Raw genomic sequence first — 226,345 nt, 5'->3', positions numbered from 1 at the left:
TCGGCCGCGACGACCGGGACCCCGCGCCCGAGGTACTCCACCGTCTTGGCCATCGTCGAGAGGTTGTTCATCCGCGTCGGCAGGTCGGGCTGGATGGCCACGGTCGCCTTGCGCAGCAGCGCGTCGATCGCCGGGCCCTCGAGCCAGCCGGTGAACTCGACCACACCGCCGAGGCCGCGGTCGGCCGCCAGCTTGGTCAGCGCGGGCAGGCTCTCGCCGTCGCCGGCGATGACCATCCGCCAGTCGTTGCGCGGGCGCAGCCGGGTCAGCTCGTCGGCGGCCAGGACCGCACCCTCCACATTGTCCTGTGGGCCGAGCACGCCGAGATAGACGATCGTGTGCTCGTCCTGCGGCTCCGGCGCGGCGCCCGGGTCGACCGGCTTGATCTCGCCGGCGCTCGGGCCGTTGCGCACCACGGTCACCTTCGCCGGCCGCACGCCGCGGGCGAGCGCGTTGTCGCGGTAGGACTCGTTGGTGGCGAAGACCGCGGTCGCCGTGCGCAGCGTGAGCCACTCCATGGCGACGAGCGTCTGGTAGACCGCGCCGACCGGCGCCCCCGAGCGGGTGGCGTAGATCTCGGGGCACAGGTCGTGGTGGTCGAACACCCAGGGCCGGCCCATCGCGCGGAACACGAGGGCCAGCGGCCAGTAGATGTCCGGCGGGTTGCAGACCTGCACGGCGTGCGCCCGCCCGGCGAGGACCTCGCCGAGGAGCCGCCACGCGATGCACAGGAACGACCACACGAACTCGACCGCGAACGTGACGACGCCGCTGCCGTACACCTTGACCGGATACGGCTTGAGGCGCGTGCCCCGGCTGCCCGGCAGGATCTTCAGCGCCGGGTCGCCCTTCGGGGCGATCACGGTCACGTCGAAACCATTGGCTTCGAGACTCAGACATTCGCGGATGACGCGACGGTCACGCTCCGCGGGCAGATTGGCCACGAGAATGGCGATCTGTGGCCGCGCGCTTGCCATGATTCGGATCGCCTCGTTCCGCCGTTGAGACATGAGAATACGGCTGTACGCTTTCGGACTCGTACGGCGAAGGCAATGGGCCGGTCAGGTGCCGAGGTGTCGCGTTTCTTACAACCGAATGCCGGCCCCGGATGTTTACCTCCGCCGGAAAGGCGCGGACGGTACGATGCCCCATTTTCGAGAACACGAGGGTGGCCCGATGGACGAGAACGTGAAGCCGGTCCGGGTGATGGACAGCGCCGACGTCGACGAGCGGGCCGAGATCGGCGCCGGGACGACCGTGTGGCACCTGGCCCAGATCCGCGAGGACGCGCGGCTCGGCCGCGACTGCATCATCGGCCGCGGCGCCTACGTGGGCCCCGGCGTGCGGCTCGGCGACAACGTGAAGCTGCAGAACTACGCCCTGGCCTACGAGCCGGCGGTGCTGGGCGACGGGGTCTTCCTCGGCCCGGCGGCGGTGCTGACCAACGACACCTACCCGCGCGCGGTCACCCCGGAGGGCCGGCTCAAGACGGGCGAGGACTGGGAGGCGGTCGGCGTGGTCATCGGCGACGGCGCCGCGATCGGGGCCCGCGCGGTGTGCGTGGCGCCGGTGACGATCGGGCGCTGGGCGCTCGTCGCGGCCGGGGCCGTGGTCGTGCACGACGTGCCCGACTTCGCGCTCGTGGCCGGGGTGCCCGCCCGCCGCATCGGCTGGGTCGGCCGGGCCGGGGTGCGCCTGGAGGCCAAGGACGACGGGCGCTTCGTGTGCCCGCAGACCGGGGTGGAGTACGTCGAGGCGGACGGGCGGTTGCGCGAGGCTCAGGCCTGAGCGGGTTCCAGCGCCGGTTCGCCGGCGGCCTTCCCGCGGCGGCGCCGCTGGAGGATCTCGTCGATCCACAGCGGCACCGCGAGCGTGGCCAGCCCGCCCAGCAGCGCCGAGCCGATCAGGGCCCGCTGGGACGAGTAGGACAGCTCGGTCGTGCTCGGCGGCACCAGCGTCGAGACGATGAAGCGCAGGTCCTGCCGCACGTTCCAGCGGTCCTGCAGTTCCGTGAGCTTGTCGACGAACGCCTGGCTCAGGATGTCCAGCGCCCGCAGGCTGCCCTGCTCGCTGTCGGTGGTGTTGGTCACCGCCAGCGACGAGATGACGTACCGCGGTTCCTGGTTGGTGCCGGTGTTGCGCGGCTCGAAGCTGTACTTGCCGGTCACCCCGGCCCGGCGGAACTCCTCCGCGTAGTCCGCCGTCTGCAGGCTCGTCGCGACGGCCGCGGCGGTGACCGCGATGGACGGGTTCAGCCCGGTCAGCGGGTTCGGCGAATCCTCCGAAATCGGGTACTTCACCACGAGAATCTCCGACGCCAGGTAGGTCGGGGCGACGTGGGCGGCCTGGTACCCGAGCGCTCCGGTCAGGACGAAGCCGACGACCACGAACGGCCACCGCCGGCCCAGCGCGCGGAGGACGTCGTTGAAGAACACGTCCCGGCACCTCCTCCGACTCGCGAACGCTACCCAAGTGCGGCCAATGGTGACATGATGGCGACCCGGCGCGCCAAGGAGCACAGAACCCGACTCATCGTGGGGTGGCCGACGCGCCTACGGGCCGTATAGCGTGTGGGCGAGCGCGGGACGCCACCCCATGTCTGCAATTCGGGGCCACTGCGCCCATCACCACGCGTCCTGAAGGGACTTGGAGGGGCCATGGACCTCGGCGAGATCCTTCGGGTACTTCGCAAGCGCTGGCTGGTCGTCGTGCCGATGTTCGTGTTGGCGCTGGGACTGGGCGTGACCGCGTTCTTCGTGGTGCCCAACACCTACGAGTCGTACACGACGGTGAGCCTGCTGAGCTCGTCCATGAAGACGGAAGTGGCCACCAAGGGCAACGACAACCCCTTCATGACGTTCGACTCGTCGCTGATCGCGACCGCCGACTTCCTCGGCCGCAGCCTGCAGTCCACCGACTCGGTGGAGGAGCTCAAGCGGCAGGGGGTCACGGAGAAGTACGCGGTCGCGCTGGCCGACGGCGCCCAGGGCCCGTTCCTCACCTTCACGGTCACCGGCTCGGACAAGGCGCACGTGCTGCGCTCGACGGCCACGCTGGCCAAGTTCGCCAACGAGCGGCTGACCGCGATCCAGCAGCAGAACGGCGTCAAGACGCAGGACATGATCCGGATGACCGAGATCGTCCCGCCGCAGACGCCGGAGACGAAGGCCAAGAAGAAGATCGAGATCGTGCTGGCCGCGACCGGCGGCATGATCGCGCTGACCCTGCTGGTGACCTTCGTGATGGAGAGCGTGAGCCGCAACAAGGCCCGCCGCCAGTCCGGGGAGCCGAAGTCGAGCACGGGCACCCTGACCGAGCCCGACCGCGTGGCCCGCCCGGCGCTGCCCGCCTCGGCCTCGGCCACCGTGACCACGCTGTCGCCGCCGTCCTCGCGCCCCGCCCCGATCCAGGTGGTGTGGTCGGAGGTGCCGCTCGACTCGACGGTCGTGCTCGACATGGACAAGGGCGGCAAGACCGAGCTGATCGAGCGGGTCGAGGAGACCGACCAGACGGTCGTGCTCAAGATGCCCGTCAAGCCCACCGGCGACAAGGGCTCGGCCAACGGGCGCCGGGGCTCCCGCTGAAGTGGTCGCTGTCGTCCCGCCGTCGAACCAATCGGGCTCGACGCCCGTCGCGCGTGGGGCCGCCCAGCCGTCCGTGCTGCGCCGCCTCGGCTCGATCTACACGTCGCGGCGCGCGGCGCCCCGGCGCGGGCCGGCCTTCGCGCTGTCCGTCTACATTGTCCTGTTGTTGTGCCTGCCGGCCCGGATCGTCCTGCCCGGCCTGGGCGCCACCGGCACCATCGCCAACGTCTTCATCCTGACCGCCCTGGTCTGGTACGGCGTCAGCTGGCTGATGCGGCGGATCACGCCGGCCCGGTACACCCGATTACCGCGCGTCGCGATGTTCGTCTTCGCGGTGGCTGTGCTGCTGAGCTACATCGCCGCGGCCCGCCGGGACAGCTCGGCCCTGGAGTCCAGCGCGGGCGACCGGGGCCTGATCCAGCTGCTGGCCTGGTTCCCGCTGGTGCTGCTGGCCACCTCCCTGCGCGAGTACGCCGACCTGGACCGCCTGCTGCGCCTGCTCGTCCGCTGCGCCGCCCTCATCGGCCTCGTGGCGATCCTCGAGTTCCTGACCAAGACCAGCCTGACCGCGTGGATGGTGCTGCCTGGTCTGTCCGGCGGTGGCGGCAGTGCCGAACTGGTGACCCGCGGTGACTTCGTGCGCCCGACGGCGACCGCCGCGCACTCCCTCGAACTGGCCACGGTCATGGCCCTCGCCCTGCCCTTCGCCCTGCAACAGGGGTTCAACCCGGTCCGCAAGGGCGTCATCCGCAACTGGCTGCCGGTCGCGATCATCGCGCTCTCGGCCGTGATGACGGTCTCCCGGACCTCGGTCATCGGCGTCGTCATCGTCTTCCTGACCCTGCTGCCGACCTGGCCCGCGAAGCGGCTGGGGCCGACGATGGCCGCGCTGACCGTCGGCGTCGGTGCCGCCAGCGTCGCCCTGCCGGGCCTGCTGGGCACGCTGATCGGGCTCTTCTCGGCGTTCCTCAACGGCGGCGACAACAGCACGAACTCGCGCGAGGCGACGTCGGCGGTCATCTCGCAGTACTTCGAGGAACGCCCGTGGACCGGCCGGGGCTACGGCACCTTCCTGCCCCTGATGTACCGGTACACGGACAACGAGTACCTGCTCGCGCTGGTCGAGATGGGCATCCTGGGCGTGGCCGCCGTGGTGCTCGTCTACATCGTGTGCTTCCATTGCGGCGCCGCGGGTCGCCGGCGCTTCGCCGACCCGGCGAAGCGGGAGACGGGGCAGGGCTTCGTCGCCGTCGGTTTCGTCATGCTCGTGGTCACCGCGACCTTCGACACGCTCAGCTTCCCGATGGTCGCCGGGCTGTCATTCCTGATGATGGGACTCTCCGGGGCGTACCTCGGCATGGCCCGCCAGGACCAGATGCTGAGGGGAGAACCGTCGCTGTGACGGAGCTGAACCGGAAGGTCGCGGCGGCGACCCGCTGGAGCCTGATCAACACCATCGTGCGCCGCGTCGGCACCTTCGCCAGCGGCGTGGTGCTCGCGCGGCTCTTCTTCGGCCCGACCGAGTGGGGCCTCTACGCCGTCGGCCTGCTGGTGCTGGCGATGCTGCTGTCGCTCAACGAGATGGGCGTGAGCCTCGCGCTGGTGCGCTGGGAAGGCGACATCAAGCGGTTCGCGCCGACGGTGCTGACCCTCTCGACCGCCTCCAGCACGGCGTTCTACGTTTTGCTGTACGTCACGGCGCCGACCGTGGCCCGCCTGCTGGGCTCGCCGGACGCCACGATGATGCTGCGCCTGCTGTGCCTGAGCGTCATCATCGACGGCATCGCCTGCGTGCCCCTGGCCAAGCTCAACCGCGACTTCGAGCAGTTCTGGCGCACGATCGTCGACATCCTCAACTTCGTGGTGAACACGGCCGTGACCATCGTGCTCGCCGCGATGCACGTCGGCGCGCTCGCCTTCGCGTGGGGCTCGCTGGCCGGCAACATCGTCGCGCTGGTCGGCTTCTCGCTGGCCGCGCCGGGCATGCTGAAGTTCGGCTGGGACCGGCAGCTGGCCGGGAAGTTGTACCGCTTCGGCCTCCCCCTGGCCGCCGCCAGCCTGCTGACGCTGGGCATCGTGAACCTCGACTCGGTCGTCGTCGGCTCGATCCTCGGCCCGGCCGCCCTGGGCCTGTACGCGATGGCCTTCAACATGTCGAGCTGGCCGGTGCGGATGGTCTCGGAGACGGCCCGGCGCGTCTCGTTCGCCGGCTTCTCCCGGCTGGCCGACTCCCCCGACGCGTTCGCGGCCGGCTTCACCCGGGCCCTGTCCCTGGTCGTGGCCGCCTCGGTGCCGATGTGCGTGCTGCTCGGCGTGCTCGCCTACCCGGTCATCCGGTTCGTCTACGGCGACCAGTGGGGCGGTGCCGCGGTGGCGCTGCAGTGGCTGGTCGTGCTCGGCTTCGTCCGCGTGACCGTGGAGCTGGCCTACGACGGCATCGCCGCCCGCCGCCGCGAGACGCTGATGCTCATGCAGGGCTGGTGGCTCTTCGCGCTGATCCCGATCCTGATCTGGTTCGCCCACGTGTGGGGCATCGACGGCGTGGCGGCCGGCCAGGCGCTCGTGGCGGGCGTCCTGGTCGCCCCGGTGTTCCTGTTCGTGCTGCACCGGATGGGCATCCGCACCGGCGGCGTGCTGCGCGCCTGCCTGATGCCCGCCCTCGGCGGCATCGCCATGGGCCTGGCCGCGTGGGGCGTGCACCGCGCCATCGGCAACGGGTTCGTCGGGCTCGCGCTGGCCGGTGTGGCGGGCACCGTGGTCTACCTGCCGTTCGTCTGGCCGCTCGTGCGCAGCCTGCGCACCAGGCCCCAGCAGCCCACGGAGCCGGCTCCGGCCTCCGACCCGCTGATCCTCACGGCCGCCGGGCCGGAGGTCAAGGTTCCCTAGGGGAGACCCCACAGTGATCCGTATGGTCAAACGACGGCTGCGGGCCCGGTTCGGGTGGATGCCGCTGGAGGAGATGCGCAACAAGGTGGTGCTGGGCCACACGGCCCTCGCCCTGCGCCGGTTCGAGGACGCCGAGGTGCGCCGGCTGGTGGCCACGCTGCCGGGCGGGCAGCGCCCCAAGGCCCGGGTGGCGACCGTGGTGCTGACCTACAAGCGCCCCGAGCGGCTGCTGCTGGCGGTCGAGTCGGTGCTCGCCCAGACCGTGCGCGACCAGGTCGTCATCGTCGTCGACGACGGCGGCGGCCTGCCCGCGCTGCCGGCCGACCCGCGCCTGCACGCGGTCAGCATCCGGCACAACATCAACGTCCCCGGCGTCGGGCGCAACATCGGCATCCGGCTCACCGACTCGCGGTTCGTCGCGTTCCTGGACGACGACAACACCTGGCAGCCCAACCACCTGCAGGTGGCGCTGGACCGGCTGGACGGCCCGGAGAGCGACGGGGACCGGCCGGACGCGGTCTACACCGCCATGCGCCGGCTGCTGCCCGACGGGAGCGTCCGGGACATCCTTTCGGTGCCGTACGACCGCAAGCTCGCGTGGGAACGCTGCTTCTTCGACCCGAACCCGTTCGTCGCCCGGCGCATCCCGGACCTGCACTACAGCCGGCTGCGGCGGAACAAGGCGGTCGCGCCGAAGGAGGACTGGGAGCTCATCTACCGCTTCGGCCGGCGCAACCGGGTCGAGCACATCCCGGAGCCGACCGTCGACTACGTGGTGAACCCCGACAGCTACTGGACCCCCTGGGAACTGACCTCCTGACAAAGCAGAAGCGCCCCTTGTGTACTGCACACAAGGGGCGCTTCTCGCTGCAGGCTCAGATGCCGCGGCGCTTCCAGGACTGCCACCACAGCCACTCGCGGCCCTTGTTGGCGACGGCCGACAGGACCAGCGGCTGCAGGTACGGCATCGCCTGCGGCCCGATCTGCCGCCGGATCTTCAGCCCGCGGTACTCCGGCAGCTCCTTGTAGTCCGGCCAGCAGTCGGCCGCGAACGCGAGCAGCTCGTCCATCGGCACGGTCGCGGTGCGGCCGCGGTCGTAGGCCCGCACCACCCGCCGCAGCGCGTAGCGGGCCAGCCGCCGGTGCACCATGGCGTCCAGCTCGGCCTTGTTCGGCAGCAGGTCGCCGCACTTGGTCAGGACCGCCTCGTAGGCCGCCTTGCGCTCGTACAGGTCGTTGAGCTGCCCGGCGTAGTCCGTGAGCGACATGTTGTCGCCGTGCAGGCGGTAGAAGGCCTGATCCGCGCGCACGTAGCCGACGTCGGCGTGGGCGGCCAGCCGCATCCACATCTCGATGTCGCCGGCGGCCGGCAGGTCGAGGTCGTAGCCGCCGACCTTGTGCTGCAGCGAGGTGCGGACCACCACCTCGGGCGAGGTGATGCAGCCGGTGCCCTCGCGGAAGCGCCGCTCCAGCCACCAGTGGCCGGGCCACACGGTGGTGCCGCGGTCCTCGGTGCGGGCCGGCGGGGGCGGTCCGGGGTGCTGGAAGTGCACCGGGTGCCCGTAGACGAAGCCGACGTTCGGGTTGGCGTCCAGCAGGGCCACGGCCCGGGTGAGCGCGCCCGGGGTGAGCATGTCGTCGGCCGAGAGCAGCACCGAGTAGTCGCCGTCGGCCCAGTCCATCAGGCCCTCGTTGTACGTGCGGGTGTGCCGCATGTTCTGCTCGTGCACCCGTACCTCGACCCGCGAGTCGGCCGCCGCGATCGCGCGCGCCTTGTCGGCCGAGTCGTCCGGGGAGCAGTCATCGATGATCAGCACCCGGATGTCGAGGCCCGGGTTGGTGTCCAGGACGCTGCTCACGCAGTCGGCGAGGTAATGGCCGTATTTGTAACACGGAATGACCACACTGACCGAACTCATCTGCCACCTTAATGCCGCGTGAATTGCCGTCGCTACACGAGAAATGGCCCGCACCCCTCGCGGATGCGGGCCATTTCATCGTCTCACGGGGTCGTGAAGATCACATCAACCCAGTAGTTGGTCGCATTCCAGGTGTTCGTCGGGAACACGACGTCGTTGCTCTGCCGGAACAGGCCGTTGTTCTCGGATACACCGGTCAGCGGGTAGTTCTGCATCGGCTGCCCGAAGAATCCGCTGTTGTAGGCGTAATGCCCGACCGTCGTGTGGTACGAGACCACGTACGGCGTATTGGCGGTGATCGACACCGGCGTCGAGAACGTCATGGTCTGCCACCCGGAGGCGGTCTCGTTCTCGAACGTGCCCGTCGCGAGCTGCTGGCCGGTGTTCGACCACAGCGTGCCGCTGTGCGGGCCGGTGTTCTCGGCGCTCTTGTAGAACCGGACGCCGGTGATCTTGCCGTCCACGGCCGAGGTGAACCGCATGCCCAGCTCCAGCGAGGCGACCTCGCTGGCGCTCGCGTTGGCCGGCACCGTGGTGTCGTTCCACAGCGAGCACGGGCAGCTCACCTGGCCGCTGCCGCCCGTGGTGAACGACCACACCGACGGCGCGAGCATCGCGTTGCCGAACGCATCGGTCGCCTGCACGGAGGCCTGGTAGGTCGTCGACGGGGACAGCACCCCGGTCGGCTGCAGCGTCGCCGTCTTGGTGGTGGCGTTGTAGCTGACCACCCCCGGGACGTTGGTGCTGCCGCCGGTGGTGAGCGTGAACTGGATCGCCGACGGGTTGAGGGCCTGGCTGAACGTCGCCGTCACGGCGGTGTTCAGGCCGGCGTCCGTCGCGTTCGCGGCGGGCGTGCGGGCCGTGACCGTTGGCGGGTTCGAGGTCGCCCCGGCGGTGGTGACGATGGCGTCGACCCAGTAGTTGGTGTCGTTCCAGCTCTGGTTCGGGAAGCCGCCGCCGTACTTGTACACGCCGTTCGGACCGTCCACACCGGACTTCAGCTGCGTGATCGCGGCCTGGCCGGCGCCCTTGGTGGCGAAGTAGGCGCTGTCGTAGGAGTAGCGCCCGGTCGGCGTGTAGTACGACACGATGTACGTGGTGTTCGGCGCGACCGGCACCGGGTTCGCGAACGTCATCGTCTGCCAGCCCGTGGCCGACTCACCGCTGAACTCGCCCTGCGCCAGCAGCTGGCCGCTGGAGGACCAGAGCTTGCCCAGGTGCGTGCCGGTGTTGGCGGCGGACTTGTAGAACTTGACGCCCAGCACCTGGCTCGCCGTCGGCACCCGGAACTTCACGCCGAGCTCGTTCGGACCGGAGTCGAAGGAGTCGACGTTCGTCGGCACCGTGCTGGCCGGGTAGGTGCTGCAGGGGCACTGCTGCGAGCCGACGGTCACCGAGAGGCTCGCGACCGCACCGAGGTTCAGGCTGTCGTCCGAGGCCCGGACCTTGATGGTGGCCGCGCCCGGCGCACCCGGCGTCCAGGTGTAGCTCCAGGTGCCCAGGCCGTTGGCCTTGGCCCAGGTGGTGCCGCCGTCGGTGGAGATCTCGACCCGGCCGAGCTGCCCGCCGCCGACCTCGGCGGCCGTGCCGGTGATGTTGACCGGGCTCGCCGCCGGCACGTTGGCGCCGGAGGCCGGGGACGTGATGGTCACGTTCGGGCCGGTGGTGTCGGTGGACTTGGCGGCCAGGTTGAGCCCGGCCATCAGGGTCAGCGGCTGCGAGCTCATGTCGGCCAGCAGGTTCACCGTGGCCTGCTGCATCTTCTTGTCCTCGACGCTGGTCGGCCCCGAGTGGAAGGCGGCCAGGCCCCACGCCCACTGCACCGTGCCGGCCCCGAAGACCAGGGCCTTGGAGGTCGGGTCGCGGTACATCATCAGGCTGTGCGTCTCGACGCCGTTGCCGTAGTTGTTGCCGTGGTCCTGGTCGAGCAGCAGTGTGCCGTCGGTGAGGTTCAGCGTGGTCGAGGAGAACGCGACGGCGCCCGCCGGGCGGACGGCGTTCTCCTTGTCCGAGTCCCACTCGTAGCCCAGCGAGCCGGCCGCGAGCGTGGAGACCTGACCGGCCTGCAGGTTGTTGATGGCCGGGATGCCGCGCCACAGCCGCAGGTCCTTGTAGGCCGCCGGGACGGTGATCGCGTCCTGCCGGTAGCCGTTGACCGTGAACAGGGTGCCGGTCAGCTGGTTCGGCGGCTTGTTGCCGCCCTTGCCCGCGCCGTCGGTGTCGACCCAGGTGCCGGTCCACTGGCCGCTCGGGTCGGCGGTGCCGTTCGGCGGCGACTGGCTGAGCTTGGTCTCCTTGTAGCAGACCAGCGTCCGGTCGGCGGCCGCACCGGTGGAGATGGACGGCTCGAAGCGGGTGCGCCAGAAGACCTCGTTACCGCTGAAGAACGCCAGGTTGACCCCGGCGGCCTTGGCCGCGGTGACGTTGTCCCACTGCTTCTGGTTCCAGTACTCGTCGTGCCCGGAGGACATGAAGACCTTGTGCTGCAGCAGCATCGCGGCGTTGTTCGACACGTCGATGGACGACGCGTAGCTCACGTTGTACCCGTTGCGCTCCAGGAACTGGATCATCGGGAACTCGGAGGAGAAGACGCCGTTGTCGCCGGCGGTGCGCAGGGGCCGGTTGTAGCTCACCTTGTACGCACGGCCGTCGAGGGCCGGGCCGCCGCCCTGGTAGAGGTTCTGGCCGCCCCAGTCGTTGTAGGCCTGCCAGGTCTGGTCCGAGGTCTGCACCAGGATGTCGGAGTGGCTCGAGTTGTTGGTCACGACGAACGGGTAGGGCATGAACCCGTTGTTGTCCGTCTGGTCCAGCATGAGCAGGTAGACGCCCGAGACCGCGTCCGACGGGACGGTCCAGGTGACGTTGGTGGTCCAGTTGCCGCAGTCGACCAGCCCGGTGCCGGAGTCGTGCAGGCACGGGTCCTGGGTCTTCTGGGCGTAGATCGTCGTCGGCGAGGTCGGCATCTTGCGGGCGCCGAGGCCGCCGTAGTAGCCGAGCCGGTAGATCGACACCCGGAACGTCGAGGCGGGCGAGTTCACCTTGGCCTGCAGGGTCTCGCCGGGCTGCACGCTCTCCTTGGTGGTGAAGCCCTCGATGTCGCCCCAGGAGTTCTCCGAGTACCAGTCCTCGATCGGCGACCCGGTCTTCGAGTTCTCACAGGTGATCGGGTTGGACCCCGCCCCGCAGGGGTCGAATGTCGCAGCATTTCCCGCGGACGGTACGCACGCCACCGCGGCGACGACCACCGCCGCGGCTAAGCCGGTTATGAACCGAGACCTCATGTCTTCGCCCTATTTCCGTAACGACGTCAGCATCATCCGCAGCATCCCAGGACTCGTTCGGGAGCTTACGTTCCCTGTGCCACAAGGCAAGAATTCATCGCATTAAAGCAGATGGCCTGCAGTCCAGCATCTTCCAGATCAATGTCCGACAGAAACAGCCGGACGGCCCATTCACCGCTGACCGGCCGTGTCGGCGCCCTTACGCTCGCGTCAGGTGCGGCGGGGCACGACGGTGGTGGTGACGATCTTCGTCTTGACGGCGTGGTCGGCGGGCACCGACGTGACGATCACCGACCCCGACGCCACCTGGACACCGTCCCCGAGCTCGACGTTCGGCTCCAGGAAGATGCCGGTGCCGAGCCGGATCCGGTCCCGCAGGGTCACCTTGCCCGACGCGACGCAGGACGGCCCGGTCGCATTGTCGGATCCGACCACGCTGTGGTGGTCGAAGGAGTTGTACGCGGACAGGAAATTGTTGTCCCCCATGCGCACGCCGGTGCCGAGATGGCAGAACGCGCAGATGATGTTGCCCTGACCGATTTCCACGTCGGTGGCGATCTTCGCGGTCGGGTCGATCGCATTGGCGAGCGGAATGCCCGCCTCGGCGCAAATCTTGCGGAATCGGGCGCGGATGTCCACCGATGTCCCGATCGCGATGATGGCGGCCTCGCACGCGCCCGCGGCGAACAGCTCGGCCAGCCGGTCGGTGCCGCCGACGACCGGCACCCCGTGCACGTCCCCGCCCCAGCGGCCGGAGTCGTCGTCGAGGATGGCCACCGCCTGCTGGGTGGGCACCTTGCTGAAGATGTCGATGACCTGGGTCGCGCCGCCCGCGCCGCCGATGACCAGGATGCGGGCCACGCCCGGCTCCGCGGCCAGCGGGGCCGGCATCGCGGAGTAGTCCACGGTGACCGGCACGGCCGCGGCCGCCTCCACGTCCTTGACCGTGAGCAGCCGGGAACCGTCGAACGTGGACAGGTCGACGCCCAGCTCCTCCGCCCGCGCGATGGCCTTGACCGTGGCCCGGACCTGCGTGGGCGCGGCCGATCGGGCCTCGGCCTCGGCGGCCAGCTTGTCGGAGTACGCCTGCAGCTCCGACACGCCCTCGAAGAGCATCGCCACCGGCTCGGTCAGCGCCAGCTCCTGGCCCTTGCGGGCGAGGTGCAGCACGATGCCGGCCTCGGGCGCGTAGACCTCCAGCACCGCCTTGCTGGTCTCGACCTCGACCAGCAGCGCGCCCGACTCGACCTTGTCACGGTCGTCGACGAACCAGGTCACCACGATGCCGTGCTCGCTGTTGACGTCGTTCGTCGGCACCAGGACTGGCTTCACGGTCTGTCTCCTCCGGTGAACTGCGATCAGGCGGCGGCGGCACGGATGGCCGCCTCGATCTGCTCCTCGCCGACCAGCATCCGGCTCTCCCGCTGCTTCGAGGAGGGGATGACGGTGGGCGTGCTGGCGACCACGTCGACCGGCCGGCGCAGCTCGCCGAACAGCCGCTGCGAGATGACGGCGGCGGCCTCGGTCCCCCAGGACCAGCCGCTCACGCCCTCCTCGACGGTGATGAGCCGGCCGGTGGCCCGCACCGAGCGCTCCACCGGCGCCCAGTCCATCGGGGCGATCTGGGCCGGCACCAGCAGCTCGGCGAAGATCTCCTCCTCGACCGCCAGCCGCTCGATCACGCGGGCGGCGAGCATGGCCTGGTAGCCGTACGCGAGCACGGTCATCGTGCAGTCGTGCCGCGGCACCGCCGACAGCCGCACGGTCGGCAGCGCGCCCGGGCTCGCGTCCTGCGCGGCCAGCAGGTCGCCGACCAGGCCGCCGGTGGGCAGCGCGAGGTGCTGCGGGTAGAGCAGCTTGTGCTCGATGTACAGCACCGGGCTGTCCTGACCCAGGAAGTCGGCGAAGGCGTCCTTCGGGTCGTGGTACAGCGACGCCGCCACCACCCGCAGGTGCGGCACGCCGAGGAAGTGCTTCTCCAGGCTCTGGCTGTGGGTCGGCCCGTAGCCGCGGTGCCCGCCCGAGGGGGCCCGGATCACCACGGGGCAGGTGGCCTGCCCGGCGTACATCGCCTGGTACTTCACGATGTGGTTGACGACCTGGTCGAACACCAGCGTCAGGAAGTCGCCGAACATGATCTCGGCGATCGGCCGCTTGCCCGCGAGCGCGAGGCCGGCCGAGATCCCGGCGACGGCGCCCTCGCTGATCGGGGTGGTGCGCACCCGGGCCGGGAAGTCCGTGGACAGTCCGCGGGTCACCTTGAAGGCGCCGCCGTACGGGTCGGCGATGTCCTCGCCGAGCACGACCACGCGGGGATCGTTGGTGAGGCTCACGCGCAGGGCGTCGCCCAGCTCCTTGGCGAAGATCACGGCAGCGCCCTCGCCGTCGCCACGACCTCGCCCAGCGCGGTCTCGACCTCCTCGTCGATCGCGCGGCGGTCGGCCTCGCTGAGCCGGCGGCCGTGCACGACCAGCGGCTCGACCAGCCAGTGGGCGGCGATCTCCTCCTCGGGCCGCTCGTCGTCGCTCTTGGAGTGGTGGCACAGCCGGTACGTGTGGATGAGCAGCACCCGCGGCCCGCCGCCGGACCGTACGGCGTCGATCTCGGCCTTGGCGATCTCGCTCAGCTCGACCACGTCGGTGCTGTCGACCTCGCGCACCGGCACGTCGAACGCCTCGAACCGGGCGGCCATGCTGCCGGCCAGGTTGGTCGCGACCGGCGTGCTCTGCGCCCACGCGTTGTCCTCGCACACCACCAGCAGCGGCAGGCGCCAGAGGGCGGCCATGTTCATGGTCTCGTAGACCATGCCCTCACCGAGGGTGCCGTCGCCGATGAACACCACGCTCACCATGTCCGCGCCGTCGAGCTGGCCGGCCATCGCGATGCCCGCGGCGGCCGGGACGATGCCGCCCTGCACGCCGTTGGACTTGAAGCCGGGGGCGCAGATGTGCTGGCTGCCGCCGATGCCGTGGCACATGCCGGCTTCCTTGCCCATGATCTCGGCGATCAGCCCGAGGGCGTCGCCGGTGCGGGCCAGGTAGTGGCCGTGGCAGCGGTGGTTGCTGAACACGTGGTCGCCGTCGGCGAGGTGCTCCATCACGGCCACCGCGTCGGCCTCCTGCCCGATGCAGGCGTGCGTGGTGCCGTTGAGCAGACCCTCCTCGAACAGCGCGAGCAGCGTCTCCTCGAAACGGCGGATGAAGCGCATCCGGCGGTACAGCCGGTGGTCGTCGGGCTCGCCCGTCCTTCCGGTGAGCCGCTCGTCGGTCGCGACTGGGCTGAGGCCGGTCGGACCGGGTCGCGGGGTCTGCACCCCGGGCCCGGCGTGGGCGATCAGGGCCGGCGGGGACGCCGTCGACACCATGGGCTTTCCTTCCCCAGCGCTGTCACGAGAACGTGAGCGATGCATTGTGCTCGGCGGCCGAACGCGGCCACGATACCCGGCTCCCAGGACCGGAAGGGTCGGCCGTGAGCGCAGAAAACGGTCCATACAAGTCGTGAATGCGACTCGTGGACTGGGTTTTGTTACACATGCCACTCGGACCGGATCGTCACGCCGGCTTCTGCACCGCCTGGGCCAATGGCGTTCCGTCGATGGCGCCGGCCAGGTTGTCGCTCCACTCGGCGTAGGTCACCTTGCAGCCGCCGGTGCAGTTGCCGGTGCTGCCGTAGTGCGTGGGGCCGAAGACGTTGCCGCGCACCCGCAGGTTCTGCCCGTCCTGGGCCCAGAAGCCGTAGGCGCCGAGCGAGATGAAGTTGTTCTGCACGGTGTAGTTGGTCAGCGTCGAGCCGCCCGCGCTCTGGGTGAACAGCACCGCGGTGATGGCCTTCCAGTAGTTCGGGATCTCCTGGCCGGTGAAGGCGTCCACGCCGGGCTCGAGCCGGCTGTTGCGGATCTCCAGCGGGCCGCTGCCGCCGTACGGGAACACGCCGCCCGTGTGCGCCGCCCCGATGTCGGTCAGGTTGGCGATGTAGTTGTCGTGCAGCCAGCTGTTCTCGATCGTGACGTTCTGCCCGCACAGGCACATTCCACCGGTATTGGCCACGTCGACCTTGTTCAGATGAATGGTGCATGTCTCGCAATCATTGATTGCGTGGTCGTTGAGCGCCGCACCCTTCTGGCCCAGTCCCACCGGCTCCGGGCGAATCGTGGTGTTCGAGATGTTCAGCGTGAGTTTGCCCGAAGAATTCGCGTTGACCAGAATCGCGCGATTCGCGGAACCGGGCGGTGGAGCGATGATTGAGTTCGTGATAGTGACCGTGCCGTGGCAGTCGGTGCCGATGTAGATATACCCGTGGATGTACTTGTGGTCCAGTGTGATGTTCCCGCAGGTGTACAGGTTGTACGCCTTGCTCTGGCTCTCGCTGGCGGCCACTTCCTGATATCCGGCCGGCACCGGCAGCTTCGCGTCCGACTGCTTGTATTTGCCGACGCCGGGCGCACCCACCGAGTAGCGGGCCGGGTACTTTCCGTCGCCGGTACTGCCGCCGCGGCCGTTCCCGCCGCTGCCCGCACCGGGCGGCGCGCTCGCCGGCCGGCCGCTGCCGGACGGCTTGGCGCTGCCGAGGCCCGCGCTGCCGGGATCGACCTCGCCCGGCGCCAGCGCCTCCCCGCCCGCGCCCGACGCACCGGCCGACGCGCTGCACTGCTCCGCCGTCTGACCAGCGGGGCAGCCGACCGCCGGGGCGGTGCTGCCGGTCAGCACCCACGCACCGGCACCCGCGACGAGAAGCACTGCGGCCGCAGCGATCAACATCAATCCCTTGCGACCGAGCCATGCGCTTTTGATCGAGTGCACCATTGGCCATGTCCCCCTAAGGATGGCAAGTAAGCCTCGGCTACCTCAAGCTGCGAGCAGGACGCAGTGTATGCGACGAGAAATCCATGTCCATTCACGGGTCGATTTGATCGCAGCGCAGCTCACAGCGAATGATCAGCGCATCGGATGTTGCACAGAAAGGATCACTGTGCCAGATTTCCGTCAGTGCTGTGGCATTGCTTGACGGCGGCGGTAGCTTGCCCGTGCTGTGTGCGCCTCGTGCTGACACGTTGTGCCAGAAATCGTCCGCCTCTCGGCCCATGTCGACGTGACCGAATCGAGTATCCGTGAATTCAACAAACGTCCAGGGCGACCCTCAGCCGATCGGCGTTGCCGTCGTGGGAGCCGGCTACTGGGGGCCGAATCTCGTGCGCAACTTCATGGCATCGCCGTCCTTCCGCCTGCAGGCACTGGTCGACCTCGACGTCGCGCGCGCCCGCAAGGTGCTGGGCGGCTACTCAACGGTCGAAGCCACCGCCGACCTGACCGCCGCCCTGGCCAACCCGGCCGTGGACGCGGTCGCGATCGCCACGCCCGCCGGCACCCACCTCGGTGTGGCGCTGCAGGCGCTGCAGGCCGGCAAGCACGTGCTCGTCGAGAAGCCGCTGGCCGCCACGGTCGCCGAGGGCCGCCGGCTGGTGGCCGAGGCCGAGGACCGCGGCCTGGCCCTCATGTGCGACCACACCTTCTGCTACACCCCGGCCGTGACCCGCATCCGCGAGGCGCTGCACAGCGGCGAGCTGGGCGAGCTGCACTACCTGGACTCGGTGCGGATCAACCTGGGCCTGGTGCAGCGCGACATCGACGTGATCTGGGACCTGGCCCCGCACGATCTGTCCATTTTGGACTACGTGCTGCCCGACGGGGTGCACCCGGTCTCGGTCAGCGCGCACGGCGCCGACCCGATCGGGGCCGGCCGCGCCTGCGTCGGCTATCTCACACTGCAACTCAACACCGGCGCCATCGCGCACGTGCACGTCAACTGGCTCTCCCCGATCAAGGTCCGCACGACCATGGTCGGCGGCTCCAAGCGGACGCTCGTGTGGGACGACATGAGCCCCACCCAGCGCATCGCCATCTACGACCGGGGCGTCGAGGTCGCCGCCCCCGAGGAGCTGGGCCCGGACCAGCGCCGCGACATGCAGATCTCCTACCGCTCCGGCGACATGCTCGCCCCGGCGCTGCAGGAGAAGGAGGCCCTCGGGCAGATGGTGGCCGCGTTCGCCGGCGCCATCCGCAGCGGTGTGCCGTCGCTCACCGACGGCCGGGCCGGGCTTCGGGTCCTGGAGATCCTCGAAGCGGCGTCGCGTAGCCTCGCCGACGGCGGTGTGGCGATCCCCCTGGTGGAGGGTGAGAACTGATGGGCAATGCTTCCGTGCCGATTCGCGACGCGCGCGTCCTGGTGACCGGCGGCGCCGGCACCATCGGCTCCCACGTCGTCGACCTCCTCGTGCAGGGCGGGGCGGCCGAGGTGATCGTCCTGGACAACCTGGTCCGGGGCCGGATGGCCAACCTGGCCTGGGCCATGGCCAACGGCCCGGTCCGCGTGGTCGAGGGCGACATCCGCGACGCCGCGCTGCTGCACGAGCTCAGCCAGGGCATCGACATCGTGTTCCACCTCGCGGCGATCCGGATCACCCAGTGCGCCAGCGAGCCCCGCCTGGCCAACGAGGTGCTCGTCGACGGCACGTTCAACGTGCTCGAGGCGGCCCAGGCGGCCGGCGTGCGCAAGGTCGTGGCGTCCTCGTCGGCCTCGGTCTACGGGCTGGCCGAGCAGTTCCCGACCACCGAGCGGCACCACCCGTACAACAACGACACGTTCTACGGCGCGGCCAAGGCGTTCAACGAGGGCATGCTGCGCAGCTTCCACGCCATGTACGGGCTGGACTACGTCGCCCTGCGCTACTTCAACGTGTACGGGCCGCGCATGGACGTGCACGGCGTGTACACCGAGGTCCTCATCCGCTGGATGGAGCGCATCGAGTCGGGCACGCCGCCGCTGATCCTCGGCGACGGCCTGCAGACGATGGACTTCGTGCACGTCGCCGACATCGCGCGGGCCAACATCCTGGCCGCCGAGGCGGACGTGACCGACGACGTGTTCAACATCGCCAGCGGCGAGGAGACCAGCCTCAAGGAGCTGGCCGCCGCCCTCAGCGCGGTGATGAAGTCGGACCTCGCCCCCGAGCACGGGCCGGCCCGTTCGGTCAACGGCGTCACGCGGCGCCTGGCCGACACCTCGCACGCCGAGCAGGGCATCGGCTTCCGCTCCGCGATCACCATGGACGACGGCCTGCAGGGTCTCGTCGAGTGGTGGCGGGCCGAGCGCGTCGCCCAGCCGGACGCCGAGGTCGGCCGATGAGCACCATCCCGGTGATGATCCCGCTGCTGGGCGAGGAGGAGGCGCAGGCCGCCGCCGACGCCGTCCGCAGCGGGTGGGTCGCCCAGGGCCCGCGGGTGGCCGAGTTCGAGCGCTCGTTCAGCGCGCTCGTCGGCCACGAGCACGGCGTCGCGGTCAGCTCCTGCACCACGGCGCTGCACCTGGCCCTCATCGCGCTCGGCATCGGGCCGGGCGACGAGGTGATCGTGCCGTCGCTGTCGTTCATCGCCACCGCGAACGCGGTGCGCTACGTGGGGGCCACGCCGGTCTTCGCCGACGTCGACCTCGCCACCGGCAACCTGACGGTGCAGACCGTGGACCAGGTGCGCACGGACCGCAGCGCCGCGATCATCGCGGTACACCAGGGCGGCGTCCCGTTCGACGTCCGCGCCCTGCGCGCGGCCGCGGACGGGTGGGGCCTGCCGCTGGTCGAGGACGCGGCCTGCGCGGCCGGCTCGACCGCCTACGGCGCCCCGGTCGGCACCGGCGCGCTGATCTCGGCGTGGTCGTTCCACCCGCGCAAGGTCATCACGACCGGCGAGGGCGGCATGCTCACCCTCGACGACGCCGACCGCGCGGCCCGGCTGCGCCGGCTGCGGGAGCACGGCATGAACGTGTCCGCGGCCGACCGGCACAAGAGCGCCCAGCCGATCCTCGAGGCCTACCTCGAGACCGGCTGGAACTTCCGGATGACCGACATCCAGGCGGCGGTGGGGCTGGTCCAGCTCGACCGGCTGGCCGGGCTGGTCGCCCAGCGCCGCGAGCTCGCGGCGCGCTACCAGGAGCTGCTGGCCGGCGTCGACGGGGTGTGGGCGGTGCGCGACCCGGAGTACGGCACCAGCAACTTCCAGTCGTTCTGGGTCCTCTTCGACGCGGACCTCGGCGTCTCCCGCGACCAGGTGCTGGCCGAGCTGGCGGCGGCGGGCGTCTCCGCGCGGCGCGGCATCATGGCCTCGCACCTGGAGCCGGCGTACGAGGACGTCACCCCGACCGTGGGGCTGCCCAACACCGAGCGGCTGACCCGCGACTCGCTCATCCTGCCGCTGCACCACAAGCTGACCGAGGCCGACCAGGACCACATCGTCGGCATCCTCTCCAAGCTCGTTGGGAGTTCCGCTTCATGATCCCCCTTGTCGACCTGAAGGCGGCCCACGCCGAGGTCGCCGAAGACGTCGCCCTCGGCTTCAAGCGCATCCTCGAGAACACCGCGTTCATCGGCGGCTCCGAGGTCACCGCCTTCGAGCGCGAGTACGCCGAGTTCTCCGGCGTGCAGCACTGCGTCGGCGTGGCCAACGGCACCGACGCGCTGGAGCTCGCGCTGCGGGCGGTCGGGATCAAGCCCGGCGACGAGGTCGTCCTCCCGGCCAACACGTTCATCGCCACGGCCGAGGCGGTCGCCCGGGTGGGCGCGACGGTCGTGCTGGTGGACTGCGACCCGGTGACGTACCTCATCGACGTCGACGCGGCCCTGGCCGCGGTCGGGCCGAAGACCCGGGCGATCGTGCCGGTGCACCTCTACGGCCAGCTGGCGCCGGTCGAGCGGCTGCGGGCCGGCCTCGCCGGGACCGCCGCCGGGACCGACGTCGTCATCGTCGAGGACGCCGCCCAGTGCCAGGGCGCGACGCGCTTCGGCGTGGGCGCGGGTGCCGAGGGCATCGCCGCGACGAGCTTCTACCCCGGCAAGAACCTCGGCGCGTACGGCGACGCCGGCGCGGTCGTCACCGCCGACGAGGCGCTCGCCGTGGCCGTGCGCACCATCTCCAGCCACGGCGGCCTGACCAAGTACGTACACGACGTGGTCGGGTTCAACAGCCGCCTGGACGCGCTGCAGGCGGTCGTCCTGCGGGCCAAGCTGACCCGCCTGGCCGCGTGGAACGCCGCCCGCCGGGCCGCGGCCGCGCGCTACGACGCGCTGCTCGCCGACGTCGAGGTCACGCGGCCGGTGACCCTGGACGGCAATGAGCACGTGTGGCACCTTTACGTGGTCCGCGAGGCGAGCACGGACGGCTCGTCCACCCGCCGCGACGAGGTGCTGGCCAAGCTCAACGCGGCCGGCGTCGGCGCGGGCATCCACTACCCCTACCCGATCCACCTCACGCCGGCCTTCGCCGACCTGGGGTACGCCAAGGGCAGCTTCCCGCACGCCGAACGGGCCGCGGTGGAGATCCTGACCCTGCCGTTGTTCCCCCAGATCACGCCCGAGCAGCAGGACAAGGTGGTTCAGGCGCTGCGGGCCGCACGAATGTGAGACGCACCAGATGTACCTGACCCTGCGGGATCGTCCGGGCGGCAAGTCCGCGGCATCGAGTGCAGCCCCGCGGATTGCCACCACGGTGGTCCTGCTCGGCATCGTCAGCCTGCTCACCGACATCTCCTCGGAGATGGTCAACGCGGTGCTCCCCCTGTACCTCACCGCCGAGGTGGGGCTGGGGGTGCTCGCGTACGGCTTCGTGGACGGCCTGTACCAGGGCGTCAGCGCGCTGGTCCGGATCGGCGGCGGCTATGCCGGCGACCGGTCCAACCGGCCGAAGTGGGTCGCGGCCGTCGGGTACGGGCTGTCCGCCCTGAGCCGGGTCGGGATGCTGGTCGCGCACAACCTCGTCGCGATCAGCGCGGTGATCACCGCCGACCGGCTCGGCAAGGGCCTGCGCACGGCGCCCCGCGACGCCATCATCGCGGACTCGTCGGACCCGCGGGCCCTCGGCCGCGCCTTCGGGGTGCACCGCACGCTGGACACCATCGGCGCGGCCATCGGGCCCATGGTGGCCTTCTCGATGCTCCTGCTCGTGCCGGGCGACTACAACTCGGTCTGGATCGTGTCGGCCGGGTTCGCGTTCGTGGGCGTGGCCGTCATCGTGCTGTTCGTGCCGAACCACCGCACGAAGGTGGCCCGCACCGCCCAGAGCTTCCGGCACGTGCTGCGCCAGGTCGGCGGGGCCCGGCTGCGCCGCCCGCTGATCGCGGCCGGGCTGCTGGCCCTGTTCACGGTCGGCGACGGCTTCCTCTACCTGTCGCTGCAGCAGCGCGACCACCTGGCCGCCAAGTACTTCCCGCTGCTCTACGTCGGATCGAACATCGCGTACCTGCTGTTCGCCATCCCGTTCGGCCGGCTCGCCGACCGGATCGGGCGGACCCGGGTCTTCCTCGGCGGCCACGTCGCGCTGCTGGCGGTCTACCTGTTCGCGGCCGGCCCGTTCGGCGGCACCTGGTCCACGGTGCTGGTCCTGGCGCTGCTCGGCACCTACTACGCGGCCACCGACGGCGTGCTGCCGGCGCTGGTGACCCCGCTGGTCGACGAGCAGTCCCGCGGGAGCGGCATCGCGGCCGCGCAGACCGTGGTCGTGCTGGCCCGGTTCGGCTCCTCCCTCGCGTTCGGCAGCCTGTGGCTGCTCCTCGGCAGCACGCACGCGCTGTTCCTGGTGGGCGGGCTGCTGCTGGCCACGCTCGCGCTGTCCGTGTGGTTGCTGCGCGGTACGGAGGTGACGGCGTGAGCCAACGCGCCAAGCTGATCGCCCTTGGCGTGGTGGTCGCCCTCGCCGTGCTCAGCTCCGTGGGCTACGTCGTGTTCGCACGGCGGGCCCAGACCAAGGCGGCCGAGGAGGCGCCGCCGCTGGCCACCCGCAACGACCTCGCGGCGGTGCAGAGCGAGCCGCACATCGTCTTCCGCAGCACCGCGCTGGGCAACGACTACGGCAAGGTGGCCGAGGTGCCGCTGAGCGCCCCGTCCGGCCCGCGCGCGCTGACCCCGGCCAGCTGCGACCGCGTGTACGCGCGGGAGGGGCAGGCGGTGTGCCTGGCCGCCAAGCCGTCGCTCGTCACCACGTACACGGCCAAGGTGCTCGGCCCGGACTGGCAGTCCACATTGGACCTTCCGCTGTCCGGGGTGCCCAGCCGCACCCGGCTGTCCCGCGACGGCGCGCTGGTGGCCACCACGACGTTCGTGTCCGGCCACGACTACTCCGCACCCGGCCAGTTCTCCACCGAGACGCTGATCACGAAGATCGCGACGAAGCAGACCACGAACATCGAGTCGTTCACGCTGACCGTCGACGGCCGGACCATCGAGGCCAAGGACCGCAACATGTGGGGCGTCACCTTCGCCGACGACGACCACTTCTACGCCACCGCCGCCTCGGGCAGCAAGACGTGGCTGGTGCGCGGCACCATCTCGGCGGCCAAGCTGGAGTCGCTGCGCGAGGACGCCGAGTGCCCGTCGATCTCGCCGGACGGCACGCGGATCGCGTTCAAGACGCGGGCCGGGCGCCCGGCCGGGCAGTGGGGCATCGCCGTCTACGACATCGCCACCGGCAAGGCCACCGCGCTGGCCGAGCCGCGCAGCGTGGACGACCAGATCGAGTGGCTGGACGACTCCCAGGTGGTCTACGGCCTGCCCCGCGCGGGCGAGGGCCCGTCGGCCAGCGACGTGTGGGTGGTGCCGGCCGACGGCTCGGGCGCCTCGCACATCCTCATTCCGGACGCCTGGTCGCCCGCCGTGGTCCGCTGATGGAGGTCCCGGTGGGCTGTCAAATGTGCGTCAACCGACCGCTTCGAGGGAGCACTAGCATGGCCGCCATGTCTTCGCGTCGTGCGCTGTTACGGCTGACCGTCCGGGCGTGGTCGCGGTGAGGTCCTTCCTCGCGGTCTCCTTCGCCCCCGGCGGAACGGCGGTTGCTCCGGCACCCGCGGCTGTTCGGGCTCTCGGCAACGCCACGGTGCACGCGGCCGACGACGGCTGGGTCGCGCTCGGCCCGGAGGACCCGGGCGACCGCGTCGACGACCAGGGCCGCGGCTTCACCGTCCGGCTCGGCCGGGCCGCCCGCACCCGCTCCGGCGAGGTCTCCACCGACGGGCTGGCGGCCCTGCTGCGCGACGGCGGCAACGTCGACGGCACGGCATTGGCCGCTCTGGTACCGCCCTTCGCCGCCGCCCACCGCTCGTCCCCGGCCGCCCCGATCGTGGTGGCGACCGACTGGCTCGGCTTCCGCCAGATCTTCTGGTGGCAGGGCGACGGCGTGGCCGCGGTGTCGACCAGCGCGCTCGCCCTGCGCGAACTCGCCGGCGCCCCGCTGAACCTCGCCGCGCTCGGGCTGCAGAGCCTCGTCGGCTGGCAGGTCGGCCTGGGCACCGTCTTCGGCGACGTGACGAAGCTGGAGGCCGGCTCGCTCGCCGTGCTGGCGGGCGGGAAGGTGAGCACCAGACGGTACATCCAAACTTCCTTGGATCTTGAAGGCGCGACGCCCACCATTCCGACCGCGGTCGGCGAGATGGCCGAGCTGCTGGAGGACTTCCAGACGGCGTATCTCAACGACCACCCGACCACGGTGCTGCAGCTCACCGGCGGCCAGGACACCCGCGTGCTGCTGTGCGCGGTGCCGGCCAAGCTGCGGCCGGGCCTGCGCGCGCTCACCGTCGACGTGCACGGCGGCTCGGACGCGCGGCACGCGGCCAAGCTGAGCGAGCTGTGCGGGCTGGACCACCAGATCTACTGGATGGACGACCAGGACCCGATCACGCCCGCCCACGCCTGGGCGCTGTCGCTGGAGGCCGCGGCCGCGCTGGACTGCATGGCCAGCCCGCTCGCCCTGGCCCCGCTCCTGCTCGCCGAGAGCAACCTGGAGCAGGGGCACCGGCTCTCCGGGCTGGGCGGCGAGACCTGCCGCGGGTTCTACTACTTCGGCCAGCCGCACCACGCGGCCACGTCGCAGAAGCTCGTGCACAACCTGGCGAACTGGCGGCTGTACGCCAACGAGCGCGTCCTGCCGCAGGCGCTGGAGCCGGACTTCCTCACGAAGGCGCAGTCCGACGCGCTGGAGCTGATCTGGGCCGGCTTCGACGGCACCTCCAAGGAGTGGCTGCGCGCGGCCGACCAGTTCTACCTGTACCAGCGGATGCAGCGCTGGGCCGGCGCGCACGGCTCGGTGGCGGCCACCAACCGGTTCTTCATCAACCCGATGTTCGACCGCCGGTTCGTGCAGATCGCGCACGCCGTGTCGCCCGAGGACAAGCGCGGCGGGCGGCTCACAGGCCAGCTCATCGAGCGGCTCGACCCGGCCCTGGCCGCGGTGCCGCTCGACTCCGGTCTCATCCCGGCCAAGCTCGGCCAGGGCGGCCTGGGCACCCGCGCCGCGGCCGCGCGGGTCACCGCCGGCCGGCTGGCCCGCAAGATCCGTCAGCGGGTGCGTGGGCGCAGCAAGGCGCAGCTGGGCGCGGGCGAGATGGCGGCCCTGGTGGTGGAGCACTGGCGGGCCTCGCCCGACGTCCTCGCGCCGCTGCGGGGCAACGGCATCGTCCGCGAGGCCTGGCTGGACGAGACCCTGGCCGGCACCGCGCCGGTCCCCGCGGCCACGGTCGCGTTCGTCACGAATCTGCTCGTCGCGTCGCGGTAGCTTCACGCGGCTCGGTTCATGAGGCCGCCCGTCGCGTCGCGGTGGTGAATCGGGGCCGTCCGGCCAGGTCCGGGTGGTCCTGGCAGTCGTCGTAGTGGCCGGTCGCGCGCAGCAGGGCCGGCAGCGACTCGCCCTGGGTGTCGTCGTGCTCGATGCCGAGCCGGCCGCCCGGGCGCAGCAGCCGCGCGGCGGTGCGCGCGACCGCGGGCATCAGGTCGAGCCCGTCGGCGCCGGCGAAGACCGCCTCGCGCGGGTCGTGCTCGGCCACCTCGACGTCGACCGGCGCGGCGTCCGGCACGTACGGCGGGTTGCACAGCACCAGGTCGACCGTCCCGTCGAGGTCGGCCAGCACGGCCGGATCGGCGATGTCGCCGGCCACCACCCGGACGGCGGGCGCGTGCGCGGCCACGTTGCGCCGCAGCCACTCCAGCGCGGCCGGCGAGCGCTCGACGGCGGCGACGGACGCGCCCGCGCGCTGTGTGGCGAAGGACACGGCGATCGCGCCCGAGCCGCTGCACAGGTCGACGACGACGGACCCGGGCTGCTTGAGGCCCCACTCCACCAGCAGCTCGGTCTCGAAGCGGGGGATGAACACGCCCGGGCCGACCGCGAGCTCCAGCCCCCAGAACGGCGCGGTGCCGAGGATGTGCTGCAGCGGTACGCGTCCGGCGCGGCGCCGCACCAGCTCGTCCAGCGCCGCGGCCTGCCCGGCCCGCATCCGCGCGGTCAGCAGCCGGGAGCGGGGCACGCCGAGCACGTGGGCGGCCAGGAGCTCGGCGTCGACCCGGGGCGAGGCGACGCCGGCCGCGGCCAGTGCGGCGGTGGCGGACGAAAGAAGCGTGGGCAACTCATGTTCCGGCGTGTCATCTTCGAGGCGGTGCACCCCATAATCATGAGGCGCGCCGAAAGGGGGCCCGGATGGCGGTGGGCGACCGCACGTCGGAGCTGACGCGCGCGCGGCGGCTCATCTTCGACGATCGCCTCGGCGAGGCCATGACGGTCGTCGAGCGGGTGCTCGCGGGCGACCAGACGCCGGCGGAGCGGGTCGAGGCGCTGAAGCTCCGGCTCATCACGCTGATCAACCTGGGGCGGCCGGAGGAGTACGCCGCCGCGCTGGACGCCGGCCTGGCCGCCGCGCGCCACCTGCAGGACCCGGGGCAGTACGGCGAGCTGCAGGCCCTCGCCGCGATCGTCGCCGTGCGGGCCGGCTCGCTGGACCACTGCGTCCGCGCGCTCGTGCACGGCTCCCGCGCGCTCGGCGCGGTCGAACTGCTCAACGAGACGACGGCCTGGGGCTGGTACAACCTCGCGATGGCGTACTCCTACACCGGCTTCCACGGCCACGCCTTCTCCGCGATGGAGAAGGCGCGCGCGGTCGCGGTCGAGGTGGGGGTACCGACGGCGGGCACGGATTTCGCCGCACCGCAGATCCGGCTGCGCCTCGCCGTCGACCTCGACCACCGCGGGGACAGCGAGGGCTGCCTGCGCATCCTGCGCGACATCGCCACCGACCTGGAGCGCCGGGTCGCGGCCGACGAGGTGGCCCGGATGCGCCCGATCGCCCGCGGGGCCATGGGCTATGCGGCGGTACGGCTGGGCACCCTCGGCGCCGCCCCGCCCTCCGTCGACCCGTGGCCGCTGCTGGAGTCGGCCGGCCTGTCCACCCGTGCCCGGGACTTCCGCACGTTCGCCGCGGCCTGCGAGGCGATCACCGAGCGGCGCCCGATCGAGGCGGTGGCCCGGCTGGAGACGGCCAACGTCAGCGAGGAGTCGCTGGGCCCGGCCGAGCTGCTGCGGCTGCGGGCCCTGGCGCACCTGGGGGCGGGCGACTACCGCGCGGCGTACCACGCGGACCGGATCGCCTACCAGGCCGCCAACACGCAGCTGGAGCTGATGCGCGACCTGTTCGTGGACGGCGTCGCCGCCCTGCTGGACCGCGAGGACCTGGTGCGCACGGTCGACTTCCACCGCGGCGAGGCGCAGACCGACCCGCTGACCGGCCTGCCGAACCGGCGCTACCTCGAGGAGCACGTCACCAAGCTGGTGGAGGCGGGCGGCCACGCGGCCCTCGGCGTGTGCGACCTGGACGGCTTCAAGCAGGTGAACACGGTCCACGGCCACCTGTCGGGCGACCTGGTGCTACAACGAGTGGCGGGCGTGCTGAACCGCGTCATGCGCAAGGGCGACTTCGTGGCCCGCTACGGCGGCGACGAGTTCGTGGTGGTCCTGCCGACCACCTCACCGGGCGAGGCCCACGAAATCTCCCGGCGCATCGAGTCCGCCGTCGCCGGCGAGGACTGGCAGTCCCTGGTGCCGGGCACCCCCGTCGGCGTGACCATCGGCTGGGCCGGCCTCAACGGCGAAGACTTCCAAACCGTCTCGGAGGCCTTCGAGGCCGCCGACCACGCCATGCTGAGCGCGAAAACCCCACGCCCCCGCGCCGCCTCGTAAACCCCGGTGCGGTTTTCAGCCATAAACCCCGGTGCGGTTTTCAGCCATAAACCCCGGTGCGGTTTTCAGCCGTAAACCCCGGTGCGGTTTTGACCCGAAGACCCGGGTGCGGTCTCGCGCCGTAGACCCCGGTGCGGTTTTGAGGGGGTGTGGGTGGAGCGGAGCTCCCCCACCGCTTTTCAGGACATTCGACGGTCCAACCCCGCCGCCAAGGCGCCCATACAGCGCAGACCTTACGGTGCTAGCGCACCAGAGTGCAGACTTTACGGTGCTAACGCACCGGAACAATCCCCGCAACGGTGCTAGCGCACCAGACCAATCCCCGCGACAGAGCTAGAACAACCCGCGACGGCGCTAGCGCGCCAGCGTAATGCGCGCGTTCTCCTCGCGGATTCTGGCGCGTTCCTGGTCGGCGCACACAGCCGCCCAAGCGTTCGCCTTGGCCGTCGGGACCTTGTCGGCGCCGAGCACCGAGCGGCCGACGCGGTAGATCAGTTCGGCGGCGGTGCTCACCACGGCGCGCGGGGCCGCGGAGATGTCGACTGGGGTCGATGGCGACGACATGGCATCCCTCCCGGGGTGTGGCGGTGATCACGCTGGGTGCCGTTCGGTTCCGCGTGAACGCTACCCGAGACCAGGGTCCCCCTGCACCGTTTCCGGAATGTGACGTCGGCGTTAGACGCCCGTCACCCTCGGCTGAGCTGGTCTTCACCGGCGAGGCGGGCCTTGCGGTCGGCCTCGGCCAGGGCATCGAGAACGCTGTCGATGTCGCCGCCGAGGGCCAGGTCCAGGTTGTACGCCGTGTAACCGATGCGGTGGTCCGAGATCCGGTTCTGCGGAAAGTTGTACGTTCGGATGCGCTCGGATCGGTCGACCGTACGAACCTGGGAGCGCCGCGCGTCCCCGGCCGCCGCGGCCGCCTGCTCCTCCGCGAGGGCGACGAGCTTGGCGTGCAGCATCCGCATCGCGCGGTCCTTGTTCTGCAGCTGCGAGCGCTCGTTCTGGCAGGAGACCACGATCCCGGTCGGCAGGTGGGTGATCCGCACCGCTGAGTCGGTCGTGTTGACGCTCTGCCCGCCCGGCCCGGACGAGCGGAACACGTCGATGCGCAGGTCGTTCTGGTCGATCTCGACGTCGCCGGCCTCCTCCGCCTCCGGGGTGACCAGCACGCCGGCCGCGGAGGTGTGGATGCGGCCCTGCGACTCGGTGGCCGGCACCCGCTGGACGCGGTGCACGCCGCCCTCCCACTTCAGCCGCGACCAGACGCCGTTGCCGCCGTCGGGGATGCCGCGGGTCTTGATCGCGATGGCGACGTCCTTGAACCCGCCGAGGTCCGACTCCTGCGAGTCGAGCACCTCGGTGACCCAGCCGTGCCGCTCGGCGTAGCGCTGGTACATCCGCAGCAGGTCGCCGGCGAACAGCGCCGACTCCTCGCCGCCCTCGCCCGCCTTGACCTCCAGGATCACGTCCTTGGCGTCGTTGGGGTCGCGCGGCGCGAGCAGTTCGGCGAGGCGCTCCTCCAGGGTGGGGATGCGCTCGGCCAGCTCGTCGGCCTCGGCGGCGAACGCGGCGTCCTCGGCGGCCAGCTCGCGTGCGGCGGCCAGGTCCTCGCGGGTCTGCGTGAGCTCACCGGCGGTCTTGGCGATCGGGGACAGCTCGGCGAAGCGGCGGCCGGTCTTGCGGGCCAGCGCCTGGTCGGCGTGGATGCTCGGGTCGGCGAGCTTCTGCTCGAGCTCCTGGTACTCCGCCAACAGCGTGGCGAGCCGGTTGTCGGCGGTCATGTCCCCTCCTGGTGGCGAAGTGCGCGAAGTGTCCGGACACAGAATCGGCGCCCGCCCGCGGACCCCAGGAGGGGACGCGGAGCGGGCGCCGGAAACGCAGCTACTTGGCGGCCTTCTTGGCCTGGACCTTCGCGTACTTCTGCTGGAACTTCGCGACCCGGCCCGCGGTGTCGAGCACGCGCTGCTTGCCCGTGTAGAACGGGTGGCAGACGGAGCACGTCTCCACGTGGATCTGACCGCCCTTGGCGGTGCTGCGGGTGGTGAAGGAGTTGCCGCAGGAGCAGGTGACCTCGGTGGTCGCGTACTGCGGGTGAATGTCCGGCTTCATGGCCGTGGTCCTTTCGTCGGTGGTCGCCGGGTCGCCGTGTGTCGCTGGCGTGAACCGGAACCGGTGATGGCCGTCGGTCAAGTCTGCCATGTGCCTTCCTGGCTTTCCCGACCAGCCCCTTCAACCACGCGGAAACCGATCGTATTCCCGAGCGCGGCTCACCTACGCTGTACCGCGCTATGAACATCCACATCGATGAACTCTGCGATCCGGCGCTGCTGGCCGACATGGTCACCGGCGGGTACATCCGCACCCAGATCCACCCGTCGCTGCCGCTGGTGATCCACAACTACACCGAGAAGACGCAGTACGAGGGCGTGTGGAACGCGGCCACCCTGGCGTGCCGCGGCCTCGTCGTGTCCCGCGACGGGCGGGTGCTCGCGCGGCCGTTCGCGAAGTTCTTCAACCACGGCCAGCCCGGCGCGCCCGCGCTGGACCTCGACGGCCCGGTGGCGGTCACCGACAAGGCCGACGGCTCCCTGGGTGTCCTGTTCCCGACGCCGGACGGCTGGGCGCTGGCCACCCGCGGCTCCTTCGACTCCGAGCAGGCCCGGCACGCGACCAAGCTGTGGCGTCGCCGGTACGCCGGCCGCTTCGAGCCGCCCGCCGGCCTGACCCTGCTGTTCGAGATCATCTACCCCGGCAACCGGATCGTGCTGGACTACGGCGACCTGGACGACCTGGTCCTGCTCGGCGCGGTGGACATCGCGACCGGGCGCAGCCACGGGCCGTCCGCGGTGCCGGGCTGGCCGGGGCCGGCGGTGGAGTCGTTCGGGTACGCCACGCTGGCCGAGGCCCTCGCCGCCCCGCCCCGCGACAACCGCGAGGGGCTGGTCGTGCACTTCACGGTGCCCGACACCCGGGTGAAGATCAAGTACTCCGAGTACGTGCGGCTGCACCGGATCGTCACCGGCCTCAACGCGCGCGTCGTGTGGGAGGCGATGCTCGCCGACGGCCTCGACGAGCTGCTGGAGCCGCTGCCCGACGAGTTCCACGCGTGGGCCGTGGACATCGCGGCCGGCCTGACGGCTTCGGTGCAGGCGCTGGCGGCCGATGTGGAGCGGGAGTACGCGCAGGTCGTGGTCGGCCTGCCGGACGGCTGGACGCGCAAGGACTTCGCGCTGGCGGTGGCGAAGAGCCCGCGGCGCGGGTGCCTGTTCCTGCGCCTGGACGGCAAGGACTACAGCGCCCTGCTGTGGCAGCAGGCGCGCCCGGCGCTCGCCACGCCGCGGGACGACGAGGGGGAGGTCGCGTAGGTGGCGACGCTGACGATCACGCGGGGCCTGCCCGCGTCGGGCAAGACCACCTGGGCCAAGGAGCAGCGGCACCTGACCCGGGTCAACCGCGACGACCTGCGCCGCATGATGCACGGCGGCCCGGTCGCCGACGAGCGGCTGCGCGGCCGGGCCGAGCGCGAGGTCACGGCCGCGCACCACGCCGCGGTCGAGGCGCTGCTGCGCGCGGGCGCGGACGTGGTCTGCGACGACACCAACCTGCGCGGCCGCGTGGTGCGCGAGTTCGCCGAGCTGGCCGCGCGGTGCAAGGCGCACTTCGTGGTGCGCGACTTCACCGACGTGCCGGTCGACGAGTGCGTGCGCCGCGACGCCCTGCGCACCGGCGACGGGCAGGTCGGGGAGGCGGTGATCCGCAACATGCACCAGCGGTACCTGGCCGGCCGCCCACTGCCGCTGCCCCTGCCGGTGCTGGACGAGACCCACGCCGCCGCCTACGAGCCGCCGCCGGACGCTCCGCGGGCGGTCCTGGTGGACATCGACGGGACGGTGGCGCTGATGTCCGGCCGCAGCCCGTACGACATGGGAAGGGTTTCCGAGGATCGCCCGAACGAGCCGGTCATCGCGGCCGTGCGCGCCATGCACGCGGCCGGCCACGAGATCGTCTTCTGCTCGGGCCGCAGCGACGACGCCCGCGAGGCGACGGAGGCATGGCTGGCCGAGCACGTGGGCGTGCCCTACCGCGCCCTGTTCATGCGCGAGTTCGGCGATCAGCGCCGCGACTCCGTGGTGAAGGGCGAAATCTTCGAGAAGGAGATCCGCAGCCGGTACCACGTGATCGGTGTCTTCGACGACCGCATGCAGGTCGTGCGGATGTGGCGCGACCTCGGCCTGACCGTCTTCCAGGTGGCCGAGGGCGACTTCTGATCCCGCTCCTTGTTCTGTGCCGCCTTGGTTCCTTTCGGGGTCCCGGCGCGTCTAAGGATCGTGTGGGGACGAACCGCCCAGTGCTGGCCATCGAAGCTTTCCGGAGGCCAAATTTGGCACGAAGAGCCCGCGGCGACGCCTGTCGATTGCCGCGGGCTCGGACGTTCGTGCACAATCCTCGCGCCGCGACGCTCGGCGCGGGCGCGCGGAAGGTCGCCGCGGATGATAGACATGGGTGACGCCCAGTGAAGGCAGGCCTTGTGGGGGATGGCAGCAAATCGGACAACCCGGACCGGCTGTACGCGGTATTGACCGACCTTTCCGGCAATCCGGACAGCTCGCCCGGCTCCGGTTCACCCAATCTGGATGCGCTGCGTAACGAGTCGATCCTCGATGCGTTCCGCGACCCCGCCCGCCTGGCCGCGCTGGGCGACGGTGTGCTGGCTCACACCATCCGCCGGGTGCTGAGCGAGGTCGACGAGCCCCACGAAACGGTCGCCGGCTTCAACTCGAGCCTTTGAGCGGCCCCCTGGCCATCGGCCCGGCCGAACTCGACGACCTGGCCACCGGGCGCGGGAGCGACCAGGTCCTGGACACCCTGCGCGCGGGCCAGGTCACCAAGCACGTCCTGCTGGTCCGCGAGGTCGCCCACCGCGCCCGCGCCGTGGCCCCCGCGGCCGCGCGGGTGCTGGCCGAGGCGGACACCAGGGACCCGGCAGCGACCCGGGCCGTCCTGGCGCACCCGCAGGTCGGCGCCTGGGCGCTGCACTGCCTGACCGGCGCGCCGACCCGGTCCGACCTGCACCACCTCCACGGCCTGGCCGCGGCGGCCGCCGTCGCCGCCGGCCTGGACGCGACGTGGTCCGCGCCGGGCCCGCTGCCGATCCCGGCCCTGGGCACCGCGCTGACCGACGACGACGCCACGGTGACCGTCACCGCGGGCCGGCTGGCCGTCGGCCCCGTCGCCGTCCCCGCCGACCCGACCCAGGACGCGCCGGGCTGGCTCGGGCTGCGCCGCCTGCACGTGGGGCCGCTGCGGCTGGCGCTGGACGACCTCGACCCGTACCGCGGCGTCTACGACCTTCCGCTCGCCGACCGCCTCTCCCCCGCCGAGGCCGCCGCCTGGCGCACGGACGCGGCGACGGCCGGCGACCTGCTGGCCGAGCACCACCCCTGGCACGTCCGGTCGATGGCCCGCTGCCTGACCTCGGTGGTCCCCCTGGCCGCGCCCGGCCGCAGCGCCACGTCCCGCGACGCGTTCGGCGCGGCCGCGCTGGCCCGCCCGCCCGACCCCCGCCGCCTGGCCGCCGGGCTGGTCCACGAGCAGCAGCACGGCAAGCTCAACGCCCTGCTGCTGTTCCACGACATGCTGCGCCCCGACGCACCCGCGCGCCGCTACTACGCCCCCTGGCGCACCGACCCCCGCCCACCCGGCGCACTGCTGCACGGCTGCTACGCCCACCTCGCGATCGCCGACTTCTGGCGCACCGAGTACCACCGCACCGCCGACGCCCTCTCCGCCGTCGAGTTCACCCGCTGGCGCCTCGCGGTCGCGTCCACACTGGACACCCTGCACACCTCCGACGCCCTGAGCCCACCCGGCCGCCGCCTGGTCGACGGCATGCGCACCCGCCTCGACTCCTGGCTACCGGACCCCGTCCCAGCCAACGCCCACCGCCAGGCCCTGGCCACCCTCGCCGCCCACCGCGCAGCACACGCAACCTAAGAACAAAGCCCGCCACGCCCCACACCCCCGCCTAGGCGCTACCACAGAACTGCTGCCGCTGGTAGGACCCGGTGCGGTGTTGAGGGGGTGTGGGTGGAGCGGAGCTCCCCCACCGCTTTTCAGGACATTCGACGGAAAACCCCGCTGCCAAGGCGCCCATACAGTGCTGAGACCTTTCAGTGCCCGTCCAGCCCCAGAGGGTTGTGAAAACCCCGCTACCAAGTCGCCCACACAGTGCTGAGACCTTCCAGTGCCCGTCCAGCCCCAGGAGGTTGTGAAAACCCCGCTACCAAGTCGCCCACACAGTGCTGAGACCTTCCAGTGCCCGTCCAGCCCCAGGAGGTTGTGAAAACCCCGCTACCAAGTCGCCCACACAGTGCCGAGACCTTCCAGCGCCCGTCCAGCCCCAGAGGGTTGTGAAAACCCCACTGCCAAGGCGCCCTACAGTGCTGAGACCTTCCGCTACCCGTTAGACACAGCAATCACGTCGCTGGCAGCTCGATGTCGAACTCCAACCGCCGCCCAGCAAAAGCGGTCAACGTCGCCGGATGTGTGTCCCCGAGCCGCCTCCGCAACGCCTCCGCCGCCGCCCCAACCGTCCCCCGGTCATCGCCCGCCGGATGCGCCGCCCGCACGTCAAGCGCGTGGTTGAAGGCCGCCACCAACAGCGCCGGATGCTGCGCCCCATAGGCCTGCGCCACCCGCACCGTGTCCCGCGACGCGATCACCGCGCCCGCCGACTGCCCGGACAGCGCCAGGTCCGACGCGTACCCGATGGCGCAGGCGACCGAGAACGGGTGCTCGGCGCCGACGGAGTGGGCCAGTCCGACGAGCGCGTGCCGGTCGAGGTCGGCCGCCGCGCCCGGGTCGCCCTCCGCGCGCAGCGCCGCGGCCAGGGCCGCCTGGGCGGCGTGGGTGAACGGGTGCCGCTCGCCGAGAATCGCGGTGAACCCGTCGGCCGCCTGCTGGGCCGCCGCGCGCGACGTCGCGAACTCGCCGCCCGCGCGGACGCAGTTGGCGTAGGTCAGCACGGCCGAGAGGGTGTCGGCGCTGTGGTCGCCGTACTTCTCCAGCCAGAGTGCCATCGCGGCCTCGGCCTCCTTGCGCGCCCGCGCGTAGGCGCCGCCGCGGCGCAGGGCCATCGCCAGGTACCGCCGGCCGGTCAGCACGCCCGGGTGGTCCTCGCCGAACGCGTCCGCGTGCAGCGGGAGCTCGTCGGTCAGGATCTCGATCGCGACCTCGTGCTCGCCGAGGCCGAACCGGTTGTGGGCCAGGCTGATCAGCGACCACAGCGTCTCCGGGTGCGGGTGCGGCAGGACCCGGCGCCGGTGCATCAGGGTCTGCTCGTCGATGACCCGGGCCTGCCGGAAGTCGCCGAGCAGGCGCATGTCGACGGCGAGGTTGTTGGCGCAGCGCAGGGTGCGCGGGTAAGCCTCGCCGAACAGCCGGCGGTACCGGTCGAGGTTGTCCAGGTCGACGTTGCGGGCGGCCACGAACTCGCCGCGCAGGCGCAGGTCGGCGCCGACGCTGTTGGCGGTCATCAGGGTCGACTCGTCGTCGTCGCCGAAGACCCGCCGCAGCGTGGCCAGGGTCTGCTGGTTGAGCTTGGCCGCCTCGGCCGCGTCGCCGCCCGCGCGCATCGCGTTGGCGAGGTGGTACGCCGCGGCGAGCGTGTCCTCGTGCTCGTCCGAGAGCGTCAGGCGCCAGCGGTCGTAGGCGTGCTGGGCGACGGTACGGCTGCTGTCGTGATCGCCCCGCACGAACAGGAACCGCACGTAGTGCAGCATCAGCTGGCGGGACTCGTCGGTGGCCCCGGCCAGCAGGTCCGAGTAGAGCAGGTGGGCGCTGAGCTCCTCGTAGCGCGGCCACGAGGCCGGGTCGTCCGGGATCGCCGGGTCGGCCGCGGTCAGCACGTCGTGCGCGGCCTGCTGGTAGATCGGGTACTCCTTGACCCCCAGCCGCTCCAGCAGCAGCAGCTGGCCGAGGCGGTGCACCTGGACCGACTGCAGCGCCGGGTCGACCTGGGCCAGCCCGAACCGGTCCAGCTCGCGCAGGGCCGTGCGCAGCGCCTTCTCCACCCGCACCAGCGAGCCCAGCGGGGCCGGCAGCCCGGCGCCGCGGCTCTCCCACAGCACGTTCCACGACACCGGCTCCCCGGCCAGGAACGCGCACACGTCCAGCAGCCGGGCCGCGCCGGGGTTGCGCTCGGCCAGCTCGGCGTAGGCGAGGTTCCACGTCACGACGATCGGGCTCGGGTACTCCGGCCGCTCCGACGTCCCGCCCATCTCCCGGCGCAGCACGTCGTAGCGCTCGACGTACTCCGCGGCCGTCCAGCCGGTCGCGTTCTGGGTCGCCGCGGCCTGCTCCATCGCCATCGGCACGTCACCCAGCCGCGCGGCGAGCGTGTGGGCCTGCGAGCCGCTGATCGCGGGCGAGCGGCGGCGCAGCAGCAGCACGCTCTCGGCACGCGTGAAGGCGCCGATCTCGATCGCGTGGCCCATGTCCGCCCAGCGGGGATTGCGGGAGGTGACGAGCACGTGGCCGGTGCCGCGGGGCAGATAGGGCTCGATGTCCTCGGGCCGGCTCGCGTTGTCGAAGATCAAGAGCCAGCGTCGGTACTGCGACCCGCGCTCGAGCGTCTCGCGCAGCGCCTGCAGCGTCCGGTTGAGGTCGTTGCTCTCCCGCACCTTGAGGGCGCGCGCCAGCCCGGCCAGGGCGACCCGCATCGGCGCGACCTGCTCGGCCGGCACCCACCAGACGAGGTCGTACTCCCCCGCGTACCGGTGCGAGTACTCCAGGGCCAGCTGCGTCTTGCCGGTGCCGCCGAGGGAGTGCCGGGCGTCGGGCAGCAGCGCGACCAGCCCCGACTCCAGCCGGCGGCCGATCTCGTCGAGGACCGCGTCGCGCCCCACGAAGCCGGAGTTGCGCGGCGGCACGGCGTTGCGCACCTGCTGCGGCGTCTTCACATGCACGTCCCGCTCCCCGGCCGTTGCCCCGCCACCCGTCGGACCGTCCCCCTCGCGCTCGGCGGCCCGCTCGGCGAACCGGGCCACAACATCGACTTCGGTCACACTGCCGCTACCGTACGCCGCGCCAGATCCAGCCAGAGGGCCAGAAGTCTCGGCGGGGGTGGCGAGGGCCTCGGCCAGCTCGCCGTGCGCGCCACCGAGGGACCGCAGCACCGGTACCGTCGCCGCCACGAACTGCTCCCCAAGCGCCCGCAGCGCTGCGGGATCTCCCGAGACAACGGCCGCGTCCAGCTCGGCCGGCCCGAGACGATCCGCCACCAGCCGCACCACGGCCAGAGCTTCGGCGGCGTGCAGCGACGGCAGCAGCGCCTCCCGCACCCCGGGCCGGAACTCGTACTCGGAGCCCTCGCGGGTCTGCAGCAGGCCGCCCAGGAAGACCTCGGCCAGGTGCTCGGGTTTCGCTTCCGGCAGCAGCTCGGCCGCGACGTGGCGCATCAGCGGCAGGGTGAGCGGGGCGGCGGCCAGCAGCCCGGCCAGCCGGTACGCGGTCGGCGAGGCGGAGGCGCGGAACACCCGGACCCGCCGCTCGGCGCTCGGGGGCGTGCGCGGCGCGGGCTCGTCGTCGGCCGGCTCCTCGACCGGGCGGCCGGTGAACAGTGCGGCCCCGGGCACGGGCGCGGTCGCGGTCCCGGCGACCAGGGACGCCCACGGGCCGAGCCAGCGCGGGGTGAGTTCGAGCACCGGGATGGCGACGCCCGCGCGGGCGGGGTCGAAGCGGCCGTCGGGCGCCTCCACGCGCAGGTCGGCGTTGGCGGCGGCGGGGGCCGGTGCGGTCAGGCGGACGCGGTGCACGGCGGGGCGGGAGCGGCTCCACATGCGGTACGGCAGAAGCTGGAGAACCGCCGTCGGACCTTCGCGGCCCAGGCGCTCCAGCAGCGGGCCCAGCGCGCCGTCCCACGCCGTTGCCACGCCGTCGGTGACGACCAGGGCCAGCCGGCGGGCGGGCGGGAGGCGCAGGTCGGGCCCGAGCGGATACTCGGTGACCGCCGGGCCGCCGAGCGCGGCCAGGTCGCGGCGCAGCTCGGCGAGTGTCGGCTCCCACAGCGGCATCGACGGGCCGGCGTCCACCAGCAGGGCGAGCTCTTCGAAGCCCGCGCCGGATTCCGGGTGCAGCAGTGGTCGCAGGTGTTCGAGATTCATCCCCGGTCCTCGGCGTCGGGGGCCTGCCAGCGGGCCGCGGGCTCCTCGGGCCAGCGGCCGGCCTCGTCCCAGAGCAGGGCGAGGTGGCGGCCGGGCCGGGGCTCGCCGCCCAGGGCGCGCGCGGCCTCGCGGCGCAGGCGCAGGATCAGGCCCGGCAGCTCGGCCACGCTGGACACGTCGAGCAGGTCGTCGAGCCGGCCCTCGGCGTCGGGGTCGAAGCCGGGCCGGCACCAGACCGCGACCGGCAGCCCCATGCTCAGCGCCACGCCGAGCTCGTCGGCGGCCAGCGTCGGGTCCTCGCCGGGCGGGAACTCCTGCATGAAGCAGATCCGCGGCTCCTCCCACAGCTGCGCGCCGAGGGCGGCCAGGTTCGGCTCGGGCCGGTCGAGGAAGAACACCGCCTTCGGGTCGCTCAGGTGCCCGTGGCCGCGGAGGCGCTTGGACTTGCGGGTCCAGTACGGCCGCAGCGCCCGCGTCACGCCCCGCTCCCACGAGCGCAGCACGACCGAGTGCCGCGCGCCGAGCGGCAGCGGCTCGGCCCCGAACGCGGCCCCGACCGGCCACTGGTCGACCGGGAGGTTGCCCAGCGCCTTGGGCAGGATGCACTCGACGGTCACGTCGTTGGCGTCGGAGGCGTGCCCGGCGAACACGGCCGCGAGCAGGCGGTCGGCCTCGGCCGGCAGGTCCGGCTCGGCCACCACGGCCTCGGCGGCGGCGATCCCGATGCCGGGCGCGCCGTCCTCGGCCTGCGACCACGCGGCGACCAGGTACCCCTCGTCGAGCCAGTCCCGCTCGATGCGCAGCACCAGCACGGTGCGGGAGCCGCGCGCGGCCGCGCCGGGGGTCAGCGCGGCCAGCCAGTCGGCGGGCGCCCCGGTGCGTGCCAGGTGCGCCTCCAGCCAGGCTCGCAGGTCGGCGCGCAGTCCGGCCCCGGCCTCGGCGGCCAGCGCGGCCACGAAGGTCAGCAGCGCCGGCGGCCGCTCGGGCGGGCGGAGCAGGCCTTCGAGGTGCGGCAGCAGCTCCCGCGCGGTGCCGGCGGCGGTCCCGTCGGGCCCCGTGCCACCGACCGCCGCGCGATAGGGTCCCGCGACCGGCAGGTGCGCGGCGCGGGTCATGAGGGCCAGCAGGGCTCGCCGTTCCTTCGGCTGCAGCAGTGGTACCGGCACCGCTCGCACCTGCGCCCGGAAGCCCTCGTCGCCGAGGAGGTCGGCGAGCACGTGCAGGGCGCCGGGAATGGTCTCGCACTGGCGCAGGAACGTCTCGGGTTCGGTCGCCGGCGGCCCGTCCAGCGGCAGGCCGAGCTCGGACTCCAGGGCGGTACGCAGCGACGACAGGTCCTGACGGTCGCCGTCGCCCCGCAGCGCTCCGGCCATCGCCGTCAGGACGGACCAGCCAAGCGTGCTCAAGGCCGCGCCTACCCTTCGTCCGCGGCGCCGAGGCCGACCGGCTCGGCTGGGGCGTCCACTCCGATCTGTGTGACCGTACGCCAGAGAAGCGTCACTGAAAACCCGCGCATGCGTTGGGGTTTGTACGCCTGTCTATGAGCATGGCGGGTCTTGCGTGCGAAAGGTCGGATTCATGGCCCCGATGGCCGGTCCGGGCGGGACGCCCGATACTCGATACGTGGCGCAACCATCAATCCGGGTCGTGCGCGACCTCCACGGCGACGCGGTGCTCGGCGTCCAGGGCGAGGTCGACGTGGCCAACGCGCCGGCCCTGCGCGCGGCGATCGTGCGCGCGGTCGACGGCCGCCCGGCCCGTGTGGTGATCGACCTGGGCGCGGTGTCCTTCATGGACTCCAGCGCGCTGGGGGTGCTGATCAGCGGGTACAAGTACGCCAAGGGCGCCGGCGTGCCCGTCGTGCTGGGCAGCCCGGGGCCCGGCGTCTACCGCCTGCTGCGCACCAGCGGCCTGGTCGAGATCTTCGAGATCATCGACCCCCCGGACCCCTCGACGGAGATCCGGGGCTGAGCTCAGCTCAGTGCTTCCGGCTTGTGTACGGCTTCCCGGCCGGTCTTGTCGCTGCGCACGACGTACTGCGGCTCGTCGGGGCTCGCGGCGACGGAACGGCCCGCGGCCTTGGTGCGCTTGGTGATCTTGCGCTCGACGGTGCCCTTGACCGTCTGGCCGTGCGAGCTCCAGCGGACCTTCATGCCACGCCTCAATGATCTGCGACTCATGCGGCCCTGATACCCGAACGCCCCCGGAGCAAGCGCTCCGGGGGCGTTCAAGGTCGATGCTCGGTCGAGCCGGGCCTACTCGCCCGGCGTCGTCTGCGCGATCTGCATCAGGAACTCGACGTTGGTCCGGGTCTTCTTGAGCCGGTCCAGCAGGAGGTTGAGCGCCTCCTGGGAGTCGAGCGCGTGCAGCACCTTGCGCAGCTTGATGACGATCGCGAGCTCGTCCGGCGCGAGGAGGATCTCCTCCTTGCGCGTGCTGGACGGGTCGATGTCGATCGCCGGGAAGATGCGCCGGTCGGCGATCTTCCGGTCGAGCTTGAGCTCGGCGTTGCCGGTGCCCTTGAACTCCTCGAAGATGACCGTGTCACCGGTGGAGCCGGTCTCGACCAGCGCCGTGGCGATGATGGTCAGCGAGCCGCCGTTCTCGATGTTGCGGGCGGCTCCGAGGAAGCGCTTCGGCGGGTACAGCGCCGTCGAGTCGATACCACCGGACAGGATGCGCCCGGAGGCGGGCGACGCGTTGTTGTACGCGCGGCCGAGCCGGGTGATCGAGTCGAGCAGCACGACGACGTCGTGGCCGAGTTCCACCAGGCGCTTGGCGCGCTCGATGGACAGCTCCGCGACCGTGGTGTGGTCCGTCGGCGGCCGGTCGAAGGTCGAGGCAATGACCTCGCCCTTCACCGAGCGCTGCATGTCGGTGACCTCTTCGGGCCGCTCGTCGACCAGCACGACCATGAGGTGGCACTCGGGGTTGTTGCGGGTGATCGCGTTGGCGATCGCCTGCAGCACCATGGTCTTGCCGGCCTTCGGGGGCGACACGACGAGCGCGCGCTGGCCCTTGCCGATCGGCATCACCAGGTCGATGACGCGCGTGGTCAGGATGTGCGGCTCGGTCTCCAGCCGGAGGCGGTCCTGCGGGTACAGCGGGGTGAGCTTGTAGAACTCGGGGCGGCGCTTGGCCTCCTCCGGGTCCATCCCGTTGACCGTGTCCAGGCGCACCAGCGGGTTGTACTTGTCCCGCCGCTGCTCGCCGTCGCGCGGCTGGCGCACCGCACCGGTGACCGCGTCGCCGCGACGCAGGCCGTACCGCTTCACCTGCGACATGGCGACGTAGACGTCGTTCGAGCCGGACAGGTAGCCGGTGGTGCGCACGAACGCGTAGTTGTCCAGCACGTCGAGGATGCCCGCGACCGGCACGAGGACGTCGTCCTCGTTGACCTGCGGCTCGTTGCCGCCCCGCCCGCCGCTCGGGGCCTCGGCACCGTCGCGGTCGCGACCCCGGCGGCGGTCGCGGAACCGGCTGCGCCGCCCGCGACGGCCGGTGCCGTCGTCGTCGCCGTCGTCCTCGAACCCGCCGCCACCGCGCTGGTTGCGGTCGCCGCGGTCGGTCCGGTCGGTGCGGTCGCCCCGGTCGGCGCCGTTGCGCTCGGCCCGCTCGGTGCGGTCGCCCCGCTCGGCCCGGTCGGCGCGGTCGTTGCGCTCGCCGCGCTCCGCCCGGTCACCGCGGTCACCGCGCTCGCTGCGGTCCGCGCGGTCGCCCCGCTCGGTGCGCTCGGCCCGGTCGGTGCGGTCGGCCCGCTCAGTACGGTCGGCCCGCTCGGAACGGTCGGCCCGCTCCGTGCGCTCGGCCCGCTCGGCGCGGTCGCCGCGCTCCGCACGCTCGGTGGTCCCGCGCTCGGCCCGCTCGGTGGTGCCGCGCTCGGCGCGCTCGGTCGTGCCCCGCTCGGCCCGCTCGGTGGCGCGCTCGGAGCGGCTGGAGCGCTCGGCCCGCTCGGTGGCGGGTGCCTCGGCCGCGGCCGGCTCGGCGGCGGCCTCCTCACGCGCGGCCCGCGGCTCCGGCGGCCCGGCGGCCCGGGTGGCCCGACGAGGGGTACGGGCCGGAGTCTCGGTCACCTCGGTGGCCGACGGCCACTCCGCCTCGGGGGCCTCGGCGCGCGCCTCGGTGCTGCGGGCACGGCTGGTCCGGGCCGGGGCGGTGGCCTTGGCCTCGGCGGCGGCCGGACGAGACTCGCCCGCCTGACGCTCCTGGATGGCGGTGACGAGCTCGCCCTTGCGCATGCGCGCCGTGCCGGAGATGCCCAACGAGGCGGCGAGGCTCTGCAGCTCGGGAAGCAGCATGCCGGCCAACCCCGTTCCCGAGCGCCGCCGACGCGTCGCGCCGGCCTCGGCGCCGTCGGCCTCGACCGCGGCGCGGTCGGTGGAGACATCCGACGTGACGTCGGTGGTGTCGCTCAATGGATTCCTTCCCTCGTTAGGTCCGGGGCCGGGCCCGTTTTCGATGTGCGGTGGCCGGGCGGCCCGCGGGTGCTCCCGCTTCGACGTGCGATCCGGGAGGTCGTGCCCGCTCCGCGCCGCGGGAGGCGTCGCCCGGGAGGGTCAGGTGCCGCTCCCCGTTTCGCCCCGCGATGCGGAGGTCCTGCTGGTACCCCGCTTCGGCAAAGCGTTGGCGGGGGTCGTGCCGATCTCCCGCTGCGACGCGGGGATCTTTGCTGCTGCTCACTGCCGCACTGGGTCGGCCGATCCAGTGATCTTGCATCCTGCCGCCTCGGCGAGCGCTGCGGAAGGCCTTGCCGTTTCACCCCCGCCACCGGCGCGCGATGCCTGGGGATATTGCGTTTCGTCTTCCACCTCGACACGCGGTGCGGGAGGTTCGTGCCGTCTCCCCGGCTCGGCGGTTGCGGCTGCCGGGGGTCTTGCCGTGCTCCCGTCTCGACATGCGATGCGGAGGTCCTGCTGCTCTCCCGACTCGACACGCGTTCCGGGAGGTGTGGCAAGCGCTGAGCGGTAGGACCACGACGCCGTCATTTGCGTCGATGGGCCCAGCCGTGCGCGCGCGACCACAGGAAACGCGGGTTGGCGGCCGGGCGTGCGCAAGGGGTGCCACGGAAATCGGAGCACGCCGCCCCGCATGAGATCGCCGCACAGAGCGGCTGCTTAAGACTAGAGAGTAATCAACTCCGCCAGCCAGCGGCAACAGGGCCCCGCTCGGCGTGTTCAAGCGTACCTCATCCGCTGCTCAACGTGCCGCATGCCCCTTTTCGCGCATTTCGAGGTTCCGGTCAGGGCCGGTCAGGTCAGGGCGCCGCCGAGGCGGGCACCGGCCAGGTCGACGTCGAGGGGAAGGACGCGCCAGCCAGGCATGGGGCGGGGCGTCCAGCCGTCCAGGCCGAAGGCCAGCACGCTCGGACCGGCGCCGGAGACGACGGCCGCCACGCCCTCCGCGCGCAGGGCGGCGACCAGCGCGGCGGTGCCCGGCATGCCCTCGGCGCGGTAGTCCTGGTGGAGGCGGTCCTCGGTGGCCGCGAAGAGGCGTTGCGGGTCGGCGGTCAGGGCGTGCACCAGCAGCGCGGCCCGGCCGGCGTTGAAGGCGGCGTCGGCGTGCGGGACGGTTTTCGGCAGGGCGGCCCGGGCGACCTCGGTGAGCCCACGTTCCTCCGGTACGAAGACGACGGGGTGGATGCCGGGGGCCGGCTCGCGGCGTACGGCTGCGGCACCGTCGTCCGCGGTCCAGGCGATCGTGAAGCCGCCCAGCAGGCAGGGGGCCACGTTGTCGGGGTGGCCCTCGATCTCGTCGGCCAGCGCCAGGGCGGCGGCGTCGCTCATCTGCTCCTGGCCGCCGACGGTCAGGGCCCGGGCCAGCACGATCCCGGCGACGATGGCCGACGAGGACGAGCCGAGGCCCCGGGCCTGGGGGATGCCGTTGCGGCAGCGCAGGGCCAGGCCGGGTGGCTGCTCGCCGAGGACGCCGAAGGCCCGGCGCATCGCGCGTACGACCAGGTGGCTCTCGTCCCCGGGCAGGTCGGCCGCGCCCTCGCCGGCCACCTCCACGGTCGTGCCGCTGGGCGTGACGGCCGCCTCGACCTCGTCGTACAGCGTCAGCGCGAGCCCCAGCGCATCGAAGCCGGGGCCGAGGTTGGCGCTGGTCGCGGGCACGCGCACGGTGACCGGCCGGGACAGGAAAGCCATGACCACAATCTCACCATGAGGACCACGCGCCCATTTCCCGGGATGGCAGATCCGCGGCGCGGCGGGTCAGTCGTCCAGGGCCGCGTCGTCGGTGTCGGCGTCCGCGGACGCGGGCGGGCCCCCAGGCGCCTGGTCGCGGCGCGGGTCGCGGCCGGCCTGGCGCAGGGCCAGGCGCAGCGCGTACTCGATCTGCGCGTTCACGCTGCGCAGGTCGTCCCCGGCCCAGCGCGCGACCGCGTCGTAGACCTGGGGGTCCAGCCGCAGCAGCAGCTTCTTCCGCTCGGGCACGGGGCTAGGCGTAGAGGGTGCCGGTGTTGACCACGGGCTGGACGTTGCGGTCGCCGCAGAGCACGACGAGCAGGTTGGCCACCATCTGGGCCTTGCGCTCCTCGTCCAGTTCGACGACGTCGAGCTCGCTGAGGCGTTCCAGCGCGCTCTGCACCATCCCGACCGCGCCCTCGACGATTTTGTACCGGGCGCCGACGATCGCGCTGGCCTGCTGGCGGGCGAGCATGGCCTGGGCGATCTCCGGGGCGTACGCGAGGTGGGTGATGCGCGACTCCAGCACCTCGACGCCGGCCAGCGCGATCCGCTCGCCGAGCTCGACCGTCAGCTCCTCGCTCACGATGTTGCCCTCGCGCAGGCTGGAGCGGCCGTCGTCGTGGGTCTCGTACGGGTAGCTCGTGGCCAGGTGCCGCAGCGCCGCCTCGGACTGCACGGCGACGTACGAGATGTGGTCGTCGACCCCGAAGGACGCCTTGAACGTGTCGACCACGCGCCAGACGACCACGGCCGCGATCTCCACCGGGTTGCCGTCGGCGTCGGAGACCTTGAGCCGGTCGGTCTCGAAGTTGCGCACCCGGCGGGACAGGCGCCGCTTGGCGCTCAGCGGGACGGTCCAGTAGAAGCCGGCGTCCGCGACCGTGCCGACGTAGCGGCCGAAGAACTGGATGACCCGGGCCTCGTTGGGGTTGACCACGGTGAACCCGGTCAGGATGAGCACCGCCAGCAGCGACGCCACGACGACGACGCCGGAGGCCGCCGCCTCGCTCAGCCCGGCGACGGCGACGACCGCCAGCACGGCGACGATGACCAGCACGCCGAGCATCAAGAACCCGGCAACGCGAAACGCCCGACGCTCCATGGCAACTCCTCAGGAAGGGCTATCGAAGTGATATCACTACGATAGCCCAGGTGCGCAAGTCCGGAAACTTTCATCGATGTGACGTCAACCGCCGCGGGTGTACGCGCGTCGATGTGGGGTGCAATGGCAGAGGTTCTGGGCGGCGGGGCTGCTCCTCGCGGGGTCGATCGGCATGTTGTGGTACGCGGCCAACGGGCCGGAGGGGAGCCGGTGCTCGGCCGAGGGCGTGGGCCCCCTGCCGTTCCTGGCCCTGCTCGGCATGCTCGTGGCGACCCTGCTGGCGTTCAGCGCGATGCGGGAGGCCTACGGCTGGCCGGCGGTACCGGCGGGACTGCTCTTCGGCGCGACCGCGGTGGGCCTGCTCTGCTCGTGCTGGCTCGCCACACTCGGCGGCTCGGCGTTCACGGGCGGCTGCGTCTGACCGCCCCGCCCGCGAAGGACGAGCAAGGACCAGACGCCCGCGTACAGCAGCGTCACCACCCCGCACGCCGCCAGCAGCAGCCGCGGCGAGGTCCGGTCCGAACGCGCCCACCACCAGCTGGCTGGCCGCGACCGTCAGCGTGGCCAGCATGAAGTCGGCCGCGAAGAGCCGACCTCGCAGCGCGTCGGGCACCTCGGCCTGCAGCACGAAGTTCGACATCACGAAGTTGCCGCCGGCGGCCAGGTGGGCCACCGTCACCCCGGCCGCCATCAGCGGGAACCAGGTGACCAGGCTGACCCCGACGTACGCCAGTCCGTAGACCGCCATCGACAGCGCCAGCCCCGGCAGCAGCCAGGCCCGGTGGGTCAGCACGCGGCGGAACACGATCGGCCCGGTCAGCGCGCCCAGCCCGCGAGCGGCGAAGAGGAGGCCGGTGCCGAGCGGGCCGGCCCCCAGCAGCGGAAAGAGGGTCAGCACGCCGTTGCCCAGGCCGACCGCGGACTTGACGGTGACGAGCGAGGCGACGCGGGGGTTTCCGCGGATGTACCGCAACGCCTCCGCGATCGCCGCGAACGCCGGGGCCGGCGCACCGGTGCGGGCGGCCTGCATCGGACGCCGTACCCGCCGGACCTGCAGTGCGGCGAAGAGCAGCAGGACCGACGCGATCACGAAGCACGGATAGGCGCCGAACGCCTGCGACGCGATCCCGCCCAGCGACGCCCCGATCACCAGCATCGTGCCCCACGCGGAGCCGGCCAGGGTGTTCGCCGCCGGCAGGTCCTCGGGGTCGACCACGTTCGGCAGGGCGGCCTGCGCGGCCGGGCTGAAGAACGCCTTGGCCACCGCGATCGCGCCGACCGCCACCAGCGCCACCCAGGCCGTGCCGGGGGTGCGCACCAGCAGCAGGAGCAGCGCGAAGGCGGCCATCGCGAGGTCGGCCGCGAGGACGATCCGCCGCCGGTCGACCCGGTCGGCGATCGTCCCCGTGTACGGCAGCAGCAGGGCCGTGACGCCGGTGTCGACGGCCAGCACGAACGCGCCCCACAGGCCCGAGCCGGTGAGCCGGGGCAGCAGGGCGAGCAGCGGGATCAGCACGAACCAGTCGGCGCCCAGGCCGATCAGGTCCGCGGTGAACAGGTTGCGGAAGTCCCTGTTGCGCCGCAGGACCGAGAGCGCCGGGCGAGGCACGGACGGTACCGAATCCGCTGCTTCTGAATTAAGCGAGATCGAGGGCCTTCGCCGCGGCGAGGGGCTCGGCCGGGATCGTGGTCGGCGCGGGCGCGGTGGAGATCGCCCACTCGGGGTCCTTCAGGCCGTGGCCCGTCACGGTGCACACGATCGTCTGGCCCGGGTCGATGCGGCCCTGCGCGCTCGCCTGGAGCAGGCCGGCCACGCTGGCCGCGCTGCCGAGCTCGACGAAGACGCCGACCGAGCGGGCGAGGAGCCGGTAGGCCTGCAGGATGTCGCGGTCGGTCACGGCGTCGATCAGGCCGCCGGACTCGTCGCGGGCGTCGACCGCCTTGGTCCAGCTGGCCGGGTTGCCGATGCGGATCGCGGTGGCGATGGTGCTGGGCTCGCGCACCACCTCGCCCTTGACGATCGGGGCGGCGCCGGAGGCCTGGAAGCCGAACATCCGCGGGCGGCGGGTGGCGTTGCCGGCGGCCTGGTCCTCCTTGTACCCCATCCAGTAGGCGCTGATGTTGCCCGCGTTGCCGACCGGCAGGCAGTGGATGTGCGGGGCGTCGCCGAGGGTGCGCACGATCTCGAAGGCGGCCGTCTTCTGGCCCTCGAGCCGGTCCGGGTTGACCGAGTTGACCAGCGAGACCGGGTAGTCCAGGGCGAGCTTGCTGGCCAGCGCCAGGCAGTCGTCGAAGTTGCCGGTGACCTGCAGCAGGCGAGCGCCGTGCACGAGGGCCTGGGCGAGCTTGCCCAGCGCGATCTTGCCGGTCGGCACCAGGACGGCGCAGGTGATGCCGGCCCGCGCGGCGTACGCGGCCGCCGACGCCGACGTGTTGCCCGTGGACGCGCAGATGATGGCCTTGGCGCCGTCCTCGAGGGCCTTGGACACCGCGACCGTCATGCCGCGGTCCTTGAACGAGCCCGTGGGGTTGGACCCCTCGACCTTGAGGTACACGTCGCAGCCGGTCCGCGCGGACAGCTCAGGCGCCGGCAGCAGCGGCGTGTTGCCCTCCTGCAGCGTGACCACCGGGGTCTGCGGCCCGACCGGCAGGCGGTCCCGGAATTCCTCGATCAATCCACGCCACATGGCGCTCTACTCCCCTTCGACCCGCAGGACGCTTGCGACGGCACGAACGATGTCCAGAGCCCGCAGCTCGGCGACGGTCGCGGCGAGGGCCCGATCCGGCGCGGCGTGCGTGACGATGACGAGCACCGCCTGGTTGCCGCGGCCGGACTGGTTCACCGTCGCGATGCTGACACCGTGCTTGGCGAAGACGCCCGCGACGGCGGCGAGCACGCCCGCCTTGTCGGAGACGTCCAGGCTGATGTGGTACCGCGTGAGCACGTCCCCGATCGGGGAGACCGGCAGATCCGCGTACGCCGATTCGGAGGCGCTGTGGACGCCCGCGAGCCGGTTGCGGGCCACGGCGACGACGTCACCGAGCACCGCCGAGGCGGTCGGGGCGCCACCGGCACCGCGACCGTAGAACATGAGCTGGCCCGCCGCCTCGGCCTCGACGAAGACGGCGTTGAACGCGTCGCCGACGCCGGCCAGCGGGTGGGTGCGCGGGATCATCGCCGGGTGCACCCGCACCGAGACGGCCCCGTTGGCCTTCGAGGCGATGCACAGCAGCTTGATCGTGCAGCCCATGGCCTTGGCGCTGGCCATGTCGGCCGCGGTGACCTCGGTGATGCCCTCGCGGTACACGTCGGCCGAGGTGACCCGGCTGTGGAAGGCCATCGAGGCCAGGATGGCGGCCTTGGCGGCGGCGTCGAAGCCCTCGACGTCGGCGGTCGGGTCGGCCTCGGCGTACCCGAGCGCGGTCGCCTCCTCCAGGGCCTCGGCGAAGCCGGCCCCGGTGGCGTCCATCGAGGACAGGATGAAGTTCGTGGTGCCGTTGACGATGCCGGTGACCCGGGTGATGCGGTCGCCGTGCAGCGAGTCGCGCAGCGGGCGCAGCAGCGGGATGGCCCCGGCCACGGACGCCTCGTAGTAGAGGTCCGCGCCGCAGTCGGCGGCCGCCTTGTGCAGGGTGGCGCCGTCCTCGCCGAGCAGGGCCTTGTTCGCCGTGACCACGCTCTTGCCGGCGTGCAGGGCCTCGAGCAGCCACGTGCGGGCCGGCTCGATGCCGCCGACCACCTCGACCACGATGTCCACGTCGTCCCGCGTCACCAGACCAAGGGCGTCCGTCGTGTACAGCGATGCGTCGATCGGCAGCTCACGCGCCTTGTTGAGCCGGCGCACGGCGACGCCCACCACCTCCAGCGGCGCGCCGATGCGGGCCGTCAGGTCGTCCTCCTGCTCGTGCAGCAGGCGGACCACCTCGGAACCGACGGTCCCGCAGCCCAGCAGCGCAACCTTCACCGTTTGCGGCATCTGTCACCCCACGTCCAGTCTCAGCAGATCGTCCACGGTCTCCCGGCGGACGATGACGCGCGACGCACCATCGGCCACCGCCACGACCGGCGGGCGGGGCACGCCGGCCCCCGCGGGGCCGCCTCTCGCCGTTGGTGGCATGTCACCCCACGTCCAGTCTCAGCAGATCGTCCACGGTCTCCCGGCGGACGATGACGCGCGACGCACCATCGGCCACCGCCACGACCGGCGGGCGGGGCACGTGGTTGTAGTTGCTCGCCATGCTGCGGCAATAGGCGCCGGTGCCCGGGACCGCAAGAAGATCTCCGGCCTTGACGTCGGCCGGCAGGAATTCATCTTTCACGACGATGTCCCCGGACTCGCAATGTTTTCCCACGACGCGGGCGAGAATCGGCGGTTCGGAGGATGCCCGGCCGGCCACGGTGGCCGAGTACGCGGCGTCGTACAGCGCGGTGCGGATGTTGTCGCTCATCCCGCCGTCGACGGAGACGTACGTGCGGATGCCGTCGACGTCCTTGACCGTCCCCACCTCGTAGAGGGTGAACATGGCCGGCCCGACGATCGCCCGCCCGGGCTCGACGGACAGGTGCGGCACGCTCAGGTGCAGGGCGGCGCACTCCTGCTTGACGATCCGCAGCAGGTCGCCGGCCAGGACGTGCGGGTCGGCGGGTTCGTCCTGCGTGGTGTACGCGATGCCGAAGCCCCCGCCCAGGTCCAGCTCGGGCAGCTCGCGGCCGTGCTTCGCGGCGATCTCGGCCTGGAGCTTCAGCAGCCGGCGGGCGGCCACCTCGAAGCCGGACGAGTCGAAGATCTGCGAGCCGATGTGCGAGTGCAGGCCACGCAGGTCCAGCACGTCGTCGGCCAGGATCCTGTCGACCGCTTCGGCCGCGGCCCCGCCGGACAGCGAGAAGCCGAACTTCTGGTCCTCGTGGGCGGTCGCGATGAACTCGTGCGTGTGCGCTTCCACCCCGACGGTCACCCGTACCATCACGCTGGGTCTTTGGTTCGTAGCCCGCGCGATCCTGGTCAGGCGCTCGATCTCGTCGAACGAGTCGACGATGATCCTTCCCACGCCGACCTCGACGGCGCGGGTGAGCTCCTCGACGGACTTGTTGTTGCCGTGCAGGCCGATGCGCTCCGGCGGCATGCCGCCTCTGAGGGCGATGGCCAGCTCGCCGCCGGTGCAGACGTCGAGGCTGAGCCCTTCCTCAACGAGGATCTTGACGATTGCCGTGGCGATGAAGGCTTTGCCTGCGTAGTAGACCTCGGTGCCGCCGAACGCATTTCGGAAGTTTCGGCACCTGTCCCGAAAGTCCGTTTCGTCAAAGATGTAGGCGGGCGTCCCGTACTGCTCTTTGAGGTCCTGTACGTCGACGCCGCCGACGGTGATGGCTCCGTTTTGTCCGCGCTCGACCGTTTTGGGCCACAGCATCGGGATCAACGCGTTGACATCCTCCGGCGTACGCAGCCAGGAGGGTCCGTTGGAGCCGAGGTCAGCGTGCAGCGCCCCAGCCTCGTGTGCGCGCATCTCTACATCCGTTCCGGCGCCGAGACGCCGAGCAGGTCCAGGCCGTTGACGATGACCTGCCGGGTGGCGGCGTTGAGCCAGAGCCGCGCCTGATGGGTGGCCGTGAACGGGTCGTCGCCCTTGGGCAGCACCAGGCAGTTGTCGTAGAACCGGTGATAGGTCCCGGCGAGGTCCTCCAGATAGCGTGCCACGCGGTGCGGCTCGCGCAGCTCGGCGGCGGTGGCCACGACGCCGGGAAAGTCCCCGAGCGCCTTCAGAAGGTCAAGTTCCTTCTCGTGTACCAGCTGTGCCGCGTCATACTCCGCCTGCAACCCGTAGCCCAGCTCGGCGGCGTTGCGCGCGATGGACGCCGTACGCGCTCCCACGTACTGCACGTAGAAGACCGGGTTGTCGTTCTTCTGCCGCGTGATGACCTCGATGTCCAGGGTGAGCGGCGAGTCGGTGGAGGAGCGGGCCAGCGAGTACCGGGCCGCGTCCACCCCGACCGCCTCGATCAGCTCGTCGAGGGTGATCAGGGTGCCCGCCCGCTTGCTCAGCCGCACCGGCTCGCCGGCCCGCAGCAGACTGACCAGCTGGCCGATGAGCACCTCGATGTTGCGCTGCGGGTCGTCCCCGGCGCAGGCGGCGATGGCCTTCAGCCGGCCGATGTACCCGTGGTGGTCGGCGCCGAGCATGTAGATGCAGCGGTCGAAGCCGCGCTCGCGCTTGTTGATGTAGTACGCGGCGTCGGCGGCGAAGTAGGTCTTCTCGCCGTTGGAGCGGATGAGGACCCGGTCCTTGTCGTCGCCGAACTCGGTGGTGCGCAGCCAGACGGCGCCGTCCTGCTCGAAGACGTGGCCCTGCTTGCGCAGCTCGTCGAGGGCGTGCTCGACGGCGCCGCCCTCGTGCAGGGTCTTCTCGGAGAACCAGACGTCGAAGTGGACGCCGAACCGCTCGAGGCTGTCCTGCATCTCCTGCAACATGGCCTCGTAGCCCGCCTGCAGGAAGTACGCCTCCTGGGCTTCGCGGCTTTGTTGGAGAATGTCCGGATTCTTGGCCTTGATGGCCTTGGCGATGTCCTGGACGTACTCGCCGGGATATCCGTCGGGCGGGGTCGGCTCGTCGTTGGCCGCCGCGGTCAGCGACTCGCCGAACCGGTTCATCTGCACGCCGGCGTCGTTGATGTAGTGCTCACGGGTCACGTCGGCGCCCGCCGCCGACAGAATCCGGCCCAGCGCGTCGCCCACGGCCGCCCAGCGGGTGTGCCCGAGGTGGACGGGGCCGGTGGGGTTCGCCGACACGAACTCCAGGTTGACCTTCTCCTTGGCGAGCGTCTCGCTGCGCCCGTACTGCCGGCCCGCCCGCACGATGAGCCCGGCGAGCCCGCCCACGGCCCCGGCGTCGAGCCGGATGTTCAGGAACCCGGGCCCGGCGATCTCCACGCCGGCGATCCCGGGAGTTTCCTGCAAGTTTTTCGCGACCGCCGCCGCCATCTCGCGCGGGTTCAGTCCGACCTTCTTGCCCAGTTGCAAGGCGATATTCGACGCATAGTCACCATGCTCCGGGTTTCGCGGTCGCTCCACGCTGGTAGTCGCCGGGAGCACGGACGCGTCGAGGTCACGCTCGGTGATGGCCGCCCGGGCGGCGGCGAGGACTGCTACGGCGAGTTCAGCGGGAGTCACCGACAAATGCTATCGGGGGTAGACTCCGGTACTTGGCGGCGGCCCGTTGTGCTGGTCACAATGCGGGACGTTCTTCTTCCCAGGATGGACACACGCCAGGGTAGTTCCCCGCCGTGACCCCCGACCGTTGACCAAACGAGGCCCGATGAGCGAGCACAACGCTGAGCGTTGCGGAGCGACGAGATGAGCATGAGCACCCAGCACGGGGGCGGCAACCGCAAGCCGTCCACCAAGGCCGTCTCCGGCGCGAAGCCCAAGCAGGGCGGCGACGAGGACCCGGACGTCATCGAGGACTCGGCCCTGGAGGCCGACTCCGTCGAGGACGCCGGCTCCGTCGACGACGAAGCCCCGGCGACTCCGGCCAAGCCCAAGGCGAACCCGCGCAAGTCGGCGACCGCCCGCAAGACGGCCCCCACCGGCAAGCGGCCCGCCACCGCGACCCGCCCGGCGGCCAAGAAGATCGCCCCGGTCAAGGTCAAGCAGGGCATGAGCTGGGGCCCGATCGCGCTGTTCACCACCGTCGGTGTGCTGGCGCTGGGCATCGTGGGCTTCGCCGGCTACCAGGTCTGGCAGAACGGCCTGGGCTGGCACGACCGCGCCGACCAGATCAGCGGCATCCAGGACTTCTACAAGACCGACAAGACCATGGTCGGCCAGCGCGAGCACGTGTGGGGCCCGCAGACCTACAAGCTGAGCCCCCCGGTCGCCGGCAACCACAACCCCAACTGGCAGCGCTGCCTCGGCGACGTGTACACGTCCCAGATCGCCAGCGAGCACGCTCTGCACAGCATGGAGCACGGCGCCGTCTGGATCACGTACAACCCGAGCCTCCCGGCCGACCAGGTCGAGAAGCTCGCGAAGAAGGTCCGCGGCAACGACTACATGCTGATGAGCCCGTACCCGAACCTGGACAAGCCGATCTCCCTGCAGGCGTGGGGCTTCCAGCTCAAGGTCGACAACGCCGACGACAGCCGCATCGACGAGTTCATCAAGGCCCTGCGCCAGAACGCGACCCTCGAGGCCGGCACCCCCTGCTCCAGCGGCGACATCATCACCGAGACCGGCAGCACGCCGCGCGACCTCGGCAAGGACGGTTCGACGACGCAGATGGGCGGCAACTAGCCACCGTGTTCGCGCAACTTTCCGGGCGGGCACGCCTCACGTTCGGCGTGCTCGCCGCGGTCCTCCTCCTGGTGACGGGCGTGGCGATCGGCTACCTCATCCCCGTCCTGAGCCGCCCCGGCGACGACTCCATCGACGCCGGCTTCGCCCGCGACATGAGCATCCACCACGCGCAGGCGGTCGAGATGGGCATGTTCGCGTACCGCCTGGGCACCACGGACGACATCCGCAACCTGGGCTACGACATCGCCGCCAGCCAGCAGTGGCAGATCGGCCAGATGCAGACCTGGCTCACCGAGTGGCACCTCTCCCCCACGTCCTCCAAGCGCCCCATGGCCTGGATGCCGTCCGGGATGAACACCCTCCAGCCCGACGGCCGCATGCCCGGGATGGCCTCGGACGACGAGCTCAAGAAGCTCAAGTCCTCCACAGGCAAGGACTTCGACACCCTCTGGTGCCAGCTCATGCTCCGCCACCACCTGGGCGGCATCCACATGGCCGAGATCGCGGCGAAAGACGCCTCGGACCCTGAGGTCCGCGACGCGGCCGAGAAGATCCGGCAGTCGCAGTCCTACGACATCGCGCAGCTGTCGGAGAAACTGAAGGACTTGGGCGCGCAGCCCCTGTCCTCGTAGCTCGCTTGTTTCCACCCGCCCCAGTGATCACAGGGGAACCAGTGCGCGGGGCGGGTGGGGGCTCTGCTAGTCTGTTCGAGGTCCGAACGAGGGCCCGGTTGCCGGGATCTCGATTGGCCCCCGTAGCTCAGGGGATAGAGCACCGCCCTCCGGAGGCGGGGGCGCAGGTTCGAATCCTGCCGGGGGCACCAGCTCTGACCAGCAAAAACGAAGCCCTTGACCAGCGATTACGCGGCCAAGGGCTTCGCTCGTATGTACGGCTGTCACCGGCTTTTCCGGGTCATGATCGGCCAGTCACGGCAAATACGCGGCCAAGTTTGCCGCAGCCCTCAGGACCCCAGAGCGTCCGTGATGCGCTGGCGCAGCTGCTGCGCTCCCCCGTCGAGGCACTTGGCGTAGATCTTGAGCAGCACCTCCACCGAGTGACCAGCCCACTCGGCAACCTGCGTGGCCGGAACTCCCCCGTTGAGCCACGTCGACACCGCCGCGTGCCTCAGGTCGTACGGCGTTGCGGCCAGCGGCGACGCCACGACTTCCGGCGTGAAGGCGGCCTTCCGCGCCTCCCGCCACGTCCGGTTGATGGTGCCGCGCGGCAGCTCGCCGGCGTTGCGTTCCCCCGTGAACAGCCGGCCATCGGGCGCCGTGCCGAACTCCTTGATGTGCCAGTTCAGGAGCGCGGTCAACTCTGGTGGGCACGGCACCGTGCGAACCTCGCCGCGCGCCCGCTGCTTGAGCTGCCGGCGGTCGCGGTTCTCGCCGCTGTCGGTCCACTCCCTGCCGGCGTGCGGCTCGGCCACATGGAGGTTGAATTCGCCCCACCCCTCGGCGGGCAGGACCAAGTGGTGCTTGGCAAGCGCTACCGCTTCCTCGGGCCGCATCGCGGCGAAGTACAGGCACCCGAAAAACGCCACCAACCGCGTCCCACTCCGCTGCCGGCTGCGCACCGCCTCGAGCAGCGACCGCACCTGAACAGGATTGGCCACCGACCGCCGATCGACGGCATGAGTCGTCCGGGGTGGCGTCCATTTCAGCGCCGGAATCGGATTGGCGTCGAGAAGCTTCAGCTCCACCGCGTACTCCACGGCGGTGTTGAGAATCTTCCGTCGCCGGCTGACTACGCTCGGCGCGGCCGGCGTGCCATCGAGGCGCACGGTCAGCGCATCGAGCATCGGCCGGAGCACCTCCGGCTTGGCAAGAGCGGACACCGGCCGGGCGTTCTTCTCGACCCAGCGCAGCGCGGCTTTCACCTTGGGCGGGCTGCTCTCACGGTGCGCGGTGTTGAACGCCCACCGGCTCAGCGCCAACCGGAGCAACTTCGGATCGGGCATCCCCCGCTCCGTACTCAACAGCGATGTCGTCATCTTCGTCAGCGCCTCGGCGTGAGTGCGCCGCGTGGTGGCGGCGACGCGCGGCCACTTCATGTCCGCGAACGCGCACGCAAGCTCGTACCAGGACATGTCGCGGTTCGCGCGCCGCATCGACACCGGCAGGCCCGACTCCACGTCGAACGCTTCACCCTTGCGGGCGGCGGCCACCAGGTCGGCGAGGAAGCCGTCCGCGAGCGCCTTGCCCTTATACGGCTCCTTCCGCTCCCGGCCGGCGACGACCCAACGGACGTAGTACGTGGTCCCCCGCGTGCCTTCGTAGACTTTCGTCTTCCAAATCCGCACGTCGTACGTCGTTTCCATTTACGCGGCCTCATCCTCGAGCAATGCAATCCACGATTCGTAATCAACCCGACGGATGCGCAAATCTCCATTGGGCAACTTGAAGCACGGCGGCGCCTTTCTTTTGGCGCGCCAGTCGTAGAAGGTCGAGCGGGAGATACCGAGATCCGCGCAGACCTCGGGGATGGTCAGATGCCGTCCACGGGAGGGCTGCCGGCCGGTCATCGGGCGGCCCTCAGGCTAGGTCGCCCCGGGGTGTCCGTACCATCCGTACCAAGCGTCTCTTGGCTGCTCAGGGCCGGTACGGATTGGTTTGGCGGTACGGATCGATCCGTACCGCGCCGAGCATCCGTACCAGGGCTGACCTGGGAAGCGACCCTTGGTACGGATGGTACGGAGGGGGTGGGGCAGTAGCGCTGCCACGCGTCCGCGAAGGCGCTTCGGTGGTACCCCTTGGCCTGCCCGACCGGGAAGCGGATGGTCGCCGAGCTGATGTCGAATTCGCGCAGCAAATCGCCGAGCCGCTTACCGGTGAGACCGGCCGGACCGAAGCCTTGCCACGGCCCTTCCGAGTCGCCATTGAGAACGTCAAGCAATTCTGAGGTCGTGGCCGCTCCGGGCTCGCCGAGCGTGGTGAATGCCGCCCGAATATCGGCCAGCAACTGAATGCGATTCGACACCGGCCCGGTCTCGTCCGCTTCGGCCACGAGCGTCGCGGCAGCAACTCGAGCGCGCGTCGGCCAGCTGCCGCCGGCGAGATCGGCGACCGCGATCAGCGGCTCCCACGTGTCGGCGGCGCGGTCCTCGAGCGGCATGGCCGGCTCTGCGCGTTCGAGGGTGTCGAGATGCCCCCGCAACCACTGGAAGAGATCGGCGGCCAGCTGTCGCAGCGCGGGGCCGTCGCGGCGGTGCCGGTAGGGTGCCACCTTCTCGGAGGCCATTCGCCGGCGCATGCGGACCACGACAGCGCGGTCTTCGATGGTGTCCGGCATGACGCCGATGCCCGCCAGCGCGGCCATGGCGAAGGTCGGGATCTTCTCGAGCCGGTGAGTGTTGTTATCCCAACGGATCGCGGGCCGGTTGCGTTGGTGGCCGGCGTTGAGCAGTCCGCGCAGATCCTCGTTCGCTTCGGCGTTCTTGCCGCCGAAGATGGTGTCGGCCTCGTCGACCAGGAGCGTCGGTGGCTCGTCGGTGCCGATGGCTCGGTAGACGGCGGCCGGTGAGGCGTTGACGGTGATGAGCGGGTTGCAGCTGGTGCCCTCCACGATGTCGAGCAGCCGGGACTTGCCGCAGCGCTTTTCCGGCCCTCGGATGACCAGCCTCGGGGCGTGCGCCCATGCGGCCTGGGCGTGGCTGGCGGCGATCCAGAGGGTCACGGCGTCGACCGCCTCGGGCGAGGGCAGGATGACGTAGCGGGTCACCGTTCGGTGCAGGGCGTCGAGGATGTCGGCGCCGTTGGTCGGTTGGTCGTTCACGCGGCTACTCCCTCGTCTCGGAAGCCGCCGGCGATGGCGGCGCGGGTTTCGCGGTCGGTTTGGCCGGCGCCCATGCCGGCGTCGTAGAGGGCGTTCATGGCGTCGCGGAGGCTGATCGCGCCGGCGGCGACCATCCGGGCAACTCCTCGAGCGCAGCCGTAAAGCGTGGACCGGCGGCGGCCCTTTGGTGCGTGGCGCACGGTGTCGAGCAGGGAGCGCAGCAGCGCGTCGGGTGATGAGATGCCCCCGGCCGGCGTCGAGCTCGTCGCCCTGGGCGTCGTCGTCGCGGCCGGCGCGGGCCGGCATGCCGTGATGAGGGCCGGGGGCATCTCAACCACCGGCCGGCCACCCGCCCACCGGTACGGTCGGCCGGTGCGTGGGTGGATCGACGGTGGGGCCACGACGTAACCGCCGTCGCCGCGCACGTCGATGCCTTCGCCAAGGCGCCCCTGGCTGTTCAGGACGGGCGTTCCCGGGTGGCGGTAGTACAAGTGCCAGCCGCCGCTCCCGGTCACCACACAGGCCGTCTGCGGCATGAGCGCCGGGTCGAGGGCGCCACCGTGGCCCGGGTCGATGTCGACCACGACCAGACCGGCGACGGTGCCGGTGCGGATGGCCAGCAGCCCGGCCGGCTGCACGGCGACCATGGCGGCGATGCGGTCCGCGTCGGTGGTGGCGGCGTAGAGGCCGTGGCAGAACAGGCACGGGCAGGTATCGCGGTCGTGGTCCGGGCCGGCGTCGCGGCAGTCGTGGCAGTTGGCCATCGGCCGCTTGGTCCGGCCAAGCAGAAACACCGGCCAGCCACGCCCGGCGTAGTCGAGGGCGTTACGCAGCAACGGTTCCATGGTGGATGCTCCCTTCGGGTCGGGTGGCGTGGTGCAGGACGCGGGACAGGTTGTCGGCCAGCTCGAGCAGCTGCCGGCGCGCGGCCAGTTCGGTCGGGGCGAGCGCGACGGTGAGCCGCACTTCGGCGTGTTCGCGGCCGTTGGCGGCGCGGACGCGGGTGAGGGTGACTGCGCCGATGTTCGGGGCGGTGATGACGATCGGGTCGGCGCGGTGTTCGCCGAGCGAGCAGCGGTGGCCGCCGGCGCACCAGCTGGTGTGCGGGGTCATCGGGTGCCCCGGGTGCCGTTGCGGTGTTCGGCTCGCAGGTGCTCGTAGATGCGCCGGCCGATGCGGACGCGGCGGCCGGTGCCGGTGCAGCGCGGGCAGAGCCGGAACATCTTGCGCGAGAGGGGGTTGCGGAGTTTGCCGGTGCCGTCGCAGCGGCGGCAGGAGCCGAACGGGAAGATCGCGCACGCGCCGATGTAGTACAGAGAGCAACCGGCTGCGGCGACGCTAGCGAGCAGGATCAGGGACCCCACGGGATGCCTCCTGAAGGCTGTTTGAGGGCGTGAAGGGTCGGCGCGGCTAGGGACTAGCGCGCTGATCAGGGATCGGATGGAGTGCTAGCGGGGGTGCTAGGTCTAGCAGGGTCGGCCGCTAGACCTAGCGGCGTTTCACGCGGCCGAGTCGCCCTGCCGGCGGTTACGCTCGGCGACCGCTTCGGCTACTGCGGTGCGGTCGATGCCGCGCCGGTTGGCGCCTTTGCCGGTGGCCGGGTCGGTGCCCCACACCTGTGTCGTGGTGATGCCGTACGGCTTGAGCGCGGCGCCCAGCTGGTCCCGCGTCAGCTCGGCGTACACCTCGGGCCGCAGCGCGATGAGGCGCTCCACGAGCGTTTCGGCCCAGAGCTTCGCCTCGTCGGCTTGGAACACCGCGAGGGTGTCCTCGAGCAGCGTCTCCCGCCGCGTGGCCGGTGTCTCGGGCTGGTCGCCGGCGGCCTGTCCGGTCAGCGTGCCGGCCGCGACTCGAGCGGCGTACGCCCGCGCCGCCAGCTTCTCCACGGTCGGTCCGTCGAGGTAGTACGTGCGGACGATCTGCGCGTCATCGGCCGCACCGACCAGGTACCCCACGCCCAAGTCCTTCTTGGTGAACATCGTGGCGCGCAAGCCGTTGCGGTAGCTGGACGTGCCCAGCACCATGTCGTTTTCGAGCTGCCCCATCACCCGCAGGCAGAACCGCGTCCCCACGTTGGCTGAGACGCCGGTCGGCAGGCTCTTGGCGTCAGGGCGTTGCGTGGCCAGGATCAGGATGACGCCCAGGGCGCGGCCAAGCTTGATGATCTTCTCGGCCAGCTCCCCGGCTTCCTTGCCGAACTCCGCATGGGCGAACAGGTCCTGGCACTCGTCGAAGATCGCGACCAGCCATTGCAGGCCCTTGATGCGCCGGGCCAGTTCGGGCGTGACCTTGTTGTCCGGGCAGACGTCCTTGGGCAGTTTCTTGATGGCGGCGGCGCGGCGCTGGCACTCGGCGCGCAGCTCCCGCAGGGCCATGAGCCCCGCCTCGGCTGTGTCGTCATCCTGCCCCGAGGCGTACCGGGCGCACACCCGCGCCAGCGGGTCGAGGCCACCGGTGCCCTTGAAGTCGAACCCCCACAGCTCCGTGTGCGGGTCGAGGGCCGCGACCAGCATCGGCAGCTGCACCGAGGCGGTCTTGCCGTAGCCGGGGATCGAACCGATCAGGACGTTGGTGTACGGCAGCTCCATCGTGACCACCCGGCCGCGAGGATCGGTGCCGAACGGGAACGGCTTGGCCACGTCCACCGTGGACGCCTTGAGCAGCGGCCACGCCGGAGGCGGTACCTGCGACATCGGCCGGTCACCCACCCAGAGGACCAGCCGGGATGGGCTGATGTCGGCGTTGCCCTCCGGCCACACGCAACCCAGCGGCCGGCCAAGGCCAGATGCGAGCCGGTCGCGGCGGTCCAGCACATCCCCCACTGTCACCCCGGGCGGCAGGTCGACATCGGCGCGCCAGCCCGGCCCGTCCCGCACGATCGGGGCCGGGAAGGCGATGGCGCTGTTGCCCTGCTTGGCCAGCGCCTGGTTGACGCCGGCCACGCCGAGCACCGACAGCGCCCGGACCACGATGTCCGAGGTCAGCTTGGCCACCTGCGTGCCCACCACCGCGCGGTCCAGCAACGGCCGATCCGCCGGCGCACCGCGCAGCCCGAACACCGCGACAGCCACGCCGAGCGCGGCCCACCGCACCCACGCCGGCGCCAGCAATAGCGCCACGCCCGCCACGATCAGCGTCACGATGACGACCAGGGCGACGATGCCCCGCCACCGAACGCGCCGATCGCGCTGGCGCGACAGGTGCAGGTACTGCTCCGCGTTCTCGGTCCGGACGGTCGCCTGCCGGACCGGCTCGCCCTCGAGATCGAACAGCCAGCGCAGCGCGCCGCCGGCCGTTCGCCCCAAACCAACCGGCGACCGCAGGGCAAGCTTGCCGGCGTACTTCGGCAGGCGCAGCGCGTGATACGCCGCGACGTGCCCGGTGTAGCCGGCCGCCCACGCCACCGCGTCGCGCAGCTCGGCGCGCGACCGCAGCCAGGCGGGCAGCAGCGGCCGGCGCTCGGCGCCACGACGGTCCAGCTTCGGCTTGCGCTGCGCCTCGGGCGAGTCGACCAGCACCGGGCCGGCGGTGTCGTCCTGGTCCTCGTGGTCGTCGTCGCGCTGCCGGCGCTCCCGGGCGGCGTCGAGGTCAACCACGTTGTCGGTCATCTCGTTCTCGTAGCGGGACCAATCCAACCCTTCCGGGCGGTCGCGGTCCGGCTCATTCGTCGTCATGCTGAAGGTCTCCTGACTCCTTCTGGAGGGATGGGGACCGGTGCGCGGCTGAGGTTTCCTAGGCCAGCTGGCCGCGCACCGGGCGGAGCTATTCGTGGTTAGCGTGGATGAGGTGGGCCAGGGCGGCGCCCATGCCGAGCACGGCGACGGGCAGGCAGGCGACCGCCGTGGTGATCTGCCACGGGGCGTGGGTGATGCCGGCGGCGGTCAGCAGGTGGTAGGCCACCTGTCCCGCGCCACCGAAGACCAGGGAGCCGATCGCGGACCAGCGGGCGAACCGCCGAGCGGCCGCCGGCGCGGTGCCGGTGAGCCAGACCGCGAGGGCGTACGCCGCGTAGGTCTCGACACCGATCGGCAAGGTGATGGCGGTGTTCAGGCTGAGGTCGCTCCAGATGCCCGGCAGCGGATGCACGACGCCGAACCCGGTCAGCTCACCGAGCCCCACCCACCCGGACCAGATGGCCACGAACGCCGGCAGGGCCAGGAGCATCACGGGCCAGGAACGCGCCTTGCGTACCTTCCGGGGCGCCGGGACGTGCGGGATGAGGATTGGCTCCGGGTCGCTGGTCGCGCCCGGGTGTCCGTCGCCCCTGGGCAGCGACGCCGCCTCGGCCGGCGGGGGCATCTCAACCACCTCGGTAACCGGCTCGAGCGTGGTCGGCTCCGGGTCCGCCACGACGTCGGGCAGGACCGACGACGCGCCCGGTGCGGCGGTGAACTCTGCGGCCTGCAGCGCCTCCCGCAGCGCGGTCGCCTTCGGCGCGCCCACCTTCAGCTCCTTCATGAGGTGGTTGCGGGACGGAACCTTGCCCAGGCTCGAGGCGATCTCCTGAGCGCGCGGCAGGAGGGCGGACAGGTCGAACGGGTACGCGCTCGGCGCGGTCGTGGTGGTCATGCGGCAGCTCCGATCAGCTCAGCGGGGAAGGCGGCCAGGACAGCGAGAAACGAGGCGTGCAGCCGCTTGGAGATGGCGCTCGGCGTCAGGCCCTGCCAGTGCAGCCGGACCACGGCGGCGGAGAACTCGGCGTAGGTCAACTCGACGCGCTCGCCCCGGCACGCCTGTTCGACGGCGATCTCGTCCACGTAGTCCGGGTCGGGCGTGATTTCGCGGGGCAGGCCGCACTCAACCGCGAATCGCTCGTCGTCGCGGATGGCGCGCTCCCAGCACGCGCCGCAGGCGACCATGCGTGACGACGACGGGCGGTGCTCGTCGCAGTGCCGCGCGGCCACGCCGGCCAGAACATGGCCGGCGTCGAAGTAGGCGAACACGCTGGAAGGGTGGGTGAGATGCCCCACGCCCACGCTGACGCCGGTCTCTGCGATCACTGGTGAACCTCCGTCTCGAGTGGCGCCCTATACAGCGCCAGTGCTGTATTCGTGAAAATGACCGTACAGCGCCCGTGCTGTATTCGCAACAGCCCTGACCTGCCACAACTAAGGATCTTGCTTGGCTAGCGCTCCACTTGATCGGCGCCTGCAACCAGCAAACCGCACCGAACGGCCGGCGTGCAGGGTGTGAGTTGATACAACCGTGGTACATGCTTCACACCCTGTGTGAATCGATCTCCATCCCTTCCCTCAACGTGACAACGCACCTACGCTGCGGTGATGGGGGAGGCAAATCTGCTGCTTGCTGCGCTCATCGAGCGCGCCGGCCTATCGAACGCCGGTCTGGCGAAACGCGTGAACATGCTGGGCGCCGAACACCGACTCCGCTACGACCACGCGTCAGTCGCCCGCTGGATTCGCGACGGTGCCACCCCTCGAGACCCCGGCCCGGATCTGATCTGCCAGGTCATCGGCGAGGCGATGCGCACGACCGTCACCCGCGCCGACATCGGCATGGAGCGACGGCCGGCCATCTCGAGCGTGCCGCTGCCCCAGCTCGTCGAGCGGGCCACGGCTTTGTGGCGCGGCGATCAGCGCGACAAGGTCGCCGGCCCGCCGGCCGCCGGCGCCGAGGCGGTCGCGCCGGTCTGGGAGTGGGAGAACCCGCCTGATGACATCGACGTTGCCCACGACGGCCGCCGCCAGGTCGAGCCGGTCGACGTGCGCCGGCTACGACAGCTCCGGGACCGCTACCAAGAGATGTACCGCCGGGTGGGCGGCGTCCCGGTCCGGCCACGCCTGATCGCCGCGCTCAACGAGCATGCGGCGCCGCTCCTGCGCGACACCTACGACAACCGCACCGGCCGCGAGCTCCTCCGCGCCGCCGGCGGCCTGGCCGCGTTGGCCGGCGTCTGCGCGTACGACGCGGACCAGCAGGGTCTTGCCCAGCGGTACCTCTTCGGCGCGCTGCGCATGGCGAAAGCCAGCAATGACAAGCGATTCGGCGCCTACGTGGTCGCACTGCTGAGCACGCATGCGCTGCACGGCAACCAACCGCGGCTTGTTGTGCAGTACGCCGAGGCAGCCCTCCGCGCCGCGCGGGGGCATCTCGGGCCGGCCCTGGCCGCCGATCTGCATTCGTTGGCTGGCAAGGCGTACGCCCGAATGGGTGAGAGCGATGGATGCCAGCGGCACATGCGCGAGTCCGAGCTGGCCGCCGCACGCATCGTCCTTGGTGACGAGCCGGCCGAGGCGTCGTACGTCCAACCCGGTCTTGTGGAGACGCAGGTAGCCGAGGCACTGCGGCGCCTGGGGGACTTCAGCGCGGCCCAGACGTACGCGGACGAGTCCGTGAGGTTGGCCGGCGGAACGCACCTGCGCGGCCGCGTCCACCGCTACGCCGGCCTGGCGCTCATCGTGGCGCAGCGCGGCGACGTGGACCAGGCCGTGCATGTGGGTACCCAAATGCTCGAGTACGCCGAGGGCATGGAGTCCGGCCGCATCCGCGACCGGGTAGCGCAGGTGGCCGGCGCGCTGCGGCGACACGCTAGGGTGCCAGCGGTGGCGGAGTTTCTCGAACGGGCCGACACCGACGCCCAATTGAGGGGGTTCTAGTGCGCTGGCAGGTCAACTCCGAGCGGACGCTCTACCAGGACCAATGGGTGCACCTACTGGCCGCCGATGTGGAGCTTCCGGACGGCAGACACCTTGACCATCGGCTCATCCGGAGTGCCCCCGGCGCAGGTGCCGTCGTAGTTGTCGACGGCAAGGTACTGCTGCTCTGGCGCCACCGTTTCATAACCGACACGTGGACATACGAAATTCCAGTTGGCGCAATCGGGGAGGACGAGCCGGCCGCCGCTGCTGCCCGTGAGGTCGAGGAGGAGACGGGATACCGGCCGGGGCCGCTACGCCCGCTTATCTATACGCAGCCGTCTCCCGGCCTCATGAACTCCGAGCATCACATTTTCCGCGCCGATTCAGCCACATACATGGGACCTCCGGTCGACGGATTCGAGTCCGAGCGGGTCGAGTGGGTGCCATTAGCCGACGTTCGTCGACTAATCGACAAACGCGATATTGTAACCGGCACCACACTTACCGCACTGCTTTACACGCTGGTCGAGGCGGATCGATAACCATTAGGGCGTGGGCCGACGCGGCCTTGCCTGCGCCCACATCCGTACTGCTTGCGGCCGCCAAGCTGGCGACCTGCCAAATTTTCGCTCAGGCTGCGGCGCTTGCTGGCGCGCGACGTATGCCGCCCATGTACTCCGCGTGATTCCAAGGAACCGTGCGCAGTCGTCAGCCGTCCACCAGTCGGTGGGAAGTTCATCCTCGTTCGCCTGCACGTCCATCAGCAATCACTTTACGGCATCGGCTCGAACTCACCGGTTGCGGTCATCAACTTTTGAGATAAGAAACGACCTGAGACAAGTTGGGAAATTCCGATACGTAATCGTGCCGAAAAGTAGTCCACAGAACAGGGCCTACATCGACAACGTTACAACCTATTTCCCTCAACTGTAGCGTCAATAAGGCAAGCGCATCCTTGCCATGCAATACCTCCCGGTCCGTGAAGTCCGAGATTTCATCCTGGGTTTTTTGAATCTGAAGGATAACGTCGTCGAGTCCTTTGAGGCTTAAGCCTGCCGATTGAAGAAGAGACGTAAGAATCTTTTTCCGATCCAGAACCACCGTACCTAAAGAGTCGAATTTAGCATGGCGAAGCCATTTCTGCTCCGAAACCGGCAACCTCAAGCCGGCCACCTCAGAGGTTAAACGCAAAGCGGCAAGCCAGCGTGCCTCTACGGCCATTGAAGCGAAAATTGCTGGAGCCAGCGCTGGATCTCGGGCGAACCCCAACTGCAACGCGGTCCGAATATTGTTGACCGATAGCACATAAGACTCGAGATCACGAAGGTCAGTAACCCAAGCATTAGAGGGCATCGCCCCACGTGCCGCCGCAGACAGCGGATCGGAATCCGCGTCGACCAAGCCGTGAACGTCAACCGATTCAGCTTCAATCGTTCGAAGGAATTTCAGAAGCCGAGATCTTTCACCACCCTCCCCAGCGTCGAGAACTTCAACATTACAAATAAGAACAATGCTCGCATTAATCCTTAAACCAACCGGAACGAGCCAGTCAAGGAATGACTTATCCCGTACTCCCTCTACATACAATTCCTTTCTCGATGGGTCCAGTCTGTGGGCAGTCAGAATACGACCAATATCAAGACGCATCGGCGTCACTAAGCCTGACTAGACGTTCGGCATAATCAACGGCAATCTCGGGCGAATGTGTCGCAAGTATCAACTGCGGTGTGGCGCGGGACGCGCATCGCAAGATATTCCGAACGAGACGACGAGTCCATGCAGGATGCATCGAAAGCTCGGGTTCGTCGATTGCAATGACGGTTCCTCGCCTCCTTGTCGTAAGGGCAGAAATCATCAGATACAGCAACTGATACTCGCCCGAACTAAGTTGAGCCTCCGTCAGCCGCTCCCCCTGCGAGCTCTCAACCTCAATTCCCGAACGCCGACTGATACGAACTCGCTTATCGGTGAAGAAATCCCGCATCACCTCTTCAAACGTCAACAACCGCTCGGCGATTAGCTGGCGCGCGTCAGCTCGAGACTCGAGATATTCAACGTATGTATTCAAAACAACAAGAGCATGATTATTCGGTTCGGGAACTTTTAGACTTTCGATTGAGGAAAGCAATTGCTCGAAGTCCCATCTATCGTGACCCAAGCCGAGACGAAGATGAGTGCGCTCAAGTTCATGAATCCGGAAAATCTTCTTTTCCAGATCTTCAGGCTGATGCAGCGAGCCGATAGGATTCGAGAGGTTATCGATGATCTTCGGGAAAAGATCCGGCTCGGTTGTCCCAAAGAACTGACGGTAGTCGACTTGGGCCTCTCGAGCAAAACTTTTGATTCGTTCAGCCAGAAGGGATGTTTTTGGCTGTTGAGTCCGACTGGTAGACTCCAGGATTTTTGTCGAGATTAGAACACGATTCAAAAGCTCGTGCTGAAACTCGGGGGAACCTTGAACCGCTCCGGTCGATAGATCCGCAAGCGCCTCGGCAACGTTTCCCCGCTGAGAAAGACGCGTATCGGGAAGAAATTCAAATGACAAGTCGGACGTGTACTCAAAAAAAGAGGTCCGCAGTTCTTCAACTGAACCCTGGTCGCGCTCCTTCAAAGCGCCCTTACGAGAGCCGTTCAGATATGCCTCGAAATCCTTAAATTGGACCCGCAGGCTGCCGTCTCGCATTCGATCAACACGCAACTCGACACCAGAATTGAACCGAAGGAGGGAAGATGTAAAAGGCACCCGTCGGAAAGGGTCGAAATTGAGCGACATCATACCACTGAGCATCTGGAGGACCGTGGTTTTTCCCACACCGTTCGGTCCATGGAGAATTACCACTGATGCAGCGTCACTGTCCTCTTCCGACGTCGGCAGAGGAATTACATGATTATATCGCCCAAAGAGTCCATGTACCGCAAACTCTTCTAGTTGCATTCTCGACACCCCTTCAATTGACGCTACAAGCAATGCCACAGGCGCACGATTTGCCCCGAACGCCCGCATATGCGATCATTGCTGCCCCCGTATGCACCCTAGGATATCCTGGCGCGGATCGGATCGATGCCAGCGCCACAAAATCCGACGGCGGCCAGTGATCTTGTCCAGCTCTCGGGCGCCACCTCTAGTACCAGCCCTCAACCGCCCACGGCCGGAGCCTGATTCACACGAACCTGAACCCGAGCAAGCCCGGGCCCTCGGCAGGTAAACAGAGGCGGGCGTCGAGGTGAGCACGATCGGGCAGTGGCGACAATCCGCGAACGGACGACTCGGTACCAGCCTCAGCGTTCCAAAACGGCTCCATCTCGGGCGTTCATGGCTCCGCGCTAGGTGGACGTCGGGTTCGGGTCGCTGCAGCGCTGTACCCGATCGACTCGGAGCACTCACCGCGCGCTGCGGACCTTGGACCCCGGCAGGGCGCCCGTAGACACGTAACTGCCCAAGCAACGCACGGCAAATGTACGGCCAACCTCGATGGTTGCGGCTAGCCAGAGTGGTGTTTCAGCAGCTCAGAAGCTATCTGGAGACCATAGTGCCTACTCCCTCCGGAGGCGGGGGCGCAGGTTCGAATCCTGCCGGGGGCACACTTGCTAAAACATCCTTGAGCAGCCAAAACGAAGCCCTGGACCAGCGGAAACGCGGCCCAGGGCTTTCGTCGCATGTACGGCTGTCACCGGCTGAATCCAGCCATGATCGGCCGCCCGCCCCAAATACGCCCCAAAGTTTGGGGCGACTTGATCAGTAAGCCAGCGCCGCGCCGACCCGGTCCGGAGCGCCTCTGTGCCCAACTCCGCGCCGAAGACCGCGCTGACGCCAAAGCCGCCCCAGCCGGCGTGCAGCTGACAGTCGCCATCGCCGTGGTCACCGACCAAGCCGACATCCTGCTCGTCTGCCGCCGCCACGACGACCCAGACGCCATCACCTGGCAATTCTCAGCCGGAATCGTCAAGCCAGGCGCCAAACCCCGAACGGTCGCCGTCCGCGAAACCCTCGCAGAACCCGCATCCACTGCCAGGTCATCCGCGACCTAGGCAGCCCACGTGCACCCCATCACCGGTGTCGACGCCGAGTACTTCCCCTGCATTCACCTCGCAGGTGAGGTCCAGAACCACGACACCGACGCAAATGTCGACGCCCTCTGGCTCCCGCGTCAACGCATCACCGGCTTCATACCAACCGAACGCATCTACCCACCCGCACTCCAAGCACTCGACGAGGAACCATGGCCGACCAAGCAGCACGTCCCACCATCGCCGACGCAGTCATCATCATCGTCGAAGAAGGCAACTTCCTGTCTACATCGTCCGCGCCGGCGGACACATCCGAAGAAACGAGCGCCGCGACCTGAAAGGCGCTTGTGCCCATGCTTCCTGCCTCGCCGTATCGGTAGGCGCCGTCAGCGGCAAATCCTGGCATAGAGAGGTCCAAGCCCGAACTCCCGGACGTTCACCTGCACCCCCCGGGGTTAATGATCTAGAAGGGGGAAGGCGGCAAGTCAAACGATCTCGGCGGGCAATCGGTGAGACTGAAGGAACCAGATTCATGCTGCCTTACGCCTTCGCCGCCCAGTGGCAGCGCGATGGCATAATATCTTCGTGAATCGCCCGCCAGGGAGCCCCGATCCGCACCACGGGCTGGCCAACCCCCGCCTCAGCGACCTATTCGATCTATGCATTCGCCAAGACCAAGTACCTTTCGTGATCCCGCATGTCCGCGAGGATCTCCGCCTATCGTTGGACCCGTTTCTGCTTTGGCAATCCAGTGATCCTCTGTACCAGAGGCTACATAGGCAGCTCATCGCCTTCGTCGACCTAGTGTGCCAGGAGGCAGCCGGCGGCAGGATCGCACGAGCTGTAAATCTTTTGGGCGGAGTCCAAGAGCTTCAGGAACTGGGACTTGGTTACGCTCTCGGGACCAAGCGGGGTGCGGCAATCGGCCCGGTTTTGGCGCGACGCATGGCCGAGACGATCCGATCCGTCCCTCAACTCGTAGAAGGGGGATTTTCACATCTAGAGATCGTCGCACTCTTAGTGCCCAAGGTCGCAGAAGACCGCATCAGTGACATAACCGCTTCGGTCCTCCTCCATTGGCTCACGGAGTTCACCTCCGAGCAGTGCAACATGTTTGGATTTCCGACACGGCAAACGAGCCTCGATTCCGCATGGGATGCCGAGCGAGCGCTTTGGCGACCGCTCCGCGTTAGTCTTCCGTGGAATCCGCTCGACGGAAAGCCTATACTCCTTGCACCCCTCGACCTCCTGCGCCATCTACCTTGGATCAACTATGAAGACTACTACCGTTCCGCGTATGCGCCATTCGTGCTGCCGGCAGCAAGTCGCGATCGAAGAGTAGCCAAGGAGGCTGTCCTAGCCTACAACAGGACGAACTTTCAAACCGTCGAACAGTACATCACCGAAAGAGAGCTGCGCGGCAACGCATGCACCCCGGACCCGCTGTTCAAACCGCTTGGCTTAGATGCGCTGGCCAAAAAGCTTAAACAGATCAAGGCGCTGCCAACCGGGACCACAAATGGCGCTGACAAAAAATACGAGAACCTTTGCTTTGATCTACTAAGTTCATTCCTGTATCCCGAGCTCGACCTCGCCGACGACCAGGTCAGAACTATTGCAAACACACACGTTAGAGACATAATTTTCCACAATGATGGAAAGAATGACTTCTTAGCCGACCTCCGGACACGCCTGGGTATGCGCCAGGTCGTGTTCGAACTCAAGAACTCTCGGGCGCTTGAGACCGAGAATGTAAATCAGTTGTATCGCTACTTGGACGATCAAGAATTTGGGCGAGTCGGCATCCTCCTAACGAGGCATCCGACTCCTCCAGCAGTCGCAAAGAACATCGTCGACCTTTGGTCCGCCAAACGCTACTACATCCTATGCATGGACGACCGCGACCTAGATCTGATGCTTCAGCTTGCCCAGTCAGGCCGTCGGCCGGTCGAAGCGTTTCGCAAAAAGTTTGTAGAGTTCACGAGAAAGCTGCCACAGTAGGGAGATAGAAATGCCAGCCGGGCGAAAACCACCACCACGGAGAACCGCGCCAGCACAACCAGATGCCACATTGCCATCAGACGAGCAGAAGGCAACATTCGACAGGATTGTGCCGATGCTGAAAGCTGCACACGATGAGGTGAGCAAGCTCTCCGCCAAGAAGCAGGACGGCGTACTGAATGAACTCAAAATTCGCAACATTAACCGCGTCCTGGAGCAAGTACGGCCGGTCTTAAGTGACGACCCAGCACTCGAATTTCTCGAAACACTGGACGTAGATACGTTGCCCCAGAACAGTGATGCCGCTTTTCTTCTCGGACAGTGGATCGCCACGCTTGAGCGATTCAGGGAACAGCATTCGGTTAGACAGTATGGCGAGCTAGTTTGGCGCAAACGCAATGACGATGATAGTTAGCGCTTTAAACTCTCATCGTCGCAATGAGGAGCGGCTTCGATAGGTGGGCCGTGTCTGAACTTTGCGAACGGGAGCTGAGGATCAAAGGGTGCTTGCTGGCACAACACCCGCTGCTTCAGACTGACTGCGTTCTGCATGCACAGCCAGCCCGACGGCGCGCTGTGCGTGCGCCCGCGGCCAACGCGGTCCGTTGACCGCCAAGTGGAGATCTTTCGGTGCTGCCACGAGGCGTCAGGCAGTATCGCCTGTTCCCAATGTGTGCCCACCTCGTCTTCCCCAACACTTACTTGACCGTTTGGCCACCCAAAACTTTGGGGCACGACAGGTGCTGGTTGATGAGCGCCGCGACCCCGGCTGACCTCCCGCGACACGCCGTCCACTTGACCCGGTAGTACCCACCGGCTCAAGTGGACGGCGGTACTATCACTCCGGCTGAGAGGCAAGTCGTAGTGACTTGATCAAAGCCGAGGAATGCAGGTGCCCCCGCAGAAGGCAATCTGCGAGGGCACCCGACCTAGAAACCGCGCGGTGGAACTTTGAGCGTTGACACCGCGAGGCTGAGCAACAGAGCCCAGGCGGCGATTGCGCCGCTTGGGCTCTCCTTGGCTAGCCCCATGAGCGCCTGCGTTACGGACGCCATCGCTGCCAGGAGACAAATTCGGCTTTCGCCGTCATCATCTGCCACCCGTTCCCCCCTCCTAAGATGGATCAACACGACCCCGCACAAGACGTGAAGGTTTGCGCTGATCCACCTGTATGACGGGTGAAGCGACATGGACTTTAGCGACCGATTTTGAGTCTGGCGCTTAGACACGCCAAACCACGCCACGTTTGGAAACTCATCTGGCTCAGTAACCCAAGGCCGCGCTGACCCGTCTGCGGAGCACCTCTGTGCCCTTGTCGAGACACGCGGCGTAGATCCGGAACAGGATCTCTACAGACTGGCCGGCCCACTCGGCGACGTCGGTCGGAGGCACCCCACCGTTGAGCCACGTCGACACTGCCGCGTGCCGGAGGTCGTAGGGCCGCTTCGCCAGCGGCGTTGCCTGCACCTCGGGGGTGAATGCGTACTCCCGCGCGAGCCGCCACGTGTCCGTGATGGTCCGCTTCGGCAGCTCCTTCTTGTTCCGCTCCCCCACGAACAGCCGGCCGCCGGCGCCCGTGCCAAATTCGTCCACGTGCCAGTGGATGAGCGCGGTCAGCTCGGGCGGACACGGCGCCGTACGCCGCTCCCCGACCTCCCGTTGCTTGAGTTGTCGCCGGTCCCGATTCTCTCCGCTGTCGGTCCACTCCTTTCCGGCGTGCGGCTCGGCGTTGCCGAAATCGAACTCTCCCCAGCCCTCTTCAGGGAGGTTCAGATTGGAGAGCGTTAAAGCGACCGCTTCCTCGGGCCGCATAGCCGCGAAATACAGACATCCGAAGAATGCAGCCAAGCGAGCACCGGCGGGAACCTCGTAGCGAACAGCGTTGATCAGCGTTCGCGCCTGGACCGGATTCGGCACGGCTCGCCGATCCACCGAGTTCACCGGCTTCGGTGGCTTCCACTTCAGCGCCGGCAGCGGGTTAGCGTCGAGGAGTTTCAACTCCACGGCGTACTCAATGCTGCCGTTGAAAATCTTCCGCCGCCGGCTGACTACGCTCGGAGCGCCCGGCTTACCGTCGAGCTTGGCGGAGATCGCGCCCAGCACCGCCCGGAGGATCTCCGGATTCGCCAACGCCGACACCGGCCGGGTGTTCTTCTTCACCCACTTCAGCGCGGCAGCAACATCCGCGGGGCAGTTCTCCGCGTCCCGCTGCTGGGTGTTGAACGCCCAGCGACTGAGCGCTTTCCGAATCAACTTGTCGTCCGGCTTGCCTCTACTTGTGGAAAACATGGCCGGCGTAATCGCGGTCATCGCCTCGGCATGCGTCCGCCGGGTGGTAGCCGCGACGCGCGGCCACTTCAAATCCACGAACTTGCAGGCGAATTCGTACCACGACATCGTCTGCTGGTTGCGCAGCATCGACACCGGCCGGCCGCTTTCGCACTCAAAAGCCTCACCCTTGCGCGCGGCCACGATGAGGTCAGACCGGAAGCTCTCGGCCAACGCAGACGTCTTGAACGTCTCCTTCTTCCGCTGGCCATCCACGACCCACGCCACGTGGTACGTCGTGGCTCGTTTGCCTTTGTAGACCTCAAGAGCCCAGATGCGCACGTCATACGTGGTGTTCATCAGGCGGCGTCCTCCAGCGACGTCAGCCACCGATCAAGCTCCGTCCGCCGAATGCGGAGGTCGCCGTTCGGCAGCTTCACGCACGGGGGCGCCTTCCGCTTCGCCCGCCAGTCGTAGAAGGTCGAGCGGGACACGCCCAGCTCGGCGCAGACGTCGGGAATCGTGAGCAGGCCACGGGACGGCATCCGGCTTTCTCCTCCTGCTGACGTGAGGGGCTGGGTCCGAAGGGGCGTGACAGAACTGCCAGAACTGACAGAACCTCGGCGCCGTGGGGGTTGTGTCGGTTGCGGCAGTTCTGTCACGCGGTCCTCCGGGCGCCGATCGGGTGGACGGTGGCCGCCGGCCGGTGCACCTCGGGGTGCACGAGGTAGCTCGGTGAGGGTGGCCGGCCGCCCTTCGGTGACCGGGCCGGCGGGTCGAGCTGTCGGAGGTAGCCGTGGGCGTCGAGCAGGGTCAGCGCTGGGTCGAGATCGGCGACGGTGCCGATCTGGGCGCTCTTGACGGCCCGGTACAGGTCGCGTTTGGTGAACGCGGTTGCGCCGGTGCGTTCGATCCAGCCGAGGATCGTTTGGGCGTTGCGGGTGGTGTTGTCGGCTCCCATGTCGTCGAATGCGGCCAGGGCGTGCGTGGCGTAGTACTCCCCCAGCAACGCGGCCCGGTCGATCGCGCCAGCGTCGATCGGTCGGCCCCAGCCGTCGCGGAGGTGGTCGCCGAGGTGGATCAGTCCGGCCAGACGGACCACGGCACCGGTGTACTTGCTGCCCCAGTCGATGACGTGTCCCCACGCCCCGCCCGGCCGCAACCGTGGCTCTACAGCCCGCTCGATGTCCAGCACCCGCTCGTTGGCCTCTGCGGTGAGTGGCAGCACGGCCGGGTCGGTCCAGTCCCCCAACGTGAGGACCATCGTCGTGAGGTTGGCGGTGTACGCGGCGGCAATCTCGTCCGGGATCGGCGCGGCACCAATGGTCCGCCAGCCGACCGTGTTCTCCGGGACGGCGAACAGGATGCGGGCGAGCAGGCCGAGGCCGCGGAAGCCGGGCATGCCGGCGATGTCTCGCAGTACCTCGGGCTGCACGGCCAGGCCGAGGGTCAGTGCGGGTTTGTCGATGTGGTTGGCGTCGCGGGACAGTCGGCCGACGCGCATCATGTCGCCGGCGTGGCCTTTGAGAAAGACCTCCAGGTTGGGTGTGCCGGAGTAGCGGCCGGCGATGGTGGCGAAGATGCCGCCCTCGGGCGACAGGACCGCCAGCCGGCCGCCCTGCGCGGCGAGCATCGCGGCGGCCGTCTCGCTGGTGACGTCATCGGCAACCAGCTGCGGCAGCGCGGGAACGGTGATCGCGTCAGCCTGCATCGCCGCCGCCGTGGCCTCGGCCAGCAGCGTGTCACGGCCGGACTCGTCAGCGTTGGCGGCGTTGTTCGCGGCCCGCTCAGCGGCTTTGCCGGCGACGCGGGCGGCGAGCTCGGCCTCCACGATGGCCGGCTTCGCCAGTTCGACCATCCGTTTCTCGGCCGCCAGCAACGGACTGGCCATCGCCGCGAACACCGCCGACTTCCGCGAGCCGGGCGGCAGCACCACGACGGTGAACAGGTTCACCGGCTCCCGCCACGAGCCGCGCACCTCCACTTCCGCCCGGCCGCCGGCGGCCGTGGACAGCGCGGCCAGCGCGATGCTTCCGGCGGCGTCTACCGGCGTCTGCGTGAACTCCGCTACGGCGTACACCATCTCGGCGACCCAGTCCGGCAGCACCTCGGCCGGGAACGTCGGCCGGTGCCGGCCCGTCCCAAGCGGGATGAGCGTCGGCCAGCCGCCCGCGGTCGCCGTGTCGAGCATCGCCCGGCCGGCGGCCACGACGTCGGCCACGTCCGCGCCGGACGTCGCCAGGTCGGCCAGCTGGGCGCCGAGGGTGACCACGTGCCGGCGCCGGGCGTGGTCGGCCACGATGCCGGCGTAGTGGGCGGCGTTGCCCGCGGCCGGGGTGGCTTGCATCAGCGTGTGCAGGTAGGGCGCTCCGCCCACCTTGCCCAGCTCGCCGGAGCTGGACAGCCGGGCGGCGACGGTAACCGGATCGGTCGGCTCGCCGGCGGCGTGCAGCGCCAGGATCGTCTCCCAGACGATGGTGTGCTGCGGTTGATGGAAGTCGGCCGGCGCGAGTACGGCGGCCAGCTCGGCGACCACGGCCGGCGCGAGCAGTGCCGCGCCGATGGCCGCTTGCTCGGCTGCCGGATCGTGCGTCGGTTGAACCATGAAGACACTCCCCTGTGGACAGTCGAGACGGTTAGGCGCGGTCGATGACCGTCGTCAGGCCGCGGGCCAGGCGCCGAAGTTGCGCACGGGCGGCCGGCTCGGTCAGGGCCAGTGCGACCGTGAGGGTTACCTCGGCGTACTCCCGGCCGTTGCGGCCACGCACGCGGGTGAGCAGCGCTCGGCCGTAGCCGGCCACGTCGATCGCCAAAGGGTCTGCGCGGTGTTCGCCGAGGGTGCAGCGATGACCGCCGGCGCACCAGGCGGTGTGAGGCGTCATCGGGTGCCCCGGGTGCCGTTGCGATGCTCCCGGCGGAAGTGCTCGTAGACGCGCCGCCCGATCCGTACGCGGCGGCCGGTGCCGTCGCAGCGCGGGCAGAGCCGGAACATGCGCCGGGAGAACGGGTTGCGGAGTTTGCCGGTGCCGTCGCAGCGGCGGCAAGAGCCGAACGGGAAGATCGCGCACGCGCCGAGGTAGTACGTTGCGTAACCGGCGGCAGCGAGGCTAGCGAGCAGGATCAGGGACCCCACGGAATGCCTCCTGAAGGCTATTTGAGGGCGTCAAGGGTCGGCGCAGCTAGGGACTAGCGCGCTGATCAGGTATCGGTTGGAGTGCTAGCGGGGGTGCTAGGTCTAGCAGCCGGGGCCGCTAGACCTAGCGGCGTTTCAGGCTGCCGGTTCCCCTCGGCGACGGTTACGTTCCGCCACTGCCTCGGTGACGGTTGAACGCTCGATACCGCGCCGGTTGGCTCCCTTGCCGGTGGTTGGATCGGTGCCCCACACCTGTGTCGTGGTGATTCCGTACGGCTTGAGCGCGGCGGTCAGGTGGTCACGGGTCAGGTCGCCGTACACCTCGGGCCGCAACGCGGCGAGCCGCTCGACGATGGTCTCCGCCCACAGCTTCGGCTCGTCGGCGCGGTAGACGCTGGCAACGTCCTCCAGCAGCGTGCCCCGCCGCGCTGAAGGTGTCTCGGCGCTCTGGCCGGCCGCCTGCCCGGTCAGCGTGCCGGCCGCGACGCGAGCGGCGTAGGCGCGCTGGCAGAGCTTCTCCACGGTCGGTCCGTCGAGGTAGTACGTGCGCACGATCTGCGCCTCGTCGGCCGCGCCCACGAGGTACCCGACGCCCTTGTCTTTCCTGGTGAACATCGTTGCCCGGATGCCGTTGCGGTTGGCCGAGGTGCCCAGCACCATGTCGTTCTCCAGCTGGCCCATGACGCGCAGGCAGAACCGGGTGCCCACGTTGGCCGAGACACCAGTCGGCAGGCTCTTGGCGTCCGGCCGTTGGGTGGCCTTGAGCAGGACCACACCCAGGGCGCGACCGAGCTTGATGATCTTCTCGGCCAGCTCGCCGGCTTCCTTGCCGAACTCCGGATGGGCGAACAGTTCCTGGCATTCGTCGAACAGCGCGACCAGCCAGTGCAGGCCCTTGATGCGCCGCGCCAGCTCGGGTGTGACCTTGTTGTCCGGACACACGTCCTTGGGCAGCTTCTTGATGATGGCCGCGCGCTTCTGGCATTCGTCGCGCAGGTCGCGCAGCGCCTGGAGGGCAACCTCGGCGGTGTCGTCGTCGGCGCCGGAGCCGTACCGCGCGCAGACCTTGGCCAGGGGGTCGAGACCGCCGGTGCCCTTCAGCTCGTACGCCCACACCTCGGCGTGCGGGTCCAGAGCGGCCACAAGCGCCGGCAGCTGGAGCGCAGCCGTCTTGCCGTAGCCAGGAATCGAGCCGATGAGCAGGTTCGTGTACGGCAGTTCCATGTACACGATCCGGCCGCGCGGATCGGTCCCGAACGGGAACGGCTTCGCCATATCCACGGCGGATGCCTTCAGCAGCGGCCACGCCGGCTGGCGGGACGCGGACATCGGCTGATCGCCGGTCCACAGCACCAGCCGCGAGGGGCTGATATCGGCGTTGCCCTCCGGCCACACGCAGCCGAGCGGCCGGCCGAGACCAGACGCAAGCCGATCCCGGCGCTCCACCACGTCGCCCACGGTCACGCCAGGCGGCAAGTCCACCTCAGCTCGCCAACCGGGGCCATCGCGGACGATCGGCGCGGGGAACGTGATGGCGCCGTTGCCCTGCTTGGCTATCGCCTGGTTGATGCCAGCGATTCCGAGCACGGACAGCGCCCGGACTACGACATCGGACGTCAGCTTGGCTACCTGGGGCTTGACCACGGCGCGGTCGAGTAGCGGCCGATCCGCCGGCCTCCCGAACGCGCCGAACCCCACGACCGCGACGGCGAGCACCGCCCACCGAGTCCACACCGGGGCCAGAATGAGCGCCACTGCGACAAGGAGCAGCACAACGACGATGGCCAGGGCCACGATGCCCCGCCAGCGCACGCGCCGATCCCGCTGACGGGACAGGTGCAGGTACTGCTCCGCGTTCTCGGTGCGCACGGTCGCCTGCCGGACCGGCTCGCCTTCCAGGTCGAACAGCCAGCGCAGCGAACCGCCGACCGCACGGCCAAGACCGATCGGCGACCGAAACGCGAGTTTGCCGGCGTACTTCGGCACCCGCAGCGCGTGGTACGCCGCGACGTGCCCGGCGTAGCCGGCCGCCCACGTCACCGAGTCGTGCAGCTCGGCGCGGGAGCGCAGCCAGCCGGGCAGCAACGGCCGGCGCTCAGCGCCCCGCCGGTCGAGCTTCGGCTTCCGCTGCGCTTCGGGCGAGTCCACCAGGACCGCCGCCCCGGCGTCGTCCTGATCCTCGTCGTCGCGGTGGCGTCGCTCCCGGGCAGCGTCGAGATCCACCACGTTGTCGGTCAGTTCGGTTTCGTAGCGGGACCAATCCAACCCTTCCGGGTGCTCGCGGTCCGGCTCGTCGCTCGTCATGCTGAGGGTCTCCTGACTCCTTGCGAGGGGAACGGGGACCGGTGCGCGGCCGAGGTTTCCTAGGCCGACTGGCCGCGCACCGGGCAGAGCTACTCGCGGTGGGCGTGGATCAGGTGGGCCAGCGCGGCGCCCATGCCGAGCACGGCGACGGGCAGGCAGGCAACGGCGGTGGTGATCTGCCACGGGGCGTGCGTTACGCCGGCGGCGGTGAGCAGGTGGTAGGCGACCTGGCCGAGACCACCGAAGATGAGCGAGCCGATCGCGGACCAGCGCGCGAACGACCGGGCAGCGGCCGGCGCGGTGCCGGTGAGCCAGACCGCGAGGGCGTACGCGGCGTAGGTCTCCACACCGATCGGGAGCGTGATGGCCGTGTTCAGGGCCAGGTCGTCCCAGATGCCGGGGAGCGGGTGGACCACGCCGAACCCGGTCAGCTCGCCGAGACCGACCCACCCAGACCAGATGGCCACGAACGCGGGCAGCGCCAGCAGCATCACCGGCCACGACCGCGACTTCCGCGTGACTGTCGTCCCCGGGTGTCCGTCACCCGTGGCCTGGAGCGTTGCCTCCGGCGCTTCGATCACCGGCACGACCTCGGCGGCCGGTGCAGGTTCGGCGTCGACCGGGGCTGGTTCCGGGTCTACAACGGCGTCCGTCGAGCCGGAGAATTCGACCGCCTGAAGCGCCTCCCGCAGTGCGGTTGCCTTCGGCGCACCCACCTTCAGCTCCTTCATGAGCCGGTTGCGGGACGGGGTCTCCCCCAGGGCGTCGGCGATCTGGCGAGCCCGGGGCAACAGCGCGGACAGGTCGAACGGGTATGCGCTCGATGCGGTGGTGGTGGTCACGCGACAACTCCGATCGGGTGGGGAACTCGGGTGTTTGCTGACACGCGCGCCGGCGGAGTGCTCAAGCCGCTCCCGCCTCAGGCCGATCTGCCGCGCAGAACTTGCGCAGCTCATGCAGCACGTGGGCCTCAGCGCGGCGCAGCCGGTGATAGTCGAGCTGGGTGGGGCCGGCCGGGGCGACGATGCACAGAATCTCGGCGTCGAGCAGGGCCAACTCAGCCTCAATGAGCGGCCACTCCCGCTCGATCTCGGCGAGCTGAGCCGGTGTTGGTTCGTCGTCGAATGGACGGATTCGCACGGCAAACTCCTGCCTCAAGACTCACAACTGGCTTGAGCCAGTGTGGCCGATCGATGTGACCACCGTCAAGAGACTGGCTCAAGCCAGTTGCGGTAGGCTGTCGGCAACGGGGATCGATACACGAGACAGGCAGGCTTCCCCATGACCGACTCAGACAAGCGACTCCCCAGCCGCCGCATAGCCGATGACCTGCGCACGTCCATCGAATCGGGCGAGCTGGAGTCCGGCGCCAAGCTGCCCTCGGAGCGCGACCTAGCCGCCCGTTACGGCACCGCCCGCAACACCGCCCGCGAAGCAATCAGCATCCTGCAGACCGAGGGCCTGGTCGTCGCCCAGCACGGCCGAGGCGTCTTCGTCCGACCGCGAACGCCCCTCATGCGCCTCGGCTCCAACCGTTACTCCCGCCAGCTCCGCAACGAGACCGGCCTCTCCCCGTTCCGCATCGAGGTCACCAAACAGGGCCGCACCCCGAAGACCGAATGCCGCTCGGTAGGGCCAGCCCCGGCGCCGGCCGACGTCGCGGACCGCCTCGGCCTAGCTGTCGGCGACTCAGTTGTGCGGCGCGAGAACTGGTACTACGCCGACGACGAACCGGTCCAGGTCGGCGTCACGTACATCCCGCTCAACGTGGCCGGCACCTCGCCGCTGGCCACTGAGAAGACGCTAGGCAAGGGCAGCCTGTACGCCCGGTTCGAAGACGTCGGCTACGTGATCACCCGCATCCGCGAAGAGATCTCCGCCCGCATGCCCAGCCCCGACGAGGTGACCGGCCTCGCCATGCCACCCGGTGTGCCAGTGATCGATGTCTTGCACACCAGTTACGACGCCAACCACCAACCGTTCGAGGTGACCCGCTTCGTCATGCGCGGCGACCTCAACGGCCTTGACTACGAAATGCCCGTCGAAGACTGACTGATGGGATTGGAACCCACGTGCGCCGTAGCAGCATGCTCCGACTCGCCTGCCTCGCCCTGCTCTGGGGCTCCAGCTTCCTCTGGATCAAGTTCTCCCTGCGCGGCTTTTCGCCGGTCCAGATCGTGCTAATCCGGCTCACCCTCGGCGCCCTCGTCCTGGCCCCGATCGCCCTGGCCCGCGGCATGCGCTTCCCGACCGGCGCGAAGGTCTGGGGCCACCTGTTCGCCGCTGCCCTGGTCGCCAACGCCATCCCCTACACCCTGTTCGGCATCGGCGAAAAGACCGTCGACTCCAACGTGGCCGGCGTAATCAACGCCACCACACCCCTATGGACCGTCCTCATCGCGTTCCTGGCCGGCACCGACCGCAAGGTATCCGCCTGGCGCGGCCTCGGCCTCGCCCTGGGCTTCGCCGGCACCGTCCTCATCTTCAGCCCGTGGGAATCCGCAAACGAGATCGCCAGCTGGGGCGGCCTGGCCGTGCTCGCAGCCTCGGCCAGCTACGGCGTCTCCTACGTCTACATGGGCAAATTCCTTTCCGGCCGCGGTATCCCACCGATCATGTTGTCCGCGTCCCAGCTCGCCGCCGGTGCCGTATGGATGCTCCTGGCTTTGCCGTTCGGCGGCCTGGCCGCCCCGCACTGGCGCTTCGACGCCCTCGTGGCCGTGATGATCCTGGGCGTCTTCGGGACCGGCATCGCGTACGTGCTGAACTACCGGCTCATCGGCGACGAGGGACCGACCATCGCCTCTACTAATACCTACCTCCTGCCGGTCGTCGCCGTCGTGCTCGGCGCCCTGGTCGTCAGCGAACCCGTCACCGTGTCCATGATCGCCGGGATGCTCGTCGTCCTGGCCGGCGTCTTCCTGGTCCAACGCAAGCCGGCAGCCAAACCTGAGCCAGCAACAGCCAAGACATGACCTTCGGAGAGCGGCTCAGGGAACTCCGCCGGGAGCGCGGCCTGTCGCTGCGCGCGTTCGCCGCCCAGGTCAACTACTCCCACACCTACCTCTGGGAACTCGAAACCGGCCGCAAACAACCCGGCTCAAGAGTCGCCGCCCAGCTCGACACAGCACTTAGCGCCGCCGGCACGCTTTCATCACTGGGCACTGAAGGCGAGCCCACATCGCCGATCGACACGTATCGCCGCCAGTTTGAACGCACGGCGAACACGGTCGGCCCAGGCACCATGGCCCAGCTCGCCGCCTGGCTCTACGACACTTACGTCCGCAGCCGGCCACCACTGCTACGCCTCGGCGCAGAGCGCTACTCCCGCCAGCTCCGCGAACAGACCGGACTCTCCCCATTCCGCATCGAAGCCACCCGCCAAGGCCGCACACCAACCACCGAATGCCGCTCCGTCACAGTGGAGCCAGCGCCGCCGGATATCGCCGCCTGCCTCAGACTGCCCGCTGGCGCGCCGGTCATCCGACGCGAAAACTGGTACGCAGCTGACGGCGAACCGGTCCAGCTCGCCACGACCTACATCCCAACCCGAATCGCTGGCGAGACACCCCTCAGCACGTCTGCACCACTGGGGCATGGCGGACTGTACGGCCAGCTCGCCGAGATCGGCCACCAGCTCGCCCGATTCCGGGAACGCGTCATCACGTGCATGCCCACCCCAGCCGAAGCCAAGGCGCTGCGACTCCCGCCCGGCGTTCCGCTCCTGGTCGTTCTCCACACCAGCATCGACAACGCCGACCAACCGTTCGAGGTCACCCGATTCGCCATCCGCGCCGACCTCGCCGCGCTCGACTACCAAATGGCAGTCACCGAGTAGCGTCAGCCAAACGGTCAGCTGACGCGCACATACTGTTGCCATCGCTGGCAGGCGGGCAATCTGGGTTCACCGGAGTGGACGTGAATACGTACATGATCCGCCGGGCCGGACTGAAATGACTGGGCGGTCAACACACCAGTCCGGGTGACTTCGGCTGCAACGTGGCAGTGGACGGCGTCGAGTCACGAATGGCAGTAGTGGCTGTGCGGGGCCAAGGTCCCCGCACAGCCACGTCAAATTGCCGCGAGCTGAAACGCCAAATTGACTCTTGAGTCGATCAGCGGCCAGCTTCCCCAATGTCACCGGGAAGCGGCGAATCACTCCGGGGCGAATTGACGCCATACGCGACCCTCCCACTCCCAAAGCTGCCGGAAGGTGAAGAAATGCCCGTTCCAGGTGTTCCAATCTACCTCAATGTCGCTTCCACTCTGCGCGAGCAGATCGAAAAGGGGACATACAAGCCAGGCCAAGCTCTACCTGCGGAGCTGGCGCTCGCTCGTGACTTCAACTGCGGCCGAGACACAATCCGTGAAGCCATCAAGGTTCTCAGCACCGAAGCGCTGGTCACGACTAGGCGTGGAGCCCCTGCGGTCGTCCGCCTCCAAACGGAGCGGCGAAATCTGATTTTGCGGCAAGGTGAACAGCTTATCTGCCGTATGCCAAGCCACAATGAACGTGCACAGCTGGGTCTAGAAGCAGGAGTACCCGTGCTCGAAGTCCAGCGGACCGACGGCAGGAGCGGACTTCGCAGCAAATCAAGTCACAATTTTGGCCTCTGCAAGATAGCGAACCATCGGCGGTCGCTCAAACTTTACTCATGTTCAGGTAGCGCCGACCCTTGGTTAGGCATCGCAACCTCTTTCCACCGGCCATCGGTATCACTCCAAGACGCCGCCGCGCCCTCGGCACGCAAGATTTCGGGTAGTTCTCGCATCGCGTTGCTGAGGCCCTCGTCGCTCATGGTCACGATCCTTACCGTCGTATCGAGTTCAGTTGGAGTCCGTTTTACCTGAAGCTCGAAACTTGGGGTTCGTGATTTCGCAGCGAACCCACCACGGAGGAACTTCATGAAATCGTAAAGGTAGGAGGCAAGGATATTGCCAGGGATAGACAAGAGGGTGGCATCGGCCAGCTCAATTACCGCACGAACGCTTTCGGCGGCGGAGAACTCGTAGAGCCACGCGAGTTCGAACGGCATTTCAGGCGGCAGTGCGCTGGCCGCGGCCTCGCCGATACTCTGCTCGTCGAAACAGCCATACTCGACGAATATCTTAACTCCAAATGGCGGTGTGCCCCTCGCTGCGAAGGTTTCCGTAGTGGCAATCGAGAATCCCCCGGGTGCCCCAACGGACTCAACCTCTCGCTCGTATTCCCTCCATACCACTTCGTCTACGTCGAACTCAACCCAAAGTGCGAATTCACCATCATCTAGGGCCTCGATTCCGGCCTCTACATTTTGAGGGTCCATCGGACGGTGGGCATCGTGGTTGAATCGCATCGGCACTCCGCCTTGTGCCAACTTCGGCAGGAGCTGCTCCAAGTTCTCGCGGCTTAGGCGAAAGCCGCCATACTTGGGCACGCGATGGGTAGTCACGATACGCGCGCGTACCCGCAGGATTGTCATGGCTACGAATTCCCATCGCTTCAGATCCGAACGGTCGGGTCCACGGTACCCAGCGGGGTCAACCGACGAGGACGAGGCGTGGTCACGCCGGCTATCTCGTTACCGTCCCGCCCATGCCGCGCCTTGATGGCAGCGCGTATGAGAGCTCCGCTCTCGCCGCCGCCTGGGATAATTGCGGTATGAGCGAGCCGAAGGCCACGCAACCATCCTCCGTTGCCGATGATATTGACCGCCCGACGTTCCCCGACGAGACAGCGCTGGCCGAAGATGCCGCGGACACACGGGTGGTCTGCGCTGCGGCGGAACTCGGCGTCAAAGTGCCCCAGGACTTCTACCTCATGGGCATAGGTCCGGACGGCACACATACGGCATTCATACCCGGCACCGCAAATGACCTAAGGGTCGGAGCAGCCATCCTGGCACGGCTCGACGGCGCGTCGGTCAGCGACTGCCAGGCTCGAATGAGGGACAGTCCGGAGCCGGTGCTAGATCCAAGGCCCGAGTGGATGCCGCCTGAAGATTGGAACGACGCCGAAGCGTGGCGGTCGTGGACGACGGAGCGTTCTCGCCATCCGGAATGGCCCAACTTCTACAACAGCCCGGCAGACTGGCTCCCGTTGGTCACGACCGGTACGGGCCTCGCAACCTTGGTCATGGCTACCGCGTCCGTTATCAAGCAGCGCGACCGCATCAAGTTCGCAAAATGGCTGGTTGAACTGGCCGATAGGCGCGGTTTGGACGTGGACCCGGTGGCCGTGATCAGGGCGTTCGAGCGCGGAGCACCCGAGCGTTCTACAGGAACAAGCGTCCAAGGCGGCTCTGAGCCCCAAGGTGGCGAGCAGCCGCCCGTGACGTCTTCTGGAGATGCCAGCCAGCCATGAGCGTGTGCGTCGGATTAGCTTGGCCAAATTTGCCGGACTTCCCGCTGACACGCGCCGAGTCAGCGGGAAGTCCAGGCCGCTAGCCGAATTGTCCTGAAGCACACGGATTCGTTCCGTGGATCAGTGCCGGTCAGCTCGAGAGCGCCATGTAAACCACCACGGCAGCGGCCAGCCCGCCCGCACCAGTGAGAACGATCTGCTTGTTGGTTCGCTGGCGGGCTGCGATGTTAATGGCCTCGATCAACACTGAGGCCGCGTGGTTGGCGGGATAAGGCAGCAGTGCGGTGCGGACCACTCCCGCGATCGCTCCGCCTTCGGGGGTGGCTAGCCAACGGGCGAGCCGGATGTCGGCGAACGCCAAGTCGTTGATCCATTCGTTCGCGATGCTCTGGGCGCCTCGATGATGCCAGCCGAACGGCTGCCTTCTCACCCATTGGTCCAGATATGAGGCCAGAGGTCCGTAATCGAGAGTGCCCATGATCCACTCCTAGTGGGACTAGCTTGGACAGATTGCCCGTCCAGGGTCGCTTCACGGTATGCTCTATATGTGCTGGCCAACAAACCATTTGGCCACGTGTAGGCAAGATTGCAAGATAACGGCCTTTCCACTGGGAGTACCTACTATGAGCGAGCCCACTGGGAGTACCTCGGAGCGGTTGACTACCGCACACCTGCTCGCGGTCGCCACTGAGACTGATCCGAGCGTCACCACACGTCGCTTGGAGTTCTGGCGCAATGAAGGGCTCCTGCCGCATCCCGAGCGAACTGGGCAAGCAGGCACTCGACCCGTCTGGACTTACCCACCCGAAACCGTCGGCCAGCTTCAAGCCCTTCTGCGGCTCCGGGAGACGACCAAAGATCCTGACGTTCTGCGGGCAGCGTTGTGGTTTGGCGGCTACCCGGTGCCGACCGCGCTCGCCCGCGCGGCGATCATCGACTACATCCGTGAGATGTGCGCGGCCCTAGACCGCGTGCTGCAACGCCAGGCTCCCGCGAGTGACCTTGGAGACGATGAGGTCCGGTCAGCAGCGCTTGAGCAAGTAGCCCGAGTGCTTGCCCGGAAGCGTGGGAAGTCGCTGCCTCGTCACGAACGACAGTCACAGCAGGACCGCGACCGCGCCGTGTTCACGATGCTTGGACTCGCTCTCAACGGTTCGAGTCCCGGGATTAAGGCCGACGAGCAGGACGCCGCTGCGGTTGAGGGGCTGCTCGGCATGTCGGCCGGCCGAAAACTCAGGATCGGCGATGCGGGACCATGGCTCTCGGGGCCGGCAGCCGACGGACTCGCCGACTTCGCCAAGTACGGCAGCATTGTAGCGCTGATCGATGCCGTTGAGTCGATCGACGATGCGGCACTGGAACTTGCCCGCACCAACGCTCGGCTCCTGCTGCACGGGGTATCCTTCGCCGCGCGGCTCGCCGACGCGTTCACCGGCCGCCCCAACGTAACTGGTATGACCGCGCTCGCGGAGATCGGGCAGTCGCCCGAGGCCGGCATCTGGTTCACCGCACTTCTAGCATCACTCGGGCGGTCGCCGACACACGCCGATAGTGTCGCGCAGATTGCCCAAGCCTTGGCGGAGTTCCAAGCCATCGAGGACCAGATCAAGACCATCGCAGCGATGCCAGAGCAAGCGCGTGCCGCAGCGCTAACAGGCCTACCCGACATGCCCTTGAGGCAGCAGGCCGGAGTTAGGCGCACGATCGCGCAGTTTCGGCCGCCCGAGTGAACCTTCCCAGAGCGGTCGATACACCGGATGGCGTGAAGGGGACGCAGTCATGAATGATGCGCCGGCCGGAGTGATGATTGTGCTCAACGTGGACCTTGCGGTCGTGGACCATACCCGTCGGCCTTGGGCATCCCAGAGCATCATTAGGCCGTTGGGGCTCCCTGAAGCGCACGCGTACGCGCCACGGGCCCGGAGGTAGCCAGTGGCTCGACGGCCGGACGCTGCAGCAGTCGCCCCAAATACGCCCCGAAGTTCACTGCTCGCGTTCGCCCGACCATAGTGTTGTGGCTGCTCAGACGTCACGCGTCGACCAGCGACTGCGCTTCTCTCCGGAGGCGGGGGCGCAGGTTCGAATCCTGCCGGGGGCACCACCACTGACCAGCCAAAACGAAGCCCTTGACCAGCGATTACGCGGTCAAGGGCTTCGCTCGTATGTACGGCTGCCACCGGGTTTTCACGGCCAGGATCGGCCAGTCACGGCAAATACGCGGCCAAGTTTGCCGCAGCCCTCAGGACCCCAAGGCGCCCGTGATGCGCTGGCGTAGCCGCTGCCTCCCATCGAGGCACTACGCGAATATCTTTCGGCAGCACCTCCCCCGAGTGCCTCGGGCCCACTCGGCAACTGCGTGGCCGGCACTCCGCGTTGAGCCGAATCGAACCGCTACATGGCCCGCCCCATGCCTTGACAGCTGCGGATGCCTGGCCTTCGAGTGTTGTCCCGATGCGACAGAATCCGTCTATGGATGGAGCAGTTGCCGCGGCGTGGACGGCGGCGGGGGTCGCGGTGCTCGCCGCGGGCGTCTCGGCATGGCAAGCGGTCCATGCAGGAAGTGCCGCCAATAGCGCAAAGCGGCAGGCCAAAGCTGCCGAGGAACAACTGGCCCTGGCTTGGGAGCAACACGTCGCGGAGCAGCAACGTCGCGAGCAGGAAGAAACGGCGGAATCACGCAACGCGGTTCGCGAGTACTTGCGACGGGCCGATGCCTATGTCAACGCGGCTCACCGATTTTCCCGGCGGCCGGCCATGTCGAACCTCAGGGATGACTTCGCGCTGAGCTTTGATGCCGTCCTGCGCGCACGGAAGGCCCTGCCGAACGACGCGGATACTACAGGGTTCGACGAATCATCATTGGCCGCGCTCATCAGAAGGATCGGGGAAGCGGCCGACAAGCTTGATCAGGTGGTAGACCAAACCATTGATGTGCAATCCGTTGCCGCTAGCCGTGAACTCCAAGAGCTGATCTCTCAAGCCCGGGAAGTATTGAAGAAGACTCGATATTGAGCCCTCAGGGGTCCTCCAGCAAGGGTGAGCCCCTTGACCAACTTCGGGGTCAAGGGGCTCACTCGATATTCGTTACAACCCGGCGTTGGCTCCGGATCAGCCTCTTGTTCGGCAAGCTGAACGTTGCCAGGTCAGTGCGGATACCCGAGCGCGTCCGTGATCCGCCGGCGTAGTTGCTGCGCTCCCCCGTCTTGGCACTTGGCGTAGATCTTGAGCAGCACCTCCACTGAGTGGCCAGCCCACTCGGCAACCTGCGCGGCCGGCACTCCCCCGTTGAGCCACGTCGACACCGCCACGTGCCGCAGGTCGTACGGCGTGGCGGCCAGCGGCGACGCCACGACTTCCGGCGTGAAGGCGGCCATCCGCGCTTCCCGCCACGTCCGGTTGATGGTCCCTCTCGGCAGCTCGCCGGCGTTGCGCTCCCCGTGAACAGCCGGCCGTCCGGCGCCGTCCCGAGCTCCTTGATGTGCCAGTCCAGGGCTGCATCATGTCCGGCGGTCACCGGCCATTATTGGGTGCGATCGCCCGCCCGGTCCCGATCCTTTCCCAAGCCCCAGCGGCCGGATGCAGCTCCTGCCTGCATACGCCAGGCGTTTCACCGACCGGAAGCCTCAACGTCCCAGGTACCGTCAAGCCCGATGTCCATAATTCGGGAGGCGCTACGGCCTCTTCTAACCGGTCCTTGACCGGCAGCCAGCAGAGGACGATCCAAACCTTGGGGCCGAACCAAGTTCATCAGTAGCACACCCTCTGAGCGAAATACTGTTTGGCGCAACGCGCCTTGCTACGCAATGGCTGCAACCCGAAGCACAACGCGGTGGTCGTGGTTGTTCAAAAGATCATCGCCCGCTTGGACGGCACGGTTCTGAACAGTTGCGGACGGATCCGTGGCTCCGCCGTGCCGCGCCTGGCAGGCAGAGGTCCTACCGAGCACGCATTGGGCGACGAGCGCGCCCAGCGCCGGGACAGTCCCACCGAGCGCGAGTCGAAAAGCGAAGAGCGACAAGCTTTTATCTCTAAGGGAGGAAAACAATGATTTGATCCTGACCGAATACGGTGCCTTGGCCACGACTCGTGGCCGGTGAGATCACCGTCGGAGTTAAAACTGACCCGGCGGGGCGGCGCCGGCGACGTGCCTTTTACGAGGCGCGGCCGAACGGCAGGAGCTTGCGCCAGATCGAAGTCCGGGGGAATCAGGAGCGCGGCGCGTACATGATGACTGCCACGCCCACCAGGCAGATTGCGGCGCCGAGGTAGTCGAAGCGGTCGGGGCGGAACTTGTCGACGGCCATGGCCCACGCCAGGGAGCCGGCTACGAAGATGCCGCCGTACGCGGCGAGGATGCGGCCGAAGTTGGCGTCCGGTTGGAGGGTTGCCGCGAAGCCGTATGCGCCCAAGGCCGCCACGCCGGCGCCGATCCACAGTAGGCCCTTGTGTTCGCGTACGCCCTGCCAGATCAGCCAGGCGCCGCCGATCTCGGCCAGCGCCGCCAGGACGAACAGGGCTATGGATCGGATGATCGTCATGAGGTCATCGCAGCACACGGACTGAGCGGCAAGCCCGCCAAAGTGGTCAGCAGCCGCAGCCCGAACCGCCGCAGCCGCACGTTGGAGCCGGGGCGGTCCGGCGGCGGTGCAGCCACCACATGGTCAGGGCGGCCACCGCCAAGCCCGCGGACACGGCCAGCAAGGTCTTCTGGGCCACTGCGGCGCCCGCGATGGTCAGGACGCCAGCGGCTATCAGCAACGGCAACGCACAGCACGCGGCGCAGGCGACGGCGGCCAGTACGCCCGTGACCTTGCTGCGCATAGGAGGTGCGGGAGGGCGAAGAGTCGGGGTCGGCAGGGGCTGGTTCATGCGGGCGGTCCACCGATCGTCAGGAATGGCAGTGGGCAGTCTTCGCAGGTGCAGTTGGTGAGGCTGTCGCTCGGTCGCGGTTTCAGGTTGCTGGCGGGGGAGGCACTTGCCATAGGGCACTTACTGGCATGGCGCGGAGCTTGTTGCCGAAAGGCAGGGTCGACGTGCCCGTGTAGAGGACGATGCCGGCGATGAAGTCGTCGCCTAGGCGGTCGGCGAGGCGGCGCAGTCCGCGGAAGTCGTCGGGTCCCACTGTGGTGGCCGCTTTGACTTCGATGCCGACCACGTGTCCGGATCTGTTCTCGAGCACTGCGTCGACCTCGTACCGGCCCTGGTCGCGGTAGTGGGACAGGTCGGCTCGCTGCTCGGACCAGGTGAGCTGGCGAGACAGTTCGGAAAGGACGAATGATTCGAGCAGAGGGCCGAATGGCGCTCCCGGCCGTAGCAGCGCCCGGGCGTCGGTCGCGACCTCGTTGGCGGCGATTCCTGAGTCAACGAAGATCATCTTTGGGGTTGCGGTGGCTCGGGTGCCGAGGTTGCGGGACCAGCCGGGGATCCGTTTTACGAGGAAGATTTCCTCCAGGGCCTGGAGGTACCTGGCGATCGTCGGCCGGCTCACTCCGAGGGCGGATTCGAGTGAGTTCGCCGCGATGAGGGTCGCGGATCTGGCGGCGAGCAGGCGCACCAGCTTCCGAAGGTCGCCTTTGTGCTGGATCTCGGACAGTTGCCGGACATCACGGTCGATGAGCGCCTGGACGTACGCGTCGAAAAACCGTTGGCGCCGCCGTGGGTCGTCTCGGACTGTGGCTTCGGGCAAGCCGCCTCGCACAACTCTGGCCGCGTAATCGGCCCGGGTCACCTGCGATTCGTGCCGCAGGTCCGGACCGCTGGTGAAGATGGCATCGATGAATCCGTCGGGTTCCCCGGTCAGTTCCCCTTGTGAGAAGGGCCAGAGTTCGACCGTTTCCATCCGGCCCGGTAGCGCGTCCGGTGCAGCGACCATGCCGAACAGCCGCGACGACCCGGTGAGCAGGAACCGTCCGGGGCGGGGGTCTTCGTCAACGGCAGCCTTGATTGCCAGCAGCAGCTCGGGATCGCGCTGGATCTCGTCGATGACCAGTAACTCGGGCGAGTCGACGAATCCGACCGGGTCGGCGAGCGCGGCGGCGCGGTCCTGAGCTCGGTCGAGGTCGCGGCGCTCCGCGAGCCGGTCTCCGGCGACGAGGCGTACAAGGGTGCTCTTGCCCGCTTGGCGTGCACCGCTGACCAGCACCACGCGGGTGTCGGCCAGCGCGGCGTTCACCTGTGCAGCAGCGCGGCGAGGGATCAGACGGGCCTCGGGCATGACTTATCATACCTAGGAACTTTCGATCTGCGCGGCCGTAGACTTTCGATCTGCGCGGCCTCAGACTTTCGATCTGCGCGGTCCGGGACTTTCGATCTGCAGCGGGGTTGGAGGCTAGGGGTTGACGCACCGTGCGGCGTCCAACTTGTAAAGTGCCGGCCGCAGTCGCGGGAATGCTTGAAACCTCCGACGGTGACCACTCCGGCAACTAGTCGTGGCCAAGGCACAGAGCGTCGCCAGGCTCAAATCATTGTTCTTCCTCCCCTGAAAATTTAAGCTTGTCGCCCTTCGTTCTTTCGACCGGCAGCTCATTCAACCGCCGGCGACCGAGAACCCCGCAGCGGCAAAATCCCTGATCAGAGCCAACTCCGCACCGGCGCACCCGGCAACCGGCGGTCCCCCAGGCGCGAGTCAAAAGAACAAAGAGCCACAAACCTTAATTCTCCAAGAGGGAAAAGCAATGATTTGAGCCTGGCGACGCTCTGTGCCTTGGCCACGACTAGTTGCCGTGGTGACCACCGTCGGGGTTTCAAGCATTCCGACGTGTCCATCCGACACACTACAAGCGGGTGTGAACGCGTTACGAGCGCGGCGCGTACATGATGACGGCGACGCCCACCAGGCAGATTGCCGCGCCGATGTAGTCGAACCGATCAGGCCGGAACTTGTCTACGACCATGGCCCACGCCAGGGAGCCGGCCACGAAGATGCCGCCGTACGCGGCGAGGATGCGGCCGAAGTTGGCGTCCGGCTGGAGGGTGGCGACGAAGCCGTACGCGCCCAGGGCGGCCACCCCAGCGCCGATCCACAGCAGGCCCTTGTGTTCGCGTACGCCCTGCCAGATCAGCCAGGCGCCGCCGATCTCCGCCAGGGCGGCCAGGACGAACAGGGCTATGGACCGGATGATCGTCATGGTGTCATCGCAGCACACACCGCGCGGACGGTCAGCAGCCGCCGCAGGAGCAGGAGGAGGCGGCCGCGGTTCGGCGGCGGTGCTGCCACCACATGGCGGCAGCGGCCGCGGCCAGGCCGGCGGATACGGCCAGCAGGGTTTTCTCGGCTATCGCGGCGCCCGCGGTGGTCAGGACGCCGGCGGTTATGAGCAGGGGCAGGGCGCAGCAGGCGGCGCAGGCGAGGGCGGCGAGGGTACCGGTGATCTTGCTGCGTTTTGGAAGCTCGTTCATGCGGGCGGTCCACCGATCGTCAGGAATGGGAGGGGACAGTCTTCGCAGGTGCAGTTGGTGAGGCTGTCGCAGCGCGCGTCGACCACCTCGGTCAGCGTGTTGCGGATCGCCATCAGGTCGGCGATCTTGGCGTCCACCTCGGCGATCTTTGCGATCGCGCGGTCGCGCAGGTCCGGGGTTGGGTGGCGGCGGCCGGCGTCCAGCAGCTCCGCCACCTCGTCCAGGGTGAAGCCCAAGCGTTGCGCCGCCTTGATGACGTGCAGCACCGCCACCGTGTCGGCCGGGTACAGGCGGTGGCCGCCCAGCGAGCGGTCCGGCTCCGCGAGCAGGCCGCGGCGTTCGTAGTACCGCAGAGTCTGGATGTTGACGCCGGCTCGTTCGGCCAGTTCGCCGGTTCGGAGGGGTGGGTTCACGGTGCCGCCTTTCCTTCCAGACGACAGTAAGGCTGTACCTGGGTACCGGATGCAAGCTCGGCCTAGAGTCGGGGGCGTGAGCACCGGGTTTGGGTTGGCTGGGCGGACCGCGAACGAGATCTCCGCGGCCGTGGAGGCGGGGGTGCGTTCCGGGGCGCTGCAGGCCGGGGATGCACTTCCGCCGATTCGAGCCGCAGCGGTACAGCTCGGTGTCAGTCCCGCCACGGTTGCCGCCGCCTATCAGGCGCTTCGGCAGCGTGGGATTGCCGAGTCGGCCGGGCGGCAGGGGACGCGGATCCGGCCTCGGCCCGCCGTGGCGCCGGCTCGGGGGCAGTTCCGGGTCCAGGTGCCTGCCGGGGTGCTCGATCTTGCCACCGGGGGGCCCGATCCGCGGCTGCTGCCCGACATCGGGCCGGCCCTCGCGCGGGCGGCGGCGGACTCCTGGCCGACCGGGTACGCGTCCGAGGGGTACCCGCCGCTGCGCACCGCCGCTCAGGCCTCGCTGGCCCGGGACGGGGTTGACGGCAGTGAGCTGGCGATCGTCGGGGGTGCCCTCGACGGGGTGGAGCGGCTGCTCAACGCGCACCTCCTGCCAGGGGATCGGGTGGCCGTCGAGGATCCGGGGTGGGCGAACCTGCTCGATCTCGTTGCCGCGCTCGGGTTGCGGGCCGTTCCGGTGGCCGTCGACGAGGCCGGGCCCGACCCGGCGCGGCTCGAGGAGGCATTGAAGGGTGGGGCTCGGGCCTTCGTGGTGACCAGCCGGGCGCACAATCCGACCGGGGCCAGCGTCACCGCCGACCGGGCCGAGGAGCTCAAGTCCGTTCTTGTACGGCATTCCGACGCACTCGTCATCGAGGACGATCACGCGGCGGAATTGTCGGTCGAGGGGCTTCACCCGCTCGCCGGGGCGACCCGATCCTGGGGTTTCGTCCGCTCCGCCAGCAAGCCGTACGGGCCCGATCTGCGGCTCGCCGTCGTCGCCGGAGACGCGACCAGCATTGGCCGGCTCACGGGGCGGCAGCGGCTCGGGACCGGGTGGGTCTCGCTCATTCTGCAGCGGGTGGTCGCCGATCTGTGGGGCGATCCCGTTGTGGGAGAGGCGGTTTCGCGCGCGCGTGCGGAGTACGAGAGGCGGCGTTCGGCTCTTGTGCGTGCGCTCCGGGAACGGGGGCTGACCGTGACCGGGCGGACGGGGTTGAATGTGTGGGTTTCGGTGCCCGAAGAGACGACGGCGGTGGCGCGGTTGCGGGAGGCCGGATTCGCGGTGGCGCCGGGCGCGTTGTATCGGATCGCCACGCCGCCCGCGATCCGGATCACGATTTCGGGGCTCGACGTGGATGTCGTACCCGCATTGGCCGACGCCGCTGCCGAGGCGGTCACCTTCAGGGGCGCCGCCGCCGGGGTCTGAGGCGGCTAGCTGATGCGGCGGAAGCGTTGCAGTACCGCCAAAGTGTCATCGTCCACCGTGAACTGATCGTTGCCTAGCCAGCCGCGGTAGTCGGGGCCGTGCCAGAAGTGTTCGTGGGTGGTGCGCCACTCGGCGACCGTCGTGTCGCCCTCGCCCTCGTCGATTGCGTGCTGCACGTCGACGTCGCCCAATCTCGCGATGCTGACCGCGGTCAGTTCGATGACCGCGACCCGCCGGTCATGGGAATCGACGACGGCCGAGCGGCGGCCGACCTGCGGGAGCGGTTCCTCGTCGAGCTCGTAATCCTGCAGGAGGCCCGTCGTGGTCGTCTTGGTGCCGTCGAGGATGGCGGCGACGAGGCGGTCCCGCAGCGGGCCGGGGAATCCGAATTGGGCGATCGGCAAATCTTCCACGGACGCCGACTGTACTCACACCGAGCTGAGTACGGCGACGGATTTCAAAGCGGCCCGGGGCGGCGACCCTGAACGTATGCGTGGGACCAAGTGGTGGTTCGTCGTGGTCGTCGGGGCCGCGACGGTGTTGGTGTTCGCGTGGCTCGGGCGGCTCGCCGGGGTCACGTCCGAGCTGTTGTGGACGGTCGGGGCGGCGTTCGCGGCGCTCACGTGGACGGTCGTGCTCGTGTCGGCGCCGTGGAACCTGTACTTCGGGGCGCGGCGGGTCGTGTTCGACGCCGCGGTGTCGCGGGAGCGCGGGATTCCGGTCAAGGAGGGGTACGAGGACGAGGCGAATCTGATCGCGCGGCGGATGTTGTGGTTCGCGGTCGGGGGGCACGTCGCGACGTCCGCCGTCGCCGCGGTGGCCGGGCTGGTGACCGGGAACGTCGCCGGGTACTACGTGGCCGGGTTCTTCCTGCTCACGACGTTGCTGCGGCCGGCCGGGGCGTACTTCGCGCATCATCGGCAGCGGATCGCCGTCATGAGCCGTGAGGTCACGCATCCGCGCGAGGACGTGGTGACGCTGCGGCGGGACGTGGCGGAGCTGCAGGAGCTCGCGAAGGCCACACAGCGGCAGGTCGACGCGCTGCAGACGACGATCGACGCGACCGCGCGGCGGCTGGAGGCGGCGGTCGACGGGATCAGCGACCACCAGGACCTGGTCAAGGGGCTGCGGGCGCTGACCCGGATGCTGCGCGCCGAGCAGGGTTAGGGGCTTGCGGGACGGACCAGGCCGGTTTCGTACGCGAGCACGACCGCCTGCGCGCGGTCGCGCAGTTCGAGCTTGGTGAAGATGCGGGCGACGTGGGTCTTCACGGTGGCCTCGCTGAGGGTCAGGGCCGCGGCCAGCTCCGCATTCGACAGGCCCTGGCCCATCAGGGTCAGCACCTCGAGCTCGCGCGGGGTGAGCGGGGTCAGGTCGCGGTGCAGGGGCGCGGGCGCGGACTCGGCGGCGAAGCGCTCGACCAGGCGGCGGGTGATCGACGGGGCGAGGAGGGCGTCGCCGGTGCCGACGAGGCGTACCGCGTTCGCCAGGTGCTCCGGGGTCACGTCCTTGAGCAGGAAGCCGCTCGCGCCGGCGGCCAGCGCGGCGTACACGTAGCGGTCCAGGTCGAACGTCGTCAGCATGATGACGCGGCAGTCGGGCAGCCGCGCGACGACCTGTCGCGTGGCGGCCAGGCCGTCGAGGTTGGGCATGCGGATGTCCATCAAGATGACGTCCGGGCGCAGGCGGGTCGCGGCGGCCACCGCCTCGACGCCGTCCGCGGCCTCGCCCACGACGTCGACGCCGCGCGCGTTGAGGATCATGCGGAAGCCGGTGCGCACCAGCGACTGGTCGTCGGCGATGAGGACCCGTGGGGAGTTCATGGCGCGTCCAGCGGGATGCGCGCACGGACGCGGAAGCCGCCGCCGAAGCGGCGGCGGGCGTCGAAGTCGCCGCCGTAGACGGTGACGCGCTGGCGCAGGCCGAGCAGGCCGCGTCCGGTGCCGGCGGGCGGGCGGGGGCGGTCCGGGCCGCCGCTGTCGAGGATCTCGATGCGCAGGGAGCGCTCCGTGTACCGCACCGACACCTCCGCGCGGGCCGCCTGCGCGTGCTTGAGGGCGTTGGTGAGGGCCTCCTGGATGATGCGGTACGCCGTGGTGTCGATCCCGGCCGGCAAGGGCTTCGGGTCGCCGCTGATGAACACGTCGACCGGCAGGCCGGCGAAGGCGATGCGGTCCACGAGGCGGCTCAGGCCGTCCAGGCCCGGCTGGGGCGCGAAGTCGTCGTCGGCCGCGTCCGCGCCGTCGGCGGCCGGGGCGAGCAGGCCCAGCAGGTGGCGCAGCTCCTTGAGGGCGTCGCGGCCGGCGCCCTCGACGGCGGCCAGGGCGGCGGCGACGTCGGGCGGGACCGCACTAGGCGACAGGGCCAGGACCTCGCGGGCGGCGCCGGCCTGGACGACCATCACGCTCACGTTGTGGCTGACGATGTCGTGCAGCTCGCGGGCGATGCGGGCGCGCTCGGCCGCGACGGCGCCGCTGGCCGCCTGCTGGCGTTCGCGTTCCAGCAGCCAGCCGCGCTCCCCCAGCGCCTGGTCGTGGCGACGTCGCGCGCGGGCGGCGGCGACGGCGAAGAACGCCGCCAGGCCGAGCGCGAGCAGCAACGCCGCGAGCAGGGCAGCGACGAGCACGGTCACCCTGGTCACGATGCCAGACCCGGGCGTCCGCGCGCATCGGGCCACGGAAGCAGCGGCGTACATCCGCAGGATGACCCCGGGTGGCGGGTTGCATCGGGGAGCGGACGCGGCGTGCGGTACCGGAGCCATAGTTTTTGGACCATGACGACGGTGGTGCGGCTGGACGGGGTGCGCAAGGAGTTCGGGGGGACCACGGCCCTCGACGGGGTGTCGCTGACGATCGAGGCCGGCGAGGCGGTCGCGGTCATGGGGCCTTCCGGCTGCGGAAAGTCGACGCTGCTGAACATGATCGCGGGGTTGGACCGGCCTACGGCGGGGCACATCGCGGTACACGATGAGGATCTTGGGCAGTTGAGTGAGACCGGTCTTGCGCTGTTCCGGCGGCGTCGGATCGGGATGGTGTTTCAGTTCTTCAATCTCATCGACGACCTTTCGGCGCTGGACAACGTCGCGCTCGCCGCGCAGCTGATGGGCATCCGCGCGCGGCAGGCCCGGCGGCGCGCCCTGGAGCTGTTCGACGAGCTCGGGATCGCCGATCGGCGCAACGCGTATCCGGCCGTGCTCAGCGGGGGCGAGCGGCAACGCGTGGCGGTCGCGCGGGCGCTGATGAACCGGCCGGCGCTGCTGCTGGCCGACGAGCCGACCGGGGCGCTCGACAGCCGGGCCGGTGAGCAGGTGATGGACCTGCTGCTGGACCTCAACCAGATCGGGCAGACGCTGCTGCTGGTGACCCACGACGCGGCGCTGGCCGAGCGCTGCGCGAGCCGCGTCGTCGAGCTGGCCGACGGGCGGGTGCGGGCATGAGCGCCGTGTGGCGGGCCGCGCGGGCGGCGATCCGGCGGCGCCGGCTGCAGACCGTGGTCATCGGGCTGGTGGTGCTGTTCTCGGCGGCCACGATCGTGGTCGCGCTGGGGTTGCTCGACGCGTCCGCGCGGCCGTTCGACCGGGCGTTCGCGCAGCAGCGGGGGGCGCATGTCATCGCGACGTACGACGCGCAGGACCCCGCGACGAGTGCCGCCGGCGTGGAGGCGGTCGCCGGGCCGTTCCCCGAGCTGGTCCTGGACGTGCCGGCCGACGGGGGGCCGGTGTGGGCGACCGGGCCACTGACCGTCGTCGGGCGGGCCGATCCGGGCGGGCCCGTGGACCGGCTCGACGTGTGGGTGGGGCGCTGGGCGACAGGTGCCGGCGAGATCGTGGTCAGCGCGGTGCCGCCGGCCGATCGCGCGGACGCGCAGTACTTCGGCGCCGACATGCTCGGCCGCACCGTCACCGCGCCCGGGCGACCGGCGCTGACGATCGTCGGCCTCGCGTACACCCTCGGCGACACCGCGGACGCGTGGGTCTCCCCCGCGACGATGCGCACCCTCGGCCCGACCGGCGCGCAGGTGCTCTACCGCTTCCGGCACGCCGCGGACCGGGCCGAGGTCGACGCCGCGATCGCCACGCTCCCGCGCGACGGGTTGGTCGCGACGCAGTCGTACCTGACGCGCAAGGACGCGGTCGCCGCCGGGCCGGGCACCATGCTGCCGTTCCTCGTCGTGTTCGGCGTGCTGGGCCTGGTCGTCGCCGTGCTGATCGTGGCCAACGTGGTGAGCGGCGCGGTGATTTCGGGCTTCCGGCACATCGGCGTGCTGAAGGCGATCGGGTTCACGCCGCGCCAGGTGGTCTTCGTCTATCTCGTCATGGTGTCGGTACCGGCCGTCGCCGGCGCCCTCGCCGGCACCGCGCTCGGCACGCTCGCCGCGCGCCCGTTGCTCGCCAACGCGTTCCAGGGCCTCGGCTTCGGCGCGCGGGTCGACACGGGGCTGTGGGTGCCGCTGACGGGCGTCGTCGGCGTGCCGCTGCTGGTCGCCGTCACCGCGCTCCTGCCCGCCCTCCGCGCGCATCGTCTCTCGGCCGCGGAGGCGATCAGCGCCGGCTCGGCCCCGCGGGCCGGGCGGGGGCTGCGGGTGCAGCGGGCGCTGTCCGGCACCCGGCTCCCGCGCGCGGTGAGCCTCGGCCTCGGCCTGCCGTTCGCCCGCCCCGGCCGCACCGGGCTGACCCTCGCGGCACTGCTGCTCGGCGTCGTCACCGTCACGTTCGCCGGCGGCCTGGCCACGTCGGTGATCCGCTACGGCGCGGCGGTGGACCGCGCGGACGCGGTCCAGGTGCAGGTCCGGCCGAACAACCCGGAGTTCGGCGGCGCCGCGTCCGCGCGGACCGACCCGGAGGTGGAGTCGCTGCTGCGCGGCCTGCCCGGCACCGTGTACGTCACCGCCAACCTCGACCTCGAGCTCGCCGTGGCCGGGCACAGCACCCCGATCGGCGTGGATTTCCTGCGCGGCGACGCGACGACGATCGGCTACCGCGAGGAGCTCACCGAGGGCCGCTGGATGGCCGCCCCCGACGAGGTCGTCGCGTCGTCCAAGGGCCTGCACGACCTCGGCCTGCGCGTCGGCGACCGGATCCGCCTCACGTACGACGGGCGCGACGTCCCCGTCACCATCGTCGGCCGCACCCTGGACGGCGGGGTCGGCGGCGGCGCGATGTTCGCCGACTGGTCCGTGTTCACCGCCCTGGCGCCGCAGTACCGCCTGGTCAACCACGAGGTCATGTACTACGTCCGGATCACCCCGGGCACGAGCGTGGAGTCGTACCTCGCGTCCGTGCGCGCGGCCGACCCGAGCCTCAACGCGTGGTCGGCCGTCACGGGCCTCGGCAACTCCTACACCGTCTCGGTGGTCACCGTGTCGGTCGTGTTCTCCCTGATGATCGGCACCGTGGCCGCGCTCGCCGTGTTCAACACGGTGCTGCTCAACGTCCGCGAACGCCGCCGCGACCTCGGCATGCTCAAGTCCATCGGCATGACGCCGCGCCAGGTGGTGGCCATGATGGTGACGTCGATGGCCGCCCTGGGCCTGGCCGGCGGCGTGGTCGGCATCCCGCTGGGCATGGCCGCGCACCGGCTGATCCTGCCGCTGGTGGGCCGCGCGGCGAAGGTCGACCTCCCGGCGACGCTCTACCACGTCTGGGACCCGGGGGCGCTGGCGCTGATGGCGCTGGCCGGGGTGGGGATCGCGGTGCTGGGGGCGCTGCTGCCCTCACGCGCGGCCGCGCGCCTCCCCATCGCCGAGGTCCTCCACAACGAGTAGCGCCTCCATCAGGCCGGGGTCCTCGGCCGGCGGGCGCAGCGCCGTAACTGTCGCGTAGCCTTCGGTCAGCAGCGCCAGATCGGACCCCGGCGGCGGCGAATCCTCCCCCACCTCGACCGTGATCCGCGCGAAGTCCCGCGCCGCCTCCGTCACCGCCATGCGCACCTGGCCGAACGGGGCCGGAGCCGCCCGCCGCACGCCGCGGATCGCCTCCCGGGGCCGATCCGGCACGTTCAGGTTGAGCACGGTTCGAGGAGGAGCCTCCAAAAGCCAAGGCAGCAGTTGTACCGCCAATGCTCCCGCCACATCCCAATGCAGAACCTCGCCGTCGCGCTGCCGGAAGGCCTCCTGCACGGTAGCGGCGCCCGGCAGGGAGGTGAGCACGTCGAGCGAGACGGCCAGCGCGCGGAGGCCCTCGTTGGCGGCGGTGAGGGCGGCGCCGACGGTGCCGGAATGCAGGATCGCATGCCCCGCGTTGGCGCCCCGGTTGATGCCGGACAGCAGCAGGTCCGGCGGCTCCCCGAAGACACCCAGCGCGGCCAGCACCGCAATGTACGCGGGCGACGCCGCGACCGAGTACGCCTCGATGCCGTCCAGCTCCACCGCGTCGAGCAGCAGCCGCCCGTTGTCGGTGACCGCGGTGAGCGCGGCCCCGGTCCCGCTGGCCTCCCGGTGCGGAGCGGCCACGAGCACCTGATGCCCGGCCCCGGCCGCCGCCTTCGCCAGCGCGAGCAGCCCCGGCGCCTCGATCCCGTCGTCGTTGGTGATCAGCAGTCGCACGATTGCACAGGCTAGCGTCGCAGGCATGTCAGTGCTTGTCGCGTTCAGTGTGACGCCACTCGGCGTCGGCGAAGATGTGGGTGCGTTGGTGGCCGAGGCGGTGCGCGTCGTGCGCGCGTCGGGGCTGCCCAACCGTACCGAGGCGATGTTCACCACCGTCGAGGGCTCGACGTGGGACGAGGTTATGGGCGTGGTCCAGGCCGCTGTGGCAGCGGTCAAGGCCAAGGCGCCCCGCACCAGCACCGTCATCAAGGTCGACTGGCGCGACGGCCCGACCGGGCGGCTGGACGCGAAGATCGCCACGGTCGAGCGGCACCTGGCGGAGTAGCCGCCTCTGGGCGCGCCGGTGGCTCGTTCGTCCGCGCACCTGGAGCCTCGCGCTCCCGCGCGCGTCAGGCGAGGCGATCGGCGCGCTCCCGCGCGTTGGCGGTGCTTTGGCGGTGCTTTGGCGTTCGTCCGAGGCGCTGCCAGCGGCCGTGGCGCGTTTCCACGTGTGTTAGCCGGCCCCGGTGCGCGTCCGAGCGCGAGAGCCATGCCGCGGCGTGCGTCCGAGCGGGTCCGTCGAGCCCAGCGCGTTTCGTGTGCGTTGAGCGAACGTCGTGCGAGTCCGCGCGTCTCAGGTCGGGGCGCGGGCGCGGCGCGGCTCGGCTCCGGGTCGTCAGGCGAGGTCGTCGAGGAAGTTCAGGGCGGCGCGGGCATTCTCGTGGCGCCAGGCGGCCAGGATCGCCTCGAAGCCCTGCGCGTCCGCGCGACGGCGGGCCAGGGCCGGCTCCAGCGGGGCGATCACCGCGCGCTGCGCCGCGACGAGATGGTCCAGGGCGCGGGCGCGGCGGGTCAGCAGGGCCAGCTTGACCAGGAACTCCGAGCGCAGGTCGCGCACGTGGCCGACCGGCCGGTCCAGCCACTCCGCCACCGCGTCCGCGCCCGCGGCGGTGGCGCCGAGGATCGAGCGCTGCGGGCCGCGGTCGCCGGCTTCGGTGCCCGCCACGTGCACCAGACCGGCGGTGGTGAGACGGTCGGCGGCGCGGTACACGATGGGCCTCGGCACGTGCCACACCCGCCCGATCGCGCCGTCCTCGGCGGTCAGCGCCGCGACCGCGAAGCCGTGGGCCGGCTCCTCGTCGAGCAGGGTGAGCACGATCCACTCGGGCAGCGAGAGCGTCGGCGTGGACACGGAGGGGAGCCTAAACCCGCCCGGACGGGTAGTCTCACTGTGACTACCGGCCTGCGGTCTTCACCCCAGCGCCGGAACGTCGAACGAACGGCGTGCGGAGTCCACCGCACGCAACGGCCCGGCGTGTGGCGTGCGGCGCTCACCGCACGCCGACGGCCCCCAGCGAACGGCGTGCGGCGTCCACCGCACGCAACGGCCCCGGCGAGCGGCGCTCACCGCACGCCGACGGCCCCCAGCGAACGGCGTGCGGCGTCCACCGCACGCGACGGCCCCGGCGTGCGGCTTCCACCGCGCGCGACGGGCTCGGCGTGCGGCGTGCGGCGCTCACCGCACGCAGCGGCCTCGGCGAACGGCGTGGGAGGTGCGACGTGCTCGGACGGCTGGCGGACGGGACGCCGTACCACGCCCCGATCGGCGAACTCCCCGTTGACGGCGATCGGGTGTGCTGCCACCTGTGCGGGCGGTGGTTCCTGTCGGTGGCGTCGCACTTGCGGTACCACGGCTGGACGAAGGCCGACTATCTCAGCGCGTTCGGGCTGGAGCTGGGCAATCCGCTCACCGGGCCGGCGACCAGGAAGCGGCGCTCCTCCGCCTTCGGGGCGCGGCACAACGAACCGGCGATCCGCCTCGCCCGGGTCGCCGCGCGGGAGCGGGCCGGCAGTGGAGCGCTGACCGCCGCGGCCGCGCGGGCCGCCACCGGGCGTCCGCACCCGGCCGAGCGGCGGGCCAAGACCCTCGCGGCGCTGGCCGAGGTCGACCCGGCCGCCCGCGCGGAAGCGAACCGGCGGCGCGGCGAGCGGCACCGCGCGCGGGTGGCGGGCGACGTCGCGGCGCGGTTCGGGTTCGCGTCGTTCGAGGACTACGTCGCGGCCCGGGTGCGCGACGGGCTCAGCATGGCCGCGATCAGCCGCGAGGCCGGCCTCCACAAGGACTGGGTCCACCGGTACGCCCCGTCACCCGCCAAACCCCCGCCCGGCGAATCGCGGCTGGCGCCCGTCGCGCGGAACCTCGGGTACAAGAGCGTGCTTGCGTTTCTCAGGGGCGAGCACGTCGACCGGCACCGCAGCGTGGCCGCCATCGCCCTGGCCGCGGGCGTGTCGCGCTGGACGGTGCTGGCCGCGCTGCGCCACCACGGGATCGAGCCCGTCGCGCACGCGAGCAAGCGCCACGACGCCCAGGACCGCGCCCGCCGCGCAGCCGAGCGGCTGGGGTTCGGCTCGATCGCCGAGTACGTCGCGGCCCGGCGCGCGGACGGCATCCCGTGGCACGCCATGGCTGCCGAGACGGGCATCGCCGCCACGAGCCTGCGGCGCCTGCCGACCGAATGCGCGTCGTAGCAACAAGCCCGCGCCGCCCGCCCGGTGCACGGCGCGTCGTAGAGGACGAACCCGCGCCATCCGCCCGCTGCGGGGCGCGTTGCAGCGGTGGAGCACGCGTCGTAGCAACAAGCCCGCGCCGTCCGCCCGGTGAAGCACGCGTCATGGCAATAAGCCCGCGGCCGCCCGGCGGTGCAGCGCGCGTCGTAGCCGACGAAGCCGCGCCACCCGCCTGGTCCAGGGCGCGTCGTAGCGGTGGAGCACGCGTCGTCGCGGCGCCTGCGTTGAAGCACGCGTCGTGGTGATGAACCTGCACCGTGGGCCGGCGGACGGCGCGTCGTGTGCGGGTCAGGCCAGGTCGTGGCCGGCGGTGCTGTCGACGTGGGCGGGGATCTCGCCGGCGGCGGCGTCGCCGGTGGTCAGGGTGCCGGTTGGTTCGAACATGAGGATGGAGCCGCCCGGGGAGGAGGGTTTGTGTTCGGTGCCGCGTGGTACGACCCACGTGTCGCCCGGGTGCAGGACGACGGTGTGCTCGTGGCCGTCCGGCTCGCGGATGGCGATGTCGAAGCGGCCGTCCAGGACGAGGAAGAACTCGTCGGTGTCGGCGTGGGTGTGCCAGACGTGCTCGCCCTTGGTGTGGGCTACCCGCACGTCGTAGTCGTTCATGCGCGCGACGATCCGCGGGCTGTACACCTCGGTGAACGACTGCAGTGCCTCGGTCAGGTTCACGGGTTTCGCGGTCATGTCCCGATTGTCCGCTCGGGGGCGCGATCCCGCCTTGTACAAAAGACACATGGACGACCGCTGGCAAAACGATCCGGACCCGAACGACCACCCGCGCGCCCGCACGCCGGAGGTGCGGTTCGACAGCGGCGGCGTACCGCTGCTGGGGGTTCTGCACGTTCCGGCCGGACCGGGGCCGCATCCGGTCGTCGTCCTGCTGCACGGCTTCCCCGGCAACGAGCGCAACTTCGATCTCGCGCAGGCGCTGCGCCGGGCCGGTTACGCGGCGCTGGTGTTCCACTACCGCGGGTCGTGGGGCGTCGGCGGCGACTATTCGTGGTCGAACGTTCTCGCCGACGCCGCCCGCGCGGTCGCGGTCGCGCCGGGGCTCGACCCGTCGCTCGACCCCGCGCGTGTGGCGGTCGTCGGGCACAGCATCGGCGGATTCGCGGCCCTGCACACCGCGGCGCGCGACGCGTCGGTGCGCGCGGTCGCGGCCCTCGCCGCATACGACCTCGGCGCCGTTTCCCAAGCCTCCCAAGGTGTACTCGACGAAGCCCGCACCATGTTCGCCGGCGACCCGCTGCCGTTGCGCGGCACCAGCGGCGATGCACTGTACGAGGAGATGCGCACCCACGGCGCGGCGTGGCAGCTGAAGAACCTGGCCCCACGCCTCGCGGGCCGCCCCGTCCTGCTCGTCGCGGCCGCGCACGACACCGTCGCGTGGCCGGAGCTGCACTACGACCCGCTGGCGGCCGCCGTCGACGCCGAGGCGGCGACGCTACCGGCCGACCACGTCTTCTCCGACCACCGCGTCGCCCTCACCCGCGCCGTCATCCAGTTCCTCGACCGCACGCTGTAACGCCCGGCCGCGGACAAGTGGCACGCGGGCCGCTCAAAACGAGCACCGCACGACGCAACGCGCGGTCGCGCACCCCGCGCACCCCGCGCACGCCGCGTGCGGTGGCGCACGGTCGCGCGCGGGTGACGCACGGGCCGTTCGAACGCGGTGGTGGCGGCCGGCGGCGTCGAGCCGGTGGCGCTATTCGTCGCTGTCGTCCGGCTCCTCGACCGCACGCTGTAGCGCCCGGTGCCGCGCCGGCCGTTCGAACGCGATGGTGCCGTCCGGGTTTTCGCCGGCGGGCGCGTACCCGGCGGCCCGTAGCGCGGCAAGCGTCTCGGCGGGGCTCAGGGCACTGGACAGCACTGTCGGGGCGAGTTCGGTCAGCTCCAGCCGGGCCAGGCTGCGCACCCGGCGGATCTCGCCCAGCAGCGCGACGTCCTCGCTGCGCAGGACCGAGCCGACCGTGCGGACGCGCACGACGCCGTGTTTGCGGCCGAGGTCGGCCACCATGTACTCCAGCGGCTGCGGCACCCGCCCGCCGGCCGCGGCCGCGCGGATGTGGGCGAGCAGTTCGTCGGCGGTGGAGCCGGCGTCGAAGGCGCGGCGCACCGAGGACTCGGTGAAGCGCCAGGTCGAGCCGCCCCCGCGCGACTCGCGGTCGGCTGCAAGGTCGAGCAGGGCGCTGAGGGAGGCGGACGGCGTACCGGTGGCGATGGCGGTTAGATCGCTTTGTAGGAGTACCGAATCCTGGGCTGGGGGTAAAAACTCGCGCAGGGTGGCCTCGAGCTTGGCGTGGTCGCCGGTGGCCAGGGCGTGGCACAGGGACGTGGGGGCGAAGAGCGCGCCGACGCCCATGAGTTCGTACTCGCGCCACAGGGCCCGGGTCATGGGCGCGGCCTCCGCGGCGTCGCCGGCCACGAGCGGGCGCAGGTACGCGAGCATCGCGGTGAGCCCCTCCAGCCCGGCCGCGCCGCGCCCGCCGCGTAACGACGCGAGGACGGCGGCGAGCGTCACCCGCAGCGTCGCGCTGTTCTCGTCGTGTTCGCTGCCGACGAGCGCCGGGCGGCCGTCGAGCAGCAGCGGCGCGGCCGGCATCCGGAACCAGCCGTCGAGCAGGCGGCCGAACTGCTCGGCCGGGTCGAGCTTGAGCCAGTCGTCGAACTCGGCCGACGGCGCGACGCGGTCCCCGGTGATGCCGATGAGCCCGTTCATCCCGGCCACCGTCAGCCAGAATCGCACGCCCTCCTCGTCCGATTCGATGAGACGAGCCAGCTTTCGTACCTCCCGGAGCCCGATCCCGCCCGCCTTGAGAATCGGCACCGGCGTACGGCCGCACTCCTCCAGCAGCGTGACGACCGACGCCAGCGCCGCCCGCGCGGCGCCCGCGCCCGCGCGGTCGATGGACGCGGTCCCGATCGTGATCGACGGCGGGGCAGGTGGGGCGGTGTCGAACGGGGCCCGGAAGTCCGGACGTAGCGCCGCGCCGACCTCACTGGGCATGGCGACGGCGTTGCCGTAGTACCCGTTGAAAACGAGCAGCCCGCGGTGCACGGCCCAGCGCAACGGAGTGCCGCGGCGGCTGGTACGCAGCGCGAGCAGGTCCTGCGGGTCGGAGTAGAACGGCTCGCCGACGGCCAGGCGCAGCAGGATGTCCTGCGCGGCCGCGGGGGCCTGGCGGAACTGCTCGCGCACCCGGTCGGGGTCGGCGAGCACAGCCCCGATCTCGCGCACGAGGCGCTGGTGGTCGCGGCCGACGGGCGCCCCTAGCTCATACGCGACGCGCTGCAGGAGCTCCAGCGGGAGGTACGTCATCTCGTGCTCGGCCGCGCGCCCGAACCCGTAGCTGTTGGCCAGGACCTGATGCAGCTGTACGGTGCGGATCCACTCCGGCTCCCGCTCGTCCGGCCAGGCCAGGCCGGCGGCGTGCAGCGCACCGAGCGCGGCGACGAGGGCGGGGTCGTCCGCGGCGACGCCGAGCGCCCGCGCCAGGTCCCGCTGCCGCGTGCCCTCCGCGCGCAGGGACAGCACCTCGGCGACCTGTAACTGCGGCAGCGTGAGCAGCGACGCGAGCTGAAGGATCTGCGCCGTCTCCACCGGCGCGATCCTATTCCGACAAGCGTTCGGTTCAGAACCAGCCGACCCGGCGATCACTGCAAGTAATCGCAATGTGCACGCAGCGACAATTCTGCGTCATTGTGTCAACAATTAATAAACTCCGATGCCTTGACGATTCCGAGGGCCCGGGAAGGGCCGCGCTGGCATCGATGGCCGTGGGCCGTCGGGCGCGAGCTTGCGCACGTCATGGGCCCACATGGGCCGAACCGCCACGGTGCGCTCGGGCTTATGGTGTAACGGATTCACCGCATCGGGTGATTAAGAACAGCATAGATCTCCATTATTTTTTCGGATGATCCGGACATACCTGGATCAGTTGCAAATTTCCATGCGCTTCTGACTGTCGCCCAGGTGGCCATCCGCTCTATGTTGTGTCGTCGCTAAGTTCCACCCCGTAGGAGACGACGTGAAAAACACGCTGTTCAGGAGGGTGGCTGTCGGCAGTTTCGCCGCAGCCGCCGCCGTCGGCCTATCGACCCTCTTCGTTACGCCCGCGAGCGCGCACAGTGCAGGGCCCGCCGGCAAGGCGAGTTGTGACGACAACGGCACTTACACGGTGACCTGGACGGTCCACAACGACTACGGCAAGCCGGTCAACCTGACCAACATCAAGATCCTGCCGACCGGGGAGACCCACGGCAACATCACGCTGCAGGCGAACGGCACCGACACGTTCACCACCACGTACAAGGGTGACACCAAGAACAACCTGGTGCTGAGCGTCGACGGCCTCTGGCAGGACGGGCCGAACAAGGTGTGGCCCTCTAACGGTCACCCGGCCAACTTCAAGAGCAACCCGGTCAACCTGCCCGGCAACTGCGGGCCGAAGACCACCCCGTCGCCGACGCCCTCGAAGTCGCCGTCGAAGTCCCCGAGCCCGACGCCCGAGGCGTCCCGCTCGGTGCCGCCGGCCACGCCGTCGGGCTCGCCGACCCCGGGTCTGCCGGTGACCGGCTCGAACACCACCCTGCCGATGGTCGGCACGGGCGCGGCCCTCGTCGCGGGTGGCGCGGCGCTGGTCTTCACGCTCCGCCGCCGTCGCCGGGTGCAGTTCACCGCCGAGTAAGACGGTTCGTCCAGGGGCGCCCGCCGGTTTCGCCGGCGGGCGCCTTTGCTTGTGCGGCAACGGTTTCCCCGACCAGCGCGCAGTGGTGTCCAGCCGGCAGGCGCCTCCGCCCGCGCGACAACCGGCGACGCGCTTCGGCTTGCGCGAGAGCCCGGGCGGCGCGCTTCGGCTTGCGATAGAGCCGGCACGGTCTCGCCGCGCGGTCGCGCGGGTTGCACAGTCGCGCGGTCGCACGGTCGCGCGGGTTACACAGTCGCGCGGTCGCGCGGTCGCGCTCAGCCGGTGGGCGCTTTCGCCTGTGCCAGAAGGGTTTCGCCCACCAGCTCCAGCGGTTCGAGGCTCTGCTCCGCCCGGCACATCACGACCGCGCCCTCGGTGGCCGCGATCACCGACGCCGCGAAACGCGCCGCCCGTGCCGGTTCGAACCCCGCTTGTACGTACAGTTCCCCGAGCCGCACTCGCCACGCCCGGAAGATGCCGGCGGCGCGCTGCAGCAACTCCGGCGAGTCGGCCGCCACGGTCACGGCGAGCACCGCACATCCGGCCGCGAACCCGGAGCGCTCGAGCACGGAGCGCCAGGCCTGCATGACGTACAACGTGATGTCCTCGGCACTTTCTCCGCGCTGTTGCGCAAGCCCCTCCAGCATCCGCTCCGCCACCAAGTCGAGCGCGGCGTCGACGAGCTGGTCCTTGCCCTCGGGGAAGTGGTGGTAGATCGAGCCCCGGGGCGCGCCGGTGGCCTTGAGCACCTCCGAGAACGACGTCGCCTGCAACCCCTGCTTGGCCAGCAGGAGGGCGGCGCCCTCGACCATGTTGCCGCGCACTTCGCCCGCCACCGGTTGCCTCACTCCCGTACCTCTGCACTACTTGACTATGCCGATCGTCATAATCTAGCGTCTATGACAGTCATCATAATGCCCCGTACAAGGGAGTGCTGCACCATGCCCATGATCGACGTGTACGCCGCTGACGATCTCTTCCCCGCCGGCTCCGAACGCGAGCTGGCCGCCCGGCTGACCACGGCCCTGCTGCACGCCGAGGGCGTCGACTCCCCCGGCCCGGCGCACACCCACAACACCGGCGCCTACCTGCACCGGATGTCACCGTCCACTGTGCACACCGCAGCCACCGACGCCGCGCGCACCGTTCGGGTGCAGGTCGTGACGCCGCCCGGCGTCCTGTCGCGCGACGGCCAGCGGGAACTGGTGGCGGAGGCGACGCGCATCGTCGCCGAGGTCTGCGGCGATCCCACGCAGGCGCAGCGCACCTGGGTACTGCTGACCGAGGCGGCCGAGGGCGGCTGGGGCATCGCGGGAACGGCGTACGGGCGCGCCGAGTTCGCATCGCTGCTGCGGTGATATATCCGGATTTATAGGCCGACGCGGTATAGATGCGCCATGGGTACAGTAGTCGACCATGGACGAGACCCGGCCCACGCTGCACGTCGGCTGCGCCATGTGGAGCCTGAAGGCGTGGCAGGGCCGGTTCGTCGAGCACCCGCTGCCGGCGGGTGAGCGGCTGCGCGCGTACGCGGGGTGGTGCAACGCGGTCGAGGGCAACACCACGTTCTACGCGACGCCGACGGTGGAAACCGTGCGCGGCTGGGCCGAGCAGACGTCGCCCGACTTCCGGATGGTCCTCAAACTGCCCAAGCCGGTGACGCACGAGTTCCGCCTCTCGCCGCGCGCGGACGCGGAGTTGCACGCCTTCCTCGCGGCGATCGAACCGCTGGGGGCGCGGGTGCACGCATTGTGGGTACAACTGCCGGGGTCTTTTGGGCCCGAAGAAGTCCCGCATCTCGCCGCGTTTCTGCGCCGTCTGCCGGCCGATTATCGCAGCGCCGTCGAGGTGCGCCATCCCGCGTTCTTCGCCGGCGACGCGGGGCTTCTGGAGGACGTGCTGTCGGCGGCCGGGGCGGAATGGGTGCCGTTCGACACCACGGCATTCTTCGCCGCGCCGCCGACGAGCGAGGCCGAACGCGACGCTTGGACGAAGAAACCACGCCTGCCTCGACGGACCAAGGCGCTGACGGCGCGGCCGATCGTGCGGTACCTCGGCCGCGACGATGCACATTTGACGATCGACGGCTGGCAGGGATGGGTCCGCCAGGCCGCGCAATGGCTGCGCGAGGGCCGTTCCCCGACATTCTTCATCCACACCCCGGACAACGCCGACGCACCGGCGCTGGCCCGCGACTTCCACACCGCCGTGCGCGCGCTGGTCCCGGAATTGCCGCCGCTACCCGAGCCGAATCCGGTCGGTCCCCTGACCCTGTTCTAACTGCAGAAAATCCGCCAGTTGTACGGCCTGTTCGTACACCGCCGCCGCATCCCGCAACGGCCGGAACGGCGTGATGTCGAGCCTTCCGCCCTCGACCGCCCAGGTGCCGGCGACGAACCCGTCCTCGAGAAAGGTCGGCTTCACCACGGAGTACCCGGGCGTGATTTCGGCCCGGTCCGCCGCATTGACGATGATGCGCGCGCGATCCTCGTGGCTGAGCACGAGATTGTCGAACTCGGGCACGAACCGCACCGGCACCGGCTCGTCCCCGTCGGCGATGCCGAGTTCGGGCAGGTCGAACAGTTCCCGCCCGCTGTCGTCGACGTACACGCGCAGTTCGCCGCGCATGCCCTCGATCTCCTCGCGCATCTTGCGCAGCCCGGACCAGACCTGAAAATCCTGAATCGTGGCCGGCCCGCAGCCAACGAGGTACCGCCGGAACAGCTCCCGCACGTCCCCGTCCGCGCGCAACGGCGCCCCGATCCACTCCTCCGCGAGCGCGCAGTGCACGTGCCCGCGCCGCCGCCAGGTCCCGGTCGGCGGCGGATGAATGATGGCCAGCTGATGTTGTGCGGCCCAGGCGAGCGGGATGCCCTGCCGCCCGGGGAACCGTTCCCCGAGCGCCTTCGCGAGCTGCGGCCGGGTCAGCGTCCGCCCAGCCATGATCTCCCGCGCCGCCCGCACGATCTCGGCGAGCTCCAGCCCCTCGATCTGCTGGCGGAACGGCGAGAGCCCGGCGTTGCCCCGGCGGCCGGCGAGCAGCGGCCGCAACCAGAGATAATCGGTGCCGGCGGTGATGTGCTGGGTTCCCCGCAGCAGGCCGCCGCGCACGACGACCCGGTCCCGCAGCGCGGCCGAAAGCCCGTCGTGCGCGAACTCCGGCAGGCGCAGCCACATGCTGACGTACGGCGCGTCGACCTCCTGGGCCTGCACCGCCACGAGATGCCGCACGACGGCCTCGACGTCACGCGGCCCGCCGCCGAGGAGCAGCTGCCGCCGCAGGTAGGTCCGGTTGAGCGCTCGCAATGAAATCCGCACGGTGGTGACGCTACGGCCGATTGCGGCCAGTTCCTGACCGCTGGGGCCGGGTAAACGTGGTCATATGAACGTCATCCACGAGGGCGATCCCGCCGCACCCGCGTACGTCTTCCTGCACGGCTGGCCCGAGACCGCCGACTGCTGGCGCGACGTCATGCGCCTGGCCGCCGCCGACGGCCACTTCGCGGTCGCCCTCAACCTGCTCGACCTGGAAACCGACGGGACGAAGGCCGCCCTGGCCGCCGCCGTCCGCGAGACGATCCGGCCGCTGCGGCTGCGCGACGTCACGCTGGTCGGCCACGACTGCGGGGGCATGGTCACGTTCGCGTACCTGCGTGCGTACGGCGACGAGCTGCGCCGGGCCGTCATCATGAACACCGTCGTCCCCGGGGTGGCGCCCTGGGAGGACGTGCGGCGCAACCCGTACATCTGGCACTTCGGGTTCCACGCCGTGCCCGACCTGCCCGAGCTCCTGGTCCGCGGTCACGAGCGCGAATACTTCGACTACTTCTACGACGTCCTGTCCCCCGACCCGGCCGCCGTCCCCGAGGCGTCCCGCGAACGCTACGCCGCCGCGTACGCGGGCAAGCTCGGCACCGGCTTCCGGTGGTACCGGGCGTTCGCCCAGGACGCGGCCGCGAACGGAGCGCCCGTCGAGGTCCGGACGCCGCTGCTCTACCTACGCGGCGAGCACGAGGGCGGGGACATCGCCGCGTACGCGGCCGGGCTACGTGCGGCCGGGGTCAGGGACGTCACCACGGGAGTCATGGCCGGCGCTGGACACTTCGCCCCCGATCAGGTCCCGGACGAGGTCTGGCGGCACATCCAAACGCGGCCCACGTAAACGCGGCCCGCCCAACACCGCGGCCCGCCCAACACCGCGGCCCGCCCAACACCGCGGCCCGCCCAACACCGCGGCCCGCCCAACACCGCGGCCCGCCCAACACCGCGGCCCGCCCAACACCGCGGCCCGCCCAACACCGCGGCCCGCCCAACACCGCGGCCCGCCCAACACCGCGGCCCGCCCAACACCGCGGCCCGCCCAAGGAAGAGATAGCAGCCGCCCGTCGCGCGTGCTGTTCCGATTGCTTGAGCCTACCCAGGGCAGAAAAATCCGAGGGCTCGCGCGGCTTGATCGATTCGCTCCGTACAGAACCGCCGGGACGCACAGTAGTCGAAGCGGCCTCCGGCCACGAGCGGGAAGCCCGTGGCCGGAGGATAGAAGGTTCAACTCCAGATACTCAGCAGTGGCCGAGGTCTTCCCAGTTGGCGGTCCAGCCCGGTTCCGAGCCCTGCGTCCACCACTTGGCGCGCCACAGGTGCTTGCCCTGACCCGAGGCCGGGCCGTTCGGGTTGCCGTTGGCGCTCTTCTCGTGCTTGACCGTCTGGCCGGCCGTGTAGACGCCGCTGATCGACCACTCCGGAGCGGTCGAGCAGTTCGTGGCCGGCGGGGTCGAGGTCGACGGCGACGGTGACGCCGACGGGGACTTCGAGGGAGAGGCCGAGGTGGAGGGGGTGGCCGAGCCGGTCGGCGTCACGCACGGGCCGGAGGCGTCCACCGTGTCGGTGAACGCGTTGCCCGCGCTGCGGTAGGCGGCCGCCTGTGCCGTCGCCTGGCTCGGGGTGAGGACCTGGTTCTTCGCGTACAGCACCCAGTCGACCTGCTGGATGTACGTGGAGAGGCCCCCGGTGTGCGCGGCGGTGTCGATGAACCACAGGTTCCAGTTGATGGTCATCGTCTGGCGTGGGTAGAACTTGCCGGAGTGGTCGCCCATCAGCGCGCCGTCGATGTAGTACATGACGTGCCCGCCGGAGACGGTGATGACCAGGTCGTGCCAGCCGTCGAAGCTGCGGCGCTGCTCCGAGTGGACGTTGTCGGCGTACCACGGGTCGTTGCGGTACGTGTACCAGGTCGTCTGGTAGTTGATCGGGCCCGTCTCGCCCCAGCCGCCGTTGGGCAGGTACTCCGAGAAGTCCAGCTCGCTGTAGGTGGGGTCGAGGTCGCCGTTGAGCGGGCTGATCGTGAAGAACGTCTCGTTGATGTGGTCGCCGTCGTTGCCGCCGGTCGGTGTGTCGGTGAAGCGGATCCGGGAGGCGTAGGTGCCCTCGAGGTACCGCTTCTGGGCGGTGTAGAGCTCGGCCTGGTTGGTGCCCCCGCTGGTGCCGTCCGTGGACGCGGTGAGCTGCATGACCTTCTGGCCGCCGTTGGTCGGGAAGGTGATGCTGTTGGCCGACCAGGTGGCGCCGGGCACGCCCGGGCCGCCGGAGTAGGTGCGCGGCACCCATCCGTGCGCGGTCAGCGACGCGTCGGACGACGAGCCGTAGTTGAAGTCGTCGAACAGGTAGCCGCAGTTGTTGGCGGCGGCACTGGCGGTGCCGACGGTGGCCGCGGTGATCGCGAACGCCCCGATCGCGCCGGCCAACGCGATGCCGGACGCGATCGCTAGAGATCGACGTATACCGATTTGCATGGGCAGGGTCCTCCCCACAATGAAGAACAAACGGTTACTTGACCGCGCCGGCGGTCATTCCGGCGCGGATGTGCCGTTGGAACGCGACATAGGCGATGAGCACCGGCAGCATGGCGATCGTCAGGCCGGCGAACAGTCCGCTCCAGTCGCTTCGGTAGCCCTGGCTGACCGACAGGGAGGCCAATCCCTGCGCCAGGACGTACCGGTCCGGGTCGGGATTGAGAACCAGCGGGAGCAGATACTGGTTCCAGAGCCCGAGGAAATTGAAGATGCCGACGGCCACCAGCCCGGGCCGGGCCATCGGCAGCATCACGCGGAAGAACACCCCCGCGTGCGAGCAGCCGTCCATGAACGCGGCCTCCGCGACCTCGTTCGGCAGCGTGCGGAAGAACGAGTGCAGAAAGAAGACCGTGAATGGTACGGCATAAGCGGCGTACACCAGGATCAGGCCCTGATAGGTGCCGAGCAGATGCATCTGCTGCACGACGAAGAACAGCGGCACGAGGGCCAGGAACACCGGGAAGAACATGGCCGCGACAAACGTGTAGTAGACGAGCCGGTTGCCCGGGAACTCGTAGCGCGCCAGGGCATAGGCCACGAGCGCGCCGAGCAGCATCGTCAGCACCAGCGCGCCGCCCACGACGATGACGCTGTTGAAGAAGTACCGCCCGATGTCGGCCTGGTTCCAGGCCCGCGACCAGTTCCCCCACTGCGGATCCGTCGGCACGGACCACGGGTCGTTGAGAATGGCCGCATCGGTCTTGAACGAGCTCATGACCGCCCACAGCAGGGGCAGCGCGGTCACCACGCCCCAGCACAGCATCGCCACATGCGGCAGCGCGCGCTTCACGACAGCTCGATCCTCTCCTTGCGGCCCGCGCGCAGGGCGAGCACGGCCAGCGTCAGCGTGGCGAAGAACAGCGCGACGCCCATGGCCGACGCGTAGCCGAAGCGCGCGAAGGTGAAGGCGTTGCGGTACAACGAAAGCCCGATCACCTCGGTGGCGCCGTCGGGACCGCCCGGGCCGACCGTCATGACCTGCACCACGGCGAACCCGTCGAGCGCGGCGATGCCGAGATAGACGAACGCGACCTGCACCGTGTCGCGCACCAGCGGCAGCGTCACCGTGCGGAACGTCGCCCAGCCGCTCGCCCCGTCCAGCAGCGCGGCCTCGAACAGCTCCTTCGGGATCGAGTCGATCGCCGCGCTGAACAGCACCATGTAGAACCCGACCGACGACCAGACCAGCACCGCCATCACGGCCGGCAGGGCCAGGTCCGGCTCGGCCAGCCAGCTGCGGGCCAGCGAGCCCAGGCCGACACCTCGCAGCACCCCGTTGAGCAGGCCGTTGTTCGGGTTGTAGACGAAGCTCCAGAGCAGCGCGATGACGACCAGCGACAGCAGCTGCGGGAAGAAGTACACGATCTGGTAGACCCGCGAGCCGGCGATGCCCTTGCGCCCGTCGCGCCCGCCCACGTGCAGCATGCTGGCCAGGAACAGGCCCAGGCCGATGGTGACCAGGGGTACCACGGCGAGCATGACCGCGTTGTTGCGCACCGCGTCCAGGAACAGGGAGTCGCCGCCGAGGCGGGCATAGTTGCCCGCCCCGACGAAGTGCGCCTTGCTGCTCAGGCCGGTCCAGTCGGTGAGCGAGAGGTAGAACGCCTGCGCGTACGGCGACAGCACGAAGAGCACGTGCAGCACCAGAGCGGGCAGGAGCGCACCGATGAGGAAGCCGGCCCGGCCGTGTTTCATCAGCGGGTGTACTTCTTGACGCTGGAATCCTTCGCCAGCGCGTCCGCCGCCTTCTGGACCCGGTCGGCCCACTCGGCGGCCGTGGCGCGCTTGTTGACCAGCTCGCCGGTGGCGTCGTCGACGGCCTTGGCCAGCGGGGCGTACCACGTGCGGAAGCGGAAGGTGAACGCCTCCTTGCCCGCCGCGGTGACGGCGTCGCGGGTCGAGCCGAGGCCGCTGCTGAGCTGCAGCCCGTCGGTCGCCCCGGCCACGGCCGGCAGGGTGCCCGCGGACTGCGCGAACGCCTTGGCCGACTGCTTGGAGAACAGGATCCGCAGATACTCCATGCCGCCGGCGACGTTCTTGGCCTTCGACGGTACGAGGAACGACTCCGAACTCGCCGCCTGCACCGCGGTGCCGGCCATCTTGTCGCTGCTCGTGCGGGCCGGGACCGCGCCCATGACCATGTCGAAGCCGGCCGGGGCGACGCCCTTCTGCTCGCTCTCCAGCCACGAGCCGCAGGGGATGAACGCGGCCTTGCCCTGGCACCAGGCGGCCTGGGCCTCGGTGTGCGACAGCGCCTCCGAGCCGCTCATGATGTAGCCCTTGCCGGCCAGCTCGGCGAACGCCTCCGCGGCCGCCTTGAGCCCGTCGGCCTTCCAGGCGTTGGGCTCGAGGTTGTCGACCGACTTGAGCAGCGCCTCGCCACCGATCTTGGCGGCCATCGACAGCAGCGGGTCGTTGATGTACTCCGGGTATTTGCCCTGGTACGTCCACGGCGCGACGCCCGCGGCCTTGATGGTCGCGCACAGCGTGAGCATCTCGTCCCACGTCTTCGGGTACGTCCAGCCCTTGCTCGCGAACAGCGGCTTGGAGTACCACAGGCCCCACACCGTGTAGGTGAAGTTCAGGGTCAGGACCTGCTTGTCGAAGGTGCCGTCGTCGACCACGCCCGGCAGCAGCGTGTCGCGCACCTTGGTGTTCGGGTCGTCGAACGAGGGCGCGTCGAGCAGCTCGGCGAGGTCCGAGAGCTGCTTGGCCCCGACGAGCGTGGCCAGGTCGAGCCGGCCGGCGCCGGTGTTGTCGACCACGTCCGGCGGAGTGTTGGCCACGAAGCGGGGCTGCAGCGCCTCGCCGACCTTCTGGATGCCCTTGTGGTCGATCGTCGCCTTCGCGTGCTTGCCCTTGTAGAGGTCCTCGGCGTGCTTGGCGTAGTCGTCGCCGTAGCCGCCCTTGAAGATCACGACCTCCAGCGGGGCGTCGTCCTTGACCCCGAGCGGGTTGTCGGCGCTCTTGTTCCCGGCGTTGGCGGCCGGCTTCTCGTCGTCGCCGCCGCTCGTCACACAGGCGCTGAGCAGCGGCGCGGCGAGGGCCACGCCGGCGGCGCCTTTCAGCAGGGAGCGGCGGCTGGGATAAGTTGGGTTGAGAGGTGAGGGGTTCATGGCAAGGCTCTCTCTCCTTTATGCGGTACGCCGGATGCGCCCGGCGTACCGCGCTTCAAGTGCGGCGTTGTGCTCCCGTCCGCCCGGCACGTTGTCGGACAGGTAGATCGGCGGCGTGACCCCGAGCGCCAGCAGCCGCGCCACCACCTCGGTGACGATCTGCTGGGCGAGCAGGGCGGCCGTGATCGAGGAGACCGCCCCGACGGCGCCGCCGCCGGGCAGCGGCAGCGACGCGTCGCCGTAGGGGGCGCCGTTGTCGAGCACCACGTCGGCGAGGTCGCCGAGCTTCTGGCCGCTCGGGTGGCGCGAGTCGACGCGGGAGGAGTGCTCCAGCGACGTGATCGCGATCAGGGCGTGGCCCCGCTGCTTGACCAGCTGCGCCATCTCCACCACGGCGCCGTTGACGCCGGAGTTGGAGGCGATGACGAAGGTGTCGTCGGGCTTGACGGGGGCCAGGTCGTAGAGCTTGTGGGCGACGGCGGGGGTGCGTTCCAGCTGCGGGTCGGCCAGCGCGCTGAGGGGTTCGCCGCCGTACAGCACGATGTCGCGCAGCGCGATCCGGCTCGTCGGCACCAGGCCGCCGGCCCGGCCCGCGATCTCCATGGCGAGCGCCTCGGAGTGCCCGCAGCCGAAGGCCTGGATCACCCCGCCCGCCTGCACCGTCGCGGTCATCAGGTCGGCGGCGTGGGCCACCTTGTCGCCCTGCGTGGTCCCGACGCGCTCGATGGCGGCCCGGATCACCTCGACGTAGTCGGCACTTCTGATGGTCACAGCGGCTTTTCCCTCCGTGGTCGCTTGCGGGTGTTGGTCGTGTCGGGCAACCGGTGCGCGTCGACGGCGCGCACGGTGAGCTCGAGGGCCTCGGCGGTGCGCTCGTAGGTGCGCTGCGCCACCGCGACGTAGATGAGGTCCAGGACCAGCAGCTGCGAGTGCAGCGCGGAGAGGGCCGCCACCCGGAAGGTGGTCTCGTGGACCGAGGTGGTGAACACGACGTCGGCCACCTCGGCCAGCGGCGAGCGCCCGAAGGACGTGACGGCGACGGTCATCGCCCCGTGGTCGGCGGCCTCGGCGAGGGTCTCGATCACCTCGCGGGTGCGGCCGGAGTGCGACAGCCCGATCGCGACGTCGCCCGGGCCGAGCAGCGCCGCGTTGGTGAGCGCGGTGTGACTGTCGGAGCGGTACCAGACGGGGACCCGGATGCGTTCCAGGCGGAAGGCCATCTCGCGGCCCGCGGTGCCGCTGGAGCCGAAGCCGAAGATCTCCACCCGCCCGGCCCCGGCGATCGCCTCGGCGACGCGCTCGACGGCGGCGACGTCCAGCGACGCCGCGGTGGTGTGGATCGCCCGGGTGTCGGCCGCGGTGATCACGCCGAGCACGTCGGCGAGCGGGTCGCCGGGTGCGATGTCGCCGGAGATGTCGGTCTCCCAGCGGGCCTGTTCCGCGCGGCCGGTCTCGGTCGCGATCGCCACCCGCAGGTTCGCGTACCCCTTGAAGCCCAGCGTCCGGCTGAACCGCGTGACGGTCGCCGTCGAGGTGCCGGAGCGCTCGGCCAGGTCGACGATGCTGGCGTGCGCCGCCTCCTCGGGATCTCCGAGGATCGTCTCGGCGATCTTCGCCAGGGCCTCCGGCATGGTCGGCCCCTCGATGCGAAGCCTGCCCAGCAGGCCGCCACTCTCACCCGTCACCGTCGGTCATCCTTTTCATCGTTCTGCCTTGGCGATGAAAATTACGACCACTTCAACTTCTAGTCAATAAGAACTTTCTATGTTTCCATCGACGCCATGGCAGTCGTGGTTGGCGTGGACGCCGGCGGCACCGCATCGAAGGCGGTGGCTCTCGACGAGGATGGCACCGTGCTCGGACGCGGCGCGGGCGGCCCCGGCAACCCGGCGGCCAGCGGACCGCCGGCCGCACGCGCTGTCGGGTCGGCGCTGCGGTCGGCGCTCAACGGGCTCGATCCGGCGAACGTGGTGGCGGGGGTCGTCGGGGTGGCCGGGGTCAGCGCCCTGGCCGACCCGGCGATCGCCCGGGCGTTCGCCGCCGAGTGGGAGGCGCTGGGGCTGCGCTGCCCGATCCCCGTCGTGGGCGACGCGGTGACGGCGTTCGCGGCCGGCGGGGACTGGGCGGCCGGGGCGGTCCTCATCTGCGGTACGGGCGCGGTCGCGGCCCTGGTCGACGGCCTGGAGACGACCCGCGTGGCCGACGGGCTGGGCTGGCTGCTCGGCGACGAGGGCTCGGGGCTGTGGCTGGGCCTGCAGGCGGTCCGCCGGGCCGTGCGGCGCTGGGACACGCCCCTCGCGCGCCGCGTCGCCCGGCACTCCGGCGCCGCCGACCCCGACGAGCTTGTGCACTGGGCCCAGGCGCTGCCCCCGTTCGGTGCCCTGGCCCCCGACGTGTGCGAGCTGGCCGACGCCGGCGACCCGGACGCGGGCGCGATCGTGGCCGAGGCCGCGACCCGCCTCGTCGCCACCCTGGACGAGCTGGCGGCCCCGGCCGCGCCGGTCGTGCTGGGCGGCGGCCTGCTCGTCGCCGACACTCCCGTGCGCCGGGCCGTCCTCGGCCTGCTGCGACGACCGGTGGGCACCGCGACCGATCCGGCCCTGGGCGCGGCCCGACTTGCCAGGAACTACGCCGCCGGTACCGTCACCGCTCCGTCGAGGATCGCGTAGCGCGCCTGGTCGAGGCGCGGCAGGAACGGCTGCAGCGCGGCGTTGGAGGTGGCGAAGCCGACGCCGTCGACCCTCAGGTCGTAGCGCTTCACGCCGCCCGCGCGGTCGCCCTTCACGAAGCCCTGGATCTCCTGGAAGACGCCGTTGTCGACCCGCTTGAGCATCGAGGTGAGGATGCGCGGGCGGACGGCGGCGTCGGCCGTCTGGTACTGGTCGGAGTCCACCCCGATCGCCCACGCCCCCGGCACCGCCGCCACCGCCGCGAACGCCCCGCCGCCGGAGCCGCCCGCGGCCGCGTAGACGACGTCGGCCCCGCCGGCCAGCAGTCGCGCCGCGGCCGCGCGGCCCTTGTCGGGCGAGCTGAAACCGGAGAAGTCCGGCGGCTCGCTCAGGTACGCCACGTCGACCGCGATCCCCGGCCGCACGCTGCGGGCGCCGGCGGTGAACCCCGCCTCGAACTTCTTGATCAGCGGCACCCGGACCCCGCCGACGAACCCGACCCGGTTCTTCGTGCTGGCCAGGGCGGCCGCCACACCGACCAGGTAGGAGCCCTGCTCCTCGGAGAACAGCAGCGCGACCACGTTGTCGGCGGTCACCGAGTCGTCGTCGATGATCGCGAAGGTGACCTTCGGGTGCTCGGCCGCGACCGTCCTGACCGCCCCGGCGTAGAGGAAGCCGACGGCGACCACGAGCCCGCTGCCGTCCCGGACCAGGTGCCGCAGCGCGTCCGCGCGGGCGTCGTCGGTGTTCCCGGCCGCCGTCACCTCGCTCGCCGAGACCAGCAGTTCCTGCTTGGCCCGGTCCAGGCCGGCTCCGGCGGCGTCGTTGAAGCTCTTGTCGCCGCGGCCGGTGGTGTCGTACGCGACGCCGACGTGGATCGACTCGCTGCCCAGGCCGCCGAGCACCTGGCCGGCGTCCGGCGCGACGCTCGTGCAACCGGCGAGGGCGAGCGCCACGGCCAGTACCAACGCGATGGGACGCATCGAAGAACCCTTCACAGCTTGAACTGCCCGACGGCGTCGTTGAGGGTGCCCGACATCCGGCGCAGCGTGGACGCGGCCGCGCGGGCCCGGCCGACGTCGGTCGCGGCGCCCGCGGTGGCGCCGGCGATGTCGCGGATGTGCTCGGCGATGCTCGCGGTGCCGGTCGAGGCGGCCGACGCGCCACGGTTCATCTCGGCCGTCGTCGCGCTCTGCTGCTCCACCGCGCCGGCGATCGAGGTCTGGAACTCGCTGATCCGCCCGATCACCTCGCCGATCTGTCCGATCGCGGCCACCGCGGCCTCGGTGTCGCCCTGGATCGCCCGCACCAGCTCGTCGATCTGCTCGGCCGCGCGGGCGCTCTCCTGGGCCAGGTCCTTCACCTCGCCGGCCACGACGCCGAAGCCGCGCCCGGCGTCGCCCGCGCGGGCCGCCTCGATGGTCGCGTTCAGCGCGAGGAGGTTCGTCTGGTGCGCGATGCTCGTGATCAGCCGCACCGCGTGCCCGATGGCCGCCGAGGACTCGCCCAGGTGCCCGACGGTCCGGTTGGCCGCGCCGGCCGTGCGCACCGCCTCGTCCGCGACGTGCACCGCCTGGGTGGCGTTGCGGGCGATCTCGTCGATCGACGCTCCCATCTGCACCGCCCCGCTCGCCATCGTGTCCACGTTGCGGCTGACGTCCTCGGCCGCCCCGGCGACCGCGCCCGCCTGCCGCGACGTGCCCTCGATGGTGCCGGCGAACGTGCCGGAGACCGCGTCGAGCTCGCCCGAGGTGACCGTGAGGGCGCGGGCCTGCTCGGTCACGTCGGCGACCACGCCGCGCACCGTGCCGACCGCCTGGGCCAGGGCCGCGCTCATCTGGGCCACCTCGTCGCGGCCGGCGTCGGCCGGGGCGACGGTGAGGTCGTGCGCGGCGACCCGGCGCAGCGCGTCACGCGCCCGCGCGACCGGGCGCACGATGCTGCGGGTCACCGCGATCGCCGCCAGCGCCGCGACCAGCAGCGCCACCGCGGCCACGATCCCGATCACCCATTCGGCCCGCCGCTCGTCGCGCTTGGACGCGGCGACCGCGGCCACGTTGCGCGCGTCCACGGAGGCGGCGAGGTGCTGGGCCGCCACCATGATCCGGTAGTACGCGTCCCAGCTGTCGTACATCGCCAGCTGGTCGCCGGCGAACATGGCGGCCGAGGTCCCCGGCCGGTAGGTGGCCACGAGCCGCTCGTTGACCGCGACGTAGGTGGCCAGCTCGGCCCGGACGCGCCCGAGCGCCGCCCGCTCCGCCGCCGACAGCGCACCCTCCGGCACCGTGCCGAGGAACCGCTCGAAGCGCTGCTCCTCCTGCTGCCACACCTTGTACGCGACCGAGTCCCCGGCCAGCGCGCGGGCCGGGCCGAGGCGGTAGAAGTCGTTGATGTACCCGGCCTGCCAGCCGTTGAGCGCCGCGGCCCGGGTGCCGATCTCCTTGGCCTGCGCGGTGAGCAGCTCCAGCGAGCGGACCTCGTCGGCGGCCGCGCGCCCGGCGACGATCGTCCGCAGGGCAAGGCCGGCGCTCACCGCGAGCAGCGCGAGCAGCGCGGCGAAGGCCGTCGTCAGGCGGGTACCGATGCCGAACCGGCGCACCGTCACACCCCTCGGGTCGTCGGCGGCGCGGGTTGCACCACCGACGACCCGATCGGTCACCGTGAGCGTCGGTTGAGCACTTCCAAACGAGAAGCGGCCGAAAAGCGGCCTGGGATCGGCCTAGAAGCGGGTCAGGAAGTCGCGCACCGGCAGGGCGGCGGCGGTGATGCGCACGTCGCCGATCCAGCCGTAGAAGCCCTGCCCGAACTGCTCGGCGAACTGGGTGGCACCGATCACGAACGGTTTGCCCAAGGTCGTGATGCCCTTCGACGGCTGGGTCGGGTTGCGCACGATCGGCGAACCGTCGACGTAGACGACGGTTCGCTTGGCGTCGTTGACCACCGCGAGGTGCATCCAGCGCCCGACCGGCAGCGCGTGGCTCCAGGACGTCGGGTCGGCGTCGCGGTCGGTGGGGTACACGACGAACTGCAGGAAGCGCTCCGGGGACAGGTTCAGGCTGCAGGTCGGCTCCTCCGGCGACCAGCCGCTGGTCTTGCCGGCGTCGCCGTTGCGCCCCTCCCACGACAGGATGCCCATCCACGCGTGGTCGCCGTCGAACGGCTCGGGGAACTTCACGAACGCCTCGATGGTGTAGCCGCGCTCGAAGCGGCCGGCGTTGATCGGGGCCTTGGCCACCGCCTCCAGGACGGCGCCGCGGTCCGGGGACTTGCCGCCGTCGAAGCGGAGGCTGGCGTGCGCCGGTGCGCCCGCGTGGTGCTCGGCCGACCAGGTGAGCACGCCGGCGGCGCTGTCGTGCAGGCGCTTCACGACCAGGTCGTTGCCCTTGCCGGTCAGGTCCTTGATGACGGTACCGTCGGGCAGCGCGCCACCCACCGCCGGCAGCCCGTTGACGTCGAAGCGCCAGTACGCGGCGGTGTCCCGGCCGATCACGGCGGCGGGCGGCCGCGGGCCGGGCGGCGTCACCGGGGCGAACCCGGCGAAGCGGGCCGCGAAGTCGAGGTCCAGGCTGAACCGGTCGGTCGGGCCGGTCAGCTCGATCGTCTCGGCCTCCAGCGGGTTGCGCTCGTGCGGGTCGCGCCGCAGGAACCACGGCGAGAACGTCTCGACGTCGATGACGCCGCGGGCCAGGTCGAAGCGGTAGAGGCGGATCATGCCGGCGCCGCCGTAGTACCGGTCCTGGTAGTTCGTGATGTGCACGTGGACGTCGTGGCCCGCGTCGTTGCGCAGCACGGTGCGCCCCGGCGGCCAGAAGTGCCCGTTGAGGGTCAGGAAGATCTGGTCGTTGCGCTTGATGAACGAGTCCCACAGCCGCTGGCCGTAGTCGGACAGGTGGGCCTGGCCGTTGTCCTCGGACCAGGCGAGCTCGTGGGTGGTGAGGATGACCGGCAGCGTCCGGTGCTGGTCGAGCACGGTCTGGGCCCAGGCCAGGCCCTTGTCCGAGACCCGCCAGTCCAGGGCCAGCACCAGCCACTGCCGCCCGGCCGCCTTGACGGTGTGGAAGGAGTTGTAACCGTCCGGCGAGGCGCCGCCGAACGTCGGCATCCTCGTGAAGCGCTTGGCCGACGCCCCGAACGCGCGCAGGTACGCGGAGTCGCCGCGCTGGTCGTCGGTGCCGCCGTTGATGTCGTGGTTGCCGGCCAGGACGCTGTAGGGCATCCGGCCGTCCAGGGCCTTGAACGTGTCGGAGGCCAGCCCGATCTCGTGCTCGCTGCCGTGCTCGGTCACGTCGCCGAGGTGGGCCATGAACACGATGTTGGCGTCGGCCCGCTCGCGCAGCAGGTACTCGAAGGTCTCCCGCAGCGGCTCGGGGCGCGAGCTGTCCTCGTCGAAGAGGTACTGGGTGTCCGGCAGCACCGCCAGCGCGAACCGCGGGACGCCGGCGTCGCTGCCGCCCCCGGGGATGCGCGACTCGGGGGTGGCCTCGGCTGACGTGGCGGTGGCGGCCAGGACGGCCCCGGCCGCGGGAACGGCGACGGCGGCCTGCAGCAGCGCCCGGCGCCCGATTTGCCCTTCAGTCATGACCGCGACACTTATGACCCGATCTGACGCTCCGGTGCCGGGGAGCCGAACGCCCATCGAAGTTTGTTGACTGATACAGAGACACCGACACCGAGACCAGGTAGAGCACCACGGCGTTGAGGCAGTGCCAGGCCCAGTGCAGGCCGGCCGGGATCGATCCGCACAGCGGCTCGTCGAGCGTGCGCAGGGTGAGCGACACCGCGAAGACCGCGGCGGCCAGGCCGAGCGGGCGCGAGCGCAGCGCGACGGCGAAACCGGCCAGGCCCAGAAGAGCAGGAAGATACCCGCCCAGGGTGTACTGCCGGCCGGCCAACCCGAGCAGCACGTCCACGAACGCCGCGAACACCACGAACGCGGGCGCCGCGAGCCACGCGCGGTTGGCCGGGACGCGCAGCCCCCAGCGGGCCAGCAGCACCACGGCGACCAGGACGAACACCAGGATCGACAGGGTGTCCAGGGCCGCGGTGAAGCCGTTGGCGAAGGTGTGGAAGGACAGGCTGCACAGCCCGACGACGCCGAGGATGACCGGCAGGGTCCGCTGCCGGGTCCGCACCAGCAGCACCGCGCAGGCGATGAGGAAGGCGGCGTTGGACACCGCGTTGAGGGGCTCGGCCCACAGGCCCGGGCCGAGGCGCTCGCAGTACCCGTCCATCCCGCGAAAGCTAGCCGCCCGAGTTGACATCCGGGCGAAAGGGTAGCGTCTGGATCATGTCGAGCCTGACCCGCAGCGAGGCGATCGAGCGCGCGCGGCTCATCGCGGTGGACTCCTACGCCATCTCCCTCGACCTGCGCGACGACGCGTTCACGTCGCGCACCGTCGTGGAGTTCCGCGGCCTCACCCCGGGCGCGTCGACGTTCGCGGAGGTGAAGGGGGCACCGGCGGTACACGCGAAACTCAACGGCGCCGACGTGCCGGTCGTCGACGGCCGCGTCGTGCTGGACGACCTGGCCGCGCAGAACCGGCTCGAGGCCGAGTTCACCGCCCCGTATGCGCCCAGCGGCGAGGGCATCCTGCGCTTCGTCGACCCCGCCGACGGCGCGACGTACCTCTACGGGCAGGCGCCGCTGGACGACGCGCAGCGCATGTTCGTCTGCTTCGACCAGCCCGACCTCAAGGCGCCGATGACGCTGACGGTCCAGGTACCTCCACAGTGGACGGTGCGGGCGAACGCGCCGCTGGCCGCGTCCGCGCCCGGGCGGTGGGAGTTCGCGCAGACGCCGCCGCTGTCGACGTACCTGTTCAGCTTCATCGCCGGGCCCTGGCACCTGCTGGAGCGCGAGCACGACGGCATCCCGCTGGCGCTGCTGTGCCGGCGCAGCCTCGCGCCCGCGCTGGACGCCGACGCCGAGGAGCTGTTCGGAGCGACCGCGGCGGCCTTCGACCGCTACCACGCGCTGTTCGGGGTGCGGTACCCGTTCGCGAAGTACGACCAGGCGTTCGTCCCCGAGTTCTCCGGCGGCGCGGTGGAGAACCCGGCGCTGGTCAACTACCGCGAGGAGTTCCTGTTCCGGGCGGGCGCGACCGACAGCGACCGGCACCGCCGCGCCGTGGTGATGGCCCACGAGATGGCCCACATGTGGTTCGGCAACCTCGTCACGCTGCGCTGGTGGGACGACGTGTGGCTGAACGAGTCGTTCGCCGAGCTGATGGGCTGGCGGGTCGCGGCCGAGACCGGGCGGCACCCGACGGCCGCGGCGGACTTCGCGATCTGGCGGGAGCGGTGGGGGTACCTCGCCGACGAGCGGCCGTCCACGCACCCCGTGGCGCCCGAGGGGGTGGCGGACACCGCGGTCGCCTTCCAGAACTTCGACGGCATCTCGTACGCCAAGGGCGCCGCCGCCCTGCGCCAGCTCGCCGTGCACCTGGGCGACGACGTGTTCCTCGCCGGGCTGCGGCGGTACTTCGAGCGCTACCGCTTCGCCAACGCCTCCCTCGCCGACTTCCTCGCCGTCATCGGCGGCGCGGCCGGGCAGGACCTGACCGGCTGGGCCGAGCTGTGGCTGCGCAGCACCGGGGCCAACACGCTGCGCGCGGTCGCGTCGCGCGGGGCCGGTGGGCTGCTCGTCGAGCAGTCGGGCCGGCCGCTGCGCCCGCACGCGCTGACGGTGGCGGCGTTCGCGTCCGACGGATCGGTACAACGGACGGCCTTTGTGCTTGAAGGCTCTTCCACCACGGTGCCCGGGGTCGCGGCGGCCCCGGCGGGCACCGTGCTGCTGCTCAACGCCGGGGACGAAACCTATGCGAAGATCCGGTTCGACCAGTTCAGCCGCGCGGCGCTGCCGGCCGTGCTGCCGGACCTCGACGACCCGGTGGCCCGGGCCGTGATCTGGACCGCGGTCATCGACGCGGTGCGCGACGGCGAGCTGGCCCCGCCGGAGTTCCAGGCCCTGCTCGTGGCGGCGCTGCCGGGCGAGCGCCAGGAGGGCGTCTTCGACGAGGTGATGGCGTTCGCCCGGGACGCGCTGGCCCGGCGCGGCCTGATCCCCTACGAGGTGCTGGCCGACGTGTGCACCTCGGCGCTGTCCGCGGCCGCGCCCGGCACGCCGCGGCGGCTCGCGACGGAGCGGGTGCTCTCCACGGTCGCCGACGTGCCGCGGCTGCGCGCGTGGCTCGGCGGCGGTGCGGCAGGCGGCGTCGACGACGCCGATCTGCGGTGGGCGCTGCTGCTGCGGCTGTCCGCGCTGGGCGCCGCGCCGCCGGAGGAGATCGCGGCCGAGGAGGCGCGGGACCCGAGCGCGAAGGGCGCCGAACGCGCGGTCGCGTGCCGGGCCGCGCGCCCCGACCCGCAGGCCAAGGCGGCCGCCTGGCACGCCCTCGTGCACGATCCGAACCCGCGGGTGGCGGTCACCAACGCCGAGGCGTTCTGGCAGCCGGGGCAGGGCGCGCTCACCGACGCGTACGCCGAGCGCTACTTCGCGGACCTGCCGGCGATGCTGTCCGGCCGGTACCTGCTGGCCGCGCTGCGGGTGGCGCGGCTCGCGTTCCCGGTGCTGTCCCCGCGCGCCCTGGCGCCGGCCGAGGCGATGCTGGCCCGCACCGACCTCGACCCGCTGGTCCGCCGGGAGATCGCCGACGGCGCGGACGAGCTGCGCCGCTGGGTCTAAAGCGCTTCGAGCAGCGTCAGCGTGTCGTCCGGCGTCGGCATCGCCTCGACCTCCTTGCGCATGGTCGCGGCGGCCGCGGCGAAGGACGGCTCGGTCAGCACAGTTCGTAGTGCGTCCGCCGCGTCGGCCGGGGTCGCGTCCACGGCGTCCAGGACCACGGCCAGGCCCAGCTCGGCCGCGCGGTCGGCGTTGGCCGGCTGGTCGGCGCCCATCGGGACGAGCACCATCGGCAGGCCGTGGGCGAGGGCGCCGATGACGGTGCCCGAGCCGGCGTGGGAGACGACGGCGGAGCAGCGGGGCAGGAGGTCGGCCTGCGGGACGTACCGCTCGACGCGCACGTTGTCCGGCTGCGCCCCCAGCTCGGCGGGGTCGATCGCGGCGCCGACGGTCACGATCAGCTGGACCGGCAGCGTGCGGAAGCCGGCCAGCAGCCGGGTGAAGAGGTCCCCGGACTCCGTGTTGAAGATCGTGCCCAGGGTGAGATAGACCGTGGGCGGATCGGTGGGATTCGGCGGTACCGGCGGCATCGGCTGCATGGTGCACGCGGCGGGACGGAACGCGGGCGGCACCGGGGAGATCACCAGGTCGCGGTCCAGCATGGCCAGCGCGGGGTCGGCGGGCAGGTCGTAGCCGGCCCGGGTCTCGTCCAGCAGCTCCGCGAGACCGTCGGGCCGGCCGAACGTGCCGGCCGCGAGCACCACCACCGACGCGTGCGGGATGCCCAGCGCCTCGGCGGCGATCATGCTGCCGAAGTCCCCCTCGTCGCACACGATGACGTCCGGCCGCCACTGCTGCGCGACCGCGCGCGTGGTGGCCGCCCGCTCCCGGGCGATCCAGCCGCCGAAGCCGTCGCGGAACTCGCGCTCCTCGCGGTCGCGGTCCAGGCGCAGCAGCGGGCGGCGCTCGTTGGGCGTGTCCGCGCCCGCGGGGAAGCCCTCGAACCCCTTGGGCAGGACCCCGGGTCTCCCGGTGAACGCGACGGCGTGCCCGCGCGCGGCCGCGGCCCGGGCGAGCGGGAGGAGGGGCTGGAGGTGGCCGTTGCCGCCGGCGAACGCGAACAGGAATCGCATCGGAAAAATCTCCCCGGGTTCTGTCGAAGACGGCGTGCGCTCTTCGACGCGCTGGTGAAAGGGTGAGCAACACTACCGAGGAGGAACCCGAAATGCGCTACATGATGATGCACAAGCTGGACGACTCGAACCCCGCGCTGTGGCAGCCCGACCCGCAGTTCATCGAGCGGTTCGGCGCGTACATGGAGGAGGTCTCCAAGGCGGGTGTGCTGCTCGCCGCCGAGGGCCTGCTGCCCAGCTCGGCCGGGGCCGCCACGATCACCAAGAAGAGCGGCGAGACCACCATCGTCGACGGCCCGTTCGCCGAGGCCAAGGAGGTCATCGGCGGCTTCGGCATCGTCCAGGTCCGCGACCAGGCGGAGGCCGTCGAGTGGGCGCGCCGCTTCGCCGAGCTCTTCGACCACGACATCGAGATCGAGGTCCGGCGGGTGTCCGAGTACGAGGGCTAGTTATGTTGGCCGGGTGAGCTCTGGGGGTACCGACGCGAAAACCGCGGTCGAAGCGGTCTGGCGGATCGAGGCGGCGCGCGTCATCGCGGGCGTCGCCCGGCTCGTCGGCGACGTCGGGCTGGCCGAGGAACTCGCGCAGGACGCCCTGGTCGCGGCCCTGGAACAGTGGCCCGCCGAGGGCGTCCCGCGCAACCCCGGCGCCTGGCTGATGACCACGGCCAAGCGCCGCGCCATCGACACCATCCGGCGGCAGCAGGTGCTGCAGAAGCACCTGCCCGCCCTGGCCCTGGACGAGCGCCTGGACGACCCGGCCCTCGACGCCGTCCTGGAGCAGGAGCCGATCGAGGACGACCTGCTCCGGCTCATCTTCACCGCCTGCCACCCGGTCCTGAAGCCCGAGGCCCGCGTGGCCCTGACCCTGCGCATGCTGGGCGGCCTGTCCACGGACGAGATCGCCCGCGCCTTCCTGGTCCCGGACCCGACCGTCGGCCAGCGCATCAGCCGCGCCAAGAAGGCCCTCGCGGACGCCAAGGTCCCGTTCGAGCTGCCGACCGGCGAGGCCCGCACCGAGCGCCTCAGCTCCGTCCTGGAGGTCATCTACCTGATCTTCAACGAGGGCTACTCCGCCACGGCCGGCGACGACTGGATGCGCCCGGCCCTGTGCGAGGAGGCCATGCGCCTGGGCCGCGTCCTGGCCGGCCTCATGCCGTCCGAGCCGGAGGTCCACGGCCTGGTCGCCCTGCTGGAGATCCAGGCCTCCCGCGCGGCCGCGCGCACCGCCCCCGACGGCTCCCCCATCACCCTGCTGGACCAGGACCGCCGCCGCTGGGACCGCCTGCTCATCACCCGCGGCCTGGCCGCCCTGGACCGAGCCGAGTCGCTCGGCGGCGGCACGTACACGTTGCAGGCCGCGATCGCCGCGTGCCACGCCCGCGCCCACACGGCGGCCGAGACCGACTGGGCGGAGATCGCCGCCCGCTACGCCGACCTGGCGGCGCTGGCCCCGTCGCCGATCGTGGAACTGAACCGCGCGGTCGCCGTCTCGATGGCCGACGGCCCTTCGGCGGGGCTGGCGGTGCTGGAGCCGCTCCTGGAGGACCCGGCGCTGCGGGGGTACCACCTGCTGCCCTCGGTCCGCGCCGACTTCCTGTTCCGCCTCGGCCGCCTGCCCGAGGCCCGCGCCGAGTTCGAGCGGGCGGCCGCCATGACCCGCAACGAGCGCGAGCGCACCATGCTGCTCACCCGCGCCGAGGCCTGCGGCTAGGTTCTGGTTCGACATGTACTGGTTCGATCTGGAGCCGGCCGAGGGCCTCGCCGACCGCTGGGCCGCCGACGCCGTGGACCGCGCCTTCGACGGCCCGTCCTGGTTGCGGCCCCGCTTCCCGGCCGGACGCGCGGTGATCCTGCGCCTGCGGTCCACGCTCGCCGCCGACGTGACGGTCACGGCCGTGGCGAGCATCGGCGGGTCCCGCAAACGCCTGACCGCCGACGTCCACCTCCCGGCCCACCGCCGCCGGTCCCGCTTCGGTCTGCTGCACGCCGCGGTGGTCGGCCTGACCGCCATCGGCACCGAGTTCGCCCTCGGCCCCTGTCCCCTGCGCCGTCCGGACCGCCCGGTGCGGGCCCCGCTGATCCCGCTCCCGTCCCGGCCGCCCGTGACCGTGCCGCCCGGCCGCCTGCTGCTCGTCGCCGGCGACCCGGTGGACGGCGCCTGGCACGACGAGGTGGCCGCTCGCCTGTCCGCCGTCCGCACGAGCGAGACGACGTGGATCCGGTAACCGGGCACTGGCTGCGCGAGTGGGGCGTGCCGCCGGCTTCCGCAGGCGCTGACCTGTTGTCCACCCTGGCCGCCGCGGCCGACACCCCGGCGCCGGACCTCGAACTCGGCGCGGTCGCGGACGACTTCGAGGCCTTCGGCGCGGGCGAGATGGCGCTCTTCGCGCGCCTGCCGGACGACCGGGCGGCCGCCGACCTGGAAGCGGAACTGGCCGACACCCTGGCCGGCGTGGCGCTGCTGCAGGACCAGACCCACGCGGACGGCCTCACGCAGTGGATCCTCGGCCGCGCCCCCGAGCGGCCGGGACAAAGTTCCCAGGCGGCCGGGACCTGACGGAGGTCCGGGGCGGGTCGGGCCGGCGGCAGCATCGCCGGCATGAAGAACGAACGGTTGTGGGCGCTCGCGGGCGTCCTGGGTGGGCTGGTCGGGTTTGTCGGGCTCTTCGTCGGCAGCGGCTTCTCCGGCGACGTCGGGGACGGGATCAAGGACAACGCGCTCGTCGTCGATGCCGTCGCTGAGCAGCGGGGGTATGTCTGGCTCACGCAGGTCGCCTGTTTCGTGGCCGCATCGCTGCTCGTGGTGTTCGCGGCCGGGCTCAAGCGGCATCTCGCGCGGCAGGAGCCGGCCGGGAGTCTCGTGCCGCCGGTGGCGGGGGCGGGGGTCGGGCTCGTGGCCGTGCTGCTGCTGGTCGGGGGTGGGATGTGTACCGAGCTCTACTGGGCCCTCGGCGAGGCCGGCAAATGGGACCCGGACACCATTGCCGGGCTCGTCGAGGTGTACAACACGCTGCCGTGGCTGTGGGCGGGCGCCGGGATCGCGGCCGTGGCCGTGGCCGTCGGCGGGTTCAAGCACGGGTCGGCCGGCAAGTGGCTCGCCGTGGTCAGTGCGATCGCCGCCCTGCTCGTCGTGGCCACGCAGGTCTATCCCGCGCAGTACGGGGCGCTGTTTCCGGGGGCGCTCTGGACGGTCGTGGCCGGGATCGGGTTCCTGACATCGGGGCGTACGAACGCGCCGGTCAACTAGGTTCGGGCGATGACTGTCGGCGTCCTGCTGGTCGTGGTGGCCGGGGTGCTCGCGGTGCGCAACGGCGCGCCCGTCGGCGAGGTCGCCTACCTGCCCGCCGTGGCCGCCTGCGTCGTGGTCGGCGGGCTCATCAGCCGCGGCCGGAAAGGGAACCTGGTCGGGCCGTTGCTGCTCGGCGGGGGGCTGTCGTTCGCGTTGCTCGAAACCTTCGGGCAGGCGGCGGTGGCCACCGGCAGCGCGGCGCTGGCCTGGCCGCAGACCTGGCTCTGGGTGCCGGCGAACCTGGGGATCGCGCTCGTGCCCGCGTACTTTCCCGATCAGCGGCCGCCGCGCTGGGCCGTCGGCGTCCTGGGCGGGCTGGCCGGGGCCGCGGCCGTCACCAGTGCGCTGCGGCCGGGGGTCAACGATCAGGTGCGGCCGCAGGCGCCCGCCAATCCGCTCGGGATCGAGGCCGTGCGCGGCGTCGCGCCCGTGGCCGAGGTGGCGTTCACCGTTGCCGCCGCGCTGGTGTTCGTCATCGGGGCGGCGGTCGTCGCGAGCAAGGCGCGGGCGGAGTCGAGCACCGTGCGGGCGCAGGCGCGGTGGCTGGGGTACAGCTGCGGGATCGTGGCGCTCGTGATCCTGGCGCGGCTCGCGGTCGGGCTCGCGGATGCGCAGCCGAACGAGCTCTGGCCCGATGCCGATGCGCCGTGGGACGTGGCCGGCGGGCTCGCCATCGCGCTGGTGCCGGCCGGGATCGGGGTCGCGGTGCTGCGGCATCGGCTCTTCGACATCGATGTGCTCATCAGCCGCACCGCCGCCTTCGCGGTGCTGTCCGGGCTAGTGGCGCTCGCCTACCTCCTCGTCGTCGGGGTGCTCGGGGCGTCGTCGGTGCTCGCGGCCGTGGCGGGCGCGCTGGTGTTCGGGGGGCTGCGGCAGGTCGTGCAGCGCCGGGTCAATCTTCTCGTGTACGGCGAACGCGACGACCCGTACACCGTGCTCGCGCGGCTCGGGGAGCGGCTGGCGGCGGTGCCGGACCCGGGGGCGATCCTGGCCGCGAGCACGGCGACGGTGCGCGAGGCGCTGCGGCTCACGTACGTCGGGATCGAGGTGTCCGACGGGCCGCTTTTCGAGCTCGGAACGCGGCCCGGCGAGCCCGTGGTGCTGCCGCTCGTCGCGGGCGGGGAGCCGGTCGGGGCGCTGCGGCTCGGGGCGCGGGCCGGCGAGGCGGCGCTCGGGGCGCGGGACCTGCGGCTGCTGGGCGACCTGGCGCGGCACATCGGGGTGGCGGTGCAGGCGGTGCGGTTCTCCGCGGCCCTGCAGCGCTCCCGGGAGCAGCTCGTCATCGCGCGGGAGGAGGAGCGCCGGCGGCTGCGCCGGGACCTGCACGACGGGCTCGGACCGACGCTCGCCGGGCTCACCATGCGCGCGGAGGCGGCGCAGGAGGTCGGGCCGGGCGCGGCGGGGCAACTGCTCGAGGAGATCGTGCGGGACGCGCAGACCGCGGTGGCCGACGTGCGGCGGCTCGTGGACGGGCTGCGGCCACCCGCGCTCGACACGCTCGGGCTGGTCGGGGCGCTGCGGGCGCACCTGGCCACGCAGCCGGCCGGCGGGTCGCGGGTCAGCCTCGACGTGCCCGCGGCCATCGACGGGCTGCCGGCGGCCACCGAGGTCGCGGCGTACCGGATCGCGGTCGAGGCCCTCGCGAACGCGCGGCGGCACGCGGGGGCACGGACGGTACACCTGGGGCTGGTTCTGGAAAACGAACGGCTCCGGGTGCTGGTGGCCGACGACGGGCGCGGGACGGCGACGGCGCGGGAGGGCGGGGTCGGCATGGACTCGATGCGGGAGCGGGCGGCGGAGCTCGGCGGCGAACTGGTCGTCGAGTCCACGGACGAGGGGACGCGGGTGCGGGCATGGCTGCCGCGGTGAGGGTGCTGGTCGTCGACGACCACGAGCAGTTCCGGGCCGGGCTGCGGGCGCTGCTGGCCACCAGCGACGAGGTCGAGGTCTGCGGGGAGGCGGCCAGCGGCGAGGAGGCCCTCGCGGCGCTGCCCCGGCTCCAGCCCGACGTGGTGCTGCTCGACCTGGTGATGCCGGGGATGGGCGGGATCGCCGCGACCGAACGGATCGCCGCGGCCATGCCGCACGTGCGCGTGCTGGTGCTCAGCATGGCCGACGACGACGATTCGGTGTTCGCGGCGGTACGGGCGGGTGCGCGCGGCTACGTCCTCAAGGGCGCCCGCCGCATGGAGATCATCCGCTCGATCCGGGTCGTCGCGGACGGCGAGGCGATCTTCGGGCCGGCGATCGCGACCCGGATGATGGGGTTCTTCGCGGGCCTGGACCGCACCGCGCCGGACCCGTTCCCGGAGCTGACCCAGCGCGAGCGGCAGATCCTCGGGCACATCGCGCGTCATCTGACCAACCCGCAGATCGCCGAGCGGCTCGGGGTGAGCCAGAAGACCGTCCGCAACCACGTCTCGAACATCTTCACGAAACTGCAGGTCGCGGATCGGGCTCAAGCGATCGTGCTCGCCCGCGACGCGGGGCTGACCGGCGAATGATCGCCTCGGCCACGGCCAGGTTGAGCACCCAGGCCCCGATCAGCGCGACGCTGCGCCAGGCCGCGTAGTCCGGGTCGTGCACGTCCAGCGGGATCAGCGGCAGGCTGGTGAAGACCTGCGTCCCGGCGGCCATGGCGACCGCGTACGCGCGCATCATCCACGCCCGGTGCGCGTGGAAGTCGCGGCGGCGGATGGCCCGCAAGCCCAGGATGATCGCGGCGAGCATGAACGTGCCGACGACGTAGCGGGCCGCGTTGGTCGCAGCGTTGTCGGTGCCCGGCAGGTCGTAGAAGGTGGTCATCCACAGGCCGGAGAGGGCCACCGCGAGGCCGCAGCCGACGAGCACCCGGCCGGTGACGCGGTGCCAGCGGCGGTGGGTGCGGCGGAAGTTCGGGGCGAACTGCAGCGCGCCCAGGAAGGCGTAGAGGACGGCGCCGACGATGTGCACGAGGACCGGGGCCGGCATGTCGACGAAGCGGGCGTTGGCCGCGGTGCGCTCCACGCCGCCGGTGAGCTGGGCGACGCGGACGCTGCCCGCGATCGAGGGCACGAGGGCGAGCAACCACAGTCCGGTGATGATCGGCCAGTCACGGGTCTTCATGGCTGTAGATGGTGGGCCGCCGCGCGGGCCGTGACATCGGTCCGTGGACCGACCGGGAAACCGGCCGAAAGTTCAGGATCCGGGTCGTACCCGGTTCGTCTCGTAGGCCCACATCGCGATCTCCACCCGGTTGCGCAGGCCGAGCTTGAGCATGAGCGCGGTCACGTGCGACTTCACGGTGCTCAGCGTGATGTGCAGCTCGTCGGCGATCTCGTTGTTGGTGCGGCCCCGCGCCACCCGGGCCAGCACCTGCTCCTCCCGCTCGGTGAGCGGCTCGATCGGCTGGCGGGGCGGCGCGGTCGGGCCGGTGTCGGCGAAGGCCCGCAGCAACCGGGTGGTGACGCTGGGCGCGATGAGGGCGTCGCCGTTCGCGGCCGCGTGCACGGCCTGGGCCAGCAGCGCCGGCCCCGCGTCCTTGAGCAGGAAGCCGCGGGCGCCGGCGCGCAGGGCGGCGTAGACGTACTCGTCCAGGTCGAACGTGGTGATGACGACGACGGCGATCGGGTCCGCGACCGCCGGACCGGCCAGCTGCCGGGTCGCCTCGAGCCCATCCATGGTGGGCATCCGCACGTCGAGGAGGCAGACGTCCGGGCGCAGCTGCCGGGCCAGCTCGACGGCGCGGCGCCCGTCGGCGGCCTCGGCCACCACCTCGATGTCCGGCTGGGCGTTGAGGATCATCGTCAGCCCGGTCCGGACGATCTCCTGATCATCCGCGACCAGCACCCGCACGCTCACCGGCCAATGCTACGGGCGCGCTCGTACCGTCAGATCCGCCGAAAGTACGACCGGCCACGAGGATCCCGGCCACGGCCGGGACCAGTGCCACCCCGAACGCGGCCAGGTAGGCGGCCGGGCCGGTGCCGATCATCGCCGCGAACAGCGAGCCGCCCGCGGCCAGGGCGACGGTGGTCAGCAGCGCGTCGGAGACGGACAGGGCGGAGCTGTTCGCGCCCTGCTCGCCCGGGCGGGACAGGCGCAGCACCAGCGCCGCCGAGACCGGGGACACCAGCCCCATGCCGAAGCCGGCGAAGCACCAGCCGGCCACGGCGAGCACTACCGGTACCGACGAAATGGCGAGCGTCATCACGGACGCCACGCCGGCCGCGATCCCCGCCGCACCCAGCCGCAGCCGCGCCGTCTCCGACAGCCGCAGCCCCGGCCGCGCCTGCAGCCACGAGCCGCCCGACCAGAACAGCGCGCCGACGGTGAGGCTGAGCCCGGCCAGGGTGGGGCTCAGGCCGCGCTCGCGGGTGAGCATGAGCGGGATGAACACGTCGGCCTGCATGAACGCGGCCCCGGCGAGGCCGCGCAGGAGCACGACGCTGGGCAGGCCGCGGGCGGCGGCCAGGGTGCCTTGCGGCAGCAGCCTGATCCCGCACACCGCGACGATCACGACCCCCACACCGAGCAGGATGAGGCTCTGCTGGCCGCCGACGTAGAGCACGAGGGCGCCGAGGGCGGCACCGAGCGACCACCAAAACCGCGTTCGCGGCAAAATGTCCGAATTATCCGGACGAACGCGACTGATCCGCGGCCAGATCAGCGCCAGCACCGGCGCGGCGGCAAGAGCCACGAGCAGAAAGACCCAGCGCCATCCCAGGTACGACACGATCAGCCCCGCCACCGCCGGCCCCACGATCGCCGGCAACACCCACGCGGCCGACATGTACGAGAAGACGCGTGGATGCTCCGCGGCCGGGTAGGCGCGCCCCACGACGACGAACAGCGCCACGTTCACGATCCCGCCACCGAAGCCCTGCACCAGCCGCCCGAGCACCAGCACCCACATCTGCGGCGCCAGCCCGGCCACGAGCAGCCCGGCACTGAACAGCGCGACGCCCACCGCCGCCGGCCGGGCCGGGCCCGCGCGGTCGCACCACGAGCCGGCCAGGACCATCCCGACGACGCTGGTGGCCAGGGCACCGCCGAAGGCGAACCCGTACAGCGACAGGCCGTCGAGGGCCTTGGCGACCGAGGGCATCGCGGCGGTGACCGCGACGGCCTCGAAGGCGACCAGCGTGACCAGCGTCACGAGGCCGGCGGTGAGCGTGCGTCTGTTCTCCACGGCCCCCAACCTCGCACCTCAACCCCTGTTCAGGTCAAGCCGATCATGATTTCACCACGCGTTGACATCGGCTCGCCCGTATGCCAACAATTGTTTGCCAACACTCGTTGGCAAACGTGCCACCCGAGGAGGAGCCATGAAGACCGTCATCGCCGGGGCCGGCCCCACCGGCCTGCTGCTCGCCGGGGACCTGGCCGCCGCCGGCGCGGACGTCACCGTCCTGGAGCGCCGGGGCGGGGAGTCCAACCTGACCCGCGCGTTCGCCGTGCACGCGCGCACGCTGGAGCAGTTCGACGCCCGGGGCATCGCCGAGGACGTCATCGCCACCGGCACCAAGGTGGCCCGGCTGCGGCTGTTCGGCGACGTCGCGGTCGACCTGGGCGCGCTGCGCTCGCGGTTCAACTACGTGCTGATCACCCCGCAGTACAACGTCGAGCACGTCCTGGAGGAGCGCGCGCTCAAGGCCGGGGCGCGGATCGTGCGCGGCACCACCGTCACCGGCCTGACCCAGGACGCGGGCGGCGTCGCGGTGCACACCGACCGGGACACGCACGAGGCCGACTACCTCGTCGGGGCCGACGGCGCCCGCAGCGGCGTGCGCCAGGCCCTCGGGCTCGACTTCCCGGGCCGCGCCGTGGTCCGCTCGCTGATGCTGGCCGACGTGCGGCTGGCCGAGCCGCCGGCCGACGCCATCACGGTCAGCGCGGTCGGCTCGGCGTTCGCGTTCGTGGCCCCGTTCGGCGACGGGTGGCACCGGATCTTCGCCTGGAACCGCGACCACCAGGTGGCCGACGACGCCCCGCTCGACGTGGAGGAGGTCCGCGGCACGGTGCGGGCGGCCTTCGGCACCGATTTCGGGCTGGGCGAGTGCCGCTGGCTGTCGCGCTTCCACAGCGACGAGCGGCAGGTGGAGCAGTACCGCACCGGCCGCGTCTTCCTCGCCGGCGACGCCGCCCACGTGCACTCGCCGGCGGGCGGGCAGGGCATGAACACCGGCCTGCAGGACGCGGCCAACCTGAGCTGGAAGCTCGCCGCGGCCGGGGCGGGCTGGGCGCCGGACGGGCTGCTCGACTCCTACCACACCGAGCGGCACGCGGTCGGCAAGCTCGTGCTGCGCACCAGCGGCGGGCTCATCCGGCTCGCGCTGCTGCATTCCCGGGCCGCCCGCACCGGCCGCGACGCGCTGGCGGGGCTGGCGTTGCACGTGCCGGCGGTACGACGGAAGCTCACCGGCACCGTGTCCGGCCTGGGCATCGACTATGCGCACGCGGCCCGCCAGGAGGATCTCGACCTCGGCGGCGGGCGGCTCTACGAGCTGCTGCGGGCCGGCAGGCACGTGCTGCTCGCGCCGCAGGCCCCGGCGGGGTACGCCGACCGCCTCGTGCACGCCCGGCACGAGCGGTGCGTGCTCGTGCGCCCGGACGGGTACACGGCGTGGACGGGCACCCAGGGAGATCTTCCGGTCGCGCTCCGCGCAAGCCTCGGGGCGCCCCGGTGATCCCCGACACCCCCGTATGACGATCTCTTGACACGGGGGCGTTGATCGATGTGTCATGCCGGTCACAAGCGGTTCTCGTTGGGGTGTTGGCGCCACATCGACGACACATACGGGGACGACGGAACGCGCGCGAGACGTGCCGGGCCCCGCGCCGCCACGGGGGGCCCGGCACCCTCTCAGTGCCGCAGCCGCGGCTGCTGCCCCGGCTCCACGACCACGAACTGGCCCATCATCCCCTCGTCCTCGTGCTTGAGAACGTGGCAGTGGAACATGTACGCCGTGGTCGGGTCCGCGTAGTCGGCGAACCGGGCGATCACCGAGTACTGCTGGCGCGGCTCCAGGAACAGCGTGTCCTTCCAGCCCGACAGCTCCGGCGGGGGCGCCGCGCCGTTCACCCGCAGCACCTGGAACTGCACGTCGTGGATGTGGAAGCTGTGCGGGGTGCCGTGCCCGTTGGACACGTTCCACACCTCGGTCGTGTCCTTCACGACGACCGCGTCCGGGCGGGTCATGTCCATCTTCCGGTCGTTGATCTCGCGGCCGGAGAACTGGAAGTTTCGCGTCTGCGCGGCCTTGGCCGGATCGAGGCGCGGCGTCGCGACGAGCGTCGCGGGCAGCGCGGCCGGGCGCAGCGTCGCGGCCGCGCGCAGCTGCAGGATGTCGAAGGCGTCCTGACCGCCGTTGAAGCGGCTCTCCAGGTCGCCTCCGAGCGCGCGCACGCTGCGCAGCGTCACCCGCTCCCCCGGGCTGAGCGCGACCACGATCTCGGCCCGCTCGCCGACCGAGAGCCGCACGTGGTCGAGCATGGCGGGCCGGTCGAGCAGGCCGCCGTCGGTGCCGACGAGCGCGAACGGGCGGCCGTCGCCCAGCGCGAAGTTGTAGATGCGGGCCGTCGAGGCGTTGACCAGACGGAGCCGCACCAGCTGGGAGGCCACGTCGAGGTACGGGCCGGGGGTGCCGTTGACCAGGATCTCGTCGCCGAGCACGCCGATGTCGCTGCCGAAGCGGCCGCCCATGCTCAGCTGGCCGCCGCCGTCGAAGTCCTTGTCCTGCACCAGAACCGGGATGTCGTCGACGCCGTAGTCGTGCGGGAGCGCCCGCTGGGCCGGCTCGTCGTCGTCGACGATGAACAGCCCGGCCAGGCCGCGGTACACCTGGGCCTCGGTGCGCTCGTCCGGGTGCGGGTGGTACCAGAGCGTCGCCGCGGGCTGGTCGACCGTCCACGCGGCCTGGAACGAGCCGCCGGTCGGGATCGGGCGGTGCGGCCCGCCGTCCATCGCGGCCGGCAGGTGCATGCCGTGCCAGTGCACCGTGGTGGGCTCGGCCAGCGCGTTGCGGACGTTGACCACGACCTGCTCCCCGCGCTTCGCCCGCAGGGTCGGACCCAAGAAGCTGCCGTTGTACCCCCATGTGCGGGTCGCACCGTGCCCGAAGTCGCTGTCGCCCGGTTGGGCCCGCAGCTCGAACACGCGGCGGCCCTGCGCGTCGACGGTCGAGGCGGCCGGCGGCGGCACCCGCAGCGGCCGGGTGAAGTCCGCACGGACGTCCAGGGGCGGGCGGACGAAGAAGTAGACGAGCGCGGCGACGCCGCCTCCGCACAGGACGAGGAGCACCGCCAGGCCCCCCAGCAGCCACTTGCGCACGTCGAGTCTCCCTACATGTAGAACGGCTACAGGTAGGGTGGCCCGGCTTCCGGTGCGAAAGCCAGGCCCGGCCGCCGAACCCGGGGAAAGCTCAGGGAGAACCCGGACTGCCTCGCGGACCGGCCTTGGGCATGCTGAGGGCGTGGTTACTGCCGGCCCCATCGACACCTACGTCGCCGCGCTGCGCGGCTCCCTGCGCGGCCCCCGCGCGGCCAAGGCGGACCTGCTCACCGAGGCCCGCGACGGGCTGATCGACGCCGCCGAGCGGTACGAGGGCGAGGGCCTGGAGCGGGCCGCGGCCGAGCGCGCGGCGGTCGAGGAGTTCGGCCCGGTCGGCGCGCTCGCGCCCGAGTACCAGCGGGAGCTGGCGCTGGCCCAGGGCCGCCGGACCGCGCTGCTCGTCGGCGCCGCGGTGGCCACGCAGGCGCTCGTCTCCGAGGTCGCGTGGCGGCGGGCGGCCACCGGCTGGAACTGGGAGCCCGGCCCGGCCTACATGGTCCTGGCCAACGCCGTGGACTACGCGACGTACGTGGTGGTCGCCGGGGCGCTGCTGGCCGCCGTCGCGTGCGGGATCGGCAGCCGCTACGTCGAGGTCGGCCGCCGGTTCGTGCGCGCCACCGGCATCGGCGCGATCAGCGTCGTCGCCTTCTTCGTCGCCGGCGGCATGCTGCTGTCCGCGTTCAGCCCGACGTGGGGCGGGCACCCGAGCGGCGAGGCGTCCGGCCTGTCGCTGGCCGCCTCGGTCATCACGGTCGTGCTGCCGGCCGTGATGACGTACTCCGGCCTGCGCTGCGTCCGCGCGTCGTGAATCGGCCTACGGCACCGGGTCGACGGTGCCGCGCGGGGTCGACGGGTTGCACCGCTTGATCCGCGCCGCGGTCAGCCGGGAGCCCTCGACCAGGCCGTAGCGCTGGACCGCCTGCAGGCCGTAGTTGCTGCAGGACGGGGTCTGGCGGCAGTGGAACGGCAGGTGCGGGCTCAGGAATCGCTGGTACCCGCGGATCGCCACCATGCCCGCGCGCCCCGGCCTGGTCGCGTCCCGCCGCGGCGCGCGCGAGGGCGCCGAGATGGCCATGAGCGACAGCAGCGAGCCGAGCATGAACGGGTTGCAGTCGCAGAAGTCGCAGTCGCAGTCCGGCCCGCAGTCCCGGTCGTTGCGGCGCTTGCGGCGCTGGTCCTGCATCCGCTGATGCCGCCGCCGCGCCCGCCACATGCCGACGTACTCGCCAACTCCCATGGTCGCGATTGTGACCATGCCCGACAGCGACGATCAAGGAAGCGTCGCCGCCCCGACACTGCGGGAATCCTGACCGCACACGAAAACGCACCCGGATGGCCGACTTCGCGCGGGCGGCCGGGAATGTCCGGACAGTCCCGGACACCCGGACGAAGTCGAACAACCGAGTGCGTCGCGATCGAGCTGAGTTGCGTGGGTGGGCGCCGGGCCGGCGGGGCTGAACCGCCGGCCCGGCCGAAGCCACACCATGAGAGGGGGTCTGCTTACTTGGCCGCGATCTCGCCGGCGCCACCGTCGGCGTGGTACTCGGTGCCCTCGGCGAACGCGGCGTCGAAGCGCTGCTGCAGGGCGTCGAGCTCGGAGAACTGGGCCGAGTGCGAGGACTCGGAGCCCTCGGCGGCGAAGACGTGGTCGTCCTCGGACGCGTCGTGGCTGTAGTTGGTGTAGTTGTCGGCCGAGTAGTGCACCGCGGCCGGCTGGTCGTACTCGACGTGGTTGCCGGTCGAGTAGTCGGTCGACTCCTGCGCGTGGTGGTCGTTCTCGTAGATGCCGAACTGCGACTGGGCGTCGTGCTCCGAGCCTTGGGCCTGGTGCAGCTGGTCGAGGGCGTCGTGCTCCTGGCCGGCCGAGTACTGGCCGTAGTCCACGTCGTGACCGGTGTCGCCGCCGTCGTAGCTGTCGATGTCGCTCATGGTGCGCTCCTTCGGTAAGAAGTTCGGTGTGGTGTGGCCTTGCATGAAGAACGTTACGGTCGCCGCGGGACCGGCGAATCCCGGAAACGTGCCACCACGGGCACCCCGGTTCCGGCCCGGATATTGGCCGGAGCGTGCGCCGGGATGAAAGACTGCGTTGCCGTGGACAGCGATACTTTCTGGTCGATCATCGACGGTGCCCGTTCCGCCGCCGGGGAGCGCGTCACGCCGGGGTTCGCCGAGCGGTTCACCGCCGCCCTGCGCATGCGGCTGGCCACGCTCGACAAGGGCGAACTGCTGGACTTCGACGCGCACCGCACCCGCCTGCAGGCCCGGGCCAACTCGTCGGCCATGTGGGCGACCGGCCGCGTGGTGGCCCGCTACGCCGACGCGTTCGTGGACGGGTTGATCGCCCGCGGGCGCGACGTCTACGAGCGCGCGGTCGCCGACCCGGACGCGCTCGCCGACGACCCGGTGCTGCGCGCGGTGGCCGCGGGCGACCTGGCCGCCCACGAGCTCGCCCCGCGCGAGGTCGAGGACCTGGCCGAGGAGTTGTACGGCGAGACCGACGACTACCCGATGCTCCTGCGCGCCCGTACCGGGCAGGTCGCACCGCAGGTCGACGACGACTGGGACGACGATGACGACGCCGAGGTCCGCAAGCACCTGCCGAAGATCAGTGGACTATTTCTGCGGTAAATGTCCACATTACGCAAAGTTGTTGGACTACGACTGAGCGTGTGAACATCTCGCGCGCCGTCGGGGCGCTCACCGCCGCGGCGGTCGGTTCCGGGGCGCTCGTGGGGCTCGTCCAGTCGCCCGCGGCCGCCGCCACGACGACGTTCTCCTACACGGGCGCGATCCAGACGTACACCGTCCCGGCCGGGGTCACCCAGCTCAAGGTCGTCGCCAAGGGCGCGCAGGGCGGCGGCGACAACGGCGGCCCGGGCGGGGCGGTCACCGCGCTGATCTCGGTGCCCGCCGCGCTCGGCGGCACGATCCAGGTGATGGTCGGCGGCCGGGACGGCTGGAACGGCGGCGGCGCGGCCGGCGGCTCGGACGGGGTGGTGGGCGGCGGCGCCTCCGACATCCGGCAGGGCACGTGCGCGGCCGCGAGCACCTGCGGCCTGGGCGACCGGACCGTGGTGGCGGGCGGCGGGGGCGGCGGCGTCATCTACGACGGCGGCTCGGGCGGCAAGCCGGCCACCCCCGGCTACGACATGACGGTCGCGGGCGACGAATACGGCCGCGAGGGCGGCCCGGGCACCCAGAGCGCCGGCGGCGCCGGGGGCGCGGCCTTCGACGGCCCGGCCGCCTCGGACGGCACGGCCGGCGCGGCGGGCAACGGCGGCAACGGCGGCTGGTGCAGCTGCGGCGGCAACGAGGGCCACGGGGGCGGCGGCGGGTACTACGGCGGCGGTGGCGGCGGCGCCAGCACCTCGCGCCCGGGCGGCCCGGGCGGTGGCGGGTCGAGCTACGTGGACCCGGCGCGGCAGGACGAAGAGCCCACCTTCGGCACCGGCGACAACTACGCGGCCGGCTCCGTCGCGATCACCCCGGTCGGCCCGCCCGCGCCCGGCGGCCTCACCGCGCAGGTCGCGCCCGGCTCCGGCGCGGTCGACCTGGGCTGGACCGCGCCGACCGGCGGGGCCGACGCCTACAAGGTCTACCGGGCGACGTCGAGCGGCGGACCGTACACCGAGGTGACCACCGGCGCGTGCGCCGCTCCCACCGGCCCGTCGTGCGGCCTCACCGGGTTGAGCCCGGGCCAGGAGTACCACTTCCAGGTCGCCACGGTGCGCGGCTCGCTCGAGGGCGACCCGTCGGGCGCGGTCGCGGTGACGGCGATCGAGCCGCCCACCCCGCCGGGCACGGTGTCCGCCGCGGCGACCGGGGACCTGACGCTCACCGTGACGTTCGCCGGCCCGTCGACGCCCGCCGCGCCCGCGCCCGACCACCAGGTGCTCGTCTCCCGCGACGGCGGCGCGTTCGCCCCGGCCGCGGCCGGCACCTGCGCGGGCGCGCCGGTCGCGAGCCCGTGCACGGTCACCGGGCTGGTCGCGGGCGGCTCCTACCGCTTCGAGGTGCTGGCGGGCAACGCGGCCGGGGTCAGCGCGGCGTCGTCGCCCTCGACCGCGGTGACCGCCGTGGCCGCACCGGCCGCGCCGACCCCGGGGACGGTGACCGCGACCGCGCCCGGCACCCTCAGCGTGGCCTGGAGCGGGACCGCGGGCTCCTTCAAGGTGTACGGCTCCGACGGCGGCCCCTACGCGCCCGTCGCCGCCGGCACCTGCGCGGGCGCGCCCACCGCGAGCCCGTGCACGGTCACCGGCCTGGCCCCCGGCACCGCGTACACGTTCACGATCGCCTCGCTGGCCGGCTCGGTCGAGGGCACCCAATCCGCCGCGACGGCCGCCACCGCGGCGGTCACCACGCCGGTCGCGGCCGGCCCGCCGACGCTGAGCCTGGCGGGCGACCGCGCGATCAAGGTGGCCTGGACGTACCCCGGCGGCGCCGACCGGCCCGCGACCGGCTTCACGGTCGAGGTGGCGAAGGACGGCGGCGCGTTCGCCCCCGTCGCCACCGGCCCGTGCGCGGCCCCGGCCGCGAGCCCGTGCACCCTGTCCGGGCTGGAGGTGGGCGCGTCGTACCAGGTGCGGGTGACCGCGGCCAATGGTGCCGGGACCGGCCCGGCCTCGGCCGCGTCGGCGGCGCTGAGCGCGGTCGAGGCGCCCGGCGCGCCGGCCATCGTGTCGATCGTGCCCGGCGACGGTACGGCCACGGTCACCTGGACCGCGGGCACCCCGGCCGGGGGCGGCATCACGTACCACGCGATCGCCGTCCCGGTGGGCGCGAGCTCGCCGCGGCCCGAGTGCCAGGTCGCCGCGCCCGCGCTCGCGTGCACGATCGCGGGGCTGGACAACGGGACGCAGTACACGATCACGGTCGTGGCGAGCGGCGCTGTCGACTCCCTTCCGAGCGCGGCGGTCACCGGCACCCCGAGCATCGCCCCGTCCGCGCCGACCGTGACGGTCGACGCGGGCACGGCCTCGCTCGCGGTGCACTGGACGGCGGGCGCGGCCGGCTCCGGCATCGCCGGCTACCTTGTCACGGCCACGCCCGGCCCGGCCACCTGCGAGACCGGCCCGACCGGCACCGGCTGCGTCCTGGGCGCGGTCGCGGGCACCCCGTACACGGTTTCGGTGGTCGCCAAGGGCACCTTCGGCCGCGACTCGGCCGCCGCGACCTCGCCGAGCGTCACCGCGACGGCCCCGAGCCTGCCGGCCACCCCGCCGGCCGCGAACGCCGCCCTGACCACGGACCGCGGCGACATCGACACGGCCGCGCCGGGCGAGCGGATCACGGTGCTCGGCCACGGGTTCGCGCCGCACTCGACGGTGACGATCGCCCTGTACTCCACCGCGACCCTGCTGGCCACCGCGGTCGCGGACGCGAACGGCGACGTGCGCCAGCCGGTGACCGTGCCGGCCGGACTGGCCGCGGGCGAGCACCGGCTGGTCGCGCTGGGCGTGGACGCGAACGGGGTGACGCACACGCTGGCGCTGGCCGTGACGGTGCCCGCGGCGTCGTCCACGCTGCCGGTGACGGGCCTGGCGCTGACCACGATGGTGATGGCGGGCCTCGGCGCGCTGGGGGCCGGCACGGTGCTGCGCCTGGCCGGGCGCCGGCCGGCTACAGCGCCGGCGTGATCAGCGGGTCGGTGACCGCGCGGGTCTCGGTCAGATCGTCGCCGAGCGCGGTCACCGCAACGCCGCCCTGCACAAGCGCCATGACCGCCGCCCGGTGCGTGGCTGGCACCTGGGCCTGGTCGGTCCTGACGAGTGTCGCGAGGACGCGCGCGCCGCCCAGGACGGCCGGACCGCTGTCGGCGGTGAAGTCGCTGCGGTACCAGGGACGGCTCTCGCGGCGGATCGTGGTCGAAAGACGCAGGTCACCCGGCGCCTCACCGTAGCGGCCGAACACCGCCTCCTCGCGCCAGAGCAGCCGGGCGGTTCGGTTTAGGTCCACAGTGGACACGTTGTGGTGCCGGCAGCGCGCGGCCGCGACGATGGGCTCGGGCAGGAAGGCCAGGAAGCCACCCTCCCCCACGGTGGCGTGCACGGAGAGGACCGACTCCGCGCCGTCGCGCCCGGGCAGGGCGATGCTCGCGGCGACGGTGTGCACCCAGAGCTCCGCGCCCGGGCCCACCTCCAGCTCCAGGCTCAGCTCGTCGCCCCCGAGCGGCCCCGCCGCGCCGCCGACGAGGTGCACGCTGTGCGCGCCCGTACGCCGCGGCAGGAGCGGGGCCTCGCCCTTGAGGACGCGCAGGACGGTACGCGCCCCCTCGCGCTCGGCGACGATGCGCGCTGCCGCCCTCATGCGCCGGCGACCAGGCCGCGAACCCAGTCCTGCACCGGCGTGGCCGCGCGGTCCTCGACGAGCGACAGGAACACGGTCGGCAGCTCCCCCCGCCGCGCGGCCGCGTCCCGCTCCATCACCCCGAGATCGGCCCCGACCAGCGGCGCCAGGTCGGTCTTGTTGATCACGAGCAGATCGGCGGAGGTGACGCCAGGCCCGCCCTTGCGCGGCACCTTGTCCCCGCCGGCCACGTCGACGACGAAGATCTGCCGGTCGATGAGCCCCTTGCTGAACGTGGCGGTGAGGTTGTCCCCGCCGCTCTCGACCAGGATCACGTCGAGCGCGCCGAGGCTCTCCTCCAGCTCCTCGATCGCGTCGAGGTTGGCCGAGATGTCGTCGCGGATCGCGGTGTGCGGGCAGCACCCCGTCTCCACGGCCCGGATCCGCTCGGCGGGCAGCACCCCGTTGCGCAACAGGAAGTCGGCGTCCTCGGTGGTGTAGATGTCGTTGGTCACCACCGCCACCCGCAGGTCCTCCGACAGACTCCGGCACAGCGCGGCCACCAGCGCCGTCTTGCCCGAGCCGACCGGACCACCGATCCCGATGCGCACGGCGCGCCTGGTCTGCGGCAGCGGGTGATGCGGGTCGACATCGGGATGCGGATGCGTGTGCGGCACCTCGTCCGGACCGTGTTCGTGATCATGTTCGTGATCGTGTTCAGGATGCAAAGAGTCGTACCTCCCATGCGGCGTGGTCCTCGGCGGAGACGTCGAGCAGCGGCGCCGATGCCGCCGGCAGGTCCCCGATCGGTCCACGGGCGGATGTAGCGGCCTCGCGGGCCACCTCGTCACACTCGGCGCCGAGCTCGGCCAGCACGGCGTGCACGCGATACGGGTCGAGCCCCAGCAGCCGCACGGCCGCGCTGGCCGGGCCGGAGATCGCGTGGTACGCGGCGATCTGGGCCGCCTCCAGCGGACTCAACCCGGCGGCGTGGGCGGCGACCCCGAGCGCGATCGGCTGCGCGACGCGCGCCCGCGCGGCCCGCTCGACATGCTCGCCCGGCCAGACCACGAGCGCGGCCCGGCAGAGCGAACGCCCCTGACGCTGCGCGGCGAGGCGCAGCGCGGGCGAGGGCGTCCGCGCGTCGAGCTCCGCACCGAGCTCCTCGATCGCGTCCGGGCGCGCACACGCCGCGGCCGCGAACGCCGCCCCGACCAGGCCCGCCGTGCGCAGGCGCCCCCGCAGGAACGCCCGCACGCCGTCGAGGTCGGTGACGCGACCGCGCGCGACCGCCGCCTCCAGCCCGCCGGAGTGCGCGTGGCCACCCGACGGGAACCGCCCGTCGGCGAGAATCAGCAGGTCGGTGTTCATGGTCAGAACAGGAAGTACCGCTGCGCCATGGGAAGTTCTTCGACCGGGTCGGGTTCGACCACCTCGCCGTCGATGCGCACGGTGAAGGTGTCGGGCTCCACCTCGATGCGCGGGAGGGCGTCGTTGCGCGGGAGGTCGGCCTTGCCGATCGAGCGCGTGTTCGCGACCGGGGACAGCCGGCGGCGCAACCCCAGGCGCTCGGCCAGCCCGTCCTCGATCGCGGCCGGGGCTACGAACGCCAGGCTGGTCGCGGGGGCGGCCGCACCATAGGCGCCGAACATCGGGCGGGACAGGATCGGCTGCGGCGTCGGGATGGAGGCGTTCGCGTCGCCCATCGCGCCCCACGCGATCGCGCCGCCCTTGATCACCGCGTGCGGGCGGACCCCGAAGAACGCCGGGTCCCACAGCACCAGGTCGGCCAGTTTGCCGATCGCGATCGAGCCGACCTCGTGGTCGATGCCAGCAGCAACCGCCGGGCAGATGGTGTACTTCGCGACATACCGCTTGGCCCGCTCGTTGTCCGCCGGCCCGTCGCCGGCCAGGGCGCCCCGCCGGCGCTTCATCACGTGGGCGGTCTGCCAGGTGCGCAGGACCACCTCGCCGACGCGGCCCATGGCCTGGGAGTCGGAGCCGATGATGGAGATCGCGCCGAGGTCGTGCAGGAGGTCCTCGGCGGCCATCGTGGACGGGCGGATGCGGCTTTCGGCGAAGGCCAGGTCCTCGGGGACGGCCGGGTTCAGGTGGTGGCAGACCATGAGCATGTCGAGGTGCTCGCTGAGCGTGTTGCGGGTGTACGGGCGGGTCGGGTTGGTCGAGGACGGCAGCACGTTCGGGTGCCCGGCGACCGTGATGATGTCGGGTGCGTGGCCGCCGCCGGCTCCCTCGGTGTGGTACGCGTGGATGCTCCGCCCCGCGATCGCCCGCAGGGTCTCCTCGACGAAGCCGGCCTCGTTGAGGGTGTCGGTGTGGATGTTCACCTGCACGCCCGAGGCGTCGGCGACCCGCAGGCAGGCGTCGATCGCGGCCGGGGTGGTGCCCCAGTCCTCGTGCAGCTTGAAGCCCCCGGCACCGGCGCGCAGCTGCTCCCACATCGCCTCCTCGGAGACGGTGTTGCCCTTGCCGAGCAGCAGCACGTTGACCGGCCACGGGTCGAGCGCCTCGAGCATCCGGGCCAGGTGCCAGGCGCCCGGGGTGACGGTGGTCGCCTTGCTGCCCTCCGCCGGTCCGGTGCCGCCGCCGACGATCGTGGTGATGCCGCTGGCCAGGGCCTCCTCCAGGACCAGCGGGGCGATCAGGTGCACGTGGCAGTCGATGGCGCCCGCGGTGAGGATGCGCCCGTTGCCGGCCACGATCTCGGTGGCCGGGCCGATGACAAGGGCCGGGTCGACGCCGTCCATGATGTCCGGGTTGCCGGCCCGGCCGATGCCGACGATCCGCCCGTCGCGGATGCCGACGTCGGCCTTGACGATGCCCCAGTGGTCGAGGATCAGCGCGCCGGTGATGACCGTGTCGGGGGTGCCCTCGGCGCGGGTCGCGCGGGACTGCCCCATCGACTCCCGGATGACCTTGCCGCCGCCGAAGACGGCCTCGTCGCCGCCCGCGCAGTGGTCCTGCTCCACCTGGATGAACAGGTCGGTGTCGGCCAGCCGGACGCGGTCGCCGGTGGTGGGGCCGTAGAGGGTGCGGTACCGCTCCCGGTCGAGTCTCATGATGCCTTCTTCCGCAGGCCGGGGACGATCCGGCGACCGCCGAGCGGCACCAGCACGACCTCGCGGGCCACGCCGGGCTCGAAGCGGACGGACGTGCCCGCCGGTACGCCGAGCCGGTGCCCGGAAGCCGCCGCCCGGTCGAACTCCAGGGCGTCGTTGGCCTCGGCGAAGTGGTAGTGGGAGCCGACCTGCACCGGCCGGTCGCCCGTGTTGCGGACGGTGAGCGACAGCTCGGCCCGGCCGGAGTTGATCTCGACCGGCCCCTCGCCGGGCAGCACCTCGCCGGGGATCATGGGATCGGGTGGTGAACGGTCACGAGCTTGGTGCCGTCCGGGAACGTCGCCTCCACCTGCACCTCCGCCAGCATCTCGGGGACGCCCTCGAGGACGTCGGCGCGGCCGAGGACGTGCCGCCCGGCCTCCATCAGGTCCACCACGGTCCGGCCGTCCCGCGCACCTTCCAGCAGGAAGGCGGTGATGATCGCGACAGCCTCCGGGTAGTTGAGCTTCAGCCCGCGGTCCTTGCGGCGCTGGGCCACGTCGGCGGCGACGTGGATCAGCAGGCGCTCCTGCTCATGGCGGGTCAGGAACAACGTGTGACCTCCGTTGGGCGGTGGTGGCCGGATGCTGCCACCCAGATGTTTCCTCCGCATTACCTGCCTGCGCAGCCCGTTCGGGTGAATCCGCTTCGTACTCCGTGGGTAGAACGAAGAAATGGGCTGCAACAGGGGCGTGTTAGGCTCGCGACGCCTCACTACCTGGAGAGTTGGCGCATGAGCAATCACCGGTCGGTCGTTATCAACGGGGACCTCGGCAGCGGCAAGTCCACCGTCTCCGTCGAGCTCTCCAAGCGGCTCGGGCTGCGGCGCATCAGCGTCGGCGACATGTACCGGGAGATGGCCCAGCGCCGCGGCATGACCGCCCTCCAGCTCAACCTCCACGCCGAGCTGGACGACGCGATCGACAGCGCGGTGGACAACCTGCAGAGCGAGATCGCGCAGTCCGGCGAGCAGCTCATCGTCGACAGCCGGCTGGCCTGGTTCTTCTTCCACGAGGCGTTCAAGGTCCACCTGATCACCGAGCCGAACGAGGCCGCCCGCCGCGTGCTGGCCCGTCCGCACTCCGAGGTCGAGAACTACGCCTCCATGGAGGAGGCCAAGCGGGAGCTGCACAGCCGCAGCGAGAGCGAGCGGATGCGCTTCCTGACGCGGTACGGCGCGGACAAGTACCGGCTGCGCAACTACGACCTCGTCGCGGACAGCACCCGGGCCAACCCCGACCAGGTCGTCTCCGCCGTGCAGGCCGCCTTCGAGGGCCGCCTCGGCGCCGAGATCCTCCGCGAGCGGGCCCCCCTGCTGCTGCTCGACCCGATGCGGGTGTACCCCACGCGCGAGATCGACTTCGCCGACGAGACCCTCGCCCAAGAGCTGGCGGGCGCCGCCCCCGGCGACCTGGAGCCGCTGACCATCGGCCACAGCGGCCAGGACTACTACGTGATCGACGGCCACCGCCGGCTCAGCGCCGCGGTGCAGAACGGTCTCCATCTGGTGCCGGGGCTGCTGCTCGCGGAGAACGAGGAGCCGGTCACCAACCGTTTGAGCGCGAACGACTACTTCCGCGCCCACGTGACCTCGGCGGTGATCGAGGCCTGGGACCGGGTGCACAAGATCGAGCTCCCGGTGCCGGCCCACAACCCGCCCGAAGTCCACGCCGGCAAGCAGTAGGCGCCCTGCGGATCTCGCCCGACCCGCGCAGCTCGCCCGACCCGCGCTTATGGCTGCCGCGCTTGTGGCTTCAGTCGCGCCGAGGCAGCTCGACGACGCTCGCCCGCACCGCGGCCCGGCGACGCTGAGCCGCCGTGCCGCAGCGGCTTGACCGTACGCAGTCGCACAGCGGCTTGACCACACCCCGGTCGCGCGGCGGCGGCGCAACCACGCTCAGCCGCGCGGGGCGCAGTTCGACAGCGCTCAGCTACGTGGCGGCAGCTTGACGACGCTCACGAAGAACTCGTCGATCTGACGTACCACGGCGATGAAGCTGTCGAAGTCCACCGGCTTCGTCACGTAGGCGTTGGCGTGCAGCGAGTAGCTGCGCAGGATGTCCTCGTCCGCCTGCGAGGTGGTCAGCACCACGACCGGGATGCGCCGCAGGTCCTGGTCCTCCTTGATGACCCCGAGCACCTCGCGCCCGTCGACCCGCGGCAGGTTGAGGTCGAGCAGGATCAGGTCGGGCCGGGTCGCGTCGGCGTACTTGCCCTCGCGCCGCAGGTACGCCAGCGCCTCCTCGCCGTCCTGCACCACGTTGAGCTTGTTGCGGACCTTGTGCTCCTCGAACGCCTCCTGCGTCATGAGCACGTCGCCCGGGTCGTCCTCGACGAGCAGCACCTCGATCGGCAGGGACGACTCCGCGGGTGCGGTCATGAGGCGGACTCCTCAGCAAGAGCGGGAACAGGTACCGGCAACGTGAACCGGAACAGCGTACCTTCACGCGGCGACGGATCGATCCAGATCCTTCCACCGTGGTACTCGACGATCTTCTTCGCGATGGCCAGCCCGATGCCGGTGCCGGGGTAGGTCTCCTTGGCGTGCAGGCGCTGGAAGATCACGAAGACCTTGTCGGCGAACTCGGGCTCGATGCCGATCCCGTTGTCCTCGACGCTGATCTCGAACTCGTCCTCGCCCGGGGTCGCCTGGATCACGATGCGCGGCGGCACGTCGGGCCGGCGGAACTTGATGGCGTTGCCGATGAGGTTGCTGAACAGCGCGCCCAGCAGCGGCTCCTCGCCGCGCACCACGGGCAGGTCGGTGAAGACGATCTCGGCGTTGGTCGCCTCGCGCTGGGCGTCGAACTGTGCGGCCGCGTCCTGGACCACCTTGTTGAGGTCGACGTCGGTGAACCCGTTCGTGAGCCGTCCGATGCGCGAGAAGGCGAGCAGGTCGTTGATCAGCCGCTGCATCCGCTGGGCCCCGTCGACCGCGAAGGCGATGTACTGGTCGGCGCGCTCGTCGAGCTGCCCGGAGTACCGACGCTGCAGCAGTTGACAGAAGCTCGCCACCTTGCGCAGCGGCTCCTGAAGGTCATGGCTGGCGACGTAGGCGAACTGCTCGAGGTCGCGGTTGGACCGGGTCAGCTCGGCCGCCTGCTGCTCCAGCATGCGGTTGGCCTCCTCGACCAGCCGCCGGGAGTCCTGCACGTCGGTGAGGTCGGCGTTGATCCGGCGGCGCATGGTGTCCACGTCGTCCGCGAGCGCCGTGAGCTCCGGCGGCCCGGTGCTCCTGATCTCGTACTCGTAGTCGCCCCCGGCCACCCGCCGCACCTCGCCGGCCAGGTCGGTGACGGGGCGCGTGACGAGCCGGCGCAGCAGGAAGGCCAGCACGATGCCGGCCACCACGACCACCACGGCGGCGAAGATCAGCAGGAGCACGAGGAGGTTGCCGCTGGTCCGGACCTGCCTGGTCACCTCGTCGCGACGGACCGACAGCAGCTGGGAGAGCGCGTTGATCTGGCCGGCGGCGTCGTTGTAGACGGCCCGCGACTGGTCGGTCGGCGCCGCGGTGTCCGGATTCACCCCGTTCGCCCGCGTCTGGCTGATCAGCGGTTCGGCGATTTCGCGGCGGTACCGTGCGGTGGCCGCGGCGATCCCGTCGACCGCGCTCAGCAGCTTCGGCTCGCCCGCGACCATGCGCCGCGTCTCGGCGATGATCGCCGCCTCCTGGCCCTGCCCGTCGCGGTAGTTGTCGAGATCCGAGTCCTTGCCGGTCAGCAGGTACGTGCGGACGCTGGACTGCTGGCGCAGCAACTGGGAGTACAAGCGCTCGGTGTTGACGAGTGCGGGCGTCAGGCGGTCCATCACCTGCTCGGTCTCGCTGCGGTTGGCCGCCGCCGTGACCGTGGCGCCGACCGCGATCACCACGAGGAGACCGGCGACGACGGCGCACAGTGCGGTGATGCGCCGCCACAGCGACCAGGTGGAGGGGTTCATGAGCTCCTCGAGGGGGTCAGCACGAGCACGGCGATGTCGTCCTGGACGGGACCGCCGTTGTGGGCCTCGGCCTGCAGCGTGAGCCAGCCGGGCAGGTCGCGGGGGTCGGCGCGGTGCGGGCCTTCGAGCACCCGGCACAGACCGTCGACGCCGAGGCGGTCGGCCGAGCGCGCGTCGGGCTCCGCGGCGCCTTCGATCAGCCCGTCGGTGTACAACAGCAGCGACCACTGCCCCGCCGGACCCAGCGGGATCTCGGCCGCCGGCCGGGGCATCCCCGGGATGACGCCCAGCACCAGGCCCGGGTCGACGTCGCACGGCGTCGCGCGGTTGCCGGAGATCAGAATCGGCGGCGGGTGGCCGGCCAGCCGGATGCGCACGGTGCTCGCCCGGAAGTCGACGGTGGCCACCGCCACGGTCGCGAACAGCTCGTCGGTGCGCCGCTCGGCCACCAGCACCTGTTCGAGGGAGTCGAGAATGTGCTCCTCGGGCACGCCGGCCAGCACCAGGGCGCGCCAGGCGACCCGCAGCGCGACGCCGAGCGGGGCCTCGTCGACCCCGTGCCCGCAGACGTCGCCGATGAGCAGGTGCAGCCGGCGGCCGCCGTCGACCCCGATCGCGTCGAAGAAGTCGCCGCCGAGCAGCGCGCGGTCGCGGCCGGGGCGGTAGATGTTGTACAGCTCGGCCGGCACGTCGCGCATGAGCGGCTGCGGGAGCAGGCCGCGCTCCAGCCGGGACGACTCGGCCTGGCGCAGCTCGGACTCGCGCAGCAGCCGGGCCTGCTCGTCGGCGCGCTTGCGCTCGACGGCGTAGCGCACGGCCCGGGCCAGCCCGGCCCCGTCGACCGAACCCTTGACCAGATAGTCCTGCGCGCCCTCGGCGACGGCGGCGGTGCCGAGATGCTCGTCCTCCAACCCGGTCAGCACGCAGACGGCGGCCCCGGCCACGTGCTGCAGCACCTGGCGCAGCCCGTCCAGGCCGCTGGCGTCGGGCAGGCCCAGGTCGAGCAGGATGCAGTGCACCTCGCGGAAGCGCGGGCGGGCCTCCCGGATCGTCTGCGCGACATCGACGTCGAACGGCGCGTCGGCCTCCGCGAGCAGCTCGCGGACCAGGAACGCGTCGCCCGGGTCGTCCTCGACGAGCAGCACGCGGATGCGCTCGCCGGCGAAGGGTCCGATCCGGCGGTCACGAAGGTCCACGGTCGTGCTGACGTCGGCCATGCCTCACCCCCGCCCGGAGGGACGAGATCTTTGCCGCTCGGCACACATGAGGACGATCCTCCCCTACGTCGCGGCTTGCTGCATGTGCGGGAAGAGTGTCTCAGGCCCGGGCCCGGTCTTGCACGCGCCGGTCACCCGCGCGGTTGCCGGACTGTCCGTGTGGCGCCCGTCACTCGTCTCAGTGGCGGAGCGCACCGTGGATAAGCTTCGCCCGTGCACGGGCTCGAAAACATCGTCGGACTCATCGCGGTCGTGGTCGCCACCTCGGTGCTGGCCCGCCGGATCGGCATGCTGTCGCCGATCCTGCTGGTCATCGTCGGCATCGTGATCTCGTTCATTCCCGGGGTCCTGGAGGTCGAGCTCGACCCCGAGGTGGTGCTGATCGGCATCCTGCCGCCGATCCTCTACGTCGCCGCGCTGGAGACCTCGGTGCCGGCGTTCAAGTTCAACCTGCGCCCGATCCTGCTGCTGGCGGTCGGGCTCGTGCTGTTCACCACGGCGGCCGTGGGGTTCACGCTGCAGATGTTGCTGCCGGGAGTACCACTGGCGGCCTGTCTTGCCCTTGGCGCCGTCGTGGCACCGCCCGATGCCGTCGCGGCCACGGCGGTCGCCCGGCGCATCGGGCTGCCGCGCAACGTGGTCACCGTCCTGGAGGGCGAGAGCCTAATCAACGATGCGACCGCCCTGGTCACGCTGCGGGTCGCGGTGGCCGCCGCGGTCGGCACGGCGATGGACGGGTGGTCGATCACCAAGGAGGCCTCGATCGCGGTCCTGGGCGGCGTCGCCCTCGGCGTGGCGGGTGCACTGCTCATCGGCTTCGTGCACAAGCGGGTCACCAACCCGCTCATCGACAACGCGGTCTCGCTGCTCACCCCGTGGCTGGTGTTCCTGCCGGCCGAGTCCATCCACGCGTCCGGGGTGGTCGCGGTCGTGGTCTGCGGCCTGTCGCTGGGCCACCGGATGCCGACCCTGATGTCGGCCGCCTCCCGGCTGCAGATGGACGCCTTCTGGCGGATGGTGAAGTTCCTGCTCGAAGGGGCCGTCTTCCTGCTCGTCGGGCTCCAGCTGCGCGCGCTCATCGCCGACGTGGAGCGCTCGTTCGCGTTCACGATGGGCGCCCTGGCCGCCGTGGTCGGCGTGGTGATCGTGGCGCGGATCGTGTGGCTGTTCCCCACGGCGTACCTCGCCCGCCTGCTCCCCCGCGCCCGCCGCAACGGCCAGCGCGCCTCCCTCGCCGGGCCGGCCGTCATCTCCTGGGCCGGCATGCGCGGCGCGGTGACGCTCGCCGCCGCGCTCTCGCTGCCCGAGACGCTCGCGAACGGCGATCACTACCCGCGCGGCCTGTTCGTCATCCTCGCCTTCGGCGTCATCGTGGCCACCCTGGTGCTGCAGGGCGCGACCCTCCCCGCGGTCGCGCGCCGGCTGAAGGTGCCCGGCGACGATCGGACCGAGGATGCCCTGGCCGAGGCGTCGGTACAGCACGAGGCCTCGCGAGCCGGCAAGGCCCGCCTGGAGGAGATCGCCGGCGACGCGCCCGACGGCGTCGTGGAGCGCCTCCGGCAGATGGCCCTGAGCCGCTCCAACATGGCCTGGGAGCGGCTGGGCCGCTCGGACCGGGAAACCCCGTCCGCCGCGTACGCCCGGCTGCGCCGCGAGATGCTGGGCGCGGAGCGGGATGTTTTCCGCAAGGCCCGGGACTCGGGAAGAATCCCGGAGGAGACGCTGCGCCAGGCGCAGCGCGACATGGACCTGGAAGAGTCACTGCTCGAGCGGGGGGATCTGTGACCTGCGTGCATCTGGAGGCGGCGGAGAAGGTTGAGCCGCCGGAGGTGGACGGCTGCCCGGAATGCGTGGCGGGCGGCTTCACCGACTGGGTACACCTGCGCCAGTGCCTGGCGTGCGGCCATGTGGCCTGCTGCGACTCGTCGCCGCGCCGGCACGCCACCCAGCATTTCCTCCTCAGCCATCACCCGGTGATGCAATCGATCGAACCGGGCGAGTTCTGGCGCTGGTGCTTCGTCCACGAGACGTTGGGTTAGTTCGCCGGTGGTTCCCACCTGCGGGTATGCGTGTTCTCAGCCATTTCAAAGGAGACGCGGGACACAATCGTCTGCAGTTGGGCATGCGTTCGGGTGCAACCGTGTTGCCATGGTCAACGGGGGAAGTGTTCGTTTCTGGTAGGGGGCCGGGGCATGGCGAGTCCGAGATGGTGAGCACCGTGCTGGACCTCGTGTCCACACCGAGCGTCCTGTACGCCACGGTTCTCGTCCTGCTCACCATTGACGCCTTCGTTCCCGTCGTACCCGCACAGGCCCTGATGATCGGCGGCGGCATCCTGTCCGCGTCCGGCCACGTCCAGCTCGCGCTGCTCGTGCTCTCCGGCGCCGCCGGGGTGGTCGCCGGCGACCTGCTGGCCTTCCTGGTCGGCCGCCGCCTGGCCCGCCGGGGCGAGCGCCGCTCGCGGGTTCCCCGGCGCGCGGCCAAGGTGACCGCCTGGCTGCACGAGGCGATGCAGCGCCACATCTTCCTCGCCGTGCTCTTCTGCCGCTTCATCCCGGCGGGCCGCATGGTCACCGCGCTGTACGCGGGCCGCAACGGCGTCTCGACCCGCAAGTTCGCCACCTACGACGTGGTCGCGGCGATGCTCTGGGCCACGTACGGCGCGCTGCTCGGCCACTTCGGCGGCGAGGCGATGGCGGAGTCGTCGTGGCTGCCGCTGCTGCTGGTCGCCGCCGGTGCCCTGCTGTTCGTGGCGGGGGCGCCGCTGCTGGGCCTGGCGACGCGGATGCGCAAGCCGGCGGTGCGGCCGATCCGGATCCGGCGGCAGCGCTCGGCCATGGAGACGCTGGCGGCGGTCGAGCCGCTGGCCGCGATTCAGGTGCTGGCCGCGGCGGAGGCTGTTGTCGTCTCGGCCAATGGGCTGGAAGCTACTCCGCAGTAATTCAATTTTGTGGGGGACGAAATGTCGGGCGCTGGCGCGCCGGGACGAAATGTCGGGCGCTGGCGCGCCGGGACGAAATGTCGGGCGCTGGCGCGCCGGGACGAAATGTCGGGCGCTGGCGCGCCGGGACGAAATGTCGGGCGCTGGCGCGCCGGGACGAAATGTCGGGCGCTGGCGCGCCGCGACATTTCGGACTTATACCCCGACGGGGGATTGCGCCGGAATGCCCGACTTTTGGCCGGGCATTCTTCGCATTTCAGGCGTTGAGCTGAGCGACCTTGGCGAGCAGCAGTGCCTCGGCGATGCACACCCGCTCGAACTCGGCGAGGTGCAGGCTCTCGTTCGGTCCGTGCGCGAGCGTCTCCGGGTCCTCGACGCCGGTCACGAGGATCGCCGCCTTCGGGAACATCTCCTGGAACGTCGCGATGAACGGGATCGACCCGCCGACGCCCATGTCGACCGGCTGCGCCCCGTCCCAGGCGGCCGTGAACGCCGCGCGCGCCGCGTCGTACGCCGGCCCGGTCGCATCGATGGTGCACGGCTCGCCGAGCTGTTCGAGCTCGATGTCCACGTGCACCCCCCAGGGCGCGTGCCGGCGGAGGTGGGCGCTGATCGCCTCGTACACCCGCTGGGCTGAATCCCCGGGTGCGATGCGCACACTGAACTTCGCCTTGGCCCGCGGGATCAACGCGTTTGGAGCGCCCTGCGTCGCCGGGGCGTCGATGCCGAGAATCGAGATCGAAGGGTGCGTCCAGACCCGTTCGACCAGGCTGCCGGTACCGAGCAGCTGTACCCCCTCCAGCAGGCCCGCCTCGTGCCGGAACCGGTCCTCGGGGTACACCAGCGGCGCCGCCTCCTTGCGCAGCAGCCCCTCCACGGCCACGTCCCCGTTGTCGTCGTGCAGGCTCGCGATCAGCCGCGACAGGGAAATCAGCGCGTCCGGCACCGCCCCGCCGAACATTCCGCTGTGTACCGCGTTCTGCAGCACCTTCACCTCGACGAACCCGTTCACGATGCCGCGCAGTCCGGTCGTGAGCGCCGGCTGGCCGATCGCCCAGTTGCCGGAGTCGGCGATCACGATCACGTCGGCGGCGATCTCGTCCCGGTACTCCCGGAGCAGGTCCTCGAGCGACTCCGAGCCGTACTCCTCCTCGCCCTCGATGAACACCACGACACCGACGGGCAGGTCGTCTCCGAACGCGCGCAGCGCCGCCACGTGGGCCATGACGCCGGCCTTGTCGTCGGCGACCCCGCGGCCGTACAGGCGCCCGTCGCGCTCGACCGGCTCGAACGGGTCGCTCGTCCAGTGCTTCAGGTCGCCCGTGGGCTGCACGTCGTGGTGCGCGTACAACAGCACGGTGGGCGCCCCGGCCGGGGCCGGCTTCCGCCCGATCACCGCGGGCTGGCCGCCCTTGCGCACGATCTTCACATCGGGCAGTCCCGCCCCGCGCAGCAGCTCGGCCACGGCTTCGGCCGAACGCTCGACGTGGCTGTGATCAAACCCGGCGAACGCGATGCCCGGAATCCGGACAAGCGCTTCCAGATCGGCGCGTACGCCCGGCATCTCCCGCCGGATCGCGGCGCGAAGTTCTTCCTCGGTTCGCACTGTCATACGCCGAACTTACTGCGCACGCCACGCCGGCGCGCTCGGCGCCCCGTTTCCGCCCGCCCCTTCTCACACCCCCGCCGGCCGTCTGGGGCCACCTCGGAACCGCACACCGCCGACAACGCTCACCCGGGCCCCGCTTCGGAGCGCTCCACCGCGGCGCGGCCCCAATGCTCACCCGCGCCTCGTCCCGGAGCGCTCCACCTCGGCGCGGCCCGGAGCGCTCCACCTCGGCGCGGCCCGGAGCGCTCAACCTCGGCGCGGCCCGGACCTCTCAGCCCAGTGCCGCGCCGTGGCAGCGAACCCTACGACTCCGCCGTACGCCCGCCCCCGCCGTCGGTCCCGTCCCCGCGCATCCAGCCCCGCATCCGCCCGGCCCCGGCGCCGACCCATCCGCCGACGTCCGCCGCCCCGTCCCCGAGCTTGCGCAGCAGCGACACGAGCGGGTCCTGCGACCGGCTGAACGCCTCGCGGTACGAGTTCGCCGCCGCCTTGATCTCCTCGCTCACCGACGCGTTGCCATCGTCGTCCCGCCGCGGGTAATCCCCGGACAGGATCCGCTGGTACTCCCCGCTGTCCACCCAGGCCCGCACCTCGGCCGCCCGCGCCACCGGCATCGGGTGCGACCGCGCGGTCACCATCCGGATCTTGATCAGGCTGTCGCGGAGATCCCCGGCCCGATCGAACTCGGCCGCCTGCTCCAGGAACGCCGTCGTGTCGACCTCCGACAGATCCCCGCCGCCGGCCAGCTTCATGGCCAGCCGCAGCGACGCCGCCGGGTCCTGGCAGGCGAGCAGCCCGGCCCGATCGGCCGACAGCTCCGCCTTGCGCCACCACTCCATGAGCGCGGCCACGATCGCCCGGAGCACCATCGACCCGACCGGCAGCCAGGCCAACCGGATCGCCCAGTCCGTCAGAATCATGACCATCGTCCGGTACACCGCGTGCCCACTGATCAAATGCCCGAGCTCATGCCCGAGCATGCAGCGCAGCTCTTCGTCGTCGAGCAGCTCCACGGCCCCGGAGTTCACCACGATGAACGGCTTCGACATGCCGATGCACATGCCGTTGATGTTCCGGTCCTGCTGCACGTACAGCTCCGGCAGCTCGGCCACGTCCAGCGCCGCCGCCGCCTCGGCGAGCAGCCGATGCACCCGCGGGTACTGCCGGTGATCGACCCGAATCGCATTGCCCAGGAACTGCAGCCGCCACGCCCGCTCGTTCCACAGCGCGTGCAGTGACTTGAGCACATCGTCGAATCCGCGCAACTCCCGCAGCGCCACCAGGGCGCCCCGGTCGGCCGGGTGCTCCCAGGCCCGGGAGCTGATCCCGGTCAGCACCACCCGCCGTCGCGCCGGAGGATTACCGCCTTGCGCCTCGTCAGTGCTCATCCGCTCCGCTCCTCCCCGTCCGGCCTGCTTTCCGGATCGTCCCTCAGTGTTGCGCCACCCGTCCACCCGCTCGTGCCGATGATGTACTCAATTTCCGCATCATGCGCCTCCGCGGCCGCCCCGTCGACCAGCACATCCACGGCCGTTTCGGGCCGGTCCTCGGCGAAATGCCCGTCTTCGGCGGCCATCCACCTTTCCCACTCCGCCCGCAGCCGCTCCCCGTCCCGCTCCAGCCCCCGCCGCAACCGCAGCTCCCGCGGCGCCCCGACCAGCACCGCGAGCGTCAGATCCGCCCGCATCCCCACCGACGCGCTGCCCACCCCCTCCACGATCAACACATCCGGCACCACCACGGCCGTCCAGTCGTCGACGAGCTGTTCCCGCTCCCAGTCGTACCGCCGATACGCCCCCGCCTGCCCCCGCCGCAACGGCTCGAGCACCCACTCCCGCATCCGCGGCTGCCAGATGAGCAACTTGCTCCACCCATCCAGGAAGTCATCGGTGTGCAGCACCGCCACCCGCCGCGACCGCCCCAACTCCCGAGCCAGCCGCCCGGCGAACGTCGTCTTCCCAGCCCCGGCCCGCCCGTCAACCCCCACGAGCCGCACCGCCCCCAGCCGAGCCGGCCGCTCCAGCACCGTCCCCGCCAGCCCCGCAAACGTCCCCTTCACAGCTCCCCCGCTCCTTGTCCCTGAACCCGTCGGACCGCTACCGCAGTCCCACGGTGATCGTCGGCAGTCCCTTGGGCGCGCCCCCCTCGATCAGCCGCCACAGCGCCTCGGTGTCGAGATGCTCCTCCACCAGGTCCCCGAGCACATCCACGGTCCGCTCCCGCAGCGCCGCGAACGAAGTATCCGGCGCCACCTCAAATCCATGCCGCCCGGCCAGCCGAGCCGCCTCCATCAGAAACGCCCGCCGAAACCCGTCCGACTCGAACGCCCCGTGCCAATGCGTCCCGAACACGTTCCCTTCCACTGCCCCCTCCCCGGTCCCGTCCGCCAGCCGGATCAGCGGCTGGGAGGCGGCCCGGGTGACCTGCCCGTGATGGATCTCGTACCCCCGCACCGCCACCCCGCCGAACGCCGTCCCACTCGGCAACGCCAGCGTCTTGCGCTCGGCGAACGCGATGTCGACCGGCAGCAGCCCGAGCCCGGCGACGGTGCCCCGCCCGCTCTCCACCTCGTCGTCGATCCGCTCCGCCAGCATCTGGAACCCGCCGCAGATCCCGAGCACCGGCCGCCCCGCCTTGGCGTGCCGCACGATCGCGTCCGCCAGCCCTCGTTCCCGCAGCCAGGCCAGGTCGTCCACAGTGGACTTACTGCCGGGCACGACCACCAGGTCCACGTCGGCCAGGTCCGCCGCCTCCACCGTCAGCCGCACCTGCACCCCCGGCTCGCAGGCCACCGCCTCGGCGTCCGTAGCGTTCGACAGCCGCGGCAGCCGCACCACCGCCACCCGCAACCACTGGCTCCCGCGCGCCGGCGCCGGCCGCCCCAGCACCCGCCCGTCGTACGCCAACGAATCCTCGGCATCCAGCCACAAGTCATCCGACCACGGCACCACCCCGAACGTCGGCCGCCCGGTCAGCGCCGTCAGCGACTCCACCCCCGGCCGCAACAGCCCCGAGTCACCCCGGAACTTGTTGATCACGAACCCGCTCACCAGCGCCTGGTCCTCGGCGTCCAGCAGCGCGACCGTCCCGAACAGCGCCGCGAACACCCCGCCCCGATCGATGTCCCCGACCACGATCACCGGCAGGTCCGCCGCCCGCGCCAGCCCCATGTTGGCCAGGTCCATCGCCCGCAGGTTGATCTCCGCCGGGCTGCCCGCCCCCTCGCAGATCACCACGTCGTGCCGCCGCCGCAGATCCGCCAGCGTCTCCAGCACCGTCCCCCGCAGCCGGTCCTTGATCTCCGCGTAGTTCGCCGCCCCGATGTGCCCGACCGCCTGCCCGAGCACGATCACCTGGCTGCGGCGATCCGATCCAGGCTTCAGCAGTACCGGATTGAAGCGCACACTCGGCGCCAGCCCACACGCCACCGCCTGCAACGCCTGCGCCCGCCCGATCTCACCGCCGGTCCCGTCCGGCTCGATCGCCACCGCCGAGTTGTTCGACATGTTCTGCGCCTTGAACGGCGCCACGTTGACTCCCCGCCGATGCAGCCACCGGCAGATTCCCGCCGTCAGCAGGCTCTTCCCCGCATCCGACGTTGTTCCCGCGACGAGCAGACCACCCTTGCCTTCCACGCCGCTCATTCTGGACCCGGGGTACGACAAAACTTGGAATGCCCCCTCTGAGCAGCCAAATCCCAGCCCCACCCAAAACTGTCACACCCCCCCGGTACGTTCCCCCCATGAGCTCCAAGGCAGGCGCAACAGCAGACGCGATCGGCATAGCCCTGGGCGCGCTCCTCGACGCGATCTTCGGCGACCCCCGCCGCTGGCACCCGGTAGCCGGCTTCGGCCGCTTCGCCGGCGCCCTCGAACGCCGCCTCTACGCCGACTCCCGCCAGGCCGGCGCCCGCTTCACCGCCCTGGCGGTCGGCCTCCCGGTCCTGGCCGCGGCCGCCGCCGCCCGCCTCACCCGCAACCGCCCCCTGGCCCGCACCGCCCTGACCGCCGCCGCCACCTGGTCAGCCCTGGGCGGCACCAGCCTCGCCCGCGAGGGCCGCATCATGGCCGACAAGCTGGAAGCCGGCGACCTGCCAGCCGCCCGCGCCCAGCTCCCCAACCTCTGCGGCCGCGCCCCCTCCGCCCTGGACTCCCCCGACCTGGCGAGAGCAACGGTCGAGTCCCTGGCCGAAAACACCTCCGACGCCATCGTGGCCCCGCTGTTCTGGGCCGCGGTCGCCGGAGTCCCCGGCATCGTCGCCTACCGGGCCGTGAACACCCTCGATGCCATGGTGGGCCACCGTTCCAGCAAATACGCCCGCTTCGGTACTCCCAGTGCCCGCCTGGACGACGCCGCCAACCTCGCCCCCGCACGCTTGACCGCCGCCCTGACTGTAGCCGCCGCCCCCTTGGTAGGCGGCAGCCCCACCGAGACCCTGCGCACCTGGCTGCGCGACGGCTCCCACCACCCCAGCCCCAACTCAGGCCAATGCGAGTCCGCCGCCGCCGGCGCCCTCGGCGTCCGCCTGGGCGGCCGCAACGTCTACGGCACCCGCGTCGAGGTCCGCCCCCACCTGGGCAACGGCCGCCCGCCAACCCCCGCCGACGTACGCCGAGCCGCCACCCTGACCCTCGCCGTCGGCACCGCCGCCGTAGCCCTGGCCACCCTCACCCGCCTAACCCTGTCCCGCCGCCGCCGCCGAAAACCCGCTCCCCGCTGAGCACCCCGGCCCAGGCCCCGCGCGCAGCCAAATCGAAGCGGCCCAGTCAGCCAAGCCCGCCGCCGTCGATCCGAAGCACCCGAGCACCTCGGCCAGGCCCGTGCGCGTAGCCGGGGTCGCCGCGGCGCCCTGCAGACCGCCCTGCCAGTGCGCCGCCCACCCGGCGGCCGGCAAGCGAGGGTCACGGCGCTCAACGGTTTCCGCGTCGGTCGAGGAGCACAACGCGGCCACAAGACCGAGCGGCGCAATTGGCCAAGCCCGCCGCCGTCGATCCGCGCACCCCGCTGCCCCGGATTCCCGCGCCGCCACCGGACCGAACTGTCGCGGGCATGCCGAGCAACCCCCAGTCACGCACGATCGACCCACGACCAGCGACCTGCGACGAGAGCAGCGACCCGCAAGCAGCGACTGGACCGGACCAGCGACCAGCGACCAGCGACCAGCGACCAGCGACCAGCGACCAGCGAATCACCCTCGCGGAAGATCGACGGGTCGGTTGGAGGCGCGATCCAGGCGGCGCGATCCAGGCGCGTCAGTCCACCCCGGACCGCCGCGCGCAACCCGTCATCCGGTGCGCCCGACGACCCGTGCAGCCGGATGTGTTCGTGTCGGTGCGTTCGGTTACGTGAGCGGGCACCTCCGGGCGGCGGTTGCGGTCCGTCATCGAATCGATGCATACATACTGAGGTGAATATGGACACGTATGAGTGGAGCTAGCAGGGGGTGAGGGGCGCGGAGTGGGCTTCTAGCAAGCAGATGGCGCAAAAACAAGAGCTTGTCTCGCATCCGTCACGGTCTTAGTTTGCACTCGTGCAGCTCGTGCTCCTCCCCGTTCTCGCGCCGCTTCGTGACGGTCGTCGCGACGACGTGCATGCGCCCGTGCTCGATGAGTTCATGGGTGGTCTGGGAGTCGGCTACAGCTACGGCCCACCGTTCGGCCAGCGTCTCGTGACGTGGGCCGACCTGCAACGCATGGAGCTTCCCCGCCGCATGCTGTGCCGCCAGGCCGCGTACAACCTTGATGCACGGCTCGATTCGGTTGGCATTCACGGTCAGCCGCCGGCCCTCATGCTCAATTTTGAGGGCATCGCCTCCAGCCTGTTGCTGGCCGAGGGGGTCTGGGCGAGTCTCGAACGTTCGGTGCCCGGCGAGCTCGTCGTCGGCGTGCCCGCGCGCGATGTGGTCATTGTGACCGGGTCGCAGTCGCCGCCGGGACTGGCCAAGGTGCGGCGGGCCGTCGACCGGGTGTTCTTCGCCGGCGACCGGCATCTGTTGTCCCGCAAGCTGCTGGTACGGCGGCGGGGTATCTGGGAGCAGTTCGCCCCCAACCAGTCGCGCGCTCCCGAGGCCGCGTACTCGGACACCGCCCCGTTCTGAAGAGGCGACGCTACGATTCGAGGCATGCGGCGGGATTGGCTGGTCGCGGGCCTCTTCGCGGTCGCGGTCACGATCGGCGGGTGGCGCGCGGGGCTCGGCCAGGACGCGCCCCGGCCCCTCGACGCGGCCGGATTCGTGCTCATCGCCGTCGCCGCACTGGGACTCGCGCTGCGCGGCCGGCCGCCGATCGCGTTCGGCATCGCGGTCGGGGTCACCGACGCGTACCTCCTGCTCGGGTACCCCTTCGGCCCCATTCTGCTGACGATCGTCTGGGCGATGTTCGAGTACGCGCGGCGGCGGCCCCTGCGCGAGTCGGCCACCGCCCTCGCCATCGGCACCGCGGTCTCCACCGCCGCCGTGCTCCCGCGCATGTCGCAGCACCTGGACCTGCTGGCGTTCGGGCTGCTGCTCTGGTGCGCCTGCTGGCTGATCGTCCCCTGGTCGCTCGGCGCCCTCGTGTACGTCCGGCGGCAGGCCCGCGACCGTGAGCGCGACGAGCTCGTCCGGCGGGCGCTGCTCGAGGAGCGGATCAGGGTGTCCCGCGAGGTGCACGACGTCGCGGGGCACGGGTTCGCCGTGGTGGCGATGCAGGCCGGTGCCGCCCTGGTCGTGCTCGACGAGCAGCCGGCGCAGGCCCGGGAGGCGCTGCGGGCCATCCGCGACACCAGCCGTAAGGCGCTCGACGAGCTGCGGGCGGTGATCGAGAACATCGACTCGCCGGCCGACATCGAGGTGCTGGTCGAGCGGGTGCGGGCCGGCGGCGTCGACGTGGTGCTCGAGTACGACGGGCTGCCGGGCGCCAGTGAGCAGCAGCGCCGCATCGCGTACGAGGTGGTGCGCGAGTCGCTCACCAACGTGGTCAAGCACGCACCCGGGCAGGGCGCCGCGGTGACGGTGCTGGCGGACGGCGGCGAGGTGGCGGTCACCGTCGGCAACCGTGGGATCGGCGGGATGCGCGAGCGGGTGGAGGCCGCCGACGGCGTGTTCGAGGTGCGGGGCGGCGAGGCGTTCACGGTACAAGCGAAGATTCCGAAATGAACGGGCACATCCGCGTGGTCGTGGTCGACGACGAGGCGCTCATCCGCGGTGGACTGCGGCTGCTCATCGGGCGCGAACCCGACCTGGAGCTCGTCGGCGAGGCGGCGGACGGGGCGGCCGCGATCACGCTCATCGAAGCCACTCGACCCGATGTGGTGCTGCTCGACCTGTGTATGCCGGGGCTGGACGGGATCGCGGCCCTCGAGCGGATCCGCGGCCCGCGGGTCGTCGTGGTCACCACGTTCGAGACGGACGAGAACGTGTTCGCGGCGCTGCAGGCGGGGGCGGCCGGGTTCATTCTCAAGGACGCCGAGCCGGCCGAGCTCATCCGGGCCATCCGCGTGGTGGCGGGCGGCGAGGCGCTGCTCTCACCCTCGGTCACGCGCCGGGTGATCGCGCGGTTCGGGCGGGACAGCGGGCCGCCGGTCGCGATGGACCAGCTCACCGAGCGCGAGCGCGAGGTTGCGGCCTGGGTCGCCACCGGGCGGTCCAACGACGAGATCGCCGCCGCGCTGGACGTCAGCCCGGCCACCGTCCGCACCCACGTCGGGCGCGCGATGCTCAAGGTGAACGCGCGCGACCGCGCCCAGTTGGCGGTCATGGCGATCCGCGCGGGACTAAGCGTCCAGCACTAGCGCGATCCGGCGCAGCACCTCGGAGGCGGACTCGCCGGTCAGGCGCGTGTGGTCGAGCAGGATGAGCGCGGCCAGGTTGGTCATGCCGGTGAACGCGCGCCCGATGTCGGCCACCGCGTCCTCGTCGCCGATCATCTGCTGCAGGTACCCGCTGCGCGTCTCCGCGTCCTGAGGCGCCTGAAAGAGCAGGGTGAGCACCCCGATGGCGTTTCGGGTGTCGTCCACGCGGCGCGCATCCATGCCGCCAACAGTACGGGCGAAGAGGTTGTCGAAAACCGCGAGGCGAGTTCGACGCAGGGGTGAAGGCAACCGCTGACGAAGGAGACGGACATGTCGTTCCAGGCCTACATCGACGCGCTCGAGACCAAGACCGGCATGACCCCGCGGGCGCTGCTCGCCGTCGCCGCGACCCGCGGGTTCGAGGGGCCGCAGGTCAGGGCGGGCGCGGTGATCGAGTGGCTGCGGGAGGACTACGGCGTGGGGCGCGGGCACGCGATGGCCCTGGTCCACGTGATCAAGAACGGGCCGACGATCCCGGGCAAGCACGTCGGTACCACCGGCGTCCACCGCGACGCGTCCGACACCCTGTGGCTGGATGGCAAGGCGACGAGGCGCTAGCACCGGGTCGTGATCACCATCGGGCAGCGCGCGCCGCGGACCGGGGAAGGTCCGCGGCGCTCGGCTGTTCACCCGGTTCAGCTCACCGAGCAGAGGTTGCCGTTCAAGGTGAAGGCGATCGGCAGGATGTTCGGCCCGTTGTACGACGCCACGAAGCCGACGCTCGTGGTGGCGCCCGGGGCGAGGTTGGTGTTGAAGTCGGCCGGGGTCACGCGCACGGTCGCGCCCGTCTGGGTCCAGGTGCCGTTCCAGCCGCTGCCCACGCTCTGGTAGCCCGTCGGCCACGTGAAGGTGAGCGTCCAGTTGTTGATGGCGGCGGTACCGGTGTTCGTGATGTCGATGTTCCCGACGTACCCGTTGCCCCAGTCGTTCGCGTCGGTGAAGTGGATGCCGCAGGTGCTCGTGGCCGCGGCTCCGGTCGTGAATGTCAGCGGCGGCGACGACCAGCTCGCCCGGCCCGAGCCGTCACGTGCAACGACATTCACGGTGTACCGTGTGCCGGCCGTCAAATTCCGCGCGGTGAACGAGGTTCCGGTCGTCTCGCCGAGCTGCTCGGAACGCGCACCGACCTGGCGGTACACCTCGTACTTCACCCCCGCCTGCGCGGCCGGCCAGGTCAGCGTGGCCGTGCGGTCGGTGATCGCGCTCGCCACCGGTCGGCCGGGAGCCTTCGGGGCGCCCGCCGGCGACGTCGCCGGGTGCAGGGTGAGCACGGCCAGCGAGTACGGCGCCAGGGTCTGCGCCGCCGCCGTGCCCGACTGCGCACTGGTGATGCCGCTCGCCCCGTTGAGGAACGACTCGACCGTGGGCGCGGCCGACGAGGGGGTGTAGCCGTCGTACGCGATCTTCACCGCGTGGCTGGCGGCCGGGTCCATGTTCACCAGCAGCACCGTGAGGTCGCCGTTGGACCGGCGGGCGGCGTGCGCGGCGACGAGCGCGTTGTCGGTGCCGGCGCGGATCAGCTGGTCACCGGGGTGCACGAACGAGTGCATGAGCTTGAGCGCGTGGTAGGGCGCGAACGGCGTGTTCAGCGGCGGCTGGCACACCCCGTCGGCGTTGCAGTTGCCGCTGGACAGCATGCCGAAGTCGCCGTAGTCGGTCTGGCCGCCGACGGTCGAGACGGTGCCGATGCCGTTGTGCACGTCCCACCAGTCGACGGTGAAGACGCCGTTCTCGAGCATGCCGCTGTACGTCTGCGCGAGGAACAGCGCGCCCGGCTGCGTGTTCTGCCCGACGCCCACGTTCGTCTCGGTGAGGCTGATCCCGATCCGGCCGGAGTTGCTGCCGGCGTACTTCGCGATCTGGTCCTTCGCCGCGAACATGATGTCGTCGATCTGGGCCGGCTTGGTGAGCGAGTCGGCCTCGCCGTTGCCGCCTGGGTACCAGTGCAGGTCGACGAAGTCGATCGACGGCCCGGCGATGGACAGCACCACCTGGTTCCATGTGCCGGCGTCGCCCGCCCCGACCAGCCCGTCGGGCCAGTTGGCGGGCGTGGTGAGCACCGCGCCGACCTTGATGTTCGGGTCGACCGCCTTCATCGCCCGCGAATACGCCACGACCTCCTCGGCGTACTGCTTCGGGCTCTTGTCGGCGTGGTCGTCGGCCTCCCACGCGGTGCCGTAGTGGCCGTTGCCGTAGTTCTCGTTGCCGATCGTCCACCAGTTGGCGTGGTAGCCCTTGGTGATGTTCGCGTACCGCACCCAGTCCGCCGCCTCCTGCGCGGTACCCGTGCCGTAGTTCGCGATGATCATCGGCTGCGCCCCGACCCGCTGCGCGCCGGCCATGAACGTGTCGAAGTCGGTGTTCGGCGCGACGTACCCGCCGGGCGCGGTGTGCGTCTGCCAGTGGTAGATGTCGGCGTAGGAGCCGCCGGGGTACCGCAGCATCCCGACGCCGGCCGCGCCGAGCAGGTCGGACACGGCGGGCGTGCCGAGCTCCTGGTCCCAGATGGCGTGGTTGACGCCGAGCGCGGTGTCGGCCACAGTGGCCAGCCCCAGCTTCGTGTTGACGGTGACGTTGACGGGTGCGGGATCGGCGTACGCGCTGGACAGCGGCATGCTGCCCAGGGCACCGGCCGCGACGAACAGTGCGATCGCACCAGCGGCGCGGCGCACTGAACTCTGGGGCATGGCGGCGGACCTCTCGCTCGGGGAGTGAAACGCTTCGATCCGGAAGCTCCGTCCACCCCGCCCCGCCGGGCAAGCACCCGCCCGTCTTGTCGGCATTTGTCAACGCGATCGCGACGAACCTTTCATGCCGCCCGCCGCGAGGGTGGCGGGTAGCTGACGCGGCAACTATCATGGGGAGCGAGACCGGCATCTTCCCCCGTGGATGCCGGTCTCCTTTATCGGGCCAGGGTGCCGGCGATGTTGCTGATGCGGCCCTGGTTGTCGAAGGTGATGGTCAGGACCGTGTTCGAGCCGGGATCCTTGGCCTCCAGCGAGTCCGGCGACTCGTTGAGCTGCCAGCCCTGCTGGGTGAAGAACGACCTCGCCGTCACGCGGTGGTCCAGGGGGAAGGCCGAGATGACCTGCTGCAGGACCGTCAGGGCGCGTTCCGGGCGGACCGGGGCGGTGACCTCCGGCGGGGTGCCCTCCAGGTGGAAGAAGACCGCGCCGCCGTCATAGGGGCCGCGATAGTACGGGCGGCCGGTCAGGCTCGAAGCGACCAGCGCGAGGCGGTGGCCGTCGGCGACCGACAGCGGAAGGCTCGGCTCGGTGAAGGCGTCGACCTGTTCCTGCTGTCCGTACTCGCGCAGCCAGGTCGTCAGGTGGAGCAGGGCCGGGGGGATGTTGCTCGCCTCGTTGGCCCAGGCCCAGAGCCACGTCTGCGCCGGCTCGCTCTCGGTGCCGAGGAGCTGGACGCCGAAGGTCAGGTCGCTGCCGAAGGTGGCCTGGCCCGTGGTCAGGTCCAGCTGCCAGTCGCGGTCGCCCAGAAGGTCGGCCAGGGCCACCTGGCGGGCCATTCCGGTGGCCACGTGCTGGGCGAAGAGCTGCTCGAAGGTCGGCATCCGGCCAGTCTGCCAGCACTTCCGCGCGGCTGCCGGTTCGGGGACGGAGGCGGGCGGGGCGGGGGCACAGGCGGTACAAGTGCGGCCTGGTTTTGCTTCGGTTGCCACCCGCAACGCCGATAGGGCGGGCATGGACGCGCTGCGGCGGACGCGAGTCGTCACGCGACTGGTGGTCGGGTTCCTCGTGGTCGCGCTGTGTGTGGTCGGCATCTGGGTGTCGGCGATCGCGGCCGCCGGCGGGACGCGGGACACGGCGGATCGGCTGTCGGCGTCGCAGGCGCAGGTCGATGCCGCGCAGCAGTTGAAGTTTCGGATCACCGACGTGTCGGGGTGGCAGGTCGGGTACGCGTTCGACATCGTGCGCGGCGTGCCGGACGCGGCCGCTGACACCGCTGAGACGCGGGCCGCCTATCTGCAGGCCATGCGGGACTTCAGCGCCGAGATCGAGGCGATGGGCCGGCTGCCGTTGTCGGCCGGCGACCGGGCGGCGGTGGAGGGCATTCGCGCGGCGTACGCGCAGTACGTGGCCATGGACGACCGCGTGATCGCCGACTATCGCGCGGGGTCGGCGGCGCAGACGGACGCCGCGAACGACCTCATCACCGGTGAAGCGCTCGACGTGTACGCGCAGATGGCCGATCGGATCGACGCGCTCGTGGCCTCGGCGCAGCAGGCCGCGGCGGCCGCGCGGCGTTCGGCCGACTCGACGGCGAGCGGCACCAGGCGGCTGGCGAACATCGTCGGCGGGATCGCGCTCGGGCTCTCGATTCTCCTCGCGGTGGCGCTCTCGCTGTCCGTCCTGCGTCCGTTGCGCGCCCTGCACGATCGGCTCGCGGACATCGCCGAGGGCGACGGCGACCTGACCAAGCGGCTCGTGATCAGCGGGCACGACGAGTTCTCGGCCGTGAGCCGCGAGTTCAACACGTTTGTTGACAAGATCGCTTCGACGGTACGGGCAATCAGCGGTTCCGCCTCCACCGTCGCGGTCGCCAGTGAGCGGTTGACCGACACGTCCAAACGCATCATGGCCAGCGCGCAGGAGACGTCGGCGCAGTCCGGGTTGATCGTCGCCTCGGCCGACGAGGTCTCCGGCAACGTGCACACCGTGGCGAGCGGCGCCGAGCAGATGAGCGCCTCGATTCAGCAGATCGCCGGCACCGCGGCCGAGGCGGCCCGGGTCGGCGGGCAGACGACCGAGCTCACGCAGTCGGCGTTCGACCTGATCGGGCGGCTGTCGGGCTCCAGCCGGCAGATCGGCGACGTGGTCAAGGTGATCACCGACATCGCCGAGCAGACGAACCTGCTCGCGCTCAACGCGACCATCGAGGCGGCCCGCGCGGGTGCGGCCGGCAAGGGGTTCGCGGTGGTCGCCAACGAGGTCAAGGAGCTGGCCCAGGAGACCGGCCGGGCCACCGGCGACATCGCGGCCAAGGTGGCGAGCATCCAGAACGACACGAGCGCGGCGACGGACGCCATCAACCGGATCGTCGAGGTCACCGGGCGGCTCGGGGACTACCAGACCACGATCGCGGCGGCGGTCGAGGAGCAGACCGCGACCACGAACGAGATGACCCGCAACATCACGCAGGCGGCCGCCGGGTCGGCCGACATCGCGGCGAACATCTCCAGTATTTCCGCGAACGCCCGGGTCACCACCGACGGCGTGGAGGACACCCGCACGGCCGCCGAGGAGCTCGCCGCCATGAGCCGTGAGCTGCGCGGACTCGTCGGACAGTTCCGCGTCTGAGCCGGGGCACTTAACAGATCCTTCGCCGGTACGCCACCCCGTCCACAAGCACCCCGTTGTCCACAGATTCGGCGTCCGCGCGGAGCGGACCGGGGACCGTTGCGCGCACGCTCTCTCCCGACACTGCAAGGACATCGTGGAGGGAGATCGACCGTGTTCGAGACCATGGTCACCATCACCGGGAACGTGCTCACCCCGCCGGAGAGCCGCCGGGTCGTGGACCAGCAGACGCTCGTCACCCACTTCAAGGTGGCATCGACGTCGCGGCGCTTCGACCGGGCCGACACCCGCTGGGTGGACGGCGACAGCCTGCGGCTGCGGGTGAACTGCTGGCGGCAGCTCGCCGACAACGTGGCCCGCAGCGTGCAGCTGGGCGATCCGGTCATCGTGATCGGCCGGCTGTACAGCCGGGACTGGGAAACCGAGGACCACGTGCGGCGGGTGAGCTACGAGATCGACGCCCAGTCGGTCGGCCACGACCTCTCCCGCGGGCGGGCCAAGTTCGCCCGGGTCAGGGCCCTGACCGCGACCGACGCGCTCGACGACGACCGCAACGACGCGCGCCACGACGACCCGCCGACCGAGCCGGCCGACGAAATCAACGGCCTGCCCCGGCGCAAGGCGTACGACCCGGATCTCGGCGGCGTGGTCACGCTCATCGAGGACGGCGACCCGTTCGCCGAAGAGATCCTGGCCTCGCTGACCTCGGACGGCGACCTGGCCTCGGTCTTCGAAACGCCGGCCGCCACCGTCGCCGCCGCTCCCACCGAGATCACCGAGATCACCGAGGAGTCGGCGGACGAGGAAGTGGAGCCCGAGGACGACGAGGCGGAGCCGGAGGCTGGTCCCAGCCGCGCGAAGGCACGACGGCAGCGCCCCCGCGTGCCGGCGGGCGTCTGAGGACCGGCGACGGGCCGGGTCACGGCTTCCCCGTCCGCGGTGCCCGGCCCGTCGCCAACCTGGTTGCTTCCGAAGCGACGTGCATGCTGTTCTTAGGCAGGTCTTGAGCAAGCTCCCGCGAAGTGGCGGTAGCCTGTGCGACGACAATGCGCTCGTAGCTCAGTGGATAGAGCAGGGGACTTCTAATCCCAAGGTCGTAGGTTCGAGTCCTACCGGGCGCACTCGTTCTCCTTGCTGCGCTGGCCGGCGCGGCCGGTCCCGGGCGTCGCCCCGCGGCCCATGGCTCAGAAGCCGTGTCGGCGGTTCCAGCTCGAGATGTACCAGGCGTAGACGAGGTTCCCCAGGCCGGCGGTGCAGAGCAGCAGCACCACGTGCACGGCGAAGGACTGCCGGCGCCGGCCGCCGAAGCCGGCGATCGCGGTCGCACTGACCGTGTTGTTGATGACGATCTGCGGCGCGGGCGGCGGCGGGAAGCCGTATGACGCGGGCGGAGGCTGGAAGCCGTACGGCGCGGGCTGCTGCTGGGGATGGCCCGGAGCGGGAGCGGCGAAGGGGATGGCCACCGGTGCCTGGTACGGCGCCGGCACCATCGGCGGGTATTGCGCCTGCGGCGCCGGAGGGGCGAACGGCTGGGTCGGCGGCCCGCCGGGGACCGGGGGAACGGTCATTGGTGTCTCCTTGTGCGCAGCGTCGATCGACGACGCCGCCGTCGTTCAGTTGATCACGGTGGCGGCACTCTATCGGCTTTATCTGCATCGATTTAGTGCGGCCGAACACAGGGATTGATCCAGCACCGCCGACCCGGTCCGGGAGCCCGGCCGGTCAGGAACAGCGGCACGCTCCCTGCGCGCTCACGCGGACGCCGCAGGACGGGCAGTGGCCGGGCGGGGTGTTCGGGACGGAGGCCAGGGTGATCCCGCGCAATTGCTCGGCGACGGGTTCCGGCACGGGCTGGTGGGCGGGCCCCTTCGACGGTGCGATGTCCGGTCCGGGCGTTGCATCTCGTCGTTCCGGCACGACCGGCCGCCTGCCGGTCAACGCCAGGACGACGTGTGCGCGGCGGAAGTTGGCCCAGCCGCGCTCTCGGAGCTCCGCACTGAGCCGCTTGCTGCCCCACTCGGGGTTGGCGGCGCGCAGTTCTCGGACCGTCTCGGCGAACCGGTCGAATGCCTGGATGTCCGCGGTCGCGCCTCGTTGACGTGCCCGAACCTCATCGAGCGTGACGGCGGGGATCCGCGACTTGCGGTTTTTCGGGGATCGCCTGGCACCGGCCGAGCCGACCGGCCGGGAAACCCGCTCCTCCGGTGCCGGAGCCACCTGGGGATCGCCGGGTGCCCCGTCGAACATCGGCTTGTCCCGGCCGAACGTCATGTTCGATTGACCGTAGCTCCAGCGTGGCGCATCGCTGGTCGGGGGCACATGACGTTGATGGTTGTCAGTTAGGATTCCGCTGCGCCGAGTCGGGAGCGCTCGATGGAGGGGACCCTGTGGCACAGGACGTTCACGTGACCTCGAAGGCGATCCGCGCCACCGGCACCGCGCTCGTCGGGATCGCCAAGCCCGACCTGCAACGCATTCGCGACGAGGTGCCGGAGACGGCGGTGCCCTTTCCGTCGTTCGGGCTGATCGGGATCGGGTTCCAGGTCGCGCACGAGCGGGTGCAGGACTACGCCATGCAGTATCTCGAGGCGGCCGGCAAGCGGCTCGACGTCTTCGCCGACAAGCTCAACGAGGTTGCCCAAGGGTGGGAGCAGGCCGAGAGCGCCAACACGGTTCAGGTGCGGTGAGCGGCGATGGCTGAGTTCGTCCCGGTCCGGCTGCTCATCATGCTCGCGCTGGGCAACCTGACAGCGGCGTCCGCCATTGCGCGCACGCTGGCGCTCGCGATCATTTCGGCGTCGGCCGGGGTGGCCAATGTCGAAGGCATGCGGGACGCCGCCACCAAGTGGCAGGAGTTGGCCAATCAGGTCGAGCTCGTCAAGAAGGACGTCGGCAACGCGGTCGCCAATGCCAAGGAGGGCTGGATCGCGGACGATCGCGAGGCCTTCCTGCACGCCGTCGATCGGTATACGACCGAGTTGGACGATCTCAAGACGTACATGGCCAACGCCGGGCAGGCGGTGGACAAGGTGCATGACGTGTACAAGGTGCTGTGGACGACGCTGACCGCCATGAGTGTGGCGCTGCTGTCGATTTTGTTGATGCTGTTCGCGTTGTTCTTCGTGCCGTACGTGGGGCCGTTCGCGCGGGCCGCCGCCGAGGGGATCGGGACGACGGCCGCGCGGGCCATCGACTACATGGTCAAGGCGTCGGCGGCGCTGTTGTCGTCGCTCAGCGGGCTGGCGCTCGCCAGTGCCGCCGCCGGGTTCGCGGGGTTCGGGGTGCCGGAACCCACCGGGGGCGCTACCGGGCGGGAGGATCTGGAGCAGATCACGATCGACTACAAGGCGCCGGCGATCCGGGTGATTCCGAAGCGGGAGCTGCCGGGGCCGGTGACGCCGTGAGTGTGGTGCGGTTCGGGCCGTCGGGTGAGGCTCGGCTGCTGACCCGTTTCGTGCTCATGTGCGCGCCGCTGTTCCTGATCGAGTCCGTGTTCGGCGTCTATGTGGCCACCGGCGACCCCGATCTCTTCTGGCGTGTCCTGTCGACGCTGGCGATCGGGACCGGAGTGGTGTTCGCGCTGGTCGGACCGGCCGTGATCGTGATGGAGTCGCGGAGGGGGCGGTCGGCCGGCCCCGACGGCATCAAGCTGTTCGGGCGGACGCTGCCCTGGAGCGACATCACGAAGATCAGCCTGCACGCGGGCGTCAAGAACCGAGAACTGGTGGCCGCCTGGCCGCATGAGAAAGCCCCGGTGTGGCTGGGCGACGTCAAGCGCGCGAGTGTTCCGCGCGACGAGGCACTGCACATGCTCGAAGCATGGTCCGGGCGAAGGATCGAGGAGTAGCAGTGGACGATCTCGAGCGGCTCAGCAGTCTCAACGAGGAGCGGATCCGGCAGCTGAGCGGGCTGGAGGCGCGGATGCGCGAGCTGGCCGGAACCGGCGAGGCGGCCAACGGGCTGATCCGGGCCCGGGTCGACAGCGAGGCCGGGCTCAGCGGCCTGGTCATCGACCCGCGGGCGCTGCGGCAGGGCTCCGAAACCCTGGCCGAGCAGGTCATCGCGGCCGTCGGCGCGGCCAACGCCGACCTGCGTGCGCAGATCGACGAGGTCATGCGCGAGGCGCTCGGCGACGCGATGCCGAGCACCGACGTCGGCGACCTGCGGCGCTCCGCGAAGGAGCAGATCGCGCAGATCGAGGCGGGCTTCCGGCAGTCCATGGAGGGCATCATGGCCGACGTGGAGAAGCTCAAGCGGTCCGTCTGAGCACGACGACGCTCCGGAACAGCACGATCCGCGCCGGCGCCACCCCGGTGACCAGCACGGTCAGCAGCGTCAGGCCGCACGCCGTGGAGACCAGCGGCAGCAACGGGCCGGCCCAGGGGCGCCAGGCCGGGTTGAAGAGATCCAGGGAACCCTGGAAGCGGGTCATGACGAAGGCGAGCGCGTACAGGTGCAGCGCCGCCGCGATCGTCGCCGACGTCGCGCAGAACACGCGCAACCGCCTGCGCGCGGACAGGAAGCGGCCGAAGGCGGGCTCGCTCGCCGCGCACAACACCACGCCCACCGCGGCCGGCATCGCGTAGCGGCCCTGGGCGAACCAGCCCACCAGCGGCAGGTAGTGCACCTCCAGCGCGACCAGCAGGCCGAGGCACGCCGACCCGAGACCGGCGCAGGCCAGGACGGTCCGCGCGGGCGCGCGGAACAGGCCGCCGGCGACGACGACGGCCAGCAGGAGGTACCAAATGAGGATGACGAACGCGGGGCCGCGCGTCTCGCCGTAGCCGAACTGGGCGACGAACTGGTTGATGTAGAACGGCAGGCGGTGCGCGAGCATCTCGCCCAGAAAGCCCGGGAACGAGAGCTGCTGGGCGTCGCGCGCGACCGGGGCGACGTCGGCGAGGCGCGAGTACGCCATCCAGGAGACCGACACCGCCAGCCCCGCCAGCCAGGAGCCCAGCAGCGCCCGGACGGGGCGGCGGCGGGCCAGCGCGAGCAGCCGACCCTTGCGGGCCAGGAGCAGACCCGCGACCAGGACCAGCAGCAGGAGGAGCGGGCCCAGCTGGCGCACGGTGAGGAGCACGAACGACGCGGCGCCGAGCAGCCACACCAGCCGCCGCACGGCCACCGCGTCCAGTTCCTCGTCAGGCAGGCGCAGCAACGCGAGCAGCGCGCAGCACGCGGCCGCGCCCGCCGCGATCTCCAGGCCGTTGGGGTTGACCGAGCCGGCCAGGTTCGCGGCCGTCGGGGTGGCGGTGAGCACGACGGCGAGCGGGAGCAGGCGGCCGCGCAGGCGCCGGGCCGCGTTCAGAGCGCCGGCCAGCAGCGCCGCCGCGGCCAGGGCGGAGAGCAGGCGGGCCAGCACGATGCCGGTCATGTTCGGGGCGACGGCCAGCGGCGCGCCGACGAGCAGGTAGTACACGGGGCTGTAGCGGGCCGCGCCGCTCGGGGTGAGCCGGCGCTCGGGGTCCGCGACCCAGCGCTGGCACGCGGCCGGGCGGGCCGGGCGGGGCGACCAGGCGCAGTCGACGTTGCCGTTCGGCGGCAGCAGGGTGGCCGGGACCAGGAAGGCGGGCTTGGTGTCGCCGCGGCGGTCGACGACGGTGTGCGCGGGCGTCCACTGGCCGGTGACGACGGCGTACGCGCGGACGATGTGGTCCTTCTCGTCGTACGTCCCGTTGGCCGGCATGGCCAGTGCCCAGCCGGCGATGACGAGGAAGAACGCGGTCAGGTACTCCCAGAAGCGCTGACGCGGCGGCTCATACAACAACACGCACCTCCCAGGCCGAGCAGCAGCAGGACGAACGGCACCGCGAAGCCGCCCGGCGGGACCCAGATCGGCGAGCCCGGCGGGTGGGCCTGCTTGCCGGTCGAGTAGCCGATCAGCGCGACCCCGAGCGCCACCGTCTGGATCAGGGCCCAGACGCCGATCCCGGCCGCGTACGCGCGGCGCACCAGGCGCGCGTCGCCCGTCTCGCCGATCGCCCAGGCGGCCAGCAGGAACGCGCCCACCCACAGGGGCAGGAAGTAACGGCCCTGCATCCAGTACCCGACGATGCGGGACATCACGAGATCGGCCGCGATGCCGGCGGCCACGCACAGCAGCGGGACGGCGACGATGACCGCGGCGGTGCGCCGGCCCGCGCGGGCGAACCCGGCCACGAGCAGGCCGCCGGCGACCGCGGTCCACGCCAGATAGGCCCACTGCGGCATGCCGATGCTGCCGTAGCCGAACAGCCCGATGGTCTGCCGGAGCCAATAATCGATGTTGTACTGCACGATCGCCCGAACCACCGCGAGCAGCGGCTTGCTCACCGGCGTCGGCGCCGCCCCGAACTCCGCCACCCGCGAGAGGAACGTCCACGCGAGTGCCGCGACGGTCGCCCCGGCCACGACCAGCGCGGCGCGCGGAGGCCGGAGCTCGGGCCGTACACCAAAAGCGAAATGCACGACGAGAACGATCCCGGCGACGAGGACAAAGCCTTCCGGCCGCGCCAGGATCATCGCGACCGCGGCCAGCGCGCCGAACGCGGCGAGGCGGCGGCGGGCCCGCTCGTCCGGCTCGGCCTCGTCGCCGTACCGTCGCAGCAACACGATCCACAGCAGCACGGCGGCGTCGATGGTCAGACCGCTCGGATTGACCAGGCCGTTGAGCGCGAGCAGCATCGGCGAGGCCGCGAACAGCACGGCGAGCGGCACGAACCGGCGGCGGCGCAGGGGCAGGGCGAGGGTGACCGCGGTGGCCAGCAGCGCCGCGCAGAGCAGCGCGCTGACCAGCCGGGCGCCGATCACCCCGGCCATGTCCGGCCACGGCAGCAGCGGCCAGCCGACGAGCGCGTAATAGACCGGGTCGTAGCGCGCGGCCCGGCTGTGCACCGGCGCCGCGGTCCGGTCGGGCGGCGCCGCCCCCAGGCACGTCGCGGCCGGCGGGTTCGCGGTCATCATGCACGTCACGCCGGGCGGCACGAGGCTGCGCGGCACGACCGGGAACCCGCCGTCGTTGACGCCGCGGGCCGGCGCGACGAGCAGCTGCCCGCGCACCACCCCGGCCGCCCGCGCGACGTGGTCATGCTCGTCGTAGGCGCCGTTGTACGGGGTCGCGAACGCCCACGCGGCGCCGATCGCGAAGTACGCCAGCAGGCCGATCCACCAAACCCGGCGAGTGCCCACAGGGAAGGGACTCTGGTCGATTCCCCGGCGAAGCACGACCACGGGCGGCTGACGGTTGCGTGAACGGCGTCACCGCGCGCGATTGAGCAGGTCCTCCGCCTCCTTGGTCAGCGCCGCGATCACCTCGGCGGCGGGCAGGATCTCGGTCACCAGCCCGACGCCCTGCCCGGACAGCAGCGCCATCTCCTCCAGGTCGCCGGTCGTGGCGTCGCGCATCGGCACCAGGTTGGAGAAGCGGTGCATCGGCATCCGCCGCCCGCCCAGGACCGTCTCGCCGATCACCGGCAGCGGGGAGTCGGGGATGTCGTCGATGCGGTCGGCCCACTCGCGCACCACGCGGTTGCGCAGCACGCGCATCGGGTTGAACTGCGGGGTCTCCGGGCCGAAGAGCGACGTGCGCACGGTGTCCTCACCAGAAGCTTCCAAGAGCCTTCGCTTGTACTCCTCGTGCGCCCCCGATTCCGCCGTGGCCACGAGCCGCGTGCCGACCCAGGCGCCGTCGGCACCGAGCATGAGCGCGGCGGCCAGGCCCCGGCCGTCGGCGATGCCGCCCGCGGCGAGCACCAGGGCCCGGTCCCCCACGGCGTCCGCGACGAGCGGCACGAGCGCGAACAGCGGCAGCGTGGACGCGTTGTGCCCGCCCGCCTCCTCGCCCTGGGCGATCACCGCGTCCGCGCCGCCGTCGACCGCCGCCCGGGCCGCGGCGACCGAGCCGACCTGCTCGAAGACCTTGACGCCGGCCGCGTGCAGCCGGTCGATCCAGTCCTGCTTCGGGTGACCCCAGTGGAACGAGGCCACCGCCACCCGGGCCGCGCAGACCGCGTCGATCTGCTCGTCCGTGGTGAACACGGTGATGAAGTTGACGTTGAACGGGCCGGTCGTGCCGGCGCGGGTGCCCTCGATCGTCTGGGCCAGCGCGTCCGCGGGCATCAGGCCCACGCCGAGCGAGCCCAGCGCGCCGGCGTTGCACACGGCCACGGCGAGGTCGGGCGTCATGCCCACGAACGCCATGCCGGCCTGCGCGATCGGCGTGGTCAGGCCGAACGCTTCGGTGAAACGAGTCCTCATGCCATCACCGTGTCGGAAGGCCGTCGAAACCATGTTGCCGCCGGCGCAGCCGGACGTTGCATTGCGTGCAGGGACGCCTACCCGACAGGAGGAAGTCATGCGCTGGTCGACGGGGGACCGGGCGGCGGGCGAGCAGTTCGCATACTGGCGCGAGCTGATCTGCTCCGCCTTCCTCGCCCTGACGCCGGAGTCGGACCTGCGCGGCGGGTTCGCCGGCGAGGTGACGCAGTGGCCGCTCGGCGGGCTCGCGCTGGCGCGGATCGTGTCGCAGCGGCAGACGGTACGCCGCACCGAGGACGACATCGCCCGCTCACCGGTGCACGGCTTCTACGCCAACCTCCAGGTGCGCGGCACGAGCCTGATGGCCCAGGACGGCCGGGTGACCCTGCTGCGCCCGGGCGAACTCGGGCTGGTCGGCACGGACCGGCCGTTCCGCTTCGAGTTCGGCGCGGACTTCGAGCAGCTGTCCTTCTTCGTGCCCACCGCGCTGCTGCCGGGGAAGGTGCCGACCGCTGCCGCGGTGCCGACGCGCGGGGGCGTGGGCGCGGCGGTGCGGCTGGCGCTCGAGTCGGTGCCGAGCGTGGCGCGCCCGGAGCGGCTGGCGGTGCACGCGGCCGGGCTGCTCGCGGTGGCCGTCGATCCGGAGGTTCTTGCGCCGGTACGGTCCCCGCGCACCCACGCCGCCGCGCTCGCCGACATCGAGCAGCACCTGGGCGACGGCGACCTCTGCCCCGCCACCACGGCCGGGCGGCTCGGCGTCTCCGTGCGGTTGGTGCACGGGCTGTTCGCGCCGCAGCCCGAGTCGTACGCCGCGACGGTGCGCCGCCTGCGCCTGGAGAAGGCGTCCCGGGACCTGCGCGATCCGTCCCTGGCGCACCTGCGCGTCATCGACATCGCGACCGAGGCCGGCTTCGGCAACGTGGCGAGCTTCCATCGCGCGTTCCGCCGCGCGTTCGGGCGGACGCCGCAACAGGTGCGTACATATTCGTAGCCGTCTATCAAGCGGGCGGCCACGTGGTGTTCATGCGCGGACTCGATCGTGAGCCCCATGAATAGGCTCAGCCGCCGCACGTTCGTCCTCGGCGGTGCTGCCGTCGCCGGGGTCGTGGTAGCACCCCTGCAGAGCGCCAGCGCCGCCGTACCGTTCCCGTTCCAGCTCGGTGTCGCCTCCGGTGAGCCGGACGCCTCCAGCGTCGTGCTGTGGACCCGTCTCGCGCCCTCCCCGCTCAACGCCGACGGGCAGGGCGGGATGGCCAACGCCGACGTCGCCGTCGACTGGCAGGTCTCGACCACCAGCTCCTTCGCCTCGCTCGTGGCGTCGGGCACGGTGACCGCCAAGTACGCCGCGGCCCACTCCGTGCACGTCGTCGCCGGGGGCCTGCAGCCGGACGCGGAGTACTACTACCGCTTCCGCGCGCAGGGCCACATCTCGCCCGTCGGCCGGACCCGCACCGCGCCCGCGCTGAGCACGGTGGGCCGCGACTTCGTGATGGCGTTCGCCTCGTGCGCGCACTACGAGTCGGGGTACTACACGGCCTACCGCCGGATGGCCGACGACCGCCCGGACCTGATCCTGCACCTGGGCGACTACATCTACGAGGACGCCGCGACGGCCGGCTCGCTGCGCCAGCACGTGGGCAGCGAGATCGTGACGCTGGCGGACTACCGGCGGCGGTACGCGCAGTACAAGTCCGACCCCGACCTGCAGGCCGCGCACGCCATCGCGCCGTGGCTGGTCGTGCCGGACGACCACGAGGTCGAGAACAACTACGCCAACATGGTGCGCGCGGACAGCAGCCCGGCGCTGACCACGGCCCAGTGGACGGCCCGGCGCACGGCCGCGTACCAGGCGTACTACGAGAACATGCCGCTGCGCCCGGCGAACATCAACAGCGGCAACAGCATCGCGCTGTACCGCCGCGTGCGCTGGGGCCAGCTCGCCGTGTTCCACATGCTCGACACCCGGCAGTTCCGCAACGACCAGGCCTGCGGCGACGGCTGGAAGGTGTGCTCGGACGCCGACCTGGCCAGCCGCAGCCTGCCCGGCACCGCGCAGGAGTCGTGGCTGCTCGACGGCCTCGGCCAGCACCTGGGGCAGTGGGACATCATCGGCCAGCAGGTGTTCTTCGCCCGCCAGTACGACGCCTCCGGGGCGAGCAACATGGACGCCTGGGACGGCTACCGCGCGTCGCGGGCGCGCATCCAGCAGGGCTGGGTCGACCGTGGCGTGCGCAACCCGCTGGTGCTCACCGGCGACGTGCACGCGTCGTGGGCGAACAACCTCAAGGCCGACTACGCGAACGCGAACTCGGCGACCATCGGCACCGAACTGGTCTGCACCTCGATCACGTCGGGCGGCAACGGTACGGCCGACACGGCCATCCCCAACGCCGGCACCAACCCGCACCTGAAGTTCTACTCCAACCGGCGCGGCTACGTGCGCACGAAGATCACGCAGGCCCAGGTGACGGCCGACTTCCGCGGCGTGTCCACGGTGACCGAGCACGGTGCGGCCGCCAGCACGCTCAAGTCCTTCGCCATCCTCGACGGCCGTCCCGGCCTGCAAGCGATCTAGGGGTACCGATGCAGGCTCTTCTTGCTCTGGCTCTTGCCGCCGCGTCGCTGACGTGGACGACGGCGAACAGCACCGCCACCGGCGATCAGGACACCTCGGCCATCGCGGCCAACCGCAACGGCCAGGTCGCCGTGGTGTGGGAGGACGACCGGGACGACACCGCCCCGGAGAACAACAGCCACTCCGACATCTGGGTCCGGATGTTCACCAACGGGGTGTCGAAGTACGAGGTCAAGCTGTCCGCCGGCGGCAGCTCGAACTGGACCCACCTGTCGCCCGACGTCGGCCTCGACGACAAGGGCAACGCGGTCGTGGTGTGGGCCGAGGACGGCGACGGCAACGGGGTGTTCAACATCCAGTACCGCGTGCTCTCCCCGACCGGCACCGTCTCCGCGTCCGGCCGGGCCAACGCCGACACCGCCGGCGACCAGATCCTGCCCAAGGTCGCGGTCGACCCGGACGGCGCCCCGACCAGCGGCGCGGTCGCGTTCACGGTGGCCTGGGAGGACATCCAGGGCAGCACCTACACGGTGAAGGCGGCCGGCTACACCGGCCCGACCACGAAGGCCTACGAGGTCTTCGCGTCGCAGCAGACCGGCCAGCACCACCGCCCGGACGTGGCCGTCTCGGCGTCGGGCGACGCGCTGGTCGTGTGGGACGAGGACGCCGACGCCAACGGCTACTACAACATCGGCCTGGTCGGCCTGGCCAAGTCCAACGGCGCCGTCAACCTGTCCCGCCGTACGGCCAACAGCCTGGGCGACGGCCAGCAGCGCCACGCCGCGATCGCCGCCAACTTCACCGGCGACTTCACGGTCGCGTGGGAGTCCGACCACACCGGTACGGCGGGCGTGTGGACCCGTTCCTTCGCACCCGGCGCGGTGGCCCGGTCCACCGAGGTCCTCGTGGCCAACGGCGGCACCAACCCGGCCATCGGCATCGACGGCCAGGCCAACGCCTTCGTCACCTGGTCGGCGACGGAGCAGTACGGCCGCGGCTTCAACCCGGACGGCACCACCGCCGGCCGCCTGGCCACGCAGGTGCTCACCCAGACCACGACGGGGCGCCAGGAACAGACGGCGGTCGCGGTGGACAACTGGGGCGCCTTCACGGTCGCGTACACGGACGACAACGACGGCAACACGTTCGACCAGGTCCTGCTGGCCTGGGGCGGGATCAACGCCGACTGGTAGGCCTTCTGCGGGTTCGACGCCGGCGGTGCTGCACCGTCGGCGTCGAACCGTGGTCGTGCCAGGCCTGGGCCGACTCGATCGCGGGCAGGTCCAGGCACGGCCCGCGCAGCGGAGCCAGGATCAGGGCGGCCACGGCGGCCCGCCGACCACGCCGACGCCGAGATCGCGTTGGGTCCACGAGATGTCGGGCGCTTCGCTAGCCCGACATCTCGGACATTTCACGATATTACGTGAACCCTTGGAAGAGGTATTGTTGAAGCGTCAATGAGCTCGTTTGAGGGAGTGCGTGCACATGATCCAGGTCGAGGTCTGGTCGGACATCGTCTGCCCGTGGTGCTACATCGGCAAGCGGCGCCTGGAGCGGGCGCTGGCGAACTTCAAGGGCGACGAGGTCTCCGTGGAGTGGCGCAGCTTCCAGCTCGATCCGTCCACCCCGACCGGCGACTCGCGCACCGTCGGTGAGTCGCTCGCCGCGCGCAAGGGCATGTCGCTCAGCCAGGTCAAGGGCATGTTCGCGCAGGTGACCGCGATCGCCGCCGAGGAGGGCCTCGCGTACGACTTCGATCGCGCCCGCACGGCCAACACGCTCGACGCGCATCGGCTGCTGCACTTCGCCAAGGCGCACGGGCGGCAGGGTGAGGTGAAGGAGCGGCTCATGCACGCGTACTTCACCGAGGGCGCCGACGTCGGGGACCACACGGTGCTGGCCTCGCTCGCCGCGTCGGCCGGGCTCGACGAGGTGGCGGCCAAGCAGGCGCTCGCCGACGGGTCCTACGCGGACGAGGTGCAGGCGGACATCGCGCAGGCCCGGGAGTACGGCATCAGCGGGGTTCCGTTCTTCGTCTTCAACCAGCGGCTCGGGGTCTCCGGCGCGCAGCCGCTCGAGGTGTTCCAGCAGGCCCTGGCGCAGTCCTCGCTGACGCTGCTGAAGGCGCCGGCCGCGGACGCCGGCTCGGGTGCGTGCACGGACGACTCCTGCGCCATCTGAGGCGCGCAATCTTAGGCCCCGCGGGCGAATCGTCAAGTTGTGCGTACGCAGCCATGAATGTGAATGACTAGTTTCCGGCAGGCACGCTTCGGCCCTGCGGTTCTACGCTGCACTCATGACCGCTGATGTTCTGCACAGCTACCGGATGCAGGTCGCCCGTGGGGTGCGCAGGCTCTCGCCTGACGACACCGAGCAGGTCGCCGCGCTGCTGGAGAGCGACGGCCACCCGCAGGCCGAGACGAACGTCGCGGAGCGGCTCCAGCGCTGGTGCGAGCACCCGGACGGGGCCGCGTTCGTGTGGGACGAGCGCGGCCACCTGCTGGGTGTCATCGCCGCGCACGTGATCCCCTCGTTCGAGGTCGACGGGGCGTGGCTGCGCATCGTCGCGCTGGCGGTGGACGAGTCGGCGCGCGGGCGCGGGATCGGCACGAGCCTGGTCGCCGCGGCGGAGACGTTCGGGCTGCTGCGCGGGTGCGCGAGCGTGGAGGCGACGAGCCTGCGCACGCGCGAGGGGGCGCACGCCTTCTACCGGGCGCTGGGCTACCAGGACCGGACGGACGCGGCTGGGCGGTTCCAGCGGCGCCTCCCCTGACGCGGCCTATGTCCGTTACGTGAGTTCGTGCGGGCGGAGGAAAACAAGTCAGGCGCTGAGCCGGGCCCCGACGGCCGTCGCGACCTTCACCAGCCCGTCCTCGGCCCCGCCCGGCAGGTCTCCCCCGGCCAGGTTCACGACCGACAGCACCACGATGAGGTTGCTCACCCGCATGCTGATGATCTGGGGCGCCCCGATCGCCTGGGTGCGCTGCCGGATCGCCTGGTCCCCGACCCCCTTGAGGGTCTCGGTGTCCCCGCCGCCGACCGCGGTCAGATAGCGGGACGCCAGCTCCGGACCGCCCACGGTGCCCCGCTTGGTCACCAGGGTGTACCCCACGTTGACCTGCACCTGCCCGTCCGTCGCCGTGCAGTTGTCGCCGTCGCTCTCGACCTTGGCCGCCGCGACGACCGGGGCGAACGTGGCCGGTTCGAGCACCCCGCAGCCGGGCACCGCGCCGAAGCGGCCGGCCTCGGCGAACGCGCCCAGCGAGTACGCCATGCCGAAGCCGGTGGCCGCCACCGACGCGAGCACCGCCGCCGAGATCAGGACAATTCGCCAGAGCCGCTGCATCGCAGCAGTCTACGGGTCGCGAAAATGTCGTACCGGCGTGCGAACATGAGCACCGCTCGCGCAGCTTGTGGGCAACCTGAAGTCCCGATTAAGCCCGTGGCCTGCTGGCCGAGGGCCCTGGTATCACCGATGGCAGTGGAACCCCATGCACCGTACGCAGAGACAACGATGACCGTCCCGAGACAGCGCCCGGCCGGGCAGCTCACCGCACCGCAGGCCCGGCCCGTCGAGCACAACAACGCCGGACGGTTCCTGCTTCGTACCCTCTTCTGGGGCGGCCTCGCGCTCGCGGTGCTGCCCTGGTGGCTCGGCACGAAGACCGGCTCGATCGACACCACGGCCGAGGTGTTCCAGGCCGCCGGCCGGGTCACCGGGCTGGTCGCCGGCTATCTGCTGCTGATGCAGGTGGTCCTCATGAGCCGGCTGGGGTTCCTGGAGCGCTGGATCGGCGCCCGCCACCTGGGCCTCTGGCACCGCGAGCTGGGCGGCTCGGTCCTGGTCACGATCCTCGGCCACGCGGCGCTGATCACGATCGGCTACTCGTACGCGGACAACGTGTCGTTCACCAGCGAGCTGGGGACGCTGCTGACCGAGTACTCCGACATGGTCACGGCCTTCATCGCCGCCGGCATGCTGGTGTGCATCGGGCTGCTGAGCATCCGGGCCCTGCGCCGCGCCCTGCCCTACGAGCTGTGGTACTTCCTGCACCTCAGCGCCTACCTGGCGCTGCTGCTCGGCTTCGCCCACCAGTTCTCCAACGGCGCCGAGCTGTTCCGCCCCGGCCTCGGCCGCACGGTGTGGATCGGGTTCTACGTCGTCACCATCGCCGCGGTCGTGCTGGGCCGGATCGTCGGCCCGCTCTGGCTCAACCTGCGCCATCGCCTGCGCGTCGCCGACGTGGTGACCGAGGGCCCGGACATGGTCTCGATCTACATCACCGGCGCCCGCCTGCACGACCTCGACGCCCAGGCCGGCCAGTTCTTCCGCTGGCGCTTCCTGGGTCGCGGGCTGTGGTGGCAGGCCCACCCGTTCTCCCTCTCGGCCGCCCCGAACGGCCGCTGGCTGCGCCTGACGGTCAAGACGGTCGGCGACCACACCCAGCAGCTGCGCGACATGCGCCCGGGCACCCGCATCTTCGTCGAGGGCCCGTGGGGCGACTTCACCGCGAGCCGCCGGGTCAAGCAGCGCGCCCTGCTGATCGCGGCGGGCAGCGGCATCGCCCCGATCCGGGCCCTGCTGGAGGAGCTGCCGCCGGGCGCGATCGTCATCTACCGCGCGAGTGCCGTGCACGACCTGCACCTGCGCCACGAGCTCGAGCACCTGGCCGAGCTCCGCCACGCGCAGCTCTGGTTCGTGGTCGGCGACCGGCGCGCACCGGGACCGCGCCGCCTGTTCACCCCGGGCGGCATGCGGGAGCTGGTGCCGGACATCTCCGAGCGCGACGTGTACCTCTGCGGCCCCGACGGCCTGATCCAGCAGTCCCTGCACGTGCTGAGCCGCCTGCGCGTCCCCCGGCGCCAGGTGCACCTGGACCCCTTCGAGCTCTGACCCCTCTTCACCGTTTCAAGGAGTTGGACCCCAAGATGCGACGCGCCCTGATGGCCCTCATGGGTACCGCGGCGGGCACCGTGCTGCTCGTCGGCACCAAGGCGGGGTTCAGCAGCCCGGCGAGCGACGCCGCGCCGCAGCCACGGGCGGCGGAGAGCCCGATCCCCGGCGCGTCCCCGGCCCCGGCGGACGCCGCCGCGCCGCCGGCCGGCAACCAGTCGGGCGTGCCGGCCCCGGGCAACACCCCGACCGCCGGCACCAGGACGACGACGGCCCCGGCGGGCACCAAGACCACCGCCCCGGCCTCGAAGCCCACCACGACGGCCCCCAAGGCGCCGCGCACCACGATGAAGGACGGGACCTTCAACGGGAATCCGATCTACGTGGAGTACGGCAACGTCGAGCTGTCGATCGTCGTCTCCGGCGGCAAGCTGACCGACGTCAAGGTCCTCGACGCCCCCAGCGAGCACTCCCGGTCGGTCCAGATCAACAACACCGCGCTGCCCAAACTGCGCTCGGAGGCCCTCGCCGCCCAGAGCGCCGACATCGACTCGGTCTCGGGCGCGACGTACACCAGCGGCGGGTACAAACTCTCGCTCCAGTCCGCCATCGACCGCGCCTTCCAGGCCTGATCCCGCCGCCGGCTGGGTATCACCAGGACATGACGGCCGGAGCGCGACGATGACGCACAGCCTCGTGCGGGTCGAGCACGTGATGGGGATGGCGGTCAGCCTCGACCTCGACGACGACCTGCCGGTGTACGAGCTCGAGCGGCTCGCCGACGGCGTGTTCGACTGGTTGCGGGAGGTGGACCGGATCTTCAGCACCTACAAGCCGGAGAGCGAGATCAGCCGCCTCGCCCGCGGGGAGCTGCGCCGGGAGGAGTGCTCGCCGCTCGTCGGGGAGGTGCTCGACCGCAGCGCGGAGCTCTGGGACGAGACGGGCGGGTACTTCGACATCAACGCCGGCGGGGTGCTCGACCCGTCCGGGTACGTGAAGGGCTGGGCCGTCCAGCGCGCCTGCGACCGCCTGCTCGCGGAGGGGTCGGCCAATCACTGCCTCAACGCCGGCGGCGACATCTTCGTGCGCGGGGCGCCGCGCGGGCGGGAGCGCTGGCGGGTCGGCGTCCGCCACCCGTGGGAGGCGATGGCCGTGGCCTGGGTGCTCGAGGTGACCGACACCGCGGTGGCGACCTCCGGCACGTACGAGCGGGGCCTGCACGTCCTCAACCCGTTCACCGGCGCGGCCGTCGACGAGCTGCGCTCGGTCACCGTGGTGGGGCCCGAGCTGGGCACCGCCGACGCGTACGCGACCGCGGCCCTCGCCATGGGGCTGGCCGGCATCGACTGGCTCGCCGCGCTGCCCGGCCACGAGAGCGCGGTCATCACGGAGGACGGGCGGGCGCTGCGCTCGGACGGCCTCCCGGTCGTACCGCCGAAAATCGCCCAGCCCTGACCGGCCTCAGGCGACCGCCAGGTCCAGGTATTCGATCAGATGCTCATGCGTCGGGGCGCTCTCGTCGGGCTTGAACCGCAGGTAGCGCAGCCGCCGCCCGGTCCCCTCCAGCAGCCCGTGCGGATCGGGCAGGTCGGCCCCGTGCTCGAACCCGACCGAGACGCTGTCGGCCCCGGGAAAGACCGCCGCGATGTACCCCCGCGACGGGTGGTGAAAGCCCAGCCCGTGCCACCCCCGGTAGACCCGCTCCGTCAACTCCGGCCGCGCCGCCAGGATCACCTCGCGCAGGTGCCGGGTCAGCGCGCCGATGCTCGCACAGTGTTCTTCCAGCAACTCGTCCAAATCCTCCCCCGCCATGCCCACACCTCACCACACAGGTACGACATTTTCGGGCCGGATTTCCCGGTGGCCGGGACGGGCTACCAGTCGAACTCGACGCCGCGGACCTCGCCGCCGGGCAGGAGGGCACGGTTGGTGTACACCCACTTCTCCGACACGACGTAGCGGTGGCCGCGGGGCAGCTTGGCCTCGAAGGGGCCGCAGTCGTGGTCCGGGGCGAAGTCGGTGAACATCAGGCCGCTGCACGTGTGCGGGCCCTCCACCGGCCTGAGCGTCTCGGCGTCCAGGATCGACATGCTGATGTCGGCCTGGATGGCGGGGAGGCTCTGCATGTGGCCGATGAAGCGGACCCGGTCGGTGCCGATGAAGTGGCACGGGCGGGCCAGCGCCGGGTGGCCGAGGTCCCAGGAGTACTGGTCGGCGCAGATCTCCGGGCCGAACGCGTCCGAGCCCTCGACCTGGGGACCGGCCGGCTGCGACGGGCCGGCGGCGCTCTTGTCGCCGGCCCGCAGCGCTCCGGGGCTGCGGCTCGGGCCGGCCTGGGCGCCCGCCGTGCGGGACGGGGCGGCGGCCGGGGGCGCGGCGTGGGCGGGCGCGGTCTGGGCGCCCTCGGTGGTGCCGTTCGCCCCGCCGCGGTGCAGGTACTGCCACGCCGGCACCGCGAGCAGGATGAGCACCGCCACGACCACGGCCAGCAGGGCGGTGCGGGAGGTCGCCGGGGACGTGCGCGGCTGCGGCAGCGGCGGCTGGATGGTGGTCAGCCGCTCCTCGACCGGCTGCGGCGGGAGCGCGGGCTCGTCGGCGGTGCGGCGGGCCACGGCGCGCAGGGAGATGGCGAGCTCGCGCGCGGTCGGGCGGCGGCTGGGGCGCTTGTCCATGCACTCCAGCACGACCTGCCACACGGCGTCGGGCATGCCGGGGACGCGGCGGGGCGACTCGTCGACGTGGCGGCGCAGGATGGCCCAGGCCGGGCCGCCGGCGTAGGTGGGGCGGCCGGTCGTGAGCTCGAAGAGCACCACGCCCAGGGCGTAGATGTCGGCGGCGGGGGCGGGGCGGCCGCCGTACACGGCCTCGGGGGCGACGTAGTTCGCGGTGCCGACCAGCGCGCCCGGCGTCGTCATGCTCGGCGTGTCGAGGACCCGGGCGATGCCGAAGTCGGTGAGCCGGCAGTGCAGCCCGCCGTCGACGCGGTCCAGCAGGATGTTGTCCGGCTTGAGGTCGCGGTGCACGACGCCGCGGCGGTGGGCGGCCGAGAGGGCCTCGGCGACCTGGGCCAGCAGGGTGGCCGCCTCGGCCGGGGCCAGGGTGCCGCGCTCGTGCAGGTAGTCGCGCAGGCTGCCGCCCTCGACCAGGTCCATCACCAGGCCCAGCGAGGTGCCGACGGTGACCAGGTCGCGGACCCGGACGATGTGCGGGTGGCGCAGCATGAGCAGGATCGCGCGCTCCTGCACGAACCGGTTGACCGCCTTGGGCTCGGACATGAGGTCCTCGCGCAGCAGCTTCACCGCGACCTGTTCGTCACCGGCCAGCGCGCGGGCCCGCCACACGGTGCCGGTACCGCCGCCGCCGATCGGCTCGACCAACTCGTACGCGTCACCGATCCGGTAACCGGTCAGGTCACCGCTGTGGTGGGCGTCGGTGTCGTAGCGCGCTTCGGGCGGAGTACGCATCGCGCTATTGGTACAGAATGCAAGATGAAGGTCACAAGCTGTACCAGGAACTACGCCCCCCAAGAGGGACCCGCCCGCCGTTGCACACCATCACAGGTACCGATGCATGATATGGAAGTCAACCAACCCGTGTTTCGCGCTCTGGAAACCGTCCGGGATGGTGCCGACGATGATGAAGCCGAGCGAGCGCCACAGCCGCACGGCCACCGTGTTGGTCGACACGACGGCGTTGAACTGCATGGCCGCGTAGCCCAGGTCGCGCGCCCGGTCGAGGCAGTGCTCGCCGAGGGTGCGCCCCAGGCCGCGGCCGCGGGCCCGGGACGAGACCATGAAGCTCGCGTTGGCCACGTGCGCGCCGAGCCGGTTCTTGTTCGGCCCGACCTTGTACATGCCCAGCACGTCGCCGCCCTCGACCGCCACCCACTGCTCCCACGGCGGCGCCAGCAGCCAGTGCTCCCGCGCGTCGGCCTCGGATGAGTCCGGAGCGTTGTCGTAGCTCTCGCCGGCCGCGACGACCTCGTGCCACACGTCCCACACACCCGGCCAGTCGGTGTCCGCAAAGCGCCTGATCTCCACGCTGTTCATTCAACACGTGAGGTGGCAGGCTCTGCATTCGTGTTGTCAGCCGCATTCGACGTGTTGCAGGACGCCCTCAGCCGCCAGCCCTCCCCGCCGCGCGAGGTGGTCATCGCGACCTGCGCGGCCGCCCTGCTGGCGGTGCTGATCCGGCCGCTGTGGAAGGTCATGCGCAACTTCGTGACCATCGCCCACGAGGGCGGCCACGCACTGGCGGCGGTGCTGAGCGGCCGCCGGCTGTCGGGCATCCGCCTGCACTCGGACACGTCGGGCCTCACGCTCTCGCGCGGGCGCCCGAACGGCCCCGGCATGGTGATCACCGGGCTCGCCGGCTACATCACGCCCTCGCTGCTCGGCCTGGCCGCGGCGGCGCTGCTCGGGTTCGGCCGGATCACGATCCTGCTGTGGCTTCTGCTGGTACTCCTCCTGCTCATGCTGATCATGATCCGTAACTTCTACGGCGTGGTGTCGGTGGTCGTGGCCGGCGCGATCATCTTCGCCGTCTCGTGGTTCGCCGACCCCAAGGTCCAGGGCGCGTTCGCGTACGCGTTCGCCTGGTTCATGCTGCTGGGCGGCGTGCGGGCGGTCTTCGAGCTGCAGCAGTCCCGGTTCCGCCGGCAGGCCCCCAACTCCGACGCCGACCAGATCGCGCGGCTGACCCGCGTGCCGGCGCTCGTGTACATCGCGTTCTTCGTCCTCGTCGTGCTGGGCTGCCTGGCCTTCGGCGTGCGCCTCATGCTCGGCCCGGTCGAGGACCTCCTGGGCTGATCGCCTTCTATCTCACATAGCGTCACTGATCACTGTCCCACCGTCCAATCGGGGTGGGCATCCTTGCGCGGATCCATTAGAATGTATGTACGAAAGACGCTCTTGACCTGGGAGGAGAGCGCCCGTGACCGCGCCCGTAACCACCACCGGATCAGTGCCCTACGCCACCCTGCTCAGCTTCACTCGCTACGTCGGCCGCACCGGGCCGCGCAAGGCGAGCTTCGTCGGCGGGCTGCGCCGGCAGCGCGAGTCGGGGCATGGCTTCAACCCGCATGGGCAGCTCGTCAAGGCCCTGAAGGCGGACATTCAGTTCCGGACCGGCGGGACCTATCTCAACGCCGTCGTGGAGCAGGTCAATCCCCGGTGGAAGCCGCTGTACGAGGCGGTTGTGCCGGGGGCGCTGCGCTATCTGGAGTCGATCCCGACGCCGGTGGAGGTCACGCCGACGCGGGATGCGTTGTGCATGATCGGGACGCTGCCGGTGAAGATCAATCCGCACTTCGGGTTGCGGTTCGCCGATGGGCACGGGGAGGCTGTGCGGCTGCATTTCGACGAGGACGCGCCGCTGGCTGAGGCGGCGGTGGCCACGTTGCATCTCATGGGGCGGAACATGGATCTGGTGCTGCCGAATGCGGTGCCGGTTCTGGTGGATCTGCGGCGGGGGGATGTGTTGCGGGCGGGGTCTCAGAAGGGGGATGAGGTGGAGCGGTGGTTGGCTGGGGAGGCGGCGGCGTTTTCGGCTATGTGGGTGGCTTGATCTTTTAGGGCCGGGGGGCCCGGGGGGGCCGGGGGGGCCGGGGGTGTGTCAACACACCTCGCTCCCCAGTCCGGGCCGTCTTGGGTTGAGCAAGTGAAAGCAAGAGCGAGCGTTCGGCCAGGCCGTCTTGGGTTGAGCTAGTGAAAGCCAAAAGCTTTATTCGCCCCCCGTAAGGAGCGGAAGCGGGCGCGGTTTGCCTACCCCCCGGTGGCCGCGCTCGCTTCCGCACAGCTCGGCGATCTCGGCCGGGGGTCTTGGCCTGGAGAAGTGGAAGCCCTGGGCTAGGTGGTAGCCCAGTTCCAGCAGCCTTGCGGCTTGCGCTGGGGTCTCCACGCCCTCGGCCACTGCCTCCAAGCGCAAGGCCTGGGCGATTTCGCTGATTGAGGTGGCGATCGCCTCTTGCTCCACCGTGCCCGTTACGCCGTCTACGAAGGACTTGTCGACCTTCAGGACGTCTACTGGGCAGGTTCGCAGCAGGCCCAGGGAGGAGTGGCCGGTTCCGAAGTCGTCCAGGGCGATTTTGACGCCCAGGGCGTGCAGGGACTTGACCGTGTCCAAGGCTCGGCCGCCGCCGAAGACTGCTGTTTCGGTGATTTCGATGTTCAGGCGGTCTGGCGGGAGGCTGGTCTCGCGTAGGACTGATTCCACCGTGTTCACGAATGTTGGTTCCAGCAGTTGGCGGGCTGAGGCGTTGACGCTGATTTTCCATGGGGCCGCTTCGCCCAGGTCGGTGGTCCACTGGGCGGCCTGGCGGCAGGCCTGGCGTAGGACCCACGCGCCGATCTGGACGATCAGGCCGGTTCGCTCCGCTACCGGGATGAACTGGGCTGGGGAGACCATGCCGCGGGTTGGGTGGTTCCAGCGGACCAGGGCCTCTACGCCTCGGATCTCGCCTGCCGGGAGTCCGACTATTGGTTGGTAGACGACTGTCAGTTCGTCTCGGTCCAGGGCCTGGCTCAGCTCGGCGGCCAGTTGGGCGTGTTCCACGGCGTGGGCGTCCAGTTCTGGGCCGTACTCGACCCAGCGGCTCTTGCCGAGTTCTTTTGCCGCGTACATGGCCATGTCCGCGCGGCGGAGCAGGTCGCTCGCGTCGCAGTCCGGAGTGTGTCTTGCTACGCCGATGCTGGCCTGGACCAGGAGTTCGTAGCCGGCGGCCCGTACTGGGGCCGACAGGGCGTCGATGAAGGCCTCGGCTATGGCGGCGCTGCGGTTGCGGTCGGCGTCCGGGAGGAGGACTGCGAACTCGTCGCCGCCCAGTCTTGCTACCACGTCGCCGGTGCTTACGGTGTTGCGGAGGCGTTCGCCTACCTCGACCAGGAGGGCGTCGCCTACGGCGTGGCCCAGGCGGTCGTTGATCGCTTTGAAGTCGTCCAGGTCGATCAGGGCCAGGGCCAGGTCGGTGGTCGCGTAGACCGCCTCGGCCGTCTTCGCGTTGAAGAGGGCTCGGTTGGCCAGGCCGGTCAGGCCGTCGTGGGAGGCCTGGTAGGTCAGCTGGTCCTGGTAGCGGCGGGACTCGGTGATGTCTCGCGCGTTGGCCACCACGCCGCGGACGCTCGGGTCGTGCAGGAGGTTCGTCGTCACCACCTCGAACCAGCGCCAGGTGCTGTCCGGGTGGCGTAGGCGGACCTGGAGCGTGGTGTTGCTGCCGGGGGTGGCGAGGCGCATGGTGGCCTCGCGCAGGAGTTCCAGGTCGTCCGGGTGGACCATGCCGCGCAGGTCGATGGCGGCCGCTGAGCGTTCGCCGGTGAAGCGCAGCAGGCTGGGGCTGGCGAAGGTGACGTGGTAGGTGGCGTCGCAGATGGCGAACATGTCCGACGCGTGTTGGACCAGGGAGCGGAAGCGGCGTTCGTGGCGCCTGAGTTCGAGCATGCTGGCGTCGACCTGGACCAGCAGGTGGCTGTTGTCGTAGAGCGAGACCAGCTGCCTGACCACGACCAGCAGGGTCAGCAGGACCGAGCCGCCGACCAGGATGCGGGTGTCCCGTGGGCGGTCGCCGATGCCGGCCAGGACGAAGGCGTCGGCGGCCACGATCGCGGCGTACGGGACCAGGCTGAACGGGCGGGTGCGGCGCTTGGCCCGCGTGACCGCGGGCTCGGTGAAGGCGCGGCGCTGGCGGATCGCGGCCAGCATGAGGCCGACGACGCTCAGCGGGATGGAGAGCTGGCAGTCGTTGAGGTACGGGCGGGACACGAGCAGCGGGGCGGCGGCCCCCGACAGGGCGGCGACCAGCAGGGTGCCGCCCATGATCCAGAGTGCTCGGCGGTCCAGCGTGCCGATGCCGGCCAGGGCGACCTTGGCCAGGGCGAACATGCTGGCGAAGAGCATGAGCAGGACGCCGAAGAGGGTCCAGGAGGTGCCGGTGACGGAGGTCAGGCTGACCGAGGCGCGGGCGGCGAAGTACCAGGCCACGAGCATGGCGGCGGCCAGGACGACGGCCATGTCCAGGCCGAAGGTGAGCAGGGCGCGGCTGCTGCGCCGGCCCATCGGCAGGCGTAGGAGGGCGTAGACCAGGACGACGACCGCCGAGAGGTACAGCACCATGGTGCGGCCGCTGGAGCGCTGGGTCGGGGCGTCGGGGCCGAGCAGGGACTCGTAGGCGCTGCTCACGACGGCGGCCATGATCAGGATGAGGATGATGCCCAGGTGGCGCCAGAAGCGGCCGCTGCGGCGGTCGGGGGCGGACCGGGCGGTGCGCAGCATGACGATCGTGCCCAGGACCAGGGCGGCCGGGACCGGGAGCCAGCCCAGGGCGGGGTGCACGATCGGGCCGGGCCACTGGGCCACCACCCAGGCGACGCTGATCACGCTGAGGCCCGCCGTCCAGCGCAGCAGCCGCACGTCGAGCGCCATCGCCGTCGATCCCTCCCCGCCGGGGTACCAAGGCGACAACGTCTTATGTCACCTGGCAACAAATCGGCGGGAATCGTGCGCACCTGAGTGCCCGGGATGAGGCGATCGCCACGTTTTGCCGGTTCGGCGGCGAAAGACCCGAACGTTCACATGCCGCAAGGCAAGTCATGATCACTACGTAGTCAGGTGGTCACACATCGATGCCCACCGGTGCTAGGTTGGCCGCATCGCGCTTCCTCACCCTCGCGCAACGTAGCGGGCTCGCAGAAGAGAGAAAGGGATGCCATGACGGAGGGCCGGCATCACAGGCGTCGTGACGACGACGACCTCACGGCCGACGGGATCTACGTCCCGCCCCCGCGCGAGGTGCCCCGGCCCCGCTCCGAGCCGCCCACCGCCGCCCCCTCCCCGTGGGCCCCCACGGCACCGGGCGGTCCCCCGGCGGCGCCCCCACCACCGGCGCCGCCGCCGGAGCGCAACCGTCACGGGCATGCCGAGCAGCCCCCCAGCGATGCACGATCGTCGGCGCGAGCCGCGCGCTCCTCCCCCTGGGCGCCGGCCGACGCTGACGAGTACTCCGACGACCACCCCGCGGAGTACGAAGAGGAAGAGCCGTATGCGCCGGCGGAGGACGTCCCCCCGCCCCCGCCGGCGCATACGGTCGCGACCCACACCGCGGCCAATGCCCCGCGAACCGAAGACTGGCTCCCGCCGCTCTATCCGCAGGAGTGGCCGCCCGAGCGCCGGGACCGGATCGCGCCGCCGCCGGCCCCGCCACCGCCGCCGCCGGTCCGGGTCGCTCCCCCGCCTCCGCCCCGGGCCGGGTCCGGGACCAGGTGGTGGGTCGGCGTCGGGGTCGTCATCGTCGCGCTCGCCGTGGCGGCCGGCGTCGCGGTCGGGCTCAACCTGGCCTCGCGCGGCGGCGGCAACCCGGACGACGACAAGGCCGGGGCCGCGGGCACGAGCTGCGGCGGCCGCGGGGTGCTGCGCACCACCGTCACCCCCGAGCTCGCCCCGGTCGTCGAGCGGGCCGCGGCCGACATCGGCGCCAACCAGCAGGGCGGCTGCCAGCTCATCGCCATAACGGCCACGGACACCTACGCCGGCGGCGAGGCCTGGATTCCCACCACGGCCGCCTGGGCCAGGCTCGCCAAGTTCGACTACGCGCCCGAGCCGGTCTCGCTGGCCCGCACGCCGGTGGTCATCGCCGCCACCAAGGCGTACGCCGAGGCCAACGGCTGGCCCGACAAGCAGCCCACCTGGGCCGCGCTCGGCGCCGCGCTCAACAACGGGCAGGGCCCGAAGTTCAGCATGGGCAGCCCGCTGCGCGACACCGCCGGGCTGCTCGGCACCATGGAGATCCAGAGCGCGATGGCCCGCACCACGACCGACCCCGGGATCGCCCAGATGCGCGCCCTGTCGGTGCGGGCGCGCCTGGCCGACGCGGAGGCGGTGCCGGCCAAGCTGTTCGAGCGGATGGCCCAGCAGACCGACGCGGCCAAGGCGCTGCGTGACGTCGGGCTGTTCACCGTCACCGAGCAGGACTTCTGGAAGTACCAGCAGACCCGGCACCCGGTCGCGATGGCCGCGCTGTACCCGGCCGACGCCATCGCCGAGGCCGACTTCCCGCTGCTGATGACCCCGAAGGCGGCCGGCGACGAGCAGCTGCGGGCGCTCGCGGCCAAGCTCGCCGCGCGGATGCACGACAAGGCGTTCGCCGAGCAGCTCACCAGCCGCGGGCTGCGGCCCGTCGGCGATGCGGCGCCGGGCGGGGACGGGCTGGTGGCGAAGTACCAGGCGCCGATCGGGCTGCCGGACAACGCCGCCGAGTGGGCCGCCACGTGGGCGCAGTACAAGCGGCTGGCGTACCACACGCTGCTGCTCGTCGACGCCTCCGCCTCGATGAACGACGAGGTCCGCGACCGCTCCGGCAACGTGACCACGAAGGCGGGATTGTTGCGCTCGGCCGGGGTACAAGCGGCCCAGCTCTTCGGCGACGAGACCAGTCTCGGGGTGTGGATGTTCGCCTCGCCGGGTGCCGAGGCGCCGCCGTTCACCGTGGCGCTGCCGTTCGGCCCGATGGACGAGAAGGTCGGCAGCGTGCCGCGGCGGGAGGCGATGCGCCAGGTCGCCGCGCAGTACGCGGCGTTTCCGAAGGCGGGCACCCCGCTGTTCGAGACGGTGCTTCGGGGCGTGGGTGACATGCGGGACCGGTCCACCTCCGACGCGGTCACCCTCGTCGTGGTGCTGACCGACGGCCGCGACCAGGACTCGAAGTTCTCCATGCCCAAGGACCAGTTCCTGAGCCGGCTCACCGGGCTGCGCGACCCCGGCAAGCCGGTGGTGGTGTTCGCGATCGGCTACGGCGGGGACGCCGACATGGTCGTGCTGCGGGAGATGGCCCAGCTCACCGGGGGCCAGGCGGTGGCCTCCAACGACCCCGGCGACCTGGCCAGCGCCATGGCCAAAATCTTTCTCGCAGCACACGCGCCCAGATAGGTGCATCTGCCGCAATCCGGGTAGACACGCGGAGCCCTCGACCGGGGCGATGCCATCTGTTTGCGATTGGGGTGATGGCCATGAGCGGGCCTATCGTGGGCAAGCGCCGCCTCCGTGCCGAGCTACGACGGCTGCGGCGCGAGCGGGAGCTGACCCAGGACCTGGTGGCCGCCGAGATGGAGTGGTCGCTGTCCAAGCTCATCCGCATCGAGAACGGCACGGTCGCCATCTCCGTGAGCGACCTGCGCAGCCTGCTGGCCTACTACCGGGTCCACGACCCGCGGACGGTCGACGAGCTGCTCGAGCTGGCCCGTGCGGCCAAGCGGCGGATGTGGTGGGACGAGTACCGCCCGACGCTCTCCGCCCAGCTGGTGACCTATGTGGGGTTCGAGGCGGAGGCGGCCCGGGTCGGTGAGTGGGCACCGATCATGTTCCCGACGCTGCTGCAGACGCGGCGGTACGCGCACGCCACCACCGATGCGGAGTCCCCGGCCGCGGAGCGGCGGGTCGAGTTCCACCTGCGCCGGCAGGAGGAGCTGTTCGCCCGCAGCGAGCCGCCGCGGCTGCAGATCCTGCTCGACGAGTCGGTGCTGCGCCGCGGGCCGGTGCCGGGTGACGAGGCGCTGCTGGTCGACCAGCTCGAGCACACGATCGAGGTGGCGCAGCGCCCGTACGCCGACATCCGGGTGGTCCCGCTGAGTGCCGGCTACCACGCCGGCTGGGACGGGGACTTCACGCTGCTGGAGTTCGGGGCCGACGACGGGGTGCTGTACCGCCAGCACCTGCTGTGGGAGGAGCCGGAGCTGGTTTCGGCGTACCGCGGCGTGTTCGAGCACCTGATCCAGCGCGCCCTGTCGCAGGAGGCCACGATCGACCTCCTGCGACAGATCGCCAACGAGCTCAAAACCGGGTAGCGGTCAGAGCTTCTCGTAGCAGGGCTTGTCGAGCTTGTAGTCCTTGGCCGTCGGCCCGACGAAGTAGTCCTTGACCAGCGGGACATCGGTGGTGCCGTTCCCGGTGGCGGGGCTGTAGACCAGCGACTGGCGGAACTGTCCGTCGACGCCGGCGGCGAAGTTGCCGGCGCCGTCGGGCAGCATGCCCTCGTAGTCGACCTTGGTCAGGGACTTGGCCGCCTTGACCAGGCCGGCGCGGGTGAGGTCGCCGTCGGCCTGCGCCTTCTTGAGCGCGGCGAGCAGCGGGTAGGACCAGACCCAGCCGGACGTGTAGCCGTCGTTCGGCGTGACCGACGAGCCCAGCGCCTCGCGCATGGCCTTGTGCCCGGGCGTGTCGCTGGAGAACGTCTTCCACGGCCCGGTCTGCAGGTACAGCGCCTTGAGCGCCGGGGCGGCCGGGCTCTGCAGCAGGCCCGGGTTCCAGGACGGGCTGGTGCCGATGAACTTGCCGGTGAAGCCGCGCTGGGCGGCGCCGCCGACGACCGCGGCGGTGTCGGCCGGCCCGGTGGTGATGATGACCAGGTCGGGCTTCTGGGTGACGATCGCGGTGACCGCGCCGGCCTGCTTGTCGGTGCCGGAGTCGGTCTTCACGTCGATGAACGTCATGCCGTTCTTCTCCGCGGCGATCTTGGCCCCGGCCGCGGCGTCGTCGCCGTAGTCGCCGGCCAGGTGCACGGCCATGACGGTCTTGGGCTTGAAGGCGTCCTTGGCGTAGTCGACGGCGTTCATCGACTCGAAGCAGTAGTTGGCGCCGGACTCGAGGATGTTGTCCTCGAACGCGTAGGCCGACGTCCACGCGGCCGGGGCGGCCAGCACGTTGTTCTGCTTCATGTCGGGCAGGATGGCGGCCGTGGTCGGCGAGCCCAGCGACTGGGCCAGCGCCAGGATCTTGCCCTTGATCTCCTGGTACACCTCGTTGTGGGTCTGCGGGTTGTACTTGTTGTCGCGCACGTAGGTCTCGGCGTCCACGTCGTAGCCGCCGATGCCGCCCTGCGCGTTGACCCGCTTCCAGAACGCCTTCTGGGACTCGGTGATCGGCACGGCGAGCGCGTGGAACGGCCCGACGGTGAGGTCGGAGATGATGCCGAGGTAGATGCAGCCGCGGTCCTTGTGCTCGGACTTCGGGCACGGTTCCTTGGTGATGCCGGTGTCGGTCTTGACCCCGCCGGCGCCCGCGTTCTGCGCGTCGCTGTTGTCTTCGCCCCGGCAGGCTGTGAGCCCGACCGCGAGGACCGCGGCCAGGGTGAGGGCACCCAACCTTTTCATGCAGACTCCTTAGTACGAGAAGGGCTGACCTAGTACGAGAAGGGCCATGCTTTCCAGTAGTTGCGAAGGCGTATCCAGATGCCGAACAACCCTCGCGGCTCGAAGATCAGGAAGACGATGATCAGTACGCCGTAGAGCACGGTCTCGAGCTGGTAGGCGTTCGGCGACTCCGCCGGGGACGAGCTGATGAACGGCAGGAACGACGGGACCTCCCGGGTCAGCCGCGGCAGCAGCGTGATGAGGAAGGCGCCCAGGACCGCGCCGCTGACGGTGCCCGCGCCGCCGATGAGGATCATGGCGATGTACTGGACCGACAGCAGCAGGTCGAACGAGGTCGGGTCGAAGTAGCCGGCCCCGACGTAGAGCAGCGCACCGGCACAGCCGGCGTAGAACGACGACACCCCGAAGGCCACCGTCTTGTACCGCGCGAGGTTCACCCCGATCACGCCGGCCGCGATGTCGCGGTCCCGGATGGCGGTGAGCGCCCGGCCGACCCGCGAGCGGGCGAGGTTGCGGGCGGCCAGCGCGCCGAGCAGCAGCAGGACCAGCATCAAGAGGTACAACTTCTGATCCCTGGTCAAAAAGGCGTCCGAGGTGTTGAGGTCGTAGCCCAGCAGCGACGGCGCCGGGGGCTGCCGGCCCACGCCGGGCCCGCCGGTCAGCTCGGACCAGCCGTTGATGATGTGCCCGCCGATGAAGACCAGCCCGAGCGTGACCACGGCCAGGTAGAGCCCGCGCAGCCGGGTGGCCAGCGGCGCCACCAGCATCCCGGCGAGCGCGGCGACCAGGCCGGCGGCGGGCAGCCAGACCAGGATCTCGGTGATCCCGAAGCCGATCGTGCGCCCGTCCGGGTCGCCGGCCAGCGCGGCCGCCGTGTAGGCCCCGATGGCCAGGAAGAACGCGTGGCCGAGCGAGACCTGCCCGGCCAGGCCGGTGACGATGTTGAGGCCGAGCGCGCCGAGCGCGGTCACGCAGGCCAGGGCGAGCAGCTGCAGGATGTCGTCCTGGACCAGGAACGGCATCGCGAGGGCCACGAGCAGACCCAGAAGAACGAAGGAACGCTGCACGGTACTGCCGAACAGCGCCACATCCTGCCCGTAGGCGGTGTGCAGCAGCGGACGGTTCCTCATACGCGCGTGACCTCCCGGGTCCCGAACAGGCCATAGGGGCGCACCAGCAGGACGAGCAGCATGACCACGTACGGCGTGACGATCGAGAAGTTGCCGCCGAGCCAGGAGAGGTGGCCCTGGTAGGTCGCGGTGACCTCCTGCACCACGCCGACCACGATCCCGCCGATGACCGCGCCGGGCAGCGAGTCCAGCCCGCCGAGGATGATCACCGGCAGCGCGGTCAGCGCGACCAGCCACAGCGACTCGCTCACGCTGCCGCCGACCGCCGCGAACGTCCCCGCCACCGCCGCGAGCGCCCCGGCCAGGGCCCACGACATCGCGAAGACCGAGCCGACGCTGACCCCCTGGGCGAGCGCCGCCTCCTGGTCGTAGGCGGCGGCCCGCATCGCCAGGCCCGTGCGGGTGTAGCGGAAGAAGGCGAACAGCCCGGCGATGAGCACGGCGGTGGTGAGCACCATGGCCACGTGCCGCTGCTCGACGATGATCCCGCCGGGCAGCTTGAACACCTTCAGGCCCCAGGGGTCGCCGACGTGGCGGACGTCGAGGCCGATGAAGGCGTTGTCGGCGACCCGCACGGCGACGTCGATGCCGAGCGTGATGATGGCGACGGTGAACACCGGCCGGCCGATCATCGGGCGCACCGCCAGCCGCTCGACGCCCAGCGCCAGGCCGCCGGTGGCCGCCGCCGCCACGATGAGGGCGAGGAAGAAGCCGAGCGGGCCGACGAGGTAGGTCACCAGGACCGCGCCGGCCAGCATGAACGACGGCTGGGCGAAGGAGATCACCCGGGTCGCCTTGTAGATGATCACGAAGCCGAGGCCCAGCAGCGCGTACACGCTCCCGGTGCCGATGCCCCGCAGCACGCTCTCGAGCAGATCCTTCACGCGGGACTCCGGTACATCTCGTCGACCTCGGCGCGGAAGGCGTCGGCGACCGCGGCGCGGCGGACCTTCTGCGTGGCGGTCAGTTCTCCGGTCTCGTGGTCGAGCTCCTTGGGCAGCATCCGGAACGTCTTGAGCTGCTCCACCGGCGCGCGGCCGGCGTTGACCTCGTCGACGATGCCGCGCACGAGGGCCACCACCTCCGCCTTGCCGGACAGGTCGCGGTAGGTGGTGTAGGCCAGGCCGCGGCGCTGGGCCCAGTCGCCGACGGTCTCCAGCTCGATGCCGACCAGCGCGGTGAGGTACGCCCGGCGGTCGCCGACGACCACCGCCTCCTTGATGTAGGGCGAGGCCTTGAGCGCGTTCTCCAGCTCGCTCGGCGCGATGTTCTTGCCGCCCGCGGTGATGATGATGTCCTTGGCCCGGTCGGTGATGCGCAGGTACGTGCCCTCCAGCACGCCGATGTCGCCGGTGCGCAGCCAGCCGTCGGCGGTGAGCGCCGCGGCGGTGGCCGCGGGGTCCTGGAAGTACCCCGCGAAGGTGCCCGCGTGCCGGGTCTGGATCTCGCCGTCGTCGGCCACCCGCACCTCGACGCCGGGCTGGGCCTCGCCGACGGTGCCGAGCCGGACGCGCCCCGGCCGGTTGCCGGTGGCGATGGCGGCGTTCTCCGTCATGCCGTACACCTCGTGCATCGGCACCCCGATGCCCATGAAGAACCGCAGCACCTCGGGCGCGACCGGGGCCGCCCCGCTGGCCGCGTAGCGCACGTGCCGCAGCCCGATCCGCTCCCGCAGCGCGCGGTAGCAGCACAGCCAGCCCAGCGCGTAGCGCAGCCGGCTGCCGAGGGTGTGCCGGCCGCCGTTGGCCGCGAGGGTGGCCCCGATGCCGTCGGCGACCCGCAGCCACAGCCGGCCGTTCGCGCGTTTGAGCCGCGAGGCGCCGGCCAGCCGCGTGGTGACGCCGGCCAGCATCTTCTCCCAGATGCGCGGGACGCCGAACAGGATCGTCGGTTGTACCTCACGCAGATCGGCCTGCACCGTGGCGATCGACTCGCCGAAGTGCACGACCACGCCGCTGGCCGCACCCAGCCAGACGGTGAAGACGCGCTCGGCCACGTGGCACAGCGGCAGGTACGACAGCGCCGAGTCGCGCGGGCCCGGCGGCGGATCGGTGAGCCCGCCGTCGCCGCACAGCACCCCGATGGCGAAGTCCACATTGGACACCGTGAGCATCGCGCCCTTGGGCCGCCCGGTCGTGCCGGAGGTGTAGACGAGCGCCGCCAGGTCCTCCGGCTCCTCGGCCAGCCCCAGTTCGGGCCGGTCGCCGTGATCGGCCTCCACGAGCATCTCGTCGAAGGACAGAAGGGCTTCGTGTTGGTACCGGTTGCGAATGCCCTTGGGATCCAGGTACACGATCCGCCGCAGTTGCGGGCAGTCCCCCAGCACCGCCAGGGCCTTGTCCACCTGCTCCTGGTCCTCGGCGATGAGCACCTTCGCGCCGGAGTGGGCCAGCAGGTAGCCGATGTCGCCGGCCGGGCTGGTCGGGTAGAGCCCGACGGTCGCGGCCCGCAGCGCCACCGTGGCGACGTCGGCGAACAGCCACTCGGGCCGGTTCTCGGAGAGGATCGCGACCCGGTCGCCGGGTCCGACGCCGAGGTCGCGCAGGGCGTGCGCGACGGACTGGGCGGTGTCCCAGTACTGCCGCCAGGTGATCTCCCGCCAGATGCCCCGGTGCTTCTCCCGCATCGCGACGGCGTCGGGGGTCTGGATGGCCCGGTCGCGCACGAGCGTGGCGATGGTCATGCGGTCATCCCCTCGGCTACGCCCGTCTCGCCCAGGTAGGCGCGGATCACGTCCGGGTTCTGCTGGACCTCGCCGGGCGTGCCGCACGCGACCGGCACGCCGAAGTCGACCACCAGCACCCGGTCGGCGAGGTCCATGACCAGGCCCATGTCGTGCTCGACGAGGATCATCGGGATGCCCAGCTCCTCGCGGATGTCGAGGATGTACCGCGCCATGTCCTCGGTCTCCTCGAGGTTCATGCCGGCCACCGGCTCGTCGAGCAGCAGCAGCCGCGGCTCCATGGCCAGGGCGCGGCCGAGCTCGACCCGCTTCTGCACGCCGTAGGGCAGCAGGCCGACCGGCATCCGGCGCCACTGGGCCAGTTCGAGGAAGTCGACGATCTCCTCGACCCGGGCCCGGTTCTGCAGCTCCTCGCGCCGGGCCCGGCCGAGCCAGGCGATGGCGGCGAGCGTGCCGTAGCGCATGTGGTGGTGCCGGCCGAGCATCAGGTTTTCGATGACGGTGAGCTGGCGGAACAGCTCGACGTTCTGGAACGTCCGCGCCACCCCCAGCCGGGCCACCTTGTCCGGCCGCAGTCCGGTGATGTCGACGTCGTCGAGCAGGACGCGGCCCTGTTGCGGGCGGTACACCCCGGAAATGACGTTGAAGATGGACGTCTTGCCGGCGCCGTTGGGGCCGATCACCGCGAACAGCTCGTCGGCCCCGACCGTGAAGTCGACCCCGTCGATCGCCTTGACCCCGGCGAAGCTCAGCTTCACGTCGGAGAAGCGCAGGACATCGCTCACGACAACCACCGCTTCCGGCGCTTGTAGTGCTTCACGTCGCGGAAGGAGTGTGCGGCGTGCGAGCCGAGGTAGAACTCGCGGATGTCGTCGTCGGCGAGCAGCTCGGCGGCCGGCTTGTCCAGCACGACCTTGCCGTTCTCCAGCACGTAGCCGTGCTCGGCCACCGACAGCGCCATGGTCGCGTTCTGCTCGACCAGCAGGACCGCCGTCCCGGCCTTGTTGATCTCGACGATCAGGTCGCGCACCTGCTCGACCATGCGCGGGGCCAGGCCCAGGCTCGGCTCGTCGAGCAGCAGGTAGGACGGGTCGGACATGAGCGCCCGGCCCATCGCGAGCATCTGCTGCTCGCCCCCCGACAGGTACCCCGCGATCGAGCCGCGCCGCTCCTTGAGGACGGGGAACAGCGTGTACATGCGCTCCATGGCCTCGGCCACCCCGCGCCGGCGGGTGTGGGCGCCGAGGCGCAGGTTCTCCTCGACCGTCAGTTCGGCGAACGTGCGCCGGCCCTCCATGACCTGGCTGATCCCCCGGCGCACCACGGCGGCGGGCCGCAGCCGGTGGATCGGGCGGTCGCCGAGGGTCACCGATCCGCGGGTGACGGCGCCGTCGTGCACGCCGAGCAGCCCGGACAGCGCCCGCAGCAGGGTGGTCTTCCCGGCACCGTTCGCCCCGAGGAGGGCGACGATCCGACCTTCCGGGACGGCGAGGCTGACGCCCCGTAAGACCAGCATCACATCGTCGTAGACCACTTCGAGGTTCTGGACCCGTAGCACGTGCGGACCCCCGGAACTATTTGCACCGTCGGTGTATGAAGTTACGTGTATTTAACCGTGCCTCTGTACAAAATCAAGTCCCGAATTCGTAACCGTCCGGCACCAAAGTCACGGTCTGGCACGAGGCTCCAACCGGCAGTAATCCGGACATTCGGAACATTAGATATCGAGCGGGGCGCGCGCCTTCCGCCCGGCCGGTGATCACGTTAAGTTAGGCGCTGGCCTGCTCGGCAGTCCGCCGTCCACCCCGGATGGCGCCGGGCAAGCGCCGCCGAATCGACGCCGTGCGAGCCCACCCCTCCGGGCGCGCACATCGAACCGGGGACCCACTTCGTGGGGTGAATCCGCGACGCCGCGGTAGGGCGCTGTCTCTTCCCGCCCGAACCCGTCAGCTAACCCGGTAGGCGGTAGGTGCAGAAGGGTCTTCCCTTGTCCACTGGACATCGTGCCCGCCGGTCGGTGCTGCGGACTCTGGCGATCGGGTTCATCTCGCTCGCGGTGCTCGCACCCGCCTCGGTCGCACACGCCGACCCGTCGCTGACCGAGATCGAGGCCCAGCTCGACAAGCAGAACAAAGACCTCGAGGCCACGATCGAGAACTACAACAAGCTCAACATCGACATGGCCGATGCGCAGGCCAAGGCCGCGGACCTCGAGAAGCACGTGGCCGACTCCAGCGCGGGCGTCCAGGCCATCGCGATCGAGTCGTTCAAGACCAACGGCAAGATGCGCAATCTCAACGCCATGCTGAATGCGACGTCGTCGGGCTCGCTGGTCGACCAGATGTCGATGCTGCAGCAGATCACGCGCCAGCAGCAGAAGGCCATCGAGCAGTACAAGTCGGCCAAGACTGAGCTCGACAAGACGATCGCGGCCCAGAACACGCAGAAGGCCGACTTCGAGAACAAGCGCAAGCAGATCGAGGGCGACGTCAAGAAGCTCACCGACCTGCAGAAGAAGGCCAAGAACGCCGGCAGCACCAAGGTCACCGGGGCGAACTACAACCCAGGCCCGCTGCCGTCGGTCTCCGGCAAGGCCGGCGCCGCGGTGGAATACGCCAAGAGCAAGCTCAACAAGCCCTACAAGTTCTCCGCCGCCGGGCCCGACGCCTTCGACTGCTCCGGCCTGACCATGGCGGCGTGGGCGTACGCCGGCGTGAGCCTGCCGCACAACGCCAAGGACCAGTGGTACAGCGGCAAAGTCCAGCAGTTCAAGGACAAGTCGCAGCTCCAGCCGGGCGATCTCGTCTTCTACAACGGACTCGGGCACGTCGGCATCTACGTCGGCAACAACACGATCATCCACGCGCCCCACACCGGCGACGTGGTGCGATACGCGCCGATCACGGTCGACAGCCTCTACGGGTACGGCCGCGTCAAGGGCTGACCGAGGTTTTCCCCGAGGGCCCGCGGATCGAGTGCGATCCGCGGGCCTTCATCATTGGGGGCATGGCCTCCTGGGACCCGCAGCAGTACGAGCGCTTCGCCGAGGAGCGCGCCCGGCCGTTCCGCGAGCTCGTCGCCCGCATCCCCACCACGTCCGCGGTCGCCGTCGTCGACCTCGGATGCGGGCCCGGGACGATGACCGCCACGCTCGCCGAGCGCTGGCCCGACGCGGCGATCCTGGGCCTGGACTCCTCGCCGTCGATGATCGCGGCGGCCGACGAGCACCGGACCGGCCAGGTGACCTTCCAGCTCGCCGACGCGGCCCAGTGGCGGCCCCAGCGCGGCTCCCTGGACGTCATCGTGGCCAACGCCTCCCTGCAGTGGGTCGACGACCACGAGACGCTCCTGCCGCTCTGGGCGGCCGCCCTGGACGACGGCGGGACGCTCGCCTTCCAGGTGCCGGTCGCGACCTTCGACCCGGGCCTGGCCGGCGTGGCCGGGCGGGAGCGGTGGGCGCCGCTGCTGTCCGGTGCGCTGGGCGCCACCGGGCCGCGCTCGGCCAGCCCCGTGCTCGACGCGGCCGAATACGTACGGTTACTGTCCGCGGCCGGTCTCACCGTCGACGCGTGGCAGACGACCTACTACCACGTGCTGCCGGGCGACGATCCGGTCTTCGAGTGGTTCAAGGGCACCGGCCTGCGGCCCTACCTCGACGCGCTGTCCGGGAGCGACCTCGAGGAGTTCACCGCCGACGTCAAGAACGAACTGCGGCAGTTGTACCCCCACGAGCCGTTCGGCACGCTCCTGCCCTTCCCGCGCCTGTTCGTGGTCGCACATCGGGCATGATCCGCGTCGGGTCGCTTACATCGCGGCTTGATCGCGATTCCTAGGCTGGCGCGTGTGAGCAAAACCTGGAAGATCATCATTTTCAGCGCGATCGGCGCCTTCGTCCTGTGTTGCGGCGGCGGCGCGGCCGGGCTGTTCTTCATTGTCGACAAGTCCACCAAGGCACCGAAGGCCGCGGCGAGTGACTTCCTGACCGCGTTGGAGGGCGGGAAGATCCAGGCCGCCTACGACATGCTGTGCACCGACACGCAGGCGAACTACGGCCCGGAGACGTTCGAGACCTTCGTCGCGAAGAACCCGCCGAGCGCGCACGACTTCGGCTGGGGCGGGTCGTACAGCAACGAGAACGGTACCGAGACCGCATCGATCTCGGCCGACGTCACCTTCAAGAGCGGCAAGACCAGCCACTCCTTCGAGATGTTGAAGGAAGGCGGCGCGTGGAAGGTGTGCGGCGACCCGTACTAGGACACGCGAAAGCCCCGGGTCGGCATCGACCCGGGGCTTTTTGTCGTTGTGGGGGTTTCGGGTTATGCGGCCTGGAGGCCCTCCGCGCGGGCCAGCTCGCGCAGCCGGCCGAGCGCCTGGATCTCGAGCTGGCGGATGCGCTCGCGGGACAGCGAGAACCGGGTCGCCACCTCGGTCAGCGAGTGCTCGCGGCCGTCCTCGAGGCCGTAGCGGGCCCGCATGATGCCGGCCGAACGGTCGTCGAGGTGGTTGAGCAGGCCCTCGATGCGCTGACGCTCCAGCGCGGCCAGGACCACGTCCTCCGGCGACGGGGCGTCGGAGTCCGCGACCAGGTCGCCGAGGTTGGTGTCGCCGTCGTCACCCACGGGGGTGTCGAGCGACACGGTGTCCTGCGACCAGCGCATGAGCTCGTGGACCCGCTCGACGGGCACCCCGAGCGCCGTGGCCAGCTGCTCCGGCTCCGGCTCGTTGCCCAGCTCACGGGTGAGCTGCCGCGCGACGTTGCGCATGCGGTTGACGTCCTCGACGAGGTGCACCGGGAGCCGGACCGTGCGCTCCTGCTGCGCGATCGCCCGGCTGATGGCCTGGCGGATCCACCACGTCGCGTACGTCGAGAACTTGTAGCCACGCACGTAGTCGAACTTCTCGACCGCCCGCACGAGGCCGGTGTTGCCCTCCTGGATGAGGTCGAGCATCGGCATGCCGGACCGCACGTAGCGCCGCGCGATCGACACGACCAGCCGCAGGTTGGCCCGGATGAACCGGTCCTTGGCCCGCTCGCCGTCGGCCACCAGCCGGTGCAGCTCCGCGGCCGTCACGCCATCGGGAATCTCGTCGCTGTCGAGCAGGTGCTCCGCATAGAGCCCCGCCTCGACCGCCTTGGACAGCTCGACCTCTGAAGCGGCGTCGAGCAGCGGCGTGCGGGAGATCTCATGCAGGTACACGCCGACCAGGTCACGCTCCTCGGCGCCTGTATCGGGTCGCATCTCCACTTTCACGTTCTCCACCTTCGGGCCCCTCCCCGCTCCATCCTTCGCCTTCCCCGTTTCACCCTGCTAAAACGGGTGCCCCCCGGGTATGCCCCCTACACAACAGTCAAAGCGCCTTCCGAATTCCGCCTGCAGCGGCGATTCGGTGACGACCCCTGAGAGTTGCACCACTTACCTAGACGCTCGGGAGACTGCTCCGGTTCGCTTCGGTTGCAACAAGTGATACGTGCTCTACCTGCCCGTCAGACGCCTGAATTCGCTGTGAGTTCCCTGGGAACGCCCGCGCCGGGGACGATCGGTGCCGCTTCGGCACGGTTGTTCATCGGCAACTGTCGGCGGTGCGACAGGCTTTTCCGGGAAGCGAGCGGGGGTGATGCTCACCGCTCGTGCCATTCCCGCAACAACTGAGCTTCCTCGTCGATACCCAGTCCGTTCTTCGGATCGATGTGGGATGCGTCACGAATTGCTTCCAGGGTCGCCCGTACGGTCGCCGCGAGGGGCCTGGTCGCGAGCCCCGCCTCCACCGAAGGGCGCACGTCCCGGCTCATGAAGCCGTCGTACTCCGGCAGCGGCAGCCAGAACGGCAGCGACCGCGGCCCGCTCCACGGCGCTACCCCGTGCTCGAGCAGAAAATCCTGTGCGACCCAGGTGAGTTCGGCCCGCACCCCGACCCCCTCGGTGAGCCCGGCGTGGAACTCGGCCCGCGTCATCGGCGCCCCGATCCCGTCGTACGCCCCGGCCAGCCCGTCCCCCGCCGCCGCGATGATCCAGCCGGCCAGGTCGCGCACGTCCACCAGCTGCACCGCCTCGTCCGGCCCGCCGGGCGCCAGCACCTCGCCACCCCGCTCGGCCCGCCGCACCCAGTACTCGAACCGGTACGTAGGGTCCTCCGGCCCGACGATCATCCCGGCCCGCAGCAGGAACGTCCGCTCCGCCCCGAACCCCGCGGCCGCCAGCTCCTCACACGCCACCTTGCACCGCCCGTACGCCTCCGCATCGGCCCACGGGTCCGCCTCGAAGTCGGCCGCCAGCAACGGCGCCGTATCGGCCCGCTGACCGGGGGTGGCATCGTCGGCGTAGGCGGAGCAACTGGAGACGAGCGTGTAGTGCCCGACCCGCCCGGCGAGCTCGTCGACGGCGTACCGCACATGCCGCGGATGCCGGGCAACGTCGACAACGGCGTCAAAGCTCCCCCGCAGCCCCGCGAGCCCGTCGGACTGGTCCCGGTCGACCTTGACGAACTCGACCCCGTCGACGGGCTGTCCGGACTCCCCACGGGCGGCACAGACGACGTCGTGGCCGGCTTCGAGCGCTTGCCGGGCAACGGCCCGGCCGAGGAACACGGTCCCTCCGAGTACGAGAATTCTCATCCGCCGATGATTCGCCGCCCCGGCGGCGTGGACGACCCCGTTTCGCCGATGGCGGATCTGCTGTGAGACGAAATGTCGGGCGCTTCGCTTGCCCGACATTTCGGACTTATACCCTGACAGGCGATATGTCGGATGCGCCCTGAAGCCGCCGCTCCAAAACCGGCAATTCAGGCGCGAGGCACAGGAAAGCCGCAGGCTTACGCGCGAGGCGCAGCAAAGCCGCGCGGGCTTACGCGCGATGCGCAGGGAAAGCCGCGGGCTGCCGCAGGCTTACGCGCGGTGCGAAGACGGCGGTCGATGCGGCCGGGTCTTGTGAATCACGAAGGCGAAGAGCGCGAAAGCCGCCGTCACCACCGCCGACACCGCCAGCCACAGCGACCAGTGCCGGTTCGAAGGCGGCGCAGCAGGCATCGCGGCGTCCACAGTGGACGGCTGCACCACAGGCGACGGCGGCGCCCCGTCCACCGGCTCGAACGCCCAGATCCGCAGGAAGTCGATCTGGAACTCGGCCGGCAGCGGCGTCGACGAGCTCGGCGTGCCCGCCCGGTCCCCCGTCGTCACCGCGAAGCCGAACCAGCGCGGCTCGGTCGAGGCGGCCGCGTCCGACCAGACCGGCGCCCCGTCGACGGAGACCTTGAAGCCGGACGGCGCCCACTCGATCAGGTACGTGTGCCAGTCGCGGTACGAACCCTTGAGCACCTCGGACTTCGAGGACGTCCCGTCGGCGTTGGTCACCACGGCCTGCTCGGCGCCCGGCTTCGCCATCAGCTCCAGCTGGGAGTCGTGCTTGCCCGCCGCGCGGTCCACCGGGCGCAGCAGGGCCATCGAGTCGATGCCCGCCCCGACCGGCACGCGCGCCTTGAACTCGTAGCGGCCGAACTGCTGGGCCGACCCGACACAGCGCAGCTCGCCGGTGACGAAGGGCTTGCCGCCGTACGTGCGCCGGTGCAGCACCAGGCTCAGGTGCCCGTCGGCGACGGTGACGGCCTCGGGGCGGAAGTAGCTCGCCTGGGCCCCCTCGGGCGCACCGTCGTACGCCGAGCAGCCGGTCGGCAGCCGGCCGGGATCGTCGAACGAGTTGGAGAAGATCCGCCGCCAGCCGACGGGATCGGCCGCGTTCACCCGTTCGGGGAAGATCAACCCACCGAGCGCGGCCGATGCGACGACGACCAGTACGGCCGAGAACCGCCTCATCATGGGGACCGCCTCCGTACGCGCGGTGTACCTTCCGGGCCCCGAACGTACTAGATACCTACGGGTACCGCATCGTCGCGCACCGTGTATTGCCCGTTCGGACAGCCTGTTCCGGCGAACCCTCGCCTTTACCCGTAGGACATTTATCCGACGGCAAGTCCCGCTCGCGCCCGATCGATGGGTTCGACAAGGATGTCGATCGACGCATGTTTCCCTTCCACAAGGAGAGATCATGGCCCAGCCAAGCGCCCGCGGCTGGCGGATCGCGCAGCACCTCGCGGTGCCCGCGCTCGCCGTAGCGGTCGTCGCACTGCTGCCCCTGGCCAAGACGGGCGGCTCGCAGGGCTCGGACCAGTGGACGCCACTGACCCCGGCCAAAGTCTCGTTCTCCCAGAAGACCGGGCCGACGACGACCGCGCAGCTGCTCGGCTTCAACGACTTCCACGGCAACATCGACCCGCCGACCGGCAGTGGCGGGCTCATCAACGGCGTGCCCGCCGGTGGTTCGGAGTACCTCGCGACCTACCTCACCAAGCTGCGCAACGACGCCAAGAAGGCCGGCGTCAAGTACAGCGACACGGTGGTGGCGGGCGACAACATCGGCGCCTCGCCGCTGGTGAGCGCCGCGTTCCACGACGAGCCGGCGATCGAGGTTCTCAACGCGATGGACGTCGACCTCGCCTCCGTGGGCAACCACGAGTTCGACGAGGGCGTCACCGAGCTGTACCGCATGCAGTTCGGCGGTTGCCACCCGACCGACGGCTGCCAGGACGGCGACGGATTCGCGGGGGCCAAGTTCCCGTACCTCGCCGCCAACGTCACCCAGAAGTCGAACGGCCTGCCGATCCTGCTGCCGTTCACCATCCGGTTCTACGACGGCGTGCCGGTCGCCTACGTCGGCATGACGCTCGAGGCGACGCCCGGCATCGTGAACCCGGCCGGCATCAAGAACGTCGACTTCCACGACGAGGTCGAGACGGCGAACAAGTACGCCACCATCCTGGGCTGGCTCGGCATCAAGTCGATGGTCCTGGTGGTGCACGAGGGTGGTCTGCAGAGCAGCCCGCCGGCGCCGCTGGACCCGTCCGGCTGCGCCAACTTCGCCGGCCCGATCACCGACATCACCAAGGGCCTCAACCCGGCCTACGGCGTCGTCGTCTCCGGCCACACGCACCGCTTCTACAGCTGCGAGCTGCCCAACTCCTCGGGCCAGAACTCGCTGGTGACGAGCGCGGGCACGGCCGGCACGCTGGTCAGCGACATCCGGGTCACGCTGGACAAGAAGACCCGCAAGTTCGTCGACGCGTCGGCCACCAACGTGATCGTGGACAACGGCGTGAAGAACAGCGACGGGACGTACCAGAAGGACGCGGCCGGCAACTTCGTCCGCAACCCGGCGCTGGTCGACCCCAAGGTCAAGAAGATCGCCGACAAGTACCGCACGGCGGTCGCCCCGCTCGCGAACAAGGTCATCGGCAGCATCAGCGCCGACATCACCACCACCCAGGTGCCCTCCGGTGAGACGCCCCTGGGCGACGTGATCGCCGACGCCCAGCTGGCCTACACCAAGGCCTCGGCGGGCGCCCAGATCGCGTTCATGAACCCGGGCGGCATCCGGGCGTCGCTGACCTACAACAACTCGCCCGGCGGCGAGGCGCCCGGTCAGGTGACGTACGGCGAGGCGTTCACCGTCCAGCCGTTCAACAACCTGGTCGTCACCCAGTCGTTCACCGGCGCGCAGATCAAGGACGTGCTCGAGCAGCAGTTCGTGGGCTTCCAGGGCCAGACGGTCCAGCGCATGCTGCAGGTCTCGGCCGGCTTCACGTACCAGATCAGCGCTTCGGCTCCTGCGGGTTCGAAGATCAGCAACATCCAGCTCAACGGGGTCGCGATCGACCCGGCGGCCACCTACAAGGTGACCACCAACGACTTCCTGGCCAACGGCGGCGACGGGTTCCTGAACCTCGCGAAGGGCACCGGCCGCGTCACCGCGCCCGGCTTCGACGTCGACGCCCTCACGTCCTACCTGGGCACCGGACCCATCGCTCCCGGCCCGGCCAACCGCTACACCCTCATCGCCTAGCGAAGAGCCTGATCAATACTCGTCCGGGCGGGCGGCGGGTTTTCTCGCCGCCCGCCCACACGTATGCTCGGGCGCACAACGACCAAGGTCGAGGAGTGTTGATCTGTGGATCGTCCCAGCTGGGCCCCGGCCGACGTCGACCTCGACCGGCCGAGCGTGGCCCGGGTCTACGACTACTACCTCGGCGGGTCGCACAATTTCGCCGCCGACCGCGCCTTCGCCGAGCAGGTTCTCAAGGTCATGCCGGCCGTCGCCGGGCTGGCCCGCAGCAACCGGGCCTTCCTGCGCCGCGCGGTGCAGGCCCTCGCCGCGGACGGCGTGCGGCAGTTCCTCGACCTCGGCTCCGGCATCCCGACCGTCGGCAACGTCCACGAGGTGCTCGCCGACGCGGGCGTGACCGACGGCCGGGTCGTCTACGTCGACCACGACCCCGTCGCGGTCGCGCACAGCCGGGCCATCCTGGCCGACGTGCCGGGCACCGCGGTCGTCGCCGGCGACCTGCGCTCCCCGGCCGAGGTGCTGGCCCAGCCGCAGGTGCAGGGCCTGATCGACTTCACCCGCCCGGTCGCCTTCCTGCTGGTCGCGGTGCTGCACTTCGTCCCCGACGAGCAGCGCCCGGCCGACATCGTGGCCGGCTACGCCGCCGCCGGGGTGCCCGGCAGCCACGTGGTGCTCTCGCACGCCGGGCTCAACCGGCCGCTCACGCCGGCCGAGGAAGAGGCCTGGGAGATGTACCGCCGGTCACCCACCCCGCTCATCCTGCGCACCAACGTGCAGGTCGAGGCGCTGTTCGGGGACCTGACCACGCTCCCGCCCGGAGTCGTGGCGCCGCACGCCTGGCGCCCCGCCGGCGACGAGGAGCCGCCGCCCGAGGGCAACGCGATCGGCTGCGTGGCCGTCGCACGCAAGGACTAACGCCGCCGATCATGACCGCCATCAGCCCCACGCCGACTTCGTGGGACCGCCCCCATCGCGCCGCCGAACGGATGGCGCGCGCCTGGTCACTGGCGATCGCCGGGACCAGCTACGTGTCGATGAACGGCCTGGAGGTCCAGGACTTCCTGACCAGCCTGTCGACGCGCATCATCCATGCGCTCACGGCCGAGACCTTCGACCCGACCGACGTGCGCGAGGTCGGCTCGACGCTGGTCGCCGCCCACTTCACCGAGCCGACCACGCTGGAGCGCAGCCTCGCCGTGCTCGCCGAGCAGTTCGGCAACGCGCCGGTCAAGCGGGTCGCCCAGATCCAGGGCGCGCTCGCGTCCGGCTACGCGCTCGCGCTGCGCGACCGGGTGCTCGACGAGCAGGAGGAGATCCGCACCGCCGCGCTGTGGGCCCGCGCCCGCGCCGAGGAGGGCCGGCGGGTCAGCGAGGCCCGGTTCCAGGCGATCTTCGCCGGGGCCGCCATCGGCATGAGCGTGAGCACCATCGACGGGCAGGTCATCGAGGTCAACCAGGCGCTGTGCGACATGCTCGGCTACACCGCCGAGGAGCTGCGCGCGATGTCCTTCGACGACTTCGTGCTGCCCGAGGACCCGCCGACCGCCGGCGCGATGTTCGACGAGGTGCTCTCCGGCGGGCGGGACCAGTTCCGCATCGAGAAGCCGTACGTGCACAAGGACGGGCACCGCGTCTGGACGGACCTGGTCGCCTCGATCATCCGCGACGAGGACGGCCGCCCGCGGTGGCTCGTGGCGATGTTCGAGGACATCACCGAGCGGTACCTCCTGCAGGTCCGCCTCCGCCACCAGGCGCTGCACGACCCGCTCACCCAGCTGCCCAACCGCACGCTGTTCTTCGAGCGGCTCAACGCCCTGCTGGAGACCGAGGGCGAGGACGACGAGGCCCGCATCGGCGTGTGCTACCTCGACGTCGACGGGTTCAAGGTCATCAACGACACGCTCGGCCACGACGTCGGCGACCAGCTGCTGCAGACCGTGGCCCGGCGGCTGGCCCGCTCGATCAACGGCGAGCACCAGCTCGTGGCCCGGATGGGCGGCGACGAGTTCGTGGTGCTGGTCGAGCAGTGCGAGGGCATCGAGGACGTCGTCGCGGTGGCCGAAAAAGCCCTGGATACGGTACGCGCACCGGTCCACGTCGGCGGCCACGAGATCAGCATCTCGGCGAGCATCGGGGTGGTCGAGCAACCGCTGCGCGGGACCAGCACCGGCGAGCTCATGAAGGCCGCCGACACCACCCTGTACTGGGCCAAGGCCGACGGACGCAACCGGCTCGCGCTCTTCGACGCCGAGCGGCACACGCGCGAGGTCAAGCGGTACGAGCTGTCCGCCTCGATGCCGGCGGCGCTGGAGCGGCGCGAGTTCTTCGTGGAGTACCAGCCGCTGGTCCGCCTCACCGACGGGGTCACCATCGGCGTCGAGGCCCTGGTCCGCTGGCGGCACCCGCGCTTCGGGGTGCTGGGGCCGGACGCGTTCATCGGGATGGCCGAGGAGACCGGGCTCATCGTCCCGCTGGGCCGCTGGGTCCTGCACGAGGCCTGCCGCCAGGCCGCCGAGTGGCGCCGGGCGGTCGGCGACCGCGCGCCGATCATGAGCGTCAACCTGGCCGTGCGCCAGATGCGGGACCGCACCATCGTCCGCGACGTGCGCACGATCCTGGAACAGACCGGCCTGCCACCGGCGGGGCTGCAGCTGGAGCTGACCGAGAGCGCGGTCATGGGCACCGGCGGCGACCCGATCGAGGCCCTCAACGCGCTCGCCGAGCTCGGCCCGCGGATCGCGATCGACGACTTCGGCACCGGGTACTCGAACTTCGCGTACCTGCGCAACCTGCCCGTGCACAGCCTCAAGCTGGCCGGCTCCTTCGTGGCCGGCCTGCGCCCGCCCGAGCGGCCCGACCCGGTCGACCAGGAGATCGTGGCCGCGGTCATCGGCCTGGCCCACACGCTGAAGCTGAGCGTCACGGCGGAGGGCGTGGAGACCGCCGAGCAGGCGACCCGGCTGCGCGACCTGGGCTGCGACACGGCCCAGGGCTGGTACTACGCCAGCTCCGGCCCGGCCAGCGCGATCAAGCTCTGAGCACGTGGAGCCGGCCGGTGCACTCCGGAGCGCACCGGCCGGGGATCAGTTGGCGGCGTACGGGTTGACCTCTTCGTGCATGTCCGACATGAACTGCGACCACATGTCGTTCTCGTGGGGGTCCGCGCCGACCAGGTCGTAATGTCCGTCCAGGAAGTCGGTGTCCAGCTGCCAGTCCGGCAGCTCGATCTCCTGCTCGTCCAGGGTCGGCGGCTCGTCGTGCGGCGCGTCGGTCAGGCCGTCGAGGTCGTCCTCGCCACTGAGGTCGTGGTCGTGGTCGTGGCTGTAGGCGTCGTGGTCGTGATCGAAGGCCGGGACGTGATCGACTCCGCCGTCGTGGTCGACGTGGAGTTCGTGCTCCATGCCCCAGTCGAGGTCAAAGTCGCTCATAACCGCTCCCGGATTCCTTTGGTACCGCTGCTGCGGTACCTCTAGAACGGTAGAGAGCGAGCGGAACGGGCGGCTCCCCGAAACGTGCCACTCACCGCGTGCGGCGGTCCAGCCACCCGTCGCCGTTGACGTCCTCGTAGCGCGCGTCCATGACCCCGTCGCGGTTGGTGTCGACCTCGGAGGAGTTGATCAGGCCGTCGCGGTCGGTGTCGTGCCCGACGAACTCGGCCCGCCCGTCGCCGTCGCTGTCGACCACGATGTCCACCCCGCCGTCGGCCCGGTTGACGTACGTGTGCTGGTCCCAGCGCCCGTCACCGTCCCAGTCCACGCGGGTGTGGTACCCGTCGGTGGGCGCCTGCCCGGGCACCTGCCCGCCGCCCGCCTGCTGCGCCACCCCGGCCAGCCCGCCGCCGACCCCGCCGCCGGTGGGCCCGCCCGGCTGACCGATGTCCGACAGCCCGGCCCCGATCCCGCCGCCGCCCGGCTCCCCCGGCTGATATCCGGCCAGCCCCGCCGCCGCGCCCGAGGCACCCGCGGAGGGCTCGTGCGGGGTGCCACCGGTCGAGCCGCTGTAGGTGCTGGAGTGATAGACCGTCCCCGACGAGTGCGTCTCGACGTGCGTCTCCGAGTGGTACTCCAGGTGGGACGTCCCCACCGAGTGCCGCCCCTCGCCGGCGTCCTGCACGGCGTGCCCGATGGTGGACCCGCCGCCGCCGTCGGCCGGCTCGATCGCGGCGTGCCGGCCACCGTACTGCTGCTCGACCACGTCATGCATCCGCTGGCCCATGTCCGCGCCGTTGGAGCCCAGCCCGTGCCCGCTGATCCCGGCCCCACCGTGCCCGTGCAGGACGTCGCCCAGCCCGGAGCCGAGCGACGAGAACACCCCGAACATGCTGGCCTTGCTGGTGCGCTGCTCCACATGGGCCTGGCCCGCCCCGCCGCCCGCCTCGCCGATCTGGGACTGCAGGATGTCCAGCTCGTCGGGGCTCAGCCGATAGCCGGCCAGCGTCCCCGCCGGATCGGCCGCGAGCCGCGCCTTGAACGCGGGGTCGCCGAGCAGGCGCTCCAGCACCTCATCGAAGTCGGACATCGCTGTTTCCCCCAGTTTTCGTGTACCGCCAAAGCTCAGTCGAGCTCCGGCATCGCTATCGGCTGCGGACGCGGCCGGCAGGTCCCGCACTTCATAGCGTCCTCCACCACGAGCCCCTCGGCCCGCCCGCGGCTTTGCGAACGGTGCACCTCCAGCAGGTAGGGGCCGAACTTCGCGTGGTCCTCACACAGTCCACGACCGCAGAACCGGCACGACCCCCGCGCCGCCTTCGCGCAGAACCAACAAAGCACGCTTTTTCCTCATCTCGGTGGTGGGGTCCAGGAGCACTTCAGAACGCCGATCTGCGACCCGGACTTGGGGAGACTGGACTTGCCATTAGTGTCGATGGCAGTCACGGTGACGTTGAGGGTGCCGCCCGCGTTGGGTGTGCCCGAGTAGTTGATCGGCCCGATGGTGCCGTACCAGTTGCCGTCGCGGGACATGGCGCGGGAGCCGGACGCGAACCCGCTCCACGACACCGTGACCCCGCGGATCGGGGCCTCGCCCGCCTGCACCGCGGCGTTGATCGAGAACGTCATCGAGCCGCCGTTGCAGGCCGCGCCGGTGGCCAGTGTCTGGTCCATCGAGCCGGTCGACTGGTTGATGGTCACCACGACCGGCGGCCGGTAGGGCGGCGGCGGTGAGGTGGTCGGGGCGGCCGTGGTCGGCGGCGGGCCGGCGGTCGTGCGGGTCGGCCCAGCGGTGGTGCGGGTCGGGCCGGCGGTCGTGCGGGTCGGGGTCGCGGTCGGGGTCTCCGAGGCCGATGCCGAAGCCGACGGCGACTCGCTCGGCGACGGCAGCTCCGACGGCGTGTCCGAAGCGGAAGGCACCACAGTAGGCGTCCCACCCGGCTTCGGCAGCGCCACCCCGTCCCCGCAGGTCAGATCGGCCGAGGAGGACGGCGCCACGACGGTCCCGGAGGAGGTCACCACCCCGCGGCCCACCTCGGGCTCCCCGGAGGCGGTCAGCGCGAACCGCGCCGACCCGTCATTGGTCACCGCCCCCACGGTGAGACGGAGAGGCTTGAAGGCCGTCGTCGTGCTGGTCGTGTCGACCAGCACGCGCCCAGCGTTCAGGGTCAGCGCGGCCGTCGGCTCGATCGGGGTCTGCTGACCGCTGATCAACGTGCCCACCCGCACGTCGACGCCGGCGCAGAGGACCGTGGCGCTGCCGCCGCGGAAGGTCAGGGACGCCGTCGACTTGGGGTTCACGCGGATGGCGTCGCCTTGCTGGACGTACACCTTGGCGTTGCGGGTCAGAACGCGATCGCTGCCGTTGACGCGGACCGTGGCCTCGCCGCGGGTCACGGTGACCAAAGCGCTGTCGGTCGGCATCTCGGCCCAGACCGGGCCGGTGAAGAGGTTGGCGCCGGTGAGGAAGACGGCCAGCAGGAGCAGCAGCACGAGCAGCCACCACAGGCGGCGCTCGAGGCGGCGGTCCACGCTTTCGTCGGCGGGCGCGGGCGGGCCGGGCGGGGCGGCCAGCGGCGGGTACCCGATCAACGGGTGCGCGCCGGCGGTCGGCCGGCGGCCGCCGGACGGGGTGGTGTCGGCGGTGCGGCCGAGCAGCAGGGGCAGGCCGGCCACGGCGGGCAGCAGCCAGGCGCGGGCCGGGGTGCGGGCGGTGGCGACCTGGCCGGGCGAGCCGTCGCCGTACGGCCCGATCATCGACCCTCGGTGCAGCTCCACCCCCTCCGGCAGCTGCAGCGAGCCCGACTCGATGACCAGGGCGTCGTTGCCGGTGCGCAGCACGACCGGCTGGCCGGGGCCGAGCTGCATGGGCCGGGCGCGGGTCAGCAGGCCGAGCCGGTCCTCCGGGCCGAGCGCGGACAGGGCCGGCGTCTCGCCGATGAGCTGCTCCAGTTCGGCCCACTCGACCGGCGGCGGGCCGGGCAGCGGGCCGACGGCCGAGGAGACCGTCGAGGACGGGATGGCCAGCAGTGTGGTGCCCGCGGTGATCCAGCCCAGCGCGGCCGGGGCGCCGGTGAGGGCGTTGGCCAGGCCGACGACGCCGCCGCGGCCGACGCGCTCGCGGACGGTACCGGTGGGATCGCCGGGACGGCGCGCCTCCAGGGCACCGTCGACGACGACGTAGACCGACGGCTGGGCGGCGCCGGCGAAGACCAGCTGGTCGCCGGTGCGCGGGTGGACCCAGCGGGCGTCGGCGGCCAGCCGGGCCAGGGCCTCCGGCGGCAGGTTGGACAGCGCCGAGGTGCTCAGCGCGGCGAACCGGCGGGGCTCGTCGCGCCCGAGTTTGCGCTCGCCGAGCCGGTCCCGGAAGCGGCGGCCGCGGCGGCGCAGCCACCCGAAGAACAGGTACACGACCGGCGCGAGCAGCCCCGCCACGATCACGGCGAGCAGCCCCCGGGCCAGCCAGCCGGCGTTCCACAGGCCGGTCACGACGCCGGCCACGCGGTCGGTGTACACGCGGTAGACGATGTTGATCGCGATCGCGATCCAGATGACGGCGAGCATGCCGTACAGCGCGACGAGGCGCCCCTCGCGGTCGAGGTCGCCGAAGCGCGGCGGCCGGCGGCGCAGGCGGGCGATCACCCAGGCCAGGCCGCGGGCCCGCAAATTGGGCACCTCGAGCCAGTCCATGAGCAGGTAGTAGCCGTCGAGCGCCATGAACGGGTTGAGGTTGAACAGCGCGTTGAGGTACCACGCGAAGGCCAGCTTGAAGGTCCAGGGCTCCAGCTCCGGGAAGAACACCCCGACGAGCTGGCAGGTGCCGGCGAGCACCAGGCCGGTGGCCGGTCCGGCGATGGTCGTGACGAGCCGCGCCCGGCGGCCGGCCATCCACACGTCGGTGGTGTCGACGAAGACCGAGGGGATCCCGAAGTACACGAGGAAGCCCGCGACCGGCACCCGTCTTCCGGCGTGCTTGGCCCCCAGCGCGTGCCCGAGCTCGTGACAGGCCAGCGCGAGCACGTTGAGGCCGAGCAGGACCAGGGCGCCGGCGAAGTAGGAGTCGTTGGTGAGGAACACCGACTGGTCGGCCCGGAACCAGTTCCACACGAACACGGCCAGCCCGGCCAGCGCGACGAGCCCGCACAGCGTGGCCATGATCCGGGTGAAGAAGATCCGACCGCCCGCCTTGTACAGGAAGGTCACGATCGGATCGACGCGCGCGAGCACGACCCGGCGGCCCTGGGCGGTGGCCAGCAGCGCCTTGCCCAGCCGGATCGGCCACGGCCGCCGGTGCACCCGCTGCAGCTTGCTGAACGCGTCGACGGGCAGCTCGTCGAGCATCCGGTTGCCGGCCAGGTCGGCCACGATCCGGGTGACCTGCTCGGGCGCGAGCCGGCCGGAGATGCGGGCGAACTCGGCGACCAGCCGGGCGACGGTCTTGCTGCCGTCCATCTGCTGCGCCAGCCGGTACTCCTCCGGCGTCAACCGCAGATAGCTCGACTCGCCGCGGTCGGGCGAGCGCAGCATGACGTAATCGACGCCACGCGCGGACGTCAGCGTGACCGCCTCGACGTCGGGGCGCAGCACCGGCCGGGCCCGGGCCGGGTTGAGCCGATCCGATACCGCGTGCCACAGGCCGACGTCGGACGGGCCGAGCGGCACCCCCGGGGCGCGCCCCGCGAGAGCCTCCCAGACACTGATGCGCGTCTCGATGACGGCCACGGTTTCTCCTGTCCGGACACAGTTCCGGGCACGGACTCTAGGCCCGCGGGAGAAGGCGGCAAAGGTTCCGTCCCGAACGTGACAGACCTTCGGCGAAGATGGCACTGTGTACATCCTCGCCATCGACCAGGGCACGACCTCCACCCGTGCGATCGTGTTCGACGCCGACGGCGCCATCGTGGCGCTTGACCAGCGCGAACACCGTCAGAGCTTCCCCCGCCCCGGCTGGGTCGAACACGACCCGGTCGAGATCTGGCACAACGTCCAGGCGGTGTCGACCCGCGCGCTGGACCAGGCCGGACTCAGCCGTGCCGATGTCGCCGCCATCGGCATCACCAACCAGCGCGAGACCACGATCCTGTGGGACGCCCGCACCGGCGAGCCGGTGCACCCCGCCATCGTCTGGCAGGACACCCGCACCGACGCCCTGATCCGCACGCTCGCCGGGGACGCCGGCCCGGACCGGTTCCGCGAGCGCTGCGGCCTGCCGCTGGCCACCTACTTCGCCGCCCCGAAGGTGGTCTGGCTCCTCGACAACGTGCCCGGATTGCGGCAACGGGCCGAGGCGGGCGAGATCCGCTTCGGCACCGTCGACACCTGGCTCATCGAGAAGCTCACCGGCCGGCACGTCACCGACGTGACCAACGCCAGCCGCACCATGCTCATGAACCTCACCACGCTGGACTGGGACGACGAGCTGCTCGCGGCGTTCGGCATCCCGCGGGTCATGCTGCCGGAGATCGGCTCGTCCTCTTATGTGTACGGCGAGGCCAAGACGCTCCTGCACGGCGTGCCGGTCGCCAGCGCGCTCGGGGACCAGCAGGCGGCCCTGTTCGGGCAGGCGTGCTTCTCCCCCGGCGAGGCCAAGTGCACCTACGGCACCGGCTCGTTCCTGCTGCTCAACACCGGCACCCGGCCGGTGGCGAGCGAGCGCGGCCTGGTGACGACGGTCGGCTACCGCATCGGCGACGCGGACCCCGTCTACGCCCTCGAGGGCTCGATCGCGATCACCGGCTCGCTGGTGCAGTGGCTGCGCGACAACATCGGCCTGATCGCCTCCGCCCCGGAGATCAACGAGCTGGCCGCGACCGTCGAGGACAACGGCGGCTGCTACATCGTGCCGGCCTTCGCGGGCCTGTTCGCGCCGCACTGGCGCCCGGATGCCCGGGGCGTCATCACCGGGCTCACCGGCTACGTCACCAAGGGCCACCTCGCCCGGGCCGCCCTGGAGGCGACGGCCTGGCAGGTGAAGGACGTGGTGGACGCGATGATGGCCGAGTCCGCGGTACCGCTGGAAACCCTCAAGGTCGACGGCGGCATGACCGCGAGCGACCTGCTGATGGGCTTCCAGGCCGACGTGCTCGACGTCCCCGTGGTGCGGCCCACCGTGGCCGAGACCACGGCGCTCGGCGCTGCCTACGCGGCCGGCCTAGCCGTCGGCTTCTGGCCCGACACCGACGCCTTGCGCGAGAAGTGGCACGTCGACAAGCGCTGGGAGCCGTCGATGGCGGCCGACCAGCGCGACCGCGGGCACGCGCTGTGGCTCCGGGCGGTCGAGCGCTCATTCGGCTGGGCCGATTAAAAGAGATGGCCGGCGCACTCCACCAAGTGCGCCGGCCATCTTTTTCTGGAGGGGAAACCAGCCTGTGGTACAGCTACGCCAGGAGCTGCTGAGCGACGGACTTTGCCGTGTTGCTGGAGATTGCGAAGCCGACGCCGATGTTGCCCGCCGTCTCGCTCGTGGAGGCGATGGCGGTGTTGATGCCGATCAGCTGGCCAGACAGGTTGACCAGTGCGCCGCCCGAGTTGCCGGGGTTGATCGCGGCGTCGGTCTGAATGGCGCCCGGGATGCTGGCGCCGCCCGAGGTCTGCTGGGTGCCCCGGCCGCCCTGGCCCTCTTCGGCGCTCTCGTCGATGGTGCGGTTGAGCGCGCTGACGATGCCGGAGGTCACCGAGGCTTCGAGGCCCAGCGGGCTGCCGATGGCCAGGACCGTGTCGCCCACCTTGACGGAGGAGCTGTCGGCGAAGGCCAGCGGGGTGTACGTGCCGCCGCCGGTGAGCTTGACGACGGCCAGGTCGCTGTCCGGTTCCGTGCCGACGATCTGCGCGGTGCCGGTCTTCCCGTCCGAGAAGGTGATCTGGACCGTGTTGCCGCGGGCGGTCGCGACGACGTGGTTGTTGGTGAGGATGGCGCCGTCAGTGGTGATGATGACGCCGGAGCCGACCGCGGAGCCGGTGTTGATCGACACCACGCTCGGCAGGACCGCGGCGGCCACGTCCGACAGGCTGGCGGTGCCCGTGGACGAGGTGCTCGAGTTCTGCGCGCTGATCACGGTGCTCGTCGTGTTCGCCGGCCGCAGCTCCAGGGCGGCGACCCCGCCACCGAAGGCCGCGGTGATGGAGAGCGCGACCGCGGCGACCACCGCGACGACACCCTTGCCCAGCCGGCGGCGCTGCAAGGGCGCCGGAGCCACGGTGGCGGGCGTCACATAGGGTGACTGTGGCGGGTACCACTGCGGCGGGTGCTGCATATGCGGGACGTGCGCCGGCACCGTGTTGGTCGGCATGTGCTGCTGTGCGTTGGAGGCCGGCTGCTGTGCCCATCCCTGCTGTTCGCTCATACCTTGAGCTTGGCCGCGATTGCTTACTGACCACCGAGAGCGACCTGGGAACCGACTGTGAGCGGGAGCCGGACCTGGAAGGTGGCCCCACCACCCGGAGTCACGAAGACCGAAACCGTTCCCTGGTGTACGGCGACGAGCGCGGCCACGATCGCCAGTCCCAGCCCGCTGCCGCTGTGCGAGCCGCCGGCCTGCTGGCGGGTGCGCGCCTTGTCGACGCGGTAGAAGCGCTCGAAGACCCGGGCCGCCTGCTCGTCGGTCAGACCCGGCCCGTGGTCCACGATCTCGATTAGCGCGTCGCCGCCGTCCCGGCGCAGCGCGAGCTCGACCGGCGACCCGGGCGGGGTGTGGGTCAGCGCGTTGGTCATGAGGTTGCCGACCACCTGGCGCAGCCGGGCCTCGTCCCCGTTCACCTCGACCGGCTCGTCGACGTCGAGCTCCAGCTTGATCTCGCGGTCCGGCGCGACGGCGGAGGCGGCCGCGACCGCGTCCCCGGCGATCACGCGCAGGTCCATGTCGGCCAGGCTGAGCGGGCGCTCCTCGTCCAGCCGGGCCAGCAGCAGGAGGTCCTCGACCAGCAGCCCCATCCGGGCCGCCTCGTCCTCGATGCGGCGCAGCAGGCCCTCGGTCTGCTCGGGCTCGCGGGCGGCGCCCTGGCGGTACAGCTCGGCAAAGCCCCGGATCGTGGTCAGCGGCGTGCGCAGCTCGTGCGAGGCGTCGGCGATGAACTGCCGCATCCGCTCCTCGGAGGCCGCGCGGACCCGGAAGGCGCCCTCGATCTGCCCGAGCATCGTGTTCAGCGCGCCGGCGAGATGGCCCATCTCCGTCTCGGGCGGGCTCTCGGGCACGCGTTTCGTCAGGTCGCCGGCGGCGATCGCGGCCGCGGTGCGCTCGATCTCGCGCAGCGGTTGCAGGCTGGTCCGCACGATCGTGACCCCGACGGCGGCGATCACCACGAGCACCCCCGCGCCGATGAACAGCTCGGCCGCGACCAGCTCGTCGACCGCGTTGTCGATCATCGAGAGGTTCTCGGCCACGCCGAGGACGTTCACCCCGTACGAGTTGCCGGCCCGCTGGATGATCAGCACCCGCCAGCGCTCGTGGGTCCGCTCGGCGGTCACCGTGTAGGGCTCGCCGAGGTGGTCGACGAGGTCCTCGCTGGAGGTCGGCAGCGGCGGCCGGTCGGCCTTGTCGGGCCCGCCGGCGGTGGCCAGGCCGAGGTCGTCGTTGGCGTCCCGGGCGAGCCAGAAGAAGAAGTAGTTGCTCTGCACGACCGGCGTCTCGGTCCCGGGGCGGAGCCGGTTGAGGTCCACCGCGCCGGCCAGCTGGCGCAGCTGGCCGTCGACCTTGTCGATCATCGAGCTGCGCATCACCAGGGCGCTCGCGACGCCGATGACGAGCAGGGCCATGGTGACCAGGGTCAGGACGGCCGCGACGAGCTTGACCCGCAGCGGCACGTCCGCGATGAAGCGCACCGGAGCGCGGCTCAGACAGGCAGGCGCAGGACGTAGCCCACGCCCCGCAGCGTGTGGATCAGCCGCGGCTCGGTGATGTCGACCTTGCGGCGCAGGTAGGAGATGTACGACTCCACGATGCTGTCGTCGCCGCGGAAGTCGTAGTTCCACACGAAGTCGAGGATCTGCGCCTTGGACAGGACGCGACCGGCGTTGAGCATGAGGTACCGCAGCAGCTTGAACTCGGTCGGCGACAGCGCGATGGTCTGTCCCGCCCGGCTCACCTCGTGCGTCTCCTCGTCCAGCTCCAGGTCGTGGAAGACGAGCCGGTTGGGCCCGGGGTCGCCGGCGGTGCGGCGCAGCACGGCCCGGATGCGGGCGGTGAGCTCCTCCAGGCTGAACGGCTTGGTCACGTAGTCGTCGCCGCCGAGCGTGAGGCCGCGGA

209 protein-coding genes, 2 tRNA genes, 2 pseudogenes and 1 riboswitch (2 of these 214 cut by a window edge) are annotated in these 226,345 nt (G+C 70.9%); of the genes and pseudogenes, 94 read left to right on the top strand and 119 right to left on the bottom strand.

Annotation, left to right across the window (positions count from 1 at the left end):
- Positions 1-869 carry the 5' portion of a glycosyltransferase family 4 protein gene (locus ACQP00_RS06605; protein ID WP_433215832.1) on the bottom strand. The gene continues 247 nt to the left of window position 1, outside the view, so only the first 869 of its 1,116 coding nucleotides appear in the window; it begins with the start codon at positions 867-869; the stop codon falls past the left edge of the window.
- Between the two features lie 307 nt (positions 870-1,176).
- Here ACQP00_RS06605 and ACQP00_RS06600 point away from each other — a divergent pair, with 307 nt between their 5' ends.
- The gene (locus ACQP00_RS06600) at positions 1,177-1,788 is read left to right on the top strand and encodes an acyltransferase (protein WP_433215829.1); all 612 of its coding nucleotides are present in this window, start codon (positions 1,177-1,179) and stop codon (positions 1,786-1,788) included.
- Here the strand turns inward: ACQP00_RS06600 and ACQP00_RS06595 are convergent.
- Positions 1,779-2,435 carry a hypothetical protein gene (locus ACQP00_RS06595; RefSeq protein ID WP_433215827.1) on the bottom strand — a complete coding sequence of 219 codons (657 nt, stop codon included), beginning with the start codon at positions 2,433-2,435 and terminating at the stop codon, positions 1,779-1,781. The two genes, ACQP00_RS06600 and ACQP00_RS06595, sit on opposite strands and share 10 nt — an antisense overlap.
- A 222-nt stretch (positions 2,436-2,657) precedes the next feature.
- Here ACQP00_RS06595 and ACQP00_RS06590 point away from each other — a divergent pair, with 222 nt between their 5' ends.
- From ACQP00_RS06590 to ACQP00_RS06575, 4 genes are read left to right on the top strand one after another with little or no spacing between them, the layout of a single operon-like run.
- Positions 2,658-3,584: a Wzz/FepE/Etk N-terminal domain-containing protein gene (locus ACQP00_RS06590; RefSeq protein WP_433215824.1), complete on the top strand. Its 927-nt coding sequence runs from the start codon at positions 2,658-2,660 to the stop codon at positions 3,582-3,584.
- A gap of 1 nt (position 3,585) precedes the next feature.
- Positions 3,586-4,986 carry an O-antigen ligase family protein gene (locus ACQP00_RS06585; RefSeq protein WP_433215821.1) on the top strand — a complete coding sequence of 467 codons (1,401 nt, stop codon included), beginning with the start codon at positions 3,586-3,588 and terminating at the stop codon, positions 4,984-4,986.
- Positions 4,983-6,470: a lipopolysaccharide biosynthesis protein gene (locus ACQP00_RS06580; protein WP_433215819.1), complete on the top strand. Its 1,488-nt coding sequence runs from the start codon at positions 4,983-4,985 to the stop codon at positions 6,468-6,470. The genes ACQP00_RS06585 and ACQP00_RS06580 overlap by 4 nt, the downstream gene beginning before the upstream one ends.
- Before the next feature lie 22 nt (positions 6,471-6,492).
- Complete coding sequence (locus tag ACQP00_RS06575) at positions 6,493-7,290, top strand: glycosyltransferase family 2 protein (RefSeq protein ID WP_433215816.1); 798 nt, start codon at positions 6,493-6,495, stop codon at positions 7,288-7,290.
- A 55-nt stretch (positions 7,291-7,345) separates the two neighbouring features.
- Here the strand turns inward: ACQP00_RS06575 and ACQP00_RS06570 are convergent, their stop codons facing one another.
- The 6 genes from ACQP00_RS06570 to ACQP00_RS06545 all read right to left on the bottom strand — a co-directional run bounded on the left by ACQP00_RS06570 (position 7,346) and on the right by ACQP00_RS06545 (position 16,472).
- On the bottom strand, positions 7,346-8,389 hold the full coding sequence (locus ACQP00_RS06570; protein WP_433215813.1) for a glycosyltransferase family 2 protein: 1,044 nt from the start codon (positions 8,387-8,389) through the stop codon (positions 7,346-7,348).
- 83 nt (positions 8,390-8,472) lie between these two features.
- A complete protein-coding gene (locus ACQP00_RS06565; RefSeq protein ID WP_433215810.1) occupies positions 8,473-11,670 on the bottom strand; it encodes a DUF4082 domain-containing protein in 3,198 nt (1,065 codons plus the stop codon).
- Between the two features lie 210 nt (positions 11,671-11,880).
- Positions 11,881-13,002: a biotin/lipoyl-containing protein gene (locus ACQP00_RS06560; RefSeq protein WP_433215807.1), complete on the bottom strand. Its 1,122-nt coding sequence runs from the start codon at positions 13,000-13,002 to the stop codon at positions 11,881-11,883.
- Between the two features lie 26 nt (positions 13,003-13,028).
- Positions 13,029-14,039: an alpha-ketoacid dehydrogenase subunit beta gene (locus ACQP00_RS06555; protein WP_433215804.1), complete on the bottom strand. Its 1,011-nt coding sequence runs from the start codon at positions 14,037-14,039 to the stop codon at positions 13,029-13,031.
- Complete coding sequence (locus ACQP00_RS06550; protein ID WP_433215801.1) at positions 14,036-15,034, bottom strand: thiamine pyrophosphate-dependent dehydrogenase E1 component subunit alpha; 999 nt, start codon at positions 15,032-15,034, stop codon at positions 14,036-14,038. The genes ACQP00_RS06555 and ACQP00_RS06550 overlap by 4 nt, the downstream gene beginning before the upstream one ends.
- Before the next feature lie 187 nt (positions 15,035-15,221).
- The gene (locus tag ACQP00_RS06545; RefSeq protein WP_433215798.1) at positions 15,222-16,472 is read right to left on the bottom strand and encodes a hypothetical protein; all 1,251 of its coding nucleotides are present in this window, start codon (positions 16,470-16,472) and stop codon (positions 15,222-15,224) included.
- Between the two features lie 305 nt (positions 16,473-16,777).
- Here ACQP00_RS06545 and ACQP00_RS06540 point away from each other — a divergent pair, with 305 nt between their 5' ends.
- The 7 genes from ACQP00_RS06540 (at position 16,778) to ACQP00_RS06510 (ending at position 25,256) form a co-directional block, all read left to right on the top strand.
- Positions 16,778-17,851 carry a Gfo/Idh/MocA family protein gene (locus ACQP00_RS06540; protein ID WP_433215795.1) on the top strand — a complete coding sequence of 358 codons (1,074 nt, stop codon included), beginning with the start codon at positions 16,778-16,780 and terminating at the stop codon, positions 17,849-17,851.
- Positions 17,851-18,852, top strand: coding sequence for an NAD-dependent epimerase/dehydratase family protein (locus ACQP00_RS06535; RefSeq protein WP_433215792.1), 1,002 nt, complete (start codon positions 17,851-17,853; stop codon positions 18,850-18,852). Before ACQP00_RS06540 ends, ACQP00_RS06535 begins: the two co-directional genes overlap by 1 nt.
- Positions 18,849-19,994 (top strand): DegT/DnrJ/EryC1/StrS family aminotransferase, encoded by a 1,146-nt coding sequence (locus tag ACQP00_RS06530; protein WP_433215790.1) that lies wholly within the window; start codon positions 18,849-18,851, stop codon positions 19,992-19,994. The genes ACQP00_RS06535 and ACQP00_RS06530 overlap by 4 nt, the downstream gene beginning before the upstream one ends.
- On the top strand, positions 19,991-21,118 hold the full coding sequence (locus tag ACQP00_RS06525) for a DegT/DnrJ/EryC1/StrS family aminotransferase (protein WP_433215787.1): 1,128 nt from the start codon (positions 19,991-19,993) through the stop codon (positions 21,116-21,118). Before ACQP00_RS06530 ends, ACQP00_RS06525 begins: the two co-directional genes overlap by 4 nt.
- A gap of 10 nt (positions 21,119-21,128) precedes the next feature.
- On the top strand, positions 21,129-22,361 hold the full coding sequence (locus ACQP00_RS06520) for an MFS transporter (protein ID WP_433215784.1): 1,233 nt from the start codon (positions 21,129-21,131) through the stop codon (positions 22,359-22,361).
- Complete coding sequence (locus ACQP00_RS06515) at positions 22,358-23,374, top strand: TolB family protein (RefSeq protein WP_433215781.1); 1,017 nt, start codon at positions 22,358-22,360, stop codon at positions 23,372-23,374. Before ACQP00_RS06520 ends, ACQP00_RS06515 begins: the two co-directional genes overlap by 4 nt.
- 109 nt (positions 23,375-23,483) lie before the next feature.
- A complete protein-coding gene (locus ACQP00_RS06510) occupies positions 23,484-25,256 on the top strand; it encodes a hypothetical protein (protein WP_433215778.1) in 1,773 nt (590 codons plus the stop codon).
- Between the two features lie 16 nt (positions 25,257-25,272).
- Here ACQP00_RS06510 and prmC read toward each other — a convergent pair whose 3' ends face one another.
- Positions 25,273-26,103: a peptide chain release factor N(5)-glutamine methyltransferase gene (gene prmC, locus ACQP00_RS06505; protein WP_433215775.1), complete on the bottom strand. Its 831-nt coding sequence runs from the start codon at positions 26,101-26,103 to the stop codon at positions 25,273-25,275.
- Positions 26,104-26,174: 71 nt separating this feature from the next.
- Between prmC and ACQP00_RS06500 the strand changes: the two genes are divergently transcribed.
- Positions 26,175-27,707 carry a diguanylate cyclase domain-containing protein gene (locus ACQP00_RS06500; protein WP_433215772.1) on the top strand — a complete coding sequence of 511 codons (1,533 nt, stop codon included), beginning with the start codon at positions 26,175-26,177 and terminating at the stop codon, positions 27,705-27,707.
- Positions 27,708-28,061: 354 nt separating this feature from the next.
- Here ACQP00_RS06500 and ACQP00_RS06495 read toward each other — a convergent pair whose 3' ends face one another.
- From ACQP00_RS06495 to rpmE, 3 genes are all read right to left on the bottom strand, one after another.
- Complete coding sequence (locus ACQP00_RS06495) at positions 28,062-28,271, bottom strand: hypothetical protein (RefSeq protein ID WP_433215769.1); 210 nt, start codon at positions 28,269-28,271, stop codon at positions 28,062-28,064.
- 122 nt (positions 28,272-28,393) lie between these two features.
- The gene (gene prfA / locus ACQP00_RS06490) at positions 28,394-29,488 is read right to left on the bottom strand and encodes a peptide chain release factor 1 (RefSeq protein ID WP_433215767.1); all 1,095 of its coding nucleotides are present in this window, start codon (positions 29,486-29,488) and stop codon (positions 28,394-28,396) included.
- A 100-nt stretch (positions 29,489-29,588) separates the two neighbouring features.
- Positions 29,589-29,816 (bottom strand): 50S ribosomal protein L31, encoded by a 228-nt coding sequence (gene rpmE, locus ACQP00_RS06485; protein ID WP_433057120.1) that lies wholly within the window; start codon positions 29,814-29,816, stop codon positions 29,589-29,591.
- A 179-nt stretch (positions 29,817-29,995) separates the two neighbouring features.
- On the opposite strand from rpmE, the gene ACQP00_RS06480 reads away from it, so the two are divergent.
- The 4 genes from ACQP00_RS06480 to ACQP00_RS06465 all read left to right on the top strand — a co-directional run bounded on the left by ACQP00_RS06480 (position 29,996) and on the right by ACQP00_RS06465 (position 33,701).
- A complete protein-coding gene (locus ACQP00_RS06480; protein WP_433215764.1) occupies positions 29,996-31,072 on the top strand; it encodes an RNA ligase in 1,077 nt (358 codons plus the stop codon).
- Positions 31,073-31,975 carry an AAA family ATPase gene (locus tag ACQP00_RS06475; RefSeq protein WP_433215761.1) on the top strand — a complete coding sequence of 301 codons (903 nt, stop codon included), beginning with the start codon at positions 31,073-31,075 and terminating at the stop codon, positions 31,973-31,975. It abuts the gene before it with no gap.
- A 245-nt stretch (positions 31,976-32,220) separates the two neighbouring features.
- A complete protein-coding gene (fxsA, locus tag ACQP00_RS06470) occupies positions 32,221-32,496 on the top strand; it encodes an FxSxx-COOH cyclophane-containing RiPP peptide (protein WP_433215758.1) in 276 nt (91 codons plus the stop codon).
- The gene (locus ACQP00_RS06465; protein WP_433215755.1) at positions 32,493-33,701 is read left to right on the top strand and encodes an aKG-HExxH-type peptide beta-hydroxylase; all 1,209 of its coding nucleotides are present in this window, start codon (positions 32,493-32,495) and stop codon (positions 33,699-33,701) included. Before fxsA ends, ACQP00_RS06465 begins: the two co-directional genes overlap by 4 nt.
- Positions 33,702-34,183: 482 nt before the next feature.
- Here the strand turns inward: ACQP00_RS06465 and fxsT are convergent, their stop codons facing one another.
- Together fxsT and ACQP00_RS06455 are read right to left on the bottom strand one after the other, a co-directional pair.
- Complete coding sequence (fxsT, locus tag ACQP00_RS06460; RefSeq protein ID WP_433215752.1) at positions 34,184-37,870, bottom strand: FxSxx-COOH system tetratricopeptide repeat protein; 3,687 nt, start codon at positions 37,868-37,870, stop codon at positions 34,184-34,186.
- Entirely contained in the window at positions 37,867-39,276 is a 1,410-nt protein-coding gene (locus ACQP00_RS06455) for a hypothetical protein (protein ID WP_433215749.1), read from the bottom strand. Before ACQP00_RS06455 ends, fxsT begins: the two co-directional genes overlap by 4 nt.
- 217 nt (positions 39,277-39,493) lie before the next feature.
- Here ACQP00_RS06455 and ACQP00_RS06450 point away from each other — a divergent pair, with 217 nt between their 5' ends.
- The gene (locus tag ACQP00_RS06450; protein ID WP_433215746.1) at positions 39,494-39,841 is read left to right on the top strand and encodes an STAS domain-containing protein; all 348 of its coding nucleotides are present in this window, start codon (positions 39,494-39,496) and stop codon (positions 39,839-39,841) included.
- A 2-nt stretch (positions 39,842-39,843) separates the two neighbouring features.
- Here the strand turns inward: ACQP00_RS06450 and ACQP00_RS06445 are convergent, their stop codons facing one another.
- From ACQP00_RS06445 to ACQP00_RS06425, 5 genes are all read right to left on the bottom strand, one after another.
- Entirely contained in the window at positions 39,844-40,023 is a 180-nt protein-coding gene (locus ACQP00_RS06445; protein ID WP_433215743.1) for a DUF2945 domain-containing protein, read from the bottom strand.
- A 102-nt stretch (positions 40,024-40,125) separates the two neighbouring features.
- A complete protein-coding gene (rho, locus tag ACQP00_RS06440; RefSeq protein ID WP_433215740.1) occupies positions 40,126-42,285 on the bottom strand; it encodes a transcription termination factor Rho in 2,160 nt (719 codons plus the stop codon).
- Positions 42,286-43,119: 834 nt separating this feature from the next.
- Positions 43,120-44,016 carry a homoserine kinase gene (gene thrB, locus ACQP00_RS06435; protein WP_433215737.1) on the bottom strand — a complete coding sequence of 299 codons (897 nt, stop codon included), beginning with the start codon at positions 44,014-44,016 and terminating at the stop codon, positions 43,120-43,122.
- Positions 44,017-44,082: 66 nt separating this feature from the next.
- Positions 44,083-44,304, bottom strand: a complete 222-nt coding sequence (locus tag ACQP00_RS06430; RefSeq protein ID WP_433215735.1) for a hypothetical protein — start codon at positions 44,302-44,304, stop codon at positions 44,083-44,085.
- A gap of 4 nt (positions 44,305-44,308) precedes the next feature.
- Positions 44,309-45,160: an SPFH domain-containing protein gene (locus ACQP00_RS06425; protein ID WP_433215733.1), complete on the bottom strand. Its 852-nt coding sequence runs from the start codon at positions 45,158-45,160 to the stop codon at positions 44,309-44,311.
- 118 nt (positions 45,161-45,278) lie between these two features.
- Between ACQP00_RS06425 and ACQP00_RS06420 the strand changes: the two genes are divergently transcribed.
- Positions 45,279-45,581 (top strand): hypothetical protein, encoded by a 303-nt coding sequence (locus tag ACQP00_RS06420; RefSeq protein ID WP_433215730.1) that lies wholly within the window; start codon positions 45,279-45,281, stop codon positions 45,579-45,581.
- Between the two features lie 11 nt (positions 45,582-45,592).
- On the opposite strand, the pseudogene ACQP00_RS06415 reads toward ACQP00_RS06420, so the two are convergent.
- The 5 genes and pseudogenes from ACQP00_RS06415 to argS form a co-directional block, all read right to left on the bottom strand.
- Positions 45,593-46,769, bottom strand: a pseudogene (locus tag ACQP00_RS06415) (MFS transporter); the annotation flags it as partial.
- 28 nt (positions 46,770-46,797) lie between these two features.
- Positions 46,798-47,847 carry a threonine synthase gene (gene thrC / locus ACQP00_RS06410; RefSeq protein ID WP_433057092.1) on the bottom strand — a complete coding sequence of 350 codons (1,050 nt, stop codon included), beginning with the start codon at positions 47,845-47,847 and terminating at the stop codon, positions 46,798-46,800.
- A gap of 6 nt (positions 47,848-47,853) precedes the next feature.
- On the bottom strand, positions 47,854-49,125 hold the full coding sequence (locus tag ACQP00_RS06405; protein WP_433223731.1) for a homoserine dehydrogenase: 1,272 nt from the start codon (positions 49,123-49,125) through the stop codon (positions 47,854-47,856).
- A gap of 154 nt (positions 49,126-49,279) precedes the next feature.
- Positions 49,280-50,665, bottom strand: coding sequence for a diaminopimelate decarboxylase (gene lysA, locus ACQP00_RS06400; protein ID WP_433215727.1), 1,386 nt, complete (start codon positions 50,663-50,665; stop codon positions 49,280-49,282).
- Between the two features lie 2 nt (positions 50,666-50,667).
- Complete coding sequence (argS, locus tag ACQP00_RS06395) at positions 50,668-52,326, bottom strand: arginine--tRNA ligase (protein WP_433215724.1); 1,659 nt, start codon at positions 52,324-52,326, stop codon at positions 50,668-50,670.
- Between the two features lie 486 nt (positions 52,327-52,812).
- Between argS and ACQP00_RS06390 the strand changes: the two genes are divergently transcribed.
- From ACQP00_RS06390 to ACQP00_RS06380, 3 genes are all read left to right on the top strand, one after another.
- Positions 52,813-53,448, top strand: a complete 636-nt coding sequence (locus ACQP00_RS06390; protein ID WP_433223729.1) for a DUF3105 domain-containing protein — start codon at positions 52,813-52,815, stop codon at positions 53,446-53,448.
- 5 nt (positions 53,449-53,453) lie between these two features.
- Positions 53,454-54,083 carry a DUF305 domain-containing protein gene (locus tag ACQP00_RS06385; RefSeq protein WP_433215722.1) on the top strand — a complete coding sequence of 210 codons (630 nt, stop codon included), beginning with the start codon at positions 53,454-53,456 and terminating at the stop codon, positions 54,081-54,083.
- Between the two features lie 116 nt (positions 54,084-54,199).
- Positions 54,200-54,274 (top strand) — tRNA-Arg (locus ACQP00_RS06380).
- A gap of 138 nt (positions 54,275-54,412) precedes the next feature.
- Here ACQP00_RS06380 and ACQP00_RS06375 read toward each other — a convergent pair.
- From ACQP00_RS06375 to ACQP00_RS06335, 9 genes are all read right to left on the bottom strand, one after another.
- Positions 54,413-55,771, bottom strand: coding sequence for a tyrosine-type recombinase/integrase (locus ACQP00_RS06375; RefSeq protein WP_433215719.1), 1,359 nt, complete (start codon positions 55,769-55,771; stop codon positions 54,413-54,415).
- Complete coding sequence (locus ACQP00_RS06370; RefSeq protein ID WP_433215716.1) at positions 55,772-55,975, bottom strand: helix-turn-helix transcriptional regulator; 204 nt, start codon at positions 55,973-55,975, stop codon at positions 55,772-55,774.
- Positions 55,972-57,225, bottom strand: coding sequence for a DUF3631 domain-containing protein (locus ACQP00_RS06365; protein WP_433215713.1), 1,254 nt, complete (start codon positions 57,223-57,225; stop codon positions 55,972-55,974). The genes ACQP00_RS06370 and ACQP00_RS06365 overlap by 4 nt, the downstream gene beginning before the upstream one ends.
- Positions 57,222-58,070, bottom strand: a complete 849-nt coding sequence (locus ACQP00_RS06360) for a bifunctional DNA primase/polymerase (RefSeq protein WP_433215710.1) — start codon at positions 58,068-58,070, stop codon at positions 57,222-57,224. The genes ACQP00_RS06365 and ACQP00_RS06360 overlap by 4 nt, the downstream gene beginning before the upstream one ends.
- Positions 58,051-58,338 carry a hypothetical protein gene (locus ACQP00_RS06355; RefSeq protein WP_433215707.1) on the bottom strand — a complete coding sequence of 96 codons (288 nt, stop codon included), beginning with the start codon at positions 58,336-58,338 and terminating at the stop codon, positions 58,051-58,053. Before ACQP00_RS06355 ends, ACQP00_RS06360 begins: the two co-directional genes overlap by 20 nt.
- Entirely contained in the window at positions 58,335-58,589 is a 255-nt protein-coding gene (locus ACQP00_RS06350) for a hypothetical protein (RefSeq protein ID WP_433215705.1), read from the bottom strand. The genes ACQP00_RS06355 and ACQP00_RS06350 overlap by 4 nt, the downstream gene beginning before the upstream one ends.
- A gap of 135 nt (positions 58,590-58,724) precedes the next feature.
- Positions 58,725-60,899 carry a cell division protein FtsK gene (locus tag ACQP00_RS06345; RefSeq protein ID WP_433215702.1) on the bottom strand — a complete coding sequence of 725 codons (2,175 nt, stop codon included), beginning with the start codon at positions 60,897-60,899 and terminating at the stop codon, positions 58,725-58,727.
- Positions 60,900-60,987: 88 nt separating this feature from the next.
- Entirely contained in the window at positions 60,988-61,794 is an 807-nt protein-coding gene (locus tag ACQP00_RS06340; RefSeq protein WP_433215699.1) for an ABC transporter permease, read from the bottom strand.
- Positions 61,791-62,225, bottom strand: a complete 435-nt coding sequence (locus tag ACQP00_RS06335; RefSeq protein WP_433215697.1) for a hypothetical protein — start codon at positions 62,223-62,225, stop codon at positions 61,791-61,793. Before ACQP00_RS06335 ends, ACQP00_RS06340 begins: the two co-directional genes overlap by 4 nt.
- A 279-nt stretch (positions 62,226-62,504) precedes the next feature.
- Here ACQP00_RS06335 and ACQP00_RS06330 point away from each other — a divergent pair, with 279 nt between their 5' ends.
- Both ACQP00_RS06330 and ACQP00_RS06325 read left to right on the top strand, forming a co-directional pair.
- A complete protein-coding gene (locus ACQP00_RS06330) occupies positions 62,505-63,842 on the top strand; it encodes a hypothetical protein (RefSeq protein ID WP_433215694.1) in 1,338 nt (445 codons plus the stop codon).
- Positions 63,842-64,366, top strand: coding sequence for an NUDIX domain-containing protein (locus ACQP00_RS06325; protein WP_433215691.1), 525 nt, complete (start codon positions 63,842-63,844; stop codon positions 64,364-64,366). Before ACQP00_RS06330 ends, ACQP00_RS06325 begins: the two co-directional genes overlap by 1 nt.
- A gap of 265 nt (positions 64,367-64,631) precedes the next feature.
- Here the strand turns inward: ACQP00_RS06325 and ACQP00_RS06320 are convergent, their stop codons facing one another.
- Both ACQP00_RS06320 and ACQP00_RS06315 read right to left on the bottom strand, forming a co-directional pair.
- On the bottom strand, positions 64,632-65,471 hold the full coding sequence (locus ACQP00_RS06320; protein ID WP_433215688.1) for a hypothetical protein: 840 nt from the start codon (positions 65,469-65,471) through the stop codon (positions 64,632-64,634).
- Positions 65,461-66,798 carry an AAA family ATPase gene (locus ACQP00_RS06315; protein ID WP_433215685.1) on the bottom strand — a complete coding sequence of 446 codons (1,338 nt, stop codon included), beginning with the start codon at positions 66,796-66,798 and terminating at the stop codon, positions 65,461-65,463. The genes ACQP00_RS06320 and ACQP00_RS06315 overlap by 11 nt, the downstream gene beginning before the upstream one ends.
- 683 nt (positions 66,799-67,481) lie before the next feature.
- Here ACQP00_RS06315 and ACQP00_RS06310 point away from each other — a divergent pair.
- From ACQP00_RS06310 to ACQP00_RS06295, 4 genes are all read left to right on the top strand, one after another.
- Positions 67,482-67,853, top strand: coding sequence for an NUDIX hydrolase (locus ACQP00_RS06310; protein ID WP_433215682.1), 372 nt, complete (start codon positions 67,482-67,484; stop codon positions 67,851-67,853).
- A gap of 191 nt (positions 67,854-68,044) precedes the next feature.
- On the top strand, positions 68,045-68,170 hold the full coding sequence (locus tag ACQP00_RS06305; protein WP_433215679.1) for a hypothetical protein: 126 nt from the start codon (positions 68,045-68,047) through the stop codon (positions 68,168-68,170).
- Positions 68,171-68,519: 349 nt separating this feature from the next.
- Positions 68,520-69,833 carry a hypothetical protein gene (locus ACQP00_RS06300; protein WP_433215676.1) on the top strand — a complete coding sequence of 438 codons (1,314 nt, stop codon included), beginning with the start codon at positions 68,520-68,522 and terminating at the stop codon, positions 69,831-69,833.
- Between the two features lie 10 nt (positions 69,834-69,843).
- On the top strand, positions 69,844-70,248 hold the full coding sequence (locus ACQP00_RS06295; RefSeq protein ID WP_433215673.1) for a hypothetical protein: 405 nt from the start codon (positions 69,844-69,846) through the stop codon (positions 70,246-70,248).
- An 848-nt stretch (positions 70,249-71,096) separates the two neighbouring features.
- Here the strand turns inward: ACQP00_RS06295 and ACQP00_RS06290 are convergent.
- The 8 genes from ACQP00_RS06290 to ACQP00_RS06255 form a co-directional block, all read right to left on the bottom strand.
- On the bottom strand, positions 71,097-72,461 hold the full coding sequence (locus tag ACQP00_RS06290; RefSeq protein WP_433215670.1) for a tyrosine-type recombinase/integrase: 1,365 nt from the start codon (positions 72,459-72,461) through the stop codon (positions 71,097-71,099).
- Positions 72,461-72,646, bottom strand: a complete 186-nt coding sequence (locus ACQP00_RS06285; RefSeq protein WP_433215667.1) for a helix-turn-helix transcriptional regulator — start codon at positions 72,644-72,646, stop codon at positions 72,461-72,463. Before ACQP00_RS06285 ends, ACQP00_RS06290 begins: the two co-directional genes overlap by 1 nt.
- Positions 72,647-72,759: 113 nt before the next feature.
- Positions 72,760-74,706, bottom strand: a complete 1,947-nt coding sequence (locus tag ACQP00_RS06280) for a DUF3987 domain-containing protein (protein ID WP_433215664.1) — start codon at positions 74,704-74,706, stop codon at positions 72,760-72,762.
- Between the two features lie 31 nt (positions 74,707-74,737).
- Positions 74,738-74,914 (bottom strand): hypothetical protein, encoded by a 177-nt coding sequence (locus ACQP00_RS06275; protein ID WP_433215661.1) that lies wholly within the window; start codon positions 74,912-74,914, stop codon positions 74,738-74,740.
- Positions 74,915-74,979: 65 nt separating this feature from the next.
- Positions 74,980-75,234, bottom strand: a complete 255-nt coding sequence (locus tag ACQP00_RS06270) for a hypothetical protein (RefSeq protein ID WP_433215658.1) — start codon at positions 75,232-75,234, stop codon at positions 74,980-74,982.
- Between the two features lie 135 nt (positions 75,235-75,369).
- Complete coding sequence (locus ACQP00_RS06265; RefSeq protein WP_433215655.1) at positions 75,370-77,538, bottom strand: cell division protein FtsK; 2,169 nt, start codon at positions 77,536-77,538, stop codon at positions 75,370-75,372.
- An 89-nt stretch (positions 77,539-77,627) separates the two neighbouring features.
- Positions 77,628-78,380, bottom strand: a complete 753-nt coding sequence (locus ACQP00_RS06260) for an ABC transporter permease (RefSeq protein WP_433215652.1) — start codon at positions 78,378-78,380, stop codon at positions 77,628-77,630.
- 61 nt (positions 78,381-78,441) lie between these two features.
- Positions 78,442-78,678 carry a DUF6284 family protein gene (locus tag ACQP00_RS06255; RefSeq protein WP_433215649.1) on the bottom strand — a complete coding sequence of 79 codons (237 nt, stop codon included), beginning with the start codon at positions 78,676-78,678 and terminating at the stop codon, positions 78,442-78,444.
- Positions 78,679-78,819: 141 nt separating this feature from the next.
- Between ACQP00_RS06255 and ACQP00_RS06250 the strand changes: the two genes are divergently transcribed.
- The 4 genes and pseudogenes from ACQP00_RS06250 to ACQP00_RS06235 all read left to right on the top strand — a co-directional run.
- The gene (locus ACQP00_RS06250) at positions 78,820-79,590 is read left to right on the top strand and encodes a GntR family transcriptional regulator (protein ID WP_433215646.1); all 771 of its coding nucleotides are present in this window, start codon (positions 78,820-78,822) and stop codon (positions 79,588-79,590) included.
- 35 nt (positions 79,591-79,625) lie between these two features.
- Positions 79,626-80,513: a DMT family transporter gene (locus ACQP00_RS06245; RefSeq protein ID WP_433215643.1), complete on the top strand. Its 888-nt coding sequence runs from the start codon at positions 79,626-79,628 to the stop codon at positions 80,511-80,513.
- Positions 80,510-81,376, top strand: coding sequence for a GntR family transcriptional regulator (locus tag ACQP00_RS06240; RefSeq protein WP_433215640.1), 867 nt, complete (start codon positions 80,510-80,512; stop codon positions 81,374-81,376). The genes ACQP00_RS06245 and ACQP00_RS06240 overlap by 4 nt, the downstream gene beginning before the upstream one ends.
- Positions 81,377-81,672: 296 nt before the next feature.
- A pseudogene (locus ACQP00_RS06235) lies at positions 81,673-81,912 on the top strand (GntR family transcriptional regulator); the annotation flags it as partial.
- Positions 81,913-82,187: 275 nt separating this feature from the next.
- On the opposite strand, the gene ACQP00_RS06230 reads toward ACQP00_RS06235, so the two are convergent.
- Positions 82,188-82,955, bottom strand: a complete 768-nt coding sequence (locus tag ACQP00_RS06230; protein WP_433224384.1) for a hypothetical protein — start codon at positions 82,953-82,955, stop codon at positions 82,188-82,190.
- 224 nt (positions 82,956-83,179) lie between these two features.
- On the opposite strand from ACQP00_RS06230, the gene ACQP00_RS06225 reads away from it, so the two are divergent.
- Positions 83,180-83,881, top strand: a complete 702-nt coding sequence (locus tag ACQP00_RS06225) for a hypothetical protein (RefSeq protein ID WP_433215637.1) — start codon at positions 83,180-83,182, stop codon at positions 83,879-83,881.
- 130 nt (positions 83,882-84,011) lie between these two features.
- Here ACQP00_RS06225 and ACQP00_RS06220 read toward each other — a convergent pair whose 3' ends face one another.
- Positions 84,012-84,359, bottom strand: coding sequence for a hypothetical protein (locus ACQP00_RS06220; protein WP_433215634.1), 348 nt, complete (start codon positions 84,357-84,359; stop codon positions 84,012-84,014).
- Positions 84,360-84,504: 145 nt separating this feature from the next.
- On the opposite strand from ACQP00_RS06220, the gene ACQP00_RS06215 reads away from it, so the two are divergent.
- Both ACQP00_RS06215 and ACQP00_RS06210 read left to right on the top strand, forming a co-directional pair.
- Positions 84,505-85,611: a hypothetical protein gene (locus tag ACQP00_RS06215; RefSeq protein ID WP_433215631.1), complete on the top strand. Its 1,107-nt coding sequence runs from the start codon at positions 84,505-84,507 to the stop codon at positions 85,609-85,611.
- A gap of 739 nt (positions 85,612-86,350) precedes the next feature.
- A complete protein-coding gene (locus ACQP00_RS06210) occupies positions 86,351-86,893 on the top strand; it encodes a hypothetical protein (RefSeq protein WP_433215628.1) in 543 nt (180 codons plus the stop codon).
- Between the two features lie 131 nt (positions 86,894-87,024).
- Here the strand turns inward: ACQP00_RS06210 and ACQP00_RS06205 are convergent, their stop codons facing one another.
- From ACQP00_RS06205 to ACQP00_RS06175, 7 genes are all read right to left on the bottom strand, one after another.
- Entirely contained in the window at positions 87,025-87,255 is a 231-nt protein-coding gene (locus tag ACQP00_RS06205; RefSeq protein ID WP_433215625.1) for a hypothetical protein, read from the bottom strand.
- Between the two features lie 831 nt (positions 87,256-88,086).
- Complete coding sequence (locus ACQP00_RS06200) at positions 88,087-88,419, bottom strand: YnfA family protein (RefSeq protein WP_433215622.1); 333 nt, start codon at positions 88,417-88,419, stop codon at positions 88,087-88,089.
- 46 nt (positions 88,420-88,465) lie between these two features.
- Complete coding sequence (locus ACQP00_RS06195) at positions 88,466-88,702, bottom strand: hypothetical protein (protein ID WP_433215619.1); 237 nt, start codon at positions 88,700-88,702, stop codon at positions 88,466-88,468.
- A gap of 130 nt (positions 88,703-88,832) precedes the next feature.
- Entirely contained in the window at positions 88,833-90,095 is a 1,263-nt protein-coding gene (locus ACQP00_RS06190; protein ID WP_433215616.1) for an ATP-binding protein, read from the bottom strand.
- A gap of 580 nt (positions 90,096-90,675) precedes the next feature.
- Complete coding sequence (locus ACQP00_RS06185) at positions 90,676-91,008, bottom strand: YnfA family protein (protein WP_433215613.1); 333 nt, start codon at positions 91,006-91,008, stop codon at positions 90,676-90,678.
- 31 nt (positions 91,009-91,039) lie between these two features.
- Complete coding sequence (locus ACQP00_RS06180; protein ID WP_433215610.1) at positions 91,040-91,279, bottom strand: hypothetical protein; 240 nt, start codon at positions 91,277-91,279, stop codon at positions 91,040-91,042.
- Positions 91,276-91,692: a MerR family transcriptional regulator gene (locus tag ACQP00_RS06175; protein ID WP_433215607.1), complete on the bottom strand. Its 417-nt coding sequence runs from the start codon at positions 91,690-91,692 to the stop codon at positions 91,276-91,278. The genes ACQP00_RS06180 and ACQP00_RS06175 overlap by 4 nt, the downstream gene beginning before the upstream one ends.
- A 76-nt stretch (positions 91,693-91,768) precedes the next feature.
- On the opposite strand from ACQP00_RS06175, the gene ACQP00_RS06170 reads away from it, so the two are divergent.
- The gene (locus ACQP00_RS06170) at positions 91,769-93,100 is read left to right on the top strand and encodes an aminotransferase class I/II-fold pyridoxal phosphate-dependent enzyme (protein WP_433215604.1); all 1,332 of its coding nucleotides are present in this window, start codon (positions 91,769-91,771) and stop codon (positions 93,098-93,100) included.
- A 5-nt stretch (positions 93,101-93,105) separates the two neighbouring features.
- Here the strand turns inward: ACQP00_RS06170 and ACQP00_RS06165 are convergent, their stop codons facing one another.
- Positions 93,106-93,513 (bottom strand): ASCH domain-containing protein, encoded by a 408-nt coding sequence (locus ACQP00_RS06165; RefSeq protein ID WP_433215601.1) that lies wholly within the window; start codon positions 93,511-93,513, stop codon positions 93,106-93,108.
- A 76-nt stretch (positions 93,514-93,589) separates the two neighbouring features.
- Between ACQP00_RS06165 and ACQP00_RS06160 the strand changes: the two genes are divergently transcribed.
- A complete protein-coding gene (locus tag ACQP00_RS06160) occupies positions 93,590-94,267 on the top strand; it encodes a hypothetical protein (RefSeq protein ID WP_433215598.1) in 678 nt (225 codons plus the stop codon).
- Here the strand turns inward: ACQP00_RS06160 and ACQP00_RS06155 are convergent.
- Together ACQP00_RS06155 and ACQP00_RS06150 are read right to left on the bottom strand one after the other, a co-directional pair.
- Positions 94,264-94,923: a response regulator gene (locus tag ACQP00_RS06155; RefSeq protein ID WP_433215595.1), complete on the bottom strand. Its 660-nt coding sequence runs from the start codon at positions 94,921-94,923 to the stop codon at positions 94,264-94,266. The genes ACQP00_RS06160 and ACQP00_RS06155 overlap by 4 nt on opposite strands.
- Positions 94,920-95,726 carry a sensor histidine kinase gene (locus tag ACQP00_RS06150; protein WP_433223727.1) on the bottom strand — a complete coding sequence of 269 codons (807 nt, stop codon included), beginning with the start codon at positions 95,724-95,726 and terminating at the stop codon, positions 94,920-94,922. The genes ACQP00_RS06155 and ACQP00_RS06150 overlap by 4 nt, the downstream gene beginning before the upstream one ends.
- Before the next feature lie 147 nt (positions 95,727-95,873).
- On the opposite strand from ACQP00_RS06150, the gene ACQP00_RS06145 reads away from it, so the two are divergent.
- Both ACQP00_RS06145 and ACQP00_RS06140 read left to right on the top strand, forming a co-directional pair.
- The gene (locus ACQP00_RS06145; protein WP_433215592.1) at positions 95,874-96,536 is read left to right on the top strand and encodes an ABC transporter ATP-binding protein; all 663 of its coding nucleotides are present in this window, start codon (positions 95,874-95,876) and stop codon (positions 96,534-96,536) included.
- A complete protein-coding gene (locus tag ACQP00_RS06140; protein WP_433215589.1) occupies positions 96,533-98,863 on the top strand; it encodes an FtsX-like permease family protein in 2,331 nt (776 codons plus the stop codon). Before ACQP00_RS06145 ends, ACQP00_RS06140 begins: the two co-directional genes overlap by 4 nt.
- Here the strand turns inward: ACQP00_RS06140 and surE are convergent.
- Positions 98,813-99,643 (bottom strand): 5'/3'-nucleotidase SurE, encoded by an 831-nt coding sequence (surE, locus tag ACQP00_RS06135; protein ID WP_433215586.1) that lies wholly within the window; start codon positions 99,641-99,643, stop codon positions 98,813-98,815. The two genes, ACQP00_RS06140 and surE, sit on opposite strands and share 51 nt — an antisense overlap.
- A 25-nt stretch (positions 99,644-99,668) precedes the next feature.
- Here surE and ACQP00_RS06130 point away from each other — a divergent pair, with 25 nt between their 5' ends.
- Complete coding sequence (locus tag ACQP00_RS06130; protein ID WP_433215583.1) at positions 99,669-99,971, top strand: MTH1187 family thiamine-binding protein; 303 nt, start codon at positions 99,669-99,671, stop codon at positions 99,969-99,971.
- Between the two features lie 330 nt (positions 99,972-100,301).
- Here ACQP00_RS06130 and ACQP00_RS06125 read toward each other — a convergent pair whose 3' ends face one another.
- Entirely contained in the window at positions 100,302-100,817 is a 516-nt protein-coding gene (locus tag ACQP00_RS06125) for a hypothetical protein (RefSeq protein ID WP_433215580.1), read from the bottom strand.
- Between the two features lie 368 nt (positions 100,818-101,185).
- Here ACQP00_RS06125 and ACQP00_RS06120 point away from each other — a divergent pair, with 368 nt between their 5' ends.
- The gene (locus tag ACQP00_RS06120; protein ID WP_433215577.1) at positions 101,186-102,154 is read left to right on the top strand and encodes a MucR family transcriptional regulator; all 969 of its coding nucleotides are present in this window, start codon (positions 101,186-101,188) and stop codon (positions 102,152-102,154) included.
- Positions 102,155-102,481: 327 nt separating this feature from the next.
- On the opposite strand, the gene ACQP00_RS06115 is transcribed toward ACQP00_RS06120, so the two are convergent.
- On the bottom strand, positions 102,482-102,877 hold the full coding sequence (locus ACQP00_RS06115) for a cupin domain-containing protein (protein ID WP_433215575.1): 396 nt from the start codon (positions 102,875-102,877) through the stop codon (positions 102,482-102,484).
- Positions 102,878-102,926: 49 nt separating this feature from the next.
- Here ACQP00_RS06115 and ACQP00_RS06110 point away from each other — a divergent pair, with 49 nt between their 5' ends.
- On the top strand, positions 102,927-103,718 hold the full coding sequence (locus tag ACQP00_RS06110; RefSeq protein ID WP_433215572.1) for an alpha/beta hydrolase family protein: 792 nt from the start codon (positions 102,927-102,929) through the stop codon (positions 103,716-103,718).
- 180 nt (positions 103,719-103,898) lie between these two features.
- Here the strand turns inward: ACQP00_RS06110 and ACQP00_RS06105 are convergent, their stop codons facing one another.
- Positions 103,899-105,794 carry a helicase-associated domain-containing protein gene (locus ACQP00_RS06105; RefSeq protein WP_433215569.1) on the bottom strand — a complete coding sequence of 632 codons (1,896 nt, stop codon included), beginning with the start codon at positions 105,792-105,794 and terminating at the stop codon, positions 103,899-103,901.
- Positions 105,795-106,371: 577 nt separating this feature from the next.
- Between ACQP00_RS06105 and ACQP00_RS06100 the strand changes: the two genes are divergently transcribed.
- Complete coding sequence (locus ACQP00_RS06100) at positions 106,372-106,881, top strand: LPXTG cell wall anchor domain-containing protein (RefSeq protein ID WP_433215566.1); 510 nt, start codon at positions 106,372-106,374, stop codon at positions 106,879-106,881.
- A 275-nt stretch (positions 106,882-107,156) separates the two neighbouring features.
- On the opposite strand, the gene ACQP00_RS06095 is transcribed toward ACQP00_RS06100, so the two are convergent.
- On the bottom strand, positions 107,157-107,717 hold the full coding sequence (locus ACQP00_RS06095; protein WP_433215563.1) for a TetR/AcrR family transcriptional regulator: 561 nt from the start codon (positions 107,715-107,717) through the stop codon (positions 107,157-107,159).
- Between the two features lie 105 nt (positions 107,718-107,822).
- Between ACQP00_RS06095 and ACQP00_RS06090 the strand changes: the two genes are divergently transcribed.
- Together ACQP00_RS06090 and ACQP00_RS06085 are read left to right on the top strand one after the other, a co-directional pair.
- Positions 107,823-108,239, top strand: a complete 417-nt coding sequence (locus tag ACQP00_RS06090) for a tautomerase family protein (RefSeq protein ID WP_433215560.1) — start codon at positions 107,823-107,825, stop codon at positions 108,237-108,239.
- Positions 108,240-108,336: 97 nt separating this feature from the next.
- Complete coding sequence (locus ACQP00_RS06085) at positions 108,337-109,161, top strand: DUF72 domain-containing protein (protein WP_433223725.1); 825 nt, start codon at positions 108,337-108,339, stop codon at positions 109,159-109,161.
- Here ACQP00_RS06085 and ACQP00_RS06080 read toward each other — a convergent pair.
- Positions 109,120-110,199, bottom strand: coding sequence for a winged helix DNA-binding domain-containing protein (locus ACQP00_RS06080; protein WP_433215557.1), 1,080 nt, complete (start codon positions 110,197-110,199; stop codon positions 109,120-109,122). The genes ACQP00_RS06085 and ACQP00_RS06080 overlap by 42 nt on opposite strands.
- A gap of 64 nt (positions 110,200-110,263) precedes the next feature.
- Here ACQP00_RS06080 and ACQP00_RS06075 point away from each other — a divergent pair, with 64 nt between their 5' ends.
- Positions 110,264-111,043, top strand: coding sequence for an alpha/beta fold hydrolase (locus ACQP00_RS06075; RefSeq protein WP_433215554.1), 780 nt, complete (start codon positions 110,264-110,266; stop codon positions 111,041-111,043).
- 397 nt (positions 111,044-111,440) lie between these two features.
- Here the strand turns inward: ACQP00_RS06075 and ACQP00_RS06070 are convergent, their stop codons facing one another.
- From ACQP00_RS06070 to ACQP00_RS06045, 6 genes are all read right to left on the bottom strand, one after another.
- Complete coding sequence (locus ACQP00_RS06070; protein ID WP_433215551.1) at positions 111,441-112,670, bottom strand: glycosyl hydrolase; 1,230 nt, start codon at positions 112,668-112,670, stop codon at positions 111,441-111,443.
- A 34-nt stretch (positions 112,671-112,704) separates the two neighbouring features.
- Positions 112,705-113,493, bottom strand: coding sequence for a carbohydrate ABC transporter permease (locus ACQP00_RS06065; RefSeq protein ID WP_433223723.1), 789 nt, complete (start codon positions 113,491-113,493; stop codon positions 112,705-112,707).
- A gap of 23 nt (positions 113,494-113,516) precedes the next feature.
- Entirely contained in the window at positions 113,517-114,425 is a 909-nt protein-coding gene (locus ACQP00_RS06060) for a carbohydrate ABC transporter permease (protein WP_433215548.1), read from the bottom strand.
- The gene (gene ngcE, locus ACQP00_RS06055) at positions 114,425-115,780 is read right to left on the bottom strand and encodes an N-acetylglucosamine/diacetylchitobiose ABC transporter substrate-binding protein (RefSeq protein WP_433215545.1); all 1,356 of its coding nucleotides are present in this window, start codon (positions 115,778-115,780) and stop codon (positions 114,425-114,427) included. The genes ACQP00_RS06060 and ngcE overlap by 1 nt, the downstream gene beginning before the upstream one ends.
- A gap of 84 nt (positions 115,781-115,864) precedes the next feature.
- The gene (locus ACQP00_RS06050) at positions 115,865-116,587 is read right to left on the bottom strand and encodes a sugar isomerase domain-containing protein (RefSeq protein ID WP_433223721.1); all 723 of its coding nucleotides are present in this window, start codon (positions 116,585-116,587) and stop codon (positions 115,865-115,867) included.
- Between the two features lie 26 nt (positions 116,588-116,613).
- Complete coding sequence (locus ACQP00_RS06045; RefSeq protein ID WP_433215542.1) at positions 116,614-117,531, bottom strand: MurR/RpiR family transcriptional regulator; 918 nt, start codon at positions 117,529-117,531, stop codon at positions 116,614-116,616.
- 96 nt (positions 117,532-117,627) lie between these two features.
- Here ACQP00_RS06045 and ACQP00_RS06040 point away from each other — a divergent pair, with 96 nt between their 5' ends.
- Positions 117,628-118,515: an N-acetylglucosamine kinase gene (locus ACQP00_RS06040; RefSeq protein WP_433215539.1), complete on the top strand. Its 888-nt coding sequence runs from the start codon at positions 117,628-117,630 to the stop codon at positions 118,513-118,515.
- Here the strand turns inward: ACQP00_RS06040 and ACQP00_RS06035 are convergent.
- Genes ACQP00_RS06035 through ACQP00_RS06020 form a run of 4 tightly spaced genes read right to left on the bottom strand, consistent with a single transcriptional unit; the run spans position 118,473 to position 123,746 of the window.
- Positions 118,473-119,498, bottom strand: a complete 1,026-nt coding sequence (locus tag ACQP00_RS06035; RefSeq protein WP_433215536.1) for a BMP family lipoprotein — start codon at positions 119,496-119,498, stop codon at positions 118,473-118,475. The genes ACQP00_RS06040 and ACQP00_RS06035 overlap by 43 nt on opposite strands.
- Positions 119,499-119,509: 11 nt before the next feature.
- On the bottom strand, positions 119,510-121,174 hold the full coding sequence (locus ACQP00_RS06030; protein ID WP_433215533.1) for a methyl-accepting chemotaxis protein: 1,665 nt from the start codon (positions 121,172-121,174) through the stop codon (positions 119,510-119,512).
- Between the two features lie 60 nt (positions 121,175-121,234).
- Positions 121,235-123,094 carry a LamG-like jellyroll fold domain-containing protein gene (locus ACQP00_RS06025; protein ID WP_433215530.1) on the bottom strand — a complete coding sequence of 620 codons (1,860 nt, stop codon included), beginning with the start codon at positions 123,092-123,094 and terminating at the stop codon, positions 121,235-121,237.
- Positions 123,087-123,746: a hypothetical protein gene (locus tag ACQP00_RS06020; RefSeq protein ID WP_433215527.1), complete on the bottom strand. Its 660-nt coding sequence runs from the start codon at positions 123,744-123,746 to the stop codon at positions 123,087-123,089. The genes ACQP00_RS06025 and ACQP00_RS06020 overlap by 8 nt, the downstream gene beginning before the upstream one ends.
- 56 nt (positions 123,747-123,802) lie before the next feature.
- Here ACQP00_RS06020 and pepN point away from each other — a divergent pair, with 56 nt between their 5' ends.
- Positions 123,803-126,199, top strand: coding sequence for an aminopeptidase N (gene pepN, locus ACQP00_RS06015; RefSeq protein WP_433215524.1), 2,397 nt, complete (start codon positions 123,803-123,805; stop codon positions 126,197-126,199).
- On the opposite strand, the gene ACQP00_RS06010 is transcribed toward pepN, so the two are convergent.
- Positions 126,196-127,269: a glycosyltransferase gene (locus tag ACQP00_RS06010; RefSeq protein WP_433215521.1), complete on the bottom strand. Its 1,074-nt coding sequence runs from the start codon at positions 127,267-127,269 to the stop codon at positions 126,196-126,198. The genes pepN and ACQP00_RS06010 overlap by 4 nt on opposite strands.
- Before the next feature lie 62 nt (positions 127,270-127,331).
- On the opposite strand from ACQP00_RS06010, the gene ACQP00_RS06005 reads away from it, so the two are divergent.
- The 7 genes from ACQP00_RS06005 to ACQP00_RS05975 are packed head-to-tail and all read left to right on the top strand — an operon-like array spanning position 127,332 to position 133,064.
- Positions 127,332-127,718 carry a YciI family protein gene (locus ACQP00_RS06005; protein ID WP_433215519.1) on the top strand — a complete coding sequence of 129 codons (387 nt, stop codon included), beginning with the start codon at positions 127,332-127,334 and terminating at the stop codon, positions 127,716-127,718.
- A 13-nt stretch (positions 127,719-127,731) separates the two neighbouring features.
- On the top strand, positions 127,732-128,982 hold the full coding sequence (locus tag ACQP00_RS06000) for an RNA polymerase sigma factor (RefSeq protein ID WP_433215516.1): 1,251 nt from the start codon (positions 127,732-127,734) through the stop codon (positions 128,980-128,982).
- A 13-nt stretch (positions 128,983-128,995) separates the two neighbouring features.
- Positions 128,996-129,496 carry a hypothetical protein gene (locus tag ACQP00_RS05995; RefSeq protein ID WP_433215513.1) on the top strand — a complete coding sequence of 167 codons (501 nt, stop codon included), beginning with the start codon at positions 128,996-128,998 and terminating at the stop codon, positions 129,494-129,496.
- The gene (locus tag ACQP00_RS05990) at positions 129,484-129,828 is read left to right on the top strand and encodes a hypothetical protein (protein ID WP_433215510.1); all 345 of its coding nucleotides are present in this window, start codon (positions 129,484-129,486) and stop codon (positions 129,826-129,828) included. Before ACQP00_RS05995 ends, ACQP00_RS05990 begins: the two co-directional genes overlap by 13 nt.
- A 42-nt stretch (positions 129,829-129,870) precedes the next feature.
- Positions 129,871-130,518, top strand: a complete 648-nt coding sequence (locus tag ACQP00_RS05985) for a hypothetical protein (RefSeq protein ID WP_433215507.1) — start codon at positions 129,871-129,873, stop codon at positions 130,516-130,518.
- 9 nt (positions 130,519-130,527) lie between these two features.
- A complete protein-coding gene (locus ACQP00_RS05980; protein WP_433215504.1) occupies positions 130,528-132,429 on the top strand; it encodes a sensor histidine kinase in 1,902 nt (633 codons plus the stop codon).
- Positions 132,414-133,064 (top strand): response regulator, encoded by a 651-nt coding sequence (locus ACQP00_RS05975; RefSeq protein ID WP_433215501.1) that lies wholly within the window; start codon positions 132,414-132,416, stop codon positions 133,062-133,064. The genes ACQP00_RS05980 and ACQP00_RS05975 overlap by 16 nt, the downstream gene beginning before the upstream one ends.
- Here the strand turns inward: ACQP00_RS05975 and ACQP00_RS05970 are convergent.
- From ACQP00_RS05970 to ACQP00_RS05960, 3 genes are all read right to left on the bottom strand, one after another.
- Positions 132,991-133,665, bottom strand: a complete 675-nt coding sequence (locus ACQP00_RS05970; RefSeq protein WP_433215498.1) for a DUF2306 domain-containing protein — start codon at positions 133,663-133,665, stop codon at positions 132,991-132,993. The genes ACQP00_RS05975 and ACQP00_RS05970 overlap by 74 nt on opposite strands.
- 72 nt (positions 133,666-133,737) lie before the next feature.
- Positions 133,738-134,400: a response regulator gene (locus tag ACQP00_RS05965; protein WP_433215495.1), complete on the bottom strand. Its 663-nt coding sequence runs from the start codon at positions 134,398-134,400 to the stop codon at positions 133,738-133,740.
- Positions 134,372-135,730: an MFS transporter gene (locus ACQP00_RS05960; protein ID WP_433215492.1), complete on the bottom strand. Its 1,359-nt coding sequence runs from the start codon at positions 135,728-135,730 to the stop codon at positions 134,372-134,374. Before ACQP00_RS05960 ends, ACQP00_RS05965 begins: the two co-directional genes overlap by 29 nt.
- A gap of 136 nt (positions 135,731-135,866) precedes the next feature.
- On the opposite strand from ACQP00_RS05960, the gene ACQP00_RS05955 reads away from it, so the two are divergent.
- Positions 135,867-137,228, top strand: coding sequence for an FAD-dependent monooxygenase (locus ACQP00_RS05955; RefSeq protein ID WP_433215489.1), 1,362 nt, complete (start codon positions 135,867-135,869; stop codon positions 137,226-137,228).
- Positions 137,229-137,404: 176 nt separating this feature from the next.
- Here ACQP00_RS05955 and ACQP00_RS05950 read toward each other — a convergent pair whose 3' ends face one another.
- Positions 137,405-138,871 (bottom strand): multicopper oxidase family protein, encoded by a 1,467-nt coding sequence (locus ACQP00_RS05950; RefSeq protein WP_433215486.1) that lies wholly within the window; start codon positions 138,869-138,871, stop codon positions 137,405-137,407.
- A gap of 142 nt (positions 138,872-139,013) precedes the next feature.
- Between ACQP00_RS05950 and ACQP00_RS05945 the strand changes: the two genes are divergently transcribed.
- Positions 139,014-139,679: a permease prefix domain 1-containing protein gene (locus ACQP00_RS05945; protein ID WP_433215484.1), complete on the top strand. Its 666-nt coding sequence runs from the start codon at positions 139,014-139,016 to the stop codon at positions 139,677-139,679.
- A 6-nt stretch (positions 139,680-139,685) separates the two neighbouring features.
- Here ACQP00_RS05945 and yidD read toward each other — a convergent pair whose 3' ends face one another.
- Both yidD and ACQP00_RS05935 read right to left on the bottom strand, forming a co-directional pair.
- On the bottom strand, positions 139,686-140,108 hold the full coding sequence (gene yidD, locus ACQP00_RS05940) for a membrane protein insertion efficiency factor YidD (protein ID WP_433215481.1): 423 nt from the start codon (positions 140,106-140,108) through the stop codon (positions 139,686-139,688).
- 263 nt (positions 140,109-140,371) lie between these two features.
- Positions 140,372-140,800: a hypothetical protein gene (locus ACQP00_RS05935; RefSeq protein ID WP_433215478.1), complete on the bottom strand. Its 429-nt coding sequence runs from the start codon at positions 140,798-140,800 to the stop codon at positions 140,372-140,374.
- A gap of 162 nt (positions 140,801-140,962) precedes the next feature.
- Here ACQP00_RS05935 and ACQP00_RS05930 point away from each other — a divergent pair, with 162 nt between their 5' ends.
- Positions 140,963-141,499 carry a DUF4240 domain-containing protein gene (locus ACQP00_RS05930; RefSeq protein ID WP_433215475.1) on the top strand — a complete coding sequence of 179 codons (537 nt, stop codon included), beginning with the start codon at positions 140,963-140,965 and terminating at the stop codon, positions 141,497-141,499.
- 41 nt (positions 141,500-141,540) lie between these two features.
- Entirely contained in the window at positions 141,541-144,510 is a 2,970-nt protein-coding gene (locus ACQP00_RS05925; RefSeq protein WP_433215472.1) for a fibronectin type III domain-containing protein, read from the top strand.
- Here the strand turns inward: ACQP00_RS05925 and ACQP00_RS05920 are convergent.
- The 6 genes from ACQP00_RS05920 to ACQP00_RS05895 are packed head-to-tail and all read right to left on the bottom strand — an operon-like array spanning position 144,494 to position 148,831.
- Positions 144,494-145,180, bottom strand: a complete 687-nt coding sequence (locus tag ACQP00_RS05920) for an urease accessory protein UreD (protein WP_433215469.1) — start codon at positions 145,178-145,180, stop codon at positions 144,494-144,496. The genes ACQP00_RS05925 and ACQP00_RS05920 overlap by 17 nt on opposite strands.
- Positions 145,177-145,836, bottom strand: a complete 660-nt coding sequence (ureG, locus tag ACQP00_RS05915; RefSeq protein WP_433215466.1) for an urease accessory protein UreG — start codon at positions 145,834-145,836, stop codon at positions 145,177-145,179. The genes ACQP00_RS05920 and ureG overlap by 4 nt, the downstream gene beginning before the upstream one ends.
- Positions 145,837-145,876: 40 nt before the next feature.
- The gene (locus ACQP00_RS05910) at positions 145,877-146,530 is read right to left on the bottom strand and encodes an urease accessory protein UreF (protein ID WP_433215463.1); all 654 of its coding nucleotides are present in this window, start codon (positions 146,528-146,530) and stop codon (positions 145,877-145,879) included.
- 2 nt (positions 146,531-146,532) lie between these two features.
- Positions 146,533-148,242 carry an urease subunit alpha gene (locus tag ACQP00_RS05905; protein WP_433223719.1) on the bottom strand — a complete coding sequence of 570 codons (1,710 nt, stop codon included), beginning with the start codon at positions 148,240-148,242 and terminating at the stop codon, positions 146,533-146,535.
- Complete coding sequence (locus ACQP00_RS05900) at positions 148,236-148,532, bottom strand: urease subunit beta (RefSeq protein WP_433215460.1); 297 nt, start codon at positions 148,530-148,532, stop codon at positions 148,236-148,238. The genes ACQP00_RS05905 and ACQP00_RS05900 overlap by 7 nt, the downstream gene beginning before the upstream one ends.
- The gene (locus ACQP00_RS05895) at positions 148,529-148,831 is read right to left on the bottom strand and encodes an urease subunit gamma (protein ID WP_433056951.1); all 303 of its coding nucleotides are present in this window, start codon (positions 148,829-148,831) and stop codon (positions 148,529-148,531) included. Before ACQP00_RS05895 ends, ACQP00_RS05900 begins: the two co-directional genes overlap by 4 nt.
- Before the next feature lie 180 nt (positions 148,832-149,011).
- Here ACQP00_RS05895 and ACQP00_RS05890 point away from each other — a divergent pair, with 180 nt between their 5' ends.
- Positions 149,012-149,962: an AAA family ATPase gene (locus ACQP00_RS05890; protein ID WP_433215457.1), complete on the top strand. Its 951-nt coding sequence runs from the start codon at positions 149,012-149,014 to the stop codon at positions 149,960-149,962.
- Between the two features lie 243 nt (positions 149,963-150,205).
- Here the strand turns inward: ACQP00_RS05890 and ACQP00_RS05885 are convergent, their stop codons facing one another.
- The 3 genes from ACQP00_RS05885 to ACQP00_RS05875 are packed head-to-tail and all read right to left on the bottom strand — an operon-like array spanning position 150,206 to position 153,437.
- Complete coding sequence (locus ACQP00_RS05885; protein WP_433215454.1) at positions 150,206-150,658, bottom strand: response regulator; 453 nt, start codon at positions 150,656-150,658, stop codon at positions 150,206-150,208.
- The gene (locus tag ACQP00_RS05880; RefSeq protein WP_433215451.1) at positions 150,655-152,220 is read right to left on the bottom strand and encodes a sensor histidine kinase; all 1,566 of its coding nucleotides are present in this window, start codon (positions 152,218-152,220) and stop codon (positions 150,655-150,657) included. The genes ACQP00_RS05885 and ACQP00_RS05880 overlap by 4 nt, the downstream gene beginning before the upstream one ends.
- Positions 152,217-153,437: a PP2C family protein-serine/threonine phosphatase gene (locus ACQP00_RS05875; RefSeq protein WP_433215448.1), complete on the bottom strand. Its 1,221-nt coding sequence runs from the start codon at positions 153,435-153,437 to the stop codon at positions 152,217-152,219. The genes ACQP00_RS05880 and ACQP00_RS05875 overlap by 4 nt, the downstream gene beginning before the upstream one ends.
- 213 nt (positions 153,438-153,650) lie before the next feature.
- On the opposite strand from ACQP00_RS05875, the gene ACQP00_RS05870 reads away from it, so the two are divergent.
- From ACQP00_RS05870 to ACQP00_RS05860, 3 genes are all read left to right on the top strand, one after another.
- On the top strand, positions 153,651-155,222 hold the full coding sequence (locus ACQP00_RS05870; protein ID WP_433215445.1) for a Na+/H+ antiporter: 1,572 nt from the start codon (positions 153,651-153,653) through the stop codon (positions 155,220-155,222).
- Positions 155,219-155,476: a UBP-type zinc finger domain-containing protein gene (locus ACQP00_RS05865; RefSeq protein ID WP_433215442.1), complete on the top strand. Its 258-nt coding sequence runs from the start codon at positions 155,219-155,221 to the stop codon at positions 155,474-155,476. Before ACQP00_RS05870 ends, ACQP00_RS05865 begins: the two co-directional genes overlap by 4 nt.
- A 179-nt stretch (positions 155,477-155,655) precedes the next feature.
- Positions 155,656-156,378, top strand: coding sequence for a DedA family protein (locus ACQP00_RS05860; RefSeq protein WP_433215439.1), 723 nt, complete (start codon positions 155,656-155,658; stop codon positions 156,376-156,378).
- 256 nt (positions 156,379-156,634) lie between these two features.
- On the opposite strand, the gene ACQP00_RS05855 is transcribed toward ACQP00_RS05860, so the two are convergent.
- The 4 genes from ACQP00_RS05855 to ACQP00_RS05840 form a co-directional block, all read right to left on the bottom strand.
- Positions 156,635-157,990 carry a dipeptidase gene (locus tag ACQP00_RS05855; RefSeq protein ID WP_433215436.1) on the bottom strand — a complete coding sequence of 452 codons (1,356 nt, stop codon included), beginning with the start codon at positions 157,988-157,990 and terminating at the stop codon, positions 156,635-156,637.
- Between the two features lie 299 nt (positions 157,991-158,289).
- Positions 158,290-159,375 carry a M48 family metallopeptidase gene (locus tag ACQP00_RS05850; RefSeq protein ID WP_433215433.1) on the bottom strand — a complete coding sequence of 362 codons (1,086 nt, stop codon included), beginning with the start codon at positions 159,373-159,375 and terminating at the stop codon, positions 158,290-158,292.
- Complete coding sequence (locus ACQP00_RS05845) at positions 159,372-160,046, bottom strand: uridine kinase family protein (RefSeq protein WP_433215430.1); 675 nt, start codon at positions 160,044-160,046, stop codon at positions 159,372-159,374. The genes ACQP00_RS05850 and ACQP00_RS05845 overlap by 4 nt, the downstream gene beginning before the upstream one ends.
- A gap of 37 nt (positions 160,047-160,083) precedes the next feature.
- A complete protein-coding gene (locus ACQP00_RS05840) occupies positions 160,084-161,631 on the bottom strand; it encodes a cobyric acid synthase (RefSeq protein ID WP_433215428.1) in 1,548 nt (515 codons plus the stop codon).
- A 98-nt stretch (positions 161,632-161,729) separates the two neighbouring features.
- Here ACQP00_RS05840 and ACQP00_RS05835 point away from each other — a divergent pair, with 98 nt between their 5' ends.
- The 4 genes from ACQP00_RS05835 (at position 161,730) to ACQP00_RS05820 (ending at position 165,757) form a co-directional block, all read left to right on the top strand.
- On the top strand, positions 161,730-162,707 hold the full coding sequence (locus ACQP00_RS05835; protein ID WP_433215425.1) for a cobalamin biosynthesis protein: 978 nt from the start codon (positions 161,730-161,732) through the stop codon (positions 162,705-162,707).
- An 810-nt stretch (positions 162,708-163,517) separates the two neighbouring features.
- The gene (locus ACQP00_RS05830; protein WP_433215422.1) at positions 163,518-164,084 is read left to right on the top strand and encodes a hypothetical protein; all 567 of its coding nucleotides are present in this window, start codon (positions 163,518-163,520) and stop codon (positions 164,082-164,084) included.
- Positions 164,085-164,108: 24 nt separating this feature from the next.
- Positions 164,109-165,122, top strand: coding sequence for a sensor histidine kinase (locus ACQP00_RS05825; protein WP_433215419.1), 1,014 nt, complete (start codon positions 164,109-164,111; stop codon positions 165,120-165,122).
- Positions 165,119-165,757 carry a response regulator gene (locus ACQP00_RS05820; RefSeq protein WP_433215416.1) on the top strand — a complete coding sequence of 213 codons (639 nt, stop codon included), beginning with the start codon at positions 165,119-165,121 and terminating at the stop codon, positions 165,755-165,757. Before ACQP00_RS05825 ends, ACQP00_RS05820 begins: the two co-directional genes overlap by 4 nt.
- Here ACQP00_RS05820 and ACQP00_RS05815 read toward each other — a convergent pair.
- The gene (locus tag ACQP00_RS05815; protein ID WP_433056917.1) at positions 165,740-165,997 is read right to left on the bottom strand and encodes a hypothetical protein; all 258 of its coding nucleotides are present in this window, start codon (positions 165,995-165,997) and stop codon (positions 165,740-165,742) included. The two genes, ACQP00_RS05820 and ACQP00_RS05815, sit on opposite strands and share 18 nt — an antisense overlap.
- A 90-nt stretch (positions 165,998-166,087) precedes the next feature.
- Between ACQP00_RS05815 and ACQP00_RS05810 the strand changes: the two genes are divergently transcribed.
- Positions 166,088-166,375, top strand: a complete 288-nt coding sequence (locus ACQP00_RS05810) for a DUF4287 domain-containing protein (RefSeq protein WP_433215408.1) — start codon at positions 166,088-166,090, stop codon at positions 166,373-166,375.
- 77 nt (positions 166,376-166,452) lie between these two features.
- Here the strand turns inward: ACQP00_RS05810 and ACQP00_RS05805 are convergent, their stop codons facing one another.
- Together ACQP00_RS05805 and ACQP00_RS05800 are read right to left on the bottom strand one after the other, a co-directional pair.
- A complete protein-coding gene (locus tag ACQP00_RS05805) occupies positions 166,453-168,504 on the bottom strand; it encodes a cellulose binding domain-containing protein (RefSeq protein ID WP_433215405.1) in 2,052 nt (683 codons plus the stop codon).
- A gap of 215 nt (positions 168,505-168,719) precedes the next feature.
- The gene (locus tag ACQP00_RS05800; RefSeq protein WP_433215402.1) at positions 168,720-169,385 is read right to left on the bottom strand and encodes a DUF6882 domain-containing protein; all 666 of its coding nucleotides are present in this window, start codon (positions 169,383-169,385) and stop codon (positions 168,720-168,722) included.
- 130 nt (positions 169,386-169,515) lie between these two features.
- Here ACQP00_RS05800 and ACQP00_RS05795 point away from each other — a divergent pair, with 130 nt between their 5' ends.
- The 3 genes from ACQP00_RS05795 to ACQP00_RS05785 all read left to right on the top strand — a co-directional run bounded on the left by ACQP00_RS05795 (position 169,516) and on the right by ACQP00_RS05785 (position 172,253).
- Positions 169,516-171,132 (top strand): methyl-accepting chemotaxis protein, encoded by a 1,617-nt coding sequence (locus ACQP00_RS05795; RefSeq protein WP_433215399.1) that lies wholly within the window; start codon positions 169,516-169,518, stop codon positions 171,130-171,132.
- A 153-nt stretch (positions 171,133-171,285) separates the two neighbouring features.
- Positions 171,286-172,032, top strand: a complete 747-nt coding sequence (locus tag ACQP00_RS05790) for a single-stranded DNA-binding protein (RefSeq protein ID WP_433215396.1) — start codon at positions 171,286-171,288, stop codon at positions 172,030-172,032.
- Positions 172,033-172,180: 148 nt separating this feature from the next.
- A tRNA-Arg gene (locus tag ACQP00_RS05785) sits at positions 172,181-172,253 on the top strand.
- A gap of 63 nt (positions 172,254-172,316) precedes the next feature.
- Here the strand turns inward: ACQP00_RS05785 and ACQP00_RS05780 are convergent.
- Both ACQP00_RS05780 and ACQP00_RS05775 read right to left on the bottom strand, forming a co-directional pair.
- Entirely contained in the window at positions 172,317-172,700 is a 384-nt protein-coding gene (locus tag ACQP00_RS05780; protein WP_433215393.1) for a DUF3824 domain-containing protein, read from the bottom strand.
- A gap of 154 nt (positions 172,701-172,854) precedes the next feature.
- On the bottom strand, positions 172,855-173,403 hold the full coding sequence (locus ACQP00_RS05775; RefSeq protein WP_433215390.1) for a hypothetical protein: 549 nt from the start codon (positions 173,401-173,403) through the stop codon (positions 172,855-172,857).
- A 116-nt stretch (positions 173,404-173,519) separates the two neighbouring features.
- On the opposite strand from ACQP00_RS05775, the gene ACQP00_RS05770 reads away from it, so the two are divergent.
- From ACQP00_RS05770 to ACQP00_RS05755, 4 genes are read left to right on the top strand one after another with little or no spacing between them, the layout of a single operon-like run.
- Entirely contained in the window at positions 173,520-173,819 is a 300-nt protein-coding gene (locus tag ACQP00_RS05770) for a hypothetical protein (RefSeq protein WP_433215387.1), read from the top strand.
- A 6-nt stretch (positions 173,820-173,825) separates the two neighbouring features.
- Complete coding sequence (locus ACQP00_RS05765) at positions 173,826-174,536, top strand: WXG100 family type VII secretion target (protein ID WP_433215384.1); 711 nt, start codon at positions 173,826-173,828, stop codon at positions 174,534-174,536.
- A gap of 5 nt (positions 174,537-174,541) precedes the next feature.
- Positions 174,542-174,979 carry a hypothetical protein gene (locus tag ACQP00_RS05760; protein ID WP_433215381.1) on the top strand — a complete coding sequence of 146 codons (438 nt, stop codon included), beginning with the start codon at positions 174,542-174,544 and terminating at the stop codon, positions 174,977-174,979.
- 2 nt (positions 174,980-174,981) lie between these two features.
- Positions 174,982-175,398 carry a YbaB/EbfC family nucleoid-associated protein gene (locus tag ACQP00_RS05755; protein ID WP_433215378.1) on the top strand — a complete coding sequence of 139 codons (417 nt, stop codon included), beginning with the start codon at positions 174,982-174,984 and terminating at the stop codon, positions 175,396-175,398.
- On the opposite strand, the gene ACQP00_RS05750 is transcribed toward ACQP00_RS05755, so the two are convergent.
- From ACQP00_RS05750 to ACQP00_RS05740, 3 genes are all read right to left on the bottom strand, one after another.
- Positions 175,382-176,905, bottom strand: a complete 1,524-nt coding sequence (locus tag ACQP00_RS05750) for a DUF2142 domain-containing protein (RefSeq protein ID WP_433215375.1) — start codon at positions 176,903-176,905, stop codon at positions 175,382-175,384. The genes ACQP00_RS05755 and ACQP00_RS05750 overlap by 17 nt on opposite strands.
- Positions 176,860-178,302, bottom strand: coding sequence for a DUF2142 domain-containing protein (locus ACQP00_RS05745; RefSeq protein ID WP_433215372.1), 1,443 nt, complete (start codon positions 178,300-178,302; stop codon positions 176,860-176,862). Before ACQP00_RS05745 ends, ACQP00_RS05750 begins: the two co-directional genes overlap by 46 nt.
- A gap of 69 nt (positions 178,303-178,371) precedes the next feature.
- Positions 178,372-179,370, bottom strand: coding sequence for an NAD(P)H-dependent flavin oxidoreductase (locus ACQP00_RS05740; RefSeq protein ID WP_433215370.1), 999 nt, complete (start codon positions 179,368-179,370; stop codon positions 178,372-178,374).
- Between the two features lie 97 nt (positions 179,371-179,467).
- On the opposite strand from ACQP00_RS05740, the gene ACQP00_RS05735 reads away from it, so the two are divergent.
- The 5 genes from ACQP00_RS05735 to ACQP00_RS05715 all read left to right on the top strand — a co-directional run bounded on the left by ACQP00_RS05735 (position 179,468) and on the right by ACQP00_RS05715 (position 184,718).
- A complete protein-coding gene (locus ACQP00_RS05735; protein ID WP_433215368.1) occupies positions 179,468-180,361 on the top strand; it encodes a helix-turn-helix domain-containing protein in 894 nt (297 codons plus the stop codon).
- Positions 180,362-180,418: 57 nt separating this feature from the next.
- Entirely contained in the window at positions 180,419-181,945 is a 1,527-nt protein-coding gene (locus ACQP00_RS05730) for an alkaline phosphatase D family protein (RefSeq protein ID WP_433215365.1), read from the top strand.
- Positions 181,946-181,953: 8 nt separating this feature from the next.
- Entirely contained in the window at positions 181,954-183,138 is a 1,185-nt protein-coding gene (locus ACQP00_RS05725; RefSeq protein ID WP_433215362.1) for a hypothetical protein, read from the top strand.
- A gap of 292 nt (positions 183,139-183,430) precedes the next feature.
- Entirely contained in the window at positions 183,431-184,126 is a 696-nt protein-coding gene (locus tag ACQP00_RS05720) for a DsbA family oxidoreductase (protein WP_433215359.1), read from the top strand.
- Positions 184,127-184,241: 115 nt separating this feature from the next.
- Positions 184,242-184,718 carry a GNAT family N-acetyltransferase gene (locus tag ACQP00_RS05715; RefSeq protein WP_433215356.1) on the top strand — a complete coding sequence of 159 codons (477 nt, stop codon included), beginning with the start codon at positions 184,242-184,244 and terminating at the stop codon, positions 184,716-184,718.
- Positions 184,719-184,766: 48 nt separating this feature from the next.
- Here ACQP00_RS05715 and ACQP00_RS05710 read toward each other — a convergent pair whose 3' ends face one another.
- A complete protein-coding gene (locus ACQP00_RS05710; RefSeq protein ID WP_433215353.1) occupies positions 184,767-185,291 on the bottom strand; it encodes a hypothetical protein in 525 nt (174 codons plus the stop codon).
- A gap of 168 nt (positions 185,292-185,459) precedes the next feature.
- Between ACQP00_RS05710 and ACQP00_RS05705 the strand changes: the two genes are divergently transcribed.
- From ACQP00_RS05705 to ACQP00_RS05695, 3 genes are read left to right on the top strand one after another with little or no spacing between them, the layout of a single operon-like run.
- Positions 185,460-186,839, top strand: a complete 1,380-nt coding sequence (locus ACQP00_RS05705; RefSeq protein ID WP_433215350.1) for a ferredoxin reductase family protein — start codon at positions 185,460-185,462, stop codon at positions 186,837-186,839.
- 35 nt (positions 186,840-186,874) lie between these two features.
- Positions 186,875-187,471 carry an FMN-binding protein gene (locus ACQP00_RS05700; protein ID WP_433215347.1) on the top strand — a complete coding sequence of 199 codons (597 nt, stop codon included), beginning with the start codon at positions 186,875-186,877 and terminating at the stop codon, positions 187,469-187,471.
- Positions 187,472-187,520: 49 nt separating this feature from the next.
- On the top strand, positions 187,521-188,294 hold the full coding sequence (locus ACQP00_RS05695) for an FAD:protein FMN transferase (protein WP_433215344.1): 774 nt from the start codon (positions 187,521-187,523) through the stop codon (positions 188,292-188,294).
- 6 nt (positions 188,295-188,300) lie between these two features.
- Here the strand turns inward: ACQP00_RS05695 and ACQP00_RS05690 are convergent, their stop codons facing one another.
- The 3 genes from ACQP00_RS05690 to ACQP00_RS05680 all read right to left on the bottom strand — a co-directional run bounded on the left by ACQP00_RS05690 (position 188,301) and on the right by ACQP00_RS05680 (position 190,888).
- On the bottom strand, positions 188,301-188,651 hold the full coding sequence (locus tag ACQP00_RS05690) for a DUF1801 domain-containing protein (protein ID WP_433215341.1): 351 nt from the start codon (positions 188,649-188,651) through the stop codon (positions 188,301-188,303).
- A gap of 62 nt (positions 188,652-188,713) precedes the next feature.
- Positions 188,714-190,303: a serine/threonine-protein kinase gene (locus tag ACQP00_RS05685; protein ID WP_433215338.1), complete on the bottom strand. Its 1,590-nt coding sequence runs from the start codon at positions 190,301-190,303 to the stop codon at positions 188,714-188,716.
- A gap of 90 nt (positions 190,304-190,393) precedes the next feature.
- Complete coding sequence (locus ACQP00_RS05680) at positions 190,394-190,888, bottom strand: N-acetyltransferase family protein (RefSeq protein WP_433215335.1); 495 nt, start codon at positions 190,886-190,888, stop codon at positions 190,394-190,396.
- Positions 190,889-190,918: 30 nt separating this feature from the next.
- Here ACQP00_RS05680 and ACQP00_RS05675 point away from each other — a divergent pair, with 30 nt between their 5' ends.
- Positions 190,919-191,647 (top strand): M50 family metallopeptidase, encoded by a 729-nt coding sequence (locus ACQP00_RS05675; RefSeq protein ID WP_433215332.1) that lies wholly within the window; start codon positions 190,919-190,921, stop codon positions 191,645-191,647.
- A 124-nt stretch (positions 191,648-191,771) separates the two neighbouring features.
- Positions 191,772-192,404, top strand: coding sequence for a hypothetical protein (locus ACQP00_RS05670; protein WP_433215330.1), 633 nt, complete (start codon positions 191,772-191,774; stop codon positions 192,402-192,404).
- A gap of 156 nt (positions 192,405-192,560) precedes the next feature.
- On the opposite strand, the gene ACQP00_RS05665 is transcribed toward ACQP00_RS05670, so the two are convergent.
- Positions 192,561-195,254: an EAL domain-containing protein gene (locus tag ACQP00_RS05665; RefSeq protein WP_433215327.1), complete on the bottom strand. Its 2,694-nt coding sequence runs from the start codon at positions 195,252-195,254 to the stop codon at positions 192,561-192,563.
- A 285-nt stretch (positions 195,255-195,539) separates the two neighbouring features.
- Here ACQP00_RS05665 and ACQP00_RS05660 point away from each other — a divergent pair, with 285 nt between their 5' ends.
- Both ACQP00_RS05660 and ACQP00_RS05655 read left to right on the top strand, forming a co-directional pair.
- Positions 195,540-197,753: a hypothetical protein gene (locus tag ACQP00_RS05660; RefSeq protein ID WP_433215324.1), complete on the top strand. Its 2,214-nt coding sequence runs from the start codon at positions 195,540-195,542 to the stop codon at positions 197,751-197,753.
- Between the two features lie 80 nt (positions 197,754-197,833).
- Entirely contained in the window at positions 197,834-198,667 is an 834-nt protein-coding gene (locus ACQP00_RS05655) for a DUF5753 domain-containing protein (RefSeq protein WP_433215321.1), read from the top strand.
- Positions 198,668-198,670: 3 nt separating this feature from the next.
- Here ACQP00_RS05655 and ACQP00_RS05650 read toward each other — a convergent pair whose 3' ends face one another.
- From ACQP00_RS05650 to ACQP00_RS05625, 6 genes are read right to left on the bottom strand one after another with little or no spacing between them, the layout of a single operon-like run.
- Positions 198,671-199,972 carry an ABC transporter substrate-binding protein gene (locus ACQP00_RS05650; RefSeq protein WP_433215318.1) on the bottom strand — a complete coding sequence of 434 codons (1,302 nt, stop codon included), beginning with the start codon at positions 199,970-199,972 and terminating at the stop codon, positions 198,671-198,673.
- 29 nt (positions 199,973-200,001) lie between these two features.
- The gene (locus tag ACQP00_RS05645) at positions 200,002-201,102 is read right to left on the bottom strand and encodes a branched-chain amino acid ABC transporter permease (RefSeq protein ID WP_433215315.1); all 1,101 of its coding nucleotides are present in this window, start codon (positions 201,100-201,102) and stop codon (positions 200,002-200,004) included.
- Positions 201,099-201,986: a branched-chain amino acid ABC transporter permease gene (locus ACQP00_RS05640; protein WP_433215312.1), complete on the bottom strand. Its 888-nt coding sequence runs from the start codon at positions 201,984-201,986 to the stop codon at positions 201,099-201,101. Before ACQP00_RS05640 ends, ACQP00_RS05645 begins: the two co-directional genes overlap by 4 nt.
- Positions 201,983-203,785, bottom strand: a complete 1,803-nt coding sequence (locus ACQP00_RS05635; RefSeq protein WP_433215309.1) for an AMP-dependent synthetase/ligase — start codon at positions 203,783-203,785, stop codon at positions 201,983-201,985. Before ACQP00_RS05635 ends, ACQP00_RS05640 begins: the two co-directional genes overlap by 4 nt.
- On the bottom strand, positions 203,782-204,570 hold the full coding sequence (locus ACQP00_RS05630) for an ABC transporter ATP-binding protein (protein WP_433215306.1): 789 nt from the start codon (positions 204,568-204,570) through the stop codon (positions 203,782-203,784). Before ACQP00_RS05630 ends, ACQP00_RS05635 begins: the two co-directional genes overlap by 4 nt.
- Positions 204,567-205,301 carry an ABC transporter ATP-binding protein gene (locus tag ACQP00_RS05625; RefSeq protein ID WP_433215303.1) on the bottom strand — a complete coding sequence of 245 codons (735 nt, stop codon included), beginning with the start codon at positions 205,299-205,301 and terminating at the stop codon, positions 204,567-204,569. Before ACQP00_RS05625 ends, ACQP00_RS05630 begins: the two co-directional genes overlap by 4 nt.
- A gap of 311 nt (positions 205,302-205,612) precedes the next feature.
- A riboswitch (cyclic di-AMP (ydaO/yuaA leader) is annotated at positions 205,613-205,762 on the top strand.
- Positions 205,763-205,802: 40 nt separating this feature from the next.
- Between ACQP00_RS05625 and ACQP00_RS05620 the strand changes: the two genes are divergently transcribed.
- The 3 genes from ACQP00_RS05620 to ACQP00_RS05610 all read left to right on the top strand — a co-directional run bounded on the left by ACQP00_RS05620 (position 205,803) and on the right by ACQP00_RS05610 (position 208,039).
- Complete coding sequence (locus tag ACQP00_RS05620) at positions 205,803-206,729, top strand: NlpC/P60 family protein (protein WP_433215300.1); 927 nt, start codon at positions 205,803-205,805, stop codon at positions 206,727-206,729.
- 62 nt (positions 206,730-206,791) lie between these two features.
- On the top strand, positions 206,792-207,574 hold the full coding sequence (locus tag ACQP00_RS05615; RefSeq protein WP_433215297.1) for a methyltransferase domain-containing protein: 783 nt from the start codon (positions 206,792-206,794) through the stop codon (positions 207,572-207,574).
- Between the two features lie 54 nt (positions 207,575-207,628).
- A complete protein-coding gene (locus ACQP00_RS05610) occupies positions 207,629-208,039 on the top strand; it encodes an Rv0361 family membrane protein (RefSeq protein WP_433215294.1) in 411 nt (136 codons plus the stop codon).
- 62 nt (positions 208,040-208,101) lie between these two features.
- On the opposite strand, the gene ACQP00_RS05605 is transcribed toward ACQP00_RS05610, so the two are convergent.
- From ACQP00_RS05605 to ACQP00_RS05595, 3 genes are all read right to left on the bottom strand, one after another.
- Positions 208,102-209,025, bottom strand: coding sequence for a sigma-70 family RNA polymerase sigma factor (locus ACQP00_RS05605; RefSeq protein ID WP_433215291.1), 924 nt, complete (start codon positions 209,023-209,025; stop codon positions 208,102-208,104).
- 380 nt (positions 209,026-209,405) lie between these two features.
- Positions 209,406-210,398 carry an NAD-dependent epimerase/dehydratase family protein gene (locus ACQP00_RS05600; protein ID WP_433215288.1) on the bottom strand — a complete coding sequence of 331 codons (993 nt, stop codon included), beginning with the start codon at positions 210,396-210,398 and terminating at the stop codon, positions 209,406-209,408.
- 270 nt (positions 210,399-210,668) lie between these two features.
- Positions 210,669-211,595: a glycoside hydrolase family 16 protein gene (locus ACQP00_RS05595; protein ID WP_433215285.1), complete on the bottom strand. Its 927-nt coding sequence runs from the start codon at positions 211,593-211,595 to the stop codon at positions 210,669-210,671.
- 229 nt (positions 211,596-211,824) lie between these two features.
- Here ACQP00_RS05595 and ACQP00_RS05590 point away from each other — a divergent pair, with 229 nt between their 5' ends.
- From ACQP00_RS05590 to ACQP00_RS05580, 3 genes are all read left to right on the top strand, one after another.
- Entirely contained in the window at positions 211,825-213,675 is a 1,851-nt protein-coding gene (locus tag ACQP00_RS05590) for a bifunctional metallophosphatase/5'-nucleotidase (protein ID WP_433215282.1), read from the top strand.
- A 105-nt stretch (positions 213,676-213,780) separates the two neighbouring features.
- Positions 213,781-214,590 (top strand): SAM-dependent methyltransferase, encoded by an 810-nt coding sequence (locus ACQP00_RS05585; RefSeq protein WP_433215280.1) that lies wholly within the window; start codon positions 213,781-213,783, stop codon positions 214,588-214,590.
- Between the two features lie 11 nt (positions 214,591-214,601).
- A complete protein-coding gene (locus ACQP00_RS05580; RefSeq protein ID WP_433215277.1) occupies positions 214,602-216,713 on the top strand; it encodes a putative bifunctional diguanylate cyclase/phosphodiesterase in 2,112 nt (703 codons plus the stop codon).
- Between the two features lie 45 nt (positions 216,714-216,758).
- Here the strand turns inward: ACQP00_RS05580 and ACQP00_RS05575 are convergent, their stop codons facing one another.
- The 3 genes from ACQP00_RS05575 to ACQP00_RS05565 all read right to left on the bottom strand — a co-directional run bounded on the left by ACQP00_RS05575 (position 216,759) and on the right by ACQP00_RS05565 (position 221,825).
- Complete coding sequence (locus tag ACQP00_RS05575; protein ID WP_433215275.1) at positions 216,759-217,103, bottom strand: hypothetical protein; 345 nt, start codon at positions 217,101-217,103, stop codon at positions 216,759-216,761.
- A gap of 91 nt (positions 217,104-217,194) precedes the next feature.
- Positions 217,195-218,193, bottom strand: coding sequence for a hypothetical protein (locus tag ACQP00_RS05570; RefSeq protein WP_433215272.1), 999 nt, complete (start codon positions 218,191-218,193; stop codon positions 217,195-217,197).
- 260 nt (positions 218,194-218,453) lie between these two features.
- Positions 218,454-221,825 (bottom strand): cyclic nucleotide-binding protein, encoded by a 3,372-nt coding sequence (locus ACQP00_RS05565; RefSeq protein ID WP_433215269.1) that lies wholly within the window; start codon positions 221,823-221,825, stop codon positions 218,454-218,456.
- 106 nt (positions 221,826-221,931) lie between these two features.
- Here ACQP00_RS05565 and glpK point away from each other — a divergent pair, with 106 nt between their 5' ends.
- Positions 221,932-223,407 (top strand): glycerol kinase GlpK, encoded by a 1,476-nt coding sequence (gene glpK, locus ACQP00_RS05560; protein ID WP_433215266.1) that lies wholly within the window; start codon positions 221,932-221,934, stop codon positions 223,405-223,407.
- A 73-nt stretch (positions 223,408-223,480) separates the two neighbouring features.
- On the opposite strand, the gene ACQP00_RS05555 is transcribed toward glpK, so the two are convergent.
- The 3 genes in view from ACQP00_RS05555 to ACQP00_RS05545 are tightly spaced (at most 23 nt apart) and all read right to left on the bottom strand, a layout consistent with a single transcriptional unit that may run on beyond the window.
- The gene (locus ACQP00_RS05555; RefSeq protein ID WP_433215263.1) at positions 223,481-224,446 is read right to left on the bottom strand and encodes a S1C family serine protease; all 966 of its coding nucleotides are present in this window, start codon (positions 224,444-224,446) and stop codon (positions 223,481-223,483) included.
- A 23-nt stretch (positions 224,447-224,469) separates the two neighbouring features.
- Entirely contained in the window at positions 224,470-225,921 is a 1,452-nt protein-coding gene (locus ACQP00_RS05550; RefSeq protein ID WP_433215260.1) for a sensor histidine kinase, read from the bottom strand.
- 11 nt (positions 225,922-225,932) lie between these two features.
- Positions 225,933-226,345, bottom strand: the 3' portion of a protein-coding gene (locus ACQP00_RS05545) for a response regulator transcription factor (protein ID WP_433056799.1). The gene runs 277 nt beyond the window's last position; 413 of the gene's 690 nt are visible here — the last part of the coding sequence; its start codon lies beyond the right edge, outside the window — the gene reads right to left on this strand; it ends in the stop codon at positions 225,933-225,935.

This window comes from Dactylosporangium sp. CS-047395, from assembly GCF_050942185.1.
Classification (GTDB): domain Bacteria; phylum Actinomycetota; class Actinomycetes; order Mycobacteriales; family Micromonosporaceae; genus Dactylosporangium.
Note: the sequence above shows the minus strand (reverse complement) of the source record. Positions and strands in the feature narration are given on the sequence as shown.

Bases quoted from the DNA above. Each gene is read 5' to 3' on its own strand.
- ACQP00_RS06600 (WP_433215829.1), top strand. From the start codon at position 1,177: ATGGACGAGAACGTGAAGCCGGTCCGGGTGATGGACAGCGCCGACGTC.
- ACQP00_RS06590 (WP_433215824.1), top strand. From the start codon at position 2,658: ATGGACCTCGGCGAGATCCTTCGGGTACTTCGCAAGCGCTGGCTGGTC.
- ACQP00_RS06575 (WP_433215816.1), top strand. From the start codon at position 6,493: ATGGTCAAACGACGGCTGCGGGCCCGGTTCGGGTGGATGCCGCTGGAG.
- ACQP00_RS06570 (WP_433215813.1), bottom strand. From the start codon at position 8,389: ATGAGTTCGGTCAGTGTGGTCATTCCGTGTTACAAATACGGCCATTAC.
- ACQP00_RS06565 (WP_433215810.1), bottom strand. From the start codon at position 11,670: ATGAGGTCTCGGTTCATAACCGGCTTAGCCGCGGCGGTGGTCGTCGCC.
- ACQP00_RS06550 (WP_433215801.1), bottom strand. From the start codon at position 15,034: ATGGTGTCGACGGCGTCCCCGCCGGCCCTGATCGCCCACGCCGGGCCC.
- ACQP00_RS06545 (WP_433215798.1), bottom strand. From the start codon at position 16,472: ATGGTGCACTCGATCAAAAGCGCATGGCTCGGTCGCAAGGGATTGATG.
- ACQP00_RS06535 (WP_433215792.1), top strand. From the start codon at position 17,851: ATGGGCAATGCTTCCGTGCCGATTCGCGACGCGCGCGTCCTGGTGACC.
- ACQP00_RS06530 (WP_433215790.1), top strand. From the start codon at position 18,849: ATGAGCACCATCCCGGTGATGATCCCGCTGCTGGGCGAGGAGGAGGCG.
- ACQP00_RS06525 (WP_433215787.1), top strand. From the start codon at position 19,991: ATGATCCCCCTTGTCGACCTGAAGGCGGCCCACGCCGAGGTCGCCGAA.
- ACQP00_RS06520 (WP_433215784.1), top strand. From the start codon at position 21,129: ATGTACCTGACCCTGCGGGATCGTCCGGGCGGCAAGTCCGCGGCATCG.
- ACQP00_RS06500 (WP_433215772.1), top strand. From the start codon at position 26,175: ATGGCGGTGGGCGACCGCACGTCGGAGCTGACGCGCGCGCGGCGGCTC.
- ACQP00_RS06495 (WP_433215769.1), bottom strand. From the start codon at position 28,271: ATGTCGTCGCCATCGACCCCAGTCGACATCTCCGCGGCCCCGCGCGCC.
- prfA (WP_433215767.1), bottom strand. From the start codon at position 29,488: ATGACCGCCGACAACCGGCTCGCCACGCTGTTGGCGGAGTACCAGGAG.
- rpmE (WP_433057120.1), bottom strand. From the start codon at position 29,816: ATGAAGCCGGACATTCACCCGCAGTACGCGACCACCGAGGTCACCTGC.
- ACQP00_RS06480 (WP_433215764.1), top strand. From the start codon at position 29,996: ATGAACATCCACATCGATGAACTCTGCGATCCGGCGCTGCTGGCCGAC.
- fxsT (WP_433215752.1), bottom strand. From the start codon at position 37,870: ATGAATCTCGAACACCTGCGACCACTGCTGCACCCGGAATCCGGCGCG.
- ACQP00_RS06445 (WP_433215743.1), bottom strand. From the start codon at position 40,023: ATGAAGGTCCGCTGGAGCTCGCACGGCCAGACGGTCAAGGGCACCGTC.
- thrB (WP_433215737.1), bottom strand. From the start codon at position 44,016: ATGGCTTTCCTGTCCCGGCCGGTCACCGTGCGCGTGCCCGCGACCAGC.
- ACQP00_RS06425 (WP_433215733.1), bottom strand. From the start codon at position 45,160: ATGGAGCGTCGGGCGTTTCGCGTTGCCGGGTTCTTGATGCTCGGCGTG.
- thrC (WP_433057092.1), bottom strand. From the start codon at position 47,847: ATGTGGCGTGGATTGATCGAGGAATTCCGGGACCGCCTGCCGGTCGGG.
- lysA (WP_433215727.1), bottom strand. From the start codon at position 50,665: ATGCGCGCACACGAGGCTGGGGCGCTGCACGCTGACCTCGGCTCCAAC.
- ACQP00_RS06390 (WP_433223729.1), top strand. From the start codon at position 52,813: ATGAGCTGGGGCCCGATCGCGCTGTTCACCACCGTCGGTGTGCTGGCG.
- ACQP00_RS06375 (WP_433215719.1), bottom strand. From the start codon at position 55,771: ATGGAAACGACGTACGACGTGCGGATTTGGAAGACGAAAGTCTACGAA.
- ACQP00_RS06370 (WP_433215716.1), bottom strand. From the start codon at position 55,975: ATGACCGGCCGGCAGCCCTCCCGTGGACGGCATCTGACCATCCCCGAG.
- ACQP00_RS06360 (WP_433215710.1), bottom strand. From the start codon at position 58,070: ATGGAACCGTTGCTGCGTAACGCCCTCGACTACGCCGGGCGTGGCTGG.
- ACQP00_RS06355 (WP_433215707.1), bottom strand. From the start codon at position 58,338: ATGACCCCGCACACCAGCTGGTGCGCCGGCGGCCACCGCTGCTCGCTC.
- ACQP00_RS06345 (WP_433215702.1), bottom strand. From the start codon at position 60,899: ATGACGACGAATGAGCCGGACCGCGACCGCCCGGAAGGGTTGGATTGG.
- ACQP00_RS06340 (WP_433215699.1), bottom strand. From the start codon at position 61,794: ATGACCACCACGACCGCGCCGAGCGCGTACCCGTTCGACCTGTCCGCC.
- ACQP00_RS06320 (WP_433215688.1), bottom strand. From the start codon at position 65,471: ATGCGTCTTGATATTGGTCGTATTCTGACTGCCCACAGACTGGACCCA.
- ACQP00_RS06310 (WP_433215682.1), top strand. From the start codon at position 67,482: ATGTACGGCTGTCACCGGCTGAATCCAGCCATGATCGGCCGCCCGCCC.
- ACQP00_RS06305 (WP_433215679.1), top strand. From the start codon at position 68,045: ATGGCCGACCAAGCAGCACGTCCCACCATCGCCGACGCAGTCATCATC.
- ACQP00_RS06295 (WP_433215673.1), top strand. From the start codon at position 69,844: ATGCCAGCCGGGCGAAAACCACCACCACGGAGAACCGCGCCAGCACAA.
- ACQP00_RS06290 (WP_433215670.1), bottom strand. From the start codon at position 72,461: ATGAACACCACGTATGACGTGCGCATCTGGGCTCTTGAGGTCTACAAA.
- ACQP00_RS06285 (WP_433215667.1), bottom strand. From the start codon at position 72,646: ATGCCGTCCCGTGGCCTGCTCACGATTCCCGACGTCTGCGCCGAGCTG.
- ACQP00_RS06280 (WP_433215664.1), bottom strand. From the start codon at position 74,706: ATGGTTCAACCGACGCACGATCCGGCAGCCGAGCAAGCGGCCATCGGC.
- ACQP00_RS06265 (WP_433215655.1), bottom strand. From the start codon at position 77,538: ATGACGAGCGACGAGCCGGACCGCGAGCACCCGGAAGGGTTGGATTGG.
- ACQP00_RS06250 (WP_433215646.1), top strand. From the start codon at position 78,820: ATGACCGACTCAGACAAGCGACTCCCCAGCCGCCGCATAGCCGATGAC.
- ACQP00_RS06245 (WP_433215643.1), top strand. From the start codon at position 79,626: ATGCTCCGACTCGCCTGCCTCGCCCTGCTCTGGGGCTCCAGCTTCCTC.
- ACQP00_RS06240 (WP_433215640.1), top strand. From the start codon at position 80,510: ATGACCTTCGGAGAGCGGCTCAGGGAACTCCGCCGGGAGCGCGGCCTG.
- ACQP00_RS06225 (WP_433215637.1), top strand. From the start codon at position 83,180: ATGAGCGAGCCGAAGGCCACGCAACCATCCTCCGTTGCCGATGATATT.
- ACQP00_RS06220 (WP_433215634.1), bottom strand. From the start codon at position 84,359: ATGGGCACTCTCGATTACGGACCTCTGGCCTCATATCTGGACCAATGG.
- ACQP00_RS06215 (WP_433215631.1), top strand. From the start codon at position 84,505: ATGAGCGAGCCCACTGGGAGTACCTCGGAGCGGTTGACTACCGCACAC.
- ACQP00_RS06210 (WP_433215628.1), top strand. From the start codon at position 86,351: ATGGATGGAGCAGTTGCCGCGGCGTGGACGGCGGCGGGGGTCGCGGTG.
- ACQP00_RS06205 (WP_433215625.1), bottom strand. From the start codon at position 87,255: ATGGCCGCCTTCACGCCGGAAGTCGTGGCGTCGCCGCTGGCCGCCACG.
- ACQP00_RS06200 (WP_433215622.1), bottom strand. From the start codon at position 88,419: ATGACGATCATCCGATCCATAGCCCTGTTCGTCCTGGCGGCGCTGGCC.
- ACQP00_RS06195 (WP_433215619.1), bottom strand. From the start codon at position 88,702: ATGCGCAGCAAGGTCACGGGCGTACTGGCCGCCGTCGCCTGCGCCGCG.
- ACQP00_RS06190 (WP_433215616.1), bottom strand. From the start codon at position 90,095: ATGCCCGAGGCCCGTCTGATCCCTCGCCGCGCTGCTGCACAGGTGAAC.
- ACQP00_RS06185 (WP_433215613.1), bottom strand. From the start codon at position 91,008: ATGACGATCATCCGGTCCATAGCCCTGTTCGTCCTGGCCGCCCTGGCG.
- ACQP00_RS06180 (WP_433215610.1), bottom strand. From the start codon at position 91,279: ATGAACGAGCTTCCAAAACGCAGCAAGATCACCGGTACCCTCGCCGCC.
- ACQP00_RS06160 (WP_433215598.1), top strand. From the start codon at position 93,590: ATGCGTGGGACCAAGTGGTGGTTCGTCGTGGTCGTCGGGGCCGCGACG.
- ACQP00_RS06155 (WP_433215595.1), bottom strand. From the start codon at position 94,923: ATGAACTCCCCACGGGTCCTCATCGCCGACGACCAGTCGCTGGTGCGC.
- ACQP00_RS06145 (WP_433215592.1), top strand. From the start codon at position 95,874: ATGACGACGGTGGTGCGGCTGGACGGGGTGCGCAAGGAGTTCGGGGGG.
- ACQP00_RS06140 (WP_433215589.1), top strand. From the start codon at position 96,533: ATGAGCGCCGTGTGGCGGGCCGCGCGGGCGGCGATCCGGCGGCGCCGG.
- ACQP00_RS06130 (WP_433215583.1), top strand. From the start codon at position 99,669: ATGTCAGTGCTTGTCGCGTTCAGTGTGACGCCACTCGGCGTCGGCGAA.
- ACQP00_RS06115 (WP_433215575.1), bottom strand. From the start codon at position 102,877: ATGACCGCGAAACCCGTGAACCTGACCGAGGCACTGCAGTCGTTCACC.
- ACQP00_RS06110 (WP_433215572.1), top strand. From the start codon at position 102,927: ATGGACGACCGCTGGCAAAACGATCCGGACCCGAACGACCACCCGCGC.
- ACQP00_RS06090 (WP_433215560.1), top strand. From the start codon at position 107,823: ATGCCCATGATCGACGTGTACGCCGCTGACGATCTCTTCCCCGCCGGC.
- ACQP00_RS06085 (WP_433223725.1), top strand. From the start codon at position 108,337: ATGTGGAGCCTGAAGGCGTGGCAGGGCCGGTTCGTCGAGCACCCGCTG.
- ACQP00_RS06075 (WP_433215554.1), top strand. From the start codon at position 110,264: ATGAACGTCATCCACGAGGGCGATCCCGCCGCACCCGCGTACGTCTTC.
- ACQP00_RS06070 (WP_433215551.1), bottom strand. From the start codon at position 112,670: ATGCAAATCGGTATACGTCGATCTCTAGCGATCGCGTCCGGCATCGCG.
- ACQP00_RS06065 (WP_433223723.1), bottom strand. From the start codon at position 113,493: ATGCTGTGCTGGGGCGTGGTGACCGCGCTGCCCCTGCTGTGGGCGGTC.
- ACQP00_RS06060 (WP_433215548.1), bottom strand. From the start codon at position 114,425: ATGAAACACGGCCGGGCCGGCTTCCTCATCGGTGCGCTCCTGCCCGCT.
- ACQP00_RS06040 (WP_433215539.1), top strand. From the start codon at position 117,628: ATGGCAGTCGTGGTTGGCGTGGACGCCGGCGGCACCGCATCGAAGGCG.
- ACQP00_RS06035 (WP_433215536.1), bottom strand. From the start codon at position 119,498: ATGCGTCCCATCGCGTTGGTACTGGCCGTGGCGCTCGCCCTCGCCGGT.
- ACQP00_RS06025 (WP_433215530.1), bottom strand. From the start codon at position 123,094: ATGACTGAAGGGCAAATCGGGCGCCGGGCGCTGCTGCAGGCCGCCGTC.
- ACQP00_RS06020 (WP_433215527.1), bottom strand. From the start codon at position 123,746: ATGGACGGGTACTGCGAGCGCCTCGGCCCGGGCCTGTGGGCCGAGCCC.
- pepN (WP_433215524.1), top strand. From the start codon at position 123,803: ATGTCGAGCCTGACCCGCAGCGAGGCGATCGAGCGCGCGCGGCTCATC.
- ACQP00_RS06010 (WP_433215521.1), bottom strand. From the start codon at position 127,269: ATGCGATTCCTGTTCGCGTTCGCCGGCGGCAACGGCCACCTCCAGCCC.
- ACQP00_RS05995 (WP_433215513.1), top strand. From the start codon at position 128,996: ATGTACTGGTTCGATCTGGAGCCGGCCGAGGGCCTCGCCGACCGCTGG.
- ACQP00_RS05985 (WP_433215507.1), top strand. From the start codon at position 129,871: ATGAAGAACGAACGGTTGTGGGCGCTCGCGGGCGTCCTGGGTGGGCTG.
- ACQP00_RS05980 (WP_433215504.1), top strand. From the start codon at position 130,528: ATGACTGTCGGCGTCCTGCTGGTCGTGGTGGCCGGGGTGCTCGCGGTG.
- ACQP00_RS05975 (WP_433215501.1), top strand. From the start codon at position 132,414: ATGGCTGCCGCGGTGAGGGTGCTGGTCGTCGACGACCACGAGCAGTTC.
- ACQP00_RS05970 (WP_433215498.1), bottom strand. From the start codon at position 133,665: ATGAAGACCCGTGACTGGCCGATCATCACCGGACTGTGGTTGCTCGCC.
- ACQP00_RS05955 (WP_433215489.1), top strand. From the start codon at position 135,867: ATGAAGACCGTCATCGCCGGGGCCGGCCCCACCGGCCTGCTGCTCGCC.
- yidD (WP_433215481.1), bottom strand. From the start codon at position 140,108: ATGGGAGTTGGCGAGTACGTCGGCATGTGGCGGGCGCGGCGGCGGCAT.
- ACQP00_RS05935 (WP_433215478.1), bottom strand. From the start codon at position 140,800: ATGAGCGACATCGACAGCTACGACGGCGGCGACACCGGTCACGACGTG.
- ACQP00_RS05920 (WP_433215469.1), bottom strand. From the start codon at position 145,180: ATGAGGGCGGCAGCGCGCATCGTCGCCGAGCGCGAGGGGGCGCGTACC.
- ACQP00_RS05910 (WP_433215463.1), bottom strand. From the start codon at position 146,530: ATGAACACCGACCTGCTGATTCTCGCCGACGGGCGGTTCCCGTCGGGT.
- ACQP00_RS05900 (WP_433215460.1), bottom strand. From the start codon at position 148,532: ATGATCCCCGGCGAGGTGCTGCCCGGCGAGGGGCCGGTCGAGATCAAC.
- ACQP00_RS05890 (WP_433215457.1), top strand. From the start codon at position 149,012: ATGAGCAATCACCGGTCGGTCGTTATCAACGGGGACCTCGGCAGCGGC.
- ACQP00_RS05885 (WP_433215454.1), bottom strand. From the start codon at position 150,658: ATGACCGCACCCGCGGAGTCGTCCCTGCCGATCGAGGTGCTGCTCGTC.
- ACQP00_RS05880 (WP_433215451.1), bottom strand. From the start codon at position 152,220: ATGAACCCCTCCACCTGGTCGCTGTGGCGGCGCATCACCGCACTGTGC.
- ACQP00_RS05875 (WP_433215448.1), bottom strand. From the start codon at position 153,437: ATGGCCGACGTCAGCACGACCGTGGACCTTCGTGACCGCCGGATCGGA.
- ACQP00_RS05855 (WP_433215436.1), bottom strand. From the start codon at position 157,990: ATGACAGTGCGAACCGAGGAAGAACTTCGCGCCGCGATCCGGCGGGAG.
- ACQP00_RS05850 (WP_433215433.1), bottom strand. From the start codon at position 159,375: ATGAGCACTGACGAGGCGCAAGGCGGTAATCCTCCGGCGCGACGGCGG.
- ACQP00_RS05840 (WP_433215428.1), bottom strand. From the start codon at position 161,631: ATGAGCGGCGTGGAAGGCAAGGGTGGTCTGCTCGTCGCGGGAACAACG.
- ACQP00_RS05835 (WP_433215425.1), top strand. From the start codon at position 161,730: ATGAGCTCCAAGGCAGGCGCAACAGCAGACGCGATCGGCATAGCCCTG.
- ACQP00_RS05825 (WP_433215419.1), top strand. From the start codon at position 164,109: ATGCGGCGGGATTGGCTGGTCGCGGGCCTCTTCGCGGTCGCGGTCACG.
- ACQP00_RS05820 (WP_433215416.1), top strand. From the start codon at position 165,119: ATGAACGGGCACATCCGCGTGGTCGTGGTCGACGACGAGGCGCTCATC.
- ACQP00_RS05815 (WP_433056917.1), bottom strand. From the start codon at position 165,997: ATGGATGCGCGCCGCGTGGACGACACCCGAAACGCCATCGGGGTGCTC.
- ACQP00_RS05810 (WP_433215408.1), top strand. From the start codon at position 166,088: ATGTCGTTCCAGGCCTACATCGACGCGCTCGAGACCAAGACCGGCATG.
- ACQP00_RS05805 (WP_433215405.1), bottom strand. From the start codon at position 168,504: ATGCCCCAGAGTTCAGTGCGCCGCGCCGCTGGTGCGATCGCACTGTTC.
- ACQP00_RS05800 (WP_433215402.1), bottom strand. From the start codon at position 169,385: ATGCCGACCTTCGAGCAGCTCTTCGCCCAGCACGTGGCCACCGGAATG.
- ACQP00_RS05795 (WP_433215399.1), top strand. From the start codon at position 169,516: ATGGACGCGCTGCGGCGGACGCGAGTCGTCACGCGACTGGTGGTCGGG.
- ACQP00_RS05780 (WP_433215393.1), bottom strand. From the start codon at position 172,700: ATGACCGTTCCCCCGGTCCCCGGCGGGCCGCCGACCCAGCCGTTCGCC.
- ACQP00_RS05775 (WP_433215390.1), bottom strand. From the start codon at position 173,403: ATGACGTTCGGCCGGGACAAGCCGATGTTCGACGGGGCACCCGGCGAT.
- ACQP00_RS05765 (WP_433215384.1), top strand. From the start codon at position 173,826: ATGGCTGAGTTCGTCCCGGTCCGGCTGCTCATCATGCTCGCGCTGGGC.
- ACQP00_RS05740 (WP_433215370.1), bottom strand. From the start codon at position 179,370: ATGAGGACTCGTTTCACCGAAGCGTTCGGCCTGACCACGCCGATCGCG.
- ACQP00_RS05735 (WP_433215368.1), top strand. From the start codon at position 179,468: ATGCGCTGGTCGACGGGGGACCGGGCGGCGGGCGAGCAGTTCGCATAC.
- ACQP00_RS05730 (WP_433215365.1), top strand. From the start codon at position 180,419: ATGAATAGGCTCAGCCGCCGCACGTTCGTCCTCGGCGGTGCTGCCGTC.
- ACQP00_RS05725 (WP_433215362.1), top strand. From the start codon at position 181,954: ATGCAGGCTCTTCTTGCTCTGGCTCTTGCCGCCGCGTCGCTGACGTGG.
- ACQP00_RS05720 (WP_433215359.1), top strand. From the start codon at position 183,431: ATGATCCAGGTCGAGGTCTGGTCGGACATCGTCTGCCCGTGGTGCTAC.
- ACQP00_RS05715 (WP_433215356.1), top strand. From the start codon at position 184,242: ATGACCGCTGATGTTCTGCACAGCTACCGGATGCAGGTCGCCCGTGGG.
- ACQP00_RS05710 (WP_433215353.1), bottom strand. From the start codon at position 185,291: ATGCAGCGGCTCTGGCGAATTGTCCTGATCTCGGCGGCGGTGCTCGCG.
- ACQP00_RS05705 (WP_433215350.1), top strand. From the start codon at position 185,460: ATGACCGTCCCGAGACAGCGCCCGGCCGGGCAGCTCACCGCACCGCAG.
- ACQP00_RS05700 (WP_433215347.1), top strand. From the start codon at position 186,875: ATGCGACGCGCCCTGATGGCCCTCATGGGTACCGCGGCGGGCACCGTG.
- ACQP00_RS05695 (WP_433215344.1), top strand. From the start codon at position 187,521: ATGACGCACAGCCTCGTGCGGGTCGAGCACGTGATGGGGATGGCGGTC.
- ACQP00_RS05690 (WP_433215341.1), bottom strand. From the start codon at position 188,651: ATGGCGGGGGAGGATTTGGACGAGTTGCTGGAAGAACACTGTGCGAGC.
- ACQP00_RS05685 (WP_433215338.1), bottom strand. From the start codon at position 190,303: ATGCGTACTCCGCCCGAAGCGCGCTACGACACCGACGCCCACCACAGC.
- ACQP00_RS05680 (WP_433215335.1), bottom strand. From the start codon at position 190,888: ATGAACAGCGTGGAGATCAGGCGCTTTGCGGACACCGACTGGCCGGGT.
- ACQP00_RS05665 (WP_433215327.1), bottom strand. From the start codon at position 195,254: ATGGCGCTCGACGTGCGGCTGCTGCGCTGGACGGCGGGCCTCAGCGTG.
- ACQP00_RS05660 (WP_433215324.1), top strand. From the start codon at position 195,540: ATGACGGAGGGCCGGCATCACAGGCGTCGTGACGACGACGACCTCACG.
- ACQP00_RS05655 (WP_433215321.1), top strand. From the start codon at position 197,834: ATGAGCGGGCCTATCGTGGGCAAGCGCCGCCTCCGTGCCGAGCTACGA.
- ACQP00_RS05650 (WP_433215318.1), bottom strand. From the start codon at position 199,972: ATGAAAAGGTTGGGTGCCCTCACCCTGGCCGCGGTCCTCGCGGTCGGG.
- ACQP00_RS05645 (WP_433215315.1), bottom strand. From the start codon at position 201,102: ATGAGGAACCGTCCGCTGCTGCACACCGCCTACGGGCAGGATGTGGCG.
- ACQP00_RS05635 (WP_433215309.1), bottom strand. From the start codon at position 203,785: ATGACCATCGCCACGCTCGTGCGCGACCGGGCCATCCAGACCCCCGAC.
- ACQP00_RS05625 (WP_433215303.1), bottom strand. From the start codon at position 205,301: ATGCTGGTCTTACGGGGCGTCAGCCTCGCCGTCCCGGAAGGTCGGATC.
- ACQP00_RS05615 (WP_433215297.1), top strand. From the start codon at position 206,792: ATGGCCTCCTGGGACCCGCAGCAGTACGAGCGCTTCGCCGAGGAGCGC.
- ACQP00_RS05605 (WP_433215291.1), bottom strand. From the start codon at position 209,025: ATGCGACCCGATACAGGCGCCGAGGAGCGTGACCTGGTCGGCGTGTAC.
- ACQP00_RS05600 (WP_433215288.1), bottom strand. From the start codon at position 210,398: ATGAGAATTCTCGTACTCGGAGGGACCGTGTTCCTCGGCCGGGCCGTT.
- ACQP00_RS05595 (WP_433215285.1), bottom strand. From the start codon at position 211,595: ATGATGAGGCGGTTCTCGGCCGTACTGGTCGTCGTCGCATCGGCCGCG.
- ACQP00_RS05590 (WP_433215282.1), top strand. From the start codon at position 211,825: ATGGCCCAGCCAAGCGCCCGCGGCTGGCGGATCGCGCAGCACCTCGCG.
- ACQP00_RS05580 (WP_433215277.1), top strand. From the start codon at position 214,602: ATGACCGCCATCAGCCCCACGCCGACTTCGTGGGACCGCCCCCATCGC.
- ACQP00_RS05575 (WP_433215275.1), bottom strand. From the start codon at position 217,103: ATGAGCGACTTTGACCTCGACTGGGGCATGGAGCACGAACTCCACGTC.
- ACQP00_RS05570 (WP_433215272.1), bottom strand. From the start codon at position 218,193: ATGTCCGACTTCGATGAGGTGCTGGAGCGCCTGCTCGGCGACCCCGCG.
- ACQP00_RS05555 (WP_433215263.1), bottom strand. From the start codon at position 224,446: ATGAGCGAACAGCAGGGATGGGCACAGCAGCCGGCCTCCAACGCACAG.